Source organism: Flavobacterium hydrophilum, assembly GCF_003202405.1.
Taxonomy (GTDB): Bacteria; Bacteroidota; Bacteroidia; order Flavobacteriales; family Flavobacteriaceae; genus Flavobacterium; species Flavobacterium hydrophilum.
Genome location: NZ_QJHL01000002.1, coordinates 519,044 through 749,729 on the forward strand (window position 1 = coordinate 519,044; position 230,686 = coordinate 749,729).

The 230,686-nt window shown below is 33.5% G+C and carries 193 protein-coding genes and 2 riboswitches (2 of these 195 cut by a window edge); of the genes, 103 read left to right on the plus strand and 90 right to left on the minus strand.

Annotation, left to right across the window (positions count from 1 at the left end; translation table 11 throughout):
• The 6 genes from DMB68_RS11405 to DMB68_RS11430 form a co-directional block, all read left to right on the plus strand.
• Positions 1-949: the 3' portion of a hypothetical protein gene (locus DMB68_RS11405; RefSeq protein WP_110346788.1), read on the plus strand. 278 nt of this gene lie to the left of the window's left edge; only the last 949 of its 1,227 coding nucleotides appear in the window; its start codon lies off the left edge, out of view; its stop codon occupies positions 947-949.
• Positions 950-1,000: 51 nt separating this feature from the next.
• Positions 1,001-1,558 (plus strand): LPS export ABC transporter periplasmic protein LptC, encoded by a 558-nt coding sequence (gene lptC, locus DMB68_RS11410; protein WP_110346789.1) that lies wholly within the window; start codon positions 1,001-1,003, stop codon positions 1,556-1,558.
• 11 nt (positions 1,559-1,569) lie between these two features.
• The gene (locus tag DMB68_RS11415) at positions 1,570-1,764 is read left to right on the plus strand and encodes a hypothetical protein (protein WP_110346790.1); all 195 of its coding nucleotides are present in this window, start codon (positions 1,570-1,572) and stop codon (positions 1,762-1,764) included.
• 3 nt (positions 1,765-1,767) lie between these two features.
• Complete coding sequence (locus DMB68_RS11420; RefSeq protein WP_110346791.1) at positions 1,768-3,027, plus strand: hemolysin family protein; 1,260 nt, start codon at positions 1,768-1,770, stop codon at positions 3,025-3,027.
• Between the two features lie 107 nt (positions 3,028-3,134).
• Positions 3,135-5,234, plus strand: coding sequence for a peptidylprolyl isomerase (locus tag DMB68_RS11425; protein WP_110346792.1), 2,100 nt, complete (start codon positions 3,135-3,137; stop codon positions 5,232-5,234).
• Between the two features lie 265 nt (positions 5,235-5,499).
• Entirely contained in the window at positions 5,500-5,934 is a 435-nt protein-coding gene (locus DMB68_RS11430; RefSeq protein WP_110346793.1) for a hypothetical protein, read from the plus strand.
• Between the two features lie 9 nt (positions 5,935-5,943).
• Here the strand turns inward: DMB68_RS11430 and DMB68_RS11435 are convergent, their stop codons facing one another.
• Together DMB68_RS11435 and DMB68_RS11440 are read right to left on the minus strand one after the other, a co-directional pair.
• Positions 5,944-6,864: a GYDIA family GHMP kinase gene (locus DMB68_RS11435; protein ID WP_110346794.1), complete on the minus strand. Its 921-nt coding sequence runs from the start codon at positions 6,862-6,864 to the stop codon at positions 5,944-5,946.
• A gap of 117 nt (positions 6,865-6,981) precedes the next feature.
• On the minus strand, positions 6,982-8,280 hold the full coding sequence (locus DMB68_RS11440) for a hydroxymethylglutaryl-CoA reductase, degradative (RefSeq protein WP_110346795.1): 1,299 nt from the start codon (positions 8,278-8,280) through the stop codon (positions 6,982-6,984).
• Between the two features lie 181 nt (positions 8,281-8,461).
• On the opposite strand from DMB68_RS11440, the gene DMB68_RS11445 reads away from it, so the two are divergent.
• From DMB68_RS11445 to DMB68_RS11465, 5 genes are all read left to right on the plus strand, one after another.
• Positions 8,462-10,633: a S9 family peptidase gene (locus DMB68_RS11445; RefSeq protein WP_110346796.1), complete on the plus strand. Its 2,172-nt coding sequence runs from the start codon at positions 8,462-8,464 to the stop codon at positions 10,631-10,633.
• Between the two features lie 35 nt (positions 10,634-10,668).
• The gene (locus DMB68_RS11450; RefSeq protein WP_110347090.1) at positions 10,669-12,345 is read left to right on the plus strand and encodes a peptide MFS transporter; all 1,677 of its coding nucleotides are present in this window, start codon (positions 10,669-10,671) and stop codon (positions 12,343-12,345) included.
• Position 12,346: 1 nt separating this feature from the next.
• On the plus strand, positions 12,347-13,831 hold the full coding sequence (locus tag DMB68_RS11455; RefSeq protein WP_110346797.1) for a peptide MFS transporter: 1,485 nt from the start codon (positions 12,347-12,349) through the stop codon (positions 13,829-13,831).
• Positions 13,832-13,882: 51 nt separating this feature from the next.
• Positions 13,883-14,350 (plus strand): thioredoxin family protein, encoded by a 468-nt coding sequence (locus DMB68_RS11460; RefSeq protein WP_110346798.1) that lies wholly within the window; start codon positions 13,883-13,885, stop codon positions 14,348-14,350.
• Positions 14,351-14,575: 225 nt separating this feature from the next.
• On the plus strand, positions 14,576-15,028 hold the full coding sequence (locus DMB68_RS11465) for a thioredoxin family protein (RefSeq protein WP_110346799.1): 453 nt from the start codon (positions 14,576-14,578) through the stop codon (positions 15,026-15,028).
• Between the two features lie 4 nt (positions 15,029-15,032).
• On the opposite strand, the gene DMB68_RS11470 is transcribed toward DMB68_RS11465, so the two are convergent.
• The 5 genes from DMB68_RS11470 to surE form a co-directional block, all read right to left on the minus strand.
• Positions 15,033-17,072 carry a ComEC/Rec2 family competence protein gene (locus DMB68_RS11470; protein ID WP_110346800.1) on the minus strand — a complete coding sequence of 680 codons (2,040 nt, stop codon included), beginning with the start codon at positions 17,070-17,072 and terminating at the stop codon, positions 15,033-15,035.
• Positions 17,073-17,121: 49 nt separating this feature from the next.
• A complete protein-coding gene (locus DMB68_RS11475) occupies positions 17,122-17,604 on the minus strand; it encodes a C40 family peptidase (protein WP_110346801.1) in 483 nt (160 codons plus the stop codon).
• Between the two features lie 13 nt (positions 17,605-17,617).
• On the minus strand, positions 17,618-18,733 hold the full coding sequence (lpxB, locus tag DMB68_RS11480) for a lipid-A-disaccharide synthase (protein WP_110346802.1): 1,116 nt from the start codon (positions 18,731-18,733) through the stop codon (positions 17,618-17,620).
• Between the two features lie 75 nt (positions 18,734-18,808).
• Positions 18,809-19,081 carry a hypothetical protein gene (locus DMB68_RS11485; RefSeq protein WP_110346803.1) on the minus strand — a complete coding sequence of 91 codons (273 nt, stop codon included), beginning with the start codon at positions 19,079-19,081 and terminating at the stop codon, positions 18,809-18,811.
• Positions 19,074-19,853 carry a 5'/3'-nucleotidase SurE gene (surE, locus tag DMB68_RS11490; RefSeq protein ID WP_110346804.1) on the minus strand — a complete coding sequence of 260 codons (780 nt, stop codon included), beginning with the start codon at positions 19,851-19,853 and terminating at the stop codon, positions 19,074-19,076. The genes DMB68_RS11485 and surE overlap by 8 nt, the downstream gene beginning before the upstream one ends.
• A gap of 198 nt (positions 19,854-20,051) precedes the next feature.
• On the opposite strand from surE, the gene DMB68_RS11495 reads away from it, so the two are divergent.
• Together DMB68_RS11495 and DMB68_RS11500 are read left to right on the plus strand one after the other, a co-directional pair.
• Positions 20,052-22,238 (plus strand): carboxy terminal-processing peptidase, encoded by a 2,187-nt coding sequence (locus DMB68_RS11495; protein ID WP_110346805.1) that lies wholly within the window; start codon positions 20,052-20,054, stop codon positions 22,236-22,238.
• Between the two features lie 81 nt (positions 22,239-22,319).
• The gene (locus tag DMB68_RS11500; RefSeq protein ID WP_110346806.1) at positions 22,320-23,102 is read left to right on the plus strand and encodes a DNA/RNA non-specific endonuclease; all 783 of its coding nucleotides are present in this window, start codon (positions 22,320-22,322) and stop codon (positions 23,100-23,102) included.
• On the opposite strand, the gene rpe is transcribed toward DMB68_RS11500, so the two are convergent.
• The 7 genes from rpe to DMB68_RS11535 form a co-directional block, all read right to left on the minus strand.
• Positions 23,079-23,741, minus strand: coding sequence for a ribulose-phosphate 3-epimerase (gene rpe / locus DMB68_RS11505; protein WP_110346807.1), 663 nt, complete (start codon positions 23,739-23,741; stop codon positions 23,079-23,081). The genes DMB68_RS11500 and rpe overlap by 24 nt on opposite strands.
• 235 nt (positions 23,742-23,976) lie before the next feature.
• Positions 23,977-24,840, minus strand: coding sequence for a sigma-70 family RNA polymerase sigma factor (locus tag DMB68_RS11510; RefSeq protein WP_007804760.1), 864 nt, complete (start codon positions 24,838-24,840; stop codon positions 23,977-23,979).
• 222 nt (positions 24,841-25,062) lie between these two features.
• On the minus strand, positions 25,063-26,856 hold the full coding sequence (locus DMB68_RS11515) for a hypothetical protein (RefSeq protein ID WP_110346808.1): 1,794 nt from the start codon (positions 26,854-26,856) through the stop codon (positions 25,063-25,065).
• A 12-nt stretch (positions 26,857-26,868) separates the two neighbouring features.
• Positions 26,869-28,095: a DUF4249 domain-containing protein gene (locus DMB68_RS11520; RefSeq protein WP_110346809.1), complete on the minus strand. Its 1,227-nt coding sequence runs from the start codon at positions 28,093-28,095 to the stop codon at positions 26,869-26,871.
• Between the two features lie 4 nt (positions 28,096-28,099).
• Positions 28,100-30,883 carry a TonB-dependent receptor gene (locus DMB68_RS11525; protein WP_110346810.1) on the minus strand — a complete coding sequence of 928 codons (2,784 nt, stop codon included), beginning with the start codon at positions 30,881-30,883 and terminating at the stop codon, positions 28,100-28,102.
• A 1-nt stretch (position 30,884) separates the two neighbouring features.
• Positions 30,885-31,628, minus strand: coding sequence for a hypothetical protein (locus tag DMB68_RS11530; protein ID WP_110346811.1), 744 nt, complete (start codon positions 31,626-31,628; stop codon positions 30,885-30,887).
• Between the two features lie 132 nt (positions 31,629-31,760).
• The gene (locus tag DMB68_RS11535) at positions 31,761-32,723 is read right to left on the minus strand and encodes a hypothetical protein (protein WP_110346812.1); all 963 of its coding nucleotides are present in this window, start codon (positions 32,721-32,723) and stop codon (positions 31,761-31,763) included.
• 105 nt (positions 32,724-32,828) lie between these two features.
• Between DMB68_RS11535 and DMB68_RS11540 the strand changes: the two genes are divergently transcribed.
• Together DMB68_RS11540 and DMB68_RS11545 are read left to right on the plus strand one after the other, a co-directional pair.
• Positions 32,829-33,908, plus strand: a complete 1,080-nt coding sequence (locus tag DMB68_RS11540; protein ID WP_110346813.1) for a fatty acid desaturase family protein — start codon at positions 32,829-32,831, stop codon at positions 33,906-33,908.
• 141 nt (positions 33,909-34,049) lie between these two features.
• Positions 34,050-34,772: an LA_2272 family surface repeat-containing protein gene (locus DMB68_RS11545; RefSeq protein WP_124019422.1), complete on the plus strand. Its 723-nt coding sequence runs from the start codon at positions 34,050-34,052 to the stop codon at positions 34,770-34,772.
• A gap of 95 nt (positions 34,773-34,867) precedes the next feature.
• Here the strand turns inward: DMB68_RS11545 and DMB68_RS11550 are convergent, their stop codons facing one another.
• The 5 genes from DMB68_RS11550 to DMB68_RS11570 all read right to left on the minus strand — a co-directional run bounded on the left by DMB68_RS11550 (position 34,868) and on the right by DMB68_RS11570 (position 39,802).
• Complete coding sequence (locus tag DMB68_RS11550) at positions 34,868-37,003, minus strand: polyribonucleotide nucleotidyltransferase (protein ID WP_110346815.1); 2,136 nt, start codon at positions 37,001-37,003, stop codon at positions 34,868-34,870.
• Positions 37,004-37,181: 178 nt separating this feature from the next.
• Positions 37,182-37,448 carry a 30S ribosomal protein S15 gene (gene rpsO, locus DMB68_RS11555; RefSeq protein ID WP_007804772.1) on the minus strand — a complete coding sequence of 89 codons (267 nt, stop codon included), beginning with the start codon at positions 37,446-37,448 and terminating at the stop codon, positions 37,182-37,184.
• Positions 37,449-37,571: 123 nt separating this feature from the next.
• Positions 37,572-38,528 (minus strand): energy transducer TonB, encoded by a 957-nt coding sequence (locus DMB68_RS11560; RefSeq protein WP_110346816.1) that lies wholly within the window; start codon positions 38,526-38,528, stop codon positions 37,572-37,574.
• Between the two features lie 95 nt (positions 38,529-38,623).
• Positions 38,624-39,244, minus strand: coding sequence for a toxin-antitoxin system YwqK family antitoxin (locus DMB68_RS11565; RefSeq protein WP_231131643.1), 621 nt, complete (start codon positions 39,242-39,244; stop codon positions 38,624-38,626).
• A gap of 102 nt (positions 39,245-39,346) precedes the next feature.
• Positions 39,347-39,802, minus strand: coding sequence for a GAF domain-containing protein (locus tag DMB68_RS11570; RefSeq protein ID WP_110346818.1), 456 nt, complete (start codon positions 39,800-39,802; stop codon positions 39,347-39,349).
• Positions 39,803-39,873: 71 nt separating this feature from the next.
• On the opposite strand from DMB68_RS11570, the gene xrtF reads away from it, so the two are divergent.
• The 6 genes from xrtF to DMB68_RS11600 all read left to right on the plus strand — a co-directional run bounded on the left by xrtF (position 39,874) and on the right by DMB68_RS11600 (position 44,616).
• Entirely contained in the window at positions 39,874-40,410 is a 537-nt protein-coding gene (gene xrtF, locus DMB68_RS11575; protein ID WP_110346819.1) for an exosortase family protein XrtF, read from the plus strand.
• The gene (locus DMB68_RS11580; RefSeq protein ID WP_110346820.1) at positions 40,400-40,846 is read left to right on the plus strand and encodes an exosortase F system-associated membrane protein; all 447 of its coding nucleotides are present in this window, start codon (positions 40,400-40,402) and stop codon (positions 40,844-40,846) included. Before xrtF ends, DMB68_RS11580 begins: the two co-directional genes overlap by 11 nt.
• A 45-nt stretch (positions 40,847-40,891) precedes the next feature.
• Positions 40,892-41,284, plus strand: coding sequence for an HYC_CC_PP family protein (locus DMB68_RS11585; protein WP_110346821.1), 393 nt, complete (start codon positions 40,892-40,894; stop codon positions 41,282-41,284).
• Between the two features lie 114 nt (positions 41,285-41,398).
• The gene (locus tag DMB68_RS11590; RefSeq protein ID WP_110346822.1) at positions 41,399-43,405 is read left to right on the plus strand and encodes a TonB-dependent receptor plug domain-containing protein; all 2,007 of its coding nucleotides are present in this window, start codon (positions 41,399-41,401) and stop codon (positions 43,403-43,405) included.
• A gap of 51 nt (positions 43,406-43,456) precedes the next feature.
• A complete protein-coding gene (locus DMB68_RS11595) occupies positions 43,457-43,798 on the plus strand; it encodes a heavy-metal-associated domain-containing protein (RefSeq protein ID WP_110347091.1) in 342 nt (113 codons plus the stop codon).
• 137 nt (positions 43,799-43,935) lie between these two features.
• Positions 43,936-44,616 carry a DedA family protein gene (locus tag DMB68_RS11600; protein WP_110346823.1) on the plus strand — a complete coding sequence of 227 codons (681 nt, stop codon included), beginning with the start codon at positions 43,936-43,938 and terminating at the stop codon, positions 44,614-44,616.
• A 17-nt stretch (positions 44,617-44,633) separates the two neighbouring features.
• Here the strand turns inward: DMB68_RS11600 and DMB68_RS11605 are convergent, their stop codons facing one another.
• On the minus strand, positions 44,634-45,221 hold the full coding sequence (locus tag DMB68_RS11605; protein WP_110346824.1) for a DUF937 domain-containing protein: 588 nt from the start codon (positions 45,219-45,221) through the stop codon (positions 44,634-44,636).
• A 280-nt stretch (positions 45,222-45,501) separates the two neighbouring features.
• On the minus strand, positions 45,502-46,002 hold the full coding sequence (locus DMB68_RS11610; protein WP_110347092.1) for a DUF456 domain-containing protein: 501 nt from the start codon (positions 46,000-46,002) through the stop codon (positions 45,502-45,504).
• A 167-nt stretch (positions 46,003-46,169) separates the two neighbouring features.
• Here DMB68_RS11610 and DMB68_RS11615 point away from each other — a divergent pair, with 167 nt between their 5' ends.
• Positions 46,170-46,655: a hypothetical protein gene (locus DMB68_RS11615; RefSeq protein WP_110346825.1), complete on the plus strand. Its 486-nt coding sequence runs from the start codon at positions 46,170-46,172 to the stop codon at positions 46,653-46,655.
• Positions 46,656-46,759: 104 nt separating this feature from the next.
• Here the strand turns inward: DMB68_RS11615 and DMB68_RS11620 are convergent, their stop codons facing one another.
• Together DMB68_RS11620 and DMB68_RS11625 are read right to left on the minus strand one after the other, a co-directional pair.
• The gene (locus DMB68_RS11620; protein WP_110346826.1) at positions 46,760-47,863 is read right to left on the minus strand and encodes a glycosyltransferase family 2 protein; all 1,104 of its coding nucleotides are present in this window, start codon (positions 47,861-47,863) and stop codon (positions 46,760-46,762) included.
• Positions 47,860-48,804 carry a lysylphosphatidylglycerol synthase transmembrane domain-containing protein gene (locus DMB68_RS11625; RefSeq protein WP_110346827.1) on the minus strand — a complete coding sequence of 315 codons (945 nt, stop codon included), beginning with the start codon at positions 48,802-48,804 and terminating at the stop codon, positions 47,860-47,862. The genes DMB68_RS11620 and DMB68_RS11625 overlap by 4 nt, the downstream gene beginning before the upstream one ends.
• 136 nt (positions 48,805-48,940) lie before the next feature.
• On the opposite strand from DMB68_RS11625, the gene ruvC reads away from it, so the two are divergent.
• The 8 genes from ruvC to DMB68_RS11665 all read left to right on the plus strand — a co-directional run bounded on the left by ruvC (position 48,941) and on the right by DMB68_RS11665 (position 54,598).
• Positions 48,941-49,495, plus strand: a complete 555-nt coding sequence (gene ruvC / locus DMB68_RS11630; RefSeq protein ID WP_110346828.1) for a crossover junction endodeoxyribonuclease RuvC — start codon at positions 48,941-48,943, stop codon at positions 49,493-49,495.
• 107 nt (positions 49,496-49,602) lie between these two features.
• Positions 49,603-50,739, plus strand: coding sequence for a radical SAM family heme chaperone HemW (hemW, locus tag DMB68_RS11635; protein WP_110346829.1), 1,137 nt, complete (start codon positions 49,603-49,605; stop codon positions 50,737-50,739).
• A 22-nt stretch (positions 50,740-50,761) separates the two neighbouring features.
• Positions 50,762-51,532 (plus strand): cyclase family protein, encoded by a 771-nt coding sequence (locus DMB68_RS11640; RefSeq protein WP_110346830.1) that lies wholly within the window; start codon positions 50,762-50,764, stop codon positions 51,530-51,532.
• A gap of 12 nt (positions 51,533-51,544) precedes the next feature.
• Positions 51,545-52,603: a DUF4421 family protein gene (locus DMB68_RS11645; RefSeq protein WP_124019423.1), complete on the plus strand. Its 1,059-nt coding sequence runs from the start codon at positions 51,545-51,547 to the stop codon at positions 52,601-52,603.
• A 53-nt stretch (positions 52,604-52,656) separates the two neighbouring features.
• Positions 52,657-53,061 carry a GNAT family N-acetyltransferase gene (locus DMB68_RS11650; protein ID WP_110346832.1) on the plus strand — a complete coding sequence of 135 codons (405 nt, stop codon included), beginning with the start codon at positions 52,657-52,659 and terminating at the stop codon, positions 53,059-53,061.
• Entirely contained in the window at positions 53,061-53,411 is a 351-nt protein-coding gene (locus DMB68_RS11655) for a DUF4260 domain-containing protein (protein ID WP_110346833.1), read from the plus strand. Before DMB68_RS11650 ends, DMB68_RS11655 begins: the two co-directional genes overlap by 1 nt.
• Positions 53,412-53,416: 5 nt before the next feature.
• Positions 53,417-53,785 carry an MmcQ/YjbR family DNA-binding protein gene (locus DMB68_RS11660; protein ID WP_110346834.1) on the plus strand — a complete coding sequence of 123 codons (369 nt, stop codon included), beginning with the start codon at positions 53,417-53,419 and terminating at the stop codon, positions 53,783-53,785.
• Positions 53,786-53,890: 105 nt separating this feature from the next.
• Positions 53,891-54,598 (plus strand): PH domain-containing protein, encoded by a 708-nt coding sequence (locus tag DMB68_RS11665; RefSeq protein WP_110346835.1) that lies wholly within the window; start codon positions 53,891-53,893, stop codon positions 54,596-54,598.
• A 56-nt stretch (positions 54,599-54,654) separates the two neighbouring features.
• Here DMB68_RS11665 and rodA read toward each other — a convergent pair whose 3' ends face one another.
• From rodA to purH, 6 genes are all read right to left on the minus strand, one after another.
• Entirely contained in the window at positions 54,655-55,890 is a 1,236-nt protein-coding gene (rodA, locus tag DMB68_RS11670; protein ID WP_110346836.1) for a rod shape-determining protein RodA, read from the minus strand.
• A gap of 17 nt (positions 55,891-55,907) precedes the next feature.
• Entirely contained in the window at positions 55,908-57,887 is a 1,980-nt protein-coding gene (mrdA, locus tag DMB68_RS11675; RefSeq protein ID WP_110346837.1) for a penicillin-binding protein 2, read from the minus strand.
• Positions 57,884-58,390: a rod shape-determining protein MreD gene (locus DMB68_RS11680; RefSeq protein WP_110346838.1), complete on the minus strand. Its 507-nt coding sequence runs from the start codon at positions 58,388-58,390 to the stop codon at positions 57,884-57,886. The genes mrdA and DMB68_RS11680 overlap by 4 nt, the downstream gene beginning before the upstream one ends.
• Positions 58,383-59,213 carry a rod shape-determining protein MreC gene (gene mreC / locus DMB68_RS11685; RefSeq protein WP_110346839.1) on the minus strand — a complete coding sequence of 277 codons (831 nt, stop codon included), beginning with the start codon at positions 59,211-59,213 and terminating at the stop codon, positions 58,383-58,385. The genes DMB68_RS11680 and mreC overlap by 8 nt, the downstream gene beginning before the upstream one ends.
• Positions 59,214-59,322: 109 nt before the next feature.
• Positions 59,323-60,351, minus strand: a complete 1,029-nt coding sequence (locus tag DMB68_RS11690; protein ID WP_007804822.1) for a rod shape-determining protein — start codon at positions 60,349-60,351, stop codon at positions 59,323-59,325.
• A 56-nt stretch (positions 60,352-60,407) separates the two neighbouring features.
• Positions 60,408-61,934, minus strand: coding sequence for a bifunctional phosphoribosylaminoimidazolecarboxamide formyltransferase/IMP cyclohydrolase (gene purH / locus DMB68_RS11695; RefSeq protein WP_110346840.1), 1,527 nt, complete (start codon positions 61,932-61,934; stop codon positions 60,408-60,410).
• A gap of 165 nt (positions 61,935-62,099) precedes the next feature.
• Between purH and DMB68_RS11700 the strand changes: the two genes are divergently transcribed.
• Complete coding sequence (locus tag DMB68_RS11700; RefSeq protein WP_110346841.1) at positions 62,100-63,347, plus strand: ABC transporter permease; 1,248 nt, start codon at positions 62,100-62,102, stop codon at positions 63,345-63,347.
• A 100-nt stretch (positions 63,348-63,447) separates the two neighbouring features.
• Here the strand turns inward: DMB68_RS11700 and DMB68_RS11705 are convergent, their stop codons facing one another.
• The 4 genes from DMB68_RS11705 to tamL form a co-directional block, all read right to left on the minus strand.
• Complete coding sequence (locus DMB68_RS11705) at positions 63,448-64,056, minus strand: hypothetical protein (RefSeq protein ID WP_110346842.1); 609 nt, start codon at positions 64,054-64,056, stop codon at positions 63,448-63,450.
• Positions 64,057-64,141: 85 nt separating this feature from the next.
• Positions 64,142-64,996 carry an acetyl-CoA carboxylase, carboxyltransferase subunit beta gene (gene accD, locus DMB68_RS11710; RefSeq protein WP_110346843.1) on the minus strand — a complete coding sequence of 285 codons (855 nt, stop codon included), beginning with the start codon at positions 64,994-64,996 and terminating at the stop codon, positions 64,142-64,144.
• Positions 64,997-65,078: 82 nt separating this feature from the next.
• The gene (gene fbaA, locus DMB68_RS11715) at positions 65,079-66,146 is read right to left on the minus strand and encodes a class II fructose-bisphosphate aldolase (protein WP_110346844.1); all 1,068 of its coding nucleotides are present in this window, start codon (positions 66,144-66,146) and stop codon (positions 65,079-65,081) included.
• A gap of 59 nt (positions 66,147-66,205) precedes the next feature.
• The gene (gene tamL, locus DMB68_RS11720) at positions 66,206-68,779 is read right to left on the minus strand and encodes a translocation and assembly module lipoprotein TamL (RefSeq protein WP_110346845.1); all 2,574 of its coding nucleotides are present in this window, start codon (positions 68,777-68,779) and stop codon (positions 66,206-66,208) included.
• Between the two features lie 39 nt (positions 68,780-68,818).
• Here tamL and DMB68_RS11725 point away from each other — a divergent pair, with 39 nt between their 5' ends.
• A complete protein-coding gene (locus DMB68_RS11725; protein ID WP_110346846.1) occupies positions 68,819-69,547 on the plus strand; it encodes a TrmH family RNA methyltransferase in 729 nt (242 codons plus the stop codon).
• A 9-nt stretch (positions 69,548-69,556) separates the two neighbouring features.
• On the opposite strand, the gene porT is transcribed toward DMB68_RS11725, so the two are convergent.
• The 4 genes from porT to DMB68_RS11750 all read right to left on the minus strand — a co-directional run bounded on the left by porT (position 69,557) and on the right by DMB68_RS11750 (position 72,404).
• On the minus strand, positions 69,557-70,273 hold the full coding sequence (gene porT / locus DMB68_RS11730) for a type IX secretion/gliding motility protein PorT/SprT (RefSeq protein ID WP_110346847.1): 717 nt from the start codon (positions 70,271-70,273) through the stop codon (positions 69,557-69,559).
• Between the two features lies 1 nt (position 70,274).
• Positions 70,275-71,006 (minus strand): bifunctional demethylmenaquinone methyltransferase/2-methoxy-6-polyprenyl-1,4-benzoquinol methylase UbiE, encoded by a 732-nt coding sequence (gene ubiE, locus DMB68_RS11735; RefSeq protein ID WP_110346848.1) that lies wholly within the window; start codon positions 71,004-71,006, stop codon positions 70,275-70,277.
• 558 nt (positions 71,007-71,564) lie between these two features.
• Positions 71,565-72,047: a dihydrofolate reductase gene (locus DMB68_RS11745; RefSeq protein WP_110346849.1), complete on the minus strand. Its 483-nt coding sequence runs from the start codon at positions 72,045-72,047 to the stop codon at positions 71,565-71,567.
• A 12-nt stretch (positions 72,048-72,059) separates the two neighbouring features.
• Entirely contained in the window at positions 72,060-72,404 is a 345-nt protein-coding gene (locus DMB68_RS11750) for a 2TM domain-containing protein (RefSeq protein WP_110346850.1), read from the minus strand.
• A 237-nt stretch (positions 72,405-72,641) separates the two neighbouring features.
• Here DMB68_RS11750 and DMB68_RS11755 point away from each other — a divergent pair, with 237 nt between their 5' ends.
• Complete coding sequence (locus DMB68_RS11755) at positions 72,642-72,938, plus strand: isoamylase early set domain-containing protein (protein ID WP_110346851.1); 297 nt, start codon at positions 72,642-72,644, stop codon at positions 72,936-72,938.
• A gap of 30 nt (positions 72,939-72,968) precedes the next feature.
• Here the strand turns inward: DMB68_RS11755 and DMB68_RS11760 are convergent, their stop codons facing one another.
• The 4 genes from DMB68_RS11760 to DMB68_RS11775 form a co-directional block, all read right to left on the minus strand.
• Positions 72,969-73,820: a thymidylate synthase gene (locus DMB68_RS11760; RefSeq protein WP_110346852.1), complete on the minus strand. Its 852-nt coding sequence runs from the start codon at positions 73,818-73,820 to the stop codon at positions 72,969-72,971.
• 69 nt (positions 73,821-73,889) lie between these two features.
• Positions 73,890-74,513 carry a bifunctional nuclease family protein gene (locus DMB68_RS11765; RefSeq protein ID WP_110305790.1) on the minus strand — a complete coding sequence of 208 codons (624 nt, stop codon included), beginning with the start codon at positions 74,511-74,513 and terminating at the stop codon, positions 73,890-73,892.
• 165 nt (positions 74,514-74,678) lie between these two features.
• Entirely contained in the window at positions 74,679-75,647 is a 969-nt protein-coding gene (locus tag DMB68_RS11770) for an electron transfer flavoprotein subunit alpha/FixB family protein (RefSeq protein ID WP_110346853.1), read from the minus strand.
• Positions 75,648-75,744: 97 nt separating this feature from the next.
• Positions 75,745-76,491 carry an electron transfer flavoprotein subunit beta/FixA family protein gene (locus tag DMB68_RS11775; RefSeq protein WP_110346854.1) on the minus strand — a complete coding sequence of 249 codons (747 nt, stop codon included), beginning with the start codon at positions 76,489-76,491 and terminating at the stop codon, positions 75,745-75,747.
• 247 nt (positions 76,492-76,738) lie between these two features.
• On the opposite strand from DMB68_RS11775, the gene DMB68_RS11780 reads away from it, so the two are divergent.
• From DMB68_RS11780 to DMB68_RS11810, 7 genes are all read left to right on the plus strand, one after another.
• Complete coding sequence (locus DMB68_RS11780; protein WP_110346855.1) at positions 76,739-78,460, plus strand: hypothetical protein; 1,722 nt, start codon at positions 76,739-76,741, stop codon at positions 78,458-78,460.
• A gap of 506 nt (positions 78,461-78,966) precedes the next feature.
• Positions 78,967-79,944, plus strand: a complete 978-nt coding sequence (locus DMB68_RS11785; protein ID WP_025571585.1) for a pyruvate dehydrogenase complex E1 component subunit beta — start codon at positions 78,967-78,969, stop codon at positions 79,942-79,944.
• A 69-nt stretch (positions 79,945-80,013) separates the two neighbouring features.
• Positions 80,014-82,515: a DUF5686 and carboxypeptidase-like regulatory domain-containing protein gene (locus tag DMB68_RS11790; protein WP_110346856.1), complete on the plus strand. Its 2,502-nt coding sequence runs from the start codon at positions 80,014-80,016 to the stop codon at positions 82,513-82,515.
• Between the two features lie 35 nt (positions 82,516-82,550).
• Complete coding sequence (locus DMB68_RS11795) at positions 82,551-83,597, plus strand: acyltransferase (RefSeq protein ID WP_110346857.1); 1,047 nt, start codon at positions 82,551-82,553, stop codon at positions 83,595-83,597.
• Between the two features lie 36 nt (positions 83,598-83,633).
• Positions 83,634-84,233 (plus strand): DNA-3-methyladenine glycosylase family protein, encoded by a 600-nt coding sequence (locus DMB68_RS11800; RefSeq protein WP_110346858.1) that lies wholly within the window; start codon positions 83,634-83,636, stop codon positions 84,231-84,233.
• Positions 84,234-84,365: 132 nt separating this feature from the next.
• Positions 84,366-84,896, plus strand: coding sequence for an inorganic diphosphatase (locus tag DMB68_RS11805; protein ID WP_031454287.1), 531 nt, complete (start codon positions 84,366-84,368; stop codon positions 84,894-84,896).
• A 111-nt stretch (positions 84,897-85,007) separates the two neighbouring features.
• Positions 85,008-87,557, plus strand: a complete 2,550-nt coding sequence (locus tag DMB68_RS11810) for a sodium-translocating pyrophosphatase (RefSeq protein ID WP_110346859.1) — start codon at positions 85,008-85,010, stop codon at positions 87,555-87,557.
• Positions 87,558-87,618: 61 nt separating this feature from the next.
• On the opposite strand, the gene DMB68_RS11815 is transcribed toward DMB68_RS11810, so the two are convergent.
• From DMB68_RS11815 to DMB68_RS11845, 7 genes are all read right to left on the minus strand, one after another.
• Positions 87,619-89,847 carry a glycoside hydrolase family 3 N-terminal domain-containing protein gene (locus DMB68_RS11815; protein WP_110346860.1) on the minus strand — a complete coding sequence of 743 codons (2,229 nt, stop codon included), beginning with the start codon at positions 89,845-89,847 and terminating at the stop codon, positions 87,619-87,621.
• A 33-nt stretch (positions 89,848-89,880) separates the two neighbouring features.
• Positions 89,881-91,623, minus strand: a complete 1,743-nt coding sequence (locus tag DMB68_RS11820) for a cellulase family glycosylhydrolase (RefSeq protein WP_110346861.1) — start codon at positions 91,621-91,623, stop codon at positions 89,881-89,883.
• A 56-nt stretch (positions 91,624-91,679) separates the two neighbouring features.
• Positions 91,680-93,938, minus strand: a complete 2,259-nt coding sequence (locus DMB68_RS11825; protein ID WP_110346862.1) for a glycoside hydrolase family 3 N-terminal domain-containing protein — start codon at positions 93,936-93,938, stop codon at positions 91,680-91,682.
• 35 nt (positions 93,939-93,973) lie between these two features.
• A complete protein-coding gene (locus DMB68_RS11830; RefSeq protein WP_110346863.1) occupies positions 93,974-95,434 on the minus strand; it encodes a glycoside hydrolase family 30 protein in 1,461 nt (486 codons plus the stop codon).
• Between the two features lie 64 nt (positions 95,435-95,498).
• On the minus strand, positions 95,499-96,959 hold the full coding sequence (locus DMB68_RS11835; protein WP_110346864.1) for a glycoside hydrolase family 30 protein: 1,461 nt from the start codon (positions 96,957-96,959) through the stop codon (positions 95,499-95,501).
• Positions 96,960-97,175: 216 nt separating this feature from the next.
• Entirely contained in the window at positions 97,176-98,735 is a 1,560-nt protein-coding gene (locus DMB68_RS11840; protein ID WP_110346865.1) for a RagB/SusD family nutrient uptake outer membrane protein, read from the minus strand.
• A 29-nt stretch (positions 98,736-98,764) separates the two neighbouring features.
• Positions 98,765-101,851 carry a SusC/RagA family TonB-linked outer membrane protein gene (locus DMB68_RS11845; RefSeq protein ID WP_110346866.1) on the minus strand — a complete coding sequence of 1,029 codons (3,087 nt, stop codon included), beginning with the start codon at positions 101,849-101,851 and terminating at the stop codon, positions 98,765-98,767.
• 413 nt (positions 101,852-102,264) lie between these two features.
• Between DMB68_RS11845 and DMB68_RS11850 the strand changes: the two genes are divergently transcribed.
• Entirely contained in the window at positions 102,265-105,060 is a 2,796-nt protein-coding gene (locus DMB68_RS11850; protein ID WP_231131645.1) for a triple tyrosine motif-containing protein, read from the plus strand.
• Between the two features lie 85 nt (positions 105,061-105,145).
• Here DMB68_RS11850 and DMB68_RS11855 read toward each other — a convergent pair whose 3' ends face one another.
• Complete coding sequence (locus tag DMB68_RS11855; RefSeq protein WP_026983862.1) at positions 105,146-105,760, minus strand: deoxynucleoside kinase; 615 nt, start codon at positions 105,758-105,760, stop codon at positions 105,146-105,148.
• On the minus strand, positions 105,760-106,575 hold the full coding sequence (locus DMB68_RS11860) for a hypothetical protein (protein ID WP_110346868.1): 816 nt from the start codon (positions 106,573-106,575) through the stop codon (positions 105,760-105,762). Before DMB68_RS11860 ends, DMB68_RS11855 begins: the two co-directional genes overlap by 1 nt.
• Positions 106,576-106,806: 231 nt before the next feature.
• On the opposite strand from DMB68_RS11860, the gene DMB68_RS11865 reads away from it, so the two are divergent.
• Complete coding sequence (locus DMB68_RS11865; RefSeq protein ID WP_110346869.1) at positions 106,807-107,703, plus strand: GLPGLI family protein; 897 nt, start codon at positions 106,807-106,809, stop codon at positions 107,701-107,703.
• A 42-nt stretch (positions 107,704-107,745) separates the two neighbouring features.
• The gene (locus tag DMB68_RS11870; RefSeq protein WP_110346870.1) at positions 107,746-110,433 is read left to right on the plus strand and encodes a carboxypeptidase-like regulatory domain-containing protein; all 2,688 of its coding nucleotides are present in this window, start codon (positions 107,746-107,748) and stop codon (positions 110,431-110,433) included.
• Positions 110,434-110,604: 171 nt separating this feature from the next.
• Here the strand turns inward: DMB68_RS11870 and DMB68_RS11875 are convergent, their stop codons facing one another.
• Entirely contained in the window at positions 110,605-112,377 is a 1,773-nt protein-coding gene (locus DMB68_RS11875) for a DUF4153 domain-containing protein (RefSeq protein WP_110346871.1), read from the minus strand.
• Positions 112,378-112,511: 134 nt separating this feature from the next.
• Positions 112,512-113,762 (minus strand): methionine adenosyltransferase, encoded by a 1,251-nt coding sequence (metK, locus tag DMB68_RS11880; protein WP_110346872.1) that lies wholly within the window; start codon positions 113,760-113,762, stop codon positions 112,512-112,514.
• A 516-nt stretch (positions 113,763-114,278) separates the two neighbouring features.
• On the opposite strand from metK, the gene DMB68_RS11890 reads away from it, so the two are divergent.
• From DMB68_RS11890 to DMB68_RS11930, 9 genes are all read left to right on the plus strand, one after another.
• Positions 114,279-117,125 (plus strand): TonB-dependent receptor plug domain-containing protein, encoded by a 2,847-nt coding sequence (locus tag DMB68_RS11890; RefSeq protein ID WP_110346874.1) that lies wholly within the window; start codon positions 114,279-114,281, stop codon positions 117,123-117,125.
• Positions 117,126-117,669: 544 nt separating this feature from the next.
• Positions 117,670-118,977 carry an O-acetylhomoserine aminocarboxypropyltransferase/cysteine synthase family protein gene (locus DMB68_RS11895; RefSeq protein WP_110346875.1) on the plus strand — a complete coding sequence of 436 codons (1,308 nt, stop codon included), beginning with the start codon at positions 117,670-117,672 and terminating at the stop codon, positions 118,975-118,977.
• Positions 118,978-119,680: 703 nt separating this feature from the next.
• Entirely contained in the window at positions 119,681-119,887 is a 207-nt protein-coding gene (locus DMB68_RS11900; RefSeq protein ID WP_110346876.1) for a hypothetical protein, read from the plus strand.
• 187 nt (positions 119,888-120,074) lie between these two features.
• A riboswitch (SAM riboswitch) is annotated at positions 120,075-120,182 on the plus strand.
• A 78-nt stretch (positions 120,183-120,260) separates the two neighbouring features.
• The gene (locus DMB68_RS11905; protein WP_231131647.1) at positions 120,261-121,223 is read left to right on the plus strand and encodes an alpha/beta fold hydrolase; all 963 of its coding nucleotides are present in this window, start codon (positions 120,261-120,263) and stop codon (positions 121,221-121,223) included.
• Between the two features lie 22 nt (positions 121,224-121,245).
• The gene (gene thrA, locus DMB68_RS11910; RefSeq protein ID WP_110346878.1) at positions 121,246-123,660 is read left to right on the plus strand and encodes a bifunctional aspartate kinase/homoserine dehydrogenase I; all 2,415 of its coding nucleotides are present in this window, start codon (positions 121,246-121,248) and stop codon (positions 123,658-123,660) included.
• A gap of 56 nt (positions 123,661-123,716) precedes the next feature.
• Positions 123,717-124,157, plus strand: coding sequence for an OsmC family protein (locus DMB68_RS11915; RefSeq protein WP_110346879.1), 441 nt, complete (start codon positions 123,717-123,719; stop codon positions 124,155-124,157).
• Positions 124,158-124,274: 117 nt separating this feature from the next.
• The gene (locus DMB68_RS11920; protein WP_110346880.1) at positions 124,275-125,447 is read left to right on the plus strand and encodes a trans-sulfuration enzyme family protein; all 1,173 of its coding nucleotides are present in this window, start codon (positions 124,275-124,277) and stop codon (positions 125,445-125,447) included.
• Positions 125,448-125,528: 81 nt separating this feature from the next.
• The gene (locus DMB68_RS11925) at positions 125,529-126,047 is read left to right on the plus strand and encodes an alpha/beta hydrolase (RefSeq protein WP_110346881.1); all 519 of its coding nucleotides are present in this window, start codon (positions 125,529-125,531) and stop codon (positions 126,045-126,047) included.
• A 235-nt stretch (positions 126,048-126,282) separates the two neighbouring features.
• A complete protein-coding gene (locus DMB68_RS11930) occupies positions 126,283-126,693 on the plus strand; it encodes an RrF2 family transcriptional regulator (protein WP_110346882.1) in 411 nt (136 codons plus the stop codon).
• Between the two features lie 78 nt (positions 126,694-126,771).
• Here DMB68_RS11930 and DMB68_RS11935 read toward each other — a convergent pair whose 3' ends face one another.
• A complete protein-coding gene (locus DMB68_RS11935) occupies positions 126,772-127,554 on the minus strand; it encodes a sulfite exporter TauE/SafE family protein (RefSeq protein WP_110346883.1) in 783 nt (260 codons plus the stop codon).
• Positions 127,555-127,871: 317 nt separating this feature from the next.
• Between DMB68_RS11935 and DMB68_RS11940 the strand changes: the two genes are divergently transcribed.
• The 17 genes from DMB68_RS11940 to DMB68_RS12015 all read left to right on the plus strand — a co-directional run bounded on the left by DMB68_RS11940 (position 127,872) and on the right by DMB68_RS12015 (position 148,103).
• Positions 127,872-128,774: a sulfite exporter TauE/SafE family protein gene (locus DMB68_RS11940; protein WP_110346884.1), complete on the plus strand. Its 903-nt coding sequence runs from the start codon at positions 127,872-127,874 to the stop codon at positions 128,772-128,774.
• Between the two features lie 27 nt (positions 128,775-128,801).
• On the plus strand, positions 128,802-129,512 hold the full coding sequence (locus DMB68_RS11945) for a phosphoadenylyl-sulfate reductase (RefSeq protein WP_110346885.1): 711 nt from the start codon (positions 128,802-128,804) through the stop codon (positions 129,510-129,512).
• Between the two features lie 63 nt (positions 129,513-129,575).
• Complete coding sequence (gene cysD, locus DMB68_RS11950; RefSeq protein ID WP_031454309.1) at positions 129,576-130,475, plus strand: sulfate adenylyltransferase subunit CysD; 900 nt, start codon at positions 129,576-129,578, stop codon at positions 130,473-130,475.
• A gap of 141 nt (positions 130,476-130,616) precedes the next feature.
• A complete protein-coding gene (locus DMB68_RS11955) occupies positions 130,617-131,861 on the plus strand; it encodes a sulfate adenylyltransferase subunit 1 (protein ID WP_110346886.1) in 1,245 nt (414 codons plus the stop codon).
• 99 nt (positions 131,862-131,960) lie between these two features.
• On the plus strand, positions 131,961-134,051 hold the full coding sequence (locus tag DMB68_RS11960; protein WP_110346887.1) for a HEPN domain-containing protein: 2,091 nt from the start codon (positions 131,961-131,963) through the stop codon (positions 134,049-134,051).
• A complete protein-coding gene (cobA, locus tag DMB68_RS11965) occupies positions 134,044-134,820 on the plus strand; it encodes a uroporphyrinogen-III C-methyltransferase (protein WP_110346888.1) in 777 nt (258 codons plus the stop codon). Before DMB68_RS11960 ends, cobA begins: the two co-directional genes overlap by 8 nt.
• A gap of 46 nt (positions 134,821-134,866) precedes the next feature.
• Positions 134,867-135,448 (plus strand): precorrin-2 dehydrogenase/sirohydrochlorin ferrochelatase family protein, encoded by a 582-nt coding sequence (locus DMB68_RS11970; protein ID WP_110346889.1) that lies wholly within the window; start codon positions 134,867-134,869, stop codon positions 135,446-135,448.
• 96 nt (positions 135,449-135,544) lie between these two features.
• The gene (locus DMB68_RS11975; protein WP_031454314.1) at positions 135,545-136,597 is read left to right on the plus strand and encodes an NAD(P)/FAD-dependent oxidoreductase; all 1,053 of its coding nucleotides are present in this window, start codon (positions 135,545-135,547) and stop codon (positions 136,595-136,597) included.
• 220 nt (positions 136,598-136,817) lie between these two features.
• Positions 136,818-136,952: a hypothetical protein gene (locus DMB68_RS23740; protein WP_262510115.1), complete on the plus strand. Its 135-nt coding sequence runs from the start codon at positions 136,818-136,820 to the stop codon at positions 136,950-136,952.
• 220 nt (positions 136,953-137,172) lie between these two features.
• A riboswitch (SAM riboswitch) is annotated at positions 137,173-137,281 on the plus strand.
• A gap of 328 nt (positions 137,282-137,609) precedes the next feature.
• Positions 137,610-138,614 carry a homocysteine S-methyltransferase family protein gene (locus DMB68_RS11980; protein ID WP_110346890.1) on the plus strand — a complete coding sequence of 335 codons (1,005 nt, stop codon included), beginning with the start codon at positions 137,610-137,612 and terminating at the stop codon, positions 138,612-138,614.
• 97 nt (positions 138,615-138,711) lie between these two features.
• Positions 138,712-139,272 carry a hypothetical protein gene (locus DMB68_RS11985; protein WP_124019424.1) on the plus strand — a complete coding sequence of 187 codons (561 nt, stop codon included), beginning with the start codon at positions 138,712-138,714 and terminating at the stop codon, positions 139,270-139,272.
• 254 nt (positions 139,273-139,526) lie between these two features.
• Entirely contained in the window at positions 139,527-142,202 is a 2,676-nt protein-coding gene (gene metH / locus DMB68_RS11990) for a methionine synthase (RefSeq protein ID WP_110346892.1), read from the plus strand.
• A gap of 119 nt (positions 142,203-142,321) precedes the next feature.
• Entirely contained in the window at positions 142,322-143,278 is a 957-nt protein-coding gene (gene metF, locus DMB68_RS11995; protein WP_110346893.1) for a methylenetetrahydrofolate reductase [NAD(P)H], read from the plus strand.
• Between the two features lie 185 nt (positions 143,279-143,463).
• Positions 143,464-144,117, plus strand: coding sequence for a class I SAM-dependent methyltransferase (locus DMB68_RS12000; RefSeq protein WP_110346894.1), 654 nt, complete (start codon positions 143,464-143,466; stop codon positions 144,115-144,117).
• Between the two features lie 122 nt (positions 144,118-144,239).
• Positions 144,240-145,463, plus strand: coding sequence for a dicarboxylate/amino acid:cation symporter (locus DMB68_RS12005; protein WP_110346895.1), 1,224 nt, complete (start codon positions 144,240-144,242; stop codon positions 145,461-145,463).
• Positions 145,464-145,509: 46 nt separating this feature from the next.
• Positions 145,510-146,913, plus strand: coding sequence for a pyridoxal phosphate-dependent decarboxylase family protein (locus tag DMB68_RS12010; RefSeq protein WP_110346896.1), 1,404 nt, complete (start codon positions 145,510-145,512; stop codon positions 146,911-146,913).
• A gap of 338 nt (positions 146,914-147,251) precedes the next feature.
• Positions 147,252-148,103: an alpha/beta hydrolase gene (locus tag DMB68_RS12015; RefSeq protein ID WP_110346897.1), complete on the plus strand. Its 852-nt coding sequence runs from the start codon at positions 147,252-147,254 to the stop codon at positions 148,101-148,103.
• 144 nt (positions 148,104-148,247) lie between these two features.
• Here the strand turns inward: DMB68_RS12015 and DMB68_RS12020 are convergent, their stop codons facing one another.
• Positions 148,248-150,692 carry a TonB-dependent receptor gene (locus tag DMB68_RS12020; RefSeq protein ID WP_110346898.1) on the minus strand — a complete coding sequence of 815 codons (2,445 nt, stop codon included), beginning with the start codon at positions 150,690-150,692 and terminating at the stop codon, positions 148,248-148,250.
• Positions 150,693-150,900: 208 nt separating this feature from the next.
• On the opposite strand from DMB68_RS12020, the gene DMB68_RS12025 reads away from it, so the two are divergent.
• Both DMB68_RS12025 and DMB68_RS12030 read left to right on the plus strand, forming a co-directional pair.
• A complete protein-coding gene (locus DMB68_RS12025; protein ID WP_110346899.1) occupies positions 150,901-152,028 on the plus strand; it encodes a helix-turn-helix domain-containing protein in 1,128 nt (375 codons plus the stop codon).
• Positions 152,029-152,111: 83 nt separating this feature from the next.
• The gene (locus tag DMB68_RS12030) at positions 152,112-152,876 is read left to right on the plus strand and encodes a hypothetical protein (RefSeq protein ID WP_110346900.1); all 765 of its coding nucleotides are present in this window, start codon (positions 152,112-152,114) and stop codon (positions 152,874-152,876) included.
• Between the two features lie 59 nt (positions 152,877-152,935).
• On the opposite strand, the gene gldA is transcribed toward DMB68_RS12030, so the two are convergent.
• Both gldA and metE read right to left on the minus strand, forming a co-directional pair.
• On the minus strand, positions 152,936-153,832 hold the full coding sequence (gene gldA, locus DMB68_RS12035) for a gliding motility-associated ABC transporter ATP-binding subunit GldA (protein WP_110346901.1): 897 nt from the start codon (positions 153,830-153,832) through the stop codon (positions 152,936-152,938).
• 372 nt (positions 153,833-154,204) lie between these two features.
• Positions 154,205-156,529 carry a 5-methyltetrahydropteroyltriglutamate--homocysteine S-methyltransferase gene (metE, locus tag DMB68_RS12040; RefSeq protein WP_110346902.1) on the minus strand — a complete coding sequence of 775 codons (2,325 nt, stop codon included), beginning with the start codon at positions 156,527-156,529 and terminating at the stop codon, positions 154,205-154,207.
• A 157-nt stretch (positions 156,530-156,686) separates the two neighbouring features.
• Here metE and DMB68_RS12045 point away from each other — a divergent pair, with 157 nt between their 5' ends.
• From DMB68_RS12045 to DMB68_RS12055, 3 genes are all read left to right on the plus strand, one after another.
• On the plus strand, positions 156,687-157,148 hold the full coding sequence (locus tag DMB68_RS12045) for an Lrp/AsnC family transcriptional regulator (protein ID WP_110346903.1): 462 nt from the start codon (positions 156,687-156,689) through the stop codon (positions 157,146-157,148).
• A gap of 118 nt (positions 157,149-157,266) precedes the next feature.
• Positions 157,267-159,147 (plus strand): NHL domain-containing protein, encoded by a 1,881-nt coding sequence (locus tag DMB68_RS12050; RefSeq protein WP_110346904.1) that lies wholly within the window; start codon positions 157,267-157,269, stop codon positions 159,145-159,147.
• Positions 159,148-159,415: 268 nt separating this feature from the next.
• Positions 159,416-160,762, plus strand: coding sequence for a deoxyguanosinetriphosphate triphosphohydrolase (locus DMB68_RS12055; protein ID WP_110346905.1), 1,347 nt, complete (start codon positions 159,416-159,418; stop codon positions 160,760-160,762).
• Positions 160,763-160,766: 4 nt separating this feature from the next.
• On the opposite strand, the gene DMB68_RS12060 is transcribed toward DMB68_RS12055, so the two are convergent.
• From DMB68_RS12060 to DMB68_RS12075, 4 genes are read right to left on the minus strand one after another with little or no spacing between them, the layout of a single operon-like run.
• Positions 160,767-161,765: a DUF3078 domain-containing protein gene (locus DMB68_RS12060; RefSeq protein WP_110346906.1), complete on the minus strand. Its 999-nt coding sequence runs from the start codon at positions 161,763-161,765 to the stop codon at positions 160,767-160,769.
• Between the two features lie 45 nt (positions 161,766-161,810).
• The gene (locus DMB68_RS12065; protein WP_110346907.1) at positions 161,811-163,595 is read right to left on the minus strand and encodes a 1-deoxy-D-xylulose-5-phosphate synthase; all 1,785 of its coding nucleotides are present in this window, start codon (positions 163,593-163,595) and stop codon (positions 161,811-161,813) included.
• A 54-nt stretch (positions 163,596-163,649) separates the two neighbouring features.
• Entirely contained in the window at positions 163,650-164,345 is a 696-nt protein-coding gene (locus DMB68_RS12070; RefSeq protein WP_110346908.1) for a hypothetical protein, read from the minus strand.
• Entirely contained in the window at positions 164,345-165,220 is an 876-nt protein-coding gene (locus DMB68_RS12075; RefSeq protein ID WP_110346909.1) for a hypothetical protein, read from the minus strand. Before DMB68_RS12075 ends, DMB68_RS12070 begins: the two co-directional genes overlap by 1 nt.
• 62 nt (positions 165,221-165,282) lie before the next feature.
• On the opposite strand from DMB68_RS12075, the gene DMB68_RS12080 reads away from it, so the two are divergent.
• The 3 genes from DMB68_RS12080 to pbpC all read left to right on the plus strand — a co-directional run bounded on the left by DMB68_RS12080 (position 165,283) and on the right by pbpC (position 174,289).
• Positions 165,283-165,726 (plus strand): nucleoside deaminase, encoded by a 444-nt coding sequence (locus tag DMB68_RS12080; RefSeq protein WP_110346910.1) that lies wholly within the window; start codon positions 165,283-165,285, stop codon positions 165,724-165,726.
• Between the two features lie 275 nt (positions 165,727-166,001).
• Positions 166,002-171,692 carry an alpha-2-macroglobulin family protein gene (locus tag DMB68_RS12085; protein ID WP_110346911.1) on the plus strand — a complete coding sequence of 1,897 codons (5,691 nt, stop codon included), beginning with the start codon at positions 166,002-166,004 and terminating at the stop codon, positions 171,690-171,692.
• 221 nt (positions 171,693-171,913) lie between these two features.
• Positions 171,914-174,289 (plus strand): penicillin-binding protein 1C, encoded by a 2,376-nt coding sequence (pbpC, locus tag DMB68_RS12090; RefSeq protein WP_110346912.1) that lies wholly within the window; start codon positions 171,914-171,916, stop codon positions 174,287-174,289.
• 318 nt (positions 174,290-174,607) lie between these two features.
• Here pbpC and DMB68_RS12095 read toward each other — a convergent pair whose 3' ends face one another.
• Complete coding sequence (locus tag DMB68_RS12095; protein WP_110347093.1) at positions 174,608-176,152, minus strand: Rne/Rng family ribonuclease; 1,545 nt, start codon at positions 176,150-176,152, stop codon at positions 174,608-174,610.
• A gap of 398 nt (positions 176,153-176,550) precedes the next feature.
• A complete protein-coding gene (locus tag DMB68_RS12100; protein ID WP_255347995.1) occupies positions 176,551-176,853 on the minus strand; it encodes an HU family DNA-binding protein in 303 nt (100 codons plus the stop codon).
• A gap of 129 nt (positions 176,854-176,982) precedes the next feature.
• Here DMB68_RS12100 and mutY point away from each other — a divergent pair, with 129 nt between their 5' ends.
• Genes mutY through gldD form a run of 4 tightly spaced genes read left to right on the plus strand, consistent with a single transcriptional unit; the run spans position 176,983 to position 180,379 of the window.
• On the plus strand, positions 176,983-178,029 hold the full coding sequence (gene mutY / locus DMB68_RS12105) for an A/G-specific adenine glycosylase (RefSeq protein WP_110346913.1): 1,047 nt from the start codon (positions 176,983-176,985) through the stop codon (positions 178,027-178,029).
• A 36-nt stretch (positions 178,030-178,065) separates the two neighbouring features.
• Complete coding sequence (locus DMB68_RS12110) at positions 178,066-178,503, plus strand: single-stranded DNA-binding protein (RefSeq protein WP_110346914.1); 438 nt, start codon at positions 178,066-178,068, stop codon at positions 178,501-178,503.
• 23 nt (positions 178,504-178,526) lie between these two features.
• Positions 178,527-179,819, plus strand: a complete 1,293-nt coding sequence (locus DMB68_RS12115; RefSeq protein WP_110346915.1) for a gliding motility-associated protein GldE — start codon at positions 178,527-178,529, stop codon at positions 179,817-179,819.
• The gene (gldD, locus tag DMB68_RS12120; RefSeq protein WP_110346916.1) at positions 179,819-180,379 is read left to right on the plus strand and encodes a gliding motility lipoprotein GldD; all 561 of its coding nucleotides are present in this window, start codon (positions 179,819-179,821) and stop codon (positions 180,377-180,379) included. The genes DMB68_RS12115 and gldD overlap by 1 nt, the downstream gene beginning before the upstream one ends.
• A gap of 63 nt (positions 180,380-180,442) precedes the next feature.
• Here gldD and DMB68_RS12125 read toward each other — a convergent pair whose 3' ends face one another.
• Together DMB68_RS12125 and DMB68_RS12130 are read right to left on the minus strand one after the other, a co-directional pair.
• Positions 180,443-180,901, minus strand: coding sequence for a VOC family protein (locus DMB68_RS12125; protein ID WP_110346917.1), 459 nt, complete (start codon positions 180,899-180,901; stop codon positions 180,443-180,445).
• Between the two features lie 144 nt (positions 180,902-181,045).
• Positions 181,046-181,426: a heavy-metal-associated domain-containing protein gene (locus DMB68_RS12130; protein WP_110346918.1), complete on the minus strand. Its 381-nt coding sequence runs from the start codon at positions 181,424-181,426 to the stop codon at positions 181,046-181,048.
• A 101-nt stretch (positions 181,427-181,527) separates the two neighbouring features.
• On the opposite strand from DMB68_RS12130, the gene DMB68_RS12135 reads away from it, so the two are divergent.
• Positions 181,528-182,394, plus strand: a complete 867-nt coding sequence (locus tag DMB68_RS12135) for a DMT family transporter (protein ID WP_110346919.1) — start codon at positions 181,528-181,530, stop codon at positions 182,392-182,394.
• A gap of 208 nt (positions 182,395-182,602) precedes the next feature.
• Here the strand turns inward: DMB68_RS12135 and DMB68_RS12140 are convergent, their stop codons facing one another.
• A complete protein-coding gene (locus DMB68_RS12140) occupies positions 182,603-184,651 on the minus strand; it encodes an insulinase family protein (RefSeq protein ID WP_196783701.1) in 2,049 nt (682 codons plus the stop codon).
• Between the two features lie 10 nt (positions 184,652-184,661).
• On the minus strand, positions 184,662-185,984 hold the full coding sequence (locus tag DMB68_RS12145; protein WP_110346920.1) for a M16 family metallopeptidase: 1,323 nt from the start codon (positions 185,982-185,984) through the stop codon (positions 184,662-184,664).
• A gap of 277 nt (positions 185,985-186,261) precedes the next feature.
• Here DMB68_RS12145 and rplU point away from each other — a divergent pair, with 277 nt between their 5' ends.
• The gene (gene rplU, locus DMB68_RS12150; protein WP_025539466.1) at positions 186,262-186,705 is read left to right on the plus strand and encodes a 50S ribosomal protein L21; all 444 of its coding nucleotides are present in this window, start codon (positions 186,262-186,264) and stop codon (positions 186,703-186,705) included.
• Positions 186,706-186,729: 24 nt separating this feature from the next.
• Positions 186,730-186,990 carry a 50S ribosomal protein L27 gene (gene rpmA / locus DMB68_RS12155; protein WP_017497241.1) on the plus strand — a complete coding sequence of 87 codons (261 nt, stop codon included), beginning with the start codon at positions 186,730-186,732 and terminating at the stop codon, positions 186,988-186,990.
• 164 nt (positions 186,991-187,154) lie between these two features.
• Here rpmA and DMB68_RS23380 read toward each other — a convergent pair whose 3' ends face one another.
• Genes DMB68_RS23380 through miaE form a run of 3 tightly spaced genes read right to left on the minus strand, consistent with a single transcriptional unit; the run spans position 187,155 to position 190,687 of the window.
• Positions 187,155-187,292: a hypothetical protein gene (locus tag DMB68_RS23380; protein ID WP_165830131.1), complete on the minus strand. Its 138-nt coding sequence runs from the start codon at positions 187,290-187,292 to the stop codon at positions 187,155-187,157.
• 11 nt (positions 187,293-187,303) lie between these two features.
• Positions 187,304-190,060 carry an AsmA-like C-terminal region-containing protein gene (locus DMB68_RS12160; RefSeq protein WP_110346921.1) on the minus strand — a complete coding sequence of 919 codons (2,757 nt, stop codon included), beginning with the start codon at positions 190,058-190,060 and terminating at the stop codon, positions 187,304-187,306.
• A 45-nt stretch (positions 190,061-190,105) separates the two neighbouring features.
• Complete coding sequence (gene miaE / locus DMB68_RS12165) at positions 190,106-190,687, minus strand: tRNA-(ms[2]io[6]A)-hydroxylase (protein ID WP_110346922.1); 582 nt, start codon at positions 190,685-190,687, stop codon at positions 190,106-190,108.
• Positions 190,688-190,798: 111 nt separating this feature from the next.
• Between miaE and DMB68_RS12170 the strand changes: the two genes are divergently transcribed.
• The 4 genes from DMB68_RS12170 to DMB68_RS12185 all read left to right on the plus strand — a co-directional run bounded on the left by DMB68_RS12170 (position 190,799) and on the right by DMB68_RS12185 (position 194,638).
• Positions 190,799-192,046 (plus strand): glycosyltransferase, encoded by a 1,248-nt coding sequence (locus tag DMB68_RS12170; protein ID WP_110346923.1) that lies wholly within the window; start codon positions 190,799-190,801, stop codon positions 192,044-192,046.
• A gap of 169 nt (positions 192,047-192,215) precedes the next feature.
• The gene (locus DMB68_RS12175; protein WP_124019425.1) at positions 192,216-193,334 is read left to right on the plus strand and encodes a hypothetical protein; all 1,119 of its coding nucleotides are present in this window, start codon (positions 192,216-192,218) and stop codon (positions 193,332-193,334) included.
• Between the two features lie 149 nt (positions 193,335-193,483).
• Positions 193,484-193,969 (plus strand): hypothetical protein, encoded by a 486-nt coding sequence (locus DMB68_RS12180; RefSeq protein ID WP_124019426.1) that lies wholly within the window; start codon positions 193,484-193,486, stop codon positions 193,967-193,969.
• A gap of 9 nt (positions 193,970-193,978) precedes the next feature.
• Positions 193,979-194,638, plus strand: coding sequence for a fibrobacter succinogenes major paralogous domain-containing protein (locus tag DMB68_RS12185; protein WP_110346926.1), 660 nt, complete (start codon positions 193,979-193,981; stop codon positions 194,636-194,638).
• Positions 194,639-194,661: 23 nt separating this feature from the next.
• On the opposite strand, the gene DMB68_RS23565 is transcribed toward DMB68_RS12185, so the two are convergent.
• From DMB68_RS23565 to porU, 9 genes are all read right to left on the minus strand, one after another.
• Positions 194,662-194,916, minus strand: a complete 255-nt coding sequence (locus DMB68_RS23565; protein ID WP_196783704.1) for a helix-turn-helix domain-containing protein — start codon at positions 194,914-194,916, stop codon at positions 194,662-194,664.
• Positions 194,913-195,539: a hypothetical protein gene (locus tag DMB68_RS12190; protein WP_196783702.1), complete on the minus strand. Its 627-nt coding sequence runs from the start codon at positions 195,537-195,539 to the stop codon at positions 194,913-194,915. Before DMB68_RS12190 ends, DMB68_RS23565 begins: the two co-directional genes overlap by 4 nt.
• A gap of 96 nt (positions 195,540-195,635) precedes the next feature.
• Positions 195,636-196,166 carry a carboxymuconolactone decarboxylase family protein gene (locus DMB68_RS12195; protein ID WP_110346927.1) on the minus strand — a complete coding sequence of 177 codons (531 nt, stop codon included), beginning with the start codon at positions 196,164-196,166 and terminating at the stop codon, positions 195,636-195,638.
• 461 nt (positions 196,167-196,627) lie between these two features.
• Positions 196,628-198,475, minus strand: coding sequence for a hydrolase/aminopeptidase (locus DMB68_RS12200; protein ID WP_110346928.1), 1,848 nt, complete (start codon positions 198,473-198,475; stop codon positions 196,628-196,630).
• Positions 198,476-198,567: 92 nt separating this feature from the next.
• Positions 198,568-200,196: a dihydrolipoamide acetyltransferase family protein gene (locus DMB68_RS12205; RefSeq protein ID WP_110346929.1), complete on the minus strand. Its 1,629-nt coding sequence runs from the start codon at positions 200,194-200,196 to the stop codon at positions 198,568-198,570.
• Between the two features lie 6 nt (positions 200,197-200,202).
• Entirely contained in the window at positions 200,203-201,201 is a 999-nt protein-coding gene (gene pdhA, locus DMB68_RS12210) for a pyruvate dehydrogenase (acetyl-transferring) E1 component subunit alpha (RefSeq protein ID WP_110347095.1), read from the minus strand.
• 171 nt (positions 201,202-201,372) lie between these two features.
• On the minus strand, positions 201,373-201,855 hold the full coding sequence (cdd, locus tag DMB68_RS12215) for a cytidine deaminase (RefSeq protein ID WP_110346930.1): 483 nt from the start codon (positions 201,853-201,855) through the stop codon (positions 201,373-201,375).
• 76 nt (positions 201,856-201,931) lie between these two features.
• Positions 201,932-203,146 carry a type IX secretion system outer membrane channel protein PorV gene (gene porV / locus DMB68_RS12220; RefSeq protein WP_110346931.1) on the minus strand — a complete coding sequence of 405 codons (1,215 nt, stop codon included), beginning with the start codon at positions 203,144-203,146 and terminating at the stop codon, positions 201,932-201,934.
• Positions 203,147-203,196: 50 nt separating this feature from the next.
• Positions 203,197-207,033, minus strand: a complete 3,837-nt coding sequence (gene porU, locus DMB68_RS12225; RefSeq protein ID WP_110346932.1) for a type IX secretion system sortase PorU — start codon at positions 207,031-207,033, stop codon at positions 203,197-203,199.
• 212 nt (positions 207,034-207,245) lie between these two features.
• Here porU and gldJ point away from each other — a divergent pair, with 212 nt between their 5' ends.
• From gldJ to DMB68_RS12240, 3 genes are all read left to right on the plus strand, one after another.
• The gene (gene gldJ, locus DMB68_RS12230) at positions 207,246-208,931 is read left to right on the plus strand and encodes a gliding motility lipoprotein GldJ (protein WP_110346933.1); all 1,686 of its coding nucleotides are present in this window, start codon (positions 207,246-207,248) and stop codon (positions 208,929-208,931) included.
• A gap of 113 nt (positions 208,932-209,044) precedes the next feature.
• Complete coding sequence (locus tag DMB68_RS12235) at positions 209,045-210,331, plus strand: UDP-N-acetylmuramoyl-tripeptide--D-alanyl-D-alanine ligase (RefSeq protein WP_110346934.1); 1,287 nt, start codon at positions 209,045-209,047, stop codon at positions 210,329-210,331.
• A gap of 57 nt (positions 210,332-210,388) precedes the next feature.
• Positions 210,389-210,712: an MmcQ/YjbR family DNA-binding protein gene (locus tag DMB68_RS12240; protein WP_110346935.1), complete on the plus strand. Its 324-nt coding sequence runs from the start codon at positions 210,389-210,391 to the stop codon at positions 210,710-210,712.
• Positions 210,713-210,714: 2 nt separating this feature from the next.
• Here DMB68_RS12240 and DMB68_RS12245 read toward each other — a convergent pair whose 3' ends face one another.
• The 7 genes from DMB68_RS12245 to ahcY form a co-directional block, all read right to left on the minus strand.
• Positions 210,715-211,323, minus strand: a complete 609-nt coding sequence (locus tag DMB68_RS12245; protein ID WP_110346936.1) for an alpha-ketoglutarate-dependent dioxygenase AlkB family protein — start codon at positions 211,321-211,323, stop codon at positions 210,715-210,717.
• On the minus strand, positions 211,310-211,555 hold the full coding sequence (locus DMB68_RS12250) for an Ada metal-binding domain-containing protein (RefSeq protein ID WP_110346937.1): 246 nt from the start codon (positions 211,553-211,555) through the stop codon (positions 211,310-211,312). Before DMB68_RS12250 ends, DMB68_RS12245 begins: the two co-directional genes overlap by 14 nt.
• A gap of 271 nt (positions 211,556-211,826) precedes the next feature.
• On the minus strand, positions 211,827-212,540 hold the full coding sequence (locus tag DMB68_RS12255) for a 2OG-Fe(II) oxygenase (protein WP_110346938.1): 714 nt from the start codon (positions 212,538-212,540) through the stop codon (positions 211,827-211,829).
• Positions 212,541-212,710: 170 nt separating this feature from the next.
• Positions 212,711-213,559 carry a bifunctional helix-turn-helix domain-containing protein/methylated-DNA--[protein]-cysteine S-methyltransferase gene (locus DMB68_RS12260; protein WP_110346939.1) on the minus strand — a complete coding sequence of 283 codons (849 nt, stop codon included), beginning with the start codon at positions 213,557-213,559 and terminating at the stop codon, positions 212,711-212,713.
• A 73-nt stretch (positions 213,560-213,632) separates the two neighbouring features.
• Positions 213,633-214,709 (minus strand): hypothetical protein, encoded by a 1,077-nt coding sequence (locus DMB68_RS12265; RefSeq protein WP_110346940.1) that lies wholly within the window; start codon positions 214,707-214,709, stop codon positions 213,633-213,635.
• A 100-nt stretch (positions 214,710-214,809) separates the two neighbouring features.
• Positions 214,810-215,145, minus strand: coding sequence for a hypothetical protein (locus DMB68_RS12270; protein WP_124019427.1), 336 nt, complete (start codon positions 215,143-215,145; stop codon positions 214,810-214,812).
• A gap of 249 nt (positions 215,146-215,394) precedes the next feature.
• Positions 215,395-216,711: an adenosylhomocysteinase gene (ahcY, locus tag DMB68_RS12275; RefSeq protein ID WP_110346942.1), complete on the minus strand. Its 1,317-nt coding sequence runs from the start codon at positions 216,709-216,711 to the stop codon at positions 215,395-215,397.
• Between the two features lie 293 nt (positions 216,712-217,004).
• On the opposite strand from ahcY, the gene DMB68_RS12280 reads away from it, so the two are divergent.
• Entirely contained in the window at positions 217,005-217,655 is a 651-nt protein-coding gene (locus DMB68_RS12280) for a 4'-phosphopantetheinyl transferase family protein (RefSeq protein ID WP_110346943.1), read from the plus strand.
• Positions 217,656-217,738: 83 nt separating this feature from the next.
• Here DMB68_RS12280 and DMB68_RS12285 read toward each other — a convergent pair whose 3' ends face one another.
• The 3 genes from DMB68_RS12285 to DMB68_RS12295 all read right to left on the minus strand — a co-directional run bounded on the left by DMB68_RS12285 (position 217,739) and on the right by DMB68_RS12295 (position 219,096).
• The gene (locus DMB68_RS12285) at positions 217,739-218,134 is read right to left on the minus strand and encodes a group III truncated hemoglobin (RefSeq protein ID WP_110346944.1); all 396 of its coding nucleotides are present in this window, start codon (positions 218,132-218,134) and stop codon (positions 217,739-217,741) included.
• The gene (locus DMB68_RS12290) at positions 218,131-218,418 is read right to left on the minus strand and encodes a hypothetical protein (RefSeq protein WP_110346945.1); all 288 of its coding nucleotides are present in this window, start codon (positions 218,416-218,418) and stop codon (positions 218,131-218,133) included. Before DMB68_RS12290 ends, DMB68_RS12285 begins: the two co-directional genes overlap by 4 nt.
• Positions 218,419-218,499: 81 nt before the next feature.
• Positions 218,500-219,096: a Crp/Fnr family transcriptional regulator gene (locus DMB68_RS12295; protein WP_110346946.1), complete on the minus strand. Its 597-nt coding sequence runs from the start codon at positions 219,094-219,096 to the stop codon at positions 218,500-218,502.
• A gap of 93 nt (positions 219,097-219,189) precedes the next feature.
• Here DMB68_RS12295 and DMB68_RS12300 point away from each other — a divergent pair, with 93 nt between their 5' ends.
• The 5 genes from DMB68_RS12300 to DMB68_RS12320 all read left to right on the plus strand — a co-directional run bounded on the left by DMB68_RS12300 (position 219,190) and on the right by DMB68_RS12320 (position 225,461).
• Positions 219,190-219,918 carry a geranylgeranylglyceryl/heptaprenylglyceryl phosphate synthase gene (locus tag DMB68_RS12300; protein ID WP_110346947.1) on the plus strand — a complete coding sequence of 243 codons (729 nt, stop codon included), beginning with the start codon at positions 219,190-219,192 and terminating at the stop codon, positions 219,916-219,918.
• A 23-nt stretch (positions 219,919-219,941) separates the two neighbouring features.
• Positions 219,942-220,565, plus strand: coding sequence for a nicotinamide riboside transporter PnuC (pnuC, locus tag DMB68_RS12305; RefSeq protein ID WP_110346948.1), 624 nt, complete (start codon positions 219,942-219,944; stop codon positions 220,563-220,565).
• Positions 220,526-222,643 carry a DUF4301 family protein gene (locus tag DMB68_RS12310; protein ID WP_110346949.1) on the plus strand — a complete coding sequence of 706 codons (2,118 nt, stop codon included), beginning with the start codon at positions 220,526-220,528 and terminating at the stop codon, positions 222,641-222,643. Before pnuC ends, DMB68_RS12310 begins: the two co-directional genes overlap by 40 nt.
• The gene (gene arfB / locus DMB68_RS12315) at positions 222,643-223,047 is read left to right on the plus strand and encodes an alternative ribosome rescue aminoacyl-tRNA hydrolase ArfB (RefSeq protein ID WP_110346950.1); all 405 of its coding nucleotides are present in this window, start codon (positions 222,643-222,645) and stop codon (positions 223,045-223,047) included. The genes DMB68_RS12310 and arfB overlap by 1 nt, the downstream gene beginning before the upstream one ends.
• A 263-nt stretch (positions 223,048-223,310) precedes the next feature.
• Positions 223,311-225,461 carry a TonB-dependent receptor gene (locus tag DMB68_RS12320; RefSeq protein ID WP_110346951.1) on the plus strand — a complete coding sequence of 717 codons (2,151 nt, stop codon included), beginning with the start codon at positions 223,311-223,313 and terminating at the stop codon, positions 225,459-225,461.
• A 55-nt stretch (positions 225,462-225,516) separates the two neighbouring features.
• Here the strand turns inward: DMB68_RS12320 and DMB68_RS12325 are convergent, their stop codons facing one another.
• On the minus strand, positions 225,517-225,930 hold the full coding sequence (locus DMB68_RS12325; RefSeq protein ID WP_110346952.1) for a Rieske (2Fe-2S) protein: 414 nt from the start codon (positions 225,928-225,930) through the stop codon (positions 225,517-225,519).
• A 155-nt stretch (positions 225,931-226,085) separates the two neighbouring features.
• Here DMB68_RS12325 and greA point away from each other — a divergent pair, with 155 nt between their 5' ends.
• On the plus strand, positions 226,086-226,562 hold the full coding sequence (gene greA / locus DMB68_RS12330) for a transcription elongation factor GreA (RefSeq protein ID WP_110346953.1): 477 nt from the start codon (positions 226,086-226,088) through the stop codon (positions 226,560-226,562).
• A 73-nt stretch (positions 226,563-226,635) separates the two neighbouring features.
• Positions 226,636-227,025, plus strand: coding sequence for an HIT family protein (locus DMB68_RS12335; RefSeq protein ID WP_110346954.1), 390 nt, complete (start codon positions 226,636-226,638; stop codon positions 227,023-227,025).
• Between the two features lie 97 nt (positions 227,026-227,122).
• On the opposite strand, the gene DMB68_RS12340 is transcribed toward DMB68_RS12335, so the two are convergent.
• Positions 227,123-228,271, minus strand: coding sequence for a sensor histidine kinase (locus tag DMB68_RS12340; protein WP_110346955.1), 1,149 nt, complete (start codon positions 228,269-228,271; stop codon positions 227,123-227,125).
• Between the two features lie 160 nt (positions 228,272-228,431).
• Here DMB68_RS12340 and DMB68_RS12345 point away from each other — a divergent pair, with 160 nt between their 5' ends.
• The 4 genes from DMB68_RS12345 to DMB68_RS12360 all read left to right on the plus strand — a co-directional run.
• Positions 228,432-229,307 carry a flavin reductase family protein gene (locus DMB68_RS12345; RefSeq protein ID WP_110346956.1) on the plus strand — a complete coding sequence of 292 codons (876 nt, stop codon included), beginning with the start codon at positions 228,432-228,434 and terminating at the stop codon, positions 229,305-229,307.
• Positions 229,308-229,336: 29 nt separating this feature from the next.
• Positions 229,337-229,708, plus strand: coding sequence for a DUF3127 domain-containing protein (locus tag DMB68_RS12350; RefSeq protein ID WP_110346957.1), 372 nt, complete (start codon positions 229,337-229,339; stop codon positions 229,706-229,708).
• Positions 229,709-229,919: 211 nt separating this feature from the next.
• On the plus strand, positions 229,920-230,558 hold the full coding sequence (gene aat, locus DMB68_RS12355) for a leucyl/phenylalanyl-tRNA--protein transferase (RefSeq protein ID WP_110346958.1): 639 nt from the start codon (positions 229,920-229,922) through the stop codon (positions 230,556-230,558).
• Position 230,559: 1 nt separating this feature from the next.
• Positions 230,560-230,686, plus strand: partial view of an MOSC domain-containing protein gene (locus DMB68_RS12360; RefSeq protein ID WP_110346959.1) — the 5' portion only. The gene runs 668 nt beyond the window's last position; only the first 127 of its 795 coding nucleotides appear in the window; its start codon is at positions 230,560-230,562; its stop codon lies beyond the right edge, outside the window.

A 230,686-nucleotide genomic window follows, 5' to 3' on the forward strand; every position in this document is an offset into this window, starting at 1 on the left:
TGCTACAAGATCAACTTTTGATTATTTACTTTTAGGCATTCCAATGGGTAAATTTGGAGCAGGATTTGGTTTGATTCCGGTTTCGTCAGTTGGGTATAAAATCAGGGATGACCAATCGGATGATGTAAATGGAAAAAGCAGTCAATATGAAGGAAAAGGAGGTTTGAATAAAGTTTTTTTGGCATTGTCATATAAAATAAAGCCAAATTGGAATGTAGGTGCTGATATGCAGTACAATTTTGGAAAAATTGAAACTACCAGTATAGAGGCGCTTACAGGAGTTACAAGTGCTACAAGAGAAATTAATACGTCTACGTTAGCCGGAGTTAATTTTAATGTAGGGACCATGTATCAAACTAAAATCTATAAAAGAACAGAATTGTTTACGAGTTTGGCCTATACATTTGGAAGTAATCTGAAATCAGACAATGAAAGAACCATTGAGGTAGATGGTGAAGCAACTACAATAAATGAATCGGATAGATCTACTTTAAATTTACCAAATAAAATAACTATTGGCGCAGGTATTGGAGAAGCAAGAAAATGGCTTGTAGGTACCACGGTGGCTTTTCAGGGGAATGGTAAATTTGAAAACTATTATAATACACGTGAAGACGTGCATTATGAAAAATATGCAAAATATGCCATTGGAGGGTATTATCTTCCAAACTATACCTCATTTACAAGTTATCTTAGCAGAATTACCTATAGAGCAGGTTTGAAATATGAAAAAATTGGTCTTGTGGTTAATAATGAATCAATAAAAGATGTTGGTTTTAGCTTAGGAGCAGGTTTTCCTATCACTGGATCTTTTTCTAATGTGAATTTTGGAATTGAATACGGTAAAAAAGGAACAGTTTCATCAAATTTGATTCAGGAAAATTATATAAATTTCAGTCTTAGTTTCTCTTTCAATGATAAGTGGTTTGTGAAAAGTAAATTCAACTAATGTATAAATTTATGTTTTTATAAGCTCGATAGAATTTACTACATTTGGCGAATGAATTTACCAAAAAAACATAATATTATAACCGTTGTCACAGTTTTTGCTGTGACACTGTTTTTTGGTTGCGAAAGTAATTTTAAAGAAGTTCAGAAAATTAATTATTCAGAATTTTTTCCTGGAACTGATGCGGATACAATCAATATAAAATACACAGATTCGGGTCGTATAACCGGTGTCTTAAAAAGTCGTAAAATGCTGGATTATGCCAGCGTTGATTTTCCTTTTACCGAATTCCCTAAAGGTATTGACGTTACACTATATGATAAAAAGCAAAAACGTACTTTTATCGTATCAAATTATGCTGTTTCATATAAAGATACCGGGATAATTGATTTGCAGGGAAAAGTAAAAATTACTTCAGAAGCCGGGCAGGTACTTGAAACGGAACAATTATACTTTGATCAGAAAAACGAATGGTTTTACACTGAAAGAAAATTTAAACTGACAGATGCAAAAGGAATTTCGAATGGTCAGGGAATAGATTTTAGTAAGGATTTTAAAGTCATAAATTCACAAAGAGTAAGTGGAGAGATTGAAGCAGACGAAGATTAAAATATAAAATTATGGGTTACTTAAAATACACACAATACGTTTACTTATTAATTGCAATTGCATTTATTTATGACGGTATTACAAAGCTAAATGAAACCGGTGAAACCCCATGGTTGAGTTTTTTGATAGCAGGAGTAAGTATTTTTATGTTTTTCTTCAGGAGAAAGTTTTCTAAGAAATTTGACGATCATTATAAAAAACAGTAAAAAATGGAGATCAGTATTATAATACTATGTTTAATACTATCAGCCTTTTTTTCAGGAATGGAAATAGCATTTGTTTCCTCTAATAAGATTTATCTTGAAATAGAAAAAAAACAAAATAATTTTGTTTCCCGCATATTAACAAAACTTACCGAAAAACCATCAAAATTTATTGCAGCAATGCTTATTGGAAACAATGTAGCGCTGGTTGTTTATGGTTTTTTTTCCGCAGATTTGATTCTGAAATACATTGCAAATTTTGGTTATCAATTTTCTGATTACACAAATTTGTTTCTTCTTACACTATTCTCCACTTTTTTTATTTTAATAACGGCAGAATTTTTTCCAAAGGTTTTTTTTCAGATTTATGCCAATTCTTTAATTAGGATTTTCGCAGTTCCGGCTTACATTTTTTATCGGTTATTCTATTATATTTCAACCTTTTTCATCTGGATTTCTGATTTTATTCTCAGAAAATTTTTTAAGACACAAGGAGATCAGGTACAATTGTATTTTAGTAAAATTGAGCTCGGGAATTATATCACTGAGCAGATGAATGCTGTTGAAGACAACGAAGAAGTAGATTCTGAAATTCAGATTTTTCAAAATGCATTAGAATTTTCAGGTGTTAAGGCACGTGATATAATGACTCCCCGAACAGAAATTGCAGATATAGATTTGTTTGATAATGTTTCTGATCTGAAAGAATTATTTATAGAAACAGGGTATTCTAAAATTATTGTGAGTCAAAATTCTTTGGATGATATTGTGGGTTACGTGCATTCTTTTGATTTGTTTAAAAAACCAAAAACAATAAAATCAGTTTTGATGGCAGTCGAGTTCGTGCCGGAAACAATTTTGATAAAAGATGCTTTAAGCTTACTGATCAAAAAAAGAAGAAATGTGGCTGTTGTTCTGGATGAATACGGAGGGACTTCCGGAATTATTACAATAGAGGATATTGTAGAAGAGCTTTTTGGCGAAATTGAAGATGAGCATGATCTGGACGAAGAATTGATTGAGCAGCAATTAAAGCAAGGCGTTTATCTTTTTTCGGCGAGGTTAGAAGTAGAATATTTAAATGAAACCTATAAATTACAAATTCCTGAAAGTGATTCGTACGGAACCTTAGGAGGGTTTATTGTAGATTTTACCAAAGATATTCCCCAAAAAGGCGAAAAAATCAGCATTGAAAATTATTTTTTTGTAATAGAAGAATGTTCCAACAAGAAAATTGAATTAGTAAAAATGACTATAAAAGAATAATTTTTTAATAATTTAAAAAAAAAGGCGAAAATAAAACACTAGTTGTATTGTTATTAACCAGATAATTGTATTTTCGCAAACTGAATATAAAATTAACGATAATAAAAATGGCAGTTTTAGCAAAAATTAGACAGCGTTCCGCATTATTGATAGGTGTTATTGCACTTGCTTTATTAGCATTTATAATACAAGATCTTTTTAATAGCGGTACTTTTAGTCAAAGTTCAAAAGATGTAGGAAGCATCGATGGAAAAGATATTTCATTTGAAGACTTTAGAGTTAAAGTTAGTAATGTGGAAAAAAGTGGGCAAGGAATTACTTCCACTGAAGCTGCAAACAGAGTATGGGATCAGGAGGTTTCAATTGCATTATTATCAGCTCAGTTTGATAAATTAGGATTGAGAGTTGGAGAAAAACACCTTTTAGAAGTTTTAAAAGCAGATCCTAATATTGGTAAAAACCCAATGTTCTTAAATGCTGCAGGTATGTTTGATATTGCTAAATTCAAAGAATACTTTAAAGCAAATCCTGAAGCAGCTCAGTTTATTACTGAAAAAGAAAAAGATGCAACATTAAATGCTAAATTTCAAATCTATAATACTCTTGTAAAATCAGGTCTTTACACTACTGCAAGTGAAGGAAAGCTGAAATATGAAATGGAAGCAAACAAAGTAAATTTTGCATATGCTGCCGCATTATATTCTTCTATTAAGGATAGTGAAGTGAAAATTTCTGATTCAGAGATTGTGGATTATATGAAGAAAAACGAGAAAAAATTTAAAGCAGATGCAACTCGTGAAATTCAATATGTTTTAGTAGAGGACAAGCCTTCAAAAGAAGACGAAGCTGACATTAAAGCTAAAATCACTTCTTTATTAAACGGAAGGGTAGAGTATAATGCTAAAACGGGTAAAAATGATACATTACCAGGATTTAGAAGCGCAACAAACATTGCTGAATTTGTAAACGCTAATTCTGATGTACCTTATGATTCAACTTATATCGCTAAAAATTCTTTACCAGCAGTTGATGCAGATAAATTATTCAGTTTAGCGCCGGGTCAAATTTATGGACCATATGTTTTTGGAAAATATTATGCTATTTCTAAATCTTTAGGATTTAAACCGGGAGTGAATGCTAAAGCAAGTCACATTTTAATTGGTTATGAAGGATCTCAGACTCCAAACCAAAAAGAAAAAAGAACAAAAGAAGAAGCTAAAGCTAAAGCTGAAGGTATTTTAGCTCAGGTTCAGGCTAATCCGGATAGTTTCATGATGCTTGCTTTTACAAGTTCTGATGATTCCTCTGCACAGCAAGGTGGTGATTTAGGATATTTTGGTCCAAACCAGATGGTAAAGCCATTTAATGATTTTGTATTCAGTAACGGAATTGGAAAGGTTGGTTTAGTTGAAACTCCATTCGGATTTCATATTATTAAAATCACGGATAAGCAAGATGGAATTCGTTTAGCTACAATTGCTCAAAAAATTCAGCCTTCTGAAGCTACTTCTGATAAAGTATTTACATTGGCTACTAAATTTGAAATGGATGCTGCTGATAAAGATTTTAATGCTACAGCTAAACAATTAGGATTAAAAGTTGAAGCTCCGGTAACAGCTAAAGCAATGGACGAAGCCTTTGGTCCATTAGGAAATCAAAGAAACATTATAAGATGGGCTTTTGATAAAGAAACCGGTAAAAACGATGTTAAACGTTTTGAAATTGCAAACATTGGGCACATTATTGCACAATATAAAGGAGAGAACGAATCAGGTTTAGTTTCTGTTACATTGGCAAGACCTTATGTAGAGCCAATTCTGAAAAACAAGAAAAAAGCTGAGATATTAAAGGCTAAATTGACTGGTTCAAGTATCGAAGCTATTGCTAAAAACGCTGGAGTTAAAGTACAACAGGCAACAAACGTTACTATGGATAACCCTACTTTGCCAGGAGGTGTTGGTCAGGAGCCTAAAGTTGTAGGAAATGCATTTGCTTTATCAGCTAATAAAGTTTCTGCTCCAATTGAAGGAAATACAGGAGTATATGTGGTAAAAAACATCAGTACTATTAAAGCACCTGCTATTGCAAATCATGCTGAATATGTATCGAAAGTAAAAGCTCAAAGTGCATCTGATGCAAGCAGAATTTTGCCTGCTTTGAAAAGCAATGCTAAAATTGAAGATAATAGACTACAATTTAATTACTAAATTTTAGTAAATAACAAAAATACAAAACCCGAAACGTTTTAAATGTTTCGGGTTTTTTCTTTGTTAAAAAATTACATGTAAGATTTTTACTCATCAATACATGCCCATTCTCTTAAGTTACATAGAGATGATCGAAATATGATTTAAAAAATTTGGGATATTCAAATTATTGCATTTAATTTGTCAGAATTTTTGTTTTAACAAAGTAAATTTTGCAAGAGGATGACGGATAAATGTTTTAATAATCAGGTATTTAATTTGTTTTATGTTTAAGTTTTTTAGAAGAAAAGCTAAAGTATATTCCAAAATTGAAAATCATATTTTTGGCATTATAACTGAACTTTTAAAAGTTAGCAGTACTGACATAAATGTTGATGAATTAGGAGGTAAATACTATCTAAGTAATGAAGAGCAACATTTTAAAGTTACTATACTAAGTAACGATTATGTTATCAGGCTGACCAATACCCGTGATTCTGTTGCTGAAAAATACGATAAAGTTTTTGTAGAAGATGTTTTGAAGGCTGTAAAGGAAGAAAAGCATCGCAGAATGGAACTGGTATATGATTCCATTACAAACAGTATAGAAAAAATGGCTGAGCGTTTGCATAATACGCTTATTGAATCAAATGAACTGGAAACCCAAAAGGTTCGTAAACTTGAAACCAAGCATACTAAAAATAAGAGAGTAAATTATTAGTCCGTTTTTTTATTTTTGTAAAATCATTTGATCATAAGAAAGAATAGTTTCATACCCTTTTGATTGAAAATAAGCTTTCGGATCTTCTTTAGAAACTACCATCACAAAATCGCCACCCCAGGCACCAAGACTTTTAATAGCCCCATTAAAATCCGGAAATGTCATTTCTTTAATAGTTTGCAGTTCGAGTATATCACTCAAGTGTATTTCGTGATTTTCTAATGTGCAGGCAAATTCTTTTAATGTTTTTGAATTGACAACAGCGTCAGTAATTTTATTATTGTCAATTATATTTTGGGATAAATGATTGTTTTTGTTGTTATAATAAGCATTTATAGCTCGTTTACTGCTCTGCTTTTTATTTAGATAAATAAAATAAATGTTGTTGGTGAAATCAGGATTAAAGCTTATCTGTTCGACAACAGGTAAATTGTTTTCTAAGCGATAAATAATTGGAGTGTCATTTTGTGCACAGGCAATATCGTAACCACTGCCTCCAAAACTGTTTTTTAGTAAGGTAAAAGCATCGATTTGTGTCCATTGGGCAATATTGTTCAATAGGGTGGAGGATGTGCCTAATCCCCAGTTTTTAGGAAAAGTAAGTTCTGTTTTTACCAGATATCCTTCTGCGTTATCAATAAAAGCAGGGTTTAACAAATATGCTTCGTGTAAAATAGTAATTAAGGTGGTTTTTACCGTTTCGGTTACTGGATTTGGATTGGTAATGATTTCGTTAAAAGAAATAGTGTCTTCGAACCAGATTTTTTCATCTGCATTATAACTTTTCCATTGAATTTCCTGATTTGAGCCGTTTTCTACAATGAGGTTTTGTCCAAATTTTGTTGGTAATGCAAAAGCTTTTGCTCCATCGAGGACTAAATATTCTCCTGTGATTAAAAGTTTTCCGTTACTGTAAAAGGTTGTTGACATATATTTTTTTTAGCCCCGATAGTAGTGTAAATCCTTTTGTGGCGGGGTTAGCCACAAAAGATTACTTCGTCAGTTCGCTGTCGCTCGGGTGTAACGGATAGCGGGATTAGCTTCTAATTATTTTCTTAAATTTTCAATAAACTCCACAACTGCGCTATGTGAAACTGCGGTTTTTTTGAAATGTGCTTTGATTAAACGACGCTCCTCATCATTGGCTTCAAACTGATTGATGATGTTGTTTAAGTGCATTTTCATGTGGCCTTCCTGAATTCCGGTTGTTGTTAAAGAGCGTAAAGCTGCAAAGTTTTGTGCTAAACCTGCTACGGCAACAATTTCCATTAATTCTTTGGCAGAAGGCTTTTGAAGAATTTCTAAACACAATTTTACTAACGGATGTAATGAAGTTAATCCGCCTACGGTACCTAAAGCAAGTGGAATTTCGAGCCAGAAAGTAAAAATACCGTTTTCTATTTTAGCGTGAGATAAACTTGAATATTGACCATTTCGGGAAGCATAAGCATGAACACCGGCTTCAACTGCCCTGAAATCGTTTCCTGTTGCGAGTACAACAGCGTCTACACCATTCATAATTCCTTTGTTGTGAGTCACAGCTCTGAAAGGTTCGGCTTCGGCGATTTGAACTGCCTGTACAAAACGCTGGGCAAAATCCTGAGGATTGGTAATATGTTTTTCTGTTAAATCTTCGATTGGACAGGAAACCTCTGCTCTTACAATACAATTTGGAACGTAATTAGACAAAATGCTCATAACAACCTCAATTTCTAAATCTGCATTTTGAGCTTCTTCTTTTAAAGTAGTAGCGAATTGTTCTAAACAAGAGTTGATAAAATTGGCTCCCATGCTGTCTTTGGTTTCAAAAGTGGCATGAAGCTGAAAATAATTTTCAAGTAAATTTCTTTTGTCTTTTAACTGTATATCCAGGATTCCTCCACCACGTTGCTGCATATTTTTGGTAATGCTTTGCGTGTCTGAGAAAAATTTTGGTTTAATTTGATTAAATAATTCTTCCAGTTTCTGAGCATCTCCGTTAAAAGTAAAATGAACCTGGCCTATTTTTTCAGTATCGATCACGGTTGCCTTAAACCCCCCACGTGTTGCCCAATATTTTGCAGATTTTGAAGCTGCAGCAACAACTGAACTTTCTTCAATTGCCATTGGGATGGTTTTGTAGTTTCCATTAATTAAAAAATTAGGAGCAACTCCAAGCGGAATGTATAAATTGGTAATGGTATTTTCTATAAATTCATCATGAAGTTGTTGAAGCTTTTCGTCTGTATTCCAGTAATTTCTTATAATGCTTAAGGCTTCATCTGGATTTGAAAAGTATTCATTTGCGATCCAGTTTATTTTTTCTTTTTTAGATAATTTAGAAAATCCGGCAACAGCGTTGTTCATTCTCAGTTTATTAAGTAGTTTTATTGCAGCAAAGATACCATTTTAAGAGTTTTGTTTTAAATGTTTTTTTAAATGAATAAGGTTTGAAATTTTATTTTTTTAACATTTAACAGTTAAAATGTGTATTATGTTCGTTTTTTTTACTAAAATTGGGCTCTTTTTTATATTAAAAATAATACTGATGAATTCAAGTAAAATTACTGTAATGCTTTTATTTTTAGTTGCTACTGTTCTTGGGCAACAAAAAATTACTGTTGAAAATATCTATAGTGGAGCTTTTCGGGCCAAAGGAATGGACGAACTGCAATCTTTAAAAAATACAGATCAATATACGGTTTTAAATGTTGATCAGGCCAGCAGAACCATGCAGATTGATTTATATGATTTTGCATCCCTCAAAAAAGTATCGAACTTAATAGATACTAAAAATCATGCAGCACTTGCAGACGGAATTGACAGCTACACATTTGATGTTTCAGAAAAAAAGATTTTAATCGCTTGTAATACCAACCAGATTTTTCGTCACTCTTTTACAGCAGATTATTTTTTATATGATATAACTTCTAAATCACTGACAAAACTTTTTGATTTTCAGGTTCAGGAACCCACTTTTTCGCCAGATGGAACTAAAATCGCTTATGCTAAAGAAAATAATCTTTATGTATATGATGTAGCTTCAAAAAAATCGACCCCAATTACTACTGATGGAAAGAAAAATGCAATTATAAATGGTATTACGGATTGGGTTTACGAAGAAGAGTTTGCTTTTGTCCGGGCATTTGACTGGAGCAAAGACAGTAAAAAAATAGCTTACATTCGTTTTGATGAAAGTCAGGTTCCGGAATTTTCGATGTCTATGTTTCATAAAGATTTATATCCAACAATTGAAACATTTAAATATCCGAAAGCAGGAGAAAAAAATTCAGAAGTATCGTTACATATATATGATGTTACTTTGAATACAGCTAAAAAAGTTGAGTTAGGAAATTATAATGACTTTTATATTGCAAGACTGCAATGGACTAATGATAACAATACACTTTCTGCTCAGGTTTTAAATCGCCATCAGGACAATTTGGATTTACTGTTTATTGATGGAACAACTGCTTCCGCAAAAGTGATCCTTAATGAAAAAGACAAAGCTTATGTAGATATTACAGATAATTTGACATTCTTAAAAGAAAACGGTTTTATCTGGACCAGTGAAAAAGACGGATTTAATCATATTTATGTTTATGATAAAAACGGAAAACTTAAAAATCAGGTTACAAAAGGAAACTGGGAAGTAACTTCATACTACGGTTTCGACGAAAAAACTAAAACTATTTTCTACCAGTCTACAGAAAATGGTTCAATCAACAGAGATCTTTACCGAATTGGTTTAGATGGAAAAAACAAAATCCGATTATCTTCAAAAATCGGAACCAATGCAGCTACTTTTAGTCCGAATTTTCAATTCTTCATTAATACTTTCTCGAGTAATTTACAGCCGACTACTTATACTTTAAACGAGGCGAAAACAGGAAAAGAAATTCAGGTAATCGAAGATAACAAAGCTTTAGCTGCTAAATTAGAAGCTTACAATTTGCCTAAAAAAGAATTCTTTGTTTTAAAAACAGCTAAAGGGAACGAATTAAATGCATGGATTTTAAAGCCAAAGGATTTCGACCCTTCTAAAAAATATCCTGTTTTTATGTACCAATATTCCGGTCCGGGATCTCAGCAGGTAAATAACGACTGGAACAATACTGATGACTATTGGTTTTTATCGCTTACGCAACAAGGCTACATTGTAGCTTGCGTTGACGGAAGAGGAACTGGTTTTAAAGGTGCTGATTTCAAAAAAGTAACTCAGAAAGAATTAGGGAAATATGAGGTAGAAGATCAGATTGATGCTGCTAAAGTAATAGGAGCTTATCAGTATGTTGATGCTTCAAGAATTGGAATTTTTGGATGGAGCTATGGAGGTTTTATGGCGTCAAACTGTATTTTTCAGGGGAACGATGTTTTTAAAATGGCTATTGCAGTTGCTCCGGTAACCAACTGGCGTTTTTATGACAGTGTTTATACCGAAAGATATATGCAGACTCCGCAGGAAAATCCAAGTGGTTACGATCAAAACTCTCCAATAAATCATGTTGGTAAACTAAAAGGAAAGTTTTTATTGATTCACGGTTCTGGTGATGATAACGTTCATGTGCAAAACTCTATGCAAATGATGGAAGCTTTAATTCAGGCAAACAAACAGTTCGATTCTCAGATTTATCCGGATAAAAATCATGGAATTTATGGTGGAAAAACCAGAATTCAGCTTTACAATAAAATGACTAACTTTATTAAAGAAAATTTATAAAATAATTTTATCAACTTAAAATAACAATGAATAATATGAAAGAAACTCAAGTGAAATCGGCGCATCCAAAAGGACTTTGGGTATTGTTTGGAACGGAGATGTGGGAGCGGTTCAATTTTTATGGAATGCGGGCTTTATTAACTTTATTTCTTGTGAATTCATTATTAATGAAAGAAGAAGAAGCGTCTTTAATTTATGGAGGTTTTCTTGGACTTTGTTATTTAACGCCAATGCTGGGAGGTTTTGTAGCCGATCGATTTTTGGGTAACAGAAATTGTATTTTATTAGGCGGGCTATTAATGGCAATTGGCCAAATGTTACTGTTTACCAGCGGAAGTGTTTTTGAATCCAACTTAGATTTAGCAAAAATAATTATGTATTCTGCCTTAGGGGTTATTGTTTTTGGTAACGGATTCTTCAAGCCAAATATTTCCAGTATGGTAGGAAGTCTGTATCCGAAACAGGAAAAAACAAAATTAGATAGTGCTTTTACTATTTTCTATATGGGAATTAATATCGGGGCATTTTTAGGCCAGTCGATTTGTCCTTTGCTAGGAGATGTAAAAGATGCAGGAGGTATTAGAGATATCCATGCATTTAGATGGGGATTTATGGCAGCCTCTGTTGCGATGCTTTTAGGAACTATTCTTTTTTACTTCTTAAAAAATAAATATGTGGTTTCTCCGGAAGGAAAGCCATTAGGTGGTTTGCCATCTAAAAATGACGCATCTGATTTTGAAGAAGGAGAAGCTCAAAAAGCTAATTTTTCTAGTAAAGCTTTAATAATTGCCGGAATTGCATTTATTGCATTAGGTTTCTTTTTTCATTACGTTGTAGGTCAGAATTTAATTTATACTTTAATTTATTCCAGTGGTTTGTCGTTAGCAGGATTAATCATTTCTGATATTTCGTTGACTAAAATTGAGAGAGACAGAATTATTGTTATATATATCGTTTCATTCTTTATTATTTTCTTTTGGGCAGCTTTTGAACAGGCTGGATCGTCTTTGACTTTTATTGCCGATAACCAAACTGACAGAAATTTCTTTGGCTGGCAGATGCCTCCTTCAATGGTTCAGATTTTCAACGGACTATTTGTAGTTATACTGGCAGTGCCTTTCAGTGTACTTTGGGATACTTTAAGAGCGAAAGGAAAAGAACCGATCTCTCCAGTGAAATTAGCTGTTGGATTGGTCGTGATTTCTATCAGTTTCTTTATGATTGCCACTCAGGTTTCTTATATTGGAACATCTGGTTTGTTGTTAGTTAAATGGCTTATTTTATTGTATTTTTTAAATACTTGTGCAGAGTTATGTTTGTCTCCGATAGGTTTGTCATTGGTGGGTAAATTATCTCCAAAACGTTTTGCGTCATTATTATATGGAGTGTTCTTTTTATCGAATGCTTCAGGTTATGCATTAGGAGGTACTTTAGGTTCTATTTTGCCGGCTACAGGTGATAAATTTGCAAAAGCAAAAGAATTAGGAATTGATCTTCAGGCAATTTTGGATAATAAAATTACACCGACTGCAGAGCAATTAGCGCTTTTAGATCAACACCAAATTGCTGCTCATAATCACTTTTTTGCAGGATTCGAAATTCATAACTTATATGAATTCTTTATGGTATTTGTTGTTCTTACGGGAATAGCTGCAATTGTACTATTTGCTTTGACCCCATTCCTGAAAAAAATGATGCACGGAGTTCGATAGTATGGAAAACAAAATCACTTTAGAGGAAATTCAAAATTTTGAAGGCAAATACCCAAAGCAATTGTGGTATTTGTTTTTTGTTGAAATGTGGGAGCGTTTTTGTTTCTACGGGATGCGAGGAGTTTTAACTATTTTTATGGTGGATCAGCTTTTTCTGAAAGAAGATCATGCTAATTTACAATATGGTGCTATCCAGGCTTTTGTTTATGCTTTTACTTTTATTGGAGGAATTTTTGCCGATAAAATTTTAGGTTTCAAAAAATCTTTGTTATTTGGAGCGATTGTAATGATTCTTGGAAATCTTTTAATTGCTGTAGCACCACATGATATGTTTTATTATGGTATCGCTTTTTCTATTATTGGAACTGGTTTTTTTAAGCCAAACGTTTCATCAATGGTAGGCGAATTGTATAAGGAAGAAGATGGAAGAAGAGATGCCGGTTACGGAATGTTTTATGCCGGAATAAATGTTGGAGGTCTTTTTGGGGGTGCTTTATGCGTTTATTTAGGCAAATATTATTCTTGGGAACTGTGTTTTTTATCAGCTGCGATTGTAATGTTTTTAGGACTGATTACTTTTTTGGCGACTAAAAAATATCTGGGACCTATTGGTGATTCTCCTTTACTGGAAATGGAAGCAGGAAAAAGAAAAATACGTGAAATTGCTGTTTATGTACTTTCGCTTTTAAGTATTCCGCTTATTTATATAATGGTAAAGAATACAGATTACACAGACTATTTTATGTATACAATCGGGATAGTTGCTGTTTTGTATTTTGCTTATGAATTAGTTAAACTTGGAGATGTAAAACTTCAGAAGAAGTTGTTTGCTGCATTTTTGTTTGTGTTTTTCTATCTTTTATTTAATGCAATTTATGAACAAAGTGGCGGTTCATTGTCACTTTTTGCAAAAGATAATCTAAACGATAAATTGTTGTTCTTTTCAATTGATCCTAATATTGTAAATAATAGTTCCAATACCTTCTTTGTAGTAGTTTTAAGTCCGTTGATTGGTTTGTTATGGATTTGGATGGGCAAAAGAAAAATAGAGCCTAATACATTGATTAAATTTGGAATTGGATTTTTATTTTTGGCTGCTTCATTTTACATTTTTTATCTGACAAAGTTTTTTGCAGACTCCAATGGAATAGCTTCTTTAAATGTGTTTACTTTTGCTTATTTGGTAACTACGATTGGTGAGCTTTGTTTAGGTCCTATCGGAATGTCGATTATTACTAAATTATCTCCAAAAAGATTGTTTGGTATGATGATGGGTTTATGGTTTTTAGCAGCGGCATTTGGACAGTTATTTGCCGGTAAGCTAGGTGCTGAAATTTCTAAATCAAATACAGGCGACACATTACTTTCGAAGTTGCAATCTTATACAGAAGGGTACTATCAACTGGCAATTTATTCTCTAATAGCGGGAGTTGTTCTAATTGCAATTTCACCATTCATTAAAAAATTAATGCAGGAAGTAAAATAGGTATTTTACAATGCTATTTTGTTTAAATTTGAAAAAAAAAATTAAATTAACATGAAAAAAATATTTATACTAACATTTTTTATAATAGGTTCTTTTGCTTTACAAGCCCAGGAACAAAACTGGCACACAGATGTAAAGGAAGCAATAGCACTCAGCAATAAGGAAAAAAAACCTTTGATGATGTTTTTTACAGGAAGTGACTGGTGTGGCTGGTGTATTCGTTTGCAAAATGAGGTGCTCAAAACGCCTGAATTTCAAAAATGGGCTAAAGAAAATGTAATTTTGGTTGAATTGGATTATCCTAGAAGAACTCCTCAGACTCCAGAGATAAAGAATCAAAACGCCGAATTGCAACAAGCTTTTGGAATACAAGGTTTTCCAACTGTTTATTTTACAAATGCAGAAAGTAAAGATGGGAAAGTAAATTTTAAAGGACTTGGAAACACCGGTTATGTTGCCGGAGGCCCTACGGCATGGCTGGCAGTTGCTGACGGGATAATCAAATCTCAAAAAATGTAAAAAAAGATTTTTACAATAATTATGATCCTCTCACTTTAAAAAGTGAGGGGATTTTTTTTAGTAAGAAAATATATTACATTTTTTTGATGATTATTTGTGCAATGTTTTATTTTGATAAAATATTGCATTTAAAAAAACACATTATATAATTTTAATGCTAAAAAACCTTGTAGAATTAAAATATAATGTTAATTTCGTTTTGCTAACAAACCAAATCTTTATACTATGATAAAAAAATTACTCCTACTAATTTTATTTTTAGGGTCAATTACTTTCCAGGCTCAAAATTTAGTTTGGAAGACGAGCATGGATGCTGCCATAACTGCCAGCAATGATGAGAATAAGCCAATGTTGATCTTTTTCACTTCTTCAAGTGCACCAAATAATCTTCAAAACGAAGTTTTTAAAACACCCGATTTTGCCGTTTGGTCAAGAGATAATGTTATTTTAGTTAAATTAGATCTTTCTGATGCTAATGCATCGGATGTTGATAAAGAACAAAATGTTAAACTTAAAAATGCATTCGGAGTTGAAGATTTGCCAGAAGTTTGTTTTGCAAATGCTTCTATTAGAAAAAGTAAAACAACATTTCAGGCACTTGGCAAATTAGGTTATAAGCCGGGAGGTGCTAAAGCATGGATTTCTGAGTCTGATGCTATCTTGCATCCAAGCGAATAAAATTTTAATAGAACAATTTGTAATATCCCTTTTCATTCGTCGGATGAAAAGGGATATTTTGTTTCAAACAAGTCGCTTTCCAATATTTCTGAATGGTATATGAATTAGATGCATCGGCGATAATTATTTTAGGATGCAAACTTTTTAAAATTCGATCCAGATTAATTTTTGGCGACTGAATTAAAATTAAAATATCAGGTTGAATCTTTTTTTGATAAAGACAGGAACTATCAATGATAGAAATCTTTTGGCCATTAAAATATAGCGTGTTTTTAATTTTTGTTTCTTTTTTTAATCTGCTAAAATTGGCAACCAGATAAGAATTTAAAATGTTGTTTTTTGATGCTTCCTTTAAAAAACTATCGCTGCAAAAAAAAGTAACACCTTCTTCATTTTTCTCAGAAATAATTGTTTTTTTCTTCATGTTGTATACAATAATTTCCTGTTGTCTCTGTGTATTTTTTTTAGTGAACAGAAAAGAAAGCTGTAAAATAATTATGGATAACAGAACTCCGGTTAATTTTAAAAAATTTGGTTTTTTTATCCAGATTATGGTGACTGTTATCGATAAGTAGAAGGCAAACAGATAGTAATTATTGAAACTGATATTTTTGATTACAAACGAATCAAAAGAAGCTACAAAATGAATTACCGTATTTAACGTGTAAATACTTTTTTCTAAGATTTGAATTAAAAATACTGGCGCAATATTAAAAACAGCCAAAATCATGACGATTATTCCAACAATCATGATTAAGGACAGAATGGGAATAATAACAATATTAGTCACAAAAAATAATCCGGGAAATTGATGAAAATAATAGAGGCAAAGTGGCAATGTTCCAATTTGTGCCGCAAAGGAAACAGTTAAGACATTCCAGATATTTATAATAATTTTGTTCTTAGGATCCCATAAGCTCTTCAATATTGGCTGTAACCAAAGAATAAAAAATAAAGCTAAATAACTCAACTGGAAGCCTATATCAAATAAAAAGTAAGGTTCAAAAAGTAATATTAAAAGTATGGAGACCAATAAAGTATGATAGGTGTTTCCGTTTCGTCGTAAATGATTTCCAATTGCCAGAAATGAAAACATGACAACAGAACGTAAAACACAGGGCGATAAACCTGAAATTATAGCAAAAATGATCAGTGAAGTTAAAATGGCAATTAATTTTATAAACGATCCTTTAGGTGTATTTCCAATTGGTTTTAGAACAAAAGCAATAAATAACATTATAAAACCGACATGAAGCCCTGAAACTGAAAGGATGTGTGTAGCGCCGGAAAATTGATAATCCTGAATAATATCTTGTGATATTTCTTGCCTTTGTCCTAAAATGAGTGCTAAGGCTACATTCATTTCAACAGGATTAAAATGGTTTCGGGTAAGATTATTTATAATCCTTGAATGTAATTTTGCAGTATAATACCATATATCTTTTTTAATGGTTTTGCAAACGCTGATTTCTGATTTTGTAGTGTAAATCTGTGCATAAATCTGTTTGTCATTTAAGTATTTACTGTAATCAAACTGATTCGGGTTTTTAGGTAAAGGGTTGTTTTGTAAAGTAGTTTTTAAACGAATTATATTTCCAATTAGTAGTGAATTTGGCAAGCTGTCTTTTTGAATATTTATTATAGTTCTGCCTGAATATTTTTGATTTTCAATTTGGCTAATCAAAGCAATATATCTGTCGTTATAATCATTGCCTTTTAATTTCTCCCGCAAACAGAGCGTTATAAATTGTGGCTTCTCAAAAGCTTTTTTACAATTCGTATAATTTGTCTTTTGTAGAGATTCAGTATGAAATAATAAAGTCAGGCAGCCAATAAAAAAGGATACCAGATATGTAGTGATACTAAAAAATGAAAGGTATTTATTCTGCGTACGGGATAAAAAATAAGAAATCGCAAATAGAAGCATTACGATTATTAAAGCAGAATATGTAAAAGATAAATCTGATTGTGCATAATAGGAGAATATTATGCCGATTATAAAACAGATTGTAATCTTAGTCAAAGGGAAATTTAATACTTTCATTCGATAAAAGTATTAAAAATTGTAGGAAATTTACTTGTTTCATTTAGATTTATTTGAGTATTCTGTTAACCTGGATAAATGAGTTTTTATAATATAGTTCTTTTGTAGAAGAAATAATTACTCCTTTAGATGTAGAAGAATGGATAAATTTTATTTCGTCAGGACTAACTTCTGTTATAAGTCCAACATGATTAATTTGCCTGCTTTTATTGGTTTTAAAGAAAATTAAATCTCCTTTTTTAGCCTCATCAATGTTGATTATTTTTCCAATTTTCGATTGTTCATAAGAACTTCTGGGTAGTTTAATGTTTTCAGATTCAAAAGTAGAAAAGACTAATCCGGAACAATCAAAACCTGCTTTGGTTGTGCCGGCTGCTTTATACCGAACACCAATATTGGCAGTTGCTGTCTTAATCAAATTATTTACAATATATTTTTTATCATGTGCCGACTCTTTGCTTACAGCATTTGAACCTGTTTTACAGGAAACTAACATAATAGATAATAAAATCAGTAAGATTATTTTTTTCAAAACGATGAGATTATTATTTTTTTAAATCTGCAACAATAAGTTTGGCCGTTTTTTTACTGGCTCCAATTCCTCCAAGTTTTTGTTCTAAGATATCGTATTTTTTTAATAGCTCTTGACGAGAATCAGGAGTTAGTAATTTTTGCAGTTCTTCCTTAATTCTTTTTGTGTTACAATCATTTTGAATCAATTCGGTCACTACTTCTTCATCCATGATTAAATTAACCAGAGAAATGTATTTTAGGGTAATAATACGTTTTGCAATTTGATAGGATGCCCAGCTTCCTTTATAACAAACAACTTCCGGAACTTTAAAAAGCGCAGTTTCTAAAGTTGCTGTTCCTGAAGTTACTAAAGCTGCTGTTGAAGACTGAAGCAAATCATACGTTTTATTCGAAATGAATTTGATGTTTTTATTTGATATAAACTGTTGGTAAAACTCAAAATCCTGGCTGGGTGCACCGGCAATTACAAATTGATAATCTTTAAAATCATCAACTATGCTTAGCATTACGCTCAGCATTTTTGTAATTTCCTGTTTGCGGCTGCCCGGTAAAAGTGCAATGATTGGTTTTTCGCTTAATTGATTATTTTTTCTAAAAACAGCTTCATCAAAAGCAGGCTGGTTGTGAATCGCATCGATTAGCGGATGTCCTACAAATTCTACAGGAAAGTGATGTTTGTCTTCGTAAAAGTTTTTTTCGAAAGGTAAAATCACAAACATTTTATCAACATCACGTTTGATTGCGGTAATACGATTCTCTTTCCATGCCCAAATTTGGGGTGAAATGTAATAATGAGTTTTATAATGTAATTCTTTAGCCCATTGTGCAATTCGCATATTGAAGCCCGGATAATCAATAAAAATGATAACATCCGGCTGGAATTCTGAAATATCTTTTTTGCAGAATTTAATATTATTCAAAATGGTTTTTAAGTTAAAAATCACTTCGATAAAACCCATGAAAGCCAATTCACGATAATGTTTTACAAGAGTTCCGCCTGTCTTTTGCATTAAATCTCCTCCCCAAAATCTAATTTCGGCACCTGGATCTTCTTCATATAGCGCTTTCATTAAATTAGATCCGTGAAGATCACCCGATGCTTCGCCTGCAATGATATAATATTTCATATGTAGATAATATTTCTTTTAAAAGAAATTCTGCCTTTGTTTGGTAAAGGCAAAACATAATGCAAAGATAATAACTTAAGCCAGCAAAGTCGAAATTGCCAAAACAATCACGGCTAAAATGACTCCGCCAGCCATAGATTCTTTGTCTTTTTTAAGCAAAACAGCGAAAACAGCAAGGTCTAAAGTTGTGCCTAATGTAATGACTTTTCCTAAATAACCATTTTCTTTGATGGTTTGAATTCCTGATGAGATATCAAATTTCGTAAAAAATGTAATAAACAAACAGCTCCCAAGCAGTGACGTGAAAATTCCTAATATAAAACCTAAAAGAATGTCTTTTTTATTCATTTAAATTCCATGTATTTAATTGTTGAATAGTATGATGTGCAGTTAAATCAAATTGAACAGGAACAACAGAAACATATCCATTTTCCAATGCCCACTCATCTGTATCATCTCCTTTGTCCTGATTAACAAACTCACCTGAAAGCCAATAATAATCCTTTCCAAAAGGGGTTTGGCGTTTGTCAAATTTTTCTTGCCACATAGCCTTTGCCTGTCTGCAAATTTTAATCCCTTTGATTTCATTTTCCTTTAGTTTCGGAAAATTGACATTTAATATAACGCCCAGAGGTAATTTTTTTTCAAGGGTCTCCAGAACTATTTTTTTTACAAATGATTTCACCGGTTCAAAATCAGCATTCCAATTGTAATCTGATAATGAAAAACCTATAGCGGGGATTCCCTCTATTCCTGCTTCAACAGCTGCACTCATAGTACCGGAATAAATTACATTTATAGAAGAATTTGATCCATGATTAATTCCGGATACACACAAATCGGGTTTTCTTTTTAAAATTTCATTCACAGCCAGTTTTACGCAATCTACAGGAGTTCCTGAACAGCTATATTGCGTTATAGAGTCATTTTCTTTTGAGATTTTGTCTAGATATAACGTGTTGTTGATTGTAATGGCATGTCCCATGGCACTTTGCGGTTTGTCGGGAGCTACAACAATTACTTCGCCAATAGTTTCCATAACAGAAATTAAAGTTCTGATGCCAGGAGCAGAAATGCCATCATCATTAGTTACTAATATTAAAGGCTTTTTGTCTTTCATGGTAAAATATTGAAGATATAAGATTTGAAGACAAATGTAGGAACAGATTTTATTAGAATACTAACAAATAAATTAAAATTTGTCAACTAAATTATTGAAGCTTTTTGCGATTCAAAGATTTTTATATCTTTAACAAAAAATTATAGTAGTCTTGGCTTTATTGGCTTGGTTTTTACTATAACTTAGATAAAAAAATTGATGAATGCTATTATTAAATTTATGAAACGAAATTATAAAATCCTTATAGCTGTATTGTGTTTGTCTGTAACTTTGTTTGCATTCAAAATTAATGCAGATAAAACAGTTGATCCGGATCCAAATAAAGATAAAATGCTTTTGGAGCTCTTGGCATTTGTTATAGAAAAAGGCCATTATAGCCCACCTCCGATAGACGATGAATTTTCAAAAGGAATTTTTAAGGATTATATTGATGCTCTTGATCCATCTAAAAGATTTTTTCTTCAATCTGATATTGATGAATTTAAGCAATATGAATTAATGCTGGATGATCAGTTCATTAATAAAGATTTGACGTTTTTTAACCTTACCTATACAAGGTTGATGAAACGTATGGAAGAAAGCAAAAAAAGATACAAAGTGCTGTTGGCACAACCATTCAATTATAATGTTGACGAAACTTTTAATGCAGATTATGAGAAGATTCCGTATGCGAAAAATACAGTTGAAATAAACGAAAGATGGAGAAAGCAAATTAAGCTGTCAACTCTTTCGTCTCTGGTAACAAAACAAAAGTTAGAGGAAGATAAAAAGAAAACAGATCCGGCTTATAAAGTAAAATCTTTTGAGGTTTTGGAGAAAGAGACCCGCGAAAGTTCTCTTAAATCATTAGATGATAATTTTAGTTTAATAAAGGATTTGGATAAGCAAGATTGGTTCTCTGTATATGTAAACTCAATTATGACCCGTTTTGACCCTCATACAAGCTATTTTGCACCGGAAGAAAAAGATCGTTTTGACGTAAACATTAGTGGAAAATTAGAAGGTATTGGTGCTCGTTTAACTAAGAAAAACGATTTTACCCAAATTGATGAATTGATTTCAGGAGGTCCGGCCTGGAAAGGAAAGGAACTTGAAGCTGGTGATTTAATTCTAAAAGTTGCACAAGGTAAGGATGAGCCTGTAGATGTTGTGGGAATGCGTCTGGATGATGTTGTAAAAAAAATAAAAGGTCATAAAGGAACCGAAGTAAGACTTACAGTAAAAAAGGTTGACGGAAGCATTAAAGTAATCTCAATTATAAGAGATGTAGTTGAAATTGAAGAAACATATGCGAAATCAAGTATTGTTGAAAGAAACGGATTAAAATATGGAGTGATTTATTTGCCTAAGTTTTATATCGATTTTGAAAACAAAGATGGTCGTGATGCCGGTAAAGACATTGCATTGGAAGTTGAAAGACTGAAAAAAGAAAACATCAGCGGGATTGTGTTAGATGTACGTGATGATGGTGGTGGATCTCTTTCTACAGTAGTTGATATTGCCGGATTATTTATAGAAGAAGGCCCAATTGTCCAGGTAAAATCTGCTGGAAAAAAGAAAGAGGTTTTATATGATAAAGATAAAAAAATTGAGTGGGACGGACCTTTAGTAATAATGGTAAACAGTTTCTCTGCTTCGGCATCTGAGATATTAGCGGCTGCAATTCAGGATTACAAACGTGGTGTAATCATTGGGAGTAAACAAACTTATGGTAAAGGTACTGTTCAGACAGTTATCGATTTAAATCAGTTTGTTCGAAATAGTGAGTTTGGAGATTTTGGAGCTTTGAAAGCAACAGCTCAAAAATTCTATAGAATTAATGGGGGCTCTACACAGTTAGAAGGTGTAAAAAGTGATGTTGTGATGCCAGATCGTTATGCATATTTAAAAATGGGTGAGCGTGATATGGATAATGCTATGCCTTGGGACAAAATTGATCCGGCAAACTATAATATATGGAATCCGAATGAGAACTTTAATCAGGCTATTGCAAACAGCAAACTTAGAATTGCTCAGAATCCTCAATTTAAATTAATAGAGGATAATGCTAAATGGATTGATGTTAAAAACAAAGAAAACACATACAGCCTGAATATTAAAAGTTTTAAAGCTACACAGGAACAAGTAGAAAGTGAAGGCAAAAAATACAAACCAATTGCTGATTACAAGAATAATTTGATTTTTAAATCATTACCTTATGAAAATCTTGAAATGGCTAATGATGCTTCTTTAAAAGAAAAAAGAGAAGCCTGGCATCAGGCTTTAGCAAAAGATGTTTATGTGGAAGAAGCTTTGAATGTATTAGATGATTTACAGTCAAAAAGCAATACTAATAAACAAACTAATTCTTCTAAAATGAAAAAAGATAAATTAGTTAAATCTTAATTTTTAAAATTAATTAAACTTATATAAAGTTAGAGCTCCATATTTTTAATTTATGGAGCTTTTTTTTAATACTCACTGAAAATGAAAAAAGTACTCGTTTTATTTTTAATAGCACTATTTATTGTCTCTTGCAAAAAAGATGAAAATGAAAATAAAAAAATATTACTGGTCCAAAATACCTTTGTTGTTTCAAAACAAAACATTTCACAAGCAGTTTATACAACTTCATATTTGCCCACTTCGACAACACGACAAATTGTAAAACATGATTACTATACATTATCGTACAATGAAAAATTTGAACAGGCAGAATGGGTGGCATATGAATTAAAAAAAGAATATTTAAAGAATAATGATTTCAAAAGACCTTATTTTATTGAAGATCCTAAGGTAACAACAGGTTCCGCAGACTGGAGAAATTATAAGAAATCTGGTTATGACAAAGGACATCTTTGCCCGGCAGGTGATATGGAGTTTGATAAAAAGGCATATGATGATACCTTTTACACTTCGAATATATCACCTCAAAACCATGATTTTAATAGTGGAATTTGGAATCGTTTGGAAAATAAAGTGCGATATTGGGCCGAGAAGTATAATGATGTTTATGTAGTTACCGGAGGTGTTTTGAAGGATTCGGATAAAAAAATAGGAACAGAAGAGGTTTCTGTTCCTAAATATTTTTATAAAATTGTTTTGACTAAATCAGGAAAAGAACATAAAGCAATTGCTTTTTTAATTCCGAATGAAAAAAGTCAAAAAGGAATTTATGAGTTTGTTGTTCCTGTTGAAACTTTAGAAAAAATGACCGGAATTGATTTCTTTCCTAATTTAAAAAACTTAAAAAGCAGTAAGGACTTTTAAATCAGCAATAGTTGTTGTTGGGTTTTCTGCTTTAAAAACAAAACTTCCGGCAACTAAAACATCAGCTCCTGCTTCTACTAATTGTTTTGCATTTTTATTGGTTACACCACCATCAATTTCGATTAATGTTGAAGCATTTTTACGGGTAATTAAATCTTTAAGTTTTTTAATTTTAGTATAGGTGTTTTCAATAAATGACTGGCCTCCAAAACCTGGATTTACACTCATAATACAAACTAAGTCAATGTCGTTTATTACATCTTCTAATAAATCAATATTTGTATGAGGATTAATGGCAACTCCGGCTTTCATACCTTCAGCTTTGATAGCTTGTAATGTTCTGTGAAGATGGGTACAGGCTTCGTAATGTACAGTTAAATTATTAGCACCTAAATCTGCAAAAGTTTTGATGTATCTGTCAGGATCAACAATCATTAAATGTACGTCGATTGTTTTTGTTGCATGTTTTGAAATAGCTTCTAAAACTGGCATTCCAAAAGAGATATTCGGTACAAAAACTCCATCCATAATATCAATATGAAACCAATCAGCCTGACTGTTATTGATCATTTCGACATCACGTTGTAAATTGGCAAAATCAGCTGCAAGAACAGAAGGAGCAATAAGTGTATTCTTCATTATGTGTAGTTGTGTTTAATGTAGAGGTACAAAGAGTCTCTCTACAAGTAGTTTATTTTTTGCAAAGGTAATTATAAAAAATAAAAAACTCCGGTAATCAGCCGGAGTTTCAATCATCAATCAAAAAACGAACAGTCAATCAAACTGTTGTTTACGGTAAAAACTCCAAATTATAAATTCCAAATTCCAATTTTAGTTGGGATTTGGAATTTTAAATATTTGAAATTTAATATTGTTATCCTAAATAAGTTTTAAGGATTTTACTTCTGGAAGTATGTTTCAATCTGCGGATTGCTTTTTCTTTAATCTGGCGAACACGCTCACGGGTTAAATCAAAAGTTTCTCCAATTTCTTCAAGAGTCATTGGGTGCTGGTCACCAAGACCAAAATACAAACGAACAACATCAGCCTCTCTTGGTGTTAATGTTTCTAATGAACGCTCAATTTCAGTACGCAAAGATTCGTGAATCAACTCTCTGTCAGGATTTGGAGATTCGCCAGAACGTAAAACGTCATAAAGGTTAGAATCTTCTCCCTCAACAAGAGGTGCATCCATTGATAAGTGACGGCCAGAGTTTTTCATAGACTCTTTTACATCATTTACGGTCATGTCAAGTTCTTTTGCAATTTCCTCAGCAGAAGGTGGGCGTTCATTAGATTGCTCTAATAATGCATACATTTTGTTGATTTTATTGATAGAACCAATTTTGTTTAATGGTAAACGAACAATACGGGATTGCTCTGCCAAAGCTTGCAGGATCGATTGACGAATCCACCAAACTGCGTAAGAGATAAATTTGAAACCACGAGTTTCATCAAAACGTTGAGCCGCTTTAATCAAACCTAAGTTTCCTTCGTTAATTAAATCAGGAAGAGTTAATCCTTGATTTTGATATTGTTTAGCAACCGAAACGACGAAACGCAGGTTGGCTTTTGTAAGTTTTTCTAAAGCTCTTTGATCACCGGCCTTTATTCTTTGTGCTAATTCTACCTCTTCGTCAGCGGTAATCAGGTCAACTTTTCCGATTTCTTGCAGATATTTATCTAACGATGCAGTTTCACGATTAGTTACCTGCTTGGTGATTTTAAGTTGTCTCATTGTATTGTCTCCTTATTTTTAAAGTGTACAAATGATTATACGTAATAAGGTTTCAAAAAGTTACAAAAAAGATTTTTAATTTTTCTCTGGATTCATTTTTAATGAATAAAAATTGTGTATGTGCTTGAATTACTTTTGATTAATAGCTTTTTAAAGTTGTAAATTAATTTAAAAAATAAAAAATAGACTATTGAAAATAATGAATATTTAAAATATAAAGTGCTATTTAACGCTAATCGTTTTAGAAACATAAATCGGTTGTCCGCTTTCTGTAAAACCTTCTAAAATAACTTCAAAATCGCCTTTAATATCTGATGTGTAAAAAGATAAGGTATCTTCTTTTTTATCTAAGAAGAGGTTTGGTTCCCATAATAATTGATATCTGTAGTCGGGAATTCTTTTCAAATTATTTCCGGCTGAATAATCAGGATTATAATATACTTTTTTCGGATTTGGTCGTTGAATTTCAATTGTTTTCAGATATTTTTTTGCATATGTAGTCGCAAAATCACTGTTTTTGGTTTCAAAACTAATCATTCCTCCATACAGATTTGGGCCATAAACATATGGCTCATTGATAAGGCTTACTTTGTCAACATTCCCCATATTGTAATCAAACAAATCACTAGGATCCTGTATTAATAAACCATCAACAAGAACCAGAGGTGGACCGTATATTTCTAAATCTTTATGATCATTTCGCACACGTAATTTGTATTTGCCGTTTTCCTTACGATAATAAAGTTCTATAATGACTTCTACGATACTTTCTTTTAACGTTGGGAAACGCGTATAATCATCAAGTGCATATGTCTTTTCTATAGTGTTAAAAAACGGATTTATTACAGCCTCGGTTGCTAAACTATCTTTTTTAATTTGATAGTATGCATTCTGGATTTGACTTGCAGTTGATCTTTCTTCTATATCTTTTTTTAGATCAGGAGTTAAATTAAGTTTTGATCTAAAATGTAATCCTGAAGTATCAAATTTAGGAAAAGGATCAAAAACAATAGTATAATCGACACTTTTATCATCCAAAACCTGAACTATTGCATTGGAAAAATTTGGAAATTTGTCCAGTAAAAAAGCAAATTTTCCCTGAGCATTTGTTTTAACTATTTTTAAAACAAATTCTTTTCCCGGTAAAGAAAGCGAAAGAGATTTTTCATTTACAGGAAGATTGTTTTTAGATACGATTGTACCGGTAATTAATTCTGATCTTAATTCAGGTATGTAAATAAAAGAAGTTTCATTGTAATTCGGGTAATTATTAGTTCTTTTGGTAATAAATTCCTGAGGACTTAATTGTTTTAAAGTTGGGATATTGTCAATTTTTCGGATTGACAAGGAGTAATTGCCTTTTTCTATTGTTTCTGTTAGTGATTTTATTTTAATATTGACTTTATCTCTGGTATAATAACTTTCCTTGTCCAATTCAAAATCCACTCTCTTTTCATCGTTTAAAATTGAAGATCCTGAACTTTGAACAGTTGAAATGGTGCTTTTTGAAGTGACATCAAAAGTTACATTTTCATTCGGTTCCTGAGTTTGAAATGGATTAATAATAAAAATATCTATTTCATGCGTCTGGGATTTAGGATTGTTAAGCATCCATTTTGTGTAAGCAATTATCTTATAGCTACCCGTTTTTAGAGTAGTTGGTATAAAATATTCCCCAGATCCAATTCCTTTTTCCAGATAAACTTTGTTTTTTTGAAACGAATTTTTGCTGTTATCAACCAATTCGATATAAGCAATTTTGCTAATCAGACTTGGTGTGTTATTTGTCGTATTTAAGGAATATAATTTATAAAACAAAGTTTCACCCGTTAGAAAAGTTGTTGTATTGACATTCAGAAAAATCGTTTCCTGCATTGAGGTGTTTAAACTTTTGTTTTGAGAAATGCTGTTTTGAGCGGAAGCAAAAAAAGTGCCTGTTAACAAAACTGTCAAAAATAAAATTGGTTTGATTTTATGCAAAATATTTGTTTTATTGTATGTAGAAAATGTTCTCATAAATTTTAAAGATTAATCAATCCAGAAAGGAGGAACGATATTCGATGAAAATGTGGTACAATCTCCGCAGGCAGCTTTTACCATAAAATAAGTCCATGGTTCATTGAGAGACACGTATGTTCTCGATTTTGTGCGAATTAAAGACCTTAAAACGGCTTGTCTGCAAGGGAAATCACCAGGGCAATCAAGGTAATCTTTAATTTCGCAATCACTTTCATAGTAAGGAGGAAGTGGCTTTTTTGGAAATAAATCTGCATAATTGAAAAAGATTCTTTCAGATGAAACAGCAGAAACTTCAAAATAACCAATAACTTTCTCGGTAGGATTTTCTACTGATTTTATATTGCCATAAAAGAATCCAGGCTGTTTTGGAGAAAGAACACTTCCTGATGTTGATAAATCTTTTAAAGTTTTGTAGTAAGTATAGGCAGCCAAATTCTGTACATACTGTTTTACAAAAATACTGTAGCGGTGCGATATGATATAGTTTTGATCACTAATAAAACGTATGGGAAAGTGTACTCTGTCGTCGCTTTGATCATTCGTATTATTTAGAAGAATATCTTCTGATTTTTTAGTCGAAAAGCAGGTTTCTGTTTCCTTTTTTCGTTGAGATATTAAAATGTATTCTGATGCGGGAGCTCCCGGGAAACCATTTTCAAGGTCTGGCGGAATTGCAGGGCTTATTTGTATAGAAGTTTCTAATGGTGACCAAACAGGTGCTACAATTTTGTAGGTTTCGGCATATTCATATCGATAATATTTTGAAGAATTTGTAGGGTCAAAACTATTTACATTTATTTGTACGCCACTTTCTGAACCAACCTTTTCTACAGTGGCTGTTATATTATCAATTTTGGTTTCTGTAGTTAATGTTTGTTCATCAGAAGTGTAATTTTTGCCTTCTTTAGTTCTGATTTTTAATTGATATTTTCTTCCAGCTTCGGCTTTGAATGCAGAAATAGACTCGTACACGGTATCCTTTTCTTCAAATTGATACTCATTTCCCTGATCATCTGTGATATATACATTAGCGCCAGTTTCAAATTTAGGCCCTGTTTCGTCAAGTTGATAAACTTGGGAAACCCTAATAGTCTGATTTTTTAACTCATTTGTCATTGTTCCTTCCACAACAAGAGCACTTTCAAAATCTGTGTTCTGAAAAACATATTGTTCCGTGCAACTTGTTATAGTAAATATCAAAAGAAGCAAAAGCGATATTTTATTGAAATATTTCATGATTTTAAAACTTGAAATTATAGGTAATACTAGGAATCGGAATAGCGAATATTGAAGTTTTATAGGCTTTTATTTGTCCTTTGTCTGTTACAAAAAATACAGAATATGGATTATTTCTTCCCAAAACATTATAGACAGAAATGTTCCAAAAACTATGTGCTAATTTTTTTATTTTATGATTTCCTTCAATATTAATACCGATATCTAATCTGTAATAGTCGGGAATCCTGAATTTGTTGCGATCACTATATACGGTATATTGTGCATTTCCGTAATCATATTTCCCAATAGGATAAGTTATAGGGCGTCCTGTCTGATAGATAAAATTACTGGAAAAACTATAACGTTTTGTAAATCGATAGTTTAATACTGCACTAAAGTCATGAGGTTTGTCAAAATTTGAAGCAAAATACTTTCCATCGTTCACTTTTTCTTCATTAAACTGACTGTTTAATTTTATTAATGATCTGGAATAAGTATAACCTAGCCAGCCATTAAGTCTGCCTTCTTGTTTTTTTAATAATACTTCTATTCCGTAAGCTTTTCCTTGTCCTTGTAAAAGTTCAGTTTCAATGTTTTCGTTCAATAATAAGTCAGCACCAACTTTATAATCTAAAATATTTTTAGAGTTTTTGTAATATCCTTCCAGACTAAGTTCAAGTTCATCGTTTTTTAAGTTTTTATAAAATCCTAAAGAAAATTGTTGTGCACTTTCTGGTTTAACATTCAAATCTGAAAGCTTCCAAATATCTGTTGGAGATTGTGTTGTATTATTTGATAATAAATGAATGTACTGATAGGTTTTGTCATAACTTGCTCGAACTGAAAAATCAGCGGTTAAAAAATAGCGCACTGCAATTCGGGGTTCAAATCCTCCATATTTTTTAATTATTTCATTATTTGCATAGGTTTTTGTTTCAATAACCGTAGCATCGCTTATAGGGAGATTTTGTTCATAAATTCTTTGAGTAGATTTTCCTAATGCAGCAAATGAAGAATAGCGCAAGCCTAAGTCAAGCAATAATTTATCATTGATTTTAAAATTATCCCCAATATAAACAGCTGATTCAAGTCCTTTTTCTTTTTCTACATCAATAGGAATTAAGGTCGATTCAGGATTTTTTGGATTTAAATATCCAGGATCAATAGCGTACAACTTACTCGAGATACCATAACTGAATTTATGTTTCTCATTGAATAGATAAGCCATTTTAACTGATGCTTGCGTTTCATTAATTTTATAGCCAAAATCAAATGAATTCATTCCTTCTGTTTGATAATCAATATTAAATTTATATTCGCTGTTAGTGAAAATTAATGACCCTTTGTTTTTTTCATTAAAAGAATGATTCCATTTTAATGTTGCTAGCCTGTTGCTGTATTTGTATAATGAATCTGATGAAACGCTAAATTTATCCTTACTGTAATATAAAGTAGACTCAATATCATTATTAGCATTTATTTTATGATTGTATCTTATAATAAGATCGTAGAATGAGGCCTGGCTGTTTTTTAATTTTTCATCATCTAAACTTTTTAAAATCCAGTCTGAATAACTTGCTCTTCCTCCTATAATTAAACTGGATTTTCCTTTAATAATAGGGGTTGAAATCATTAAATTACTTGTAGCCGGGCCAATTCCGCCTTCACCTTGAAACTTGTCAAAATTTCCGGTTTTAGAAGTAATGTCAAAAACTGATGATAATCTGCCTCCAAATTCAGCAGGGATACTTCCTTTATAAATGTCAACTTTTTTTGTTGTGTAAGGATTTAATGCAGTAAAAAATCCAAAAAAGTGAGATGGATTATATAAAACAGCATGATCTAATAAAAATAGATTTTGATCCTCTTTGCCTCCTCTCACATTATATCCTGAAGAACCTTCTCCTGCTGTCTTTATTCCGGGTAAAGTTAAGGCAACTTTTAGAATGTCTCTTTCACCAAGAACGAGAGGGACGTTTTTAATTCCTTCTGTGTCAATAGTTGTAACTCCTGTGATTGCAGCTTTTGCGTTTTTATTTTTATTTGTTTTTACTAAAACTTCGTCTAATTGATTTACATTGTCAATCAAGGTAAAATTCAGTGTACCGTCATTATAAACCATAATTTTTTTGGTTACTTTATCATACGAAAAAGTTTCCGTTTCAACCATGCTCATTCCAGGAGGGACTTGTAATTTATAATATCCGTTTTTATCTGTAGTTGTTGCAAACTTGGTGCCGGCAATTTTAACGAGTATGTTAGAAAGCACTTCTTTATTTTTACCGCCTCTTACGTAACCGGAAAGCGTATAAGTTTCCTTTTTTTGATTTTTTACCTCCTTGCCAATAGCAATTATCTCTTTTGTGTTTTTATTTGGATTTCGTGTGTTTGTTCTCTTTAATGAATCATATTGCTGATAGAAAACAGGAGCGATTGCTACCCCATTTTCGTCTTTTTCTAAAGGTATTCCAAAATAATCATCAGGTAATTGATTGTATATTACACTATTATTAGTTAATATAATTTTATTGCCAGAGATGTAAAAATTAAAACTGGTGTTTTGTAAAACTTCGTCAAGCACTTCAGCTATTCGTACTTCTTTAAATTGTTTAGATATAATGGTGCTGTCTGTTTCAAACCATTTTTCATCAAAATAAAACTTAAAATAAGAAGATTGTTCTATATTTTGAATAACGGTCTGAAGATTGGCATTTTTAAATTCAACAGAAACTTTGTCACTAATAACTTGAGAATATGTAATGTGTTGAAAGACAAATAAGAATAATAAGAGAGTAATTTTTTTCATTTTAATTAGAACTTTTTCTTAAAAGACCATTGATTTGTTTTGCCAGATTTTCCATGAATTGCTTTTTGTCTGAATGTTCTAACTTTTTGTTTGTTTTGTAAAAGTCATTAATTTCTTTTTTATAGGAAGGAAAAATTGTTTTTATATCTTTTTCAGATTGGACTGTGTAAAAAAAGTTATTGTATTTTATGACAAAGTCAGTATAATAGATGTAATTATAATAAACTATATCAGCCTGTAATACTTTAATTTTTTCTTTTCGGTGTTTTATATAAAGAGAAATGTTACTTTCTACGAAATTCTCTTCGTATATGCCCTGAATTATTTTGGGAAATTTGATGGTCTCCGATTTTAAATTAACGAATTTTTTATTTTTGATAGTAAAGAAATCAACCTTGTCTTTGATAAGCGTTATAGGAAAATTATCTGTTTCTCCATTTTGTTTATAAATTACCTGATCGTCATATATGTCATATTTAATATTCACATCAGCATAAATTTCATCTTCAAAACTTAATTCGCCAATATTAAATTCGTCAATATAATATCTATTGTTTTTTGGCATTGTACGAAAAGGCTCGCTATGTACAACCCCATTATTAATATTGAGATTGTCTTTTCCAACAGCATTATCAAAATAATCATATAATGAAGAATTTTCTTTAGTTTGACAATGTGTATTAGAAATATTCAGGAAGATGCTAAATATTATAAGGCAAATGGTTTTTTTTTGACAATTTTTCAACGGAAGTCTACTTTTGATGATTTGTTTCAAAAGTATGAAAAAATGTTATAAAAATAACTTAAGAATGTTAAATTGTAATAAAAAAGTGATTTTTAACAATTCAGAATAAAATACTAATCAATAATCGAGGAATTAAAAAAGTAAATCTACCTGAGAATTTATCCTTTCCAGATAATAATCTATTTTTCTGATCGCCCGGTTAAAAAATAGATTTTGCTCTTTAATTCCTGATTGTCCTAAAGGTTTAGAATTAATGATTTGTTGCTTAAAGAATTGATGAACATTTTTACAGCTGTCTTCGTTGTCTGTAATGAAATAGCCTAACAGGGTATAAGGAACAAACATCGTCAGTTTTTCTGGCGTCTCAATGAGCATGTTGTTGTTTAATAGTATAAGTTCGTTGTAATAGAGAGCAAAATTATTGTTTGCAGCATTACATTTTTCCTGAATTAGGCTTATAATCCTTTTCAAATCTTTACATAAGGCATTTGCACTTTTTAGATTCAGCAGACCAGCTTCATAAAAGTATAAAATCTGTTGTAAACTGCTATTGATTGTAGTGTCGTTCCAGACTTCATTTACAATAGTATTTTCATATGTTTTTTTTAGCGTTTGCATATATCCCGAAAAGGATTCGTCGATTACAAAATTCTCAAAAGCAACTTTCTTTTGATTTGTATTTAAAAGATTCAGCCAGACAAAAGCTTTAAATTTTGACAAGATTGTTCCGTCCATAAAATAGAACAACGGAATATCTTTTGCTGAATAGAATAAAGTTGTTTTTGGATTTTTCGTCAGTATTTCGATTTGTTCTGCAGATGATTTAAAATACTGAAGCATATCCTTTAATGTTTCAATTTCAATTGTTTTTTCTACGATTACATTTTCTTTTTTTGAAAATAAACTATCTAATGAAATGCTAAAATGATTAGCCAGTTTGATGGTCTCATCGATAGAAAATTTACTTTTTTGAGAAATTCTTCTGTGTGATGCATCATAACTGATTTCCAGAATAGATGCAATTTCATCGATTAAGGAAGTTGACTTAGGGATTTTATTCCTTATTGCTTTTAAAAGAGATTCCTGATATTTCATAATTTGCGATATTCACAAATATAAAAAATAATTTTATTGTTTTCTACAAATGCAGATGTGATAATTGCAATAGGTTTGTTTTGTAATTTTAATAAAAGAATAATTATGAAAGCTAAATATTTTAATAAATCGGTAGAAGAAAAGTTGTTTTTTTCTTCATTAAAGGAAAGGGTTAATGAAAAACTCAAATATAAAAACGTTTCTTACGGGGATGCCAGATTTTGGTTTAAAGGTTTATTTTGGACTTTAGTATGCTACTCGGCTTATTCGTTGCTTTTTTTTAGTAATAGTAAAATTGTTTTTTGGCTCTTTTATGTGATTTTTCAATTATCGGGATTGCTAATCGGATTTAGTTTTGGTCATGATGCTTCTCATAATACTGCTTTCCGAAATAAAAAAGCAAACTCAATATTGCATTTTTTTAGTTTTCTGACCGTAGGTATCGATCCGTTATTGTGGGGACTACGACATATTCGCTCTCATCATTTATATGCCAATGTAGAAGGAAGTGATATTGACATAGATAAAAACCCGTTTCTGAGATTAAGCCCAACGCATCCGTGGAAACCCAAACATAGATATCAGGCTTATTATGCTCCATTTGTCTATATGTTTACTTTGCTTCATTCTGTTTTTATGAGTGATTGGGTGTATTTATTTTCAGATGAATACGATTGGATGAAAAGAGGAATTGCTAAAATTGATTTGTATTTTAGGTTTATGCTTTATAAAGTAGTTTATTTTTCTTTAGCATTGGTTATCCCAATTCTTTACACTGACTTTTCATGGGTTTTTGTTGTTTTTGCCTTTATTACGGCAAGTGCTTTTACTTCATTAGTATTTATAATCATGCTTGTAGGAACTCACTTTTTTGACGGTGCAGATTACCCTCAGCCGGAAGGAGAATTTTTGGAACATACATGGGCAGTTCATCAACTCCATACAAGTTGTGACTGGGATGCAAATAAAGGCTGGGCGAGATTCTTAAGCGGTGGGTCAAATTGCCATGCTGCGCATCATCTTTTTCCGAATATTTGTCATACTAATTACAGTGAAATAAATTTAATAATTGAAGAAACAACAAAGGAATATAAACAACCTTATCACCATAAAACATTATTTGAAATGATGTTTTCGCATTTTAAGCATTTACACAAAATGGGCAAGTCTGAATTCTATAATTAAAAAAGGTTTTAATACGTAATTAAAATAAAAATCATGAAGAGATTAAATAAAAAATCAGTTTTAAAACTAGGGAAATGTCAATATACTTTAATTATAATAATGTTCAGTGTATTGAGTTTTGCACAACATAATTTTTCAAAAATGACAGATCATACACGGGTAAACAATATTGCTGTAGATTCTTCAGTAGTATTAGATGGTAAAGAAATAAAGCTGAATTATTTCAGATGGAAATCTGATAATAATTTAAGAAATGACAGTATTAAGATATTTAGTTTGTCACCAATCTCAAGAAGAGTTAATGAAGTAAACGGTTTTGCTCTGGGTGCTGGTCATTTTGAAAATCAAAATATTGAAATCCAGGTAATTAATGGGTTAAATATTGAAGCCAGTCCTATATCATTAGCTCTAATCTCTTTTTCTATTAATGTTCCGTTTGAGTCTTTGTTTGTGGGAATTAACGACAACGCTATCAGTAATGTGGCTTTTTTTGATGATAAAATAAAAACTTATATAAAGATAAATGGCTTAAATGTGAGTTCTGGTGGTTTTATGGGAGGGGCAGAAGTGAGAGGAATCAATATTTCGATATTTTCAGGAATGAATAAAATGAATGGTTTTTCTGTTGGAGGAATATTGAATACTAAAAGTTTTTCCGGTGTGAGTATTTCAGGTCTGGCTAATCTGTCTGATAATGGAAACGGTGTCCAGGTTGGGATTTCAAACGTTTCAAGAAGACACAATGGAATTCAGATTGGGTTATTCAATAATTCTAAGGAGCTTCGTGGAGTGCAATTTGGACTTTGGAACACAAATGGAAGAAGAAAATTACCTTTTTTTAATTGGCAATTTAAAAATAAGTAAAATTAAAGCTTATTGCTATTATTCGAAAAACCCCCGATTCAAATAAATGAATTGGGGGTTTTCTATGAATAAACCTTTAGTAAACTAAGATCTGATTACTCTTTTTTCTCCTCACGTGGAGGTCTCTGTAAAAGTGCTTTTCTTGACACTTTTTCTTTTTTAGTTTTAGGATCAACTCCAAGGTATTTCACCTGAAAAACATCACCCATGTTTACTACGTCGGTAACATTTTCAGTACGCTCCCAGGCTAATTCAGAAACGTGTAATAAAACTTCATTTCCTGGCGCTGATGTATATTCAACTACAGCTCCAAAATCTAACATTTTAATTACTTTAACTTCATAAGCTTCTCCCATTTGTGGTTTGAAAGTAATTGACTTAATTTTAGCCAATACCGCTTCAATTCCAGCAGGATCTGTACCTAAGATTTCGATAACACCTTGCTCATCAACTTCGTTGATTACAATAGTTGTTCCGGTAGCTTTTTGTAATTCCTGAATTACTTTTCCACCAGGTCCAATTAATGCTCCAATAAAGTTTCCAGGAATAGTTCTGGTAATGATTTTTGGCGCATGAGCTTTTACATCTGCTCTTGGTGCAGCGATTGTCTCAGTTAATTTTCCTAAAATGTGTAAACGTCCATCACGAGCCTGAGCCAAAGCCTGCTCCATAATGTCATAACGTAAACCATCAATTTTAATGTCCATTTGACAAGCAGTAATACCATCAGCAGTTCCGGTTACTTTAAAGTCCATATCTCCTAAGTGATCTTCGTCACCTAAAATATCAGACAAAACAGCAAATTTCTCTCCATCAGTAATCAATCCCATAGCAATTCCAGAAACTGGTTTTACCATTTGAACTCCAGCATCCATCAAAGCCATTGTTCCGGCACATACTGTTGCCATAGAAGAAGAACCATTAGATTCTAAAACTTCAGAAACAATACGGATTGTATAAGGACAATCTACAGGAATCATATTTTTTAAAGCTCTTTGAGCCAAGTTACCGTGACCAACTTCTCTTCTTGAAGTTCCTCTTAGTGGTTTTGCTTCACCAGTAGAGAAAGGAGGGAAGTTATAGTGCAAGTAGAATTTCTCTTCACCTTGCTCAGATGGAGAATCGATTTGATTCGCTTCTCTAGATGTTCCTAAAGTAACTGTAGCCAAAGCCTGAGTTTCTCCACGTGTAAATAAAGAAGATCCGTGAACTCTTGGTAAATAATCAGTTTCACACCAGATTGGTCTGATGTCTGTTGTTTTTCTACCATCTAGACGTACACCTAATTCTAATACTACATTACGAACAGCTTCTTTGTTTGTTTTGTAAAAATATTTACCAACTAAATCACCGTCAGCAGCTAATTCTTCTTCTGTAAATAGAGCTTTTACTTCTTCTTTTACTTCAGCAAATGCAGCACCTCTTTCGTGTTTAGCGGAACCAACTTTTGCAATAGCATAAATTTTATCGTATGCAGCAGCTTTTACTTTTTTGTAAATTTCTTCGTTTTCTTTCTCACCTTCGTAAGTACGAATTTCTTTTTTACCAAAAGCAGCTTGTAAACGTAATTGTGCCTGAATTTGAACTTTGATAGCTTCGTGAGCGAATTTAATAGCTTCGATCATTTCAGCTTCTGAAATTTCTTTCATCTCACCTTCAACCATTGCTACAGAATCCATAGAAGCTCCAATCATCATATCGATGTCTGATTTTTCTAATTCTTCTCTGCTTGGATTGATTACTAATTTTCCGTCGATACGTGCAACACGAACTTCAGAAATTAAGTTGTAAAATGGAATATCTGAAACTGCTAATGCTGCAGAAGCAGCTAAACCAGCTAAAGCATCTGGCATAACATTTTCGTCATGAGACATCAACTGAATCATAACTTGTGTTTCAGCATGGTAATCATCTGGGAAAAGCGGACGCAATACACGGTCAACTAATCTCATTGTTAATACTTCGCTGTCGCTTGGACGTGCTTCTCTTTTAAAGAAACCTCCAGGGAAACGACCTGCTGCTGCAAATTTTTCGCGGTAATCTACCGTTAACGGTAAAAAATCAACGCCTGGGTTGCTGGTGCGAGCTGAAACTGCTGTTGCAAGAATCATTGTATCGCCCATTCTAACTACTACAGAACCGTCAGCTTGTTTAGCTAAACGTCCTGTCTCGATTGTGATGCTTCTGCCATCACCTAAATCGATTTTTTCTACAAATAATTGTGGAATCATAATTTTTTCCTTTTTGATTATACAATGGGTTTTAGTTGTGTTGTAGTTGTTGTTGTGTGTAGTTGTTGTATTCTAAAACCCAATGAAAAACCAAACTTTTTTTCTTGTAACAAGTCTTGTCAGACTTGTGTCTTGTAAAAACAAAAAGAGGCACTCTCGCACCTCTTTTCTATATTGATTATTTTCTGATATTCAATACTTTGATAATCTCACGATATCTGTTGATCTCTTTCTTTTTCAAGTAATCTAACAAAGCTCTTCTTTTACCTACTAATAGTACAAGTGAACGCTCAGTGTTGTAATCGTGACGATTTTTTTTCAAGTGTTCAGTTAAGTGTGAAATTCTGTAAGTGAACAATGCAATTTGACCTTCTGCGCTACCTGTGTTTGTTGCACCACCGTGTTGTGCGAAAATCTCTTCTTTCTTTTCTTTAGTTAAATACATTCCAATATTATTTAATGATTTTTATGTATGTCATACAGCTTTTGTAAGACGGGTGCAAATTTACTATTTATTTTTGGAAATACAAGATAATGGTAAATTTAAATTTTGAATCATTAATGAGTTTTATGTTTTATTGGCTGTTTGTATGGTAATTGGTAGTGAATATAAAACTCTTACAGGAATTCCCCTTCTTATGCCGGGATTCCATTTTTTGGCCTCTTTAATAACATTGATGGCACTTTCGTCTAATCCATGTCCAATGCCTTTTAATATCTTAGGTTGAATTAAACTTCCGTCTTTGTCAACTATAAAAGTCAGATGTATTTTTCCGGATACTTTATTTCTTGCCTCTACGGGGATATATAATGATTTGCCTATATAGCTGTAAAATGAACTCATTCCTTTTTTTGGGCTTGGTCGCTGGTCCAAAATAGTATAAGGATATTCAATATTTAGAGAATCTTTACTCATACCTGAAACTAATTTTCCATTTTCATAAGTTTCAGTAAAAGTGGTTTTGCTTTTAAGGTTTTTTCCTTTCCATATACCCTCTGGAAATCCATTTTTGACTTTTCCGCTTTCTTGTTGATGTTCTGTTATAATTTCATAATCACCATCTCCATTCTTAACTTTTTGTTCTTTCTGTGCGGTCCAGTAATTATTAATTTTCCATTCTTCTTCTCCTTTTTTATTCTGAGAATATTCTAATTCGGATTTGATGTCTCCATTTTCATACCAGTTGTATTCTTTTCCTTTTTTCTTTCCGTCAGAATAGACTTGTAGCGACTTCTTATTTCCATTCTCATGATAAGTTATGAATTGCCCGTCCTTTTTTACAATGTCTCTGTTTAAAGTAGTTCCTATAGATTTTATTGCCGAAGATTTGTAGTATTCTTTGAAAATATATTTTTCTTTGTTAGAAAAATACCCTTCAATAAGTCTGGTGTATTTGTAATTATCCGCAGTAGTTTCGGCCCAGGCTGAGTCTAGATAAATCAGTTTATTTACTTCAGTAGAATTTTGAGAGAATGATTTGGTTAGAATCAAAAGAAAAAATAATAAATGTACAGGTGTTTTCACAGAGAATAGTTAGCTTAGTTAGGGGAGCTAAAGTAGTGTTTTTAGTACAATTTAGCAATTTTCGATTCGTGAAAAATATACGTTTAATTTAAATTTTACCTTTGAATGTTTTTTGCAGTTTGCTTTTTATTTAAAGAAGAGTAAGAAGTTTTTATATTGTTTTCGTCTATTTTTATTCCTGAAATTAGAACTCCATTATCATAATTCTCAGTGAATGTAATGTTGCGTTCAGTATCATTTCCTTGCCAGAGACCTTGCTTTAAACCATTTTTAATAGTTCCTTTTTCTGTTATAAAGTTATCTGCGCTTTCATATTCGCCATTACCATCAACTACAGTTTGGTTTTTATTTTCATCCCAAAAATTTAGAATTAAAGTTTGTAATGTTTTCGTTTTGGAATTCCACAGATTTTGTTTCTCACACTTCTTGCTCTGGTTTTCGTACCAATTTATTTCTTTACCTTCTTTATGGTCTTCTTTGTAGTTTATAACCGATTCTTTTGAACCGTTTTTAAAGTAATAAATAAACTCACCATCTTTTTTTAGAATGTCCCTGTCCAAGGTAGAACCAGTCATTTTCTTTCTTCCGTTTTTATAAAAGTCAGTAACAACGTAGCGGACGCTTTTTTGCGAATAGTTTGTAATTACACGGGTATAACTGTAATTCTCGGAAGTGACTTCACGATTTAATGAGTCAAGAAAAATTTTCTTAGACATCACGTTAATTTGTGCAAATAGATTAACTGAAAGGATGAAATGGAATAATATGAAAAGGCTTTTTTTCATTCAGATCTATTTTTTACATTAAAAATAGGACTTCTAGAATAATTTAGCAACTTCCTGATTTACAAATTCTAAAAATCGTTCGTCAGCTTCTGTAAACGGATCGATAACATGACTGTCAATATCAATTTGTCCAATGTTTATCCCGTTTACAAATAAAGGTACAACAATTTCTGATTTTACTGTAAAACTGCAGGCAATATAATTGTCCTGAGCAGCAACATCCGGTACAACAAAATTGGCATTGCTTTCAGCAACCTGACCACAAATTCCTTTTCCGAATGGAATAATGGTATGATCGGTTTCGGCACCTACATAAGGGCCTAAATGCAAAGTTTTATTCTCGTGATTGGCAAAGTAAAAGCCGACCCAATTATAATATTCAACATTTTCGTTTAACAACTGGCAGATTGCCAATAATTTTTCGTCTCTGGTCGTATTTGCTTCAGCTATAATAGTTGCTATTTTTGGCTGTAATTCCTGAAATGTCATAATGTGAAAATTTTATACAAAAGTATTTAAAGCTACACTCAAAAATTACATAAATTTGAAAAAAAATCCCCGTGAAGAAATATTTAGTACAATTTAAACCCTTCCTTATTTTTATAGGAACTTTTTTTGCCACTTATATTTTACTGGCCGTGATTTATAAAAGTTATCTGAATAGTTTTGAATCAAATGATGTTGACGAAATAACACGTGTTGTTGGTTATAATGTCGATTTCCTAATGCGTATATTTAATTCAGATATTATCATTCAGAAAAGCATATCGGATCCATGGTTAGAGGTTTGGTATAATAAAACTTATGTTATTCGAATTGTAGAAGGGTGCAATGCTGTAAGTGTGATAATTTTATTTATTTCGTTTGTAATAGCTTTTTCCGGAAAATTTAAAACCACTTTATTGTTTATTTTATCAGGGACTCTTTTTATTTATATTCTAAATGTAGTCAGAATTGCGTTATTGGCCATTTTGTTATTTCGTTATCCTGAAAAAGTGCACCTTTTGCACAGTGTTCTTTTTCCGTTGATTATCTATGGATTGGTTTTCGTTTTATGGGTTTTATGGGTGAATAAATTTTCAAAATATGCTAAATAAACTTTCCGAAAATAAGTTCAAAATCATAATAGCCATTTTGATTGTTTTGTGTCTGGGAATCGTTAGGGCTTTAGAAAATCAATTATTTTACGATCCATTTCAGGTTTATTTTGAATCAGATTTTAAAGAACTGCTGTTTCCTCATGTTGATCATTTTAAGCTTTTTACAGGACTTTTATTTCGCTACGTTTTAAATACGGTGTTGTCATTAATACTTATTTATGCTTTATTTAGAGATATTGAAATTTTGAAATTCAGTGCATTTTTGTATGTATTTTTTTTAGTAGTGCTTTTTGGGATGTTTTTTATAATCCTTGAATGTTTTCCTAATGCAAACTGGCTGCTTTTTTATGTAAGAAGATTTATCATTCAGCCCATATTTTTACTGTTATTTGTCCCCGCTTTTTATTATCAAGAGCAAAATCCCAAAAAATAACATTTTATTAGATTTTTTTAAAGGCTTTTTAAATACTTTTGCAGTATGAATTTAAAGAAGTGCACAGGAGTATTTTTAGCGTTCCTTTTGTTGGTTTCCAACATAGGGTTTGCTTTTGATGTGCATTATTGTGGAGGAAAAATTGCTTCGGTTTCATTAAGTACTACAGTTTCTCCTGAAAAAAAATGTTGTGGGGATAAAGAAAAAAAATCTTCCTGCTGCAAAGATAAGGTAGTTAAATTTGAAAAAAAATCAGATGATGCCACCTTTAAAATTTTCTTCTTTCAGTTTGCATTTCCGGCAATAGTTCAGGAATACAAACCCATTGCTTTTTTGTCTGTTCCGAATTTTAAAAGCAATCAGATCATTTCGTATTATGCTGATGCAAATGCGCCCCCCTTATTCAAATTATACAATCAATACATTTTTTATTCCTGATTTTAATGTTTAGAATCAAGCCATCTTTTGAGGCCTGTAATCTGCTGTTTTATTATTTCTTAATTTATTGAGAATCTTTAAAACAGAAATTTCTAAATAATTAAAATCTTTTTTATGCAAAAAAATATCATGCTTTTTATGGTGTTTTTGCTTTCTGTTTCTGCATTTTCGCAAGAAGATTTAGAGGAAGTAAAAGTTACCAAAAAGCAAAAAGGACTTAAAAAATCCTATACGCTTACTGCTAATACAACTGTTATTACCAGCAAGGAATTACTAAAAGCGGCTTGTTGTAATCTTGCCGAAAGTTTCGAAACAAACCCATCAATCGACGTCAATTTTTCTGATGCGTTAACGGGAACCAAACAAATAAAAATGTTAGGTTTGACCAGTCCGTACTTAATGATTACCGAAGAAAATATACCTTCGGTACGCGGTGCTTCTCAGGCTTATGGCTTATCTTTTACACCGGGAACCTGGATTGAAAGTGTTCAGATAACTAAAGGTGCAGGAAGTGTAATTAACGGATATGAAAGTATTTCGGGGCAAATTAATACAGAGCTTTTAAAACCTTTAAGCGACATTCCTTTTTTCCTGAATGCTTATGGTTCTACCGATGCCCGTTTTGAACTGAATACCCATTTCAATAAAAAAATATCTGATAAATGGGCTACAAGTCTGTTTGTTCATGGCAATACGCGTGTAGCGAAAAACGACATGAACGATGACGGATTTTTGGACAATCCATTGGGGAAACAAATCAATGTTTTGAACCGTTATCAATATTATAATCCGGAAAGCGGTTTGGTTAGTTTTATCAATTTTAGATATATGAATGATAAAAAACAAACCGGAGAAGTTGATTTTGATAAAGATCGCGATCGGGGAACCACAAATCACTGGGGTTCAGAAATCAATACAGAACGTTTTGATGTATCGACAAAAATTGGTTACGTTTTTAAAGACATGCCTTATCAAAGTATCGGTTTTCAAAATGCTTTTAATAGTCATAAGCAAGATTCTTACTTCGGTTTAAATCAATACGATATTAAGCAGAATAGTTTTTATTCGAATTTAATTTTCAATTCGATTATCAGCAATACGATGCATAAATTCACAACCGGTCTGAATTTTACTTACGATGAGTATCAGGAATTTGTGAATGTAAATGATTATAGCAGAATTGATAATTCGGTTGGAGCATTTTTCGAATATACCTATGATAATACAGATAATTTTAGTTTGATTTTAGGCGGAAGAGTTGACAATCACAATAGATTAGGTTTATTTGTAACACCTCGTCTGCATATGCGTTACAATCCGTGGAAAGACGGAGTAATTCGTTTTTCTGCCGGCAGAGGAAAACGTTCTGCTAATATTTTTGCAGAAAATCAACAACTTTTTGCAAGTTCCAGAACTTTCTCAATTTTGGATAATAGCGGAAAAATTTATGGTCTGAATGCAGAAATTGCATGGAATTACGGAGTAAGTTTTTCTCAGAAATTCAAACTTTTCAATAAAAATGCTGAAGCAGGTTTTGATATCTACAGAACCGATTTTCAAAATCAGGCGGTTGTGGATCTGATGCAAAGCCCCCAGGAAGTTTTATTTTATAATTTGAAAGGAAACTCATTCGCAAATAGTTTGCAGGTAGAATTTAATTATGAGTTAATTCATAATCTGAATTTGAGAACAGCTTATAAATATTACGACATTCAAACCGATTATTTAAGAGGCACTTTTCAGCGTCCGTTGCAGGCAAAACATCGTTTTTTAGGCAATCTGGAATATGAAACTCCTGTAAATGATGATAAACAATGGAAATTTGATTACACCTTTAACTGGTCAGGAAAACAACAATTGCCATATACTGCATCAAATCCTGCCGCAGATCAGTTTTCTGATTTTTCACCCGCTTATGCAGTAATGAATGCTCAGATAACCCGTGTTTTTTCTTCGGTATTTGAAGTTTATATTGGAGGTGAGAACATTGGAAATTACAAACAGGAAAAAGCAATTTTAGGTGCAGATAATCCATTTGGTCCTAATTTTGATGCTTCTATAGCATACGCGCCAATTTTTGGACAAATGTATTATGCAGGATTACGATTTAAAATAAAATAAATGCAATGTCAATTTCAAAAAACAATTTTAATAACAATAAATAATAAAAAGATGAACAAGATAATTTTAATAGCATTGATAACTTTTTTAGGATTTTCGGCTCAGGCTCAAACTAAAAAAAATAAGAATTTGAAATACACTACAGAGGTAAACGGAAATTGCGAACAATGTAAAAAACGTATTGAAAAAGCAGCTTTTAGTGTTCCGGGTGTAAAGACCGCAAACTGGGATATTAGTTCTCATCAGCTTACGGTTATTTTAAATGAAGAAAAATCATCAACGGCTGATTTAAATAAAGCTGTTGCAAAGGTTGGTCATGATACCAAAGAAGTAAAAGCAACTCAGGCAGATTATGATAATCTGCATACTTGCTGTAAGTATGAAAGAGAATAATTAAGAAGCCCGGACTTAAAAAAGCCCGGGCTTTTTTAATAGTTAATTTATCTTTAAAATACCGTATTTTATTGTGGTTAAACTAAATTATTGTTACTTTCACGCCCTATATAATTTCAATGATAAACCAATAGCATATGAATAATTTTGACTGGACGCAATTAATAAATCCTGAGTTTTATATTAACTTAAGCATAGGCGGAGTTCAGATAGGTTTGTATATTGTATTATTTATTGTTTTTGCAGAAACTGGACTTTTTGCCGGCTTCTTCCTGCCTGGTGACAGCTTGCTGTTTTTAGCAGGAATTTACAGCGGGGAGCTCATCGAGAACATGGTTTTTATCCCAAGTGATTTTCTAAATGTCTTATTATTGTCATTTTTGGTTGCCGTCATGGGGGTTTTAGGAAATATGACCGGTTATTGGTTTGGAGCCAAAAGCGGTTATTATTTATTTAAAAAAGAAGATAGCTTTTGGTTTAAAAAGAAATACCTCTTACAATCGAAGGATTTCTTCGAAAAGTATGGAGGTAAGGCTATAATTTATGCAAGGTTTTTACCAATTTTCAGAACATTTGCTCCAATCATTGCGGGAATAGTTTCTATGGATAAAAAGAAGTTTATGTTCTATAATATTTTGAGCTCTTTTTTATGGTCTTTTATATTAATTTTTGCAGGTCATTATTTATATGGAGTATTCTTGAAACAAGGAATTGACCTGAAACATCACATTGAATACATTATTATTATCATTGTACTAATTTCTACATTCCCTGTTTTATTGAAACTTTTGAAGAAAAGACCAATTGAGAAAATCTAATTTTTAATTTATAAAAATTAGATATTTCCAAAAAGATTAAAAATAGATCTTGCAAAACGTGAATTATTTTTTTCTTCAACTGTTTCGTAACAAGAGAAGCCTAAAATAATTTTAATTCCAGGAGGAATGCTGTTTAAGATATCTCTTTTTTGTTCATCCAAAAGCAATTTTAAACTTGAAGTTACTTCTGCATTATACTTTAAATAAGAAATAATAAGTAAAGTAGAAAAGTTTAAAACCTCACGTGCTGTTTCGCTTTTGATACCAACTTCATTAGAAATCATTTCGGTAATTCTGGCTTTTTTACTAGTGAAGATCTGCTCTAAAAATTGATTTCCTTCTAATTTGTAGTTGTCATCCACAGATAAAATCCGGGAAGAAGCAAAATCAACTTCTTTGTAAAATACTGAGTCTTCGACAAGCTCGGTCATTTCTTCTAATGGTTTCTCATCAAAATTGTTATAGCATCCCATCAAAACAGTCCCTAACGAAACGTCGATAGCCTTAATTAATAAGGCATCATTTTCGAAATAAAATTTGTTCAGCTTGGAGATAACATTGGAAGAGATAAAACGGCGTAGTTCAATTTGTAGATTTGGGGTCATAATTGTATACTGGATTAATTAATATTTTGCTGTCAATGAACGATTAAATGTGGTATTTTATCGTTTATAGTGATAAAAATATAAAATAAATTAACATATCCAAAAAATAAGTTAAATATTTTGTTTTATCTTTTTTGCAATTTATTCAACAAAAATGAATATTATCAATAAATATCATACTTAGTTATCAAAATAAAGTAATAATTACTTAAAAATAATTTTAAATTTTTATTTCATAGGTTTTAAAATATAGGAAAAAACTTAAATGTAATTTGTACAGTTAAAATAATAAAATTCTATTTTGCCAGATTATAGTAAGAAATACGCCCAAATAAATAATACATATTAAAAAATTAATAAAACCAGAAGCTAAAAAGCCTATTAATGATCCTGTTGCTGCTTTAAACGCTCTTTTGTGATCTTTTGAATCATATAGCATTTCACCTATAAAAGCTCCTGCAAATGGGCCTATAATTACTCCAAAAGGTATAGGAGCGAGAATACCAATTATCAAACCAATATTAGTTCCCCAGATCCCGTAACTGCTGCCGCCAAAACGTTTAGTTCCTTTAGCCGGGATAGTGTAATCTAAAATCGTGATAATAATCATAATTAAAAAAGTGATACCTAAAACCCAGTAATTATTTTCGACTGCTTTTGTTAAATACAGCAACAACAATCCAACCCAACAACTGGATAGACCTGGTAAAACAGGTAAAAAACTCCCTATGATTCCTATGATCATGCATATAAAACCAAGTAAAATCAATATCAAATCCATAAAATATAATCTTTTTAATTTTCCATTAATAAAAAGTGCCGTTAATAAAAGTAATAAAAAATGATTCAAAAGCTTTTTAGACAAAAACAAAAAATTGACTTTTATTACAAAGCTTCCCAAAAAAATAATCGTATTTTTACATTATTAGTTCAATCAACATCAGAATCTTGAAGCGGTTTTTCCTTTTTTTCCTTTTTTTAGTTTTCAGCTCTTGTCAATATTTTGAGAAGCAGGTACCCTCTGAAAAAGAATTACTTCAAAAAGAATTAAAATCAATCAACTGGAAAGAAGTGGATGAATACCCATCTGTTTTAGATTGCGAGAAAATCAACGATAAAAAACAACGCCAGCAATGTTTTTTCGAAATCATGTCACAACTTATTCAGGAAAAGTTAGACATAGATACATTATCAATTTTGTACCCCGAATTAGATACCATAGAAGTCAAAGTAACCATTTTTCCTAACGCTACCCTGAAATTTGAACCACAATTTCCGAAAGATTCAGCAACTTATGATACTATAAAAATGGATAGTATACTTCGTGCACGATTGATAGATTTTCCAAAAGTAAATCCGGCTATTAAACGCGGAATTCCGGTAAAATCACAATTTATTTTGCCCGTAATTCTTAAGGAAAAAAATAATAAATAAGATAAGAAGCAATTCCTGCTGTCCGCTGTATCTTTTTGTTTTTAAAGGAAAAACAAAAAGGATGCCGCTCCCATCAGGGCTAGGGCATCGGATTCCAAATAAAGTTATACTTTAAAACGGCGGTCTTTCCATTCATAAGAACCAAATAAACTGTACAAAGCAACAGCTGAACTAAAAAAGGGATACAGTAAACTGCTCAAAAGCACACTTTTTATTTTGCCTTTAGTCAAAAAATCATTGGTAAAATAAAGCAACACAAAATCTGTTACAAACTTTAAAAAAGCAAACAAAACAAAAATCGGATACGACCAGATTCCCAAAAGGAGAAATAAAAATCCAATAACAAAACTCAAATTTCCAAAGAAGACAATCAATCCCAATAACTTTCCGAACAGACTTTGATAGGAACTTGTTTTTGCCGCCCAACGCACTCTTTGGTAAAATAAGGCTTTCCAGGTTTCAGTTGGTTTGGTTGTTACAATAGCTTCTTCAGCTTTTAAATAATGAACTTCTTGCGGAAATTGCTGAATCGCTTTTTGCAGTAAAAAAACATCGTCTCCGCTCGCAATTTTGTCGTTTCCATCAAAACCATTTAGTTTTTCAAACAACGATTTGGTGTATGCTAAATTGGCTCCATTACACATAAAACCATTATGTAGCCCAAAACTTCCAATCGTAGCACCTTGAAGACTGGTTAAATCTAACTGCTGGAAATGATCTAAAAATGAATGTGCACATTCATAAGAAACTGCCCCAGCGAGCATAGAAATGTTGCGTTCCTGAATATAGTTATCAAGATTTAAAAGCCAGTTTTCAGGAACAATACAATCGGCATCAGTTGTAATAACCCATTCGGTTTTTACATGCTGCATTGCGGTAGTGATGGCGTCTTTTTTAGGAGATTTTGATATACGGATATTGTCTATTTGTGAAATGTGAAATGTAAAATGGGGAATGTGAAATTTTTCATCAGAACTATCATCAACCAAAATCACTTCAAATAAATCCAGTGGATAATTTAAATTAGAAAAACTTTCTAAAAGTATTGTGAGATTTTCTTTTTCATTGCGAAACGGAACTATAATCGTAAAATTTGTTTTGGGCTCTATATCAGATTTTTGATATTTTTTGATTTTGAAAAAGCCATAAACAAGCAAACCAATACAAATGATGTAAATTGCTAATATGAGAAACAAAGCCAGACTCATTCCTTAGCTTTAGTTTTAAAATTCAAAACATAATAACTTCCTATAGCAACCGGTAAAACTACATTTAAAAACCACATGAGTGTACTGATAAAAACTACAATCCATTCGTTTACACCTAAAATTCCGAAGAAATAAATAGCTACGCTGCCTTTTACTGCAAAATCTAAAAACTGAAAAGTTGGCAACGATGAAGCTAAAAAATACACAGAAGTGATGGCTGCCATTAAAGTTAAATAAGGCAAATCGACATCAAAAGCCAAAAACAAAAAATAATATTGGTGAGAGAAAACCAGATAACGACAAATGCCTAAAATGATATTTTTATAATGAATTGGTTTTTGAATTTCGTTAACTTTATGAATCAGTTTTTCGATTGAATATCCTTTGATATTGATTTTTTTAATTGAAAATAATACAATCAGAATCAGTAAAAATCCGCCAAATAATATCAATACTGTTTTAGAAGTAATAACATGATACAGTGCATTGAAATATAACAATCCGAAAATGCCAAAAATAATAGTCAGAATCATCTGGATTCCGTTGCAGATTAAGTTTAGAAAAACTACTTTTTTTGTTTCAGATTTTGGATAATACAAAGCTTTTCCGGCATACTCACCAACTCCGTTTGGCGTAAAAATACCGGCGGTTAATGCTGCCAAAACCTGCTTTGTAGCTTCGGCTAAAGATATAGAATGAATTACCTGGGCTAAATTCTGCCATTTCAAAATCTCAAAATAGCGATTCAAAACACTCAAAAGCAAAATAAAACCAATTCCTAAAACCGATTGGTTTTTTCGGAACAAAACAATGAATTTCTGCCAGTCTAATTTATCGTTATTCGCCAGCTGATTGTAAATAAAATAAAATGCGCCGCCAACAATCAAAAGTTTGACCAGAAGAACGAGGAATTGCTTAGCTTTGTGAGGAATTGAAATCATGCAGCAAAGTAAAGAAAACTATTGCGAAAAAGCTATTTCACAAAGATTCACAAAGCAATCACAAAGACACACAGAGAAAATAAAAAAAACTTTGTGAATCTCTGCATTAACTTAGTGTAACCCAAACAAAAATCACTTGATAAAAGAACGCATCATATTAGGTATCGACCCCGGAACCACAATTATGGGTTTTGGACTGATTAAAGTAACCAATAAAAAAATGGAATTCCTGCAATTGAATGAATTGCAGCTTTCCAAATACGACAATCATTACCAAAAACTAAAAATCATTTTCGAAAGAACTATCGAATTAATCGAAACGCATCATCCGGATGAAATTGCGATTGAAGCTCCTTTCTTTGGAAAAAACGTTCAGTCCATGCTGAAATTAGGACGTGCACAGGGTGTTGCTATGGCTGCCGGACTTTCAAGAGATATTCCAATTACCGAATATGAACCTAAAAAAATAAAAATGGCCATTACCGGAAACGGAAATGCGAGTAAAGAACAGGTTGCCAAAATGCTGCAACAACTTTTAGGCTTAAAAGAATTACCCAAAAATCTCGATTCAACAGACGGTTTGGCAGCTGCTGTTTGCCATCACTTCAATTCAGGAAAAGTGGTTGCCGGAAAAAGTTATTCCGGTTGGGATGCTTTTGTGAAACAGAATGAAGATAAAATTAGAAAATGAGAAAATGAGATAATGAGATAATGAGATAATTGGTCAATTAGATAATTCTGTAGATATCGAAACAAATTATCTAATTATCAAATTGACACATTGTTTAATTTAGAAATATGAGCGGAATCTACATTCATATACCATTTTGCAAGCAGGCTTGCCATTATTGCGACTTTCATTTTTCGACTTCAATGAAAAAGAAAGACGAAATGGTTTTGGCTTTGGCCAAAGAAATTAGCATGCGTAAAAATGAATTTGAAAATGATGTCGTAGAAACTATTTATTTTGGAGGAGGAACACCTTCTGTTTTAAGCAACGAAGAAATAAATTTTTTAATTTCTGAAGTTTATAAAAATTATAAGGTTGCTGAAAATCCTGAAATTACCCTTGAAGCCAATCCGGATGATTTATCCTCAGAACGAATTTTAGAATTATCCAAAAGTCCAATAAATCGTCTTAGCATCGGAATTCAGTCTTTTTATGAAGACGATTTGCAGCTAATGAACCGTGCTCATAATTCGGCCGAAGCCAAAAAATGTCTGGAAGAAGCGACAAAATATTTCGATAATATTTCGTTGGATTTGATTTACGGAATTCCGGGAATGAGCGACGAAATGTGGAGGCAAAATATTCAGACTGCTTTGGATTTTGGTATTCCGCATATTTCTAGTTATGCTTTGACAGTTGAACCCAAAACGGCATTGAGCAAATTAATCCAAACCGGAAAAATTGCTGAACCACAAGATGAAGCCGCTTCAAATCATTTTATGATTTTGGTTGAAATGCTCCAGAAAAATGGCTTCATTCATTACGAATTATCAAATTTTGGAAAAGAAAATTATTTCTCCAGAAACAATTCGGCTTACTGGTTAGGAAAAAAATATATAGGTATTGGTCCTTCGGCACATAGTTATGACGGTGAAAAAAGAGGGTGGAACATTGCCAATAATTCTCTTTATTTAAAATCTATTCATGAAAATAAACTTCCCATAGAAACTGAAATCCTGACAAAATCAGATCGATATAATGAATATATTATGACAGGATTACGCACCATTTGGGGCGTATCTTTAGAAAGAATTGAAAAAGAATTTGGGTTGGATTATTTGAATTATCTTCAAATGCAGAGTAAAAAATTCTTAAATGATGACTTGCTTTCGATTGAAAATAACATTTTGAAACCCACTTTGAAAGGAAAATTTTTAACCGATGGAATAGCAAGTGATTTGTTTTATTTAAATTTGGAAGAATAAAAAATTTGCGGTTAAAATGACTATGATAGCAAAAATCAACAATTTTCAAATAGATTTATCAAAACCTATCGATATTTCAATTCCGTTAACGAATACAGATGAAAACCCAATTGCCTGGTATATCGAGAAACCGGTTATTGAACCCGTTGTTTTTGGCGACTGGATCGGGAAAGTTTCTGAGGGAAAGTCATCAACGAATTTCAATAATATTTTTTTTAACCCACATGGACATGGCACGCATACAGAATGTCTTGGGCATATTACCAATGATTTTTACAGTATAAACCAGGCCTTAAAACAGTTTTTCTTTTTTGCCCAATTAATTACTGTTAAACCTGAAAAAATCGGAGAAGATTTCGTTATTACAAAAGACCAGATTTCAAATGCTTTGAATGTTTCGAATTTTTCAAAAACAGAAGCAATAATCATTAGAACACTTCCGAATCAAAAAGATAAAAAATCAAGAAAATATTCGAATACCAATCCGCCTTATTTGTCTGAAGAAGCAGCAAAATTTATCCGCGAAAGCGAAATTGAGCATTTATTAATTGACCTGCCCAGCGTTGACCGGGAACATGATGAAGGAAAATTGCTGGCTCATAAAGCTTTTTGGAATGTTAAGGATACACATAACTTAAATATCGATGCCCGTTTTGAAGCAACAATTACTGAAATGATTTATGTGCCAGACGAGATTGAAGATGGAAATTATTTGCTGAATTTACAAATTGCTTCTTTTGAAAATGATGCAAGTCCAAGTAAACCTGTTTTATATGCTATTGTAAACCTTTAAAAATTAATTACATTGAAAACAGCAAAGAGACAGAGTTCCAATCAAAAAAAATATCTAATTAGGACATGTCTTTTTTTAATGCTCTTTGTTTTAAGTTTCTCAAAATCATTTAGCCAGAATAAATCACCAAAAGATACTGTAAATTTTATTTATTATCCGGATAAAATAATGGTCCGGGCAAACTTAAGTACTCAAACCGATTCCTATTTGCTGAATAATAAAAAAGGAACAAATCTGGATCTGGAAACCAATAACAATTACAAACTGTTTTTAAGTATCGACTACAAATTCATAGGGTTTAGTTATGGTTTTTATCCTAAATTTTTTGGTGGAAACAAAGATGAAGATTTAAAGGGAAAATCTTCTTTTTCCGATTATAATTTCCGTTTCTTTTTAGGGAGATGGCTTCAAACGGTCAATTATAGTAAAACAAAAGGATATTATGTAGCCAATATGTCTGATTTTAATCCTGACTGGGTTGAAGGTAAGGATCAATATCTTCAATTTCCCGATTTTAAAACTATTCAGTATGGAATGTCGACCTCATATCTTTTTAATCCAAAATTCTCTCTTAAAAGTATTACCTCATTTACCGAATGGCAAAAAAAGAGCGCCGGAAGTTTTGTCCCATCACTGATTTATACCTACAACAGAATTATTTCTAAAATTGACAATCTCAACGGCAGGCAAAAAGAATTTGATGTTAGGCTGGCTGCAGGTTACTATTATAATTTTATTATTCACAAAAACTTTTACATCGCACCTCATTTATCACCTTCGATTGGAGTAAAGTTTTTAAATGACAAAAGTGTAGATTCGGGTGTTGAAACTATTGAAAAAGAAACCTATTTTACCAGAAATATTGAAGGCGGAATAAAATTGGGTTATAATAGTAAGCGTATCCTTTTTGGAGCAAGTTTAAATTTTGACGACAGTTCTTATAATGAGGATAAAGCAACGGTTATTTCGAATAATAAAATTTATGGATTGTTATATTTTGGATATCGTTTTGATGCACCTGAATTTGTTAGCAAACCCATTGAAAAAATTGATGATAAAATTAAAATGTAATGAATACTAAACGGTTTTAAAAATTGTTATCCATTTAAATAAATCAAACAACGATGAATCAGATTAGCGTTTCGACTGACAAAAGCAAACTTAATGTTCCATTTATACAGCATTTTTTAAAAGACATATATTGGGCGGCAGGTCGAACAATGGAGGAAGTACAAACTACGATTGATGCTTCGGTTTGTTTTGGAATTTATTTAGATGACAAACAAATTGGTTTTGCACGGGTAATTACAGATTATGTTGTTTTTGGATATATAATGGATGTTTTTATTACCGAAGAGCATCGCGGAAAAGGTTATTCATCAATTTTAATTGAAAATATGATGAATGAACCCGTTTTAAAAGATATTAAAATCTGGCGTTTAGCAACAACAGACGCTCACTTTTTGTATGAGAAATTCGGATTTACAAAATTGAATCATCCTGAAAAAATGATGGAAAAAATACTATGATGAATACAATTGCAAAACTCGAGGAAGCAGCCTTATTTATTTTCGGAATCTATTTGTTCAGTCTTTTGAGATTTGAATGGTGGTGGTTTTTAGTTTTAATTTTAGCTCCGGATTTGTCGATGCTGGGTTATTTATTTGGTAATAAAATCGGAGCACTTTTATATAATGTATTTCATCACAAAGGGATTGCAGTTTTATTGTATATTTCAGGCTCCTATTTTAAAATTGAATACCTGCAATTAGCGGGAATTATTTTATTTTCACATTCGGCAATGGATCGTATTTTTGGTTATGGTCTCAAATATGAAAAAGGTTTTAAATACACTCATTTAGGTGAAATTGGTAAATAAAAATTATGAATTTAGAAACATATTACGAATACTGCCTTTCTAAAAAAGGCACTACAGAACATTTTCCTTTTGATGAAGATACTTTGGTATTTAAAGTAGGCGGAAAAATGTTTGCATTATCATCTTTATCACAATGGGAAAAGAATGAACCCTCTGTCAATTTAAAGTGTGATCCGGAGCGTGCTCAGGAATTAAGGGCAGAATATGATGAAATAAAACCTGGATTTCATATGAGTAAAGTGCATTGGAATACAGTTTCGTTAAACGGAAATTTACCGGCTGCTTTTGTAAAAGAACTCATAGATCATTCGTATGAATTGGTTTTCAAAAGTTTGACAAAGAAAATTCAGAATGAAATTATCGACCCGAGGTAAAATTTTACCGAACAGGCGGAACAATTAGAAAATTAGGCATTACATTTGTAAGGAATGTCAAAAACATAACACTCAATTAATTTGCAACTTAGTAGTTTATAAAATATGAAAGAACAATTTAAAAAGTTTCTGAACGAAGAGCAAGATCCTAAAGCGATTGAAAAAATTACTTCAAAACTCAATGATTTATTGATGAAGGGAGAAGAAGTAGGATATATAGCAGTTCAAAAAAAGCCTGCAATTACTGTTTTTCCGGACAGTATTGTTTTAACGAATAAACGCATTATTATTTGCAAGCCTAAAAATTTAGGTCTGTCCATGGATTTTACAGATTATACCTGGGATGATGTGGCAGGGGCTTTTGTAAAAGAAAACATTTTGGGTTCAGAATTCTCATTTAATACAAATACTGATTTATCAATTTCGATTGATTATATCCCAAAAATTCAGGCTAGAAAAATATATACTTACGCTAAAGAGCAGTTAGATTTACTTAAAAATCCTGTTACTATATCAGCGCCTTCCGAAACTGTTATTCAGTCAGAAGAGATTGATAATGAGGAAACAGTGGAAGAGGTTGAAACAGAAGAAGTAACTAATTTTGCAGAAATTATACCTGTAACAACTCCATCTTATACAGAGACTTTCGAGCCAATTCAACAAGCTCAGTCAACCGGAGAACGTAAATTAAGTGAATTATCTAAAGAAGAACTTTTTGATAAATTACAGAATTATAAAAAGTTGCTGGATAATGGCTTAATTCTACAAGGTGAATATGATACTTATAAAAAAGAAATCTTAAGTTATATGTAATAAAAAAATCCGAAGCCTTTAAACACTTCGGATTTTTTAGTTTTATAGTTTTTTGATTACCATTCGTTGACTTTATTAGCATCCATTTTTAAGAATATAAAAAGTAAGATGGTAAATCCCCAGAGTCCGGAACCTCCATAGGAAAAGAAAGGCAACGGAACCCCAATTGTTGGAAAAATTCCAACTACCATGGCTATATTAACAAAAAAGTGAATGAATAAAATTCCGGCAACACAATATCCGTAAACCCTGCTGAATTTTGTTTTTTGTCTTTCAGCTAAATAAATTATTCTTAAAAGCAAGCCGGCGAATAATGCAATTACAATAAAAGAGCCAGCAAATCCCCATTCTTCACCAACTGTTGTAAATATATAATCAGTATGTTGTTCCGGTACAAAACCACCTTTTGTCTGTGTTCCTTCTAAAAAGCCTTTTCCAATCCACCCTCCGGATCCTATAGCAATTTCAGATTGATTGGTATTGTATCCAATACCTTTCATGTCGACAGTTTTTCCAAGTAATATGTTGAAACGATCTCTGTGGTGTTGTTTAAAAACATTGTCAAAAACATAATCTACAGAAAATACAAAAGCTGAAATAATAGCCAGAAGTATACTGCTTAATATAATATTCCGATCAACAGCTCTTCCTTTAAAATGTATGATAATCAGTACTGCCAATGCAAGTAAAATAACAACATAAGGCTCTAAAACGAGTGTTAGTACAAATAAAAGAATAGTTATAAAACCTGTCCAGACATACCAGGATGGAAGGCCTTCCCGATATAAAACAATAATAAAAATGCTGTAGATTAAAGCACTTCCCGGATCTGGTTGAGGCAAAATCAAAATCACTGGCAGGAATATTATTGCTAGAGCCTGAATTTGACGATTAGTTTCCTTAAGATTAATTTGTGTGTCGCTTAGATATTTGGCTAATGCTAATGAAGTAGCCGCTTTTGCAAATTCTGAAGGCTGAAGCGTAAAACTCCCTATAGCATACCAACATCTCTGTCCTGCAATTGTTTTTCCAAAGAGAAACAATCCGGCCAATGATAATAAGGAAACTCCAAAGATGATACTGGCATACTTTTCATAGAATTTTCCATCAACAAATAAAACAACGAAAATTAAAGGAATCGTACAGCCAATAAATATTAACTGCTTTTCATACGTGCCTTCTGTAGAAGATAAGGAAGAAGAATATATGTTTAACCAGCCCAGAATAACCAGAACACTGTAGATAATAACACTTATCCAGTCAATATTATTTTTTACGCTTTGATTTTTCATTTGAAATGAATCCCTTATTAATTTCGTTTAATGGAATCTGCTTTAGTTTTTGGAATTATTCTTTTGCTTTTTGCAATAGAATCTTTTCTTTTTATTTCCAGCTTCGCTGCATTTGCAATAGAGTCCTTTATTTTTAGTTCTTTTTTAATGCTTTCTGAAAGGCCACCTAATTTTGCATATTCACTTTGCAAGCTTTTGTTTAAAACCCGGACTTCTAAATCGGTTCTTGATATTTTTCTTTTTAAATGCTTTTCAATCATTAAACTGGCAATTGGACCTGCAATAGAAGCTCCAAAACCACCATTTTCAATCATAATCGCAATCGCAATCTTTGGATTGTCTTTTGGTGCAAATGCAACAAATATAGAGTGATCTTCAAGTTGAACTCTTTTACCGCCAATTTTAGCAAAATTTTCAGCTGTACCCGTTTTTCCACAAATATCTATTCCTTCCACTTTTAGCCTGCTTGCAGTTCCCATGTTGTAAACATCAAATAAACCGCTTATGATAGGAGCAAAATATTTCTTATCAATCGATGTTGTGTGCTTTGTTGTAAATTTTGGATCGATTTTTTCACCCTCAATTTTTTTTATGATATGGGGAGTATAATAATACCCTTGATTTGCAATGGTTGCCATCATATTTGCCAGCTGAATAGGTGTCATTACAACTTCTCCCTGGCCAATAGCATTCGAAACAATTGCGGTACTTCTCCAGCCTCCGTTGGGGTACATTCGTTTATAGGTTTTAGAAGTGGGGATTTTTCCTCTTTTACCGGTTGGTAAATCATAACCCATAAACTGTCCAAGACCAAAAGTTTTAAGATGATTACTCCATACATCTACTGCAGCAGCAGGTTTCGTATATTTATTAATGGTCTTCATGTATGCTGTGGCGAAATAGGAGTTACATGATTGATAAATTCCCCTGTGTAATTGTAATTGCCCGCCTTGACAGTGGCATCTCATAAAACGACCTCTGGCATAACTAAATCCATGATGACAAGATACTGTGGTATTTTCATCTATAACACCTTCTTGCAAGGCTACCAGACCTGTTAAAATTTTAAAAGGAGATCCAGGAGGATATTCTGCCAGAAGACCTCTGTCATACAGTGGTTTTGCAATGGAGTCACGATATAAGAGCGTATAGTTTTTAGAACGCTGTCTTCCAACTAAAATTCCCGGATCGTATGATGGAGCGGTTACAAGTGCTAATATTTCTCCTGATGAAGGCTCGATAGCGACAATTCCACCTCTTTTATTAATCATTAATTCTTCGCCATATTTTTGAAGTTCAGCATCAATGGTTAAATTAATATCTTCACCCTGTACAGCAATTGTGTCATATTTTCCGTTTTTATACGAACCAATTTCACGATTGTATTTGTCTTTCTGGATATATTTTACACCTTTAATACCTCTCAGAATTTCTTCATAACTTTCTTCAACACCTTGTTTTCCAATTAAATCGCCACTATTGTAATAAGGATTTTTGGCAATCTGTTTTTCATTTACTTGTGTGATAAAACCAAAAATGTTTGCGCCATAATCTGCTTCATAATCACGTAAAGAACGTTTTTGAAAATAGAAGCCTTCATATTTTCTGATTTTTTCCTGAAAAGCGGCAAATTCTGCTTTATTAAGTTGTGCTAAAAAAACAGAAGGCAGTCTTGGGCTGTAAATCCTTGCTTTTGCGATTCTTTTCTCGTAATCTTCTTTTGTAATATTTAATAATTCGCAGAATTCGGTAATATTAAGATCATCTTTAATATCCCTGGGGATTACCATGATATCATAAGATGACTGATTTGCCACAAGAAGTTTTCCGTATCTGTCGTAAATATATCCGCGTTCAGGATAATCGTATTTTATTTTGATAGCATTATTTTCCGATTTTAATTTGAAAGAATCGTCAATAACCTGTAAATAAAATATCCTGATCACTAGCAAAGATGCTGCAATAATAATTAAAGTGGGCAGCAGGACTTTTCTCATCGTTTATTTGGCTTAATAAGATATATGATTATTATAGAAATGAGTATTGTGAAAACGGAACTAAATAAAGTTCTGAGTAAGATATCCCAGATGAATTTAAATTGAAAAGCTTCCAAAACAAATAAGACTATATGATGCAATAATACCGAAACCAAAATAAAAGAAAAGCGCTCAGGAGTTAAGGATTCGTTTAGTTTTATAGTTTGATATTCGTAGCTTAATCCGAAAGAAAACTTAAAAATATAAGGTCTGTAATAGGCTAAAATCACACAGGCAGCTGCATGAATACCACCTGAATTACAAAACATATCCATTGAAATACCCAATAAAAAACTGGAAATTATTAAACCGGATCGATTACTGTTTACAGGATATAAAATAATATATAGAATATACGGAAAAGGACTTATGTATCCTAAGAAATTCATATTATTAAAAATAACAATCTGAATTGCCAGTAACATAATAAATCGAAAAATATTGACTAACAATGCGCTATTCATCTTTTTCCTTGTTTTTGTTTTCTAAATTAATAAGTTCTTCTCTTCCCTTACTTTTGATAATATAAACATGTCCTAGATTAGTCATGTCATTAAATAATTTGACATTAATGGTGTAGAATGTCGTTTTTGTGTCAATGAAATATTTGTCAATTACACCAATATTGATGTTTTCAGGGAAAATTACAGATTGTCCACCTGTAACAATAGTATCTCCTTTTCTAACTGAAGCCAGTCTTGGAACATCTGTTAATTGAACGATTCCTGTGCTTTTTCCATCCCAGGTTAGAGAACCAAAATGATTGGATTTTTTTAATTTTGCATTAATCTGAGATTTCATATTCAGGATACTAATCACGGTAGAGTAATTTGGTGAAGTATTGTCTACAATTCCAATAATTCCTAAACTATTTATTACTCCCATATCTTGTTTAACACCTTCCTTTGATCCTGAGTTCAGGGTAAGATAATTTTCATGTGTACTATATGTATTATGAATTACTTTTGAAACAATAATGTCAGCTGGTTTTACACCTTTAATGCTGTCAATCATTGGTGCTTTTGTTGTATCCTCTTTGTTGAATAAAAGGCTTTTTAATCTTGCGTTTTCAAGTACCAGTTCGTCATTTTCAGTTCTCAAATTCAAATACTCATTTACGTTGTTTATTTTTTCATAAACGCCGCCACTGATAAAGTTAGCAGAACTAATCATCCTGCTTTTGTGAAAAGAGTGAGATTGGATTGTGAGTGCCAACGAAATGCCTAAAAGCAGCAAAAACAGCAATCGATTACTGTTTCTTATAATGAAATTAAAAATTTGCTGCATTTCTTGTTCGGTTATTTTGTTTCAGGATATGCTTTTGGGTTCAAATTTTTATTAGAGTCAAATGATTCAACTTGACTCTAATAAAAATATATAGATTGTTATGTTTATCTTATTTGATTAAGATACTTTTGAATTTTGCAATGTTTTTAAGTGCCATTCCGGTTCCGCGAACAACTGCTCTTAACGGATCTTCAGCAATGTAAACAGGTAAATCTGTTTTTTGTGAAATACGTTTATCAAGACCTCTTAACATAGATCCCCCACCAGCTAAATAAATTCCAGTGTTGTAAATATCAGCAGCTAATTCAGGAGGAGTTTGTGATAAAGTTTCCATTACAGCATCTTCAATACGCTGAATCGATTTGTCTAATGCTTTAGCAATTTCTCTGTATGAAACATCAACTTGTTTTGGTTTACCGGTAAGTAAATCTCTACCCTGAACAGACATGTCTTCTGGTGGGCCATCCAAATCTTCGATAGCCGCTCCAATTTGAATTTTTATTTTTTCAGCAGTACTTTCTCCAACAAATAAATTGTGTTGAGTACGCATATAATAAACGATATCATTTGTGAAAACGTCACCTGCAATTTTTACAGATTTATCACATACAATTCCGCCTAAAGCGATAACGGCAATTTCAGTTGTACCACCACCAATATCTACGATCATGTTTCCTTTTGGCTGCATGATATCGATACCAATACCAATTGCTGCTGCCATTGGTTCATGAATAAGATAAACTTCTTTACCATTTACTCGTTCACAAGATTCTTTTACTGCACGCATCTCAACCTCAGTAATTCCAGAAGGAATACATACTACCATTCTTAAAGCCGGAGTAAACATTCTCTTTTTTAATGCCGGAATACTTTTAATGAACATATTGATCATTTTTTCCGAAGCATCAAAATCGGCAATTACACCATCTTTCAAAGGCCTTATGGTCTTGATGTTTTCATGTGTTTTACCTTGCATCATGTTGGCTTCCTTACCAACAGCAATGATTTTGCCGGATATTCTATCGCGTGCAACGATAGATGGGCTATCAATAACAACTTTATCATTATGTATGATTAAAGTGTTTGCGGTACCAAGGTCTATCGCAATATCCTCGGTCATGAAATCAAAAAATCCCATAAGTTTGTTAGGGGTTTAAAATGTTATAATTAATTTATCGAACAAAGTTAAACAAATTAATGTTTAAAATGACGTGTTCCTGTAAATACCATTGCAAGATTATTTTCGTTGCAATAATTTATGCTTAATTCATCTTTTATTGAGCCTCCTGGCTGAATTACTGCCGTTATTCCTGCTTTTTTGGCTAATTCTACACAATCCGGAAAAGGGAAAAATGCATCGCTCGCCATAGAAGCTCCGGTTAAATCAAAACCAAAAGCTCTTGCTTTATCAACTGCCTGAATTAAAGCATCAACTCTTGAAGTCTGACCCGTTCCTGATGAAATTAATGTTCCGTTCTTTGCAAATACAATCGTATTCGATTTGGTGTTTTTACAAATTTTTGAAGCAAAGATCAAATCTTCTATTTCCTGAGCAGTTGGCTCTGTAGTTGTAACGGTTTTTAAATGCTCTTTAGTATCTGTAATATTATTTCTGTCCTGAATTAACAAACCATTAAGACAAGTTCTTACTTGGCGGGATGGTAATTCAACTTCATTTTGAACTAATATGATTCTGTTTTTCTTTTCTTGTAAAACGGCAATTGCTTCGTCATCATAAGCTGGAGCGATAACTACTTCGCAGAATAATTTATTAATTTCCTGTGCTGCCGCTAAATCAATTTTAGTATTGGCAATCAAAACACCTCCAAATGCAGATGTAGGATCACAAGCCAAAGCTGCCAAATATGCTTCGCTGATTGTTTTTCTTGAAGCCAATCCGCAAGCATTGTTGTGTTTTAAAATCGCGAATGTTGGTCCGTCAGTTTTAAATTCAGCAATTAAATTTACAGCAGCGTCAACATCTAATAAATTGTTGTATGACAATTCTTTACCGTGAATTTTTTTGAACATAGCGTCAAAATCTCCAAAAAAGAATCCTTTTTGGTGAGGGTTTTCGCCATATCTCAAAACTTGCCCGTCAGCGATACTTTCTTTGTAGATGGTCTCGTCTGTATTAAAATAATTAAAAATTGCTCCGTCATAGTGAGAAGAAACGTGGAACGCTTTTGTTGCTAACAATCTTCTGTTTTCAAGAGTAGTTGCTCCATTTTGTTCTGTAATTAAATCTAAAAGCAGGCTGTATTCATTTACTGAAGCTACAATTACTGTATCCTTAAAGTTTTTTGCACCGGCACGGATTAATGAAATTCCGCCAATATCAATTTTTTCAATAATATCTTGTTCGCTTGCACCGGAAGCAACCGTTTTTTCAAAAGGATACAAATCAACAATCACCAAATCAATCTGTGGAATATCAAATTCTTTCATTTGCTGAACATCACTTTCATTGTCCTGACGATTTAAAATTCCACCAAAAATTTTCGGGTGTAATGTTTTAACTCTTCCTCCAAGAATTTCAGGAAATGAAGTAATATCTTCAACAGGAACTACCGGAATACCAAGATTCTTAATGAAATCTTCAGTTCCGCCCGTTGAATAAAGTGTAACGTTTTGTTCGTGTAATTTTCTAACGATAGGCTCTAATCCATCTTTCGAAAAAACAGATATTAAGGCTGATTGTATTGTTTTAGTTGTGCTCATTGTGTAGTTATAATTTTCAGACTGCAAAAGTAGTTTTTTTTGATAATATATTTAAAGGAATTCTTGTAACATTATATTAAAAAAAACTACTGATGAGTTAGTTACCTTTTATTAGGTTTTTGATTTAAATTTATTGAATTTTACTTTATCGAAAAAAATGAATATATGCTTCTTTATTTAAGATTATTGAATGAAAGTCTAAGCTTTGCCATCAATGCTTTGCGTAATAATAAATTGCGAACTTTATTATCGTTGTTAGGTGTGACCATTGGTATTTTTTCGATCATTGCCGTACTCGCTGCTGTTGATTCTCTGGATAGAAAAATTTCAAAAGATTTAAGCAGTTTAGATAAAAATACGATTTATTTAATGAAATATTGCTTTGGACCTTCTGAAATTCCACAATGGAAAAGAGAGCAGTTTCCAAATGTCAAATATGATGAATATATTGCGCTTAAAAACTCTCTAAATAATACAGATCAGGTAGGTTATCAGTTATTTGTAAATCATGAAACTTTAAAATATGATTCAAAAACCGTTGCAGATGTAAATATGATTCCGTCTTCATTTGAGATGGTGGATATTGATGGATTAACTTTTGACAAGGGAAGGTTTTATAATGAATCCGAATCAAATTCGGGAACTCCTGTAATTGTTTTAGGATTTGATATTGCCAACGGACTTTTTGGAGAAAGTGATCCTGTCGGAAAAAGTATTCGTTTGTACGGTCAGCGCTTTACTGTTATTGGTGTAATGGCAAAACAAGGTGCGGGATTTTTTGGTGACAGTAATGACACATCGGTTTATTTTCCGGCTAATTTTCTGCGTCGAATGTACGGAGATAGTGATGCTATGACTCCTGTGATTGTTTTAAAGCCAGTAAAAGGAATCGATATGGACGCTTACAAAGCTGAAGTTGCACAAAAACTTAGAGCAATTCGTGGTATGAAAGCAGGAGAGATGGATAACTTTTTTATCAATGTACTTTCCGGCTTTACAGATTTTATTGATGGAATTTTAGGTCAGATGAATGTTGTAGGATGGATTATAAGCGGGTTTTCTCTTTTAGTCGGAGGTTTTGGAATCGCAAATATTATGTTCGTATCGGTAAAAGAAAGAACCAATTTAATCGGAATTCAAAAATCGTTGGGTGCCAAAAACCGATTCATTTTATTTCAGTTCTTATTTGAAGCTATTATTCTTTCAGTAATCGGAGGAATCATCGGATTATTGATGGTTTGGGGGATAGCATTCATTTTAACCAAAGCACTCGATTTTGAATTTGTTTTAAGTTTTGGAAATATAATGTTGGGGACCACTTTGGCGGGTCTTATTGGATTGATTTCAGGAATATTGCCTGCAATTTCTGCAGCTAATTTAGATCCGGTTGAAGCTATTCGAACAGGTATGTAAGCTTTTTAAAACCTCTAAGATTGAGTTGTGTTCTGTTTTTGCTTGGAGCTTCTTAAAAAAGAAACAGAGATTTTAGCCTAATTATTGTGCGCTTATTTTTCTATAATTTGGGTTTTATGAAAGGAAATGTAATTCTTTTTTTATCCCATTTAATGTTTTCTGAATTGTAATATTCGTTGTTTTTCTTATACTTAAAAACAGTGTCTTCCTCTTGAGTTGTTCTTCTTATGAAATATGAATCATTTTGGTCTAATGAAGATTCAATGGCATTTATTAAATCAAAATAATTTTGAGTTTTTAAAGTGTCTAATGTCGATGCTATAAAAGTTATGTTTTGAAAATTATCTTTATAATTTAATTTTATAAAATCGGAAATCATATTATTTGGTATTTCTATTAAATCTTTTGGCTGTAAATTTATGAAATGAGGAATTGTATCATCAAATTTATAGCCACAGATTCGTCCAATTTTTTCTCTTTGGGAATAATAAATTTTCGAGTCTTTATCAATAATAAAAGTGTTAGTGCCGTAAAATAGCCAGCCTGGTATTGGAGGAGGTGGAGGGATATTTTTGTCCTTTGGCTTGTTGGAGATATTGGTGATGATGTCTTTTTTTGACATTATATATGGAGTGTTTTCAATTGTGTTTTCCTTTTTAGAACAATTAAGGAGCAAACAAATAATAAAACCAATAAAAACTCTTTTCATATAAATAAGATTTAAAATAAAGATATAAAAAAATCCCACCTGCAATTAAGCGGATGAGATTTTAATATTTTAGAAGTTTTTAAAACTATCTAATTGTATTATTCTGAATCAAATCAATATACAAGTTGATTTTATCTTTCAAATCTTTTCTTGGTGTAATAAAATCAAGGAAACCGTGCTCTAAAAGGAACTCAGCTGTTTGAAAACCTTCAGGTAGATCTTTTCCTGTAGTATCACGAACCACACGCGGACCGGCAAAACCAATCAACGCACCAGGTTCGGAAATATTGATATCTCCTAACATAGCGTAAGATGCAGTTGTTCCTCCGGTAGTTGGATCAGTACATAAAGAAATGTACGGTAAGCCGGCTTCGGCAAGCTGTGCCAATTTTACAGACGTCTTAGCCAACTGCATTAAAGAGTAAGCAGCTTCCATCATACGGGCTCCTCCAGATTTGGAAATCATGACAAAAGGTAATTTGTTTTTGATTGCATGATCAATACCTCTTGCGATTTTTTCACCTACAACAGCCCCCATAGATCCACCGATAAAAGCGAAATCCATAGCACAGACAACAAGTTCTTTTCCTTTAGATTTTCCTACTCCGGTACGAACAGCATCCTTCAGATGCGTCTTTTCCATTACATCTTTCAGTCTCTCTGCATATTTTTTTGTATCCACAAAATGCAAAGGATCTTTTGATGTCATGTTTTTATCCAACTCAACAAATTCGTTGTTGTCGAATAAAATTTCAAAATAGATTGCGCTTCCAATTCGAACGTGAAAATCATCTTCCGGACTTACGAATAAGTTTCTCGCTAATTCATCAGCGTCAATAATTTTTCCGGTAGGAGATTTGTACCACAATCCTTTCGGAACGTCCATCTTATCTTCTGTAGCAGTCGTAATCCCTTTTTCCTGTCTTTTAAACCAAGCCATATTTTTGATTTTTGATTTTAGACTTAAAGATTTTAGATTTTAGATTCATGAAAATCTAAAATCTAAAATCAGCAATCTGAAATTATAGTGTATTTACGTTATTCAAATCTGCAAAAGCTTGCTCAAGTCTTGCGTTGAATGTTACTTCGCTTTCACGAACCCATCTTCTTGGGTCATAGAATTTTTTGTTAGGAACATCAGCACCTTCAGGGTTACCAATTTGAGATTTCAAATAGTCAAGGTTTTTAACCATATAATCACGAATTCCTTCAGTATATGCAAATTGTAAATCTGTATCGATGTTCATTTTGATAACTCCGTAGCTAATTCCTTCTCTAATTTCTTCAAGTGTAGAACCTGAACCTCCGTGGAAAACGAAATCAACAGGATTGTGACCTGTGTTGAATTTGTTTTGAACGAAATCCTGAGAATTTTTTAAGATTTTTGGAGTCAATTTTACGTTTCCTGGTTTGTAAACACCGTGAACGTTTCCAAACGCAGCAGCAATTGTAAATTTAGGGCTTACTTTAGATAATTCTTCGTAAGCATAAGCTACTTCTTCTGGCTGAGTGTATAATTTTGAGCTGTCAACATCAGAGTTGTCAACACCATCTTCTTCACCACCCGTAATACCAAGTTCGATTTCTAATGTCATTCCCATTTTGCTCATTCTTGCCAGGTATTCTTTACAGATCTCGATGTTTTCTTCGATTGGCTCCTCAGACAAATCGATCATGTGAGAACTGAATAATGGTTTTCCTGTTTGTGCAAAATGTTTTTCAGATGCATCTAACAAACCATCGATCCAAGGCAATAATTTTTTTGCACAGTGGTCAGTATGTAAAATTACGGTAGCTCCGTAAGCTTCTGCTAAAGTATGAATGTGTTTTGCTCCCGCGATACCTCCTGCGATTGCTGCTTTTTCACCTGCATTAGATAATCCTTTTCCAGCGTTGAATTGTGCTCCTCCGTTTGAAAATTGAATGATAACCGGAGCGTTAAGTTTTGCTGCAGTTTCAAGAACTCCATTAATTGTACTTGATCCGGTAACGTTTACTGCCGGAAGTGCAAATCCTTTTTCTTTTGCATAATTAAAGATTTCCTGTACCTGATCTCCTGTAGCTACTCCTGGTTTAATATTGTGTGCCATTGTAATTTTTTTTAGTTGTTTTTAGGTTTTTAGGTTGCAAAAATAAGAATTAATTAGCATTAGAACGGATAATTTATCCCAAAATTTAAAACCGAATGCCCAAAATTGTATTCTTTAAACCATCTGTCTCCCTTGTCATGCGCCGGATTATAAGTCTTAAAGCCTAAATCTAAGCGAATAACAAAAAAGCTTAAATCATATCGCAAACCAAATCCGGAACCTAAAGCAATTTCATCGAAATCGTTTAAGCTGGAGAATTTTGCCTTTTCATCAGTTACATTATCGAGGACATTCCAGATATTTCCGGCATCTGCAAAGATCGCGCCTTTAACATCTCCGAAAATTTTAAACCTAAATTCTCCACTAAGAGCGATTTTCATATTGGCTTCATTAAAATCATTTACTGCATTTGTACTTCCGGGACCTAATGCGTAAGGTTGCCACGCACGATTGTCATTTGATCCTCCTGAATAGTAACTTCGCGAAAAAGGAATGTAATCAGAATTTCCAAAAGGAATTGCAATACCAAAAAAGCTTCTTACTGCCAACACTTTTTCTTTGCCGAAATCCCAGTGTTTGATATAGTCAAATTCGGTTTTTATATATTCAGAATACTCCAGATTAAATATGTCATAATTACCGCGTGAATTTTTAGGTAAACTTGCCACACTTGAAATGGCCGATAATAAAGTCCCCGCTGATTCTATTTTGGTTTTAAACTGATAGAAAGTATTGTCGGCTAAATCCTTTTTAGTTGTTTTGGTAAAAGTATAGCTGGTAGCTAAAATAAAGTCATTTTCGGTAAGTCGAATTCTTCTTTCTTCTATGCTTTCAATGTCTTTGTATTCTGGATCTGATGGTGTCAAAGCTGTTCTGTTATTTATAACATCATTTGTGAAACCTGTTGTTCCTTTAGGTATGGTCAGGTTTTTTCGATTTTGTTCTTCTGGTGAATCTCCCCAGTTGTCAGCATTTACATTGTAATCTTTTCCAATACCATTCAATTCATCATAAGAAGAAGTATAAACCTTAAAATAATTATCAGGGTTCAGGTTACGGACATATTGTGCGTTTAGTAAGTCTAATTTTGCCGAATTGTATCTTTTTGGAGACCAAAGATAGGATAGACCTCCGGTGAAGTTTTCTTTGTCCAGTCCGATGTTTCTTTGTTTAGAAAAACCAGCTGCTATTGATGTAGATGGGATCATGCTTTTCGGAATAATTTTCTCAGTTCCAAAAGGCATTAAAATTCTAGGGAAATTAAGTTTCATGTCAACCCCATATTCTGAAACATTAAAGAAATTATCATTAGGATTGGCCATATCTTTTGATGAACCCACATTTACACGTGCGGAAATTTCTAAGGTTTCAGCCCTGTTGAATACATTTCGAATCGTTTCAGAAACACTGGCTCCAATTCCAAAATCCTGAATATTAGAGTGAGTTAAATCTAAAGTAGCTCCAAAACTGTATTTTTTTCGTGGTGTTAAATAAACTTTTGCAATTAACGATTGGGCAGTTGAATCTCGTTTGTCAACTTCATATTGTATGGATGGATAATTAAAAATTTTCAGATTGTTTAGATAACGTGATGAAAGAGTGGTTCTGAAATCAGCATAAGTGCCTCCTTTTGTTATAAAAATAGCATCAGTAATTGCACGGGGCTTGTATTTTAATCTGTCATAACTATATAAGTTGAAATTTTTGTATGTAGTGCTGTCTTTGATTTGGCTTTTTGCACGGGCTGGTGAATAATCGGTATAAATGTTAACATCGCTTATTTTATACAATTTAAAAGGTTCTGTTCTGCTGGAATCTTTTTCTTGTATGCTGTTATCTTTGATAATTAAATTTATATCGGCTTTGTTCTTTTTACCAATAGTGTCAACGTCAAAAGTTACATAAGTAGGCTGAAAAAAGTAGGCTCCGTGGTTTCTAAAATAGGTAGTAATGCGGTTTTTTTCTTCTTCAAAATCACTTGTTTTAAATTGATTTCCTGATTTTAAAATAGGAGGCTCAGGGTTTGTTTTATATAATGAATCTAAAGCCGGAGTACTAATGTTTTGTTTAATAGAATCTAAGGTGTAAACAGCTCCTGTTGTAATATTGTAATTGATTTTTGCTCTTTTATAACCGACACTGTCAATGTCATAATTCATCGCTACATTGAAATAACCATTATTGAAATAATAAGATTTTAAGCGAAGTAACGTTTTTTTAGTTTTTGAAGTATCAATAATTACTGGAGCTTCTCCGGTTCTTTTTAAGAATTCATGGATGCCTTTGTACAGAAAGGATTGTCCAAGGCGATCTACCTGTTTAGCAGATAATATTTTTGATTGGCGCTCATATTTGCCCGGGTTGTTTTTAAATTTTGCCTGATAAGTAGAATCAGGATTTAATTTTGCCAGATTATACAAGTTTAAACGCAGGCGAAATCCTAATAAATTACTATTTGGTTTTTGATACATTTGATTAGAGGCAGTTTCGTCATTGGTAGATTTGCCGTTTACAATAATATCATTTTTTGTAAGTAAGTTTTTTCCGTCTGGAACTCTTTTCACAGCATTACAAGCGCAAATAAATATTGCTATTAGAATAAATGCTGTTATTTTTGTAAAAATCTTTTTCAAGTGTTTTTAAATATTTAATTCAAAAGTACATTATATTTTATGATTAGTAAAAATCAAATAAAACTTATAACAGGTTTGCATCAAAAAAAACAACGTTTTGCTAATCAATTGTTTTTTGCCGAAGGAATTAAAGTAATTCAGGAATTGCTGCAGTCCAATTTTGAATTAGAATATTTGTTCACTACGCAAAATGATTTTGAAAAGGTTGAATTTTCAAAACGTATTTCTATTACAGAACAAGAACTAAAAAAAATAAGCGCCTTATCAACTCCAAATACCTGTTTGGCTGTATTCAAAATCCCTGCCGAAAAAAAAATAATCGATTCAGATCTAATTTTAGCTTTGGATGATATACGGGATCCAGGAAATTTAGGAACCATTTTAAGACTTTGCGATTGGTTTGGAATTCAGCAAATCATCTGTTCAAAAGAAACTGTTGATATTTACAATCCAAAAGTAGTGCAGGCCACAATGGGATCTATCGCAAGAGTAAATGTAAATTATGTTGATTTGAAATCTTTTATAACAAACGCAAAATTGCCTGTCTTTGGAACTTTTATGAATGGTGAAAATATCTATCAATCTGCATTACCTCAAAACGGAATCATTATTATGGGTAATGAAGCCAATGGTATTTCGGCAGAGATTGAAAAAACAGTAACAAGCCGACTCACAATTCCCAGATTTGGTAAACTGCAAAAAACCGAAAGTTTAAATGTAGCAACCGCCACTGCTATTGTTCTTAGTGAGTTTAAACGAAAAAGTTAAGCTTTTGTTTTAATGAAAAGTAAAATTTATTAAAATCGCTCTCGATTTCATAGAGCTTATATTATCTGTCCATGGACTATTTGGGTTTTCAAGTGTTTTATTGTCTCTGATTAATTCATCAGTTATACCAAACATGCCTCTGATAGATGGAGAGAAAATAAAATATTCAGAGAAAATATCGATACCGAAACCAATTTCATATGCAGAACTCCAAGATTTAGTTCTAAATGTACCTTCAAAATTGTCGTCTTTAGATTTTGAATTGCTGGATAAATTTAAAGTAGTAGAAAGTCCTCCTGTTAAATAAGGACGTATGTTTCCGGTACGCAAAGCTGAAAATTTCAATAATAATGGAAAATGAATGTAAGTGCTGTTTACTTCTCTTAAATAATCATTTTCTGAAGTGAACTCAGGATAATGTAGATCTCTTTTTGTATAATACAAACCTGGTTCAAAACGTAAATTTACATATTCCTGCAGTCTTAAATCTGCGACAACCCCAACATTAAATCCTGTTGTTTTTTTTACCTGAATATCCTCTGCAACCTGTTTATAATCAAATTTAAAATCAAAGCTGTTAAAGCCTAAATAATAACCAAAATACAGGCGTTGTTTTTGCCAGTTTTCCAGGTTAATAATGGGATCTTTACTAAACATGCTTTTAGCAAATTGAGAATATCCCTGTGTCGATAATACTAATAAAATTAAGACTACTGTTTTTTTCATATTATTTTTTAGAAGCAGAATATATAGTTGCAACTCCAAAAGTTTGAGGCATCGCCACAACATCTATAAACCCAATTTTTCTTAAAATATTGTTCAGAGCCTCCCCATAAGGAAAAGCAGCAGCAGATTCTGATAAATATCCATAAGCAGAATTATCTTTAGAAAATAATTTTCCTATAATGGGAAGTATACTTTTGGTGTAAAAACGATATCCTTGTTTATAAGGTGTTTTGTCAGGAACTGAAGTTTCTAAAATCACAAACACACCGTTAGGTTTTAAAACTCTTAAGATTTCAGCAAAACCTTTTTCTAAATTCTCAAAATTCCGAACTCCAAATCCTACTGTAATAGCATCAAAATAATTATCCTCAAACGGCAAGTTTTCAGAATCGCCTAAGACTAATTCAATTGTATTTGAAAGTTTTTTTTCTTCCACTTTTTTTCTTCCAACTTCCAGCATTCCGGCAGAAATATCTAAGCCAATAATTTTTTCGGCATTACTTTGTGCCATTAAAATAGCAAGATCTCCGGTTCCGGTAGCAATGTCAAGTATGATTTTTGGGTTAGAATCAGAAACTATTTTCAAAACTTTTTTACGCCATTTTACATCTATTCCAAACGAAATTACACGATTTAAATTATCGTAGTTTCCTGATATAGTGTCAAACATTTGGGCAACTTGTTCTTTTTTACCTAATGTTGAGTTTTTGTACGGAGTTATTTTTTCAGACATTTTTTTTATTTACGCAAATATAACATAAAGTATTTAACTGCAATTGTGTTTCTTAATTAGGATAGAAAATGTTTTTCAGACATTAAATCGGGATATTTAGTAAAATCACTAAAAGTGGGTATTGTAGGTAAGGTATTTATTGGTGAATTTAGCATCTGTAAAAATGTTAATATTTTTTCAATGATTAATAGAGATACAATGACCCAAATCAAATGGGTGCTCCTTGCGCTTAGCATCTCGTTTGTTCTTGTAAGCTGTTTTGAAAGTACTGTTTTTGAGAGCAGTATTATATTTAAAGCGCAAAATACGTTCTTAGGATTAAATTTGTTTTTGGAAATTTTAATTTTCTTTGCCTTTAGTACCTTCGTGGTATTTGGTATTAAGGGTTTTTTTGAGATGTACTCTCAAAAAATATCAAATGTTATTATATTCCTCTCAGGGGTATTTTTAATATTTGTAATTTTTATTTTATGTTATCAAATATTGTTTCTGGAGTAGGTCATTGCTCTAATCATTGGATTTAAATAAAAACATCCTCAAGCAATTGAGGATGTTTTTTTATTTTTTAATGTATGTTTCGTAGGTATAATCATAAAGGTGGGTCTCATCTTTAAAGTTTTCTTCGGATTCAACCAATTGCCATTCCCTCTCATTAATTTTAGGAAAAAAGGCATCGGCTTCAAAGGTGTTATGCACGCGGGTTATTTCAATTATATCAGCATACTGCAATCCTAAACTATAAATTTCTCCGCCTCCTATGATGTATGAATCTTCATTTTCCGGGCATATTGAAATGGCTTTTTCCATACTGTCAACGACTATGCAGCCTCCCGGGTTATAGTTTTCTTGTCGGGATATTACAATATGTGTTCTGTTGGGTAATGGTTTTGGAAAACTTTCAAAAGTTTTTCTTCCCATTATGATATGGTGATTAGTAGTAAGTGATTTGAATCTTTTAAAATCATTTGGGAGATGCCAGACTAATTTGTTTTTTTTTCCCAAGGCATTGTTTTCGGCAACAGCCGCTATCATTATAAGCATAGTGTATTCAAACTAAATTTTATTTTCAGGATTATCATTTATGGAAGATTCTAGTTGATTAATTCTCTTTTGCTGAAGAGCAACCAATCGGTCAATTTGTTCTCTTTCCCATTTTTTGTTCATAAATCGATCTGTGATATAAATTTTTATGAAGTGCAAAATAAAAATAAAAAACCATATAGTAATAATCCAAATGCACCAATTTTCTGCTGTTCCAATGCGAAATCCACAGAATCTATTGGCGATAAATAAAAATAAACTCCCCAATAGAAAAAGTACAAAATGAAAATATAATGTTTTTTTCTGTCTGATTCTTTTACGGGCATATTCGTATTGTTCGTGAACTTCTTTTTCCATAATTGATTCAAAATAAGATTATAAAGTTATAATTTATTTTGAAAACTCACTATTTTGAATAAATAATATTTGGTTTGAAATTGACAGTAAATCCGAATTTACGAATTTAAAAGCTTTAAATTAAAGATGTTACAAAAAAAATGCTTCTAATTACCATAATCATAAATCATGTTATAAGATATTGTTAACTCAAATGAATTTGCGAACTTTGAGTATAAAACTAAAAATGAAACAGTTATGTCTTTAAAAAAACAATTTATCAAAACGAAACCAGTTGTTAAGGTAACATTTTCAATTGATGCTAAGGATGCTAATTCTGCCGCAGTAGTTGGAGATTTTAATAACTGGAACATAGAAGAAGGAACATTAAGCAAGCTAAAAAATGGAACTTTTAAAGCCACTTATGATTTAGTAAAAGATGCTATTTATGAGTTTAAGTATGTAGTTGACGGGCTTTATATTAACGATCCGGAAGCAGATTCTTATAGATGGAATGATTTTGCAGGAAGTGAAAATAGTGTTTTAGTAGTATAAAAAAATCCGCTGATGCGGATTTTTATAATTTTATACTGCAACACTTCCTTTTATTCCTGCATGAGGTTCGTAATCTAAAAGTGTAAAATCATTATAATCAAAATCAAAAATGTTTTTGATCTCAGGATTTAAAATCATTTTGGGTAATGGTTTCGGTTCTCGTGTTAATTGCAGTTCCAATTGCTCAAAATGATTGTTGTAAATGTGTGCATCACCAAAAGTGTGAATGAATTCACCATATTCTAAATCGCAAACTTGCGCAATCATCATGGTTAATAATGCATATGAAGCAATATTGAAAGGAACTCCTAAGAAAATATCAGCACTTCGTTGATATAACTGACAGGATAGTTTTCCTTTTGTTTCGCCTTTTTCAGTATCCGGATTCGAAACGTAAAATTGAAAAAAAGCATGGCAAGGAGGTAAAGCTGCCTTATTGTTGGCTACGTTTTCTTCAAATGACTTTTTTGTATCCGGCAAAACTGATGGATTCCAGGCAGAAACCAGCATTCTGCGGCTATTCGGATTTGTTTTTAATTCAGTAATCAATTCAGAAATTTGATCGATTTCTTCGCTATTCCAATTACGCCACTGATGTCCGTAAACCGGGCCTAAATCTCCATTAGAATCTGCCCACGCATCCCAAATTTTTACTCCGTTTTCCTGAAGATATTGAATATTGGTGTCGCCTTTTAAAAACCAAAGCAATTCATAAATAATCGATTTTAAATGTAGTTTTTTGGTTGTAACCATTGGAAAACCTTCACTTAAATCAAAACGCATCTGATAACCAAATACGCTTTTAGTTCCGGTTCCGGTTCGGTCTCCTTTTTGATTGCCGTTTTCTAAAACGTGTTTTACCAGATCTAAGTATTGTTTCATGGTGTGTTTATTCTGTTAATTGTTTAATCGTTTAATCGAATAAACGGTTTGAGGATTAAACATAAAAAATTATCTTCTTGAGATTTCGTCTCTGATTTTAGCTGCTTTCTCATAATCTTCCTGAGAAACTGCCTGGTCTAAAAGTTCGTTTAGCTCTTGTAAACTGTGTTTGGCATAAACATCCCCAGACTGGTTCGTTTCTTCTTCGTGTCCGAAAGTTTCTGGATTAGAAAGTACATCATCGATTTCCTGCGATCCTGCGTCAGTTTCAGCAGTATTAGATTTTAAGTAAATACCTGCTTTATCTAAAATGTTTTTATAAGTAAAAATAGGAGCACTGAACCGTAATGCTAAAGCAATTGCATCAGATGTCCTGGCATCTATAATTTCTTCTATTTTGTCTCTTTCACAAATCAGACTTGAATAAAAAACGCCATCTACAAGCTTGTGAATGATTACCTGTTTTACAACGATATCAAATCTTTCTGCAAAATTCTTGAATAAATCGTGTGTTAATGGACGAGGTGGTTTAATCTCTTTTTCTAAAGCAATAGCAATTGATTGGGCTTCAAAAGCACCAATAACAATAGGTAGTTTTCTTTCGCCATCGACTTCATTCAAAATTAAGGCATATGCGCCATTTTGAGTTTGGCTGTATGAAATTCCTTTTATAGACAATTTTACTAGACTCATATATATTTGTAAAAGTGGAGTTTGACTCCACATTTTAATACTTTTTTTGATTGGAAAATAAAGGTGCAATTTTAATCAAAAAATATGGAACAAAAAAGCCACCTAAAGCAAAGATACGATTATCTTATTTTTAGGCAGCTATATTTTTATAGAGAATTTCTTAAATTAAGAATGTTGTGATTTGAAAGCTTTTAGTTTCTCAATTAATTGAGGTACAATTTCGAATGCATCTCCTACTACACCATAATCAGCTACCTTAAAGAATGGAGCTTCTGGATCACTATTAATAACCACTTTTACTTTTGATGAATTGATACCTGCAATGTGCTGAATCGCTCCGGAAATTCCTACTGCAATGTATAAGTTTGTTGCAACCGGTTTTCCTGTTTGTCCAACGTGTTCACTGTGAGGTCTCCATCCTAAGTCAGAAACTGGTTTGGAACATGCAGTTGCAGCACCTAAAACAGACGCTAAATCTTCAATTAATCCCCAGTTTTCAGGGCCTTTTAATCCACGTCCACCAGAAACTACGATGTCGGCATCAGCAATAGATACTTTTCCGTTTACTTTTTCAACAGATTCTACTTTTACTCCAAAATCATTTTCTCCAATAGTTGGATTAAAATCTTCTTCTGCTCCGGCTCCTGCACTTTCAAAAATTCCGTAAGAGTTTTTAGCTAAACCAAGAACTTTTACATCAGTATTAATTTCTGTAATATTGAAAGCTTTGTTTGAGAAAGCATTTCTTTTTACCTGAAATGGTGCAGTGCTAACCGGCAATCCAACAACATTTGAAGCAAAACCAGCCTGTAAAGACACTGCTACTAATGATGAAAGATATATACTGTCTGTAGTAGAAGAGAGCAATATTACTTTTGCTCCTTCTTTTTGAGCAGCTTGTTTAATGACATCAGCGTAAGCCTTTGCTGTAAAACCTGCTAATTTATCATTGTTTACTTTTAATACTTTATCAACTCCGTATTTTGCTAATTCGCTTACGTCACTGATGTTTACAGTTACAGCAGTAACCGTTGTTCCTAAAGTTTCAGCTACTTTCTTTGCGTAAGACGCTAATTCGAACGCTACCTTTTTAAATTTTCCTTCTGCAGATTCTGCATATATTAATAATGACATAATTTTTATTTTTAGTCATAAAGCTTAAAAGTGTAAAGTCATAAAGATAGTATTACTGATTTTCCCTTTTGACTTTTGACTTTCGACTTTTTGACGGTTAGATTACTTTTGCTTCGTTGTGTAATAAATTGATCAACTCATCTAAATTATCTGCAGCAACTAATTTTACTGCTGATTTTGGAGCTGGTTTTTCAAATTTAACTGCTTTTGTGTTTATGGGCGCATCAATAGGCTCAAGGATTGTTAAAGCTTTTGTTCTTGCTGTCATAATTCCTCTCATGTTCGGAATACGTAAGTCTTTTTCTTCAACAAGTCCTTTTTGTCCACCAATGATTAATGGTAGAGTAGTGCTTACAGTTTCTTTTCCACCGTCAATTTCGCGAACTGCTTTTACATTGTTTCCGTCAACAGTTAAAGAAGTACAAGAGTTTAAAAAGTTAGATCCTAAAATTCCGGCAATCATTCCAGGAACCATTCCGCCATTATAATCTAAAGATTCTTTTCCTGCGATTACTAAGTCGTAACCGCCATTTTTAATTACTTCGGCTAATTGTTTTGCAACAAAAAAGCCGTCAGTTGGATTTGCATTTACACGAATTGCCTCGTTTGCACCTATTGCCAAAGCTTTGCGTAAAGTTGGCTCAGTGTCAGGACCTCCCACATTTACAACAGTTACATTGGCACCTTGTTGTTCCTGAAACCAAATAGCGCGGGTTAAACCAAACTCATCATTAGGATTAATTACATATTGTACACCATTGGTATCGAATTCTGAATCACCATTGGAGAAGTTAATTTTTGAAGTAGTATCAGGCACATGGCTGATGCAAACCAATATTTTCATAAGTATATATTTTATATTTATTAATTTCTTTTACAAATTTAGAATTTAATTTGGAATAATTATACTATGCGCGCATAATATTTTAAAAACTATTACGATTTCGAAGATTACTAATTTATTCGCAGATTATTTCTTTTATATCGAAATGATGTCTTCGTTTGTTTGCTTTTTCAAAAAAATACATCTTTAGGTGTATTTTTAGGTAAGATATTTAAATTTAATTTTGGAAAAATTTAATTCCTGAAATATGAAACAATTTTACAAAAAACTAAGTATTTTTTTTACTGTCGTAATATTGCTTTTTACGTCCTGTTCCAAAGATGAAACAACAAAAGAAGAACCAGCCAGTTATAGTCTTCTGTCCAGTGAAACTCTTCCTGGTGAAGTGGTTGAAATTAAGACAAGTAAGGAAAATAAAGAACAGGAGATTGAAGTTCTTTTAGATGGGAAGCCAGTTAAGGCTTATGCAAACGGAGGGTATTCTTATGTTTTCATGACACCTGTATTGCCTTCTGGAAATTATGATATTATACTTCCTTCAAACAAAGATAATGTAACTTTAAAAATAAAAATTGGCAATTATGTTGCGATTACTCAGCCTGAAGAAGTTATAAATGAATTTATAAACAATAGGGATGAAAGTTTTGAAGAGATTAAGAAAATGGGCACTACTCCTGAAACACTTTTATTGATAGATCAGGTGAAACAAGAATGGGAATTTCAATACAGTAAGGTGTCGGAAGCAGATAAGCTACAGTTGGCCTATATCCTGCAAAAAAACACAATAAACCCTGATTGGTTCAGTGCTCCATCTGAATATCCTGAAAATTATTATAACAAGTCCACTATTTTTGCTTTAGATGCTGGTGAAAAATTAGTAACTACGGCTAAAGAATTTGTTACTGCAGAGACAGTTTGTCTGGCATCAATACCAGCTTTGGTAGGAACGGGGAGGTTATTTATAGCTGCTCCCAATTTTGTGACAGGGGCTATCTTTGTTGCCACTTTTACTGTTTTTATTGTTTCGAGGGAGGTAGCAATTAACAAAGCAAAACAAGTTGGAAACCTAAAAGGTGTCGCTGAAGCAGTTTCTGATCTTTCCAATAAAACCGGAGATTTAGTTTTGGTTAAAGATGTAGATACTGATGTCAGTTTGAAAGTCAATTTTAGAAATTTGAAAGAAGCAGATCTAAATATTCAACCTGATATTACAAAAGCTTTTAATGGAGAAAAAAAGTTTGCTGAAGAAGATGGAAAAATAAAGAAATTATACGACCAGGCAATTCAATTTACACAAAAATTAAAGGGGTTGTTTGTAAATCATACTGCCACAATTGGAAAAACTCCTGAACGTAGCATGACTTTGGCGGTATTGGATAAAGATATAATTGTAAAAGGTTCAGGCAATGCTGATGTTAAAATAAGTACTACTCTAAATGGAGAAGTTCGAAAAATTAAAGCAACATCTACCAGTACAAAAGATATTGATTTTACATTAAAAATAGCTTATAAAAGAGCAGTAGATGGTGTAGAAATAGTTAAGGATATCCCTTGTGTTTTAAAGGCAAGTGCAACGTTGCTTGGAACTTGGGAATTAGAATCGTTTGAGAATGGAATTCCAGTTGGACAATATAGATATTCTTATAGTAATACCTGTAAAAGTATAGCTACTATTTATTCTACAACTTTAAAAAAGACATTTGTATTTACTGAAAATACCTATAGTATTAATCAACGTGATGGATATATCGATTATAACTACATTATAGATTATTCAAACTGTTCTATAGAAAAAGATTATCCAGATTTGGTAGGAGAAGTTGACGCTGCTGAAAATGGAACATATGTTTTTGATGGAAAAACTTTTTCTTATACAGTAGAAAAAAGTGGATTTAAGTGGGCTTATGAAATCACTTTTATTAGTGCAAATAAGATCAAAATGGGAGGAGACGTATATGTCAGAAAATAGACAGGATAATATCATTTGCAATTTGTCCTCAATATCATGGACAAAAAAAGATAATCTTAGAAAAGAGTTCTGAAAAATTTAAAGAATGAGATTCATTAAAAGGGTAGAAGATAATATTTTCTATCCTTTTTTTATTAACTATAGTCTTAAATAAAAATCAAATGGTACTGCCTAATTACTGAAAAGAATTATTCTTTAACCTGTATACTTCTTCCTAAAATTCGATAAAGCTAATTAGAAAAACATATTTTGTTATTTAGTTTTTCATTAGTTTGTATTGAAAGTGATTTTTATAAAATAATATAAGCAAAATTGAGTTTTTACAAGATATCTTTTAATGAAAAAAAGTGACTCTGTATCTATTTTGTAAATATCACAATATATTTTAAAAAGTTAAAAGTGAAAGAAGAACGAGAAGTTACTGTTATTTTAAACTCAATTTATGCTTTTAAGTTATTTAAAATATTTATTTTTGCTCATCAGAAAAAAGAATATAACATACAACTATGAGAACAATACAATTTAGAGAGGCCATTTGCGAAGCGATGAGCGAAGAAATGCGTCGCGATGAATCCATATATTTAATGGGCGAAGAGGTTGCAGAATACAACGGAGCATACAAAGCTTCAAAAGGAATGCTTGCTGAGTTTGGCGAAAAAAGAGTAATCGATACTCCAATTGCTGAGCTTGGGTTTACAGGAATTGCAGTAGGTTCTGCAATGAACGGTAACCGACCAATTGTAGAATATATGACTTTCAACTTTTGTTTAGTTGGTATTGATCAAATTATAAATAACGCTGCTAAAATGCGTCAAATGACAGGTGGACAGTTTAATGTGCCAATCGTTTTTCGTGGGCCAACTGCTTCAGCAGGTCAGTTAGGAGCAACTCACTCTCAGGCTTTAGAAAACTGGTTTGCTAATACTCCAGGTCTTAAAGTTATCGTTCCTTCAACACCTTACGATGCAAAAGGACTTTTGAAATCTGCAATTCGTGATAATGATCCTGTAATTTTTATGGAATCTGAGCAAATGTATGGTGATAAAGGAGAAGTGCCGGACGGAGAATATGTAATTCCAATTGGAGTTGCAGATGTTAAGCGTGAAGGTACAGATGTAACCATCGTTTCTTTCGGAAAAATCATTAAAGAAGCTTTTATCGCTGCTGATGAATTAGCTAAAGAAGGAATTTCTTGTGAGGTCATCGATTTAAGAACTGTTCGTCCAATGGATAATGAAGCGATCTTAAAATCAGTTAAAAAAACAAACCGTTTGGTAATTTTAGAAGAAGCCTGGCCATTTGCGAGTATTTCATCTGAAATCACCTACATTGTACAAGAGCAGGCTTTCGATTTCCTTGATGCGCCAATTCAGCGTATTACAACTGCTGATGCTCCTGCACCTTATTCACCTGTTTTACTGAAAGACTGGTTGCCTAATGCTGGTGATGTAGTGAAAGCAGTAAAAAAAGTAATGTACAAATAATAATACATACATACTCATAAAAACTTCATCATTCATTAGTTAATTGATGAAGTTTTTTTTTGCCGGAATATGAAAAGAATAATTTTACTCAGCCTGTTTTTTGTATTTGCTTTAGCAAACCATGTCTTTGCGCAAACTAAAGTGAGTGGAATTGTTTTGGACAAATCCAATCAGCCTGTTCCGTTTGCTAATGTAGTTTTCAAGGGTTCAAATACGGGAATTGTTTCTAATGAAGACGGACGTTTTTATTTAGAATCACCAAATACTTATACTGCTTTGTTAGTGACTTCAGCAGGATTTTCTGATAAAGAAATTCCTTTGGAAAAAGCCGTAAATTATAATTTCAAAATTGTTTTAAGCGAACCTGAAGCACTTAATGAAGTTGTTATTTTTACCGGTAAAACGTCAAAAAAGAACAATCCCGCATTGGATATTTTGAGGAAGATTTGGGAAAGAAAACGTAAAAATGGTCTTTACCAATTCAATCAGTACCAAATGCAGAAATACGAAAAAGTCGAGTTCGATATGAACACGATTGACAGTGCTTTCATGAAAAACAAGCTTTTCAAGGGAATGGAGTTTGTTTTCAATCATGTAGATACTTCTGATGTTACCGGAAAAACCTATTTACCAATTTTTATCAACGAATCTGTGTATGATGTGTACGGAGATAATAAACTGAAGAAAGTAAAGGAAAACATTACAGGAAACAAAATGTCCGGATTCAATGGAAATCAGCAGATTTTGTCTTTTGTAAAAGACCTTTATTCTGATTATAATATTTACGACAATCACCTTAAGTTTTTTGATAAAAGTTTTACAAGTCCGCTTTCAAAAACCGGAATCGATGTTTATAACTATGTTTTGAAAGACAGTGCTTTTATTGATAAAAAATGGTGTTACAATATTGTTTTTTATCCAAGGCGCAAAAACGAACTGACTTTTAAAGGTGATTTCTGGGTAAACGATTCCACTTTTGCAATCAAGAAAATTAATATGGGCGTTACCAAAAGTGCCAATATTAACTGGGTAAAAGATATTTATATCGAACAGGAATTTGAAGTTGAAAACGATTCGGTTTTTCTTTTGACACGTGACTATATGATGTCTGATTTTGCTTTAAATAAAAAGGAAAAATCAAAAGGAGTATATGGAAAACGAACTACTTTGTATCGTAATCATAAATTCAACCTTCAGAAACCGGAGAAATTTTATAAAGAAGAAGTCAATTTTATAGATAACGCTGTTTATCAACGACCGGATGAATTTTGGGAAGAAAATCGTTTTGAGAAGCTAAATAAAGACGAACAGGGTATTTATAAAATGCTCGACACATTGCAAACGGTCAAGCGATTTAAGCAGCTCTATAATCTCGTCTCGATTTTGGGAAGTGGTTATGTCGAATTTAAAAACTTCGATTATGGACCTATTTTCTCAACCTTTGGATACAATGAAGTTGAAGGATTGAGATTAAGAGTAGGAGGAAGAACCTATTTTGGGCCAAATGATCCTTGGCGTATTCAGGCTTATACAGCATACGGATTTGACGATAATAAATTCAAATACGGAGTTTCAGGAAAATGGATGGTTGATAAGAAAAACCGAGTAATTATTTCTGGAGGAAACAGGAGAGACATCGAGCAGATAGGTGCGAGCCTAACAACAACAAATGATGTATTAGGGCGAAGTTTTGCGTCCTCAGCTTTGTTTACAACTGGGAGCAACGGAAAACTAACCAATATTAATTTAAGCAACGTTTCTGTTGAAATGGAAGCTAAGAAGAATTTTGTAGTTTCTGCAGGTTTTTCATATCGTACATTAGAATCGGCATCGCAAACCTTTAGTTTAGACTATTATAAAACTTTGCCATCTGTTTTAAATCCTGCTGGTGTTGTTGAAAGCAAGGTTACTCAATCTGAGGCTAATATTCAGTTTGAGTTTATGCCAAATCGCAAAACTATTGGTTATGGAGTAGAGCGCGATCTTGTTGACAGCCCGTTTAGTCATTTCTTTGTTAATTTCAGTTATGGTCTTAAGGGAGTGCTCAATAGTGATTTTGCTTATGAAAAAGTACAGTTGTTTTATAGACAGCCCATTATTATAGGACCGTTAGGAAGAACAAATATTACGCTGGAAACCGGAAAGACTTTCGGTACCATCCCGTTAGGACTAATGAGTGTGATTCCGGGTAACCAGACTTATTTTACGATAGAAAATACATTTAGTAATTTGAATTTCTACGAATTTGTCACAGATCAATACACAACATTACAGTGGAATCATGATTTTGGGGGAAGAATATTTGCCAGAATTCCATTTATGAGAAAACTGAACTGGAGAGAATTTGTGGGTGTCAGAGCTGTTCATGGAACGATTTCTGATGAAAATCGTGCGATAAATGCTTCTGGTCTTCCTTATAATGCGCCGGAAAAAGTGTATTGGGAATACAATGCCGGAATTGGAAATATCTTTAAAGTTTTCAGAATTGATTTTTCATGGAGAGGAAATTATTTGAATATGCCTGATGCAGCTAAATTTGCCGTAAAAGGATCTTTCGGATTCTATTTCTAGTAAAGTGTCCTTAAATCTTACTCCATTATAAGATTATGAAAAATAAGGATAACAATCTAAATTGGGTAAAAAACTTAAGAGTTTTAGCGACAATTAGTGTTATTGTTTTGCATACAGCATCGGAAATTTTATATCAGTACGGAACTATTGCAAGTTCAGTTTGGTGGATAGGAAATGTATATGATAGTGCTGTCCGATTCTGTGTGCCTATATTTCTAATGCTTACCGGTACTTTGTTTTTAAATAAAGAATATGAGTTATATGATTTTCTAAAAAACAGATTTTCAAGAATTATATTGCCATTTTTATTTTGGAGTATCATTTACGCCTTTTTTATTTTAAGAAATAAAATTTTAGAGAATCCCGAATTATCATTTTTTGAAATTTGTAGATTAACTTTCTTCTTATTTAAAGATGGAACATATTATCATTTATGGTATGTTTATATGATAATTGGAATTTATCTTTTTGTTCCAATCTTAAATAAATGGATTCAGAATGCTACAGAAAAAGAAATTTTATATTTTATTTTAATTTGGATTGTCACCCTATTTTTTAATCAACCAATTGTATCAAAAGCAAGAATTAATATAGATCTGATCTATTTTTCCGGTTACATCGGTTATTTGGTTATAGGTTATTATTTGTCTATTAAATCTTTTAGATACAATGTAAAAAAAGTTAGATTTATCTCTATCGTTTTGATTTTTACAGGTACAACTATTGCAATTTTCGGAACTTATTTTTTAACAAAAAGAGCAAATCACTTTATCGATTATTTCTATGGTAATTTCGCTTTAAGTACTATAATTAGTTCTGTTGGAATATTTCTTTTGTTTAAAAATTTAAAAATTTCAAACCCGCTTTTAATTCGAATAATAGACTTTATTAATAAATACAGTTATGGTATTTATTTAGCTCATATTTTGGTTCTTAAATTGCTTGAATTTTTAGGGATTACTTATAGTTTTATAAATCCTGTTTTGGCAATTCCAATGATAACGATTTTGTGTTTATGCATTTCATCATTCATTATCTTTAGTATAAATAAACTTCCTTATGGCAGACATATTTCGGGATAAATTTCTAAATTATTTTTCATATAATTAAATATAGTTATGAAAGAAGCCATCGATTATTTATCATCCAAGAATACAATATTTAAAGAAATTATTCAAAAGTACGGCTTGCCATCAAATCCAAAACGGCCACAGGGTTTCGAAACTTTAGTACTGTTAATCCTCGAACAACAAGTTTCTATAGATTCGGCGAAAGCCACCTTCTTAAAAATTAAAGACCATACAACATGTAATCCTGAAACAATGTCGGTTTTACCAGATGAAGAGTTTAGAATGCTTGGAGTTAGCCGTCAAAAAACAAAATATATCAAAATACTTTCAGAAGCAGTTTTAAACAAAGCATTAGATATTGAAAGTTTAGCCACAAAATCGGCAAAAGAAGTTCGGGAAGAACTCATTCAATTAAAAGGCATAGGGAACTGGACCATTGATATCTATTTGATGCTCTGTTTACAGGAGCCGGATTTGATTCCGCTTGGTGATATTGCAGACATAAATACAATTAAAGAATTATTGAATATTCATGACAGACAGGAAATGGAAATTCATGTGGAACAATGGAGTCCTTACAGATCTTATGCGACCTATTTGCTTTGGCATTATTACTTAAATAAGAGAAATCGCAAGATTATATATTAACTATCTGTTATATAAAACGAAAGTATATTAATTAATGAATAAAGTATATAGATTAATGTGTTTTTTTCATTGTAAAAAAGGATTCTTTGGGTTACTTTTGCAACCGAAATTATAGATATAATAAAAAAGAAAATGACCGCAGACAAACTAACAACTTTCGATGTATTAATCGAAATACCAAGAGGAAGCAGAAATAAATATGAGTACGATTTTGAAATCAAAAGAATGCGTTTCGACAGAATGTTATTCTCTTCGATGATGTACCCGGCAGATTACGGATTTATTCCGGAAACTTTAGCTCTTGACGGTGACCCTCTTGATGTATTGGTTTTGATTAACGAACCAACTTTTCCTGGATGTGTTATAGAAGTAAAACCTATTGGTGTTTTCCACATGGCTGATGACAAAGGACCGGATGAAAAGATTATTTGTGTACCGGTTTCAGATCCAATCTGGAATTCATTAAATGATCTTTCAGATATCAACGGACACTTATTGAAAGAAATTGAGCATTTCTTCCAGGTTTACAAAGATCTTGAAAACAAAAAAGTTGATGTAGAAGGATGGGGAGACGTAAACGAAGCATTCGCTATTATTAAAGAATGCACAGAGCGTTTTAATCAAATTGAAAATAAACCAGAGGGATTATTTAGCATTAAATAATTTCAGGTATCATATTTTATAAAAAAAGCAATACTCCGTTAAGAGTATTGCTTTTTTGTTTAAATTCGTTTTGTTAGTTTGTTGACTATTAACCAAAACCATTAATATATTATGAATGCATTTATGATTTATTTGCCAATTGTGATGGCAATTCTTGGATTACTTTTCATGGGAATAAAAAGGACTTGGGTTTTAAAACAAGATGCCGGAGACGGCAAAATGAAAGAGATTTCAGATTACATCTACGAGGGTGCCTTAGCCTTTTTAAAAGCAGAATATAAACTATTAACCATTTTTGTAATTATTGCAAGTATAGCTTTGGCAGGAATTACTTTTATCCCAGGAGTAAAAACACATTTATTAATCGTAATAGCATTTATTTTCGGGGCTTTATTTTCTGCTTATGCAGGAAATATTGGGATGAAGATTGCAACCAAGACAAACGTAAGAACTACTCAGGCCGCTCGCACAAGTTTACCGCAGGCATTAAAAGTTTCTTTTGGCGGAGGAACTGTAATGGGGTTGGGAGTTGCAGGATTGGCAGTTTTAGGTTTAACTGCTTTTTTCATAATATTTTTTAATTTGTTTTCTGACGGAGTCTGGAAAGATACCGAAACAATGACCGTTGTTTTAGAAACATTAGCCGGATTTTCTCTTGGTGCAGAATCAATCGCATTGTTTGCCAGAGTAGGAGGTGGAATTTACACCAAAGCTGCCGATGTTGGTGCTGATTTAGTAGGTAAAGTAGAAGCCGGAATTCCGGAAGATGATCCGCGTAATCCGGCAACAATTGCAGATAACGTAGGAGATAATGTTGGTGACGTTGCCGGTATGGGAGCCGATTTATTTGGATCTTATGTAGCAACCGTTTTAGCGGCAATGGTTCTTGGAAACTACGTAATAAAAGATATGGGTGGAAGTATCAATGATGCTTTTGGCGGAATTGGACCAATTTTACTTCCGATGGCAATTGCCGGTTTCGGAATTTTGTTCTCCATTATTGGAACGACCTTAGTAAAAATTTCAGATGATAATGCGAAAGAAGCACAAGTTCAAAAAGCATTAAATATAGGAAACTGGGTTTCGATTGTTTTAACGGCTGTGGCTTGTTTCTTTTTAGTAAAACACATGCTTCCTGAAACCATGCAGATGACTTTCTTTGGAGAAGGGTCGAAAGATATTTCATCCTTACGTGTTTTCTATGCAACATTAGTTGGATTAGTGGTTGGTGGAGCCATTTCATCAGTAACAGAATATTATACAGGATTAGGGACAAAACCAGTATTAGCGATTGTTCAGAAATCATCTACCGGAGCCGGAACTAATGTAATTGCAGGTTTGGCAACCGGAATGATTTCTACTTTTCCAACGGTTTTACTTTTCGCAGCAGCAATTTGGATTTCTTATGCTTTAGCAGGGTTTTACGGAGTAGCTTTGGCAGCTTCTGCAATGATGGCAACAACAGCTATGCAATTGGCAATTGATGCTTTTGGACCAATTTCAGACAACGCCGGAGGAATTGCCGAAATGAGCGAATTACCAAAAGAAGTTCGTACCAGAACCGATATTTTAGATTCAGTTGGAAATACAACTGCAGCGACCGGAAAAGGGTTTGCAATTGCTTCTGCAGCTTTGACTTCATTAGCCTTATTTGCAGCTTATGTAACGTTTACAGGAATTGACGGGATTAATATTTTTAAAGCACCGGTTTTAGCGATGTTATTTGTCGGAGGAATGATTCCGGTAGTTTTCTCTGCATTAGCAATGAATTCTGTTGGAAAAGCGGCAATGGATATGGTGTACGAGGTTCGTCGTCAATTCAAGGAAATTCCGGGAATTATGGAAGGAACGGGAAAACCGGAATACGGCAAATGTGTCGAAATTTCAACAAAAGCCGCTTTACGCGAAATGATGCTGCCTGGAATTCTAACTATTGGTTTTCCGATTGCTATTGTACTTTTAGGGAAATTAGTTTATGCTGATAACAATCAATTAATTGCAGAAATGTTAGGAGGATATATGGCAGGAGTTACGGTTTCAGGAGTGCTTTGGGCAGTTTTCCAAAACAATGCCGGTGGAGCATGGGATAATGCAAAAAAATCTTTTGAGGCTGGTGTAATGATCAATGGAGAAATGACTTATAAAGGTTCTGATGCACACAAAGCTGCGGTAACCGGAGATACAGTTGGAGATCCGTTTAAAGATACTTCAGGGCCTTCAATGAACATCTTAATTAAACTAACCTGTTTAATTGGATTGGTAATCGCACCAATTTTGGGCGACGGACATGCGCCATCAGATATTGCCACAAAAGGTTCCTGCTGTAAAATGGAGATGCATGCAGGCGTAGTATCTAAATGCGGAGATATGTCAGGGATGACAAAAGAAGAATGTATCAAAATGTGCAAAGAAAAAGGATGTTCTGCAGAAGAAACTGCAAAATGCCTGGCTTACTTTGATGCAAACGGGAAATATGTTCATCAAAAAACAGATTGTTTTGATACAACGAAATACGATAAAAAGCGCGTTGAGGTTAATTTGTCTACTACAAATGGTGTTACGGTTGGAACTGTAACTAAAACTGAAAACGGAAAAACAACTACTGAAGTTTTTGAAGGAACGGAAGAAGAGGTAAAAGCTAAAGTTGAAGCAGCAAAATAAATATCTTGTTAGTTATAAAAATGCCTCCAGTTTTTTGGAGGCATTTTTTATTTAAGCTATTTTAATCTACTAACTCGAAATTAGATTTTAGTTTAATATCTGTTGATGAAGCCCCGATCATGACTTCGAAATCTCCCGGTTCGGCATTCCATTCTAATTTATCATTGTAGAAAGAAAGCTTTTCTTTGTCAATTGTAAACTCAATAGTTTTAGATTCTCCGGCATTTAATTTTACTTTCTGGAAATCTCTTAATTCTAAAACTGGTCTGACAACCGAACCAAATTTGTCTTTTATATATAATTGAACGACTTCTTCTCCAGTCACTTTTCCGACATTCAATAATTGAAATGATACTTTTATGTTTTCGTTGCTTTTTATTTTTGTTGAAGATAATTTCAAACCTGAATAATCAAACTTTGTGTAACTCAACCCATATCCAAAAGGAAATTTAGGAGAATTTTTTAAATCAATATAGGAGGAAACATAGCCTTTTGCATTTTCATCCGGAGCAGGTCTTCCGGTACTAAAATGATTATAGTAAATTGGAATTTGTCCCACCTCTCTTGGGAAAGTCATGGGCAGCTTTCCAGATGGGTTATAATCCCCAAATAACACATCTGCAATAGCGTTTCCTGCTTCTGTACCCAACCACCAGGTATATAAAATAGCAGGGACATTATCTGCTGTCCAGTTAAAAATAAGCGGTCTTCCGGCATTTACTAAAACAACGACAGGTTTTCCGGTCGCAAGCATTGCTTTTACTAAATCTTCCTGAACACCCGGTAAATGAATGTCACTACGACTTTTGGCTTCTCCGCTCATATTGTGTCTTTCTCCAATACTCAAAATGACAATATCTGCTTTATTGGCTGTAGCTACAGCTTCAGCAAAACCCTCCTTATTGTCTCCATCAACCTCACAGCCTTTAGCATAAAGCAATTTGGTATTCTTTCCTACTTTATTCTGCAGGCCGTCCCATTGCGAAACTACCCATTTATCATAATTTATTTCCGGTAAATCAACAGCCCAGAATCCCATATTGGCTTTGTATTCTTTGACCATTGGACCAATAAAGGCAATTGTTTTTAAGTTTTTGGAAAGGGGTAAAGTTTCGTTTTCATTTTTTAACAAAACAATACTTTTTTTGGCCACTTCCAGAGCTGATTTTCTGTTTTCAATATTGTTAAGTTCTTTTTCCTCTCTTTTTCCATCTGAATATCTGTACGGATCATCAAATAATCCTAATTCGAATTTTTTGCGAAGAATTCTTTTTACCGCATCGTCAATCAAATCAACAGAAACTTTTCCTTCTTTAACCAGTTCGGCCAGATTATAACGATAGGCGTTGCTTTCCATATCCATATCACTTCCTGCAGTTATGGCAGAAAAAGCGGCAGCTTTAAGATCTTTTGAGTAACCATGAGCTACCATTTCCCCAATAGAACCCCAATCTGACACTACAAAACCCTGAAAGTGCCACTTTCCTTTTAAAATATCTCGTTGCAAATGTGCATTTCCGGTTGCCGGAATTCCGTTTAAATCATTAAATGAATTCATAAAAGTAGCAGCTCCCGCATCTAAAGCAGCTTTAAAAGGAGGTAAGTAGGTTTCCCACAACATTCTTTCGCTCATGTCAACCGAATTGTAATCTCTTCCGCCAACAGCGGCTCCATATGCTGCAAAGTGTTTTACACAGGCCATAACTGAATTTAAATCTCCTAACTTATTTCCCTGAAAACCCTTTACCCTGGCTGAAGCTATTTTAGAACCCAGATAAGTGTCCTCGCCGGCACCTTCCATAACACGTCCCCAACGCGGGTCACGACCAATATCAACCATTGGTGCAAATGTCCAGTGAATTCCGCTTGCTGATGCTTCTCTTGCCGCAACTCTTGCCGCTAATTCAATCGCAGTTAAATCCCAACTGGCAGCTTCTGCTAACGGAATAGGGAAAGTCGTTTTGTATCCATGAATAACATCCTGGCCAAATAACAACGGAATTTTAAGGCGTGATTGCATCGCCAGTTCCTGATATTGGCGGGTATATTTTGTTCCGATGATATTTAGCATAGAACCTACTAATCCTGCCTTTATTTCGGTTTGTTTGTTTGGGTTTATGGTAATAGGACCCGTTGCAGAATTGTCGCCTGTGTATTGATTAAGCTGACCAATTTTTTCTTCAATTGTCATCTTTTTCAATAACGAATTTACTTTTTGATCTATTGTTTCTTGTTGTGCCGATGCAAATAAGGAAATCATCAACAAGGTTAACGCAGTTGTTTTCTTCATTTTAATTTAGTTAATTTGGTGTAAGCTGTTCTTTTATTTTTGGGCATTAAATTCTAAATGATTCAAATTAAATCCTCCTTTTTCAAAAACTACTTTAATTTTATTAGTTCCCGAATTTAGAAATACTTTTGGTAAGATAACGGTTTCCCAATTATCATCTGAACCCGTTGCAGGAAGAAGAATAGTTTCTGATTTGTTTCCATTCTCGGTTTCCAAATGAAGTTTCCCTTCTGCATTTGTACTTGAATATCGAATAGCAACTTTAAAAACTTTTTGTTTTGAAACTTCAGTAGTAAACTGCAGCCATTCGCCATCTTCAATAAATGAAACCTGATATCCGTTTGTATCAATGTCTTTGCAGGGTAAAATATCTACACCATCATTTCGCATGGAATTTCCTTTGTTCCATTCTTCAAAATGACCTGTTTCTACTCTGTAATTCACGAAGTCTTTATCCAGATAAGCATATCCATTAGTTCCTAAATCATATTCAGAGGCAAAAAATTTCCCCGAGACAGAGTGTTTTCTATACGGTTTTGTCTCATTGGTTTGAACCTGCCTGAACATCGCATCAATTACATCGGGTTTTACTGTTACGTTTTCCATTTTGTAATTATCGGCTATTTTCATTAAAGTTTTTTTGGCAAAATCTACAGATGGTTTCTCACCTCCCTCTTTCCAATATTTTAATAAAACATCGTATTCAGGAATTTTTGTAACCGAAGTTACTCCGGCAATATTTTCTATTTTCTTCATTGGCCAAAACGCCCATCCAATATTGTTCTTTTCTACTAAAGAAATGACGTCCTTAAACCAGACATTTGAGTTTTCTCCACTTTCTCCCAGCCAGATCGGAACATTATATTGTGTCCGGTAATCCAGCATTTTTTGAATGGAAGTCGTAGTATTATAATTCCAGTATTTATGAAAACTCAATGCCATGTTCTCATCCCATAAAGGAAAAATTCCATTGTAATTGTTGCCCCAGCAATTTCCTTCAATAAAAATTAAGTGATTGGTATCCACTTCACGAATGGCTTTTGTAACAGCGATCATTAATTCTCTTAATGGACCATTTGAATTCTCATCACAGCCATTTTTATTGTCTCCTGTAAAATTCCAGTTTGGTTCATTAATGATGTCGTAGGCTCCAATCCAGGGATTATTTTTATATCGTGACGCTAATTTTTTCCATAAGGCAATCATCTTTTTTTGATTGGCTTCACTTTGCCAAAGAGAAGGTTTTGAAGTGTCATAATCTGAAATTGCTGCATCATTACCTTGTCCGCCCGGAGCTGCATGTAAATCTAAAATAAGATACATTTTGTTTTCGGCACACCATTTCAGCAAGTTGTCTGTCATGGTAAAACCTTCTTCGATCCAGGTAATTTCACCATTTTTTTCTGCTTCGACTGGAGGTGTATACAAATTATAGTGCATGGGCAAGCGAACAGAATTGAATCCCCAGGCGGCTAATGAATCGACATCCCTTTTTGTAATTCCATTAGCCTTATAAGCGGTATAAAATTCTTTTGTGTTTTCTTCACCAATTAAATCCTGAATTTTTTGTTTAATCACATATTGTGGACTGGCGAATGGCTGTGTTTGAAGCATGTATCCTTCCTGAACCATCCATCCACCCAAACCTAAACCTCTCAAACCTATATTTTTTCCTTTACCATCGACAATTTTTTGTCCTTCTCTATGTAAAAAGCTCTGTCCGGAAAAAACTATTGAGAACAATAGTGACAGTAAGGTTAAAATTAATTTAGTCATAATCTTTACTTAAATGAAATTGTATTGAAAATCAGCAAAATTGGAGCGTTCTTGTTTTATTTCAAAGAAAAATCTTTATTCAGATCTGAAACCCGAATAGTAAAAGTTCCTTTTTCAGAAATCCATTTTAAATCTTCGTTTACAAATTGTAAGTCTTTTTGATTTAAGATAAATTTCACGGTTTTTGTTTCATTTGGCTCTAAACTAATTTTTTCAAATCTTTTTAAAGCTTTAAACTCAGGCGTAATACTTGCAAAATTATCAGACAGATATAATAAAACAGATTCTTTTCCTGCTCTTTTTCCTGAGTTTGTAACATCAACAGAAACGTTTATTTCGTCAGTAGTATTGATTTCATTTTTGTCAATTTTTAAATTCGAATATTTAAACGTGGTATATGACAATCCTGTTCCGAATTCAAACTGAGGCGAATAACTTTTTTCATATTTGGCATCATTGTTCTGTTCTTCTTCCGCAATACTTTCGGTATATTTTCGGTTGTATTTTTCTAATGAATTTGGATATCTTGGATAATTATAAGGTAATCTTCCGCTTGGATTTACGTCACCGTAAATAATATCAATCAAAGCTCTGGCTCCTTCATTTCCCGGAAGATAACATTGAATAACGGTATTCATTTTACCTTCAAAATCACTAATTAATCTTGGTCTTCCTTCGTTTAAAACTAAAATAATTGGTTTGTTTAATTTAGCTAAAGCCAAAGCTAATTTGATTTGAGAACTACTCATAAACAGATTTCTGATATCACCGGGAGTTTCTGTGTAGTTTTTCTCTCCTAAACACAAAATTATTTTAGAAGCATCTTTAGCTAAATCGACGGCTTTTTGAATTTCGGCATCATTTTCATTTTCTAAATCTGCGCCAGGGGTGTATAAAACATTCTCTTTTCCAATTTTGTTTTGAAAAGCTTCTAAAATGGTATATTTATCAGCAGCATAAGTATCTGAATTTTCACCTTGCCAAGTGTATGACCAGCCTCCGTTGAGGTATTTCATACTATTTGCAGTTGCTCCGGTAATGAGAATTTTTTCGTTTTTGTTCAGAGGTAAAACGGCATTATTATTTTTCAATAAAGTAATGGATTCTGCAGCCGTTTTGTAAGCTTCCTGAATATGCTCAGCTGAACCAAATTTTGGATAATCTTTTAAATTAGCAAAGCTGTTCTGAAATAAATTCAATTCGAATTTCATTCTTAAAATACGTGTCACAGCATCATCAATTCTGGACATTGGAACTTCTCCTTTTTGAACCAGATCTATCAAATCAGTATAAAAAGAAAATTCTTCAGGAACCATACTCATATCAATTCCGGCCATTACCGCGATTCTTACTGCATCACGTTTGGTTTCTGCAACTTTATGTCTTGTATGTAAATAGATAATATCTTTCCAGTCTGTGACTACAACTCCTGTAAAACCTAATTCAGTTTTTAAAATATCAGTAATTAAATGTTTGCTTGCATGAACCGGGGTACCATTAATTTCTCCGGAACTTACCATTACACTTTTGGCTCCGGCCTTAATAGCAGCCTGATAAATTGTTAAATCGTATTGCCTTAATACACGTTCCGGGATAATACTTGGTGTTCTGTCTTTTCCGGTAGTTGTACTTCCGTAACCAATATAATGTTTCATGCAGGAAGCAACATTGTATTTTGAGCCTACATTATTTCCTTCAAAGCCTTCAACTAATGCTACAGCCATTTTTGAAGATAAATAGGTATCTTCTCCAAAAGATTCCCACATTCTTGACCAGGCAGGATTTCTTGGGAAATCTAAATCCGGTGAAAAAACCCATGGAATTGAAGAAGCTCTGGTTTCGTAAGCTGAAATTTCGGCGCCACGTTTTACCAAATCGGTATTAAATGTTGCGGCAAGCCCTATTTGTTGTGGAAATAAAGTTGCGCCTGCTGTGTAACTTGCTCCATGAATGGCATCGATACCATATAAAACCGGTATTTTAAGCCTTGTTTTATTTGCTTGATTGGAAATTGCGGTTAAAGTTTCCTGCCATCTTTGTATGGTTGGCGCTCCGGGATTAGGAACATTTAAAATTGAACCGATATGATAATCCTGTATTCCTTGCTTTAATTTTGAAGGATCAAAATGTCCCGGTTTTTTTGGGTCTTCAAAAAAAGTAACCGTGATTTGTGTCATTTGCCCCACTTTTTCTTCAAGGGTCATTTTTGAAAGCAACTCTGAAACTTTGGTATCTATTTCTGTTTTTTTATTTGCCTGACTCCATGTTGTACTGCAAATGGAGAAGACGAATAAGAGTAAAATTGCATTTTTCATTTTGTAATTTTAAATTAATATTTTCAAATAAAATCCTAGAAAATTAAAGTCTGAATAGCATGAGCCGGTATTGTAATTATTGTTTTTTGAGAATTGAATAGTATGGAATATGCCACTTCTTTATCAGACTGATTCATTACTACTGTTGCAATTTTTCCATCAGAATTACAAAAAGAAGTGCTCGTTACTATTTTGTTGCTTACGACATTACTGATTCTTTTTGCTTCCGGTCTGATGAATTTCGAAAAGTGTCCAATGTAATAATACATCGGCGTATATATAATTTCTCCTGAGTTTGTATTGGCGTGAATAGGAGCAAAGCAAAAATTCCCAACATGATTGGGGCCTCCGTTTTGGTCTAAAAGAATATTCCAGTCTGTCCAGCCTGTTGTTCCGTTATTGAAATCGTTCATCATATTAATTCCATATCGTTCTGCATGACCCCAAAATTGTAATTTCTCAGCATTAAATCTTTCATTACAGCCTTCTGTGAACAATAAATTTTTATTTGGAAAAGCTTTATGAACATTGGCTACTGATTCAAATTGTGGTGGACCGCCATTCCAGGTTTCATACCAATGAAATCCTATTCCCCAGGCATATTTTGAAACCTCTGGATCAGAAAAAAACAAATGGGCTCTTTTTTCCAGCATATCTCCTCGATTGTGATCCCAAATAATAATATTTCTGGAACCAAGTCCTTCTTTTTCAAGAGTTGGTCCGAGAAAATTTTTCAGAAAATCTCTTTCGGCTTCAGGTGTATAAATGCAGGATTCCCAACTTTGGCTTGCCATTGGTTCGTTTTGAATGGTTAATCCCCATACAGGGATCCCTTCTTTTTCATATGCTTTTATAAATTTTGAATAATAATTTGCCCAGGATTGAGCAAATTCAGGCAATAAAACGCCGCCGTGCAAAATATCCTTATTGTTTTTCATAAACGCTGGGGGACTCCATGGGCTAACATATAAGGTTAACTTACCGCCGGTAGTTTCAATTGCTTTTTTGATTAATGGGATTCGATATTTTTTGTCGTGATCAATATTGAAAGTTTTTAGTTCCTTATCTCCTTCTTGTATATAAGTATAACTTTCGCTGCTAAAATCACAGCTATGTATATTGGTTCTGGCTAAAGAGTAGCCAATTCCTTTGTTTTTATCATAATAAGCAGTAAGAAATTCTTGTTGCTTTATTGGAGATAATGTAGCAAAGACTTCGGCACTTGCATCAGTAATTGCACCTCCGATTCCTAAGAAAGTCTGAAATTTTTTTTCTGCATCAACAGTTATAAAAACCTCAGGATTTAATTGCTGTTCTGATAGAGTTAAAATAAAATTATTGGAAGACGACAATCTCAAATCAGAATTTTCAGCAGTAGTATAAACTTCAATTTTATTAATTACCGAATCCTTAGTACCCTCATCAACTTTAGATGTAGAGCAGCCTGATTGCAGAATTGGCAGTACTAATAATAAAATTCTGTTGATTGATTTCATTGTGTTTTTATATGATTAAGAAATAAAGGGCTAAATAAATAGCCCTCCTTACTAAACAAAATAATTAATAAACTAAAGTTTGTATTGCGTGTGCAGGTATTTTTATTACTGTTTTTTCAGTTGCGATTATTAAATTATAAGTGATTTCATTATCCGTATGGTTCATTACGATAGTTGTCATATTTCCATCTTTATTTAAGAAAGACGTACTTGACAAATAACTTCTGCTTACAGATGTGCTAACCCTGACAGCATCCGGGCGAATGAATTTAGAAAAATGACCAATATAATAATAGGACGGCGTATAAATTAATTCGCCTGTTGTTGTATCGGCATGAATAGGTGCGAAGCAAAAATTACCAACATGATTTGGTCCTCCAAACTGGTCTAAAAGAATATTCCAATCTGTCCAGGCAACAGTTCCGTTGTTAAAATCATTAATCATAGAAGTTCCATATCTTTCGGCATTTGGCCAAAACTGATATTTTGCGGCATCAAATCTTTCGACGCAGCCTTCTGTAAAAATTAATTTTTTATCCGGATAAGCTTCATGAACTCTTGCTACATTTTCAAACATGGGTTGCGCACCTGTCCAGGTTTCATACCAGTGAAAACCCATTCCCCAAACATATTTTGAAGCCTCTGGATCTGAAAAAATAACATTTGCTCTTTGTACCATTAAATCACGATTATGATCCCAGGCAATAATTTTTACATTTCCTAAGCCTTCTTTTTTTAGTGTTGGTCCAAGAAAATTTTTCAGAAAATCTCTTTCGTCTTCAGCAGTATACAGGCAGGATTCCCAGGTTTGGGTTGCCATAGGCTCATTTTGTACAGAGGTTGCCCAAATTGGAATTCCTTCTTTTTCGTATGCTTTTATAAATTTGGCATACATATTTGCCCATGGCTGGTAAAATTCAGGTAATAATTTTCCGCCTTTAAGCACATTTTTGTTGCTTTTCATAAAAGCATTAGGCGACCATGGTGTTGCATAGGTAGGTATTTTTCCTCCGGCAGTTTTTATGGCTTGTTTGATTAATGGAATTCTAAATTCTTTATCGTGTTCAATAGAAAAAGTTTTTAATTCGGTATCACCTTCCTGAATATAAGAATAGCTTCCACTGCTAAAATCAGAACTTTGTATCGTTGTTCTTAGTAATGAATAACCTATACCTTTTTGAGTATCATAGTAAGCATTTAGGAATTCAGTTTGTTTTTCTTTGGATAGTTTGGCAAATATTTCGGCACTTGCATCAGTAATGGCACCTCCAATTCCAATAAAAGTCTGAAATTTTCTGGAAGGTTCTACAAAAACTGAAATTTCAGTTTCTACAGGTTGTTTAGAAGGTGAGAATTTTAAATTATCTGTAGGGGTTAACCTTAATTTTGTATTATCAGCAGTGGTATACACTGTGATCGTTTTATTATTTGTTGTAAATTCTTTTGTCTGCTTTGGTTTTTTCTGTTGTGGATAAACAGAAAAAGATAAACATAAACAAGTAATAACAAAGCCAATTTTTTTCATTGCATATGTTTTAATAATTTAAGAATCAGGCATAATTTCTTTTTTGAATTCTTTAAAATGATTTAAAAATAGCCCATAATCACTTAAGAATATGGGCTATTCTAACAACCAAACTTAACTTAAACTTAACCTGAAATGATTCACATTTGAGTGAACACATTTTCATATTTTTAAAGAAGTAATCAGTGCTTTTTACAGCACTGATATTTCATATTTCTAACTACCCCAACCTGGATTTGGTGTCATTTTACTATTGTTAAGAATCTCTGCAGAAGGTATTGGATATAAGCTATGTTTCTCAGCAAAATTACCGTTCTTTTTAAATCCTTGATTTTTAAGCGCCGTTGCAGCATCACCCCAACGAATTAAATCAAGGAATCTGAATCCTTCAAATGCTAATTCTAATCTTCTTTCAGTTTTAATTGCGTCGAGAGTAACAGTTTTGACAGGTAAATCTACCCTGTCACGAACTTTAGTGAAATAACCCTGTGCAGTTGAAACATTTCCTGCTAAAAGATTCGCTTCTGCTGCCATCAATAAAACATCAGCATACCTGATTAATCTAATATTTGTTCCGTAGTTTAATTCAGCAACACCTGGACTTGCAACTGTTTCAGACTTTAATGAACCATATTTAAGTCTGAAATAACCTTCCATTCCCCAAACTGGTGGCGCTTCTGTCCAATCCAGATCCTTGTCTACTATCCAGTCTCCGCCATATTTTGTTCTAAGATCGGCAACTGACAATATTGAAGCATTTTTTCTAATGACATCACCTTCTGCATCAAATGCCTGAGCCATTTTAGCTGTTGGATAGTTAAAGCCCCAACCTGGCAGAAGTCCTGAAGTTCCTGTTGTATAATAATCTCCTCTAGGTCCCATTAACTGCCAGTTTATATTGTTTTCCATTGAACGGTTTCCTCCCCATTGAAAATTACCCCAATCATACCCGGTAATATTATAACCAACTTCAAACAAAGATTCTAAACCGTATTCAGATTCTTTTAAAAATAATTTTGAATAATCAGGAGCAAGGTCATATTCAGTTGAAGTTATTACATCATCAAATGCATCAGCTGCTTCAGGATACATCTTTTGGTATAAATAAGCTTTACCTTTTATAGCCTGTGCAGTACCTTTTGACATTCTAAAACGCATTGCAACAGGATACTCACTTTTTTTAGGCAGATTTGGAATTGCTTCATCCAAATCTTTGTGTATTTGTGCATAGATTTGTTCCGGAGTCGATTTTTCGAGTGCAAATTCAGATGCACCCGGAAGTGCTAATCTTAATGGAACTCCACCCCACATTGAAACTAATTCAAAATAAAAAAATGCTCTTAAGGCTTTGGCTTCGGCTATCATTTGAACTTTAGCAGGCGTATCTCCTTCTGCAATATTAATAATAGCATTGGCTCTCATAATACCAAAATACATGGTTTTAAAAGAATGTTCAATTGGTTTGTTTTCAGCTGTATATGAAAAATCGTCTAATTGCTGGTAAGAAGGCTGGTCACCATCTGAACCACCACCTGCGTGTGTTTCGTCTGCAGGGAATGATTTTACAACATACATAGAATTCCAGTCAGTAGTGTAAGCCCATTGCAGGACATCATAGCATGCAAATACACCTTCCTGAAGTTCTTCTTCGGTTTTGAAATAATCATCAGCAGCCAAAACACCATAAACCGGCTTATCTAAGAAATCGTCTGCACAGGAAACCAGCATAATAGCTAAGCCTGTAAATAATGATATTTTATATATTAATTTTTTCATCGTTATTTATTTTTGTATTCGTCTTTGAATTAAAATGATACTGATAATCCTGTCATGATACGGCTTGCATTTGGATACAAACCTCTGTCAATACCTTGTGAGTTATTTGAGAAACTTCCTACTTCAGGATCAATACCTTTGTATTTTGTAAATGTGAAGTAATCATCAAGTGAAACATAAAGTCTTAAGCTGCTCACTTTTATCTGGCTTAATAATTCTGATTTAAAATTATATCCTAATTGAATTTGTTTGATTTTTACATAAGAAGCATCCTGAACCATTAAATCACTTGTGTAAATAATTGGGTCACTATAAGATGCTTTTGGAAAGCTATTGGTACTTCCTTCTCCTGTCCATCTGTCAGTATAAAAGAATGATGGACGATTAGAAGCCGGGTTATCAACTCTCGCTAATGCCAGGAAGTTTTCTCCTCCAAATGCACCTTGTGCAAAAATCTTAAGATCAAATCCTTTGTATTCAAAATCTATAGTAGATGAAATTATTACATCATGATGAGGATCTCCAATATAGGTTTTATCCTGATCTGTAATATCACCATCACCATTCGTATCAACAACTACAGGCGCACCCGGAGTAGGATTCCATGTAGTAACATTTCCTAAAGCTGTTTTGTAAGCATCAATTTGTGCCTGATTTTGAAATATTCCATCTGTTTTATACCCTCTGAAATACCAAACCGGTTTTCCTAATTCGAAAGAAGTTACAGTTCCTAATACTGGTAGGTTCGCTCCGTCAACTCTTGTAAGTAATGGGTTTAAATAAGTAACCTCATTTTTAATTGTAGTCAGGTTTAAGTTGATTCCATAGTTGAATTTACGCCCTGTTTCTCTCCATCCTGCTTCAATTTCAAATCCTTTATTTGTTACATCACCAGCATTAGCATATGGAGCTGCATAACCAGTTGATAAAGGTGGAGATGAAGGAGTTAATAAGTCTTTTGTAACTTTTTTATAATAGTCAAAACCAAATGTTAATCTGTTTTCGAAAGCTCTTACATCAAATCCTAAATCGGTTTGTTCGGTTGTTTCCCAGGTAATGTCTTTGTTAGGTAATGCTTTAAGCTCACCAACTGTATAGTAATTACCTAGTGCATCCGGATATTTTAAACCATCTTTAGTAATAAATGCCTGCCATTGACCGGCAGCAATATTAGATGTCGATCCGTTCTGACCCCATGATGCTCTTAATTTTAAATGATTGATAGTTTCAGGAGCCCAAAATGATTCATTAGAGATGATCCATCCAGCTGATACTGCAGGGAAATAACCTGCACGTTTATCTGGTGCAAAAAGTGAAGAGTTATCATTTCTTAAAGAAGCCTGGAATAAATATTTATTATCGAATGAATACGTAAGACGTCCAAAGTAAGAGTTCATTGATGATGGCGTTATATTACCAGATAAAGTTCCCGCTACAGGAGCTTCTCCAATTGGGGCCCATTGATCACCTTCTTTAATCATACCTGATGCACGTGTATTCAAATAACGATATTCAGTGTCCTGAGCAGACATACCTATCATGGCAGAGAATTCATGCTTACCGATTGTTTTGGTGTAAGTTGCGAAGTTTTCAAATAACCATGTTTTGAAAATCCCCTGATTATAAGTTTTAGAATTTGTAGTGTTTTCTTTAGTTGAATTCCACCATGCCTTTTGAGACCAGTCATCATAATTGTTGAATGCTTGCTCAATACCGTAACGTGTTGTAAAAACAAATCCTTCAAAAGGCTTAATATTAGCATACACATTACCAATAATTTTAGTTTCCTGACTTAAACCATGATCAATTGCAATTTGTCCAATTGGATTTGCTATTTCTCCATCAATATATTCCGAGATACCATAATACTCTCCGTTTTTATTGGTGATGAGTACTTTTCCTGCCGCTAATGCATCCTGAACATGCTGTGGCAGCGCTGTTCCGTTTGGATAAAAAACAGGGGTTAAAGGATCCATTAACATTGCGTGGTTCATTATACCATTAAAACTGTCATCCTCAGTAAAAGCTTTACGTTTGTTTACTGAAAGAGAAAAATTCTCTCCAACTTCTAAATATCTGCTTACTTTGTGATTGGAGTTAAATCTAACAGTTGTACGTTTAAAATTGGTTTTATCTCCTCCAAAAATACCATCTTGACTGAAAAAATTACCTGAAAGTAAAAAAGTTGAAACTTCATTTCCTCCCGCTAATTGAAGTGTGTGGTGCTGCATTGGTGCTGCATCTTCAGCTGCTTCATCAAGCCAGTCTGTTCCTTTTTTACCCGCCCAGTCTGCTACATTTGGTCTGTTGCCCGGAGGTTTTGTTTCGTCAATCCATTTAACATACTGATCAGCACTCATCATTTCTAATTTTGTTCTCAAAGACTGAAAACCAAATTGATTGCTGTAAGTAACTTTCATAGATCCTGCTTTACCTTTTTTAGTCGTAATCATTACTACTCCATTACCCCCATCAGCTCCATAGATAGCTGCTGAGGCAGCATCTTTTAAGATTTCTATTTTTTCGATGTCATTAGAATCAAGGAAATCAATATTACCAGTTCGCATTCCGTCAACTACATAAATCGGGTCTGAGTTACCGTTTGATCCTGCTCCACGAATACGAACTTTGGCTCCGGCTCCAGGAGCTCCTGATTGTGCCATAACAGTAACACCAGCAGCTTGCCCTTGTAGTACTTGTGTAGACAGACCAACCGACAGGTTTGCAATTTGCTCTGCTTTTATTGATGAAATTGCACCTGTTACAACACTTTTCTTTTGAGTTCCATATCCTACTACTACAACTTCATTTAAGGTTTGTGATTCAGGTTTCAATCTGATTTCAATTTTAGTTCTTCCATTTACAGCCTCCTGTACTGTATTGTATCCAACAAAACTAATTGTCAATGTCCCATTAGATGGAACAGCGATTTGAAATTTTCCATCAAAGTCAGATGCAGTTGCTTTGTTGGTGCCTTTAATTAAAATTGTTGCCCCAGGGACGGGCATTCCACTTTCATCGTTTACCATTCCGTTTACCGTAACATCTTGTGCAATTGCGATAGCTGAAAACAATAAAGATGAAAAACAAAAAATAAGTAATTTTGTTAATTTCATTTTTCTAAAAATTTTGGTTAATTAATTAGTAATTTGATGCAATGATAAAGTTAAATTTCAACTATTTGCAATTTGTTATTATTACAAAAACACATCAAACAATAAATTAATACTTTACAAAAACACATCAAAATAATTTTAAAACTTTGATTATTAGATATTTGTAAATATATTTCTATTGTTATAATAATGTTAATTATTAAAAAAAAACACTACATTTATTAAAAAGCAATTATAAGGCTTTCAAATACGTTTTATACATATTGATTATTTTAATAAATGTGAGAATTACAATTAAAAAGCATTAATAATAAAAAAGGGTTACAAAAGTTATGAAATTCGCAAACTGTTTTTTTTACATGTTTATATTACTGTGTGCTAATGGCGTTTTTTGTCAGGTTAAAGACATAGGAATGCCTAATATTAAAAATTACAAAAGGACAGAATACAAGGGAGGAACTCAAAACTGGAGCATTGAACAGGATAAAAACGGTAATATTTATTTTGCAAATAACAGTGGACTAATTCAATTTGACGGTTCAACCTGGCGCAAGTATTCTTTACCAAATAATACTGCGATAAGAAGTTTAAAAATTGATGATTCCGGAAAAATTTTTGTTGGAGGAAATAATGAATTCGGTTATTTTAAAGCAGGAGAAAAAGGAGAATTAAAATATTATTCGCTTTCAAAATTAATCAGCGCTAATGATAGTCGGGATATAAATTTAATCTGGAGAATACACATTTTTAAAGGCGAAGTAATTTTTCAATCTTTCACAAAAGCACTTTTTTACAAAAACAATAAAATTAGTATTCTAAATGCACCAAGGAAGTTTCAGTTTTCTTTTGTAGTGAAAAATCGGCTTTACTTTCAGGATAAAGTATTGGGAATTTTAGAATTTAAGAATCAAAAATTATATCCTTTAAAAGGAACAAAGGTTCTTAATGATAAAGAAATTTGGGCGATGTTTCCATTACCGAATAATAAGATTCTTTTGGCAACACTGGAAAAAGGTCTTTTTGTTTACGATTTTAATAATGTAACAGAATGGAACAATGAAGCAAATAACTTTATAAAAAAGAATACTTCTCTTGGCGGAGCAATCATAAAAAATAAATTTATTATTTTAAATTCGGTTTTAAATGGTATTATAATTTGTGATTTAAACGGAAAGATAGTTCAGCATCTAAATCATCAAAAGGGGCTTCAAAATAATACTATACTGACTTCTTTTGTTGATAATAAAAATAATATTTGGCTGGGGCTCGATAATGGAATAACATTTATAAATGAAAATTCCCCTTTTACCTATTTTGATTATAGTTATAATATAGGTACTGTGTATGCCTCCGTATTGCATCAGAATAATTTGTATGTAGCCACAAACCAGGGATTGTTTTATCATTCCTGGAATACTTCTTTTACTGATGAACCTTTTTACAGAGTCGAAGGAACAATTGCTCAGACATGGAATATTCAGGTTATAAATAATGTGTTATTATGTTCCAGCAATAGCGGAGCTTTGGTTATAGAAAATAATAAAGTCTCAAAAATACTGGATACTAAAGGATATTTTGGATTCAGACAAATACCCAAACATCCGGAATATGTAATTGGAGAAAATTATAATGGATACTCAATTTGTAAAATTGCATCTAATAAAGTTGATTTTATAAACAAGGTTCAGGATTTTGACGAAACTACAAGTACTTTCGAAATGGAATTAGATAATGATTATGTATGGTTAAAGAAAAACCCATATTTATATCAGATGGAACTTTCTGATGACCTGAAAAAATTTGTGTTCGTAAAAAGACATACTCATATATCTGCAGTTAATAAAGGAATTGGAAGCCTTCAATTAGTTAATGGTAAAGTTTATTTTCAGACAAAAAATCATTTCTACAGATTTTCTAAAGATCAGGATGATTTTTTTGAAGACAGAAAGATGAGTAGTCTTTTTAAAAATATCCCGGTAATTAATACATTAATCCAGGATTCTAAAGGAAATTTATGGTATTCATTTAATCAGTCTCTGGGAGTTTTAGAAAAATCAGGGAATGAAAAATATGTTAAGAAAGAAGCTCCATTTTCTAATTTAACGGGTAATCTGGTAAATAACTACATATCTGTAAACGCAATAGATTCAAAGAATATTTTTATAGGATTAACAGATGGATTAACACATTACGATGCTACAATTCCGAATACATTTATAACAAAACCGACTGCTTTTATAGAGAGTTTTTCTTTCCCGGGCGATACTATTATAACCGGGAATCTGAAAACAATTGACAAACTCTTTAATTTACCTTACAGTGATAATCATGTAAAGTTTACATTTTCTTCTCCTGTATTTGAAAATCAGGAAAACGTTACTTACTCCTATAAATTAGAGCCTTTTGAAGATACTTGGCGCACTTGGTCTTCTCTTTCAATTAAGGAATATACCAATTTAAGAGAGGGTAACTATACGATGAAATTAAGAGCCAGAAATAGTTTTGGTGTACTTTCAGAAACTGATCAGGTTAAATTTACTATTTCGCCTCCATGGTACAGGCATTTTTTTGCTTATCTTTTCTATTTGCTGCTAATTTCGGTAGGGATATATGTGATTTCAAACAGAATTAAATTAAAAATCAGAAAAAATAAATATTACGAAACCATTGAGCAAAGACGTTTATATCTTGAAAAAGAATCTAAAATTAGACAAGAACAGCATGAACTTGAAAAAGAAATTGAAAAATTAAAAAGTGATAAACTTCAAATTAAAATTCTCGCAAAGGATAAAGAACTTGTAAATAACTCTTTACAGGTGGTAAAGAAGAACAAAACTTTGAATACCATAATAAGTAAGCTCAAAGATATAGATACCAATATATTAGATGATTCAACTAAAACAGAATTCAGTAAACTCCATAAAAGTATTGTAAAAGAAGTCAATACTGATAAAAGCTGGAAAGACTTAGAAAAGCACATTAAAAATGTTCACTTTGATTTCCTTAAAAGACTGAAAGAAAAATATCCTACAATTTCTCCAAGAGAATTAGACTTGTCAACCTATTTGCTCATGAATATGTCAACTAAAGAGATTGCAGAGATTATGAATATATCGAATGGAGGAGTTGAGCTGGCAAGATACCGATTAAGAAAAAAACTGGGATTAAATAAGAAAGAAAATTTAATTGGGTTTTTAATGAGTATATAATAAAATGCCTCATGACGATAGTGATGAGGCATTTTTATTTGAATAAATTTGTGACTCGGGCAGAAGGCCAAAGCAAATTTATGCTCTAAAATAATCCGTTTAATTCAGCGTCAATTCGATTAATAATATTTCCTAAATCTTCCGGATTATCAACAAAATTAATGTTGTCAACATCAATAATCAATAGTTTTCCTTTAGTATAAGTCTGAACCCAGGCTTCATATCTTTCATTCAGCCGGCTTAAATAATCGATAGAAATTGAGTTTTCGTATTCGCGTCCGCGCTTGTGAATCTGCCCCACCAAATTTGGAATCGAACTTCTTAAGTAAATCAATAAATCAGGAGCTTTTACCAATGATTCCATTAATTCAAACAGAGATGTGTAATTTTCGAAATCACGGCTTGTCATCAATCCCATCGAATATAGATTGGGAGCAAAAATATAAGCATCTTCGTAAATAGTTCTGTCCTGAATGATTTTTTTTCCGCTTTCACGGATTTGTTGTACCTGACGGAATCGGCTATTTAAAAAGTAAATCTGCAAATTAAATGACCAACGTTCCATCTGATGGTAAAAATCATCCAGATATGGGTTATCAACAACATCTTCATAATGGGGTTCCCACTTAAAATGCTTGGCTAGTAATTTTGTTAAAGTTGTTTTTCCTGCGCCTATATTTCCTGCTATTGCTATGTGCATTACGGTATTACGATTTTATAATTGGTAATTTCTTTAGCTGTAAAAATAGATAAAATTTGGTCTTTGTAACAGAATTTATTTAATGATTTTTCTAAAATATCAATTTCAGAAACTGTCTCAGATCCATCTTTATGAATGTCTTTAAAAGATAATAAATTGGCTTTGCTGAAAATGTATTGTTTTGGGCTTAAAACCTGGATTTTATCGAAATCTGAAACTTTCCCTAAGTCTGTAGTTTTTCCGAATATGTCACAAGAAAACCAATTGTATTTTTCATCGATCCAGTAAAAAGTATTGAAATCGGTTTGATAAAACTGAAAATTTTCTGTCAAAGGAGTTGAAACCGTTTTATATTCGTTTTTTAAATAATCGAAAAGACCAATTTGCTGATTCAGTGAATTGTAAATCCATAATTGGTTTTGAGTTGACATGCCAATCGATGTTACAACGATAGGAACGTTATTTTGAGAAAAATTAATCTCCGTAATTTTATTTAATTGATTGTCAAGTAAAACTGCACTATTAAAGTCTTCGTAAAATAAAACTATTTTCAGAGGGTTTAAAATATCTGCTTTAGTGATTTTTCCTAATGATACATTTTTATATTCATAAATTTCACTCCCTTTTATTTTGCTGAATATGTTGTTTTTTATCTGATATGAAAACCCAAAAGAATCATAACCTAAAAATTCATCGGCATCAATTGTAAAACTTGCAACACGAGTTGGCGTTTTTTTTTGATTTTGTGAAAAAACAGCCGAGAAAGAAATGGCAATAAAAAGTAGCAATAAAATCTTGCGTTCTGTTTTTCTCATTTGAATTTGGTTTCTGAAGCCAAATTACAAAAAAACTATAGTATGAAGCCGATTAAAATAGATTTTAGTTGAATATGGTCTTTAAACTTTTCGGGATTCTAATAGTCTAAATAATAAGCTGTTTTGTCTATGCCTTGTGGGTATTGATATATTTAACTTTCAGTATTTTAAAATTAATAATACATTTGAATGTAAGTTTTATCGGATTTACTCAAATTTTAAAAAGAACCAATGAAAAAAATATCATATTATTTGCTTTTAGTGCTTGCTTTTAGTCAGGTACAGGCACAGAAAGATTTTCAGGGAATGGCTGTTTATGAGTCAAAAACACAGACTCCTAAATTTGAAGGAATGCGCGGAAACCGTGATATTACACCTGAAATGCAAAAAAGCATGGAAGAAAGAATGAAGCAAATGTTAGAAAAAACTTTTATTCTGAACTTCAACAAATCGGCTTCTATATATAAGGAAGAGGAAAAATTAGAAACTCCCGGACAACAAGGCGGCGGAATGAGAATGATGTTCAGCTCTATGATGGGCGGAGGGGGTACTTTTTATAAAGATGTAAAAAGTAAAACTTATACAGTTGATAAAGAATTTATGGGCAAAGAATTTTTGGTAAAAGATTCATTACCAAAATTAAACTGGAAATTAGAGCAGGAAACGAAACAAATTGGGGGCTATAATTGTTATAAAGCAACGGCAGTAAAAGAAGCCAGTAAGACCGATTTTAGAAATTTCAGACCTAAAAACGAAGATGGAAAAAAGGCGGAAACAAAAAGCGATAATAAAGAAACTGCTGAAAAGAAAACCAACTTTGAAGACAATTTTGAAATTCCTAAAGAAATAGTGGTAACGGCCTGGTATTCGCCTGAAATTCCAATTAATCAGGGACCCGAAAATTATTGGGGGCTTCCGGGTTTAATTTTAGAAATTAATGACGGAACAACAACCATTTTATGTTCAAAAATTGTTCTGAACGCCAAAGAAAAAGCAGACATAAAAGCACCAACAAAAGGAAAAGAAATTTCTCAGAAAGACTATGACGAAACAGTGGTAAAAAAGATGAAAGAGTTTAGGGAAATGAATCGTGGCCGTGCCGGAGGACCTCCGATGATGGGAAGATAAAACTTCTGAAAATCTAATCTATTTACCCTAATCATTTTTTTAATGAACAAAATATTGTGTCTTTTCGTTTTTTTATTTACTTCTATAGGTTTTTCTCAAAGTGTCCGCTTTGATGGTTTTATTCAGGATGGAGAGAAAAATCCATTGGAAATGGCCAATATTATGGCCGTTAATGCTGTTACAAAAGCAATGGATTCTTATGGTATTACCAATGACAAAGGAAAGTTTCAATTGAGTTTGAAGCCCAATACTTCTTATGTGGTAAAAATCAGTTACCTTGGAATGAAATCGAAAGAAATCCAAATTACAACTAAATCCGAAAATATCGTTCAGAATATTGTCATGGATGATATTGGAATTGAACTGGAAGGAGTTGAGATTGTCCGTGAAATGCCGGTTTCTATAAAAGGAGATACAATTGTCTATAATGCTGATTCTTTTAAATCCGGAACAGAAAGAAAGCTGGAAGACGTCCTGAAAAAATTGCCCGGAGTTGAGGTAAATGCCGACGGAGAAATTGAAGTAGAAGGAAAGAAGGTAAGCAAACTGATGGTGGAAGGCAAAGACTTTTTTGACGGAGACACCAAATTAGGAGTCAAAAATATTCCGGCTGATGCAATTGATAAAATTCAGGTTTTGCGAAATTATAATGAAATCGGAGCTTTAAAAGGTCTCGAAAATGATCAGGATAATGTAGCAATGAACATTAAACTGAAAGAAGGAAAAAAGAACTTCTGGTTTGGTGATGTAACAGCCGGAATAGGTGTTGCTGAGCTGGACAGCCGCTATGTTATCAATCCAAAATTGTTTTATTACAGTCCGAAATACAGTATAAATCTAATCACGAATTTTAATAATATTGGAGAATTGCCAATGACAGCCCAGGATTATTTCAAATTCACAGGCGGATTTAGAAATATGATGAAAAAAGGCGGAAGCAATTTTAATGTCTCTTCGAATGATGTAGGAATTTCACTTTTGAGAAATAATCGCGCCAAAGAAATTGAAACAAAATTTGGCGCAACAAACTTTGCATATTCCGTTAATAAAGCATGGAATATTAGCGGTTTCGGAATTCTTTCGACTTCAAAAACAGATCTAGAAACGAAATCCCAAACTACAATTTTAGATTCCGGAGATCAGCAAAAAAGAGATGAACAAACACATCAAAAGAATAATTTGGGACTTTTTAAATTAAGTTCTACTTATAAACCAAATGATAAATTTCAATTCGATTATGATATTCTAACGAAGTTGACAAAGCAGGAAGAAAATGCTGATTTGCTTCGGGAACAGGTTGTTAATGATGTAGCAGATTCGGAAACTATTTTTACTGCTAAAAAACAAGACCCAACCTCGATTAATCAGAATTTAAGTTTGTACTATACCCAAAGTGACAAAAACATCTTTGCCTTTGAAATGCAGCATTTATATCAGGATGAAAATCCTTTTTATAATGCTAATCTACGCACACAGCCTTTTGATTTATCGGGTTACACTTCAGGTCAGCAAAGAAATGACCTGAATCAGGATCGTTTTGTAAAAACTAATAAAGTGGATGCAAAACTGGATTACTATTATATGGTAACGCCAAAAAGCAACATCAATATTACATTAGGAAATACGTATTCCTACCAAAATTTCAATTCTCACATTTTTCAGATTTTGGATAACGGAAATATAAATAATTTGAATAATCCTTCAAATAAAAATGATGTAAATTATAATTTTAATGACACTTTTTTAGGATTTCATTACAAGATTTTAGCCGGAAAATTTACCTTGACACCCGGTGTTAGTCTGCATACATATAAAATGACAAACACACAATCAGGAACAGATTACTCGCAGAATTTTACAAAAGTGTTGCCGGATTTCTTTGCTCTTTATCAAATCAAAAAATCAGAAACCCTGACCTATAATTTTTCCCTGACAAATGATTTTACAGATATCAATCAATTGGCTGAAGGTTATGTTTTGTCAGATTACAGTAGTTTGTTTAGAGGAAATCGTTTACTCGAAAATGCGACTTCACAAGTGCATTCATTGCGTTACTTTAAATATAATATGTTCAATTTTGAAAACATTTTTGCCAATGCAACATATACCAGAAAAGTAGATGCAATAAAAACCGAAGCCGATTTCGAAGGAATCAACCAGTCATCAGTACCTTATAATTCCAATTTGGCAGACGAAACCCTTTCCGGAATGGGAAGTTATGGACGTTCATTTTTAAAGAATTATAAAGCTTCTGCCAGTGCAAGTTTGAATTGGTCAAAATTCAATAATAAACAAAATGGAGAACCAACAACGACAGAAAGTTTTACTCAAAGTTATACTGTAAAAGCTTCCACGAATTACAAAAACCTGCCTAATATTGAGTTTGGTTATAATATGTTAGTCAATAAATACAGTGGCTCTACGTATTTCACAGACAAGCCTTTTGCAAGATTAGATTATTATTTTCTGGAAAGTTTTTCGTTTGTTTCAGAGTATGAATTCTATCATTATTATAATACTGATAAGTCAGTCAATAACGAATATGATTTTTTAAGCGCCAGTTTAATTTATCAAAAGAAAAACAGTAAATGGGAGTATAAAATTGCGGCTACGAACTTGTTAAACACTACGTATCTTAACGACGACAGCTTCTCTCAGTTTTCTACACGTGTTTCTCAATATACAGTGCAGCCGAGATATATTATCTTTTCGATGAAGTATAATTTGTAGTTTAATTAGAAGCTAATCCTGCTGTACACTATATCTTTTCCCCGCTAAAGAAGCGGGAAAAAGGATGCCGTTTCCATCAGGGCTAAAAACGAATTGACAGGTATTTAAAATTTCATAAATATTCAAACTAAAAAACAACCCGACAAAAGTGAAATCTTGTCGGGTTGTTTTTTAGTTTTTAATACCAACCATTACTTTAATTTGATAATTTTCAGGAGTTTTTTTGTTGTTTTCAATACTGCCATCTGCACTCAAATAAGTTAGTAAAATAGTATATTTTGAATTTTCAATTCGCTGCTCAATTTTTTTGCTTGCGTTATAATTGTTTTTAAAACGAGAAGTAGCATTGATGAAATCATTTATTTTTAAAGGGATAGTGTCTTGATTGATTATTAAATCCTGACCGTAATCTGTAGCTTTTGATTTAATAGAATAATTAGTCTTATTAATAATTAAACAGTTTTTGCACTCGTACGGACTGTTTTTATATAAAACGATTATAAAATCATAACCGTGTATGTCAACTATTTCATCAGTATCCTCATAGAAATAATAATTAAAAGAATCGTTAGCCTCATCTTTTCGGTCGTATTGAGATCGATATTCAAAACCTAAGCTTTCCACAATTTTAGTTGACCCGGGATCTTTTTCTTTTTTGTAAAGAGCATCTAATTTTTTATGCGCATATGGAAGCATACTTTCAAAACCATAATTTCTATCTAAAAAGTGAACAATACTGCTCAATTCCTGTTCTTGTTCAAAAGTTAATTTTTTGCCGTCGTATTTTTGAAGATAATTTTCAAATCGGGATAATTGACTGTATTTTGAAACAGAATCAGCACTTTGCGGCCCCACAATAGAAAACAATCCTGCCAGGCACATGCTTATAGGTATGAATTTTATTTTTGGATGTTTTGAAATTAAAAAATAAGCCACAACAACTGTCAGCCAAATTGATAATAAGAAAACATAATATCGTTCGTGTGTAAATCCGTAAAGATTGATTCGGTAGAGAATCGCCCAAAATAATAATGCCAATAAAGGAATTAATAAGAAATAAAACCAGCGATTGAAAGTTCGCATCCACAAATTTCCGTTTTCATTTGCAATGGGATGAATCAGCAAAAAGGAAAGAATTCCGGTAATAGCAAATGCCAAAACAAGATAAGAAACCCAGCCGACTGGTAACGAAAATGTGATTAGAATTTTGGTTTCGTAACAAATTAAAATAGCCAAATAAATACTTATTAATGGCAATAAAATATATTGTGTAAAATTTTTAAGTCCTTTTGGATAGTTTAAACGAAGTGGTAATTCTTTACTATTGGTTTCAGGAACGCCGCTTAAAAAGAAAATAGTATTAAAAATTCCTGCAACGGTAAAAAATAAATACCCATAGATTTTACTGTCAAATTCAACTTTAAATAATTGATCTACAGCTAATATTGCTAATGCTAACCCGCCGTAAAGAACAATGCTGTACAATCCGGAGGTAAGTATTCGTAAAAAAAGCTGTTTGTTAAACTCCCAAAACTCCTCCTGATTATAGGCTTTTGGTGAAAATCCTGAAAACGAAACAAGTAAATGTAAGGCAAGACTGAGCACAAAAAACTGTTGTACTTCTACTTCAGATATTCTAATGGCAAAATTAAATACAAACGTAATTAATAAAGGAGCAAACGCTAAACTGATAAGGTATTGTATGATATTGTTCTTTTGTTTAGCCGCAAAAAACAAACTTACAGACAGAAACCAGACCAGACATAATGAGCAGCTCATAATCGTTTTTTCATAAAACGCTCTGTGAGTGTTGTCGTAATTTAAATCGATAAGAATAATAGCAGAAATGGTTCCAATGATAGCGGTTATGACTTCTAAAGGAAACCTTAGTATAGTTTTTTTCGTCGCATTCAGGACATTATGTAATGAAGGAAATTTGCTCATTTTTTAATCAGTTATTTTGTACTAAGAAAAGCAAATGCCTCCAAATAACCAAATAAAAACCCCGAACTCTAAAGGAATAGATTTCGGGGTAAAATAAGTAAGATTAAAAAATATTAATCGTATATAGCTATGAATTATAGTCCAAATGCAGTTTTTACCTGATCAACAAAATCAAGTTTTTCCCATGTAAACAACTCTACAGTAACTGTTTTTTCGTTTCCTCCGGGAGCAGAAAAAGTTTTAGTTACAGTTTCCGGTTTACGTCCCATGTGTCCGTAAGCAGCAGTTTCACTGTAGATTGGGTTTCTTAATTTTAATCTTTGCTCAATAAAGTAAGGACGCATATCAAAAATAGCTTCTACTTTTTTAGCGATTTCACCGTTAGTTAAGTTTACTTTTGAAGTTCCGTAAGTTTCAATAAAAATCCCCATTGGCTCAGCAACTCCAATTGCGTAAGAAACCTGAACTAAAATTTCGTCCGCAACACCTGCAGCAACTAAGTTTTTAGCGATATGACGCGTTGCATAAGCAGCACTTCTGTCTACTTTACTTGGATCTTTACCAGAGAATGCACCACCACCGTGAGCACCTTTTCCACCGTAAGTATCAACAATAATTTTTCTTCCTGTTAAACCAGTATCTCCATGAGGCCCTCCAATTACGAATTTTCCTGTTGGGTTGATATGGTAGTTGATTTTATCGTTGAATAAATGAGCGTGAGCTGGATTTTTAGCGATAATTCGTGGAATCAAAATCTCAACAATGTCTTTTTTGATTTTAGCCAGCATCGTAGCTTCTTCATCAAAATCATCGTGTTGAGTCGAGATTACAATCGCATCAATACGAGTTGGTTTGTTATCATCACTGTATTCTAAAGTAACCTGAGATTTTGCATCCGGACGTAAATACGTGATTTCTTTGTTTTCACGTCTTAAAATCGCTAACTCCTGCAATAATTTATGAGATAAATCAAGAGCCAAAGGCATGTAGTTGTCAGTTTCGTTAGTTGCGTAACCAAACATCATTCCCTGGTCACCTGCTCCTTGTTCTTCTGGTTTAGCTCTGTCAACACCTTGGTTAATATCTGCAGATTGTTCGTGAATTGCTGATAAAATTCCACAAGAATTCGCTTCAAACATATATTCACTTTTAGTATAACCTATTTTACGGATTACCTCACGTGCAATATTTTGTACATCAAGATACGTATTTGATTTTACTTCTCCGGCCAAAATTACCTGACCAGTTGTAACTAAAGTTTCACATGCTACTTTTGAGTCAGCATCAAATGCCAAAAAGTTGTCAATTAATGCATCCGAAATTTGATCTGCAACTTTATCCGGATGTCCTTCACTCACAGATTCTGACGTAAATAAATAAGCCATAATAATGTATTAAATTAAAATTAAGCGAGAAAATAATTGCTGAAAATGGCTAAAGAAGAGTTTCTGCTTTAGCATTTTTTACTGCCGAAATCAATTTTTCAGCATTCATAATGAATCATTTCATTATGAAGAGGTTGCAATCAGTTCAAATTTTTCCTCTGTATTCGGGTGCAAAAGTACAAAACCATTTTGATTTGCAAATTAAACTTCAGCTTTTTTATTTTTATAAAGAAAAATTTAACATAATATACTATTTTGATAGGGTAATAGAAATTAATTTGCTTTTTATTTGGCTGATTTAAAAATTGTTCGCACATTTGCACTATCAAATAACAGAAAAAAATGAAATTAACAGTTTGCAATATGTCTTGTATGATGCCGGAGCCTTCCGCAGAGACGCTATTGTAGTTAATTTTCAACACATAACATAGAACCTCTGCAGACCGCAGAGGTTTTTTTTTATCCAAAAAAATTGAATCCTTTTTAAGCCAAAACATTAATTAATCAGAAAAAGCAATGAAAAAAAATGTAATAATCGTTTTAAGTTTTTTGACATTTTCAGGTATTTATGCTCAGGAAAATAAAACTGAGCAAGATACTCTAAAGAATAATGAATTATCAGAAGTTACCATTGTAGGATCCAGAAGTAAAAACCGGGTAAAAACAGATGTGCCGGTTCCGGTTGATGTTTTTAATATCTCTGAAATAACAAAAGGAGCCCCTCAAACCAATATCACCCAAATTTTAAATTACGTTGCGCCATCTTTTACCAGTAATGCAACTTCTACTGCTGATGCTACAGATCACGTCGATCCGGCACAATTAAGAGGCTTAGGACCTGATCAGGTTTTAATTTTAGTAAATGGTAAACGCAGACATACAAGTGCTTTGGTAAACATAAACGGATCACCTGGAAGAGGATCTGTTGGTACGGATTTAAATGCAATTCCGTCTTTTGCTATCGAAAGAATCGAAGTTTTAAGAGATGGTGCAGCAGCGCAATACGGTTCTGATGCAATTGCGGGAGTTATCAATATTGTATTAAAAAAGAATGCAAATTATATTTCAGGAAACATTCAATACGGAGCTAATTTATCTTCCGGCTCAAATAATTTTAAAGGTGGAGCCGATGGAGAAACACTACAGGTAGATTTGAATTACGGAACTTCTTTGGGTAAAGAAGGAAGTTTTTTAAATGTCACCGGTAGTGCTTTAACAAGACAGGCAACAAGCAGGGCAGGAATTAGAAGTAACGGTATTTTTAACGCATACAATGCTGTTGAAAACAGAGCAGCGCAAAATGGGGTTCAAATAAATTCACTATTTAGTAATATCAATAACACTCCAAATTCGGCACAAATTATTAGTTCGTTGCAACAGTATGCGCCACAAGTAAGTTATTTTACACCTGCACAGCAAAATGCTATTGCATCTGCAACAACAATCACACAATTGCAGACAGCATTGAATTTTGATGTAACTAATAATGAATTAGCCTATAGAGGTCAGGAAAGACGTAACTATAATATGAGTGTAGGTCAGTCAGAATTGGCTTCCGGACAGGTATATTATAATGCCAAATATCCTTTAACAGAAACTACAGCTCTATATTCTTTTGGAGGGCTATCATATAGAAACGGTCAATCTTATGCTTTTAACAGGCTTCCAAATGGTTCCGGAACTTTCACACAAGTGTATGAAAACGGATTTTTACCTGAAATTGAATCCAAGATTTTAGATGCTTCTGCCGCACTGGGTCTTACAACAGAATTGTTTGGTTTTGATACCGATATCAGTTCAAACCTCGGAACAAATTCTTTTCAATATGATGTTAATAATACAATCAATGCCACTTTAGGAGTAAACACTCCATCTAGCTTTGATGCCGGAAAAGTATCTTTTTTACAAAGTACGACCAATTTGGATTTTAGTAGAAAATATGATGTTCTTGCTGGATTGAATGTCGCCTTTGGAGGAGAATTCAGATATGAAAACTACCAGATTAAAGAAGGTGAAGAAGCTTCTTATGGTTTGTATGATACAAATGGAGATTTAGTCTCAGGGGTTTTACCTGGCAATTCACCATTAATTGTAACAGACTTTTTTGGAAACAAACGTGGTGCCGGAGCGCAGGGATTCTCAGGATTTCAGCCTTCAGATGCTAAAGAAAAAGATCGAAAAAGTGTTGCTGCTTACATAGATTTAGAATTAAATCCTACCGAAAACTGGCTTTTAAACGGGGCTGCACGTTATGAAAATTATTCTGATTTTGGTAATACAGTTACTTTCAAGCTGGCTTCTCTTTTAAAATTAAACGATAATATTAATTGGCGAATTTCCGGGCAAACGGGTTTTAGAGCGCCATCGTTGCAGCAAAAATATTTTGAAGCAAGTTCTACTCAGTTTATTAATGGTCAGCCATTTCAGGTTGGGTATTTTACAAATGATTCTCAGGCGGCAAAAAGTATTGGTGTAGAAAGCTTAAAGCCGGAAACTTCTAAAAGTATTAGTACAGGATTTACATTTAAAATTCCGGATGCCAACATAACCATTGCAACAGACGCTTATTTTACAAGAATCAATGACAGAATAGTTTTAACCGGACAATATGCAAGGCCAACAGATGCGCAGATAGCAGCTGCAACATCTCCGGGACAAGCAGAAGCATTGACATTGTTTCAGGAAGCGTTTGATTTGAAAGGGGTAGAAAGAGCTTCGTTCTGGACAAACGGAATTAACTCAGAAACAAAAGGGATAGATTTGGTGATTTCTCAAAAATACAATGTTATCCCTGATTTCACGATTACAAATGACTTTGCTTTAAGTTATAATGAAACAAAAAGAGTAGGTGGTTTGAATGTTCCTCAATCTATTGTTGACGCTGGTGGAGATCCTTATATATATTCATTTTTTCCGGAGTCAAGCCGAATTTATTTAGAAGAAGCGATTCCTAAACTAAAAGCCAATTTATTGACAACCTTCAATATTAAGAAACTGGATATTTATTTAAGAAACACTTATTTTGGAAGTGTTACAGATCCGGGAGCAACCGACGTAAATTTAGATGGGTTTTCTTCAGTGTATGAACATCCTGAATACAGTGCAAAAATAGTAACTGATCTATCTTTTGGATATCAGGTTAATGAAAAATTTAGACTGACACTTGGAGTTAATAATATAGGGGATGTTTATCCAGACAGAAATAATCCTGCAACTCCGGCATTTACCAATACAACTCCAACTTTATCTCCTGCTCCAAGTACAGATTTGAGTAATGCAAATCAGTTTGCTTATTCCAGAGCAGTCTCACAATTTGGATTAAACGGTCGATTTGGTTTTGCGCGTTTGAGTTTTAAATTTTAATAAAAAGATAAAAAACAAGACATTAGAAATCCATAAATAAAAAACTTATGTTAAATGTTGTTTTTTGATTTGGTAGTTTGAAAAATACATTATATATTTACTCTATAGAATTAATAGAATATAAAAATACAAATTTTAAAGAAATGAAAACAGTAGCAAATAAAATGATGATATGTTGTAAGATGCCGATGTGCATCCCAAATTGCTGCTGCCGAAAGTAAAGATAAATCTTTTGTTATAGTTCCTGACTATAGCCCTTTTGGTAGCCATCCGAAAGGGCTTTTTTTATTTCATTAATTAAAATTAAAATCATGAAAACCATATATAAAATCTTAAAGTCAATTAACCCGAAAAATATCTTTGGAATAATTCAAAATCAAAAAACAAACTTCAGTTTGCAAAAAGGTAAATTATATTCTGAAGAGACAAACTCATTGCTTACCCATATGTATTCCGCTGAAAATGGAAACCTTTTTATTTAAAAGAAACAATTCAAAAAATCAATTCAATAACGATATTAATAATATTTAAAAATTAAGAAATCATGAGCGCACAAAAATTTGCAACAAACGCACTACACGCAGGACACGATGTAACTAAAAACGGTGGAACGAGAGCAGTACCAATTTATCAATCGTCATCGTATGTTTTTAATAATTCAGATCATGCCGCCAATTTATTTGGTTTGGTCGAAGCCGGATTTATTTACACAAGATTAAACAACCCGACTAATGATGTATTAGAACAAAGGCTTGCTTCGCTTGAAGGCGGAATTGCAGCAGTTGTAACAGCTTCAGGAGCAGCAGCAATTTCTACAACTTTATTGACTTTGCTAAAAGCCGGAGATCATATTGTCGCGTCTAATAGTTTATATGGAGGTACCTATAATTTATTAAAAGTGACTTTGCCTCGTTTAGGAATTACAACCACTTTTGTAGATCCTTCAAAAGCAGAAAACTTTACAAAAGCGGCAAAAGAAAATACCAGAGCCTTTTTTGTAGAATCACTTGGGAATCCGAAATTAGATGTGCTGGATTTAAAAGCGATTTCAGCGGAAGCCAAAAACTTTAAAGTACCATTTATTGTAGATAATACTGTAGCAACTCCTTATTTGTTGAATCCAATCGAACATGGGGCAAACATTGTAATTCATTCACTGACTAAATACCTTTCAGGAAACGGAACTTCATTAGGTGGTGTTATTATTGATGCCGGAACTTTTGACTGGTCTAACGGAAAATTTCCTGAATTTACAGAACCTTCTCTGGGGTATCACGGTTTGATTTATTATGAAGCGCTTGGAAATGCAGCCTTTATCGCAAAAGCAAGAATTGAAGGCTTGCGTGATTTTGGGGCAGCATTGAGTCCATTTAATGCTTTTCAGATTATTCAGGGATTGGAAACCTTGCCAATCCGCATTAAAAAGCACAGCGAAAATGCGTTGGCTTTAGCTGAATGGTTAGAGAAACAAGACCAGGTGGTTTGGGTAAATTATCCGGGATTGAAATCAAATAAATATTATGATTTAGCTCAGGAATATCTGCCAGAAGGTCAAAGCGGGGTTATTACTTTTGGTTTACAGGGAGGTTACGAAGCAGCCAAACAAGTTGTTGATGAAACGAAGTTATTCTCACTTTTAGCAAATATTGGAGATACCAAATCACTTATTATTCATCCTGCCAGTACAACGCATCAGCAATTAACTGATGAGGAGCAGCTTGAAACAGGTGTTTCAAAAGATTTAATTCGTCTATCTGTAGGGATTGAAGATATTGAAGATTTAATTGAAGATTTGAGAACAGTTTTTAGCAGTGTTTCAAAATCGCACAACACGGTATTTAATAAAAATTAAGGTTTTTTTGTTTTTTGTTAGAAAATTGCCTTTAGTAATTGGATTTACTAAAGGTGATTTTTTTTTGAATCAAATTTGGATTAAAAATAATTCAAGTGATTGATTTGTAATATGTTCTTTGAAAAACTGATTTATGAAGAGCTAAATATTGAGGAGAATTAGTAAGTTTTAACCTTTATTTCAAACGCTGTAATTTTTGTAAGATGTTTTTAAAGTTAAATTATTGTTTTTTTATTGATTTTGTGCGTTTATATTTGGTAAATTAAAAAAAACTTCGCATATTTGTTAAACCCAAAAACTACGAAAGATATGTTTAATTCCTATAAAATGTTTTGCGCCATTTCGAAAGAAACCGTTGGGGTGTCTATTGCTTAAAAATTGTAAGAACAATATCATTATAGCAAAGCCTCCCAAAATATTTTGAGAGGCTTTTTTAATTATACGACAAAATGCTAGAATTTTTTAAAATAACAAATAAATCACAGATGAACAAGTCCCTACAGATGAACAAGATGTTCAATGTCGCAGCTATTGGCGTATGCGTCTGTTGATTCCAAAAGTATAGTAAGTTAAAACAACTTAAACCCTTTTGGTATTTGAATCCAAAAGGGTTTTTTGTTTTAAAGGACTTAAATAAAACGAGAGAAAAAATTAGATATAAATAAACAAATTAGATATAAATAAACAAACTAAACTGAATATTATGAGCACTTTAAACTACTTGACAAAAACATTTTCTACATTGAAAAACATCAGGGCTAAAAGAAATAACCCGCCGCCAAAAAATGAATTGATACATCCAAGGTTCGGGATTACAGAAACAGAAACGAATATTAAAACTGAAAAGAAAAATCCTGACTCTTTATTGTTTTTGATGTATTCTAAAGAAAATGAAACACTTTTTATTTAAATCAAAAAGTTTTTCAAATAGGTAATTACCTGCTTAATTTTACTGGGCAATTTTGTTCGGTAATTTTTTGCGTACAATAGTTTTTGTTTGTGATATAATTAATAAACAAAAGATTCTCTTCAGATAAATTTGTTTGTTTAAGAAAATAGTAGTTAATTTGCACCGTTAAGTTCAGAAACGTATTGAAATGTTATAAAGAAAGGACGAGGGATTAGACCCGATGAATCCTTAGCAACCCTTCGGTAAAGCGAAGAAGGTGCTGCATTCTACCACGCCCAACGTGGAAAGATAACAAAAGAGTTTTTCTAGTTTCGTTCTAGACTTTCTTTCTAATATTTCCATAATACAAATCAAAAAATATAAAGATTTGAAATTGGAAAGTATACCAAACCCTATCATATTACAAAATTTCACTACCGAAAGTGGTGCCTTATATAATTCAATACCCTTAAGTTTTGCACTTTTTGGTTTACCATTGCACAGTGCCCCAATTATTTTGGTTAATCATGCATTAACAGGAAATGCTCAGGTTACAGGCGAAAATGGCTGGTGGAATGATTTGATTGGTGAGGGAAAAACAATTGACACCAATAAATATTCCGTTTTAGCATTTAATGTTCCGGGTAACGGAAACGATTCTTTTAGTATCGAAAATTATCAGGATTTTACCACCAGGGATGTTGCCCGTATCTTTTTGAATGGAATAGAAACTTTAAAAATTGAACAGCTTTATGCTATTATCGGAGGTTCGGTAGGCGGAGGAATTGCCTGGGAAATGCTGGCATTGGCACCAAACATCACACAACATTTAATTCCTATTGCAACCGACTGGAAATCGACTGACTGGATGATTGCCAATTGTTTTTTACAGGAACAAATCCTGAACAACTCATCAAAACCAATTGAAGATGCCAGGATTCACGCCATGTTATGCTACCGTTCGCCGGAATCATTCAAAGAAAAATTTCAGCGCACTATTAATCAGGATCTTTTGATTTTTAATATAGAAAGCTGGCTGGCGCATCATGGAAATAAATTACAAAAGAGATATCAATTGGCATCTTATAAATTGATGAACCAGTTGCTCAAAACAATAGATATTACCAGAAACGGGGAAGATTTTAAAACTTTAATGCTAAAAACTAAAGCCGATATCCATATTATCGCAATCGATTCAGATTTGTTTTTTACACCAAAAGAAAATCAGGAAACGTTTCAGGAATTAAAAAAGTTCAAGGACAATGTTTTTTACAGCGAAATAAATTCGGTACACGGACATGACGCTTTTTTAATCGAGTACAAACAATTAGATAATTTACTAGCTGCTATTTTTTAGCAGAAAATAATAAAAAGATAAAATGAAAATATTAAAATTTGGAGGTAAATCATTATCAAACGGAGAAGGACTAAACAAAGTGGTCTCTATTATCGCCGAGAAAGTAAATCAGGGCGAAAAAATTGCTGTAGTAGTTTCGGCAAGAGGAAATGCTACAGATGAATTAGAATATATTTTAAAAATTGCAGCTAAAAACGGCGATTACAAACGATTATTGGAAAATTTCAAAACCTATCAGGTTTCAGATTATCCTCAGGTTGATTTGTCTGAAGAGTTTACGATTCTGGATAAACTTTACGAAGGGGTAAGCCTGATTGGTGATTACAGCAATAAAATTAAAGATCAGATTTTATCTAAAGGCGAATTGCTTTCTGCGAAATTATTGACTGCTATTTTAATCGAAAAAGGGATTCCTGCTAATTTCACTGATTCAAGAGAATTGCTGAAAACAGATTCTAAATTTGGTGATGCTCAGCCTTTGGAACAGCTTTCTAAGAAAAACGTTGTCAATTATTTCAAAGAGCATAATGGTTCAACGGTTAATATCATAACTGGTTTCATTGGTTCAAACAACAACAATGATACTACAACATTAGGAAGAAACGGCAGTAATTATACCGCTTCTTTAATTGCTAATTATTTAAATGCAGAAGAATTACAAAACTTTACACACGTTGACGGAATTTATACCGCAAATCCGGATTTAGTTGCGGATGCTAAAAAAATAGAATATTTGTCCTTCAATGAAGCAAATGAATTAGCGAATTTTGGTGCTACTATTTTACACGCCAAAACGATTATTCCTTTATTAGAAAAAAATATTCCGCTTCGAATTTTAAATACGTTCAATCATGAAAACCGCGGAACTTTAATCACTTCTGATACTGCAAAAGAAGGAATAAAAACGCTTTCGGTTCTTGAAAATGTTTCGCTTTTGAATCTTGAAGGTCGTGGATTGCTTGGAAAAGCAGGAGTTGATGCCCGAATATTCAAAGTAATGGGTGATCATAATATTAGTGTAAGTATTATTTCGCAGGGTTCTTCAGAAAGAGGAATTGGACTTGTGGTTGCTACTGATAAAGCGACAACGGCAATGGTTGAATTGGAGAAAGAATTCGAAAATGACTTTTATTCGAAAGACGTAAACCAGATTACAGTAACGGATAATGTTTCGGTTATTTCGATTATTGGACAGGATTTGAGTACTTTCCATAAACCATACACTGCTTTAATCAAAAATAAAATTGTTCCGATATTATTTAACAACACGGTTACGGGTAAAAACGTGAGTTTGGTGGTTAAAAAATCGGAGCTGAATAAAGCGTTAAATGTAATTCATGGTGAGATTTTCGGAGTTTCCAAAAAAATCAATATTGCAATTTTTGGACATGGACTAGTTGGCGGAACTTTGATCAATCAAATTTTAGAGTCTGCTGATGCTATCGAAAAACGTAAGGATATTAAACTGAATGTTTTTGCAATTGCGAATTCTAAAAAGCTGGTATTAAACAAAAACGGTGTGACTTCTGACTGGAAAAATGAAATTCAGAACAAAGGGCTTGATTACACGATTCAGGATATTATTGACTACGCAGACAAATATCATTTAGAAAACTTAATTGCGATTGACAATACGGCAAGTGCTGCATTTGTAGAAAATTATATCAAGCTTGCAGAAAGCAGTTTCGATTTGATTTCTTCGAATAAAGTGGCCAATACGCTTAGCTATGGTTTTTATAAAGAATTAAGAAAAGTTCTGGCTGAAAATCAAAAGAATTATTTATACGAAACCAATGTTGGTGCAGGTTTGCCATTAATTGATACGATAAAGTTACTGCATCTTTCTGGTGAAAATATCACTAAAATAAAAGGAGTTTTCTCAGGAACCTTAAGTTATTTGTTCAATAATTTCTCTGCAAAAGATGTTCCTTTTAGTGAAATTTTACAAGAAGCAATTGATAATGGTTATACGGAACCAGATCCGCGTGAGGATTTATGCGGAAATGATGTGGGAAGAAAATTATTGATTTTGGCAAGAGAATTAGATTTACAGAATGAATTTGAAGAAATTTCAATTCAGAATTTAATCCCGGAACATTTACGAGAAGGGAATGTTTCAGATTTCTTAACGAAATTAAAAGAATTCGATCCGATTTACGACAAAATAAAGGCCGACCAAAAACCAAATCACGTTTTAAGATATATTGGTGAATTGTCTGGAGATTTGCAGAATGACAAAGGAAATCTGGAAGTAAAATTAGTTTCAGTTGCATCAGATACAGCTCTTGGCGGACTAAAAGGCTCTGATTCTTTCTTCGAAATTTACACAGAATCTTACGGAGACAGACCAATCGTAATTCAGGGAGCGGGAGCAGGTTCAGCGGTTACCGCAAGAGGAGTTTTTGGGGATATTTTGAGATTATCTGATAAAGGGTAATTGATTTTTTAGATTCAGATTCAATTCAAGCAGAAAAAACAAAAAACAACAACACAATGAAAATAACATTAGACAGAGTAAATGAAAACTTCCATTTTCAATTAAAAAATGAACGTGGACACATAGTAAATGTAGATGCCAGACCGGAATTCGGAGGTAATGATATGGGACCAAGTCCTATGGAATTAGTGTTGATGGGAGTAGCAGGCTGCAGTGGAATTGACATGATTTCGATTTTAAAAAAACAACGCCAGGAAATTACTTCTTTTAAAGCTGAGGTTGAAGGCGAGCGTGTACAGGTAGGAGAAGCCAAACCATTTAAAGATATTTATGTAGTTTTTTCTTTGGAAGGAAACATAAAAGAAGACAAAGCAGCGAAAGCAGCACAATTATCATTCGAAAAATACTGTTCAGTTTCTAAAACAGTAGAGCCAACTGCAACGATACATTATAAAGTAATTTTGAACGGAGTAGAATTAAATAAATTAGAAAATTAGTCAATTAGAAAATCAGATATTTTTTGATTGGCTATTAATAATGCAAGGTATTTTGCGAAACTCTGTGTTCACTTTTGTGAATCTCTGCGAAATAATTTTTTTTAAACAAAAAACAAAATGAACGAACAAGAATTTGGTTTTGAAACACAAGCCATCAGAACACATTTAGAAAAATCACAATATCAGGAACATTCAACTCCTTTGTATTTATCATCAAGTTTTGTATTTGAAGATGCAGAGGATATGAGAGCGTCTTTTACAGAAGAAAAAGTACGTAATATTTACTCCCGTTTCAGCAACCCGAATACAACTGAGTTTGTGGATAAAGTTTGCGCAATGGAAGGAGCTGAGGCTGGATACGCTTTTGCAACGGGAATGGCAGCTATATATTCGACTTTTGCTGCTTTATTAGATTCAGGTGATCATATTGTTTCTGCCGGAAGTGTTTTTGGATCAACACATGCGTTGTTTATGACTTATTTTCCAAAATGGAATATAGAAACGACCTATTTTGATATCAACAAACCGGAAACTATAGAAGGTTTTATTAAGCCAAATACTAAAATTTTATACGCTGAAACACCTACAAATCCTGGTGTAGATGTGATTGATTTGGAATTGTTAGGACAAATAGCCAAAAAGCACAATCTGATTTTGATTATTGATAACTGTTTTGCAACACCATACATTCAGCAGCCAATTAAATACGGAGCACATATAGTAGTGCATTCTGCTACAAAATTAATGGATGGTCAGGGTCGTGTTTTAGGAGGTGTTGCCGTTGGTGATGCTGAATTGATTCGTAAAATATATTTGTTTTCAAGAAATACTGGTCCGGCAATGTCACCATTTAATGCTTGGGTTTTGTCTAAAAGTTTAGAGACTTTGGCTGTTCGTGTAGACAGACATTGCGAAAATGCTTTAAAAGTTGCTGAGTTTTTGGAAAGCCATCCAAATGTAAACAGTGTGAAATATCCGTTCTTAAAATCACATCCAAAGTATGAAATCGCCAAAAAACAAATGCTTTTAGGTGGTAACATTATTGCATTCGAAATTAAAGGAGGAATTGAAGCAGGGCGTAAATTTTTGGATAAAATTCAATTGTGCTCACTTTCAGCTAATATCGGAGACGTTAAAACGATTGTAACGCATCCGGCATCAACAACACACAGTAAATTGTCTGTTGAAGAAAAATTAGCGGTTGGAATTACGGAAGGTTTAGTACGTGTTTCTGTAGGTTTGGAAACCGTAAAAGATGTAATCGCCGATTTAGAACAGGCGCTTTCTTAAGAAGATATTTTTATAAAAATTTAAAGGGCTATTTGATTATCAATAGCCCTTTTATGTATTATGAGTTTTTGTTTCTAAATTATGGTAAAACCTAAATTACTCATTTTATCAGATTTGTTTGGAGGAGAAAATCCGGATTGGATACAGTATTATATTGATGAATTACAATCTAAATTTGATATTCAGTATTATGATGTTCGTGAATTGGCGAATATTAGCTTAGAATGTATTATCGAATCAGATCTTCACAATCAATTTCTAAATGGAGGAATTGAAAAAGCGGTTAAGAATTTATTGAAAATTGAAAAAGAAGAAACTTTAGTTTTAGGTTTTAGTATTGGAGGATTTATTGCATGGAAAGCGGCTCTAAAAGGTTTGAAAGTTTCGCACTTAATAGCTGTTTCATCTACGAGATTGCGTTTTGAAACTGAGGTACCAAATTGTAAAATCAATTTGTATTTTGGACAGAAAGATGTAAATGTGCCAAATACGGAGTGGTTTTCAGATTTAAATATATCCAGTCATTTTTTTGAAAATCAAGGACATCAATTCTATTTACAAAAAGAGAACGCTTTTATCATTTGTAATAATTTTTTGTAATTTTTTTGTCCAAAAAGTATATTTTTGTTAATAGTGAAAATCAAAAACGAGCTATAAATTCAATTTAATTGTAGTTCAGGAAGAAGATTGATAAAACTATACTAATTTGGTAGAATTAACTTTTGTTCTGTTAGTAATCTCGTTCAAAAAGCTTATTTTTGCTGCCGAATATTAGGAAGCTGTTTGTTTAATTCATTGATATCTTCCAAACTAAACTACAATCTAAAATTTAAAAATGCTTTCAAAGAAAACAAAATACGGAATCAAAGCTTTAACTTATTTGGCCAGACGTGAAAACAATGAGCCTGTACAAATTGCTGAAATTGCGAAAAGTGAACATATTTCGATTAAATTTCTGGAAAGTATTTTATTGCTACTAAGGAATTCAGGTTTTCTGGGTGCTAAAAAAGGAAAAGGCGGAGGCTATTATCTGATCAAAGAACCCAAAGATATCAGCATGGCGAAAGTTTATCGTATTCTTGAAGGCCCTATCGCGTTGTTGCCTTGTGCCAGTCATAATTTTTACGAAAAATGCGATGATTGTGATGATGAAACAACCTGTGCAGCAAGACGTTTAATGACAGAAGTTCGTGATAATACACTTAAAATACTGGAAAGTAATTCTCTGGCTGATATAGCTTTTTAGTTAAATTCTGTTTGATTAAAAATAAAAAATGACCATTTCAAATTCAGAAATGGTCATTTTTTATAGTTATTTTTTGATCTAAAAAATTAATTTATATCCGGCTAAGAAAAGCATTACAGCGATTGCGTTTCTAAGAAACTGATCAGGAACTTTTCCACTCAGCATACTTCCTATAAAAATTCCCGGAAGAGAACCCAATAATAACTGTCCTAACAATATCAAATCCAGATTTCCCATTGATGCATGCCCAATTCCGGCAACTAATGTTAATGGAACGGCATGAGCGATTTCAGTTCCCACTAAACGAGGTGTTGGTAATAATGGGTAAAGAAAGAATAACGTAACGGTTCCTAATGCACCAGCACCAATAGAAGTCAGAGTTACAGTTGCGCCTAATAAAACACCAATTCCTATGGTCAGCATATTTTGAGTTGTGCTTTCGCTGTGAAATTTGTCCCCGGCATGTTTCTGGGAAAATTTTAATATCTTTTGTTTAAATATAATGGCAACAGAAGTAAAAAGCAATGCCCAGCCTAAACTTTGTTTAATGACGGCATTTATAGTAGTAATATCAGTTTTAATACTATTTAATATCCATAAAGTAACTAAAGCAGCCGGAACACTGCCCAGAGTGAGCCAGCCTGTTATAGTCCAATTAATATTGCTTTTTTTATTATGCACATAAATACCTCCCATCTTGGTAAAGGCGGCATATAGTAAATCTGTACCCACAGCTTTTGTTGGCGGAATACCAAAATATAATAAAATAGGTGTCATCAGAGAACCACCTCCAACTCCTGTCAGACCTACTACAAAACCAACAACTAAACCCGCAATAACTAAGCCTATTTGAAAATCCATAAATAAAAGTTTGGCGCAAAAATAGCAACAATTTTATAATTATCCTATAGAAATGGTAGGCTTTAAAAGTGTATCTTTGGAACCAAAAATAATTTTAAGTGTATGTATCTTAAAAACAACGAAATATGATTTTAGATTTATTGAATTTATTTATTTCCATTCTAAAATATCCTTAAAATTTGATTTTTAGAAGTTTAGAAGTTTAGAAGTTTAAAAAAGTTAAAAATTGTTTTGATATTTAGAAATAAGTAGTAATTTTGCTTTTCAATCTACTAACCCGATAGGGTAATGGATTTTAGCAAGGAAGCCCAGTAATTATGGAAAAAGAATTAAAAATTAATAGTGGTGATGTTAAGTTTTATGCATCAATAAAAGAGAAATTATGGATAGGAATACCGGTTGTTTTACTGGTAGGTTTGCTAAGTACACTGATTTATAATCACCATGCCGAATTTTCCTGGGATGGATTTGTTGGAGGATTTAATCAGGAGTTTTTAGTTTTTTTTGCTATCGGTGTTTTTGCACAATTGGTAGACGGTACTTTGGGAATGGGTTATGGAGCGACTTCAACTTCATTTCTATTGGCTTACGGAATTCCTCCGGTAGTTAGCAGTACAGGAGTTCACGTAGCTGAGATGTTTACAACGGGAGCATCTGCAATATCACATCATAAATTTGGAAATATCAATAAAAAACTGGTAAAACATTTATTGATTCCGGGAGTATTAGGGTCTATTACAGGAGCTTATTTGTTATCTGATGTCATTGATGGCGATCTGATTAAGCCTTTTATTGCGGTTTATATGATCGTTCTGGCAGTTGTTATTATCAGGAAAGCATTAAAAAAGAGTATTGTAAAAAAGAAAACTAAAAAATTGAGCGCTTTAGCCGTTTTTGGAGGTTTCATGGATTCTGTTGGAGGTGGAGGCTGGGGCCCAATTGTAACTTCAACATTGTTAGGGAGAGGAAGAAATCCGAGATATACGATTGGTTCTGTAAACGCAGCTGAGTTTGCAATTTCATTTGCCAGCGGTATCACCTTTATGCTTTTTGGAGGTATCCACGGATGGCAGGTAATCATAGGATTGATTTTAGGAGGTGTTATTTCAGCTCCCTTAGCAGCTTATTTGGTAAATAAAATTAAAAGAAAACCAATGATGGTTGCGGTTGGGGTTCTAATTATATTATTGAGTTTAAAAACATTATCTAAATTATTGTAATAAATATTTTAGAAAGGAAAGAGAATTATGAGTGCGACAATTATACAATCACTGTTAGATAAAACGAAAGATTTTTCAATTGAAGAAACTTTTGCTTTTTTGGCTGAAGAATATCCGGGAAAAGTAATTTTTTCGACTTCCTTCGGTCAGGAAGATCAGGTGATTACAGATTACATTGCTAAAAGCAATTTGGATATTACCATTTTCACCTTAGATACCGGAAGGTTGTTTCAGGAAACTTACGATGTTTTTCATAAAACATTAAAAAAATATAAAAAACCGATTGAGGTTTACTTTCCTGAAGCGGCATCAGTTGAAAATTTACTGAAAGAAAAAGGTCCAAATAGCTTCTACGATTCGGTTGAAAACAGAAAAGAGTGCTGTTTTATCCGAAAAGTGGTTCCGTTGCGAAAAGCTTTGGCAGGAAATGCAGTCTGGATTACAGGTTTAAGAGCAGAACAATCCGAGAACAGACAAGATTTGAGTTTGTTCGAATATGATGGAGGTTTTGATATTATCAAATTCAATCCTTTATTAAAATGGACTTTGCAGGAAGTTGAAGATTATTTGAAGGATAACAATGTGCCTCAAAACGCATTACACAAAAAAGGTTTTGTAAGTATTGGTTGCGCACCTTGTACCAGAGCCATTTTTCCCGGAGAAGATATCAGAGCCGGAAGATGGTATTGGGAATCCAGTCATAAAGAATGTGGTTTGCATGGTGCAAAAAAGGAATAATAAAGAAATATAGGTTGCCCTGTTTAAAACAGGTTGAATAAAATATCAAATAAAATATCAAAAATGAGTTCAGTATTAAAAACAAATGCTTTAGAAAGTGAAGCGATATACATCTTTAGAGAAGTTGTTTCTCAGTTTGACAAACCGGTTTTACTTTTTTCAGGTGGGAAAGATTCTATAACATTAGTACGTTTGGCACAAAAAGCATTTTTTCCTGCAAAAATTCCGTTTCCTCTATTGCATGTTGATACGGGGCATAATTTTCCTGAAACAATTGCTTTCAGAGATAAATTGGTGGAAGAATTAGGATTAGAGTTAATTGTTCGTAATGTTCAGGATGCTATTGATGAAGGAAAAGTGGTTGAAGAAACAGGAAAGTATTCAAGCCGTAACAGCTTGCAGACTACAACACTTTTAGATGCAATTGAAGAGTTCAAATTTGATGCCTGTATTGGAGGAGCGCGTCGTGATGAAGAAAAAGCAAGAGCTAAAGAACGTATTTTCTCAGTTCGTGACGATTTCGGACAATGGGACGAAAAAAATCAAAGACCTGAGTTATTTGATATTTTGAACGGAAAAATTGAAAATGGACAAAACGTTCGTGTTTTCCCAATTTCAAACTGGACGGAATTAGATGTTTGGAGTTATATCGAAAAAGAGCACATCGAAATTCCATCAATCTATTTTTCACATAAAAGAAAAGTTTTTTTGAGAGACGGTTTAATCTGGTCACATTCTCCTTTTGTGTATCAGGAAGAAGACGAGCAAATCGAGGAGCGAATTGTTCGTTTCAGAACCGTTGGAGATATGAGTTGTACGGCAGCAGTTGAATCTTATGCGGCAACAATTCAGGAAGTTGTGGGTGAAATCAGAGAATCTACAATTTCTGAAAGAGGAGCCAGAATTGACGATAAACGTTCTGAAGCTGCAATGGAGAAAAGAAAACAACAAGGATACTTTTAATAATTATGAGTTATGAATTGTGAATTATGAATGCAATTCTAGACGAAATTTTAAAAGTGAAAATCAAGAAAACAAAAACATGCAGATTATTAGTTTCAACAGAAAACCTGAAACTTTAAACCTGAAACAAAATATTACAGAATGGACGTTTTAAAAATAGCAACAGCAGGAAGTGTAGATGACGGAAAAAGTACTTTGATCGGAAGATTATTGTATGACACAAAATCATTGACTACAGATAAAATTGAAGCAATCGAAAAAAGCAGTAAACAAAAAGGATATGATTATCTTGATTTTTCTTTGGCAACTGACGGATTGGTAGCAGAAAGAGAACAAGGAATCACGATTGATGTGGCACATATTTATTTTTCGACTGCAAAGAAAAGTTACATTATTGCCGATACTCCAGGTCATGTAGAATATACAAGAAACATGGTTACAGGAGCTTCGACTTCTCAGGTTTCTATCATTTTGATTGATGCCAGAAAAGGAGTTATCGAGCAGACATACCGTCACTTTTTTATCAATAATTTATTGCGAGTAAAAGAAGTAATCGTTGCCATCAACAAAATGGATTTGGTTGATTACTCGGAAGAAGTATTCAACAAAATCAAAGCTGATTTTCAGGCATTAAATGCAAAAAGTACTTTCAAGGAGCAAAACGTAAGTTATATTCCGTTGAGTGCTTTGACAGGAGATAATGTTGTGGATAAATTAGATGGAATGCCTTGGTATCAGGGACAGACCATTTTAGAGCATCTAGAAGGATTGCATTCTTCAGATGTATTTGAAAGTGGAAAAGCACGTTTCCCTGTTCAGACTGTGATTCGTCCTAAAACAGAAGAATACCATGATTTTAGAGGTTACGCAGGAAAATTATACGGAAACTCAATTAAAGTCGGTGATGCCGTTACAGTTCTTCCATCATTAACAGAATCAAAAGTTACAAATATTCACTTTTTTGATAAACAATTTGATGAAGCTGTAGCAGGTTCTTCAGTTACAATCGAATTAGAAAATGATATCAATGTTACGCGAGGAGATATGATTGTAAAATCGGATGAGCTTCCAAAAATTGAAAAAGATATTTTGACTACTGTATGCTGGATGGACAGCAAAAAATTAGTTGCTGGAGCGAAGTATTTTGTACAGCACAATACGAACAGAGTTTTAGCTAAAATTGAAAGTGTTACAAATACAATTGCGACTGATTATTCAGGAACTACTCCGGCTTCACAATTAGCAATTAATGAAATTGGAGAAGTAAGTATCAAATTAAGCAAAGCATTGTATTTTGATTCTTATAATGAAAATAAATCAAACGGAGCTTTTATCTTAATTGATGCCGTAACCAACACAACAGCAGGAGTAGGATTCATTAGATAGTTTCACTGCTGTAAGCTTTAAGCAATAGGCTTTAAGCAAAAAAACACAAAGTTAAAAAAGCCTAAAGCGTACAGCTTAAAGCCTAAAACCAAAAATAAAATGGAAAGTTTTAGAACAGAAATAGAAAATCCGATAGTTCAGAAAGAGATTATCGATTTAGAGAAAAAGATTCACTTATTCCGTGGAGGAAAAATTGATGATGAGCGTTTTCGCAGTCTTCGTTTAGCACGCGGAATCTACGGTCAGCGTCAGGAAGGCGTTCAAATGATTCGTATCAAATTGCCTTATGGTAAAGTTACCAGCGAGCAATTAGTACGTATTACGAAAGTTTCTGATGAATATTCTACAGGGCGTTTGCACATTACAACACGTCAGGATATCCAGATTCATTATGTGAGTTTAGACAGAACTCCGGAACTTTGGGCGAATTTGGCCAAGGACGATATTACATTAAGAGAGGCGTGTGGAAACACGGTTAGAAATATTACAGGAAGCGAATTAGCCGGTGTAGACGTAAACGAACCATTTGATGTTACGCCTTATGCACACGGAATGTTTCAGTACTTATTGAGAAATCCAATCTGTCAGGAAATGGGACGTAAATTCAAAATTTCGTTCTCTTCTTCAGATGAAGATACAGCGTTGAGTTATTTACACGATTTAGGATTTATTCCAAAAATCAAAGACGGACAACGCGGATTTAAAGTAGTTTTTGGAGGAGGTTTAGGTTCTCAGCCAGCACATGCCGAATTACTTTCAGAGTTTATTCCGGTTAACGAAATCATTCCAACCGCAGAAGGAATCATCCGTATTTTCGACAGATACGGTGAGCGTGCCAAAAGAATGAAAGCACGTATGAAATTCTTAATCAAAGAAATCGGAAAAGATGTTTTTCTTGATTTAGTTGAAAAAGAAAAAAAAGCAATTGCTTTTGAAACTTACGAAATTGACACCACTGCTTTTGACGGACCAATTCCGGAACCTTTGTTAGCGGTACCGCAAGTTACTATTGATGATACAGCAGCTTATGAAGCATGGAAAGCATCAAATGTAATTGCTCAGAAACAAGCAGGTTATTACGCAATCGGAATAAAAGTTTTATTAGGGGATTTTTATACCGATAAAGCGAGATTATTAGCTGATTTAATTAAGAATTATGGAGCGAATGAATTGCGTTTTTCATTGCGTCAAAACATTGTAATCCGTCATATAAAAGAAGAAAATTTACCTTTCTTTTACCAGGAATTAGCCAAATTAGATATGGTAGCTTTAGGTTACAATACAATTGGTGATATTACTGCGTGCCCGGGTACTGATACTTGTAATTTGGGGATTGCAAGCAGTACCGGAATTGCAGATGAATTAGAAAAAGTAATCAAAGCTGAATTCCCGCAATACAGCAATAACAGCGAAATTGAAATCAAAATCTCTGGTTGTATGAATGCCTGCGGACAGCATAATATGTCTGCAATAGGATTTCAGGGAATGTCTATCAACTCAGGAAAATTAGTGGCTCCGGCTTTACAGGTTTTATTAGGAGGCGGACGTCTAGGAAACGGAGAAGGGCGCTTTGCTGATAAAGTAATTAAAATTCCAAGCCGTAGAGGACCGGACGCATTAAGAACTATTTTAAATGATTTTGATGCTAATGGAAACGGAGACAAATTCCTTAATTATTATGATGCCAAAGGGGAGAAATATTTCTATGAAATCTTAAAACCTTTTGCAGATGTAACCAATTTAACTGAAGCCGATTTTATTGACTGGGGTAATGCAGACAATTATGTAAAAGCGGTTGGAGTTGGAGAATGTGCCGGAGTTGTAATTGATTTAGTGGCTACTTTGTTGTTAGAAGCCAAAGATAAACTGACTTTCGCACAGGAATCTTTCGACGAAGGAAAATGGGCTGATGCAATCTATCACGCTTATGCAGGATTTGTAAACGGTGCAAAAGCATTGTTGCTTTCAGAAAACCAAAAAACAAACAACCATGCAGGAATTGTAGATTTATTTGATACTGTTTTTGTTGAAAGTGCTAAAATTGGATTGCCAACAACGTTCAAAGAATTGGTTTATCAAATCAATAAAAATGAACCAACAGAAGCATTCGCAAAACAATATATTGAAGAAGGAATTGCATTTTTTGCGATAATAGAAAAATACAGGGCACAGGAATTAGCAAATGCATAATACTATAAAGCCAAAAGTAACTTTAGTCGGTGCAGGTCCCGGCGATCCGGAATTGCTTACACTGAAAGGTGCAAAAGCACTGGCTGAAGCGAATGTGGTTTTGTATGATGCCTTGGCAAATGATGAAATTTTAGGCCACGCTCCTAAAAATGCGATCAGAATTTTTGTTGGAAAAAGAATTGGAGACCATGTTTATTCGCAGGATCAGATCAATCAGTTGATTGTGGATAATGCGCTTACGTATGGAAATGTAGTTCGGTTAAAAGGTGGAGATCCATTTATTTTTGGAAGAGGAAGTGAAGAAATAGAATTCGCAGAAAGTTTCGGAATCGAGACAGTTGTAATTCCGGGAATTTCTTCTGTAGTAGCTGTTCCGGCAAGTAAGGGAATTTCGATTACAAAGAGAGGAGTTTCAGAAAGCTTTTGGGCCATTACAGGAACAACTTCAGACAGGAGATTATCAGCAGATGTAGCTTTGGCAGCACAATCATCAGCAACAGTTGTGATTTTGATGGGAATGCACAAATTACCTCAAATTGTTGAATTATTTCAGCAGGAAAAGAAAGGCAATTTGCCCGTAGCGATTATTCAAAACGGAACAACAGCAGAAGAAAAAGTGGGCGTAGGAACAGTTGATTCAATTATTGAAATTGTAAAACAACGAAATTTAAGTTCGCCAGCGATTATAGTTCTCGGAGAAGTTGTAAAAGAAAGTCACAAGCTAAAAGGATTTTACGAAGAATTTCTGTCAAAAGAAATAGCAGGATAAATTGTAACGTCAGATTTTAGTATTTTCGGCGAAACAAAAAATTAAAATGGAACAAAACGAATTATATCCGGTATTCTTAAAACTTCACAATCTAAATGTGCTGATTGTAGGTGGAGGAAATGTTGGATTGGAAAAGCTTTCTTTTTTATTAAAGTCGAGTCCAAATGCCAATGTTGAGGTAGTTGCGCCAGATTTTCATCTTGAGATTAAAGTTTTAGCTGAAAATCATCCTTCAATTAAATTGACGGAAGCAAAGTTCAAAAAGAAAATGCTCAATAAGAGACACATGGTAATCGCCTGCACGGATGATTTAGCGGTGAATAAAAGGGTTTACGATTTGTCCAGAAAGCGTTATTTGATTTGCAATATTGCCGATACACCCGATTTGTGTGATTACTATTTAGGCGGAATCGTAACAAAAGGAAACGTAAAAATTGCCATTTCGACCAACGGAAAATCTCCAACGACAGCGAAAAGGCTAAGGGAGTTTTTTGAAGAAGTAATTCCGGAGGATATCAATAGTATGGTTGAAAACCTCAATGAATACAGGAAAACTTTAAAAGGGGATTTTGAAGAAAAGGTTAAAAGAATGAACGAAATTACCGCTTCGTTAAAAAATAAAGAGTAAAAAGTTTCGCAAAGAAATGAATGATAAAAATCATTGAAATTAGAATAAATTATTCGTTTCTTTGTATTATTAAGAATGATTATAAACAACACCATAATGATTAAAACAGATATACTTATAATTGGAGCAGGACCAACAGGTTTATTTGCCGTTTTCGAGGCAGGATTATTAAAATTAAAATGCCATATTTTGGATGCTTTGCCACAACCGGGCGGACAGCTTTCAGAGTTGTATCCAAAAAAGCCTATTTATGACATTCCAGGTTTCCCGGAAGTATTAGCAGGTGATTTGGTGGATGGACTGATGGAGCAAATTAAACAATTTGAACCAGGTTTTACCTTAGGTGAGCGTGCCGAAACAATTGAAAAGCAAGAAGACGGAAGTTTTATCGTAACCTCAAATAAAGGGAAGAAATTCCATGCACCTGTAATTGCGATTGCAGGAGGTTTAGGAAGTTTCGAGCCAAGAAAACCTCTTATTGAAGATATCGAATTTTATGAAGATAAAGGTGTAAAATACTTTATCAAAAATCCTGAGAAATTCAGAGATAAAAGAGTAGTGATTGCAGGAGGAGGAGATTCAGCATTAGACTGGAGTATTTTCCTTGCCAATGTAGCTTCAGAAGTAACTTTGATTCACCGCAGAAATGAATTCAGAGGAGCTTTAGATTCTGTAGAAAAAGTACAGGAATTAAAAACTGCCGGAAAAATCAAATTGATCACACCGGCTGAGGTAATCGGGATTAATGGTGCTGAACACGTAGAATCTCTGGATATCGAAGAAAACGGAGCACACCGTAAAATCGAAACAGATTTCTTTATTCCGCTTTTCGGATTAACACCTAAATTAGGTCCAATCGGAGACTGGGGATTAGAAATCGAGAAAAATGCAATCAAAGTAAACAATGCATTAGATTACCAAACCAACATCCCGGGAATCTTTGCAATTGGAGATATCAACACTTACCCTGGAAAATTAAAATTAATCCTTTGCGGATTCCACGAAGCGACATTAATGTGTCAGGCAGCATACGGAATCATCAATCCGGGTAAAAAATACGTTTTAAAATACACAACGGTTTCCGGTGTAGACGGTTTTGACGGAACTCGTAAAGAAGCGCCAAAAGCAGTTGTTAAGTCGATAGTTTAAACAAAGCTTCTAAGTTGCTAAGCGACTAAGATTTTAAATATTGAAAGCCCAAACTTTTAAAGTTTGGGCTTTTTTGTTGATGTTAACTTAAACTTAGTCTCTTAAAAGCGAAGTAACTTTGCCATTATACTATTTTTACAAAGAAAAAAAAATGAATTTAGTATTTTGAAAAATCAAGATAAAATGCTAACTTTAAGAAAGTATTCAAAAATTATCTATTATGAACAATTGGAATGAAGAATTAGCATCCGAAGAAAAGGCAAAAATTGACAATGAGATTAAGATGACTGATAGTGAATTTACAGATCATCAGGAAATCATGGATACGTTTCTAAAATGGGACAGAAGTTTTTAAATAAAGACCCATTTTTTAATCTCAAATAATAACCCATATTTTTCGGTATAAAAGGCTAAAGTCTTAAACAGAAAGCTCAAACTTAGACATAAGTTTGAGCTTTTTTATTACAGAAATTTTCAGCTTAGAAAATCAGAATCTTAGCAGCTTAGAAACTTTAAAAAACACTTGCAATTAACGCCTTTATGTCGTTACTTTGCACCGTTCATAATTTTATTGAAAGTTATCACGAAAGGCGGAGGGAAAGACCCAATGAAACCTTAGCAACCCTTTACCATAAAGAAGGTGCTACATTCTGCTTAATGCTCTGGTGTTAAGGTAGATAACGAAAATACAAGCAGTATTTCTCAAAACTTTTCCTGACAACATTACAACATAATTTTACTGAATAATATTTAGTAAAAGGAGCGAATTATTGGTGCATTTTTGCAGGCATTAGTTCCCGCTGTACACAATATCTTTTATTCTGAACCCCAGAATAAAAGGATATTTGCTCCCATCGGGGCTAAAAAGCTATCAATTGTGAACTTTTGGAATTAAAAATCAAGATATCGATTAGATCAAACAAGTTTCAAAACCTGTCAGGTCTAAATTAAAAGAATTAAAAAACTTAGCCTCTTAGAGCTTAAGCGTTTTAGGAGCTAAAACATAAAAAATATGTCAATAACAATTCAGGAAGCAATCAAAAAAAATATCCTAATCCTTGACGGGGCCATGGGAACCATGTTACAGCGCTACAACTTCTCCGAAGAAGATTTTCGTGGCGAACGTTTCAAAGATTTTCCGCATCCGCTAAAAGGAAACAACGATTTATTGTCCCTGACACAGCCACAGGCAATTCGCGACGTTCACGCTGCGTATTACGAAGCTGGTGCGGATATCGTAGAAACCAATACATTTTCCGGAACTACAATCGGTATGGCCGATTATTTCATGGAAGATCTGGTTTACGAACTCAACTACGAATCGGCTAAAATTGCAAGACAAGTTGCAGATGAATTCACAGCAAAAAATCCGGAAAAACCACGTTTTGTAGCCGGTTCAATCGGACCGACAAACCGTACAGCAAGTATGTCGCCAGATGTAAACGATCCGGGTTACAGAGCCGTAACTTTCGACGATTTACGAATTGCATACAAACAACAGGTAGAAGCTTTAATGGACGGAGGCTGCGATTTACTTTTAGTAGAAACAATTTTCGACACGCTAAATGCAAAAGCGGCACTTTTTGCAATTGAAGAAGTAAAAGACGAACGTAACATCGATATTCCAATCATGGTTTCAGGAACGATTACCGATGCCTCAGGAAGAACACTTTCCGGACAGACTGTTGAAGCTTTCCTGATTTCAGTTTCGCATATTCCGTTATTGAGTGTAGGTTTCAATTGCGCATTAGGAGCCGATTTGCTGAAACCGTATTTAAAGACATTAGCACAACATACGCAATTCAACGTTTCAGCACATCCAAATGCAGGATTGCCAAATGCTTTCGGGCAATACGATGAAACGCCAGAACAAACACAAGAATTCATCAAAGAATATTTAGAGGATAATTTGATTAATATTATTGGAGGATGTTGTGGCACAACTCCGGATCATATTCGATTAATGGCGGAAGTTGCCAAGGATTATAAGCCTAGAGTGGCGCCAACTTTTGAATAACGTTTTGTATGAGGTTTTCGAAAACAGATTGTATTCGAATAATTGAAGATTTCTAGAAGGAATAAGAGGTGTTTTAGGGGGTTAATATATATAAAGTATGAAATTAAGATATTTAGTTCTAATATTTTTTGTCTCGTTTTTTTTAAGTCGGTGTGCTTCTGGTGCAACTATTGAAGGCATGACGGTTAAAGATTATAAAAGCGAAAAACTCATTGGGGATAAAATATTTGTTAAGCCTGTGATTGGAGGAGAAGAAACAAGTCCTTTTGGGATATCGAAAATTTCTAATAAAAATTTTGGAGAGGCTTTTAAAAAATCTATTCTTCATTCTAATGCTTTTTCGAAAATTTCAAATGCTACAAATGATGATTGGATAATTGAAATTAGTATAATTTCTGTGGATAAGCCCAAATTTGGATTTAATTTTACAGTAAAAACTATAATAGATTATAAATTGTATTATAAGAATAAATTAGTTTTTTCGAAAAAAATCGATCAATCTGGAAAAGCTACTTTTTCTGATGCTACAATAGGGCAAAAAAGAGTTAGAATTGCAAATGAATTTTCGGCAAAGAAAAATATAAAGTCTTTGTTTGAATCTTTAAACGAAATAACTTTAGATGAGATGGATTTGCATTCTGCTGAAACAAAGTTGTAATTGTTTCATAAAATGTAAAACATATTATGAAACCGAGTCTGCGTGAGGGATAGAAGTGAAAAGCCCGCAGACCAATGCAGTGATAACGAAATTGGTCGAGGACTTGTAACGGATAGTCCGGCCCTTGGGACACGCCCAAATTAAAATATTGAAAACGAATATACCTACAAGGTTTTAAAAAACTTGCAGGAAAGAAAATAGAATAAAAAACTTAGAACCTTAGTATCTCAGGATCTTTGTAACTTAAAAAGAAAATGGCAGAAAAAAGAAGAGACCTTGTATTAGCAGGATTAGAACCGTTAATTATTACGCCGGAAAGTGTTTTCGTGAATGTTGGTGAGCGTACGAATGTAACAGGTTCAAGAAAATTCTTGAGATTAATCAAGGAAGAGAAATATGACGAGGCACTTGATATTGCAAGACAGCAGGTGGAAGGAGGAGCGCAAATCATCGATATTAATATGGATGAGGGAATGCTTGATGGTGTTCAGGCAATGACAAAATTCCTGAATTTGATTGCTGCAGAACCAGACATTTCGAGAGTGCCGATCATGATCGACAGTTCAAAATGGGAGATCATTGAAGCAGGTCTAAAAGTAGTACAAGGAAAAAGTGTTGTCAACTCGATTTCGTTAAAAGAAGGTGAAGAAGCTTTTATTCACCACGCCAAATTAATCAAACGATATGGAGCGGCGGCCATTATCATGGCTTTTGACGAAGTTGGTCAGGCCGATAATTACGAGCGCCGTGTGGAGATTTGCCAGCGTTCGTATGATATTTTGGTGAACAAAGTGGGGTTTCCTCCGCAGGATATTATTTTCGATTTGAACATTTTCCCGGTGGCAACAGGAATGGAAGAACACCGCCTGAATGCAATTGACTTTTTTAGAGGAACAAAATGGGTTCGTGAGAATTTGCCACATGCACATATCAGTGGTGGTGTAAGTAACGTTTCGTTCTCCTTTAGAGGAAATGATACGGTTCGTGAAGCGATGCACTCGGTGTTTTTGTACCACGCCATTAAAGACGGAATGACGATGGGGATCGTAAACCCGGAGATGCTTACGATTTACGATGATATTCCGAAAGACTTATTAGAACACGTTGAAGACGTAATATTAAACAGACGTGACGACGCTACAGAACGACTTTTGGATTTTGCGGAAAATGTAAAAGGTGAAGTAAAAAGTGATGAAAAAGCGGTTCAGGAATGGCGTTTTGGAACCGTTCAGGAACGTATTACACATTCATTGGTAAAAGGAATCGATGCTTTTATTGAAGAAGACGTTGAAGAAGCGCGTTTGGCTGCAACAAAACCAATTGAAGTGATCGAAATCAATTTGATGACGGGAATGAACGTGGTTGGAGATTTGTTCGGAAGCGGAAAAATGTTCCTGCCTCAGGTTGTAAAATCAGCTCGTGTAATGAAAAAAGCGGTGGCGTATTTATTGCCGTTTATTGAAGCGAGTAAACAAGCAGGAGATAAATCCGGAAACGGAAAAATCCTGATGGCAACCGTAAAAGGTGATGTTCACGATATTGGAAAAAACATTGTTTCGGTAGTTTTGGCTTGTAATAATTATGAGATTGTAGATTTGGGTGTAATGGTGCCTCCGGAGAAAATCATTGCAGCGGCTATCGAACACGAAGTAGATATTATCGGGTTAAGCGGACTGATTACGCCTTCGCTTGATGAAATGGTATATCTGGCTAAAGAATTGGACAAACAAAACATTAAAATCCCGATTATGATTGGGGGAGCAACAACTTCACGCGCGCATACAGCCGTGAAAATTGCACCTCAGTACAGAGAAACCGTCATTCACGTAAACGATGCTTCGAGAGCCGTAACGGTTGCCGGAAATCTGTTGGATCATAACCGAAAAATATATGCAGCAGATATTCGTGCAGAATATGATACTTTTAGAGAAACGTTCTTAAATCGTTCGAGAGATAAAAACTTCCTGACGATTGAAGAGGCTCGTAAAAATAAATTACAATTGGATTGGTCTGAATATACTCCGACCAAACCTAAAAAAATAGGCGCACAAATCGTCGAAGTAGAATTGGATGTTTTGGTTCCGTATATCGACTGGACACCGTTTTTTCAAACTTGGGAATTGCACGGAAAATATCCGGCGATTTTAACGGATGAGGTTGTGGGCGAACAAGCAACTTCTGTATTTGCTGATGCTCAGGCAATGCTAAAAGTTATTTTAGAAGAGAAAAAACTAAAAGCAAAAGGTATTTACGGAATTTTCCCTTGTAATCAAGTAGATGACGACGATATCGAATTGCGTGATGAAAACGGAAAAGTATTAGAGAAGTTTTTGACTTTACGTGTGCAGGGACAAAAGACAAAAGGCGCTCCAAACATAGCTTTAGCCGATTTTATTGCGCCAAAAGAAAGCGGTATTGAGGATTATATGGGAGCTTTCTGTGTAACAACCGGTTTTGGGGTAGACGAATGGGCGGCAGAATACGAAAAGAATTTAGACGATTATAATTCGATTATGGTTAAAGCACTTGCGGATCGTTTTGCAGAGGCTTTCGCCGAATATCTTCACGAGAGAGTGCGTAAAGATTTCTGGGGTTATGATTCGGAAGAATCTTTAACTAATGAAGAATTGATTAAAGAAAGTTACAAAGGAATCCGTCCGGCTCCGGGTTATCCCGCTTGTCCGGATCATTTGGAGAAACCAACGATCTGGAAACTTCTGGATGTTGAAAAACAGATTGGAGTAACCTTAACAGAAAGTATGGCGATGTGGCCGGCTTCATCAGTTTCTGGTTATTACTTCGGAAATCCGAAAAGTAAATATTTCGGACTAGGAAAAATAAAAGAAGATCAGGTGACAGATTATGCCAAACGCCGAAATGTACCGCTCGATTACGCAATGAAATGGTTAAACCCTAATATAGCAGACTAACAAAAGTTATTTTAATTTCATGTTTAAAGTTTCAAGTTGCTGTAGAGAACTTGAAACCTGAAACTTGACACGAGGCTTTAGCCGAATCGGCGAAGCAAACTTGAAACAAAAAACAAATAATGAAAGTAACAGAACATATAGAAAACGCCAAAGGAAAAACATTATTCTCATTTGAAATTATTCCGCCTCAAAAGGGGAAAAGCATTCAGGAATTATACGATAATATCGATCCGTTGATGGAGTTTAAACCGCCGTTTATTGATGTAACAACTTCTCGCGAAGAGTTTATTTATATCGACAAAGGAAACGGACTTTTGGATAAAAAACTAACACGTATGCGTCCTGGAACGCTTGGAATCTGTGCTTCTATAAAACATAAATACAATGTGGATACCGTACCGCACTTGCTTTGCGGAGGTTTCACACAGGAAGAAACCGAATATATGTTAGTGGATTGTCACTATTTAGGCATCAATAACGTAATGGCGCTTCGTGGCGACGCTATGAAACATGAGCAGTCATTCGTTCCTAAAGATGGCGGTAATCATTACGCTGTTGATCTGGTTAGACAAATCAATGATTTGAACTGTGGTAAATATCTTCACGAAGTGATGGATATCGACAACAGAGCCGATTTTTGTATCGGTGTTGCCGGCTATCCGGAGAAACATCTGGAGTCGCCTTCTTTGCAGTCTGATTTGCGAAGATTAAAAGAAAAAGTAGATGCAGGAGCCGATTATGTGGTAACGCAAATGTTTTTCGACAATGCTAAATATTTTGCTTTCGTAGAAAAAGCTAGGGAAATGGGTATTACGGTACCAATTATTCCGGGAATTAAGCCAATTGCCGTTCAAAAACACATGCAAATTTTACCACAGATTTTCCGTATCGATTTACCGGAAGATTTGATCCATGCAGTTGATAAATGCAAAAACAACGCAGAAATCAAACAAGTCGGAGTCGAGTGGGCGATTCAGCAGTCAAAAGAATTAAAAGAAGCCGGAGTTCCGTTTTTACATTATTATTCAATGGGTAAATCTGAGAATATTCGCCAGATTGCCAGTCAGGTTTTTTAATTTTTAACCATTAAGTGATCAAGTAAATACAGTTACTTTTCTGGTAAAGAATAAAAATTTTCAGGAGCTATTTCCAGCTGTTCCTTCCAATCTTTTGTGCCGAACCCCGGCACAAAAGGATTTTCCCTCGCATCTGGGCTAGGGCATTTGACATTTTAATTTCAATTTGTAATAATTAAAAAATTATGGAAAAAGAAGAACTACAGGCAATAGCATCCCAATTAAAACATCCGACAGGAGAAAAGGGAATTGAAATGGCCAACATGATGCATGAAACCAACATCAACATGACCCGCCATTCAGTTCAGAATCTAAATATTTCAGTAGGGAATACTATTCTTGAATTAGGACACGGAAATGCCGGACACGCAGCATTTATTTTCGAACAGGCTGAAAACCTAAAATACTACGGACTCGAAATGTCTGAGTTAATGTTTCGGGAAGCACGCCAGATCAACCGAAATTTTGTTTCTCAAAAACAAGCTTTCTTTTCGGTTTATGATGGAAATACTATTCCGTTTGAAGCAGCATCTTTCGATAAAATATTCACAGTAAATACTCTTTATTTTTGGCAGAAGCCTGAAGAATTACTTTCAGAAATCTACAGAGTTTTAAAACCATGCGGAAATTTCTGCCTGACATTTGCAGAGGAAAGTTTTATGAAAACGCTTCCGTTTACACAATTTGAATTTGAGCTTTACAGTACTGAAAAGGCATTAAAGCTAATTGAAAAAACAGCTTTTAAAATTGTTTATACCGAAAATCAGACAGAAAAGGTAAAAAGCAGAACAGGTGAACTTGTCGACAGAGCTTTTACGACAATTGTTTTAGAAAAATAAAAGGAAATACATTTTTACACATAGCTTATTTTTAAACAAACGAAACTTCCTTGTCAAAGAGGGTTAGGTTTATGTGTGTTTAAACGATTTGTTCTTTACTGAATTTAACCTTTTACAGCATTATGGAAGTTAAAAAAATCAATTTTCTACAAAGTTACAGCAGTATCCTTTTGCTTCTGGGAGGAATTATAGCTGGAAGTATTTTGGGTTTAGTATTTGGAGAAAAAGTTGAGGTTATAAAACCTTTGGGAGATATTTTTCTAAATCTGCTTTTTACAGCCATTATTCCATTAATCTTTTTTACAATTGGTTCTTCAATTGCCAATTTGGAACAATCGGAGAAGTTAGGAAAACTATTTGTTATTATGATATTGGTTTTCCTTTCAACTCTTATAATTTCTGCAATCATAATGATTTTTGCGGTTTACCTTTTTCCGATTCATCAGGATATAGCAATTACTAAAGTTCCTTTTGAAAATATACAATCCGGATCTGTCGGTGATCAGATCGCAAAATTGGTTACAGTAAATGATTTTTCTGAATTATTGTCTCGAAAAAGTATGCTGGCATTAATAATTTTCTCTTTTTTAATTGGTTTTGCGACCTTACAGTCAGGTGAAAAAGGAAATGCATTCAAGAGTTTTCTGGATTCTGGAAACGAGGTTATGAAACAACTTTTGAATAGTATCATGAAATTTGCACCAATCGGTTTAGGAGCTTATTTTGCTTATCAGGTTGGTATCTTTGGACCTCAGTTGTTTGGCGTTTATGCTAAGCCTATGGCAGTTTATTATGCTGCCTGTGTATTTTATTTCTTTACATTTTTCAGTTTATATGCCATCATTGCTGGAGGAAAAAGAGCTTTTAAAGTCTTTTGGAGTAATAATATCACGCCTTCTTTAACCGCAATAGGAACTTGCAGCAGCATTGCAACCATCCCTGCAAATTTAGATGCAGCCCAAAAAATGGGAATTCCGACACATGTCCGAAATCTGGTAATTCCGCTTGGAGCACCTTTGCATAAGGACGGTTCGAGTATGTCATCTATTCTGAAAATTACTTTTTTGTTTGCCATGTTTGGAAAGGATTTTACAGAACCTTCAACGATTCTTTTGGCGTTAGGAATCACTATAATTGTTTCAATTGTTGAAGGCGGAATTCCAAACGGCGGTTATATTGGTGAAGTCCTCGCCATTACGGTCTATGGTTTTCCGATGGAACAGGCTTTGCCTGTTGCCATGATTTTAGGAACACTGGTTGATCCAATAGCCACTTTGTTAAATGCCAATGGTGATGTGATTTCTTCGATGCTAGTTTCGAGGTTTTCTGAAAAAACCAAATTTTAAAGGCCAAAAAATAAAAAAATATAATTTCTAACTATTTTAAAATAATATGAATTCAATATTACAACACGATTTAAATGACTTCGGGAATATCTTAGAAAAAACAAAAAAACAAGGAATCGACTTCTTGAATAATCTCGAAAATATTCCAACTTCTAATAAAAACTCAATTGATTACAGCAGAGAATTGAACGAATTAGGCTTAGGATCACTGGCAGCTTTAGAAGAATTTAATGAAAGATTAGCGCCATTAATGGTTGCTTCTTCCGGACCAAGATATTGGGGTTTTGTGACTGGTGGTTCAACCCCTGCATCGATTGTTGGTGACTGGCTAACTTCTATTTACGATCAAAACACGCAAGCTGTAAAAGCACAGGGAGGCGTATCGGCATTAATTGAATTTGAAACGATTAATTTGCTTTTGCAATTGTTAGAGCTGCCAAAATCTTTTTTAGGAGGATTTGTAACCGGTGCAACAATGTCAAATTTTACCAGTCTTGGAGTTGCCAGACAATGGTTTGGGAAACAATCGGGTAAAGATTTTGCTAAAAACGGAATTTCAGAAAAAATAAATATTTTCTCCGCTACTCCACATTCTTCTTCGATAAAAGCATTATCAATGTTAGGAATTGGAAGCCAGAATTACACCACAATTCAAACCATTGAAGGAAATCGGGAAGCAATTGATATAGCTGATTTAGAACAAAATATTAAAAGTCTAAACGGGAAACCTTTTGTTTTAATTTCAAGTGCAGCAACCGTTAATACTGCCGATTTTGATGATTTTGAAGCTATTTCAAAACTAAAAGAAAAATACAATTTCTGGTGGCATATTGATGCTGCTTTTGGAGGTTTTGCAGCTGTTTCAGATAAATATAAACATTTTATAAAAGGCTGGGAAGGAGCTGACAGTATTACAATTGATTGCCATAAATGGCTCAATGTGCCATATGAAAGTGCTTTTTATTTGATAAAAGAACAGCATACAGCTTTGCAAATTGAAACTTTTCAAAACTCAAATGCGCCTTATTTAGGAAATCCATTAGAGAATTTTAATTACTTTAATGTAGTACCTGAAAACTCAAGACGTTTAAGAGCTCTGCCTGTTTGGTTTTCATTATTGGCATACGGAAAAGATGGTTTCCGGGATATAGTTGAAAATAACATTGCATTGGCTCTGCATTTTGGGAATGCTCTTATTGAAGAAGCGTCTTTCGAACTTCTGGCTCCGATTCGTTTAAACAATGTGTGTTTTACATTAAGAGGTGATCATAATCAGGAAAAAGTATCACAGTTTTTGTCTGAGCTTAATGATACCGGAAAAGTGTTTATGACACCAACTGTTTACCAAAACCGAAAAGGTATCAGGGCATCATTTGTAAATTGGAGAACAACTGAAAACGATATAAAGATTGTTATTACAGAAATGAAAGAAGTTTTTTCTAAAATTTAATCGTTTTAAAGCATTTTTTATCGTTTAGAAGAAAGAAAGGATCTGCTAAAAAACAGATCCTTTTCTATTCAAAAAAAAAATAAAAAACAAAAAAAAGGTAACTAAAGACGGAGGTACTAAAGAATAGTAGTACCAACTACGAATACAAATATAATATTATTTATAATAATTCTAAATAAAATTATGAAAAATATTTATTTTTTATAATTAGATTTTTGTCAGAAGTTCGAATAAATGAAATGATAAATTGTATTTTATAATCAGGATATGACAAATTTGTATAAATAGAATTGTTTTGATTGCCTTATATTTAGCATTCATTTGTAAAAGAATCGAGAATGAAAATTGTAAAAAAGAATATCTTTTTGTGGCTTCTTATTTTTTCTAATGTAATGTTATCTCAAAACAAAGGTATTCAGATTTCATTATGGGAAAATGGTGCCCCGGGTTTTGAGAATCTAAGAAATGAACCCGAACAGGCTCAGGACTGGTGGGTGAGAAATATTCATAATCCATCAATAACGGCTTATTTACCGGAGAAACCAAACGGAATGGCAGTGCTTATTTGTCCCGGAGGCGGACATGAAAATCTGGTTTTTAATTCAGAAGGGAAAGATGCAGCAACTTATTTAAACAGTATAGGAATAACCGCTTTTGTTCTAAAATATCGTTTAGCAAGAACAAAAGATTCGCCATATAAATTAGAAACTCATGTTAAACAGGATGCTGAAAGAGCGATAAGGTTAATAAGAAACAAAGCGACTGAATTTAAAATTGATGCTAACCGAATTGGTGCTATGGGATTTTCAGCAGGTGGAGAAGTAGTTGCGTTGATTGCCTATAATTCAAATAATGTTTTGAAAAATACTTCGGATGCAATTGATAAACTGAACTCACAGCCCAATTTCCAGATATTAATTTATCCGGGTCCATTATTTATTCCGAAAGAGATTAAGGCTGATGCTCCTCCCGCTTTTTTATTAGCCGCAAATGATGATTCTTGTTGCTCAGCACCAATTGTGGAACTGCTGAATGGCTATCGAAAAGCCAATGTTACGGTCGAAATGCATTTGTATGCTAAAGGAGGTCATGCTTTTAATATGGGAAAAAGAGCAAAGTCAAATTCCCTTACAACCTGGCCACAAAGATTGACAGACTGGTTTGAGGATAATAATTATTTTTTGAAATAAGGTTTTAAGAATTTGATTACAATTATGAGCAATGCCGGTAGGCAATAAAACAATTAGCCCGGATATTACTCCAGGCTAATTATTTTAGATACATTTTCTAATATCTTGTTGTTATTTAAACCTCAAAATTTTATCGATATCAAATTAAAAAGAATACCCAAGTGTTAACAGCCAATTTGATGGCGCTCCGGGAAACAAGCGAATGTAGTCATACCCGCCAACCCAGTAGGTCTTATCAGTTATATTATTGGCATTCAACTGGATTTTAAACTTATTAATACTATAATACAAAGCTGCATTAAACAAGGTATAGCCTGGAATTGTTTGTGTTATATTTTGACTTAAATTACGGGTTGTCACAAAATTAGATCCCATTGCGATTCCAAAATCTTTAAATGCACCATCTGTAAAATTGTAACGCGTCCAGATATTGCCCTGCTGAACGGGTGTGTTAGGTTTTTGTCTTCCAATTTCGGTAGTTACCGGACTTTCTGTTATATAAGCTTCATTGTAAGAATAAGCCGCAGAAATACTCCAGTTTCTTGTAATACTACCGTTTATATCAATCTCAATACCTTTAGATTCTTCTTCTCCAATAGCTCTCATTAAATCTGGATTTGTGGTATCATTCGCCGGATACAAGGTGTTTTTCTGCTGAATTTTAAATAAGGCTACCGTTACGAAAAGTCTTTCTTTGAACCAGGAAGATTTTCCACCAAATTCAACCATATTACTTTCTAAAGGATCAAATGGACCTCCTGCATTTGGATTTGATAATGACGAAGCCGTTTGCGGATTGTATCCCTTCACATACGTTCCGTAAAGATTAATGTTTGAATTAAGCGTATAGGTCAAACCAAAACGAGGCAAAAAAGAATGTTGCTTTACTTTTTTCTCAGTATCTTTTTTGTAATTTTCTTTATCGGTATATTCATCATAACGAATTCCAATTAAGGCCTGAAAAGCTCCAAATTTTACATGATCCTGAAGATATACTCCATACAATGAGTAGTAGGTAGGATCAAACGGACGAGCGCTGTAAAAATATTTACTCATGTCTTTTAATTGTTGTGATCCTGATGGATTTGTCAGGTCAAAATGTGCTACGTTTGGTACAGGATTTCCTTTAGAGTCTAATAAATAAGCACTTTTGTTATTAGGATTGTATGTTGCAATAGATCCTGTGTTAGCAGCATTTCGATATCCTGTTGCCTGCAATTGAGAGCCTCCAGGAGGAACATTCTCCTGCGCATAATCGTAACCGGCAATCAGATTATGATCGAAGATTCCGGTTTTGGCCTGATACTTAAAAAAAGCAGAAAGATTATCGATATAACGTTTACGCTTACGTTGAAAAACCTGCATTTCTATTGCTGTTGAAATTGTTGTTCCATCACCTGCAGAAGCGTATTTATTAGCACCGCGATGTTCCAGCAGATCTTCGCTATAGCCAGTACGGATATAAGAAGCTGAAAAGGATAAACGATCTGTAAATCGGTGGTTTAGTGAAGTTGTTACGATGTAGGTTTCCTCGTTTAAATAATCGTTTGTAGAATTTAAAGAGTTGGAAATTTTTGTCGAGTACAAATTATTTTCGTAGGTAGACTGACCACGATCCAGGATGCTTTTTGAAGAGGTATAAATCAAATCAAAATTCACGCTTGTTTTATCATTAGGCAGAAAAGACAAAGAGGGGGCTAATACTATATTTTTATCAAATTGTAAATCTCTAAAAGAATTGGCGTTCTCATAACCCAAATTCAGACGATATAAAAGTGACTTGTCTTCTGTAAGCGGACCAGTAAAATCTGCCAGAGCTCTTAGTGTATTAAAACTGCCTGTAGAAAAACTAACGCTGTTAGCGGCCTGATCTAAAGGTTTTTTTGTAACACGATTTAAAACTCCTCCTGGAGATGCATTTCCAAACAAAGCCGAAGACGGACCTTTTAAAACTTCAACACGTTCTAAGTAATTGGCAAGTGGCTGTTTCCAGAAACCTGTTGAGGTTCGCATTCCGTTTAATAATTGCGTATTACTTCCTCCATTGATACGAAATCCTCTAATTGAGATATCATCGTAAAAGGTAAACTGGCTTACTCCGCTAAAGTTTTTTACAACTTCGCCTACGCGAATGGAACCCTGATCTGCAATTAACTCTTTTGTTGCATAAGAGACTGCCTGAGGTAGATCTTTTAAGGCAATTTCTGTTTTGGCTCCAATAAAAGATTTGGTATTTTTATAAGACTTCTCTTTTCTTCCAGTAATTTCTACAGTCTGGAGTGTATTGATGTTTTTCTGTAAAATTATAGTGACTTCAGTATTTTCATTTTCATGCAGCTCAATTGTTTTTTCCAAAGCAGAAAATCCCATCGCCGAGAAAGAAATAGTATAAGAGCCTGTTGCAAGACCTGTGATTTCAAAATTTCCGTTATCATCAGAAATGGCATTTTTTTTTAAACTTTTAATCGAAATAGAAGCATACGAAACAGCTTCATCATTTTCGGAAATTATCTTTCCCGTAATTTTAGCATTTTGTGCCTGACCTATATTGAAAAAGGCTAACAATACTATTAAATAAGTAAACTTCATGGCGGTTATTTAAATTTTAGACCGCAAAAATATAATAATTTAGACTAAATAAAAATAAAAAATAAAATGATTTCTGAAATACAATTTAAAAAGCAATAGGTATTAGCTGTCTTTGGTAATATTTGTAAATTTTAAATTAACTAATTTAGACTTGAAATTTATATTTGAAATTTGTTAATCAAGAATTTAAAAAATAATAATTCTAAATATGATGAACTTTCCAACACTGATGGGTATTACCTCTGGAGCAGCTTTTCTGCTTGGTTTTATACTTTTTTTTAATAATCGAAAAGTAAACATCAAAGCCAATAAATACCTCGGCTTATTTGTTCTTACCTTGGGTTTTGCTATGCTCGAAATTCAGTTGTTTTGTCAAAAATTCCATCTTCAGCATGCTTATCTTTTTGAAATGATTGGGTTGATTAGGTTTCTGACTGCTCCGTTGCTTTACATCAGCATTCTGTATTTTACATCTGTACATAAAAAAATTGAAAAGAAAATTTTATGGAATTTTTTGCCCTTTGCAATTTTTGTAATTTTCAGGATTCCTTTTTTTATCACAGGAAAAAACATCGAATTCAGTTATGAAACCGGTAGCATAGTATTTTTTGTTTTGCGAATTGCATTGCCTCTTCAGACTATCATTTATTGGACTTTGTCTTTTGTCAAATTACAAAAGCACCTCAAATTTCTGCGTCAAATTTCATCTTCAACGGAGAAAACAGATCTTATCTGGCTAAAATACTTTTTGCTTATTTTGGTACTGATAATACTCGTATGGTTCAATCTCGTATTTTTTAATTTAGAATACTTAATTCAATTTACTCCTTTCATATATCTGTTAAGTATTTTTTTCCTGTCGTATTTTTCTTTGCAGCAAAGAGAAATTTACGATTTCAGTAAAAGCGAATTAAAGGAATTGTCATCCATTCAGGTATATAAAAAATACAGTCCCAAAAGAGTATCGGGAAACAGATTAAGTGAGTTGGATGAAAAATTAAGAACAGTTACAACATCAGAAAAAATATATTTAGAAAACGATTTAAGTCTGCCCGATTTAGCGAAAAGATTAGGAGCGAGCTGCAATGAAACTTCTTTTGTAATCAATGAATTGTATCAGGATAATTTCTATAATTTTATAAATAAATACCGTATTGAAGAAGCAAAAACATTATTACTGTCTGATAAATACAATCAATTAAACATTTTGGGAATTGCGTATGAATCCGGCTTTAATTCTAAAACAACCTTTAATACCACTTTTAAAAAGCATACCGGAATGTCTCCAACAGAATTTGTAAAAGCAAATGCTATTCTGGTAAAAAAAGAAGTATAATTACGTTCGAAAGGGTACATCGGAACATTCATTATTTGGCTAATATTCAAATTTGCAGAATATTAACTCAAATACCGATAAACATGTTAGAACAATCATCTTTAGAAATTCAAAATTCAATCTGGAAAAAATTTTTCACCTCTTTAATTCTTGTACTTGAGTTTTCCGTTTTATTATTATTGCTTGGCAATGGAGGAAATATTCCCTGGTTTCCTCCTGTTTTTGTTTTTTCCTTAATTGGGATTTCTTTGTCAAGTGTACTTTTTTTTCCGCTGATTTGGCATTCTTTAGAAAAAAAGCAAAAAATCAATTCAACAAAAATATATGGTTTTTTGTACAGCGGTATTCGATATTGTATTGCCTTTACTATTGCTGCTTTTGGCTGGAAGAAATTTTACGGACTTCAGTTTATTGTACCTGTAGAAATTGCAAATATGCCAATGAACCGGCAAACAGGAGAGTGGCTGACCTGGTTTTATTTTGGTTATTCACATACATTCGGAATCATAATAGCTGTGATACAAATAGCGGGGGGATATTTGTTATTGTTTAGAAAAAAAGTATTAATTGGAGCTGTAATTTTGTTCTCTTTACTTTTTAATCTGACTCTCATTAATATTTTTTATCAAATGAATGCCGGTGCTTTATTACAATCGGTCTTGCTGACAATTGGTGTTTTGTTTTTGATTGCCTTAGATTATAAAAAGCTGGTCGGTTTTTTTCTAAAAACAAAATCTACTTTACCCGCACTAAATTTTGAGAATGGAATCCTAAAAAACATACTTCGGATTTCAGCCATTATATTGTCTTTATTGTTTACGATTTACCTGAAGTCATTGCTGAAATAAAAAAAGAAAGCTTGTTTTAAAATATTTAAAACAAGCTTTTATTATCTGAAATCTAAGAACTATTTAGTAATTTCTCTAAACACTGCTTCCAGGTTTTTATTTTTCTGGTTGAGTTGCAAAGTCTTCAATCCGTTATCGTGCGCAAAATCAAAAACAGCGGGTCTCATGTCTTTATCTGACAGGAAAGTTAATTCCCAAAGGCAATCATGTATGTTTTTAAATGATTTTAAATGCGGGATTGCAGCAATTGCCTGTTCTTCAATCTTATAATCAAATTCAACTTCGATTACCTGCTCTTTGTGTGCTGATATTAAATTGTCCAGTTTTTTATCGGCAACAATTTTTCCTTTGTCAATAATGATCACGCGGTCGCAAATTGCTTCTACTTCCTGCATAATATGAGTAGATAGAAAAACTGTTTTGTCTTTACCAACATTTTTGATGACATTTCGAATTTCCATTAACTGATTCGGATCCAGACCTGTTGTAGGTTCATCTAAAATCAAAACATCAGGATTGTGCAATAAGGCGTTAGCAAGTCCTACACGCTGACGATATCCTTTAGATAATTGACTGATTTTTTTATGGCTTTCAGGAGATAATCCTGTGAGTTGAATCACTTCTTCGATTCTTGATTTGTCAACTTTATAAACATCGGCATTAAAAGCTAAATATTCACGAATATATAAATCCAGATACAACGGATTATGCTCCGGAAGATAACCAATAGAAAGCTGAACGGCCTTTGTATTGGCTGTTACATCATGTCCATTTACAACAGCAGAGCCATCATCGGCGAGTAAATAAGTAGTCAAAATTTTCATTAAAGTAGATTTTCCGGCTCCGTTTGGTCCCAAAAATCCAACGATTTCCCCTTTTTGAATAGAAAACGAAACGGCGTCTAATGCTTTTTGCGCTCCGTAACTTTTTGATATGTTGTTTACTTCTATTGACATGACTTTTTATTTACTGCAAAAGTAAACAGAAAAATTTTTGAATGCTACATTTTGTTCTTTAATGAACTTAATTAAATTGAAATCGCCAATAAATCAGAAAGGTTCCTTTTTTAAAGGAATATAGAGAAAAATAATGAAAACTAAAGCCTGTCATTTAGCCCTGATAGAAGCGACATCCTTTTGTGGCAGTGTTTGCCGCAAAAGATATAGCGGATAGCAGGACAGAATGTGATATGAAATGGATATTTTTCTGCTTTAAAAAATAAAATCATTTAAAAATAGTGCCAGCTTAAACAAGTTGAACAAATCATAACTACAAGATTTTCGACTTCGTTTGCCGGCACTAAAAAAAACAAGAATTATTTAAAAGAATTATAAACTCACAGGGTATTCAACTCCAGCTCTCATTTCCTGAGCAGCGGCTACCATTTCGATTAGCGCTTTTTTGGTTTCATCCCAATGGCGTGTTTTTAAACCGCAATCAGGATTTACCCATAACTGATCTACAGGAATAACCGCAGAAGCTTTTTCCAGTAACTTTACCATTTCCTCGCTTGAAGGAACTCGTGGCGAGTGAATATCATAAACTCCCGGACCAATTTCGTTTGGATATTTAAAATCGGCAAAAGCATCTAAAAGTTCCATTTGAGAACGCGAACACTCGATTGTGATAACATCGGCATCCATATCGGCAATGTTTTGAATGATATCGTTGAATTCGCTGTAGCACATGTGTGTGTGAATTTGTGTGTCGTCATTTACACCGCTTGCCGAAATTCGGAATGCTTTTACGGCCCAGTCCAGATAAGCAGCCCATTCTTCTTTTCTTAAAGGTAAACCTTCACGAATTGCAGGTTCGTCGATTTGAATGATTTTAATTCCTGCTTTTTCTAAATCGACCACTTCATCACGAATGGCAAAAGCGATTTGTGTACAGGTTTCAGAGCGAGGCTGATCATTACGTACAAATGACCATTGCAAAATTGTTACTGGACCAGTCAACATTCCTTTCACCCATTTTGGAGTCAGGGATTGTGCATATTTTGACCATTTTACCGTCATAGGATTTGGTCTTGAAACGTCTCCGTAAATAACAGGAGGTTTTACACATCGGCTTCCGTAACTCTGAACCCAGCCGTTTTTGGTAAAGGTAAATCCGGCCAATTGTTCTCCGAAATATTCCACCATATCGTTACGTTCAAATTCGCCATGAACCAAAACATCGATTCCGGTTTCCTCCTGAAAACGAATCGTAGCCTCGGTTTCTTTTTCTATTAAATCGTTGTATTGTTCGGTTGTTAATTCTCCTTTTTTGAATTTCGCTCTCCAGCTTCTTACTTCAGCAGTCTGAGGGAAAGAACCAATTGTAGTTGTTGGAAATAAAGGAAGGTTTAAAGCTTCAATCTGGCTTTTTCTTCTTGTTTCAAAAGTGCTTTTTCTTTGGTCATCAGAAGCGGTAATTCCGGCAACACGGGCTTTTACTTCGTTGTTGTGAATTAATTTTGAAGTTTTACGGTTGTCGTTTGCGATAACATTTTCCTTGAAATCAGCAGAACTTGCTATATCAACTTCGTTTGAAGCGAATTGTTTCAAGACTACAATTTCGTTGATTTTTTGTTTTGCAAAAGCCAGCCATTGTTTGATTTCAGGGGTAAGTGTCTGATCGTTTGTTTCTAAATCAAGATCACAAGGACTGTGAATTAAAGAACATGATGGAGCAACTAAAATTCGGTTTTCGCCTAATGCATCGGTCGCTTTTTTAATCAATTCTAAAGATTTTTGGAAATCATTTTTCCAGATATTTCTTCCGTCAACAACGCCCAATGAAAGATTTACATTTGAAGCCAGTTTTCCGGATTCTAAAATATCATCTAACTGAGACGGACAGCGAACCAAATCTAAATGGAAAGTATCAACCGGAAGCGCTAAAGCAGTTTCAAGATTTTCTCCAAAACAATCAAAATAATTTGCCAAAACTACTTTAAGCTTTGGGAAACTTTTGTTGATTTCGTTGTACACTTTCGTGAAAGCGCTTCTTTCTTTGTCAGTTAAATTTAAAGCTAAAAAGGGTTCGTCTAATTGGATATATTCGGCATTTTCTGCTTGTAATTTTTCCAGAATTTCAAAATAAACAGGAAGCAGCGCATCGATAAGGTCAATTCTTTCAAAACCTTCTTCTTTTTCTTTTCCTAATAATAGATAAGAAACCGGACCAATTAAAACAGGTTTGGTTGTGATTCCTAAAGCTTTTGCTTCTTTAAATTCATTGATTATTTTTTCAGAAAACAATTCAAATTTTTGGTTTTTAGTAAACTCAGGAACAATATAATGGTAGTTGGTATCGAACCATTTTGTCATTTCCATGGCTACAACATCCTGACCGTTTTTTTGAGCACCTCTTGCCATAGCAAAATACAAATCAAGAGAGGAGTTGCTTCTTGCCAGTTCGTGATAGCGTGTTGGAATTGCACCAACAGCCAAAGTCAGATCCAGAACCTGATCATAAAAAGAAAAATCATTAGACGGAATCAAATCGACTCCGGCTTCAGCTTGTAATTTCCAGTTTTTAAGACGGATTTCTTTTCCTGCATCAATAAGTTCATCAGCCGAAATTTTTCCTGCCCAGTACAATTCAGAAGCCTTTTTTAGTTCTCTGTTGCTGCCAATTCTTGGGTAACCTAAATTATTTGTTTTCATTTTTACTACAGTATTTTTTACTGTACAAATTTATTATATTGGTTTTTTAAACTTATATTTGATTCTTATTTCAGTAAAATGTGTTTTAAATATTGCTTTTTAAAGATTATATTACTTGTAAAATTTTGAATAACGAATTTTAGCCGTAAAAAAAACTATGGAAAATCTCGACAAAACCGATTTATTGATCCTAAAACACCTGCAGGAAAACTCAAATATCAATACAAAAGACCTTGCCAGTAAATTATTTCTTACCGTTACACCGGTTTATGAACGTATAAAAAGATTGGAAAGGGATGGTTATATCACAAAATATGTTGCCCTTTTAGACAGAAAAAAAATGAATCGCGGCATGACTGTTTTTTGTAATGTGCGGTTAAAAGAACACGCAAAAAATGTGGGAAGTAATTTTGTAAAGGATATTGTAGCACTTCCTGAAATTATCGAATGCTATAATATTGCCGGAGACTATGATTTTATGCTGAAGATTTTGGTGCAGGATATGGCAAGTTATCAGGATTTTGTAATGAACAAATTATCGACCATTGAAAATATAGGAAATACGAATAGCATTTTTGTAATGGGTGAAATTAAACATAGCACGGCATTAGAGTTTTGATTGTTTAGGAACTTTAAATAATTATATCAATCCGTTTTGTATGAATAAATCTATATATTTGATCGCAGATCTGACAAGTTGAACCTATATCTGTAATTAATTTATGAAGAATTAAAAAATGAGCGAAATAAAAAAAATTGCGATACTTATAACTTTTATAATAGGTGGCTGTACTTCCAATAAAAGTGTTTTAAATAAAAATATTTCCAAAAAGGAAACCAAAATAACCATTTTTTCAGGTGTAGATGCTCAAAATGATGTTTTTCTAAATTATCCTTCCAGTGTATTAAAATTTGATAATGATTTACTATTAATAGCAGATACGAGAAACAATCGCATTAGACAAATTAAGGATAATCAAATTTTAAATTTTGCAGGAAATGGGCAAAACGAAAACATTGATGGAAAATATCAACTGGCATCTTTTCAAAATCCTGAAAGCATGATAATAGACAGCAAGAAGAATGTTTATGTATCTGTGAATTATCATCAAATTAGAAAAATAGACTCGTTGGGCAACGTTAGTATGTTTGCCGGTAAATATTATAGGGGAACAATTGACGGCCCGGCAGATGGAGAAGTTGCAAGTCCCAAGGAAACGGCTTATTTTCCATTGATTTCTTCTTTAAAAATTGATAAGAAAGATGTTATTTATGTGGCTGCCGGACATTTAATCCGCAAATTAACAACTGATGGTTTGGTTACAACCATAGCTGGTCACAATCAGTCGGGAGATAAAATTGGTAATACAAAAAATGCTCTTTTCCATCAAATAAGTGATATAGCCTTAAATGATGAGGGTGATATCTTTGTGGCAGATCAGGTTAATAGAAAAATTAAGGTAATAAAAAAGGAAAGTATTGTTTCTGAATTTATTCCGCAAGGAGTAATTGAGTGGCCAGCTGCTATTGCAATCAACAGTAAACAAGAAGTGATTGTGTTTGATAGTTCTAAAAAAAAGCTTTACAAATTTGATGCTAAAGGGAAGTTGCTGAATGTCTTTAGCAATGAAAAACTATATAACGAAAATTTTGCTCATAATGTTAAAATAACTGTTGATGAAAAGGATGATATCATTATTCCTTCTCAAAATTATATCATTACCATAGCTTCAAATAATGAAGTGACACAAATTGGCGAGAAAGAGGGAACACATAGAAATGGAAATGCAAATAATGCCACGTATCAAATGCCTTATGATGGTGTTTTTGACAAAGATGGAAATCTTTTTGTGGTAGACAAAGGCAATAATTTAATTCGTAAAATTTCTAAAAACGGAGTTGTGAGCACTTTTACAGGTTCTGGTTTATATGGAAGCAGAGATGGGAATAAAGCTTATAGTGAATTTCAATATCCAAATGCAATTACAATTGACAAAAATGGCCAGCTGTTTATTTTAGATGGAGATTGGAAAAACACTAAAATTAGGGTTGTCGATTTAGCAGGTAATACGACCACTTTTATAGATTCTAAAAGAAGTACTATAAATTGGGAAAGACCTGCGGATTTAGTGTGCGATTCCAGGAATAATCTATTGATTTCTGATAGTGTAAAAAATACTATTTACATGATTACACCTGAGGGAAATATTTCAAATTATTTTGAAGTTAAAGATGTGAGACTAAATTCGCCTCATGGGCTGGCAATTGATAAAAAAGATAATTTATTTATTTGTGATTCTTCTAATAATAGAATTGTGAAGATTTCAAAGGACAAATCCATAAGCTTAATTACGCCTAATAACGGAATTTTCTTTGATGAACCAGAAAACATAGCAATTGATGATTTAGGAAATATCTATGTTACCGATAAAAACAGAACAAGGATAATTAAAATTTCTAATTCAAATGAGTCTGAAATTTATTTGAAAGAAGATATTCTTGGGAAAAATAAAGATCGTAATTTAAGTGAATATTACAATACTCTAAAATTAGAACAATTCAACAATGAAATTTATGTGTTTGATAAATATGATAATCAAATACTCAAGTTAAATTGAGTTGAAAAGCTGTTGTTTGACTAACTACAATTTAAAAAACAATCTTTTAAGCTAAAATTAAAAATGAGGACCGAGGATTTTAAAATCTCAAATTATTTATTGGCATCTAAGCAAAAACGATTTCTAAACTTTATCATTGATGGTGTAATAAAGCTGATCATTAAAAGAACATCTTGAATTAGTATCTTTAGAAAAGTCCTAAAATAAAATGTATTTTTGAAGTTTAGATCAGCAATCTAAAATCATTAATCTCCAATCTGAAATCATAATGAACTGGGAACAACTTTTATCTCTTAAAAAACAAGGTGACACAAGCAAAAGATTACGTATAGAACAAGATGATACCCGATTGGGTTTTGAGGTAGATTATGACCGGATTATCTTTTCGGCTGCATTTCGTTCTTTACAGGATAAAACACAGGTTATTCCGCTTTCTAAAACAGATTTTGTGCACACGCGTTTAACGCATAGTCTCGAAGTTTCGGTTGTTGGACGTTCGCTTGGACGTTTGGTGGGTAAGAAAATCATCGAAAAATACCCTTATTTAAAAGAGGTTCACGGTTATCATATGAACGATTTCGGTGCGATTGTGGCGGCGGCTTCGTTGGCACATGATATAGGTAATCCGCCTTTCGGGCATTCAGGTGAAAAAGCGATTGGAGAATATTTTTCTATCGGAAAAGGATTAAAATACAAAGACAAGCTTACCGCAAAACAATGGCAGGATTTAATTGATTTTGAAGGAAATGCTAATGGATTTTCGGTACTTACAGCAAGTCGCCCCGGAATTGAGGGCGGACTTCGAATTTCATACGCCACATTAGGTGCCTTTATGAAATATCCAAAAGAAAGTCTGCCTAAAAAGCCAACAAGTAATATTGCGGATAAAAAATATGGTTTTTTTCAGTCAGATAAAGTATTCTTTCAGGAAGTCGCTGAGGATATGGGATTGATTGCCAATAAACAAGATGGAGATATTGGATTTGAAAGGCATCCTCTGGCCTATTTGGTTGAAGCTGCAGATGATATATGTTATACCATAATTGATTTTGAAGACGGTATTAATTTAGGTTTGGTTTCTGAAGATTATGCTTTAGAATATCTGATTAAACTGGTACAAGACAATATTGGAGTTAATAAATATAAATTATTAGAGACCAAAGAAGACCGAATCAGTTATTTGCGTGCTTTGGCTATTGGAGCATTAATCAATGATGCTGTAGATGTTTTTATCGAAAATGAAGAAGCAATTCTGGCAGGAAATTTCCCCTTTGCCTTAACAGATAAAAGTAAATACAAAGCACAGATGAATGATATTATCAAACTGAGTGTTGACAAAATTTACCAAAGCCGTGAAGTAATCGAGAAAGAAATTGTGGGGTATCAGATTATTCAAACTTTACTGGATAAATTTATAACTGCCTTTAACAACAAATACGAAGGAACAGCTTCAAATTACGATAAACTGATTCTGAAAATGCTTCCTGAAAAACATCAATTAGAAAAAGGTAATTTATACGAGCGTCTGCTTCATATTTGTCACTATGTTTCTCTTTTAACGGATGGAAATGCTTTAGAATTATATGAAATGATAAATGGGAGAAAAAACAGCTAATTCATTAAAAAGCATATACAAGACCAACACCCAGAACTTGTCTTAACTGGGTTTTTGGTCCGTCATCTACCTGTGATTTTGAACCTGAAACAGGATCAACAACATCTTTTTTGGATTTTATATCGTCATCATAAACAATGTGAACGCCAATATTTGCCTTTACGTAAGCGTTAACTACAAGGTCTAAACGCGTATCATAATCAATGTCGACATTTCCAAAATGGTTTAAATAATCTGTATATAAAGTCAATCTGTTTTCGTAAAAAATGTTTTTATAAATCTCACTTTTCATATATCCGGTAAATAAGATACCAAATTCAGCTTTTACTTTTTGACCTTCTTCAATTAAAATTTCGTTTTCCGGATCAAGTGGGTCTGGTCCATAAACCGCTTTTTTAACACCAAAAGCTCCCTGATTTGCTAAATAGTCATCCAATACCAAAGTTGTTTTTAATGTGATTGGAGAGAAATAAAAGTTTCTGTTTTTTTTCTTGTCTGAATACTCAGATCCGGCTCCTAAAAAGATATAGGCCGGTGCAAAAGGTTTAGATATGGCAATATCCCTGTTTGGATATTTATAACCGTTGGTAAATTGAGTACTAAAATTAAACTTAGCCGAATAATACCAATTCGAAAGAGAATCTTTTCTAAATCCATATGTTGAGTTAAACTGGATCGCATCATCTGTTTTTCTTAGTTCGGTACCGTCTTGTTTATTCATACCGTATTTCACAATAAGTTCATTAAACCATTTATGATTTTCTTTGGTATAGGTTCTTGTAAACTCACCTCTAAATAGTCCCGAAATTGAGCTGGTTCCCCCCGCACTCCAATTGACGAAAGCAACTTCTGAAATATCAAAACCAAGTTTGTTTTTTTTGTTCCAATTAGAAGGCGGCGGAGGTAGCTGCCCAGGATCTAATGTCGTTCTGATAATCTGAGAAAAACTGTTTGTTGCAAATAAAAATAGCAATAAAAAAGAGGTAGAGCGTATTAATTTCATTAGGTTTAACTTTTGATTTTTTTTCGGCTGTGCAAAATACTTATTTTATAATCTTTGAAAAAGATTTACCAGACTTTTAACGTCAATTTTGCAAAAATGTTGTTGCTCAATTACTGTGCCATGTTCAATAAAACTATCAGGAATACCTAAAATTTCTATTTTTTTAGTGAAATTATTCGCTGTAGCATATTCTAAAACAGCACTTCCAAAACCACCAATTTTTGAACCGTCTTCAATGGTAATAATATGATCGAAAGAGGTTAATGTTTTGTCTAACAAATCATTGTCTAAAGGTTTTATAAAAGGAAAATCGTAATGTGCAATGCTTTCTGGATTCTCCAGTTCATTTAAAGCAGCAATTACATTATTTCCGATAGTGCCAGTAGATAAAACAGCTGTTTTTGTTCCATTTTTTAAGCAATTTGCCTTGCCAATAGTAATTTCCTGATAATTTGCGAAATTTTCTCTTCCCCAATTTGGCAAAACACCTCGGCCTCTCGGATAACGAATAGCAATAGGATGATTTAAAGAAGCTAACTGAACAGTATATAAAATATCTTGAAGGGCAATTTCATTGATTGGTGCGTAGATAATTATATTTGGAATCGCTCTCAAATACGCAATATCAAATACGCCATGATGTGTTGCGCCATCTTCTCCAACCAGACCGGCTCTGTCTAGACAAAAAATGACCGGTAAATTTTGTAAAGCAACATCATGAATTACCTGATCATAAGCACGCTGTAAAAAAGTCGAATAAATATTGCAGTAGACTATCATGCCTTGCGTTGCCATTCCGGCCGCAAGAGTTACGGCATGCTGTTCAGCAATTCCAACGTCAAAAGCACGATCCGGCAATTCATCCATCATAAATTTTAAAGAACTCCCCGATGGCATTGCGGGTGTAATTCCGATGATTTTTTCGTTCTTTTTAGCTAAATCTAAAATGGTTAAGCCAAAAACATCCTGATATTTTGGAGGAAGATTTTCTTCAGATTTTAAATGAATTTCTCCGGTAGAAGCATCAAATTTTCCCGGTGCATGATATTTTACCTGATTTTCTTCTGCCTGCTGGAGACCCTTTCCTTTTGTGGTAACTATATGAAGAAACTTCGGGCCTTTTATCTTTTTTAAACGATTCAATTCCTTGATTAAAGTTCGAAGATCATGTCCGTCAATTGGACCTGAATAGTCAAAATTCAGGGATTTTATGATGTTATTTTGCTTCGGGTTTTTTCCGTTTTTAACTGCTGTTAAATATTTTTTTAAAGCGCCAACGCTCGGGTCAATTCCGATGGCGTTATCGTTTAAAATAACTAAGATATTAGCATCGGTAACTCCGGCGTGGTTCAGGCCTTCAAAAGCCATTCCGCTTGCAATGGAAGCATCACCAATTACCGCAATATGCTGTTTGTTAAAATCACCTTTTAGTTTAGATGCAATTGCCATTCCGAGAGCTGCTGAAATTGAAGTTGAAGAATGCCCAACACCGAAAGCATCATAAATACTTTCCTCTCTTTTTGGAAATCCTGAAACGCCTCCAAGTTGTCTGTTGGTGTGAAAGTTCTCTCTTCTTTCGGTCAGAATTTTATGTCCGTAAGCCTGATGTCCGACATCCCAAACTAATAAATCTTCGGGAGTATGAAAAACATAATGTAGTGCAATTGTCAATTCCACTACACCTAAACTCGCGCCCAAATGCCCTTCTTTTACCGAAACAATATCGATGATGAAATCACGTAATTCCTGAGCAAGCTGAGGGAGCTGTTCTTCTTTTAAAAGACGTAAATCGACGGGATTGTAGATACCTGAAAGTAAATTGCTTTTCATTGTAAGGATAAAAAGCAAATTTACGGTTTTAAATTTAATTTTTTTGGCAGAGTCTTATTTCAATAAAATAGGTACTGAATATTGCATTTTTATTTTTTTACCATTAGACTCACCAGGCTGCCATTTAGGGCATAAGCTGAGAACCCTGGTAATTTCTTTTTCAAGAGATTCTTCTACTGCCGGAGAACATTCAAGAAAAGATACAGTGCCATTTTTTTCTACTGCAAATGCGAGTGTGAAATTGAGTTTCCAATAACTTACACCTTCTGGTTTTTTATATTCTTTCATAAAAAAACTATGGAATTGATCAATACCGCCTGGAAATTCTGCATTTTTGTTAAGAGGAACTTCTGGCTTGTTTAGAGTTTCCTTTTTTGAAGTACTGTTTTTTTTGTCTTTTTCAGGATTAGTAATAATTTCCTCTGGTTTTGCAGATTTTATCTGATTTGCCTTTGGGGGTAATGAAATAACTTCTTCATTATTGATTTCAATATTTTTTTCAGCATGTTCCTGGTTATCTTCTTCTGATAATTGAGAAGAGTGAGGAGCCTGTTTTGATTTGTTGATTTCATCTTTTTCTGAATCAGCAATTTCAATTTCGTTATTTTGCTTTTTGTTAGACTCTTTATCTGTACAACTAAATAAAGTTGTTCCTATGATAATAAACAAAGCCTGTAAAAATATTTTAGAGTAATGTTTCAGCATTATTTTGTTTTGTTTTTCTCGAATAGTTGTTTGTTTTCTTTCCATTATTGAAATGACAAGGGTAAACTATATTTGATTCGTGTTTTTTTGCCATTTTGTTCTCCTGGCTGCCATTTGGGAGAAAGTTTTAAAACACGTGATATTTCTGCTTCTACTTTTGAGTCAATGTTTTTTGGGAATTCAAATGATGACAAGGAGCCGTCTTTTTCTATCACGAACGAAATTATAATTCTGCTTTTTGGCTTTTCAGCTTCCTTAGGAAGTTTTAATTCGTTTACTAAAAACTGATAAAAGTTATTAATTCCACCCGGATAGTCTGCTTTTGTTTCAATAACAGCTCCTGTAATATAAGTCTCTCCTTGCATATTAGATTCCTGTACTGATGCTTTGCAATCAGGAGTAGAAGAACTATTAATTTTGACATCGCTTATTTTAGTTTTTCCTTTTACAAATTTTACGTTATCTGTTTTTGGCGGAGGAGGAGGTGGCGGTACAAAATTATTATTTCCCTTTATCTTAATCTTGCCAACTTGTATAGGTTCTGTTTTCGAAGTCTTAACGATTTCAATTTTATCAATTTTCTTTTTATCTCCATTTTTATCGGTACAACTAAACAAAGTTGTACCCATAGCAATAAACAATGCGAGTAAAAACATCTTATGATAATGATTTTGGGAATATAATATCTGACTTGGAATTTGAATTATGATATTGTCTAATTGCGTTTTTTTAAATCTTCCGCAAATTTTATTGCCTTGATTTTGAATAAAAAAATGCTGAATTTCTTCAGGAAGCATCGAGGTAAAATCAACAACAATTTTACTACAGCTCAAACAAAATCTTCCGTTATCTTTTGGAGACATTTTGTTCCAGTTTTCATGGCACGGTTCCGGAATAGCGATTTTGTAATTGTTTCCCATTTTTAAAATATCAAAAAATAAAAGTAATAAAAATTCCTAAGTAAAAAATGTATTTTTGTTTCATGATAAATCCCTTCACCGACGAGTATTTTATGAAGAAAGCTTTACAGGAAGCTGAAATGGCTTTTAATAAAGGCGAAATTCCTGTTGGGGCTGTCATTGTAGTGGCTAATAAAGTAATTGCAAGCAGTCATAATTTGACGGAATTGTTAAATGATGTTACGGCTCATGCCGAAATGCAGTCGATAACCGCAGCTGCTAATTTTCTGGGCGGGAAATATTTAAAGGATTGTACTTTGTATGTCACTTTAGAACCTTGTCAGATGTGTGCCGGTGCGTTGTACTGGAGCCAGATTTCTAAAATTGTTTTTGGAGCCAGAGATGAACAGAGAGGTTTTATGGCTATGGGAACAAAACTGCATCCCAAAACTACTGTCGTTTCCGGTATTATGGCGAATGAAGCTGCCGATTTAATGAAACGTTTTTTTCTGGAAAGACGTAAATAGTCTTATGAAAACCTGAGCCCTAGCCCAGATGGAAGCGGCATCCTTTTTATTCGCTTTTTTGCGAATAAAAAGATATAGCGGACAGCTGGAAATAGCTCCTGATTATTTCTATAATTGCTTGTGAGCTTCAACAAAAGTTAAATAGCAGTCGTACGGAAATTTCTTCTTAAAAATATTTTACTTTTAACATAATTTAAATTACTTTTTACTGTTATGCATTTAATAGTAAACTCTGTTAATTTTATAGTTTCGTAACCCATTAACTCTAAATAAAAGTGAAAACAAAAGGATTAGTTCTCGTGCTTTGTGTGTTTTTTATTTTTCAATCCTGCGGAAGAAAATCAGCTGCAGATTTTAATTCTGATTTTTCACTATTTAAAGAGTATATCACCAGTTTTACAGGCGGAATTGTTTCTTCCGATTCTGATATTCGTGTGGTTTTGGCTTTTGATAAAAACGACTGGAAACCGAATCAGGAACTGGATGACGATTTGTTTGATATTTCTCCAAGTGTAAGCGGAAAAGTGGTAGCACTTTCGACTAATACCTTAGCCTTTATTCCGGAGAAAAAACTAAAACCGGGAACCGAATATCAGGTTACTTTAAACCTGGATAAACTGACAGCCATTCCGAAAGAGAAAGAAGAGGAACTTTCAAAATTCAACTTTACAGTTAAGACCTTTAAACAGGATTTTACCATAAATACGGCTGATATTCAATCGTACAGCAAAGAGTATCAGTATTTGAACTGTGTTTTAAAAACAGCAGATAATATTGATTTGGAAACGGCTAAAAAATTAGTTGAAGCCAAACAAAAAGGGAATGACCTTAAAATTAAGTTTGATAGAAATCCGGTTTCAGGCAAAGAGTTTCATTTTATAATTGACAGTATTCAGCGCTATTCTGAAGCCACAAATCTGGAAATTATTTATGATGGGGATGATTTTGATATTGATCAGAAAGGACAAATCGATTTTCCGATTACAGGTATTAATGAGTTTAAAGTCATAAAAGTTGATGTTCCTGACGGGAATAATCAGTCTGTTGTCATTAATTTCTCTGAACCTCTGGAAAAGGGGCAGGATTTTGCAGGATTGGTTTCAATTCAGAATACCAATAATCTGAAATTTTCTACTCAGGGCAATTTACTGAAAGTTTATTTTACGAATCAAAATGCTCCTAAAAAAGAAGAGCCAATTCCGGTTGTAGTAGAAGAACCTGTTTATGCTACCGTTGATTCTGCTGCAGTTGCTGTAGACTCGGCTTCAGTTGTAGTTGATTCTGCAGCCGCTGCTGTTGAAGAAGTAGAAGTTGTGGAAGAAGTTGTTGAAGCAGAACCGGAACAAGTTGTAACAGGTGAATTGTTGCTGGAGATTTTCCAGGGAATTGAAAGCCAGTACGGAAAAAAATTAGAAGCAAATTACTCAGAGAAGATCTCTTTTGATCAGATAAAACCAAATGTTCGTTTTATTAAAAACGGAACGATTCTGCCAAGTTCAAATAATTTAAAATTAAATTTTGAAGCAGTAAACCTTAGCGCAGTTGACGTAAAGGTTTATAAAATTTACAAAAATAATATTCTGCAGTTTCTTCAATATAATGAATTAAACGGAGCACAAAATCTCAAAAAAGTCGCTCAGCCAATCGCCAAAACAACCCTGAATTTAAAGGAAAGTACATTGGTAAATTTAACCAAATGGAATACGTACGCCTTAGATTTATCTAAAATCATAAAACCGGAACCGGGTGCGATTTACAGAGTGGAATTTGAATACAAAAGAAAATATTCGTTATACAAATGTGAAACTTCAGACGAAGATTCAAATCAGGAAGAGGAAGAAGAGGTTGATGAAAATGATGTAAACTATAGCGGCAATTCGTATGACGATTACTATTATGATGATTATGACTGGAGAGAAAGCCAGGATCCATGCACAGGCTCTTATTATTATAATGCTAAAATCGCAACTAATATTCTGGCGACAGATTTAGGTGTAATTGCCAAAAGAGGCGAAAATAAGTCGTATTTATTCGCAGTAAATAATATTGTAACAACAGAGCCGGTTTCGAATGCTAGAGTGGATTTATACAATTTTCAACAGCAAAAAATTGCCAGTGAAGCAACCAGCAGTGAAGGGATTGCATCTTTTCAACTGGATAAATTCGCCTATTTTGCTATTGTTACTTTAGGAGATCAATCGACTTATGTGAAGCTGGATGACGGGCTTTCATTGTCAGTCAGTAATTTTGATGTTGCCGGTGAAACCCTTCAAAAAGGATTAAAAGGTTTTATTTACGGAGAGCGCGGAGTCTGGCGTCCGGGAGATAATTTGTATTTGTCTTTTATTTTAAATGATGCTTCGAACAAATTGCCAAAATCACATCCAATCAAATTCAGACTGAATGATCCTAACGGAAAAACGGTTTATCAGACTGTTCAAAAAACAAATGAACTAAATCATTATGCGTTTACGGTTCCTACAAATGCAGATGCTCCAACTGGAAACTGGGAAGCGATGGTGAGTGTTGGTGGTGCTAAATTTTACAAAAGCATTAAAATTGAAACGATCAAGCCAAATCGTTTAAAAATTAAAAATACGTTTAGCAGAAAAACACTTTCGTCATCATATCCAAATACAGATAATCTGGAAGTGACATGGCTGCACGGTGCAATTGCTAAAAATCTGAATGTAGAAATGCAGGCAAAATTTTCTCAGCAAACGACGACTTTTAAAGGATATGAGAAATTTAGTTTTGATGATTTAGTGCGCCAGTTCAGTACAGAAGAAATTAATGTTTTTTCTGGGAAATTAAACGAAAGCGGAAAAGCTTCGGTAAATATTGAGCCAAAATTACAAGGTCAGGCGCCAGGAATGCTTCGTGCTTCATTCATTACAAAAGTTTATGAAGAAGGAGGAGATTTTAGTACTGATGTGATGTCAACAACTTATTCGCCTTATAAAACGTATGTCGGAATTAAGTCGCCTGAACCTAATAAATACGGAATGCTGGAAACCAGAACCAATAATCGTTTTGAAGTGGTAACGGTTGATGAAAACGGAAGGCCAAAATCAGTTCGAAATCTGGAAGTAAGGATTTATAAAGTAGAATGGAGATGGTGGTGGGATTCTTCGAGTGATAATTTATCGAATTACAATTCGTCGAATGCTACAACATCCTATAAATCCACTATAATAAATACCGATTCCAGTGGAAGGGGAAGTTTTCAGTTTGCTTTAACGGATGAAGAGTGGGGACGCTATCTAATTCGAGTAGAAGATCAGCAAGATGGTCATGCGACTTCTTTAACCGTAAATATTGACTGGCCAATCTGGTCCGGAAAAACGAGAAACAGAGATGCTTCTACAGCCAATATGCTGGTTTTTTCTACAGATAAAAAGAATTATGCAGTAGGTGAAAAAGCACAGATTTCTTTCCCTTCGAGTGAAGGCGGACGTGCTTTAATTTCGATCGAGAACGGATCAAAAGTAATACAGACCATTTGGGCGGAAACTAAAAAAGGTGAAACAAAAGTTGAGGTTCCAATTACAGGAGCCATGGCGCCAAACGTCTATTTTAACATCACGTTATTACAGCCTCATGCTTCAACCAAAAACGATTCACCTATTCGTATGTACGGAATTGTTCCGATTGAGGTAGTGGATAAAAATACTATTTTGGCTCCAACACTTTCAATGCCTGATGTTCTAAAACCGGAGCAGAATTTTACAGTTAAAGTGGGAGAAAAATCAGGTAAAGAAATGACCTATACAATCGCGGTTGTAGATGAAGGACTTTTGGATTTAACCCGTTTTAAAACACCAAATGCCTGGGATAGCTTCTATGTTCGTGAAGCTTTAGGCGTAAAAACCTGGGATATTTATGATGATGTAATCGGAGCTTATGGTGGAAAAATAAACCAGATTTTCAGTATTGGTGGTGATCAGGATTTAGGCGGCGGAAAAGCGAAGAAAGCCAACCGTTTTAAACCTGTTGTATTATACTACGGACCGTTTAAATTAGGAAAAGGAGAAACGAAATCCCATCAGTTAAAATTGCCGAAATATATTGGTTCGGTCCGAACAATGGTTGTGGCAGGAGACGCGAATACAAGCGCTTACGGAAGTGTTGAAAAAGCAACTCCGGTAAAAAGTCCGCTGATGGTTTTGGCTTCATTGCCACGAAAAATTTCACCATCAGAGAAAGTAACGCTTCCGGTAACGATTTTTGCAACTGAAAATAAAATCAAAAATGTTTCAGTTCAGGTAAAAACAAGCAACGGATTGAGAGTTATTGGAAGCGCGGTTCAGAGATTGAAATTCAAACAGCCTGATGAAAAAATGGCTTATTTTAATTTGGTTGTAGGATCTGCAACCGGAATTGCAAAAGTTCAGGTAATTGCGACTTCAGGAAGCGAGAAATCAGTTTATGATGTTGAAATCGATATGACAAATCCAAATCCGGTTACGAGTACTTTTACGGATGTTGTTCTAACGCCAAACAGTACTAAAACAATTTCATGGAAAACGTTTGGAATTGCGGGAAGTAATAAAGCAAGACTGGAAGTTTCGTCAATGCCTTCAATGAATTTGAATGGAAGATTACAATTCTTAATTCAATATCCTCATGGTTGCGTTGAACAAACAACTTCATCAGTTTTTCCACAATTGTACTTAGGAGATGTTGCGGATATTGATACGAAACGAAAAGATCTGATTCAGAAAAATATTGCTGCAGGAATTGCGAGATTGGGCAATTTTCAATTGTCAAATGGTGGAATGCCGTATTGGCAAGGAAATGCAATTGCAGATGACTGGGGAACTTCTTATGCCGGACATTTCTTAATTGAAGCAGAGAAAAAAGGATATGTATTACCGATTAATTTCAAATCAAAATGGCTGGGATATCAGCAACGCGAAGCAAAACAATGGCGTTTTGAACCGAAATATGGAAATGATTTAGCTCAGGCCTATCGTTTGTACACTTTGGCTTTAGCAGGAAATGCCGATTTATCAGCAATGAACAGGTTGAGAGAAACAAAAGGGATTTCAAACGAAAGTATGCTTCGTTTAGCTGCAGCCTATGTTTTAGCAGGTCAGAAATCAGCTGGACAAAGCCTATTTTTACGTACCAGTATTGATGGAAGTTCAGATGGCTACAGTTATTACTATTATGGATCAAGTGAGAGAAACAGGGCAATGGCTCTGGAAACGATGCTTCTTTTAGGACAGAAGCAAAAAGCTTTTACAACAGCCGTAAAACTGGCGAAAGAAATGTCGGCCAATCAATGGATGAGTACGCAGACAACGGCTTATTGTTTGTATGCAATGTCGAAATTTGCGGTGACTAACGGTCCAAAAGGAATCAATATTCAATTTAGTAAAAACGGAAAAGGAGAAACCATCAACACAGGTAAATCGGTTGCAGATCGTAGTTTGTCAGTTACTTCAGGAGCAAATAGTATTACGCTGAAAAACAATAAAGCGAATACAGTTTATGTTCGCGTATTGAATACCGGAATATTGCCAATCGGTCAGGAAAATGCAGTTCAGAGCGATGTTACGGCTTCTATTGTTTTCAAAAACAGAAAAGGAAGTATCATTAATGTTTCGAGAATCAATCAGGGAACTGAGTTTGTTGCCGAGGTTACGATTAAAAATCAAAGAGGAGAGAGCGTTCAAAACGTAGCGCTATCTCAAATTCTGCCTTCAGGATTTGAAATTGTAAATACGCGTTTCACCGATTATGGAGATGCTGTGAATAACATTGCAGATTATATTGATATCCGCGATGACAGAACGAATTTCTATTTCGGAATGAAATCCAGAGAAACCAAAGTTTTCCGTATTCTGTTAAACGCATCTTATCTAGGGAATTATTATCTGCCGGGATTACAATGCGAAGCAATGTACGATAATACATTCTTAGCAAGAACAAAAGGCTTCTGGGTTGAGGTTGTGAAATAAAATAATCAGCCATAGATTACACGGATTAAAAGGATTTTTGAAACTGTGAACTTTGTGGTATATAAGTTTCTCGCAGATTTGCTTCGCCTGTTCGCTGTCGCTCGGGTTGCAGATCAGGCAGATAAAAATAAAATCTGCGGAATCTGCGGAATCGGCGAGCAAAAAAAACTTTGTGAACTTTGCGAATAACTTAGCGCCTTTGCGGTTAAATAATTACTACGTTGAAAAATAAAATTATAGCGTTCTTTCAGCGCATTATAAATTGGATCAAAAAAAACAAAATCAAATCAGCAATTGCATTTCTGCTCTTGCTGATTTACTATTTTTCCCTTCCCCGAACATTATTCAAAGAACCCTATTCGACCGTTATAGAAAGCAAAGAAGGAGAACTGCTTGGCGCGAAAATAGCTGATGACGGACAATGGCGTTTTCCTGCACAGGATAGCGTTCCGGACAAATTCAAAAAATGTATTGTTTATTTTGAAGATGAGTATTTCTATAAACATCCCGGTTTCAATCCTGGTGCAATGGTTAATGCTTTTAAACAAAATAAAAAAGCAGGAAAAGTAGTTAGAGGAGGAAGTACATTAACGCAACAAGTTATTCGATTATCCCGCAAAGGAAAAAACAGAACCTATTTCGAAAAAATAATAGAAATTATTTTGGCAACCCGATTAGAATTAGGTTATTCTAAAAATGAAATTCTCGAAATGTACGCAGCACACGCACCATTTGGAGGAAATGTAGTTGGACTGGAAATGGCTTCATGGCGTTATTTTGGTGTTCAATCCAACCAATTGTCATGGGCAGAAAATGCTGTTTTGGCTGTTTTGCCAAATGCACCAAGTCTGATTTATCCGGGAAAGAATCAAATTAAATTATTAAACAAACGGAACCGGCTTCTATTAAAACTGAATCAGGAAGGCATAATCGACAAGCAGACGTATGAACTTTCGATAGAAGAGCCTTTGCCGCAAAAACCTTATAATCTTCCACAAATTGCACCGCATTTATTGCAGAGAGCAGCTAAAAATGAAGAAGGAATAAGAGTAAAAACCACAATTGATTATGCTCTTCAAAACAGAGTTAATCAAATAGCACGATATTATTACAATCAATACAAGCAGAATGAAGTTCATAATCTGGCAATTTTGGTGATTGATGTTCAAAGCAGAAATGTAATGAGCTATGTTGGAAATTCTCCGGCTGATGCAGATCATCAAAAAGATGTTGATATTATTGATGCGCCAAGAAGTACAGGAAGTATTTTAAAACCGCTTTTGTATGCCGCAATGCTTGATGATGGTGAATTATTGCCTAATACTTTAATTGCTGATATTCCAACGCAGATTTCAGGTTATACACCGCAGAATTTTAATTTGACTTTTGACGGAGCTGTTCCGGCACATCGGGCATTGTCACGTTCGCTAAATATTCCGGCGGTTTTAATGCTTCAGGATTTTGGTGTAAATAAATTTTACGAAGAATTGCAGAAATTCAAATTGAAGAACATCAATAAAACACCGGATCATTACGGTTTATCACTTATTTTGGGTGGTGCTGAAAGTAATTTGTGGGATTTATGCCGAACGTATGCCAATCTTTCATCAACGGTTAATTATTTCAATAAAAACAAAGGTCAATACAGAACCAATGAGTTTTCTGAGCTCAATTATAAAAACGACTTTAAACCCGATTTTGGTTCAGAAACCAATCAGAAGAATATTTTGAGCGCAGGATCAATTTGGCTGACTTACAATGCAATGGAAGAGGTGAATAGACCGGAAGGAGACGAAGCCTGGAAGTTTTATGACAGTTCGCTTAAAATTGCGTGGAAAACCGGAACCAGTTTTGGAAATCGGGATGCGTGGGCTATTGGAACCAATTCCAGATATGTGGTTGGAATCTGGGTTGGAAATGCAACGGGAGAAGGACGTCCGACTTTAACAGGAGTGACAAGCGCAGCACCTATATTGTTTGATGTTTTTAATTTACTGCCAAGACAAAGATGGTTTGATACTCCATACAATGATTTGGCTGAAGTTGAGGTTTGCCGATTGAGTGGTTATCTGGCAAAAGATAATTGTCCGAAAATCAAACAATGGGTTTCTAAAAAAGGGAAATCGACAAAAGTTTGTCCGTATCATAAAACGGTACATTTAGATAAAACAGAGCAGTTTCAGGTCAACAGCAGCTGTGAAAGCATAGACAATATTATCACTAAAAGTTGGTTTGTTTTGCCTCCGGTTATGGCCTGGTATTATAAAAGCCAGCATATTGAGTATTTGCCTTTGCCGCCTTTTAAAGAAGGTTGCGAAGGTATTCAATCTAAAACAATGGATTTTATTTATCCGAAAGCAAACAGTAAAATTTATTTAACGAAGGATTTTAATAGTAATGTACAGCCCGTAATTTTAAAAGTTGCTTATTCTGAAAGAGATAAAGAGTTGTTTTGGTATGTCGATAATGTTTACAAAGCCACAACCAAAACATTTCATGAATTACCTATTACTCCAACTTCGGGAATACATTATGTTACGGTTGTTGATGTTTCGGGGAATGAAATCAGAAGAAGGATTGAGATTGTGAGAGAATAAATTTTAAAAGGAAATTTTATTTTTTGAAATTGTTTCGCCTGTTAGCGTTCGCTCGGGCTCAAATTCCTAAATCAATGATACTTTGATGAATTAAAGTTTGTTATGAAAATGATTGCCTAGCCCAGATAGGAGTGGTATCCTTTTTCTGGCTCCTTTAGCCAGGAAAAGATACAAGCGGATAGCTGGAAATTGCTTCTAATAAAACAAATTTCAATTTTGAAGTCCCAAATCTCAAAGTCAAATGTAAAATGAGATTGCTTCGTTCCTCGCAATGACGCATAAAAAAACCGCCAATCTCACGAAAGGCGGTTTTTGTTTTTATTCTGAAATAACATTTCCTTTATTATCATAGAAATGATATTCTAAGTACGTGTAAGCGTCACGAGGTATGATTTTCACCCATTTCTTATGCTCAAAAAACCATTTTGAACGTAAGGATGGAAAACCTTTACTGAGGTAAGCAGCCACAAACGGATGTACATTAAGCACAACATTTTTGTGGGTTTTTAAAAGTCGGTCTAAATCCAGTGCGATTTTATCAATGATTAAAATTGGAGCTTCAATTTCGCCATTTTCATTGTTTGGATCTTCTTCTCTGGTTTTAATATTAACTTCTGGTCTTACGCGCTGTCTTGTAATTTGAACCAAGCCAAATTTACTAGGCGGTAATATTTTATGTTTTGCTTTATCGTCGCTCATTTCTTCTCGCAAGAAGTCGAACAAAACTTTCCTGTTTTCAGGATTAGACATATCGATAAAATCAACTACGATTATTCCGCCCATATCACGCAGACGAAGTTGTCTTGCGATTTCAGCGGCGGCAATCATATTTACTTCCATGGCGGTATCTTCCTGATTGGTCGCTTTATTAGAGCGGTTTCCGCTGTTTACGTCTATAACGTGAAGAGCTTCAGTGTGTTCGATAATAAGATAAGCGCCTTTGCTCATCGAAACCGTTCTTCCAAATGAAGTTTTGATTTGTCTCTCTATATTGTATTTCTCAAAAATCGGAGTGTCGTTTGATTGATAAAACTTCACAATTGATTGTTTTGAAGGTGCAATTTCCTGCAGGTAATCCTTCGTTTGATGGTACAACTCTTCATCATCTATCTGAATACCGCTAAAGGTATCGTTGAAAACATCTCTTAGTATTGAAGAAGCTCTGTTAAGCTCTCCTAGTACTTTGGATGGATGATGAGCAGTTGGTAATTTTTTACACATTGCAGTCCATCTGCCAAGCAGGTTCTGCAAATCTTTTTCTAATTCGGCTGTATTTTTGCCTTCGGCTACTGTGCGAACAATAACACCAAATCCTTTAGGTTTGATCGATAATACAAGTTTTTTTAGGCGATCCTTTTCTTTTTTGTCTTCTATTTTTTGTGAAATAGAAACACGGTCAGAAAACGGAACCAGAACAATAAATCTTCCTGCCAATGAAAGCTCAGCGCTTATTCTTGGACCTTTGGTAGATATAGGTTCTTTTACAACTTGTACTAAGACAGATTGATTGGCACTTAAAATATCAGTAATGATGCCATCTTTGTCAATCTCTTTTTCAAACTGAAAGGTTTTTAGGGAGAAATCTTTTAATTTACCTGCGCTTACAAGTTTTATGAATTTCAGTTGGGAAGCTAAGTTAGGTCCTAAATCGTGATAATGTAAAAAAGCATCTTTTTCGAAGCCTACATTTACAAAAGCAGCATTAAGTCCGGCAACTGGTTTTCGTATTTTGGCAATAAAAATATCACCAACCTGAAAGTTGCTTGTTTCTTGTTCTTTGTGTAATTCAATTAGTTTTCCATCTTTTAATAAGGCAAAATCTACTGCTTCAGAACCAGACCTAATGATCAATTCTTTATTCACTCTGTAAATTTTTATCCAGACTTTTAGTTTCAAGTTTTAGGTTTCAGGTTTCAAGTTTTATAACTCATAACTCATAACTCCATAACTCATAACTGAATTGTAAGGATGGATTAAACAATATTTTAACAGGTATTGAACCCGGGGAAAAGTTAGATTTTAGAAAATTAGATTTTTAGATTTAAAGAAAATTTCTTTTGTCTAACTGATCTAAGTAGTCTAAGATGTCTGCTTTTCAATTTCAATGAACGGTTAAAAAGAAAAAAGTAGTTTAAAACTACTTTTTCTTTTTGTGACGGTTAGCTCTCGCTCTTTTCTTTCTTTTGTGAGTAGCTACCTTATGTCTCTTTCTTTTTTTACCACTTGGCATATCGTATCGATTTTATGATTAATTAATAGTATTATTTTGCTTCGTTATTTGTTTTTACTCCCTCTACAAATACTTTTGCAGGTTTAAAAGCAGGAATATTGTGTGCAGGAATTTTGATTGTGGTATTTTTAGAAATGTTTCTTCCTGTCTTTTCAGCTCTTGTTTTTACGATGAAACTTCCAAAACCTCTAAGATAAACATTATCTCCAGTTTCCAAAGAAGTTTTTACTTCTTCCATAAAAGTTTCTACTGTTGCCTGAACATCTCCTTTTTCAAGACCTAGTTTCTCTGAAATCTTTGCTACGATATCTGCTTTCGTCATTTTCTTTCCTATTTTTATTTTATAAATGATGTACTATTTTTTTGAGTTTGCAAATATAGGAATTAAATAAATAATTAATCAAGCTAATTCGTTAAATTTTAATTACATAAACATTTACTTTTGCATTCTAAGTATTTTGCAATGAAATTTCATAACCTCTTGATAAAATGGTATTTACAAAACAAACGTGATTTGCCGTGGCGAAAAACTGTCAATCCGTACCATATTTGGCTCTCAGAAATTATGCTGCAACAGACAAGAGTAGCACAGGGAATGCCTTATTTTTTTTCTTTTACTGAGGAATTTCCTACCGTGTTTGATTTGGCAAATGCCGATGAACAGAAAGTTTTAAAACTTTGGCAGGGATTAGGGTATTATTCCCGTGCCCGAAATTTGCATAAAACGGCTCAATATATAGCAAATGATTTAAATGGCGTTTTTCCGGCTACTTATAATGATTTGCTGAAATTAAAAGGAGTTGGCGAATATACCGCTGCAGCGATTGCTTCTTTTTCTTATAATGAAGCTGTTCCGGTTGTTGATGGAAATGTATTTAGGGTTCTTTCGCGTTATTTTGATATCGAATCCGATATAGCTTTGCCGGCAACCAAAAAAGAATTTACTACGCTTGCAAAAGAATTAATGCCAAAAAACAACCCGGCAATTTTTAATCAGGCAATTATGGAATTTGGTGCTTTGCAATGTGTTCCTAAAAATCCGAATTGTTATGTTTGTGTCTTTAATATAAGCTGTCTGGCCTTGCAAAAAAAGAAAGTGGATTTTTTACCAGTAAAATCTAAAAAACTAAAAATCACAAACCGCTTTTTTAATTACCTTATTTTAGAAGATGTTTTAGTGAATACTTTAATTCAAAAAAGAACTTCAAAAGGTATTTGGCATAATTTATATGAATTTCCTTTGGTGGAAACGGATGAAATTGTCGATTTTGATTTTATTTCAAAAACAATTCAGGATGGTATTTTGTCTTCTTACACTGTTAAAAGTATTGAGGAATGTTCATATGCTACTGTAATTCACAAACTTTCACATCAGCATTTACATATTCAGTTCTGGAAAATAAAAATTGACGGAATAATTCCTAATGGGGTGAATTATAGTGATTTAAAAACATTTCCATTTCCTATTGCTATTTATAATTTTATTGAAAAGGAAGAAATATGTCGTTAAAAAAAATGTATCTTTGATATACACAAATGCTATATCATGAACGGAACATTAAACAAAGTGATGTTGATTGGCCATTTGGGCGACGATGTTAAAATGCATTATTTTGACGGAGGTAACTGCATCGGCCGCTTTCAGTTGGCAACAAACGAAGTGTATATCAATAAAACAACAAACGAAAAGATTACCTCTACAGAGTGGCATAATTTGGTTGTACGCAATAAAGCTGCTGAAATCTGTGAAAAATATTTGTCAAAAGGAGACAAAATATATATTGAAGGCCGCATAAAATCAAGGCAATGGCAGGCTGAAGACGGAACTACAAAATATACAACCGAAATTCAGGTAACCGAATTCACTTTTCTGACAACCAAAAAAGAAACAGAACACAAACTTCATCAGGCTCCTGAATCGCCAAAAAACACTAACTTTGAAAATCCTAATGAAGGCTTACCTATTAATGACTTGCCTTTTTAATTGTTTAACTAATTTTTTTCAATTTGGACCCGGAGCCCAGTTTATTTTTTGCATCTGCTGACAACAATTTAATTATTGGTTTTGTCGGAATATTTATTCTGCTCTTTTTATCAGCGATAGTTTCAGGTGCTGAAGTTGCTTTTTTTTCCTTGTCCCAAAAAGATATTGATGATACGTTACAGGAAAATAATCCGAAAGGGAAAATCATTTCGGGCCTTTTAGACAAACCCAAAAAACTCTTAGCAACATTGTTGGTTGCCAATAATTTTCTAAATATTGGAGTAGTTGTTATGTTTTCTTTTATCGGCAGGAATATTTTTGAGACTGTTAATTCTGCTTTATTAAAATTTATCTTAGAAGTAATTCTTGTTACCTTTTTAATTTTACTTTTTGGAGAAATAATTCCTAAAGTTTATGCAAGCCGAAATAATGTGAAATTTGCCAAACGGGTGGTTTATCCAATTGCTTTTTTAGATAAATTACTTTCTCCGGTAAGTTTGCCAATGCGTTCAGTTACCTTATATTTGTACAATAAATTAGGAAAACAAAAAACAAATTTCTCTGTCGATCAGCTTTCACAGGCATTAGAACTTACAGATTCTGAAGGAACATCCAGCGAAGAACAAAAAATATTAGAAGGGATTGTTTCTTTTGGAAATACAGATACCAAGCAGGTAATGAGTCCCAGAATTGACATTTTTGCATTAGAAATATCCGAATCTTTTGAAGTAATTTATCCAAAGATAATTGAGAAAGGATTTTCGAGAATTCCGGTTTATCGGGATAATATTGACCAGATTGAAGGAGTTTTATTTGTTAAGGATTTATTGCCTCATATTGATAAAACCGAATTTGACTGGACAACTTTAGTAAGAGAAGCTTTTTTTGTTCCTGAGAATAAAAAATTAGATAATCTGCTGAAAGATTTTCAGGGTTTGAAAAGTCATTTGGCGATTGTAGTTGATGAGTATGGCGGGACATCAGGTTTAGTTTCTTTAGAGGATGTGATTGAAGAAATTGTAGGCGATATCAGTGATGAGTTTGATGATGAAAATCTAAATTACTCTCAAATAGACGAGAAAAATTTTCTTTTTGAAGGAAAGATTAATTTAAAGGATTTCTACAGAATTTTAGAAGTTGATGAGGAAATTTTCGAATCTTACAAAGGTGAAGCCGAGACACTGGCGGGATTCATTTTAGAGATTTTAGGTAATTTTCCGAAAAAAAATCAAAAAATACCGTTTGAAAATTGTGTTTTTACTATAGAAGCTGTTGATAACAAACGGGTAAAACAAATAAAAGTAACAATAGAATAATGTTTAAAAAAATAATTTATGCAGTCACTATTTTAGTAGTATTAACATTGGTGAGTTGTAAAGATGATGTGTTGCCAAAACCGGCTGGTTTTCTGCGTTTAGATTATCCGGAAGCAAAATATGTAAATTTTCAGAACACCTGTCCTTTTTCTTTTCAAATGAATGAGGCAGCAGTAATTAAAGGCGAAAAGGAATGTGGCTTTGCCATTACATATCCAAAAATGAAAGCGACTATTTATTTGACTTATAAACCTGTAAATAACAATATAGATAAGCTGCTTAGAGATGCTCAAAAGCTAACCTATGAGCATGTTATCAAGGCCGATGATATATTAGAGCAACCCTATTTGAATCCTGAAAAAAAAGTTTACGGCATGTTCTATCAGGTAAACGGAAACGCAGCAACCAACTCACAATTTTATGTGACAGACAGTACGAAGCATTTCATTACAGGTTCGGTTTATTTTTACAGTAAGCCAAATTTTGATTCAATTATGCCTGCAGCAAGTTATATCAAAAATGATATGCAGAGGCTTATGGAGACTTTAAAATGGAAATAAAATTACAACAAAGGCGTTCAATTTTGAGCGCCTTTTGTTTGAAATATCAGCTATTAATATTTATTATGCTGTAAATGCTTCTTTTATGAATTTTTGAAGACCTTCTTCTTCAAGTATTTCAATTGAGAATTCTCCAAAACGCTTTGGAAGCCAAATAATTCTAACTCCGCTGGGAGAATTAAGGCTTTCCCGTGATAAAGGATTTCCGTTTTCGTCCTCTGGCTGAACTCCGTAGGAGATCAATTCATCAAACGCAGCTTCAATGTCAGGAGTAGAATAGCAGTGGCGATATATCGTTCCTTCACCTTTGGAGTCTAATAGATTTTTTAAATTTCCTGAAAAAGGTTCTACAAGCATAAATCGTTCCTGGCCAATTTTTACAACAGCATATGTGACATGAAGCTCATCTCTTTTCCAGATGAATTTTTTTGAGATCTCAGCACCCAGTGTTTTTGCGTAATAATTGCAGGCTGATTCAAGGTCATTAACTAAAATATCGATATGACTAAACTTAAGATCCATTCTTTTTATTGTTGAGCGTAAATTGAAATATAATTCTGAAAGCAATTTAGAAAAAAAAGACAGTAGTAAACCTGAGTTTAATACTGTCTGAAATGCGTTATTACTAATCCTTGTGTTTTTAGTCAGGATTTGATAATCGTTTTATTACGATTTCATATTTGAAACCTTATATGTTTTTCCGTCTCCGGTTTCCTGAACAACTTTTGTTAAAGACTCAGGATTCTGAACTGTTTTGTCAAAAGTTACGGTAGCTGTTTTTTTCTCGAAATCAACAGCAGCTTTTTCAACACCGTCAAGATTTGCTAATTCTTCTTCAATAGTTTTCGCACATCCAACAGCGCAGGTCATTCCGTCAATTGTAAAACTTGCTGTTTGTACATTTTCTGCAGCGATTGGTTTGTGTTCTTTTGGAGTTTCTGTTTTTTCGCCTTTTGCGATTGCTAAACTTTTATCTTCTTCTTTTTTACAGCTTACCAGTACCAAACCAGCAATGGCTAACGATGCTATTATTTTTGTAAGTTTCATTTATATATAATTTTAGTTCGTCAATATGTTTGTTGCAAAATTAATAAAAATCAGGAGGTCAGTTCCTAAAATTATTACAAATTTGCAGTAAAATACGATTCATGGATGCAAAACAATTAAAGTGGTTTTATTTATTGCTGCTTTCGCTAATTTGGGGAAGTTCATTTATTTTAATCAAAAGAGGGCTGTTAGGGTTAACGGCTATTCAGGTGGGTTCGCTCCGAATTATTTTTGCTGCTTTGTTTTTGCTTGTTGTTGGATTTTCGAGTTTAAAGAAAATCTCTCTGCGCCAATGGAAATTTGTCGCCCTGACTTCATTCTTTGGGACATTTATACCCGCTTTCTTTTTTGCCATTGCTGAAACCCAGGTTGATAGTTCGATTGTGGCTATTTTAAATTCGCTGACACCTTTAAATACATTAGTTTTAGGAATCATATTTTTTGGAATCCAGTTTCAAAAACGTCAGGTTTTAGGTGTTTTTATCGGATTGGTTGGCTGTTTATTATTGGTTTTGAATGGAGCTTCTGGTCACTCCGGGCAAAATTATTATTACTTAATTTTAGTGGTGATTGCAACATTGTGCTATGCAATTAATGTTAATTTGATTAAGAAATATTTATCGGATTTAAATTCCTTGAGCATTACAACAGGAAATTTTGCGGTTTTGTTTTTGCCGGCATTGATTATCTTAAGTACAACAGATTTTACGCAAAAAATAAATCTGGAAACAACACAATATTCTGTTTTGTTTGTGATGATTTTAGGTGTTTTAGGAACAGGAATTGCAAATGTTTTGTTCTTTAAACTAATACAAATGTCTTCGCCGGTATTTGCAACATCAGTAACCTATTTGATTCCGATAGTGGCTTTTTTCTGGGGATTGCTGGATAACGAAATGCTTACGCCAATTCAGTTTTTTGGAGCTTTTGTTATTTTGATTGGGGTTTATTTATCGGCGAAAAAGTAACTTTTGGTTGTGAAATGGTTTTTGTGAGATGTGAAATATTGTCGTGTCACCCTGAGCGAAGTCAAAGATCATTATCCATTGGAACGCGCTTCGACTGCGCTCAGCCTGACAAAAAAACAATATGAGTTAAACAGAAAGGCTGTCAGTTACGACAGCCTTTCTGTTTAAAAAAATTCTTAGAATCTCAGTGTCTTAGCAACTCAGAATCTTAAAGAAAATCTTTTTCAGTAACTCCTTCATTGATTTTGATATCAGACATTTTGATATCCAATTCAAAACCTGCATTTTGTATTAAGTTAAAAGGAACTTTTACGCCTTTTACTTCTTTATAATCATTAAAATAAGTTGTTTGTGTAGTCGATTGTCCGCTTTGTTCTTTTACTTTGGTTTCGGCTACTTTTAATCCTGATTTCACATCATAAAAGTAAATCGTTTTGCCGTCTTTTATGGAGTAAGCATCATTACCGTTTATTTGCTCAATTCCACTTACGGTTAAATCTGTTCTTTTACTCAATTGTAATTCTTCAAAAGGAGCTGCATTCGCTTTCATTTCGGCTAAATCAGCACCTTCAAGATTTTTGCGCTGTCCTTGCTGTTCTACATAGGCGCCTTTTTCGTTTACAACTTGTTTCATCAAAGCCATACTTCCCATAGAAAGAGAAACGATCATTTTTCCTTTCGAGTCTAATTTTGAAACAAAAGTCAAAGGAGCAGGTGCCTGCGGAATTGTAGTTGTTCCGTTCATGGCTAATGTTTTTACAGAAGAAACGGTTTTTTCTCCTCCAATTGCTTTAATGTAATTATCAAAAACAACTTTTGCAGTAATTCCCGCCGGAGTTTCTTTTTTGGTAACAGGTTTCTCAGTCGGATTTCCATATTTATCGAAATAAGAAATCGGGATTTGAAGTTTTTCTAAACCGGGAAGTACTTCAGATGCTTTACCTACAATTACGATTCTCATATTATCGATCGGGAAATATTTATTTGCTACACGATAAATATCGTCAGAAGTAACATTATTTATGGTCTGAATGTATTTTTCGTAGAAATCGGCAGGAAGCTTTTCTGTTTCGATATTTAAAGCATAACGTGCAACGGTCTGAGGTTTTTCAACCTGCATCACAAAACGTCCGATGTAACCTGCTTTTACATTTTTTAATACGTCTTCCGAAACTTTTTCAGTTCTGATTCGTTTGATTTCCTTTACAAATTCTACTACAGCACTATCGGTAACAGCATTTCTAACAGCAGACGAAGCTTTGAATTTGGTTACATATTTCCCGCTTCCAATATTTGAACTCGCGCCATAGGTCCAGGCATGCTGTTCACGTAAATTCATATTCAGATAACTGTTAAAATCACCTCCTAAAATTTGATTTGCAATTACAGCAGGAAAAAAATCAGGATCGCTCATTTTTAAATTTACTGTATTTACCAATGAAATTTCAGATTGAACTGCGTTTGGAACATCTACGAAATCAATTTCAAGTTTAGAAATGTTCTCAGGATTTGGATAGGTGTTTTTTGGTGCAGTCTGTTTTTTCCATCCTCCAAAAAGTTTTTCTACAGCAGCTTTTGTTTCTTTAAATTTAATGTCGCCAACTATAACTAAATAGGCATTTTCAGGAACGAAATAAGTATTGTAGTTAGTCTGAACATCAGTAAGAGTGACATTTTTTACGGTTTCTTCAGATAAATATTCTCCGGAAGGATGGTTTCTTCCAAAAGCCAAAACATCAACAACACGATTAGAAATAGCCGGTACACTTTTTTCATCGGCCTTGAGTCCTTCTAATAATTTTGCTTTTTCCTTGTCAAATTCTGTTTGAGTGAAATTTGGCTGTAAAGCGCCTTCGGCCAATAATTCTAAAACGCGTCCTGAATATTTGGAAAGAGCACTTGCAGAAGCTCCCTGAGATGTAAAATTGATATTGGCTCCGTAAAAGTCAATTTCTTCATTAAAAGCTTCTTTGGTTGTCTTTTTAGTGCCGTTTCCAATCAAACTGCTGGTTAGTTCGTCAACGCCTTTTTTATTTCCTTCTGTAAAAGGTGCATTGTCCAGCGTAAGATTAAAACTTACTCTTGGTAATTTATGATTTTCAACAACCAAAACTTTCATACCGTTTGCCAAAACAAAAGTCTGTGGTTTTTTGATGTTGACAACTGGTGATTTTCCTGGTTTTGGCTGTGGTCGGTCTTGTGCTTGCATAATTCCGGTAAGGAATAAAAGGATTAAAATTGTATGTATTTTTTTCATGATTCGGAGCTTAGTTTTGAACTTTTTTTGAAGGAACATAATCTAAAATTAAACGCTGATTAGGGTTTAAATACTTTTTAGCGACTTCTCTGATTTCTTCTCTGGTGATAGAGTGGTAGATGTCGATTTCGGTATTAATAAGATTTACATCCCCATAAAGCAAATAATAAGAAGCTAAATTTTCTGCAATTCCTTCAACACTTGCATTAGCATTAACAAAATTATTATCGAATTTATTTTGTAATTTTTGATAGTCTTTCTCAGAAATTAAATCGGTTTGGATTTTTACAATTTCTTCATCCATTTCTTTTAAGATGTCAGCTGTAGTGTAAGCTCCCATCGGTAAACCATACAAAATATACATTCCGTAATCTTCCTGACTAAAACCAACAGCTCCAATTTGAAGTGCCATTTTTTTGTCATCCACTATTTTTTTGTACAGTTTAGAACTTTTTCCATCACTTAAATAAGAAGATATTAAGTCCAAAACCCTTGCATCTCTGGTTTTCATCGAAGGGGTTCTGTAGGTTGCAACTACCATCGGAATCTGGATGTTCGGGTCTTCGTAAGTTGCGGTTATGGTCTGCGTAATTGGTTCCTCAGTATAAGTTTGTTTTTTCAAAACTTCTCCTTTCGGAATTGGTCCAAAATACTTCTGAATCCATTCTTTGGTTTTAGTTTTGTCAAAATCTCCGGCAACAACCAAAACGGCATTATTTGGAGTATAGAATTTTTTGTTGAAAGCCTGAAATTCTTCCAGAGTGGCAGCGTCAAGATCTTTCATCGAACCAATAGTTGTCCATCGGTATGGGTGGTTTTTGAACATGTATTTTTTAACCTCAGGCAAAATATTTCCATAAGGCTGGTTGTCGTAACGCATTCTTTTTTCCTCTTTTACAACTTCATTTTGAGTGTCAACACCAATTTTATTAATAATAGGGTGCATCAAACGTTCTGATTCCATCCATAAACCAAGTTCAAGGCTGTTAGAAGGGAAAACTTCATAGTAGTAAGTTCTGTCATCAGATGTATTAGCATTGTTTACGCCACCATTTGCGGTAACGATTTTCATCCATTCGCCTCGTTTTATGTTTTCGGTACCTTCAAATAATAAATGTTCGAAGAAATGTGCAAATCCTGTTCGGTCAGGGCGTTCGTCTTTTGATCCTACATGATACATTACAGATGTAATAACAACAGGGGCAGAGGGATCGTTATGCAAAATAACATGCATGCCATTATCTAAATTGTATTCTTCGAAAGCTACTTTTTGGGCATGAGCTACTCCGCCGAGCATTATTGCAGCACTTAACATCATTATTGAATTTTTCATAAAGATTAATAATTTATATTTTACCTATAATAAGTGTAGGTGTTCAAGAGTTGATTTATGTTACATCAAAAATAAGTTTTTTTAGTCATCATTTAAGAACAGGTGTTTATTTTGGTTGTATTTTAACAATCTTTTACTTCTGAATCATTTTAGAAAGGTGCCGGAAAGACTTGAAAAGCAGACTTTAAAGAATGAAAAATATTTTTGAAATAAGAGATTGCACAGTAAATTATTAATTGTATATTTGCAACCTTAAAAATCAATAAATCAATTTGGTATGTATGCAATCGTAGAGATAGCAGGGCAACAATTTAAAGTAAGCAAAGACTTAAAGGTTTATGTTCACCGTTTAGCTAATGAAGAAGGTTCAAAAGTTTCTTTTGACAAAGTTCTTTTATTAGATGATAACGGAAGCGTAACTTTAGGCGCCCCAGCTATAGAAGGTGCTTCAGTAGAAGCTAAAGTGTTACAACACTTAAAAGGTGATAAAGTTATCGTTTTCAAAAAGAAAAGAAGAAAAGGATACAAAAAGAGAAATGGTCACAGACAATATCTTACTCAAATTGTAATCGAAGGTATTACTGCAGCAGGTGGAACTAAAAAAGCAGCAGCTAAAAAAGCAGTTGTAGCAGAAGAAGCTCCGGCTACTGAAGCTGAAGCAGCTCCAAAAGCAAAAAAAGCAGCAGCTCCAAAAGCAAAAAAAGAAGCTAAAGAAGAATAATAACAATATTTAAACTCATACGTCATGGCTCACAAGAAAGGTGTCGGTAGTTCGAAGAATGGTAGAGAATCAGAATCAAAACGTTTAGGCGTTAAGATTTTTGGTGGACAGGCTGCTATTGCTGGGAACATCATCGTTAGACAAAGAGGTTCAAAACATAATCCAGGTGAAAACGTTTACATTAGTAAAGATCACACACTACACGCAAGAGTAGCTGGCGTTGTTAAGTTCCAAAAGAAAAAAGATAACAAATCTTATGTATCTATTCTTCCATTCGAAGCATAATCATTAGATAAATTATTATAGAAAACCCGATCTGAAAAGATCGGGTTTTTTGTTTAGAGCAATTTTTATAAACGTATTGTTAACTCGAAGAATGGTTTTGAAGTTTCTTTAAGATTTAGTAGAATTGCTAGCTTTGTTTAAAAAAAAATAAACCCGACAAGTTTCTAAGACCTGTCAGGTTTAATAATATTATGGTTTTGTTGTAAAGGTTTCTTGTCTAATGGTCCAAATTCGTTAGAATTGGGATTTGGAAATTTTATTTCTTTTTCAATGCATTTTGTCATTGCCATTGAAATTGCCATTGCATTGAAATTTACTCAGTATCTTGTGTTTCTTCAAGATCTTCAGTATTTCTTCCAACTTTTACTTTTGGGTTGTTCTGTGTTCCTGTAACAGTCAGCGGAATTCCGAATATTCCTAACGGTGGCAATCCTAAACGCATTTTTAAATTCAGTTTCCCGTCCAGACTTGTAGTTCCTTCGATTCTCGGTCTGAATCCGGCAAATTTAAACTTAAAACGTTCAACGGTCATAATGTTGTTTTTGATTGTAGTTTTAATATCAACTCTGGAAACATCAGGATTTTTCATCGATTCAGAGCTTGTTTTTTTACTTACGGCATTAAACATTTTCAATCCTCTTACTTTTACATCTTTTACAGAAAGTGTTCCGCCGCCTGCTAAAGATGGATAAACAGGTTCCATATTTCCATTCAAACGTCCTTTTAGTTTATAATCTAAAGAAACAATTCCTTGTGCTTTTTCAGCGGCGCTGGCCATTTTTCTAAACACTTCAATTTCATTATACGCTCTTTTAATATCAAAGTCCGACGCTTTAATAGCATAATCAAAATTTGCTTTTTGAGGAGTGACAGACTGATAACTACCATTCATATTCACATTACAGCCAATTAAATTAAATCCTGTATTTCGCATGGTGAGTTTGCCATTTTTCATGCTTAAATTTCCTTTTGCATTTTGAAGGTTAAGCTTGTCAAAGTATACTTTTTGAGCATTTGCCATTAACTGCAGGTTCAGATTGGCCGGGATTATGATAACTCCGGTCTGGTGTGTTGTTCCAGGCTTTGTTTCATCTTGAGGAGCAGGACTTTTTGTAGCAGATGTGTTGGCAACTGTAGTTGACATAAATTCATCTACATTTATATATTGTGCAGAAACGGTAAAAGAACCTTTTAGAATTCCGGTATTAGTGGCATAATTGAAAACATTTTGCAGATAACCATTCATTTTAAAATCAGATTGTCCATAAGCGGCAAGGAAGTTATTAAAAGACATTTTATCCTGGTTGATTTTAAAAATACCTTCTTTAATAATAAATTTTTTAGGAAGATATTCAGATGCAATTCCAATGTTTCTTAATTCAAGTGTTCCCTTATTGTCAAGTTTGCTGTAATTGCCTTTTGTAGCATCACTTTGTTTTCCTTTTAAAGACAGGTCAGCTTTTACAAAACCATCCAGGTCAAGTCCTTTTTGAGAAAAGACTTTATATATTTTGTTAACGTCAAGTTCTCCTTTGGCTTTTACATCATAATTCAAATCATCAAAATTGCTCAGGTCAGCCGAAACAAAAACAGGTTTTCCTTCAAAAGTAAATTGCGCAGGTTTTAGTTTTATTTTTAAATCGTCAAAAGTTCCTTTTTGATTGTCGATATTAGATTTTACAATAATATTCGTAATCGGATTTGGGTAATATTTGGTTTTGATATATCCATTATTTAAATCAATAAAACCTTTTGTAGTAGGGAAAAGTCTGTTTTTTTGATCAAATTTTCCGTTGGTTTTTACATCTCCGGTAAGAGTTCCTTTTAGTTCAATATCCGGGATGCCTAAAGCTTTAGTTAGTTTTCCAAGATCAATCTTCGCTTTAAACTCGCCATTAATTTCCGGAGTATTGACACCTTTTACGTAAAATTTAGATTTTAAATAATCCTTATTAATATTTAAAGATAAATTTTTTGCATCAACAATTACCAGATCCGGATTTAAAGACGGAACTTTCGTTTTGATTTCTAAATTTAAGTCTGAAACCGGAAAAGCATTTTTGTTATAGTTTACAAATCCGTTGTCTATTTTTACATCCAGATTAAGATCCGGAGCTATATTTTGTGAGGCGATATAATCTCCTTTTAGGGTAAAAAGCAAATTGGTATTTCCTTTTAATTCCGTCTTGGAAAGCCAGGTGATATATTTTGGAGGAAAAGCGGTAAAGACATCGCGCAGGTCACTATTGTCAGATTTTATAACAAAATCCATTTTGTAACCGTCTTTCAAAAAATCAAATTTCCCTTTAAAATCGACCAAAAGCTGATTGATTTTTAAATTATTTTGTTGAAAGAAAAAAGACAGTGAGTTTACATTTACTTTAGTAATCAAATCAGCGTCAATCTTTTTGTTCATTAAATAAGGTTCACCTTCGTAAGCAATATTCAGTTTTTCGATATTAGCTTTTGAATATAAATCGAAAACCGCTTTGTTTAAATCTCCTTTTCCTAAATAATTAAATCCAAAAGCATCAAAATAAACTTTTGTCGATTGGTCATCGTAAATTATTTTACTGTTTAAAATTTCAATTCTTTCTAATTTTAATGCCGTATCAGTACTGTCTTTTGGATTTGAAGTTTGTGCAGATGATTTATAAATGTTATAATTGGCTTCTCCTTTCGGATTTACTTTTACATTAATAAAGGAATCGGATAAATAAATCTGATCAATTTTTACTGCTTTACTAAAAATTAAGCTGGAAAGATTTATTCCGAAAGAAACTTCTTTTGCTGTGATGAATTTTTCGTTTTTATAAGGAGCAGAGCCGTTAAGGCTTAAATCATTTAAGGTTAATGTTAAGGATGGAAAATGATGAAAAAAGGACAAGGAAACATCTGAGTAATTCAATTCTGCGCTTAATTTTTCATTGGCAGTCTTTTTAATCTGTTCCTTAATTTTATCGGCAAAAACAATAGGTGTCAAAAATAATAATCCTAAAATAACGATAAAGGTTATTCCGAAGTATTTTGCAATTTTTAATAAAATCGATTTGGATTTGTTCTTTGACATAACAAATTTGTTAAGTGTTTAAATAATGATTAAATAATAAAAAGACTAACCGTGTACGGTTTCGCTTTTTCCGTAGTTAGTTATAATAGAGCCTTCAAATTCAATCCACTCTTTCCAGCGTTTATCAATATCGATGTTGTCTGTGTATTTTCGGGCAAATCCTAAAAAAGTAGTATAATGGCCGGCTTCAGAAATCATCAGGTCGCGATAGAATTTAGCTAATTCTTCGTCTTTTATATTTTCTGAAAGGACTTTAAAACGCTCACAGCTTCTGGCTTCAATCATAGCTGAAAATAGTAAGCGGTCGCAAAGTGCATCTTTACGGCTTCCGTCTTTTTTCATGAATTTAAAAAGTTCGTTTACGTAATGATCTTTTCTTTCACGTCCCAAAGTCAGGCCTCTTTTCTTGATTAAATCGTGAACCATTTGCAAGTGTTCCAGTTCTTCTCTGGCAATCACGAGCATTTCGGTTACTAATTCCTCTAATTCAGAGTTATATGTAACCAGACTGATTGCGTTTGAAGCTGCTTTTTGCTCACACCAGGCATGATCCGTTAAAATTTCTTCGATATTCGATTCAACGATATTTACCCAGCGAGGGTCTGTGGCTAATTTTAATCCTAACATGATTTTATCAAAATTATTTTCTGCAAAATTAGTGTTTTTATGGCCAAAAATCAGGAAATACCATGTAAATACGATCAAAAAAGCATTATTTTGTAGTAAGAAATATTTAAAATGAATCAGAATAAAAAGCTTTTAATCATTGGTTTTGTCTGGCCGGAACCAAATTCGTCTGCGGCAGGTGGCAGAATGATGCAGTTGATTTCTATTTTTAAAGAAAATGGGTTCGATATTACGTTTGCAAGCCCCGCTTTAGACAGTGATTTTATGGTTGATTTGTCTAAATTTAGAGTCGAGAAAAAATCAATTGAACTGAATAATTCGAATTTCGATGATTTTATAATCGAACTCAATCCTGATGTTGTTTTATTTGATCGTTTTATGATTGAGGAACAATTTGGCTGGCGTGTTGCAGAAAATTGTCCGAAAGCTGTTCGATTATTAGATACAGAAGATTTGCATTGCTTAAGGACTGCAAGGCAAAAAGCTTTCAAAGAAAACAGATCTTTTGAATTAATTGATTTGTTATCTGAAGAAGTTGCAAAACGCGAAATTGCCAGTATTTTAAGATGTGATTTGAGTTATATTATTTCTGAATTTGAAATGAAGGTTTTAAAAGATGTTTTTAAAATCGATTCAGGGTTATTGCAATATCTCCCCTTTTTAGTTGAAGAAATGTCAGAAGAAGATTTGCTGAAATTACCTTCTTTTGAAGACCGGCAGTATTTTGTTTTCATTGGAAACTTTCTTCATGAACCCAATTGGAATACGGTTCAATATTTAAAAGAATCTATTTGGCCTCTAATTAAAAAACAATTTCCGGAAGCAGTTCTAGAAGTGTACGGTGCATATCCTTCACAAAAAGTATTACAATTGCATCAGCCTAAAAATGGTTTTTTTATTATGGGAAGGGCAGAAGATGCCAATGAAATAGTAAAAAAAGCCAGGGTTGTTTTGGCTCCTATACGTTTTGGGGCAGGTTTAAAAGGTAAATTACTAGAAGCCATGCAATGTGGAACTGCAAGTGTAACTACTACAATTGGTTCTGAAGCTATGCATGCAAGTTTGCCTTGGAATGGTTTTGTTACAGATGATGTTGAAGAATTTGCTAAAAATGCCATTTCATTATACCATGATAAAAATCTTTGGGAACAAGCTCAAAAAAAAGGAATTGCCATTGTTAATGAATGCTATCAAAAAGAAAAATATTCCGAAAGATTAATTACAGAAGTTAATTCACTTTTGAATGATTCTGAAAGTCATCGCTTACATAATTTTATGGGAAGTTTACTCCAGCATCATACTTTGAAAAGTACCAAATATATGGCAAAATGGATAGAAGCTAAAAATAAGAATCTTTAATTTTTTTCTGATATTTTGAAGCAGGTCTGGCTTGTTCTTAACCTTAGGAAGAACTTAGCTGATTGATTTTTAATTATTTGTATTTTCATAATGAAGGATAGTACAGGATAGTTGTTGTGAGTTTTAGTAATAATTTACTGTCTTATTAACTATCAAACCAAAATTTATTATGAAAAAACAAATGTTTAAGAGGCTTTTTATAGTCTCAATGTTATTCGTTGGTCTAAATTTATTTGTAGGTTGCGAAAGCGACAGTTTAGAAACAAACGAAGAAATTGCAGTACAAAATGAAAAGGAAATCATTAAGCCATCAACTGCAAAAGGCGGCAATTTATCTGGTGAAGTAACCGGTTCAACAGGTGCCTATGTTGCTAAAGTAAACGGTGTAACCAAATACACAGGTTCTGATTATGTGGCTGCGATTCAGGCTGCAATTAACAATCTTACTTCGGGCAGAGATACAAAAGAATGGGTGACTGTTCGCGTTTCAGGTGCCTCTGGTTCAACAGGAGGTGCTTTGAAATATGTAAACATGGCCAGTTATACAGGGCTGGATTTTGCAAATAACACTTTCAATGCCAATAGTGGTGATGCATTGGTCATTCCTGTTTGGGCAGACAGAAAAACGAATATTGAAGTAAAAAATCTAAAAGTCAGCGGAAAGCCCCGTTACGGAATTTGGTTTAAAGGCTGTACGGTTATGAATATCAGTAATATTACCATGAATATTGGAGTGCCTCAGTCTGGTTTAGGATTAGGAATCAGAGTTGATAATAGTACTGCTGCTACCAGCAATTTGACGATAAGTGGGACTATTAATATTACTGGTGGGGATAATTCAGTAGAAACTTACGGTGTTGACGGATTTAGTATTGGTAACGTAACCTCAAGCAATAATGCTGCTTGCGGTGTGTTATTAAATCAATCTAAAAATGGTACTGTTGGCACTGTTACAGGAACAAACAACAGTACCACAGGTTCTACGACTGGTTATGCAACTTTCCGTTGTGCTAATAATAATGGCCCAAATGTGGTTTGTGCTAAAGTATATTCCCGAGGCAGCGGACGTGGCTTTTTTAGTGTTACGGGCAGCAATGGATGTACCGTTAATACTGTAGATATTGCAAATACTGCGATTCAGGGTATATTATTACAGGATGCTTCTAATACAAAAGTGTTGGCTGGAACAGTTAGCAATGGTCATCCTAATGTTCAGCACGTAAATTCAACAAGCTGTAGTACTAAAGTAAATGGTCAAACCTATACTGCTGTAAACGGTAGCTGGTAATTATTATAATGTAGAAACAAAAGCGATGTGGTTTTTCACATCGCTTTTATTATAAATCTTTTTCTATGAATGGATTAATAAGCAGATTGATTTTTTTTGTGTTTCTATTCTGTTTTACCGGATGTAATGATTCGTCAAAAAAACATATTGTGGATTTTAAAAGAATAATTTCGGAACAAAACAGGGTTTTTACAATTCCGAAAATGATAAAAGATAATTTACTGAAAAAATTCCCAACACTTCAAATGGTAAAAAAGGAAGATTATTCTAATTTATTTTGGGATTTCTATGATCGAAGTGCGATTCCAAATCAATGTTATACTGATATTAATAATGACCAGATACTGGATTATGCTTTATTGGTTAAGGATAATGATAATTTAAAATTGATAATTATCTTATCTTCAAATAATGATTATTCATATTGGATTTCTCCCTTTTCAATTGAAAATATAAAATCTGACGGAGTGAATTTTTGTGTGTCCGTAAAACCTGCGGGAAGAACAGATGTTGTGAAAAAAGTACCGGAATCTCTTGTAATAAAGAAAAACGGATTTCTTTTGAAGAATTTGGAACAGGATTCTTTTATATTTTATGAAACCAATGCTGAAATAATGACGTTTAAATTGCTTTAGAAATAGATTATGAGACAACTTAAATATATTTATACTGCAGCTGTTTTTCTTTTTTTATTTTCTTGTAAAAATACTGAAATGGTAGAAGATTTAGACGGCAACATTTATCATACAGCCAAAATTGGAAAGCAAATCTGGATGGTAGAAAACCTTAAAGTTACCCGGTTTAACAATGGGGATTCAATTAGAAAATTTAAAAGTAACAGCGATTGGAAACATGTAAATCAGGCGGGATATTCTTTCTATAATAATGATACAGTTTTTATAAAGGATTATGGCTTTTTATATAATTATAACTGTTTGCAGGATGTCCGTGGTATTGCGCCAAAAGGATGGAGGATTCCGACAGAAGAAGATTTAAGGGAACTGGAGTCATTTGTAAATTCCAATTCAATAGGGATTTTTTTGAAAGAAAAGGGCAATTCACATTGGTTGCCATCCGATGCAGTTGGAAACAATGCAACTGGTTTTACCGCATTGCCAGGAGGATATCGGGATGATGAAGGAGCTTTTTACATGCTTAGATCTAACGGATATTACTGGAGTACAAATGGAAGTTTTGAATTCTACAATTGGAGCGACAGAATGTTTCAGGCTTTTGCAGATATAAGAAGAGATAGTGTTTTTAAACGATATGGGTTTTCAATCAAATGTATCAAAGAGGAATAATTTTATAGAGTCTAAAAATAAAATCAGGCTTGCATTTTTCCAAATCCAACTGTCTCACGATAAATTTGAGGCGAAACATCTGCATTCGTTTTAAAGAAACGGCTGAAATAATGCTCGTCGTCATAACCTAATTCGTAGGCAATTTCTTTGACCGTTTTGTTGGTCATATATAATTCTCTCTTGGCCTCAATAATAATTCGTTCCGAAATCAAATCGGTTAGTGTTTTATTGAAATAATTCTTAGATAATTTAGCTAATGCTTTTGAAGAAATATTCAGTAAATCAGCATAATTTCCTGCTGAATGTTTAGTTTTAAAATGAGTTCAATCGCATCTTTCAGGTTTTGAAGAATCAAAGGTTCTTTTGCATCAGGAATAGAACTCATTTCTTCTAACTGCTCGGTTTTTAATCTGGAAGCTGTAATTAGAAAAATTTTCAAATACGAAATAAGCAATTCATATTGTGCCAATTCTGCATTCTGAATTTCAGCTTTCATTTGGTCAATAACCATGTTAAAAGTCGATGCTGCTTGCTCCGTAACTTTTACATATGGAGGCTGATAAATATTATTAAACAAAACACCATTGCACGAAACTTCTTTTTGGTGCATGTGAATGCAATAAAAATCAGGATGAAAATGAATCGCAATTCCTTCAATGGGTTCACTTACACAAAGCATAAAGGGTTGGTACGGAGAAAAGGCAAGAAGAGAGTTTTCTTCAAAATGATGTTCTGAAAAATCGGCTTTGACTTTACCTTTACCTTTGGTTACCCAAATTAAAGAATAATAATTATTACGCTGTAAGTGATCAAAATGAATGTTGTCCTCAAATGGAAGGATTTTGAACGCTAAATTACCGGTTTGTGGATTTATTAAAGTGGAACCGTTTTGAGAACTCATAAGATACTGTTTTTAAAAATATAAAGATAGTCATGAAAAGAATTCACAACTATCTTTATAAATTGATTTTTGTTATAGTAATTGCGTATTTCCTGATTAAACTGCTGGAAAATCAATTTCAGTGTTTGCAACGTTGTTGAAATAGTTTGTCAAAACATTCAAAGCTACGTGAGCAATAGTTTCAGCAATTTCTGCATCTGCAACACCTGCATTTTTAGCTTTGTTTACATCTTCGTCGTTCACTAAACCATTTTTGCTGATCAATGTTTTCGCTAATTGCAAAATTGCTTCTGTTTTTGCGTCTGTAGAATTTCCTGTTCTTGCTGCTTTTAAAACTGCTGGATCTGCTTTGACTAATTTTTCTCCGATAAAAGTGTGAGCGGCTAAACAGTAATCACAAGAATTGCTTTCTGAAACTGCCAAAGCAATCAATTCACCTGTTTTTGCACTTAGTTTTCCGTGGCTCAAAGCACCGCTTAAATTTAAATATCCCTCTAGAACTGCAGGAGAATTTCCCATTGTTCTCATCATATTCGGAACAACTCCGAGTTTAGCTTGTACAGCGTTGAATAAATCTTTAGTTTTTCCAGTTACTTCTTCCGGGTTTAAAGCTGTTAATCGTGTCATTTTATTTGATATTTAATTGTTATTATTTATTGTTGTCTTTTGACATTACAAAGTTGCAACGATTACAGATTTTAGAACATGGAGGATTGACGCTATGTGATGGATAATTTTCCCTGAGGTTTTTTAATGAAAAATTATCTTGGTATTTCGAGTTTTTAATGATAAAGTTTTTCAGGAGCTAATCCCGCTATCCGTTACAATCTTTTGCTTTTTAAAGAAAAAAGCAAAAGGATTTTCACTACTATCGGGGCTAGGGCACTCGTTTTCATAAGAGTATTTTCGTCTATTTTGTCATCCTGACGAAGGAAGGATCTCCATAGGTAGCTCCACAAAGATTGTCGATTCTGATTGCGGAGTTTCTCGCGAAGATTCCTCGTTCCTCGGAATGATAAATAAGGCGTAAAAAAACAGGTTGTCCTTTTGAGGACAACCTGTTTTTAAATAATATTTTTGAAAAAAGTCTATTTCAAAACACCCGCAGCATCCTGAATTGTCGTTGCATGATAACCAGATTTAGCTTTATCAAATACTTGTTTGGCCCAAACTTTTCCTTCTGGAGTTTTGGCCATTTCTTTATAAAGCATCATGATAGAGCCGGTTCTACTGCTTCCAATTAGAAATTGTTCAATTGCAGGATTTGCGGCTTTATATTGATGGCGAATTGCCTGAACGAACCATTGGCGTTTAATGATAAAATTTCCGCCTTTTGTAAAGTTGAATTCTTTATCAATGGCGCCCATTTCTTTAGCTGTAATATCAGCTGGAAGATGATCTATAAAATGCTGTTTTTCGGCAGTAGTCGTAATTTTTTTGCTTAAATCGGCAACCCCGGTTTCTCTCCAGCTTTTTTGAATTGCATCAATAGCATCAAATTCTGCTGAGCTAACAGGAAGAATATTTGATGGAATTCCTGGTTTGTAAATCCAGTTGTCTAATTGGATTTTATCGGCTAAGGCTTTGTCTCCTTTGATAAGATTTTCATTGATGTATTTTACGAAATCTTCTGTTGTAATAGATTTGAAAGCGTGAGAATCGAAATAGTTTTTGATAAACGGATCGAATTTCTCTCTTCCAACTGCATTTTCAATTACTCTTAAAAATGCATATCCTTTTACATAAGGAATCATGCTGATTCCATCATCCGGATTTCTTCCTGTTAAGCTAACTTTTAATCTTGTATCCGGACTCGTATCGCCATATTCAGCAACGTTATCAACTAATTCTTTGTTGGTGATAACGTTTTGCATCTCAAATTCTTTCTTTCCAAAGATTGCTTCTCCAATTCTATGCTCGACATAGGTGGTGAAACCTTCATTTAACCAAATATCATCCCAGGTTGCGTTGGTTACTAAATTTCCGCTCCAGCTGTGACCTAATTCGTGCGCCAGTAAACTTGTTAATGAACGATCTCCCGCTATTACGCCAGGAGTTAAGAAAGTTAAGTTTGGATTTTCCATTCCGCCATAAGGGAAACTTGGAGGCAATACCAAAACATCATAGCGGCCCCAGCGGTATGGTCCATACAATTTTTCGGCAGCAACAACCATTTTTCCAAGTTCAGCAAATTCATAAGCTGATTTTTTCAACATTGATGGTTCTGCATATACTCCTGTTCTGTTGTCGATGGACTGAAATTCAATATCTCCAACTGCAATTGCCATTAAATAAGAAGGAATCGCTTTATCTTGTTTGAAAGTGTAAACTCCTGTATCGTTTTTCTTCTGCGGATTTACGGCGCTCATTACGGCCAATAAATCTTTAGGAACGGTAACTTTTGCATTGTAAGTAAAACGAATTCCCGGTGAATCCTGACATGGAATCCAGGTACGGGACCAAACGCTTTCTCCCTGAGAAAATAAAAATGGTTTCTTTTTATCTGCAGTTTGTTCCGGTTTTAGCCATTGTAAAGCAATAGCGTCTTTTGTTGTGCTGTAATAAATATTTACTTTGGTTGTATTCGGTTCAATTGTAATATGAAGTGGTTTTCCGTGAAATTCAGTGGCTGTACCAAGTTCAAATTTGGTTTCTTTTTCGTCATCACCCAGAGTTACTTTTGTAATATTTAAAGTGTTTTCGTCAAAAATGATTTCGTTTCCTTTGCTAATGTTGTCAATTAACCAGGAAGCTTTTCCTGAAATAGTCTGTGTATCAAAATCAACTTTAACGTCAAGATCAAGATGTTTGACAACGGCAAGTTCTGGTTTAGAATAGCTGTGTTCATCGGTAACAACTGCTGGTTTTTCAGTTTGCTCTTTTTTCTGGCAGGCAATGGATGTCAGAAATAAAGTTAAAAGGATTAGCTTTTTCATATTGTGAAGAATTGAATTTTGAGGATGAAAATTAAACAAAAAATCCCGTTTTGAATAACAAAACGGGATTTAAATATAAAATTAACAAAGAATTACGCCAGCATAGTAACCGGGCTTTCGATGTATTGTTTTAATGTTTGTAAGAACTGAGCACCAGTTGCACCATCAATTGTTCTGTGGTCGCAAGCCAATGATAACATCATGGTGTTTCCAACTACAATCTGACCATTTTTAACTACAGGTTTCTCAACAATTGCACCTACAGAAAGGATTGCAGAGTTTGGCTGGTTGATAATTGAATTGAATTCAGTAATACCAAACATTCCAAGATTAGATACTGTAAAAGTACTTCCTTCCATTTCCTGTGGTCCTAATTTTTTGTTTTTAGCTCTTCCGGCAAGATCTCTAACAGAAGCACCAATTTGAGATAAACTCATCGCATCTGTAAATTTCAATACAGGAACTACTAATCCGTCTTCAACCGCTACAGCAACACCAATATTTACGTGGTGGTTGATGATGATAGCATCTTCTTTCCACTGAGAGTTGATTTTTGGGTGTTTTTTTAATGCTAAAGCACAAGCTTTAATTACCATATCGTTGAAAGATACTTTTGTATCAGGAACCGTATTGATTGTTGCTCTTGCACCCATTGCTTCGTCCATGCTTACTTCGATCACTAAGTTGTAGTGAGGAGCTGTAAATAATGATTCCGCAAGACGTTTTGCGATGATTTTACGCATTTGAGAATTTTTGATCTCTTCTGTGTAAACTTCTCCGGCAGGAACAAATACTTTTGGAGCGGCAGATTCTTGTGGTTTTGCATCAGAAGTTGCTTTGGCAGCAGGCTGTGCAGATGGAGTAAAGTTTTCGATATCGCTTTTTACGATACGCCCATTTTCTCCGGAACCCTTAACTTGTGATAATTGAATTCCTTTGTCAGAAGCAATTTTCTTAGCTAATGGGGAAGCGATAACTCTTCCATTCGAAGTTTCGGCAACAGCTTCTGGTGCTTTTTCAGCAGCAGGAGCAGCAGTTTTTGTTTCTTCGGCAGCAGGAGCGCTTGCAGTTGCAGTACCTCCGGCAGTAAAACCGTCAGCAATGCCTGAAATATCAGTTCCTGCAGGTCCAATGATTGCTAATAAACTGTCAACAGGAGCAGTGTTTCCTTCCTGAATTCCAATGTATAATAATGTTCCGGCATTGAAAGACTCAAACTCCATAGTGGCTTTGTCTGTTTCAATTTCTGCTAAAATATCACCTTCAGAAACTGCATCACCTACTTTTTTTAACCAGGTTGCTACAGTTCCTTCTGTCATTGTATCACTTAAACGAGGCATCGTTACAACAACAACACCTTTTGGTAATTCAGCTGCAGCTTTTGCAGGGGCAGCTTCCGTTTTTGCCTCAGCAGCCGGAGCAGCTTCAGCTTTTGGAGCAGCCGGAGCATCACCGCCAGCTAATAAAGCTGAAATGTCTTCTCCTTCGTTTCCAATAATTGCTAATAATGAATCAACTGGGGCAGTTTCTCCCGCTGGAATTCCAATATGTAAAAGAGTTCCTTCGTTAAAAGATTCGAACTCCATTGTTGCTTTGTCTGTTTCAATTTCAGCTAAGATATCTCCTTCGCTAACTTTGTCGCCTACTTTTTTTAACCAAGTCGCTACCGTTCCTTCCGTCATAGTATCGCTCAAACGAGGCATTGTTACTTTAATCGCCATAATATATTATAGTTTATGAGGTGTAAATGGATAGTCTTCTTGTGCGTATACTACATCGTATAATTGCTGTAAGTCTGGATATGGAGATTCTTCAGCGAATTTTACACATTCTTCAACTAAATCCTTAACTCTTTGGTCAATTACTTCAATTTCTTCTTCTGTAGCATATTTTTGATCCATAATTACATCAAGAACCTGAGTAATCGGGTCAATTTTTTTGTATTCTTCAATTTCTTCTTTAGAACGGTATAATTGCGCATCAGACATTGAGTGTCCTCTGTAGCGATACGTTTTCATTTCAAGGAAAGTTGGTCCGTCTCCGCGACGTGCTCTTTCTATCGCTTCAGTCATTGCTTCGGCAACTTTCACAGGATTCATTCCGTCAACTGGTCCGCAAGGCATTTCGTATCCTAAACCAAGTTTCCAGATATCGGTATGGTTTGCAGTTCTTTCAACAGAAGTTCCCATTGCGTAACCGTTATTTTCAACGATAAATACAACTGGTAATTTCCATAGCATAGCCATGTTAAAAGCTTCGTGAAGAGAACCTTGTCTTGCAGCTCCATCACCAAAGTAGGTCATAGTTACACCACCTGTTTCAAAGTATTTGTCAGCAAAAGCTAATCCTGCTCCAACAGGAATTTGTCCACCAACGATTCCGTGACCTCCGTAAAAACGGTGCTCTTTAGAAAAAATGTGCATAGAGCCTCCCATACCTTTTGAAGTTCCTGTTGCTTTTCCTAAAAGCTCAGCCATAACACGTCTAGGGTCAACTCCCATACCTATTGGCTGAACGTGATTTCTGTATGCAGTAATCATTTTGTCTTTAGTCAAATCCATTGCATGTAAAGCTCCTGCTAATACTGCTTCCTGACCATTGTAGAGGTGAAGAAATCCTCTCACTTTTTGCTGGATGTATAATGCTGCAAGTTTGTCTTCAAACTTTCTCCAAAGCAGCATGTCTTCATACCACTTTAAGTAAACCTCTTTTGTAACTTCTTTCATCTGAATTCTTTCTTTTGCTAAAGTTGTTTTTTGTGTTATCAATTGTTAACCTATAACGCAAAAATAGTTTCCTCCCACAAATTTGCGCCCCAAGGGTCGGGATGCAAAAATAAGACATTAGATTTAAGAACTAAAATTTAAAAGGTACTTTATTGGCTTTTTTTGTTTTTTTTATAAAAACTTTTTATCAAACATGAAAGGGAGTAAGTTTTTTAGGGAGGCAGATTGATAAATTACGCCAACTTCTCCCATAAAATAGATTTCTATAGGGGTCTCTTGTTTAATTTCGTATTCTGCAATAGATTGTCGACAAGATCCACAAGGGGGAATTGGAGCTTGTGTTTGGTTGGTATCAGAAGCTGCAGTAATTGCTATTTTCAAAATTTTAGCCTCCGGATAAACGCTTCCTGCATGAAAAATAGCGACACGTTCTGCGCATAATCCTGATGGATAAGCAGCATTTTCCTGATTTGATCCTAGAATAATTTTTCCGTTATCTAATAATAATGCAGTGCCAACTCTAAATTTTGAGTAGGGAGCATACGCTTTTTTACGAATAGCTATAGCCTCATTCATTAAGTTCTGAATGTCATCCGGTAATTCTTTTAAGGTGTCAAAAACGAGAAATGATGATGTTACGCTTATTTCTTTCATTGTTTTTTATGGGAAAAAAAATCCAAATTTCTATTACTAGGAATTTGGATCTGTTATTTTTTATTTTTTTATTTGATTAATACTCTTCGTATTTTTCACCAAAATTAAAGGTTAATGAGAAACGAAGAGTGTTTTCTAACGGATTTTTAACTTTTGATGCAGAGAATAAGTATGAAACATCCACTTTTACTACATTATATTTGAATCCGGCGCCTAATGAGAAAAATTGGACAGCACCTTTTTCAGGACTTTGGTGGTAATATCCCGCTCGCATCGAAAACGAATCCTGATAAGTATATTCTCCGGATAAACTATAGGTTATTTCTTTTAATTCTTCGCTGAAACCGTCTGGGGCATCACCAAAAGATTTGAAAATTCCGGGTACCCAGCCTATAGAATTGTATTCGTTGTTGGCTTCCTGAATGCCATCACTTGCTCCTTCACCCGCATCAAGTGTGTCTCCATCACCATTTAAATCAGTTGCAGGAGTGGGTGTAGGAATTTGCGGAGTAGGAACTAGTAGTTTTGTGAATTCAAGACCTACGGCTACTTTGTTATAGTCATCTAATATAAAATCAAAGCCAGCTCCAACTCTTAAATTGGCAGGAAGGAAATTAGATCCGGATCCGTCAGTTATGCCACTTAAGTCGTAATTAATTTTTGGTCCAAGATTCTGAAAGTTAAAGCCTGCTCTCCATCTTCCGTTAAAGTCTCTGTATGCAATTTCTTCAGACTGATAAAATCCCGCAACATCAAATGCAAATGATCTGGCTGCAGATAAACTTTGTCCTTCAGTTGTAATTCCTAAATTCGAGCTGATAAATCTCGCTCCAACAGCCATAGAGAACATTTCGCTTAATTTCAATGAGTATGATCCGTCGATTGCATATTCTGAAGGTTTAACAGTATTCGCGGGATCATTCGGATTATCTCTTAACTCAATATCACCAATACTAAAATAACGTACACTTCCGGCAAAAGCACTTCTTTCGTTGATTTTGTTGTAATAGGTTACCTGACTTAATGAAATGTCATTTACCAAATCAGTTAAATAAGGAGTGTAACTTACTGAGAAACCTTGCTTGTCGATAGAAAATGCATATTTTGCAGGATTCCATTGTTGGGAGAATACATCTGCGGATGTTGCAACTCCCTGATCGCCAAGACCGGCAGCTCTTGCGTCAGCAGCAACTTGTAAAAAAGGAACTCCTGTAGTAATTGGTCTCTCTTGTGCTTTGGCAAACGATATAATAATAAAATAAAATAATAATAAAGGGGATATTTTTTTCATTTATATTAAGTAAAGGTGTTAGTTTTATGTATTAGTTGTGCAAATATATATTATAGAATAACAAGTTTTTCATACTTTTCTGCTTTTTTGTTTGTTAAATTGGATTTGACAGTGAGTTTGTAAATGTAAACTCCTTTGCCTATCCTGTCTCCAAAATCATCCTTGCCGTCCCATGTGATTTCTCTTGACAAAAAACCTTCAGTGGTAATGATTTGGTTTTTTGACCAGACTACCTTTCCTGTTATCGTCATTACCTGTACCTGAACATCCAAAGGCTCGTAAGGTTTGTTGTGAGAAAACCAAAATTGGGTATAAGAGGAAAAAGGATTTGGATAATTAAGAACGTGAGTCAATGTGAGCGATTCGTCGCCAACGACTATAAATTGTATTTCGCTTGTTACCGGATTATTGTAAACATCCCAGGCTGTGAAACTTATAGTATGCATGCCTGCACTTAAATTACGTAATGGAAAGCGCAAATTTCCATTAGTATAATCATCTAATTTTGTTTGATAATAATCATTTAAAATATAAGGATTGCTAACATCTCCATCTAAAATAGCAACAATATCATGCCCAATTCCACTTGCTGTATTGATTCCATTTTCGTCTTCAAGAAGCGCTAAAAGGAAAGGGGAGTTATTTGTAATTCCTCCAGACACAAAAGTTTCATCGTTCATATATAACTGAACTTTTGGACTAATATTGTCCTGAGGAGCATTTTCATTAATTCCTCCAATTTTTATGATGTCATTAAAGCCGGATTGATTTTCTAAAACCTCACTCTTTTTTGAATAAAAGCTTATTCTGCCATTATTAACAGGAATTCGAATGTCTCTTGGGACTACAAAGCTAAACTCGAACTGACCATTAGTTATAGAAGCATTTCCTCTAAAAATAGTTTCTCCCAGGGTTTTAAATTGTATTGCCGGGCTATAACCATCATTATTAAGTGTGCTATTTGTAATTAGTTTGTCAAAAATTGCAGTTGAAAGTTCACCGTTATAGTTGCTTAACAGGTTGTTGTTTTCATCGGTAATTTCTCCTGATATTTTAATTTTTGCTAAAGATTTAAAATCTTCAATTGTCCCTGAAACAGGTACGTCGTTTACTTTTGTTAAATTAATTCGGGGTTTAGGAATGGCTAGCATTATAGCAGGATCACCTAAATAAAAAACAACATTACTGGATGAACTTGGATTTTCATTTTTTGAAATCCGAAGTGCTTCTGCAATAGTTGTATATTGATTAGATCCAAAAGACAACAGGTTTTTTGTTAGGTTATCATTGAAATTTTCTGCATTATACTGTCCGATTGAACGAATGGTTGTTAGCATTGCTATAGCTCCTCCTTTTGGATTCCAAAAAGTATATTCCCCAGCAGTAGGGTGGGTTGGGTCATCAAAGCGGGAAAACTCACAGGTTATGGTTATAAATAATGGATATCTGTATTGATTGTTTAAGTTTTCACCATCTGATTTTTCCCAAATTCTCTCGCTGGATAAGCCATCTTCTCCTCCGTGTCCTAAGTAATTAAAGACTAAAGCGCCTTTTTCGAAAGCATCGAAAAAATTTGTTCTTGCCTTTGGGTATCTTGAGCCGCCTGCTGATGCTTCCTGAGTGTATGAGTCCAGAATAATTTTGTCAATATTTAAAAAAGGTTTCTCGGAAGCGATTTTGTCTGCTAAAGTATTTTGTCTTGATTGTAATGAGGCATCAGAAGCTTTGTCAGAATCATCGCTGATTAAAACGAAATTATTTCGCCAGTTCCCATAAGATTTAGTATTGTGATATTCCAAAACTTTATTGACCATTTCTTCTCCCTGTGCATTGTCTGAAATCAACATTCTGCCTGTTGCAATATCAATTCCTCCAAAAAAAGAAATTACATTTCCTTCATTATCGTCCATTAATCCGTAGAAATCATCTGATGCAAAAGAAGATTCTCCGACAGTGTTACTATTTAAAGAATGATATATAGGTACAATATTAGTATTGTTGGAAGTGCGGTTTTTATAATCAAATGATGCATCGCCAAAGAGATTCAGGTATTTTACTCTCTTTTCAGGTGAAGAGGCGTTTTTGTATACATATCTGATGCAATTTCTGATTGCTGCAATATCCTGCTTTCCTGAAGAAAATTCCTGGTATATATTTTCAAGAGGAACAACTTTTACATTTAAATTAGAATAAGTTCTATGAAAGTTGGCCAGTTTTTCAGCTTGAGAAAGCAAAACCTTCGGAGTGATAATCAAATAATCAATATCCTGAAAGTTGTTTTGAGCATTTTTAAAAAGAGTTCCTTTTAAATTTTGATTTGTGATTTTTGATTGATTTTCTTTTAAAGGTGTGTAATAATCTGTTGGGTCAATTGCTATATACTTTCGAATTTCTCCCAAAGAAGCTTTAAAGTTTAAATTCTCCAAATTGCTATTTTCAATTTTCAATACATTATATAGGTCTGTAATATCCCAAATTTGAGAAATACCTGAAGCGTTCGAAATATTGTAAGAGGCAATGCCGGTTGTTGAACCTGCTAAATCATATTGAAATTGGAATTGTTTTCCGTAGCCAGTTAGTTTTCTTTTTGCCGTTAAATTAATGTAATCCAGATATCCTTTAGAGCCTGGTACTCCATTGTTGTTGTAGGTTAGTTTTATTTTTACGTTTTCTGCTCCAGTAAAACTGCTATTGCCTGGTAGGTTTCCTGTGTAAAACTTTGCGTCACCATTGAGGCTAATTTGACTAAAAAAAATATTTCCAATGTTTTGTCCGTTAGCAGAAACTGCAAACGAAGTATTTGTAAATGCTGCTGAAGCTGCAACAGTTTCTATTTTTATTGGAGTGGTAACATCCAGATTTGGGAAATTAAATTCGAACTCCTGTTCCTGATTAATTTCAAAAGATTCTCCCAGCCATTGACGCCCTGTATGAACAATGTTGATTAGGTCAGTTTCGTGAAATTGATGGTCGTCGAAAGTGGTTAATTCTAAAGTGCTGTTTCCGGCAGGCTGGTTTATGCTCGAAATTCTTTTTCCGTCGCTTCCCTGGGCAGTAATGTAATAGTAAGATCTCGTAGCATATAAGTTAATGTTGGTTTTGCTTTCAGTGTTCCAATTATTAATCCCTTCTGCGTAAAAAAGTATATAGTCTTCATTGTTGAAGCTGCCATCATTTTCGCCAATAACCTGAATTGCATTTTCGGTTAAATCTTCCGGGTAATATATATTATTGGCTAAAGGGAGCATTCTGCCTCCGTTTCCGTAAATTTTTATTTTTCTCGGATCATTTTTATTCGTGTCAAAACCCAGACTTTGTAAAAAAGATCTTGAAATTTTATAAACGCCTGATTTTTCCACATAAAAACGATACCAGTCTCCAGAGGATAAAACAGAATTTGAAATAATATTTGATTTTGAAGTTGAAGCTGAGCTATTGTTTGTTGAAGAGGTGCTGTTTATTGAATAAGAAAAAGATTTGATTCTTTTAAATGTGTTTCCTTCAGATACAATTGGGGATAAAGAGATAAAGCCTTGTTTTTGATCTCTTGAAGTGGCTATTTGAAGTGTTTCGTTTGGTTGTTTTGGTATGTTTGTTAATGATAAATCACCTAAGTCTTTAGTAGAAACAGCTTCGTACACAATGTTGCTAATTTTAACTTCACTGCCTGTTGAGTAGTCCGAATAATTAGGGCTAAACAATAATGTTATGGTTTTTTTAGTAATATCATATCGGAAATTATCACCTGTAAAGTAAGGGATGCTCATTTTGAATTCACCAAAACTCATTTCTTTTTTGTTCTGCCAATCGATTGTTAGGCTCCCGTTTTTCTGAGAAAACAAGAAAAATGGAGTTAAAAAAAGATATAAAAGTATGGCTTGTTTCATAGCTAAAGAAAACGAAATTAATTTTAAAATATTTTAGTAAGTAAAAATATAGTATTTAATGTAATAGTAATAATAAAAAGTATATTTTTGCGTTCGAAACTATAGGTTATTTTCTGGTAAAAAACAGCTAAATAAAATTATGAGAACAGATGTTGCTAATTAAATGTTAATTATTATATTGCAGCACCTAAATTTATCACCTAAGAATGAGTATGAAAGTAAACAAAATTGTAGCCTTGCAAGTAATGATGTCAATAGTATTGATGTTGGGCACGGCTAGTTGTAGCAAAAAATCAAGTTCTAGCCGTGCTTCAAGAGCGACAGGTTGGGATGTTGATAGTCAGAACGGAACATCTGCCAGAAATGCAGGGAAAAAACAACAGGCGGGACCTGGTTTAGTTTTCGTTGAAGGAGGTACATTTACTATGGGTAAAGTACAGGATGATGTTATGCACGATTGGAATAACACACCAACTCAACAACACGTTCAATCGTTTTACATGGATGAAACGGAAGTTACCAATGGTATGTATTTAGAATACCTGGAATGGTTGAAAAAAGTTTTCCCACCTACAGAAGAAAGTTATAAAAATATTTATGCCGGGGCATCACCTGATACCTTAGTATGGAGAAATCGTTTAGGATATAATGAAACGATGACAAATAATTATTTGAGACATCCTGCATATGCTAACTATCCTGTAGTTGGTGTTAATTGGATTCAGGCAGTTGAGTTTAGCAAATGGAGAACTGACCGTGTTAATGAAGCTGTTTTAGAAAAAGAAAGATACATTAAGAGAGGGGCTAAAACACAAGATGTTAGTGCTGAAAGCTTATTCAGTACTGAAGCGTATCTTGCGTCTCCATCTACTTCTTATGGAGGTAATGAAGAAATTGTTTTAAAGAAAAGCCCTACTGGCAGAAGACCTAGAAAAGGTAAAGATGGCGCTGTAGAAGAGCAGAAAAATGTTTATGCGCAACGTTCTTCAGGAGTTATTTTGCCTGAATACAGACTTCCAACAGAAGCTGAGTGGGAATATGCTGCTGCTGCAGATGTTGGACAAAGAGAATACAATATCTACAAAGGACAAAAGAAATACCCTTGGTCTGGAGATTACACACGTTCAGCAAAACGTAAAAACAGAGGTGATCAATTGGCTAACTTCAAACAAGGAAATGGAGACTATGGTGGAATTGCAGGTTGGTCAGATGATGGTGCCGATATTACTAACAATGTAAAAAGTTATCCTGCTAATGATTTCGGTTTATATGATATGGCTGGTAACGTAGCAGAATGGGTTGCAGATGTTTACAGACCAATAATTGATAACGAAGCAAATGATTTTAACTATTTTAGAGGAAATCAATATGCTAAAAATAAAATTGGTAAAGACGGTAAATTAGAAATTATCACAAAAGATAATATTCAATATCACACATTAAGCAATGGAAAAGTAGTTGCTACAAACTTACCTGGTGAAATTGCACGTGTTCCTGTTGATGAGAATGAGACGTATTTGAGACAAAATTTCAGCAAAAGTGATAATATCAATTATAGAGATGGTGATAAACAATCTTCAAGATATTATGACTTTGGAGATTCTGAATCAGGTGATAGTACCAAAGTAGCTATGTACAATTCTCCAATACACAATGTTACCACGGATAGTTTAGGTAAGATGGTGAGAAAATATGACAGCTCAAGTAAGAGAACAACCTTAATAAACGATAATGCAAGAGTTTATAAAGGAGGTTCCTGGAGAGACAGAGCTTACTGGTTAGATCCGGCACAAAGAAGATATTTCCCTCAAGATATGGCTACTGACTACATCGGATTTAGATGTGCGATGTCAAGAGTAGGTGCTAAAACTGAAAGAAGAAAATCACCAAGGAATTAAATTTTAGAAATTCCAATAAAAAAAATTCCAAATTCCAAAACTGTTTCAGTAAGGAATTTGGAATTTTTTTATTGATTTTTTTCTAATTTTATAATCTATTAAATGTTTATATAATGAATATTAAAGAAGTTCATGACTTATTTTTAAAATGTAAATCTCTTTCAATTGATACTCGTAAAATTGAAAAAGATTCTATGTTTTTTGCTATCAAAGGAGAAAATTTTGATGCCAATACGTTTGCTCAGCAAGCACTGGAACGCGGAGCTTTATTTGTAGTGCTTGATAATGCGTCATATGTAATTGACGAAAGAACAATTTTGGTAGAAAATAGTTTAGAAACTTTACAGGAGTTAGCAAAATTTCATAGACAATATTTAAAAATTCCTATTGTTGCATTGACTGGAAGTAATGGAAAAACAACGACAAAAGAACTTATAAATGTTGTTTTGTCGCAAAAATTTAATGCAAAAGCTACTGTTGGAAACTTAAACAATCATATTGGAGTTCCATTAACTTTATTATCGTTTACCAATGAAACTGAAATTGGAATAGTAGAAATGGGGGCTAATCATAAAAAAGAAATTGAGTTTTTATGTGAAATAGCACAGCCCGATTATGGTTATATTACTAATTTTGGGAAAGCACACTTAGAGGGTTTTGGAGGTGTTGAAGGTGTTATTGAAGGGAAAAGTGAAATGTATAAATACTTGCTTGAAAATGGAAAAGTAGCTTTTATTAATTTGGATGATCCTATTCAGATTGAAAAATCAAAAAAAATAAAATCTTTTACATTTGGATTACATAACAACTTTGCAGATTTAAATGTTCAAACAATTGAAGCTAATCCCTTTGTTGTGATTAATTACAATGGTTTTTTTGTAAAATCTAATTTGATTGGACTTTATAATGCTAACAATATTAATGCTGCCGTTGCTATTGGAAGTCATTTTAAAGTTGAAAATACTGACATTAAGTCCGCAATCGAAAACTATGTTCCAACGAATAATAGATCTCAGTTATTAAAAAAAGGATCATTTGAAATTATTCTGGATGCCTATAATGCTAACCCGAGCAGTATGGCAGTGGCAATAACTAATTTTTTGCAATTAGATAATCAAAATAAAGTAATGATTTTAGGTGACATGTTTGAGCTTGGAAATGAAAGTCAGCAAGAGCATAAAATTATAGTTGATTCTTTGAAGAATCAGGATAAATCTGTTTGTTATTTGATTGGGAAATCGTTTTATGAAAATCGTATTTCTAATGAAAATCTTTATTTTTTTGAGACTTTCGAGGATTTTTCCGATTTTTTGATAAATAATAAATTCACTTCTCAAAGTACTATATTGATTAAAGGGTCACGTGGTATGGCATTGGAAAGAACTTTGGATTTTATTTAATAGAGGCTTTTAAATGATTGGATCAAGGCCTTAGATTAGAATTTAAAATTGTAATTTATGGTCTTGATTGAAACATTTAGAAAATTAGCTTTGTCTTTCCCTAATGTTGTTGAAGAACCTCATTTTGAAAAAACATCTTTTCGTATCAACAAAAAAATATTCGCAACTTTTGATGAAAAGAATAATCGGGCAGTCTTAAAATTAAACGAAATTGATCAATCCGTTTTTTGTGCTTCTAGTAAAATGATTTTTTATCCGATTCCTAATAAATGGGGAAAACAAGGCTGGACAATTGTTGAACTTTCGAAAGTAAGACAAGAGATGTTTGAAGATGCCTTAAAACTTTCATACGAAAACGTAGCTCCAAAAAAGAAACAATAAATTTATCTTACAATCGTCCGAAAAGTCAAATTTACCCTGACTTTTGAAGTAGTTTTGGTTGGCGGTAAACGATGCAGCCAATGTGTTTGCGTTTCATCTTTCATAACTAATAAACTGCCATTTTCCAGAATTAAAGAAACAACTTCTTTAGTTTCTTTATGTTTAAAAGAAAATTTTCTTTCAGCTCCCAAACTCAACGATCCAATAGCTCCATTCTTTTTTAAATCTTTTTCGGCATCGCTGTGCCACGCCATTCCTTCATCTCCGGAATGATACAAATTTAATAAACAAGAATTGAATGTTTCTCCAGTTTCAGTCTCAATTATTTCCTTTAATTCCAATAATTCTTTCGTCCACGGAAGTGCCTTTTTTGTGGTATTCGAATAGGTATATTCAAATTCCTTATCTCCATACCAAGCCACTTTTCGTTTAGTCAAAATTAATTTACCAAAGATGATGGCTTCATCGTTTTTCCATTCTATTGTATTCAGTAAAACATCCAAATAACGGTTAGAATCTTCTTTTGAAAATAATTTTCCGTAATAATTTACAGTTCCGTCTTTTGGAAGTAAGTTTGTTATTTCGTCTGTTTCAGGATTAAATAAGTCCATTTTTCCAATTTAAATATTCTGGTTTCATACAATGTCCGCAAGGCCTGAAACCATTTTGTATTGCTTCTTCTTCTGAAGAAAAGAAAACCCGATTTTCGTGTTTCATTCTTTTTCCTGATGAACATTTCAGTGTTCCGTAGATTTTTAATTTTTGATTTCCACCGAAACAAATCTCCGCATTTTTAATTTTATTTCGAAGATCTGAATCTGAAATTTCACAATGTTTTATCATTTTTTTTATAGATATTTTTATGTAGAGATGCACAGCAGTGCGTCTAAGTAAAGATTGTCGACATAAATTAATTACGTGACGTTAGACTGCTGTGTGTCTCTACGGATATACATATGATGTTTTTGCCACAGATTAAAGGATTATAATGATTAAAAATCTGTTTAAATCTGCCAAATCTGCGTGAGAAATACTCTTTTGTGATTCACGTTGCGTAGACGCACTGCTGTGCGTCTCTACTGTGTATAAACCTTTGAATATCTGTAACTTTGCCTTAATTTAATGCATCATGAAAAATAATTCCCAATGTATATCTTTCGCCAGAATGAATTTCGCTTACACCATGTTTCATATTTACCCGATAATAACCTTTTGTACCTTTTACAGGTCTGAAATTTGTCGTAAAAACTAAAATATCTCCTTTTTTTGGTTTCAAAACAATGGCTTTTGACTGCGCTCTTGGCGTTTGCTGGGTTAGAACAAATTCACCTCCTGTAAAATCTTCATCAGGTTCATTTAGAAATAATACAATCTGAATTGGGAAATAAATATCACCATACAAATCCTGATGAAGCGTATTGAATCCGCATGCGCCATATTTTAAGATTAAAACCGTTGGCTTCAATTGATTGTTATCGTGACATTGTTTTAATAATTCTTCATGTTTATTTGGAAAAACGGTATTGATATTCAAAGCTTTCATCCATGCATTTGCAATTGGAGCTAATTTAGGATAAATGGAAGAACGTATGTTTTGAATTAAATCGGGCAGGGGATAATTGAAATATTTGTATTCGCCCAAACCAAATCGATAACGTTCCATTACGACTGTTTTTCGATATAAATTTGGATTATCATAGTCAAATTTTAAGTCTTCGCATTGTTCGTTATTCAACACATTCGGAATAATGGCAAATCCATTTTGGTGCATAGATTCGGTAATGCTTTCCCAATTTTGAGAAGCAATTTTTGATTGTATATTTTGCATAAATAATTTTAAGTTGAAATTGATTTTGACAAAGTATATCTGTAGAGATGCAGAGCAGTGCGTCTACGCAAAGATTGTCGCCAAAAATTGCGGAGAGAAAACACATAACGTTAGACGCACTGCTGTGCGTCTCTACACATATATTGTGCGAATTATATTGTGTGTATAAATTATAATTGTGAATTTACCTGCGCACCTTCCCAACCAATAATGGCTGTTTTTCGCGTATTTCCCCACATATAACCGCCAAATGTTCCGGAAGATTGAATCACGCGGTGGCACGGAATTAGAAAAGCGACCGGATTACTGCCAATTGCAGTTCCGACGGCTCTTGAAGCGTTTGGTTTTTCAATTTGCTGTGCAATTGTTCCGTAAGTTGAAAGTTGTCCCATCGGAATTTTCAATAAAGCTTCCCAAACTTTCATTTGAAAATCGGTACCTTTTAAATGCAGTTTAATTTCAGATAATTTACTCCAGTCATTCTGGAAAATAAATAAGGCATTTTGTTGTGCTAAATCGAGTTTTCTTGAAAATGTCGCATTTGGAAATTTGTTTTTTAAATTTTCAAAACCAATTACTTCATCTTCGGCGAAAGCCATAAAACAAACCCCTTTTTGAGTTGAAGCGACAATAATATTTCCAAACGGACTTTCGGCAAAACTGTAATTAATAGCTAGATTTTTACCGCCATTTTTGTATTCGGCCGGAGTCATTCCTTCAATATTTACAAATAAATCATGTAAACGACTTGTGCCTGAAAATCCGGTTTCGAAAGCAGTTTCAGAAATGGTTGCCTGATTTTCTTTCAGTAATTTTTTAGCGTGTTCGATACTTGTATATTGCAAAAATTTCTTCGGACTTGTGCCTGCCCAATCGCTAAAAAGCCTCTGAAAGTGAAACGGACTCAAATGCACTTTCTCTGCAACTTCATCTAGATTGGGCTGTTCCTTGAAATTAGCTTTGATATATTCAATAGCTTCAGCGATACGATTATAATTGATGTTTTCCTGTGTATTCATTTCATTCAATTTTATAATACAAATATCGATTGGTTTGAGCGGGAATAAAATCTGAAACTTGCGGAAATATAAATTATTTGAGAATATCTTTTCTTGTAGAAACGCTGATCAATTTGTATCCATCTTCAGTTCGAAGAAATTCAAGATGGTCTTGTCCGTGATCAGCTTTATTTTTTGGATTGATCACGATATTTTTAACCGGATATTGCCAGTCCTTTGATTCATTGCAATTGTTGAAATACACATCGTATTCATTTGATTGAAAAATATACTGATTCAATCCACCTGTCGATACAAAATAATCTGTTTTGGGATTTTTGAGTTCCTGAAGCCTTAATTTTAAATAAGTATAATTTTGATGGATAAACTTCGCTTTTGATTCACTTATCCAACCATCGGGTTCTTTCCAATAGGTGATTTTATCAAAAGAATGTTTTTCTAAATTGGTTTTGGATAAATCTGAAAGTAAAGTATTTTTCAGCCATTGTTTAAATTCTTTGTCATAATTGATGAAGGAATAATATAAACCATCAATTCCAAGGAAATTATCTCTTGTTTCGTCTTTACTGGGTTCTTTTAATTTTTCTACAGAATAAAAGTTTAAATCGTCGTTGTAAGCGAAATTTTCGATTAAGATTTTATTATTGACATCAACTAAAAATTCTTTTCCCCCTTTCCAGAAAGAATGTTCGCCATCTGTTTCTTTTTTAGCATCTTTTAATCCTATAAACATTCCTTTTTTGGCTTTGGTTAAATTGCTGTATTCTGCAGGAATTACAATTTTTCCTTCTCCATTAAACATTCCCATTTTGTCAGTTTTACTGTCTGTAAATCGTATAAAACCTTCGTTTTCACAATCAGGTCCATTGTCGAAAATATATAAACTGTCTTGTCCGACAATTTTTCCTTGTTTGGTTAAATAATAGCTTTTCCATTTTCCATTTTCTTCTTCAGTAACGGAAATAATATTTTCAAATTTGGTAGCAATTGTAAAGGCTGTAAATTTCGGTTCAATTTTAATAATACCGTTTTTATCTTTAAATCCGATTTGAGTTGTGTCTTTGTTGGGAAATGAAATCCAGATGTCATTGTTTTGTGCAAATGCAGATAAATTTAGAAAGAGAACGCAGATAACAAAAAGACGTGTCATGAAGAAAGTATTTGTAGTAAATATAACACAAAGTTTTTAAAAATGGAATTTTTAATAAAAACAAAACCTAACATATTTTTAAGTTGTGTTTAAAATGTTTTTAAGAGCCAGATTTCTCAAGTCTGGCTTCCTTTAATGCTATTTCATTATCATTAAGTGTTTTGGTACTTAATGCTACTTCAGTTTTAGTTTTATTTAATTTTTCCTGAGTTTTAGCAATTTGTGTTTTTGCTTTTTCAATATTTTTCTGATGATCAGGCTCATTGCTTTTTTCTGAAGAATTTTCAAGCTGCTTTAACTTTTCAAGCTGCGCTTTTAAATCCAATTCTATTTTCCACTCTTCTTGTCCAAGTTTTATAAGTTTTTGTTCTTCTCGCGCAATTCTGTTTTTCGCTCTTTGTATTTTATTTCTCGTAAATGGTTTTGTGTTTTTCATATTTGGAACCTTTGGCTCCATCCATGGATACAGCGTATGCTGTAATTCAGGTTTTGAGGGGTCAGAATTTTGTGCAGATATAAAAAGTGGTAATAGTATGGCTATTATAGTAATCAGAGGTGTTTTCATAATTTAGTTTTGGTTTTCAAAAATATACTTATATTTTGAAATGAGACTCAAACCAAAATAAAAAACCCTCACATTACTGCAAGGGTTTGTATTTTAACTAGTAACTAAGGACTAAAAAGATTAGTATCTGTAGTATTCTGGTTTAAATGGACCTTGAACTTCAACACCAATATAAGCAGCCTGGTCGTCACGTAAAACTTCCAATTCAACTCCTAATTTTGCTAAGTGAAGAGCAGCCACTTTTTCATCTAAATGTTTTGGCAACATATAAACGTCGTTGTTGTAAGCAGCGCTGTTGTTCCATAATTCGATTTGAGCCAAAGTTTGGTTTGTAAACGAGTTACTCATTACAAAACTTGGGTGACCTGTAGCACAACCAAGGTTTACTAAACGACCTTCAGCCAAAATGATGATATCATTTCCGTTGATAGTATATTTGTCAACCTGAGGTTTGATTTCGATTTTAGATGCACCGTGGTTTTTGTTCAGCCAGGCCATATCAATTTCGTTATCAAAGTGACCGATGTTACAAACAACAGTCTTGTCTTTCATTTGCTCGAAGTGCTCTCCAAGAACGATATCTTTGTTTCCTGTAGTTGTAATGATGATATCAGCATTAGCAATTACAGTATTCAATTTTTTAACTTCATAACCGTCCATTGCAGCTTGCAAAGCACAAATCGGGTCAATTTCAGTAACAGTTACAATAGATCCTGCACCTCTAAAAGAAGCAGCAGTTCCTTTTCCAACATCACCGTATCCACAAACGATTACTCTTTTTCCAGCTAACATTAAGTCAGTTGCACGACGTACAGCATCTACAGCAGATTCTTTACAACCGTATTTGTTATCAAATTTAGATTTAGTAACAGAGTCGTTAATGTTGATTGCAGGCATTGGTAAAGTTCCGGCTTTTACTCTTTCGTATAATCTGTGAACTCCAGTTGTAGTTTCTTCAGAAAGACCTTTAATTCCAGGAACTAATTCCGGGAAACGGTCAATAACCATGTTAGTTAAATCTCCACCATCATCCAAAATCATGTTCAATGGTTTTCTGTCTTCACCAAAGAATAAAGTTTGCTCAATACACCAGTCGAAAGACTCTTCGTCAAGACCTTTCCAAGCGTAAACAGAAATTCCAGCAGCAGCAATAGCAGCAGCAGCCTGATCCTGAGTAGAGAAAATGTTACAAGAAGACCAGGTAACTTCAGCACCAAGAGCGATTAAAGTTTCGATCAAAACTGCAGTTTGGATAGTCATGTGCAAACATCCAGCGATACGAGCACCTTTAAGAGGTTGTTCGTCTTTATATTCAGCACGAAGCGCCATCAAACCTGGCATTTCAGCTTCAGCTAGTTCAATTTCTTTTCTTCCCCAGGCAGCCAGAGAAATGTCTTTTACTTTGAAAGCCACATAAGGCGTAGTCGATGTACTCATTTATAGTATATTTGTAATTGTAAAATTTTTGCAAATTTACGTAATAACTTTATAATTTTTACTAACTTCTGTAAGATTTGTGAAATGTTTAATTTATTAATCTTTAGAATGTTAGTAATAATGGTTTTTAGAAGCTAATCCTGCTGTCCGCTATATCTTTTCCTGGCTAAAGAAGCCAGAAAAAGGATGCCGCTTCCATCAGGGCTAAAAAAACAAGGTTAAATCACAAAATCAGTTTTCAGACAAAGAGAATAATTCATAATTCACCACTCATAAATTCACAATTAGAAAGAATGCCTTTATTTCAGACCATACAATTCAACGAAACCACTAAAATCTTAATCTGGGAGATAACAGAATCTTTTGAGGAGTTAGTGAGTAAAGTAACTCTAAAAGAAAAGACACAAAGAAGGTTAGACGGAATGAAGTCTCAAATGCATCAACGCGCTTTCCTGAGTGTCAGAATGCTGATTCAGGAAATGGGTTTTACAGATAAAGATTTACATTATGATGAATTTGGAAAACCATATTTCGATTGTCATAACTATATTTCGATTACACATTCGTATCATTTTGCTGCGATAATAATCAGCGATGAGACAGTTGGAATTGATATGGAACTGCAGCGTGAAAAAATTATTCGTATTGCCGATAAATTCACCGATTATGAGTGCGGTTATTTACAGCCTCATTTGACAGAAGAGTATGTGAAAAAACTAACGGTAATCTGGGGAGCCAAAGAAGCAATCTTTAAAATCAGAAACGAAAAAGGAATCAGTTTTAAAGATCACATTTGTGTAGAGAATTTTTCGTTAGATAAGCCTCAAACACAAGCGAGTCTTCATTTTGATGATTTTGTAAAAGATTTTGATGTACATTATGAGAATATACATTCAGAAAATTTTGAGGGAAATTTTACACTGGTGTATGCTTTTGAGAAATAACCACAAAGCATGGTTATTGCGAGGAACATAGCAATCTCATTTGCTGAATCAATATAGTATGATTATTTCGTTCCTCGCAGAATTTAAACATTCGCTTTTTTTCGATGCTCAAACATACTCATAAATAAAAATGTTCCCATTTTCCTGGCACGTCTTTTCAGGATTTCTACATTTTCTCCTTCAAAGTATTCGTCTAAAGTCTGAAACCAATGGTTTAGCCAGATTCCGAATTCATTTGAAGTAATTTTACCATCAAAATGCGCATCAACTTCATTATGAGCAGCAAGCGGGTTGCCTTTGTATTTTTGTATGGCAAACAGATTGGTTTCCCAAAAATCAGTCAGTTTTTCCAGATGTGCATCCCAGTCCTTAATCACTTCATTAAAAAAGAAACCTATTTCTTCATCGGCTCTTATTTTAGCATAGAACTCATGCACTAAGAAAGAGACATCAGCTCTATGTTCTATTTGTTTTTTCATATTAGAGTATTGTTGATAATGATAAACAGTACGCTAAGAAACACACTGGTTATAATTAAGTTGAAAACTGTTTTATGGCTCATTTGTGCTAAAATTGAAGTATTGGCAAACATATTGGTAAATACAATAATAGCCAATTGAATCATTTGTGTTACTGATGTTCCGTTAGACAATACAAACATTGCTGCAGTTGCACCTAAGCAGCTTTGTCCAATTACTGCCATCGTAGCAGAACCAATGTAACTTTTGTTGAAATTTTCGAATGTTGTGTTATAAAGTGTCATGATATATAGTGTTTTATAGGACAAATTTACCACCATAACACACCAACACTTTATGACTTAAATCATAAAACAAGAACTATTTTATCTGTATACTTTTCTATTTATAATTTTTAAAACACCTTTTTTTTCCAACGCTTTTATGGTTCTGATTACGGTTTCGACACGTAAACCGGTTAAATCTCCAATTTGTTGGCGTGTAAAATTAATCAGGTAGCCGTTACTGTCTTTTTTGAAATTAAAATAGGCAATTCCATGATCAATCAGTTTTAAAACGCGATGTTCCGGTTCCTGCGTTGACATTTCTGCCGCCATAACTGATTTGTAATACAAACGTTGGGCAAGATTTTCGATTATTTTAATACTCACTTTTGGATTTTCTTCTAAAAGTTTCATGAAGTTTGATTTTGAAAGCAGAAAGATTTCACTTTCATCAACAGCAATAGCATTGGCAGGATATTTTTGGTTTAGAAATAATGGTGGTTCACCAAAAGACTGCTCTTTATAAAATATTCCCTGAATAAATTCACGTCCATCATCATTATAATTGCTCATTTTTACTTCTCCCGAAATAACCTGATAATAATGTGTAGGTAAATTCCCTTCCTCAAAAATAATGTCATTTTTTCCGAAAGACTTCATTACAGCACTATATTTTTCTAACAATTCAGGACTAATCATAAATATGTTTATTTGACTATCAAAAGAATTCTACAAATATAATTCATTCAAATAGTTCTTCTACTTGAAAAAACTTTTACTTTTACGGCCGTTATGCAGCAAAAAATACTCAATATACACCAGCAGATTTTAGATGCTAAAAAAAGCAGCAAGAAACTTCTGGCTGTGCTTTTAGATCCTGATAAAATTGTGTTGGAAAATTTAGAGCAGTTAATTCTAAAAATTAGTCAGTCTCCTGCAACCCATATTTTTGTGGGTGGAAGCATTGTTAAAGCTACCATTTTAGAAGATTTGATTACACAGTTAAAACAAAAAACAAACTTACCCGTTCTTATATTTCCGGGTGATCCTTCGCAGATTTCACCACAGGCAGATGCTATTTTGTTTCTTTCATTATTGTCAGGGAGAAATCCTGATTATTTAATTGAGTATCAGGTTCAGGCGGCACCAATCCTTAAAAAAACAAATCTGGAAGTGATTTCTACAGGGTATATTTTGATTGAAAGTGGTAATGAAACTGCTGTAGCACGTGTAAGTAAAACAAAACCGCTTAACCGCGAAAATTTTGATTTGGTTCTGGCTACTGCTCAGGCAGGAGAAATGTTAGGAAATAAATTAATCTATTTAGAAGCCGGAAGCGGTGCCAAAAATGCAGTTCCTCTGAAAATGATTCAGTTGATTGCTCAAAATATTGAGATACCAATAATTGTTGGAGGCGGAATTACAGATTTACAAGGAATTCAAAAGGCTTACAATGCTGGTGCTGATTTAGTAGTAATTGGAACAGCTTTTGAAAACGACAGTCATTTTTTTGAATCCTGAAACAACCAAAAAGAGAACCCAAAATGATTGATTTTTTTCTAGATAGTTATAAAAATGCTCCTTTATGGCATATTGCTTTAGAGTTTTTGGTGTTTGTTTGTGGGATATTGAGTGTCTGGTTTGCCAAAAAGGAGAATATCTGGGTCTATCCAACAGGTTTAATAGCTACTGTAATTTCGGTTTATCTTTTGTATATTGCTGGTTATATAGGAGATATGATTATTAATGGGTATTTTTCGGTAATGAGCATCTATGGCTGGTATGTTTGGGCAAAAGGGGGAACTGTTGAGGATAATTTGCCTATTACAAGAACTAATTTCAAAGAAAAAATAACAGGAATTTTATTGTTTATAATTACTATTTTTGTAGTTTTCGGTATTTATAAGTATTTCGATTATACAATTAATGCGGACAATTATATTGACATGATTTCGTCCGGAATATTTTTTGCAGGAATGTGGTACATGGCAAAGAAAAAAATCGAAAACTGGACACTTTGGATTATTGGTGATATTATTGTTGTGCCTCTCTACGCCTATCGTGGTTTAGGAATGTTGTCACTTCAGTATTTAATTTTTACAATTTTGGCTATTTCAGCTTATTTAGAATGGAGAAAAATCTTAGACAGCAAAAAACAAACATTATAAAAATTGCCTTATTTGGGCCTGAAAGTACAGGAAAAACCACATTGGCAAAACAACTCGCAGCTTACTATGAAACCGAATGGGTTCCGGAGTATGCACGTGAGTATCTGCAGATTAAATGGGAAGAGAATAAGCAAATTTGTACTGAAGCTGACATGATGCCAATTGCTTACGGGCAGGTAGCATTAGAAAATGAAAAGCTCGAGACTGCTCAGCAATATCTGTTTTGTGATACTAATTTAATGGTAACCAAGGTTTTTTCTGAAGTATATTATGGAAATTGCAACCCGATTTTAAATGAAGCAGCCTTAGCGCACGAATACGATTTGTTTTTCCTGACTGATATTGATGTTCCCTGGGAAAAAGACGATATTCGTGACAATCCAAATAAAAGAGAAACCGTTTTCTCTGTTTTTAAACAAACTTTAATAGAAAATAATAAACCATTTGTCACTATTTCAGGTGATAAGGAAAGCCGTTTGGCTAAAGCTGTAGCTGTTATTGATAATCTTACGACTGCTAAAAAGAAAGGATTTTCTTCTGCTGATTTTGTTGAAATTTACAATCACGGAATTCCTTTTGAAAATATACTGAAACAGCTTAAGATTTTTAAAAAAGGAATCTCTAAATGCAACTTAATAAGTCCTGCAACTGTTAATAACGGAATTTTAAGTTTGTCAACTGCTGATTTTGAAGAAAAAGCTGCTTTTTTTGATAAACATAAAAGCTGTTTTAAAATTTGTAAATTTATTCCGGCGTCTGGTGCGGCAACCAGGATGTTTAAGTTTTTAATTGCTTTTTTGAATACTTATGATATTGAAAAAGAAACAATTAATTCCTATATCAATAGAAAAAAAGATAACGATTTATCTATTTTTATTGTCGGGATGGACAAATTCCCTTTTTTCAAATCAGTATACAAAAAGCTTAAAGAAATTTATCCTGATTTTGATGCGTTAGACCGAGACCATAAAAATTATTATTTTATAAAATTATTGCTCTCTTCTGAATATTTTGATTTTGCGAATAAGCCAAAAGCAGTTTTACCTTTCCATAAATACAAAACCCATATTGCAAATCCAATAGAAGAACACCTGAATGAATGTGTGCATTATGCAGAAACAAATAAAACATCTAATCTACATTTTACAGTTTCAGAAGTGCATCAGCGATTATTTGAAAATGCTATTGCCGATGTCAAAGAGAAAGTCGAATCTGAATCCGGAACGCAGATCAATATTAGTTTTTCTTATCAAAATAAACAGACAGATTCTATCGCTGTCGATGTAAAAGACAATATTTTTAGAAGTCAGAAAGGTTCGTTTATTTTCAGACCTGGAGGTCATGGGGCATTGATTGAAAACCTTAATAACATTGATGCAGATATTATTTTTATAAAAAATATTGACAATGTGATTCAGAATAATATTGATAAAACTACTTTATACAAAAAAGCATTAGCAGGAATTTTGATAGAAGCGCAACAAAAAGTTTTTGGTTATTTAAATGCGATAGAAAAAGAAGAAATTAAAGAACAGGATATTGAGGAAATTGTTAAGTTTTTGATGCAAAAACTAAATATAGAAATGACCGGGGACTTTAATAAATATACTTTTGAAAATAAAATAAGTAAAATAAAAGAACTACTGGACAGACCAATTCGTGTTTGCGGTATGGTTAAAAATGAAGGGGAAGCAGGTGGAGGACCTTTCTGGATTAGAAACGATAAAGGGGAAATTTCACTCCAAATTGTAGAAAGTTCACAAGTCGATTTGACCAGTAAAAAACAAAAGTCAATTTTAGAAAATGCAACCCATTTTAATCCGGTTGATTTAGTGTGCGGAACTAAAAACTATAAAGGAGAACAGTTCAATCTGGAAGATTTTGTAGATCATAATACAGGATTCATTGTTGAAAAAAGTGCTGAAGGTAAAATAGTTAAAAATTATGAATTACCGGGATTGTGGAATGGCGGAATGTCTAATTGGCTTACCCTATTCGTTTCGGTTCCGTTAATAACATTTAATCCTGTAAAAACGGTAAACGACTTATTAAAACCGGCACATCAGCCCAACAAGTAGTGGATATCGAAAAAATCATATCAGAATTAAATTTCAAAGCCGTAAGGAGTAGTGGTGCAGGAGGACAGAATGTAAATAAAGTGTCTTCAAAAGTTGTGCTTACTTTTGATCTGAATGCTTCTCAGGCTTTATCTGAAGACGAGAAATTGCTTTTGCAGACTAATATTGCACCAAGATTAACGTCAGAAAATATACTCATTTTAAATTGCGACGAAGACCGAAGCCAGCTTAAAAATAAAGAAATTGTTATAAAACGGTTTTTGGAAATCATCAAAAGAGGATTATATGTTCCAAAAGTCAGAAAGGCTACAAAAGTTCCGAAATCTGTAATTAAAAAGAGAATTAAGGATAAAAAGAATATTTCTGAAATAAAACAATCTCGTAAAAAGCCCAGATTAGATTAATTTTAAATCTAACACACAATTTGATTTTTGTGATTGATTTTTATAATTGCCTTTTGATTTTTGCAATTTTAAACACTACTTTTGCACTGTCTCAAAGGGGTGCTCTAAATAACGAGCTGAGATCATACCCAAAGAACCTGAGCGAGTAATGTTGCTAAGGGAAAAAACGACAAACATTTCAGTGTAAACTATATTTTGTCGGGAACACATTTATTAATTTAACCAAAAGAATAATTCCCCCTTTTATTCGTAATTCTTTACGGATGAAAACTTTTTTAAAAAGTACTGAGGTACTAAGTTACAAAGGTTCTAAGTTGAACCAAAAGTCTATTTTCTTTATTCTATTCTCTTTATTCTATTCTCTATTCTCTACTGCACAAGAGCAGGATTCAACCAAAGTTAATCAGCTGGATAATGTATTGGTTTCAGCAGTTCGTGTTACTACAAAAACACCCGTGAGTTTTAGCAATATGGATAAAAAGGAAATCAAATACAGAAATTTAGGTCAGGATATTCCAATTTTAATGAATTACCTTCCATCAGTCGTAACCACTTCTGATGCCGGAAACGGAATGGGCTATACAGGAATCCGTGTTCGCGGAAGCGATGCAACTAGGGTAAATGTTACCATAAACGGAATTCCGTATAATGATGCCGAAAGTCAGGGGACCTTTTGGGTAAACATGCCAGATTTTGCTTCTTCGGTAGAAAGCCTGCAATTACAGCGTGGTGTAGGAACGTCAACCAACGGTTCCGGTGCTTTTGGTGCCAGTCTGAATATGCTGACAGATAATTATGCTTCAAAAGCAAATGGTGAAATTTCGAGCTCTTATGGGACTTTCAATTCGAATAAAAATACGGTTAAATTCAGTACTGGTCTTTTAAACGACCATTTTGAACTGGCCGGACGTTTGTCTACAATGAAATCAGACGGTTATGTAGACCGGGCAAGTTCTGATTTGAAATCTTATTTTCTTCAGGGAACCTATGTTGGGAAAACCACTTTAATTAAAGCATTGGTTTTTGGTGGAACACAGAAAACGTATCAATCCTGGAACGGAATTGATGCTGAGAAATTAAATGATGACCGTCAATACAATTCTGCAGGTGAATATACAGATGAAGCAGGAAAAACCCGCTATTACGATAATGAAACTGATAATTACAATCAGGATCATTATCAGTTGCACTGGAGTGAATCATTTTCTGATAAGTGGAGTACGAATTTAGCTTTTCATTATACGAAAGGAAAAGGTTATTACGAAAATTATAAACAAGATGCTGATATGGCCGATTATGGTTTGCTTCCTGTTGATGCGGTAAATACAACTGATTTAGTGCGTCAAAAATGGTTGGACAATGATTTCTACGGAACTACTTTTTCTGCAAAATATAAAGATCAAAAACTGGATGTGATTTTAGGTGGAGGCTGGAATAAATACGAAGGTGATCATTTCGGAAAAGTAATCTGGGCAAGATATGCATCACAGTCAGAATTAGGCGACCATTATTACGATGATTTTTCGACTAAAACTGATGGAAATATTTTTGTAAAAGCCAATTATCAGATAATGGATAAATTAAGTTTTTATGGCGATTTGCAATACCGAAATGTGAATTATACAGCCAATAGTTGGGAAACCGGTGTGGTAGATGATACTTTTGATTTTTTTAATCCAAAAGCAGGTTTAAACTTTGAAATCAATCAAAAAAGCACACTGTATTTTTCATATGCCCGTGCCAATCGTGAACCAAACAGAACCGATTATGAAGGAGGAAATGTAAAGCCTGAAAAATTAAATGATTTTGAATTAGGATGGAGATTTAACTCTGAGAAATTTCAACTGACTACGAACTTGTATTATATGGGATACAAAGATCAATTGATTTTAACGGGAACCTTAGACGATGTCGGAAATCCAATTCGCTCAAACACAGACAAGAGTTATCGTTTAGGTTTTGAAGCCGATGCAACAATTAAACTTTCTGATAAATTTATTATTAGACCAAACTTCACCTTAAGTAGTAATAAAAATGTCGATTTGGATGTTGAAGGTCAAAACTACGGTACAACTAATATTGCCTATTCACCTTCTGTTATTGCCGGAAACATAATCGTGTTCAGCCCGATTCAGGATTTGCATATTTCGTTATTACAAAAATATGTAGGAGAGCAATACATGAACAATATCGAATTACCATCAGCAAAACTGGCAGATTATTTTGTAAACGATTTGAATGTTTCTTTTGAAATTAAGCCAAAATCCGTATTCAAATCAATAACGATTACAGGATTGGTTAATAATATTTTAGATAAAAAATATGTTTCAAACGGAGCAATGTGGGATATTTATCCTTACTATTATCCTCAGGCAGGAATCAATTTATTAGCAGGACTAACATTGAAATTTTAGGGACATACCTGCAAAAAAACAAAGCCTGAAAATTTAAAACTTTCAGGCTTTGTTTTTAGTTATAGACGTGAATCACAGTTCCACTTACTTCAACACGATATTGTTTTAAGGGATATTCTTTTCCTCCTTGACCAGTAAATAAACTATATTGTGCATCATCACAAGAGCAAACGGCATTAATACCATCAATAGTCATAGCAGTGCAAGAAGTTAATGCCTGATTAGGACATGCTGCATCAAAAGCATTATAACCGCTTCCTGCATTAAAAATGATAACGCCTTTAGCGCCATAACCGGAAATAATAACGCCGTTACTTACATACTTCAGATTAGAGTAAGCCGGTAAATTCATATCTATACTGAAATTCACAGTATAATTTGGGATGTAAGGGTTTTTGTTATTTATATCGTTATCACTGCACGAAAAAAGTACAGAAATAAAAAGTATTAAAAGCCAGATTTTTTTCATTTTTTAAAGGTAATTAGTGAAACAAAAATAATTTATTTGATTATGAATTTTATATGATTAACATATAATTATGTACTATAAAAAATAATACTATATTTGTAATAAGAAAATCCCGTCCCGATGGGATTTTTTGTATTTATATAAACGATGAAGTTATGAGTAAAGTATCTTATTATACAGCAGAAGGATTAAAAAAATTAAAAGAGGAGTTGGAGCACTTAAAAAGTGTAATGCGTCCAAAGGCATCTGCGGATATAGCTGAAGCAAGAGATAAGGGTGATTTATCTGAAAATGCCGAATATGATGCTGCAAAAGAAGCACAGGGTTTATTAGAAATGAGAATTTCTAAATTAGAAGAAGTATATTCTAATGCCAGATTAATTGATGAATCACAATTAGATGTTTCAAAAGCATTGGTATTATCTAACGTTAAAATCAAAAACCAAAGCAACGGAATGGAAATGAAATATACACTTGTTGCAGAAAGTGAAGCAGATCTAAAAACCGGAAAAATTTCGGTAACTTCTCCTATCGGAAAAGGCTTGCTTGGAAAATCTGTTGGGGAAGTAGCTGAAATTACCGTACCGAATGGCGTTTTAAAATTTGAAATTCTGGAGATTTCCAGAGACTAATATTTTTCGGTTTATCGTTGAACCGTTAAATCGGTTAAACGATTCAACAATTAAACGATTTAACAAATAAACAATGAGTTCTATATTTACCAAAATAGTAAACGGAGAAATTCCTGCCTATAAAATTGCCGAAGATGATCATTTTTTAGCTTTTTTAGATGTAAATCCAAATGCTAAAGGACATACACTATGTATTCCAAAAAAGGAAATCGATAAGATTTTTGATATGGATGATGAACTGTATTTGGGATTGATGAAATTTTCTAAAAAGATTGCAATAGCTTTAGAAAAAACAGTTCCCTGCAAAAGAATTGGCATGGCAGTTGTTGGTTTAGAAGTTCCTCATGCGCATGTACATCTGATTCCGTTAAATGAAATGGATGAAATGCGTTTTCTAAATAAAGTGTCACTTTCGAAAGAAGAATTTGAAACTTTGGCGAAAAACATTCAGTCGAATTTATAATTTTGATGTCAGGTTGAGCGAAGTAGAAATCTTTTGATATTCAAAATTTCCAACCACTTAATGATTAAATAAAAAAGTGTAGCAAAAATAATTTTCGCTACACTTTTTTATTTAGTGAAACCTGAAATGTAGTTCCTTTCCCTATTTCAGAATGTAAAACCCTGATTTTTCCACTATGATATTCTTCAACAATTCTTTTGGTTAATGAAAGACCTAATCCCCATCCACGTTTTTTAGTAGTAAAACCGGGTTCAAAAATAGTTTTGAATTGGTTTTTTGAAATTCCGGTTCCGGAATCTTTTACATTTATTTTTACATGATGATGATCCTGTTCGATAACAAGTTCTAAAGTTCCTTTTCCTTTCATGGCATCAATAGCATTTTTGACTAAGTTTTCAATAGTCCAGCTGTGCAATGTGGTATTGAATAAAGCGACAATGGGTTCTTTAGGCGCCGAATAGGAAAAGGCTACCTGTTTAGAAAAACGGGATTGCAAATAGTCATAAGTACTTAAAGTTTCAGCAACGATATCATGCTCTTCTAAAACCGGAACAGAGCCAATCTTTGAAAAACGATCCGTAATAGTTTGAAGACGTTCCACATCTTTTTCAATTTCTAATGTAATTGTCTGGTCAATTTCTTCTGTTTTTAATATTTCTATCCAGCCAATTAATGAGGAAAGGGGAGTGCCAATCTGATGCGCTGTTTCTTTTGCCATTCCGGCCCAGAGTTTGTTTTGAGTGGCCATTTTAGTGCTTTTGTAAAAATTATAAATCAAAGCAGCAAACAAAAAGATAATCAATAACAGAGCAATAGGATAATACTTAAGTTTATTCAGTAATGCCGAATTTCCGTAATATAACTGTTGGTGTTTTCCGGGAGCGTATTCAAAAATTATAGGCTCATTTTCACTTTTTAATTTATTCAGATATTTTTTAAACTTCTCCTTGTCATTAAGAATTTCGTCAGGAACATTTTTAGAATTAATGACCTTATCGTACATCACCAGCATTACCGGAACTGAACTGTTACTGTTTGTAATTTCCAGAGGCAAGTCAAGGTCTGTATATTCGTCTGCATTAATAATTGTTTTTTGTGCGTTGGCCAAAATATTCATTTTCAGCCTCTCTTCATTTTTGAATATCTGAAAAAAGGTATAGGTATTCCAAAGTATCAGCGAAATGATTGAAAAGGAAATAAAAATAATAATCCAACGGGTAGTATTTCTGCTTTCAGAAAAATTCATAAAGTAATTTTTGAGGTATAAATATAACGAAATAAACACATTTAATATTTTGTGGATGTTTAAAGATTTTTGTTTTTAAGACAGAAACTATTTCTTTGGCAAAAACCATTTCTATACTTTTGTAATTGCTGAAACGAGATTCGGTTAAAAAGAAAAAAATATGATTAGCATTAATCCAAAAGAGATACCAACGGCAAAATTACAAGGCTATCTGCAAAGTGCCATTGGGCCCCGGCCTATTGCTTTTGCAAGTACAATTAGTGCAAAAGGGATTCCTAATTTGTCGCCTTTTAGTTTCTTCAATGTGTTTAGTGCGAATCCTCCAATTTTAGTTTTTTCACCCTCAAGACGTGTGCGTGACAATACTATTAAACACACTTTGATTAATGCCGAAGCTACCCGCCAAGTTGTAATTAATGTAGTAAATTATGACCTGGTGCAGCAAACTTCTTTGGCAAGTACGGAATATGGGGATGGAGTAAATGAATTTATAAAAGCAGGTTTGACACAAATACCTTCAGATATAGTAAAACCATATCGTGTAAAAGAATCTCCGGTGCAGTTTGAATGTAAAGTAACACAGATTATTCCGTTAGGGACAGAAGGCGGTGCAGGAAATCTGATTCTTTGCGAAGTAGTGAAAATTCATATTCACGAGTCAATTTTAGATGAAAACGGAAGTATTGATCAGCATAAAATTGATTTGGTTTCAAGATTGGGAAATAATTGGTATTCAAGGTCGAATCAGGGACTTTTTGAAGTACAAAAACCATTGACAACTTTAGGGGTTGGAGTAGATGCAATTCCAAATTTTATCAGGGAAAGTTCTGTTTTTGACGGAAATGATCTCGGAAAATTAGGCAACATAGAAGCCTTGCCTACAAGAGAAGAAGTTAGTATATTTGTGAAAGAAAATTTTTCGGTAAAAGGAGTTTTAAGCTCTGACGATCAGGAAAAAATCCATTTAGAAGCCAAAAAACACCTCAATAATGGTGATGTTTTGTCAGCATGGAAAGTGCTTTTGGCAAAGAAATAAGAAACGAAACAATAATTAAATAAACGAAGATGGAAGTTACAGGAAAAGTAAAAGTGGTTAACCCAGAGCAGCAAGTTAGTGCCTCATTCAAAAAAAGAGAATTAGTTGTTACTACTGATGAGCAGTACCCACAGCACATTTTAATTGAATTTACACAAGATAAATGTGATTTATTAAGCAGCTACAAGCAAGGTGAGGCTGTAAAAGTTTCGATCAATTTAAGAGGAAGAGAATGGGTTAATCCACAAGGAGAAACCAGATATTTTAATAGTATTCAAGGTTGGAGAATCGAAAGATTAGCAGCGGAAGGTCCTGGGCAAACGCCTCCAATGCCAGCAGCAGAAGCTTTTGCTCCGGCAACAAATTTAAACGAAGACGAACCGGACGATTTGCCATTCTAAAAAAGTTTAAAATCCAAAATTTACAAATTCCAAATCCCAAAATTCATAACGTATTGGGATTTGGAATTTTGTTTTTTTGAAAGTGATTTTATTATTTCTGACGAAGGAGACCAGAGTGACAGCGAAAAGGCGAAGCAAATCACGCAATAAACTCCACAAGAAAGATATTGAGATTTGAAATTGCCATTGTTATTGAAATTGAATTTTTAAAATGTATTATTTACAACAGGATTTATTTTTTCCACCAGTTTCAGACGCCGATGAAGAAGGGATTCTGGCCATTGGCGGTGACTTAAGTTCAGGACGGTTGCAGCTGGCGTATAAAAGCGGAATTTTTCCGTGGTTTAATGAGGGAGATCCCATTCTTTGGTGGGCGCCAGATCCGAGAATGGTTTTGTTTTTAGACGAATTGATTGTTTCTAAAAGTATGCGTAATGTTTTGAACCGAAATCACTTTAAAGTTACCTTTAATCAGAATTTTGCAGCCGTAATTTCTAATTGTCAGGAAATAAAAAGGGATGGACAAAACGGAACCTGGATTTCAAACGAAATGATCGATGCCTATTGCAAATTAAACGCAGAAGGAATCGCAAAATCGGTTGAAGTTTGGCAGGATGAGGTTCTGGTTGGAGGCTTATACGGAATTGATTTAGGACATATTTTTTGTGGTGAAAGTATGTTTTCTAAAGTTTCAAATGCTTCTAAAGTAGCTTTTATAGCATTGGTAAGGTATTTAAAAACACAAAATTATAAATTATTAGACTGTCAGGTTTATAATCCGCATTTAGAAAGTTTAGGATGCCGCGAAATTGAGCGTGAGCATTTTATGTCTATTTTAAAAAGTAAATAAAATGAGTACTGTTTATACTGTAAAAGAAATTTATATTTATCCGATAAAAAGTCTTGCGGGAATTAGTTGTCAACAGGCTTTTGCTGAAGAAATGGGTTTTGAAAACGATCGTCGGTGGATGTTGCTGG

Coding starts and splice junctions, on each gene's coding strand:
- lptC (WP_110346789.1), top strand. CDS start 1,001: ATGAATTTACCAAAAAAACATAATATTATAACCGTTGTCACAGTTTTT.
- DMB68_RS11415 (WP_110346790.1), top strand. CDS start 1,570: ATGGGTTACTTAAAATACACACAATACGTTTACTTATTAATTGCAATT.
- DMB68_RS11420 (WP_110346791.1), top strand. CDS start 1,768: ATGGAGATCAGTATTATAATACTATGTTTAATACTATCAGCCTTTTTT.
- DMB68_RS11425 (WP_110346792.1), top strand. CDS start 3,135: ATGGCAGTTTTAGCAAAAATTAGACAGCGTTCCGCATTATTGATAGGT.
- DMB68_RS11430 (WP_110346793.1), top strand. CDS start 5,500: ATGTTTAAGTTTTTTAGAAGAAAAGCTAAAGTATATTCCAAAATTGAA.
- DMB68_RS11435 (WP_110346794.1), bottom strand. CDS start 6,864: ATGTCAACAACCTTTTACAGTAACGGAAAACTTTTAATCACAGGAGAA.
- DMB68_RS11440 (WP_110346795.1), bottom strand. CDS start 8,280: ATGAACAACGCTGTTGCCGGATTTTCTAAATTATCTAAAAAAGAAAAA.
- DMB68_RS11445 (WP_110346796.1), top strand. CDS start 8,462: ATGAATTCAAGTAAAATTACTGTAATGCTTTTATTTTTAGTTGCTACT.
- DMB68_RS11450 (WP_110347090.1), top strand. CDS start 10,669: ATGAAAGAAACTCAAGTGAAATCGGCGCATCCAAAAGGACTTTGGGTA.
- DMB68_RS11455 (WP_110346797.1), top strand. CDS start 12,347: ATGGAAAACAAAATCACTTTAGAGGAAATTCAAAATTTTGAAGGCAAA.
- DMB68_RS11460 (WP_110346798.1), top strand. CDS start 13,883: ATGAAAAAAATATTTATACTAACATTTTTTATAATAGGTTCTTTTGCT.
- DMB68_RS11465 (WP_110346799.1), top strand. CDS start 14,576: ATGATAAAAAAATTACTCCTACTAATTTTATTTTTAGGGTCAATTACT.
- DMB68_RS11470 (WP_110346800.1), bottom strand. CDS start 17,072: ATGAAAGTATTAAATTTCCCTTTGACTAAGATTACAATCTGTTTTATA.
- lpxB (WP_110346802.1), bottom strand. CDS start 18,733: ATGAAATATTATATCATTGCAGGCGAAGCATCGGGTGATCTTCACGGA.
- DMB68_RS11485 (WP_110346803.1), bottom strand. CDS start 19,081: ATGAATAAAAAAGACATTCTTTTAGGTTTTATATTAGGAATTTTCACG.
- surE (WP_110346804.1), bottom strand. CDS start 19,853: ATGAAAGACAAAAAGCCTTTAATATTAGTAACTAATGATGATGGCATT.
- DMB68_RS11495 (WP_110346805.1), top strand. CDS start 20,052: ATGAATGCTATTATTAAATTTATGAAACGAAATTATAAAATCCTTATA.
- DMB68_RS11500 (WP_110346806.1), top strand. CDS start 22,320: ATGAAAAAAGTACTCGTTTTATTTTTAATAGCACTATTTATTGTCTCT.
- rpe (WP_110346807.1), bottom strand. CDS start 23,741: ATGAAGAATACACTTATTGCTCCTTCTGTTCTTGCAGCTGATTTTGCC.
- DMB68_RS11510 (WP_007804760.1), bottom strand. CDS start 24,840: ATGAGACAACTTAAAATCACCAAGCAGGTAACTAATCGTGAAACTGCA.
- DMB68_RS11515 (WP_110346808.1), bottom strand. CDS start 26,856: ATGAGAACATTTTCTACATACAATAAAACAAATATTTTGCATAAAATC.
- DMB68_RS11520 (WP_110346809.1), bottom strand. CDS start 28,095: ATGAAATATTTCAATAAAATATCGCTTTTGCTTCTTTTGATATTTACT.
- DMB68_RS11525 (WP_110346810.1), bottom strand. CDS start 30,883: ATGAAAAAAATTACTCTCTTATTATTCTTATTTGTCTTTCAACACATT.
- DMB68_RS11535 (WP_110346812.1), bottom strand. CDS start 32,723: ATGAAATATCAGGAATCTCTTTTAAAAGCAATAAGGAATAAAATCCCT.
- DMB68_RS11540 (WP_110346813.1), top strand. CDS start 32,829: ATGAAAGCTAAATATTTTAATAAATCGGTAGAAGAAAAGTTGTTTTTT.
- DMB68_RS11545 (WP_124019422.1), top strand. CDS start 34,050: ATGACAGATCATACACGGGTAAACAATATTGCTGTAGATTCTTCAGTA.
- DMB68_RS11550 (WP_110346815.1), bottom strand. CDS start 37,003: ATGATTCCACAATTATTTGTAGAAAAAATCGATTTAGGTGATGGCAGA.
- rpsO (WP_007804772.1), bottom strand. CDS start 37,448: ATGTATTTAACTAAAGAAAAGAAAGAAGAGATTTTCGCACAACACGGT.
- DMB68_RS11565 (WP_231131643.1), bottom strand. CDS start 39,244: ATGTCTAAGAAAATTTTTCTTGACTCATTAAATCGTGAAGTCACTTCC.
- DMB68_RS11570 (WP_110346818.1), bottom strand. CDS start 39,802: ATGACATTTCAGGAATTACAGCCAAAAATAGCAACTATTATAGCTGAA.
- DMB68_RS11580 (WP_110346820.1), top strand. CDS start 40,400: ATGCTAAATAAACTTTCCGAAAATAAGTTCAAAATCATAATAGCCATT.
- DMB68_RS11585 (WP_110346821.1), top strand. CDS start 40,892: ATGAATTTAAAGAAGTGCACAGGAGTATTTTTAGCGTTCCTTTTGTTG.
- DMB68_RS11590 (WP_110346822.1), top strand. CDS start 41,399: ATGCAAAAAAATATCATGCTTTTTATGGTGTTTTTGCTTTCTGTTTCT.
- DMB68_RS11595 (WP_110347091.1), top strand. CDS start 43,457: ATGAACAAGATAATTTTAATAGCATTGATAACTTTTTTAGGATTTTCG.
- DMB68_RS11600 (WP_110346823.1), top strand. CDS start 43,936: ATGAATAATTTTGACTGGACGCAATTAATAAATCCTGAGTTTTATATT.
- DMB68_RS11605 (WP_110346824.1), bottom strand. CDS start 45,221: ATGACCCCAAATCTACAAATTGAACTACGCCGTTTTATCTCTTCCAAT.
- DMB68_RS11610 (WP_110347092.1), bottom strand. CDS start 46,002: ATGGATTTGATATTGATTTTACTTGGTTTTATATGCATGATCATAGGA.
- DMB68_RS11620 (WP_110346826.1), bottom strand. CDS start 47,863: ATGAGTCTGGCTTTGTTTCTCATATTAGCAATTTACATCATTTGTATT.
- DMB68_RS11625 (WP_110346827.1), bottom strand. CDS start 48,804: ATGATTTCAATTCCTCACAAAGCTAAGCAATTCCTCGTTCTTCTGGTC.
- hemW (WP_110346829.1), top strand. CDS start 49,603: ATGAGCGGAATCTACATTCATATACCATTTTGCAAGCAGGCTTGCCAT.
- DMB68_RS11640 (WP_110346830.1), top strand. CDS start 50,762: ATGATAGCAAAAATCAACAATTTTCAAATAGATTTATCAAAACCTATC.
- DMB68_RS11650 (WP_110346832.1), top strand. CDS start 52,657: ATGAATCAGATTAGCGTTTCGACTGACAAAAGCAAACTTAATGTTCCA.
- DMB68_RS11655 (WP_110346833.1), top strand. CDS start 53,061: ATGAATACAATTGCAAAACTCGAGGAAGCAGCCTTATTTATTTTCGGA.
- DMB68_RS11660 (WP_110346834.1), top strand. CDS start 53,417: ATGAATTTAGAAACATATTACGAATACTGCCTTTCTAAAAAAGGCACT.
- DMB68_RS11665 (WP_110346835.1), top strand. CDS start 53,891: ATGAAAGAACAATTTAAAAAGTTTCTGAACGAAGAGCAAGATCCTAAA.
- rodA (WP_110346836.1), bottom strand. CDS start 55,890: ATGAAAAATCAAAGCGTAAAAAATAATATTGACTGGATAAGTGTTATT.
- mrdA (WP_110346837.1), bottom strand. CDS start 57,887: ATGAGAAAAGTCCTGCTGCCCACTTTAATTATTATTGCAGCATCTTTG.
- DMB68_RS11680 (WP_110346838.1), bottom strand. CDS start 58,390: ATGAATAGCGCATTGTTAGTCAATATTTTTCGATTTATTATGTTACTG.
- mreC (WP_110346839.1), bottom strand. CDS start 59,213: ATGCAGCAAATTTTTAATTTCATTATAAGAAACAGTAATCGATTGCTG.
- DMB68_RS11690 (WP_007804822.1), bottom strand. CDS start 60,351: ATGGGATTTTTTGATTTCATGACCGAGGATATTGCGATAGACCTTGGT.
- purH (WP_110346840.1), bottom strand. CDS start 61,934: ATGAGCACAACTAAAACAATACAATCAGCCTTAATATCTGTTTTTTCG.
- DMB68_RS11700 (WP_110346841.1), top strand. CDS start 62,100: ATGCTTCTTTATTTAAGATTATTGAATGAAAGTCTAAGCTTTGCCATC.
- DMB68_RS11705 (WP_110346842.1), bottom strand. CDS start 64,056: ATGAAAAGAGTTTTTATTGGTTTTATTATTTGTTTGCTCCTTAATTGT.
- accD (WP_110346843.1), bottom strand. CDS start 64,996: ATGGCTTGGTTTAAAAGACAGGAAAAAGGGATTACGACTGCTACAGAA.
- fbaA (WP_110346844.1), bottom strand. CDS start 66,146: ATGGCACACAATATTAAACCAGGAGTAGCTACAGGAGATCAGGTACAG.
- DMB68_RS11725 (WP_110346846.1), top strand. CDS start 68,819: ATGATTAGTAAAAATCAAATAAAACTTATAACAGGTTTGCATCAAAAA.
- porT (WP_110346847.1), bottom strand. CDS start 70,273: ATGAAAAAAACAGTAGTCTTAATTTTATTAGTATTATCGACACAGGGA.
- ubiE (WP_110346848.1), bottom strand. CDS start 71,006: ATGTCTGAAAAAATAACTCCGTACAAAAACTCAACATTAGGTAAAAAA.
- DMB68_RS11745 (WP_110346849.1), bottom strand. CDS start 72,047: ATGCTTATAATGATAGCGGCTGTTGCCGAAAACAATGCCTTGGGAAAA.
- DMB68_RS11750 (WP_110346850.1), bottom strand. CDS start 72,404: ATGGAAAAAGAAGTTCACGAACAATACGAATATGCCCGTAAAAGAATC.
- DMB68_RS11755 (WP_110346851.1), top strand. CDS start 72,642: ATGTCTTTAAAAAAACAATTTATCAAAACGAAACCAGTTGTTAAGGTA.
- DMB68_RS11760 (WP_110346852.1), bottom strand. CDS start 73,820: ATGAAACAATACTTAGATCTGGTAAAACACGTTTTAGAAAACGGCAAT.
- DMB68_RS11765 (WP_110305790.1), bottom strand. CDS start 74,513: ATGAGTCTAGTAAAATTGTCTATAAAAGGAATTTCATACAGCCAAACT.
- DMB68_RS11770 (WP_110346853.1), bottom strand. CDS start 75,647: ATGTCATTATTAATATATGCAGAATCTGCAGAAGGAAAATTTAAAAAG.
- DMB68_RS11775 (WP_110346854.1), bottom strand. CDS start 76,491: ATGAAAATATTGGTTTGCATCAGCCATGTGCCTGATACTACTTCAAAA.
- DMB68_RS11780 (WP_110346855.1), top strand. CDS start 76,739: ATGAAACAATTTTACAAAAAACTAAGTATTTTTTTTACTGTCGTAATA.
- DMB68_RS11785 (WP_025571585.1), top strand. CDS start 78,967: ATGAGAACAATACAATTTAGAGAGGCCATTTGCGAAGCGATGAGCGAA.
- DMB68_RS11790 (WP_110346856.1), top strand. CDS start 80,014: ATGAAAAGAATAATTTTACTCAGCCTGTTTTTTGTATTTGCTTTAGCA.
- DMB68_RS11795 (WP_110346857.1), top strand. CDS start 82,551: ATGAAAAATAAGGATAACAATCTAAATTGGGTAAAAAACTTAAGAGTT.
- DMB68_RS11800 (WP_110346858.1), top strand. CDS start 83,634: ATGAAAGAAGCCATCGATTATTTATCATCCAAGAATACAATATTTAAA.
- DMB68_RS11805 (WP_031454287.1), top strand. CDS start 84,366: ATGACCGCAGACAAACTAACAACTTTCGATGTATTAATCGAAATACCA.
- DMB68_RS11810 (WP_110346859.1), top strand. CDS start 85,008: ATGAATGCATTTATGATTTATTTGCCAATTGTGATGGCAATTCTTGGA.
- DMB68_RS11815 (WP_110346860.1), bottom strand. CDS start 89,847: ATGAAGAAAACAACTGCGTTAACCTTGTTGATGATTTCCTTATTTGCA.
- DMB68_RS11820 (WP_110346861.1), bottom strand. CDS start 91,623: ATGACTAAATTAATTTTAACCTTACTGTCACTATTGTTCTCAATAGTT.
- DMB68_RS11825 (WP_110346862.1), bottom strand. CDS start 93,938: ATGAAAAATGCAATTTTACTCTTATTCGTCTTCTCCATTTGCAGTACA.
- DMB68_RS11830 (WP_110346863.1), bottom strand. CDS start 95,434: ATGAAATCAATCAACAGAATTTTATTATTAGTACTGCCAATTCTGCAA.
- DMB68_RS11835 (WP_110346864.1), bottom strand. CDS start 96,959: ATGAAAAAAATTGGCTTTGTTATTACTTGTTTATGTTTATCTTTTTCT.
- DMB68_RS11840 (WP_110346865.1), bottom strand. CDS start 98,735: ATGAAAAAATTAATATATAAAATATCATTATTTACAGGCTTAGCTATT.
- DMB68_RS11845 (WP_110346866.1), bottom strand. CDS start 101,851: ATGAAATTAACAAAATTACTTATTTTTTGTTTTTCATCTTTATTGTTT.
- DMB68_RS11850 (WP_231131645.1), top strand. CDS start 102,265: ATGCCTAATATTAAAAATTACAAAAGGACAGAATACAAGGGAGGAACT.
- DMB68_RS11855 (WP_026983862.1), bottom strand. CDS start 105,760: ATGCACATAGCAATAGCAGGAAATATAGGCGCAGGAAAAACAACTTTA.
- DMB68_RS11860 (WP_110346868.1), bottom strand. CDS start 106,575: ATGAGAAAAACAGAACGCAAGATTTTATTGCTACTTTTTATTGCCATT.
- DMB68_RS11865 (WP_110346869.1), top strand. CDS start 106,807: ATGAAAAAAATATCATATTATTTGCTTTTAGTGCTTGCTTTTAGTCAG.
- DMB68_RS11870 (WP_110346870.1), top strand. CDS start 107,746: ATGAACAAAATATTGTGTCTTTTCGTTTTTTTATTTACTTCTATAGGT.
- DMB68_RS11875 (WP_110346871.1), bottom strand. CDS start 112,377: ATGAGCAAATTTCCTTCATTACATAATGTCCTGAATGCGACGAAAAAA.
- metK (WP_110346872.1), bottom strand. CDS start 113,762: ATGGCTTATTTATTTACGTCAGAATCTGTGAGTGAAGGACATCCGGAT.
- DMB68_RS11890 (WP_110346874.1), top strand. CDS start 114,279: ATGAAAAAAAATGTAATAATCGTTTTAAGTTTTTTGACATTTTCAGGT.
- DMB68_RS11895 (WP_110346875.1), top strand. CDS start 117,670: ATGAGCGCACAAAAATTTGCAACAAACGCACTACACGCAGGACACGAT.
- DMB68_RS11900 (WP_110346876.1), top strand. CDS start 119,681: ATGAGCACTTTAAACTACTTGACAAAAACATTTTCTACATTGAAAAAC.
- thrA (WP_110346878.1), top strand. CDS start 121,246: ATGAAAATATTAAAATTTGGAGGTAAATCATTATCAAACGGAGAAGGA.
- DMB68_RS11915 (WP_110346879.1), top strand. CDS start 123,717: ATGAAAATAACATTAGACAGAGTAAATGAAAACTTCCATTTTCAATTA.
- DMB68_RS11920 (WP_110346880.1), top strand. CDS start 124,275: ATGAACGAACAAGAATTTGGTTTTGAAACACAAGCCATCAGAACACAT.
- DMB68_RS11925 (WP_110346881.1), top strand. CDS start 125,529: ATGGTAAAACCTAAATTACTCATTTTATCAGATTTGTTTGGAGGAGAA.
- DMB68_RS11930 (WP_110346882.1), top strand. CDS start 126,283: ATGCTTTCAAAGAAAACAAAATACGGAATCAAAGCTTTAACTTATTTG.
- DMB68_RS11935 (WP_110346883.1), bottom strand. CDS start 127,554: ATGGATTTTCAAATAGGCTTAGTTATTGCGGGTTTAGTTGTTGGTTTT.
- DMB68_RS11940 (WP_110346884.1), top strand. CDS start 127,872: ATGGAAAAAGAATTAAAAATTAATAGTGGTGATGTTAAGTTTTATGCA.
- DMB68_RS11945 (WP_110346885.1), top strand. CDS start 128,802: ATGAGTGCGACAATTATACAATCACTGTTAGATAAAACGAAAGATTTT.
- cysD (WP_031454309.1), top strand. CDS start 129,576: ATGAGTTCAGTATTAAAAACAAATGCTTTAGAAAGTGAAGCGATATAC.
- DMB68_RS11955 (WP_110346886.1), top strand. CDS start 130,617: ATGGACGTTTTAAAAATAGCAACAGCAGGAAGTGTAGATGACGGAAAA.
- DMB68_RS11960 (WP_110346887.1), top strand. CDS start 131,961: ATGGAAAGTTTTAGAACAGAAATAGAAAATCCGATAGTTCAGAAAGAG.
- cobA (WP_110346888.1), top strand. CDS start 134,044: ATGCATAATACTATAAAGCCAAAAGTAACTTTAGTCGGTGCAGGTCCC.
- DMB68_RS11970 (WP_110346889.1), top strand. CDS start 134,867: ATGGAACAAAACGAATTATATCCGGTATTCTTAAAACTTCACAATCTA.
- DMB68_RS11975 (WP_031454314.1), top strand. CDS start 135,545: ATGATTAAAACAGATATACTTATAATTGGAGCAGGACCAACAGGTTTA.
- DMB68_RS23740 (WP_262510115.1), top strand. CDS start 136,818: ATGAACAATTGGAATGAAGAATTAGCATCCGAAGAAAAGGCAAAAATT.
- DMB68_RS11980 (WP_110346890.1), top strand. CDS start 137,610: ATGTCAATAACAATTCAGGAAGCAATCAAAAAAAATATCCTAATCCTT.
- DMB68_RS11985 (WP_124019424.1), top strand. CDS start 138,712: ATGAAATTAAGATATTTAGTTCTAATATTTTTTGTCTCGTTTTTTTTA.
- metH (WP_110346892.1), top strand. CDS start 139,527: ATGGCAGAAAAAAGAAGAGACCTTGTATTAGCAGGATTAGAACCGTTA.
- metF (WP_110346893.1), top strand. CDS start 142,322: ATGAAAGTAACAGAACATATAGAAAACGCCAAAGGAAAAACATTATTC.
- DMB68_RS12000 (WP_110346894.1), top strand. CDS start 143,464: ATGGAAAAAGAAGAACTACAGGCAATAGCATCCCAATTAAAACATCCG.
- DMB68_RS12005 (WP_110346895.1), top strand. CDS start 144,240: ATGGAAGTTAAAAAAATCAATTTTCTACAAAGTTACAGCAGTATCCTT.
- DMB68_RS12010 (WP_110346896.1), top strand. CDS start 145,510: ATGAATTCAATATTACAACACGATTTAAATGACTTCGGGAATATCTTA.
- DMB68_RS12015 (WP_110346897.1), top strand. CDS start 147,252: ATGAAAATTGTAAAAAAGAATATCTTTTTGTGGCTTCTTATTTTTTCT.
- DMB68_RS12020 (WP_110346898.1), bottom strand. CDS start 150,692: ATGAAGTTTACTTATTTAATAGTATTGTTAGCCTTTTTCAATATAGGT.
- DMB68_RS12025 (WP_110346899.1), top strand. CDS start 150,901: ATGATGAACTTTCCAACACTGATGGGTATTACCTCTGGAGCAGCTTTT.
- DMB68_RS12030 (WP_110346900.1), top strand. CDS start 152,112: ATGTTAGAACAATCATCTTTAGAAATTCAAAATTCAATCTGGAAAAAA.
- gldA (WP_110346901.1), bottom strand. CDS start 153,832: ATGTCAATAGAAGTAAACAACATATCAAAAAGTTACGGAGCGCAAAAA.
- metE (WP_110346902.1), bottom strand. CDS start 156,529: ATGAAAACAAATAATTTAGGTTACCCAAGAATTGGCAGCAACAGAGAA.
- DMB68_RS12045 (WP_110346903.1), top strand. CDS start 156,687: ATGGAAAATCTCGACAAAACCGATTTATTGATCCTAAAACACCTGCAG.
- DMB68_RS12050 (WP_110346904.1), top strand. CDS start 157,267: ATGAGCGAAATAAAAAAAATTGCGATACTTATAACTTTTATAATAGGT.
- DMB68_RS12055 (WP_110346905.1), top strand. CDS start 159,416: ATGAACTGGGAACAACTTTTATCTCTTAAAAAACAAGGTGACACAAGC.
- DMB68_RS12060 (WP_110346906.1), bottom strand. CDS start 161,765: ATGAAATTAATACGCTCTACCTCTTTTTTATTGCTATTTTTATTTGCA.
- DMB68_RS12065 (WP_110346907.1), bottom strand. CDS start 163,595: ATGAAAAGCAATTTACTTTCAGGTATCTACAATCCCGTCGATTTACGT.
- DMB68_RS12070 (WP_110346908.1), bottom strand. CDS start 164,345: ATGGAAAGAAAACAAACAACTATTCGAGAAAAACAAAACAAAATAATG.
- DMB68_RS12075 (WP_110346909.1), bottom strand. CDS start 165,220: ATGGGAAACAATTACAAAATCGCTATTCCGGAACCGTGCCATGAAAAC.
- DMB68_RS12080 (WP_110346910.1), top strand. CDS start 165,283: ATGATAAATCCCTTCACCGACGAGTATTTTATGAAGAAAGCTTTACAG.
- mutY (WP_110346913.1), top strand. CDS start 176,983: ATGAAATTTCATAACCTCTTGATAAAATGGTATTTACAAAACAAACGT.
- DMB68_RS12110 (WP_110346914.1), top strand. CDS start 178,066: ATGAACGGAACATTAAACAAAGTGATGTTGATTGGCCATTTGGGCGAC.
- gldD (WP_110346916.1), top strand. CDS start 179,819: ATGTTTAAAAAAATAATTTATGCAGTCACTATTTTAGTAGTATTAACA.
- DMB68_RS12125 (WP_110346917.1), bottom strand. CDS start 180,901: ATGGATCTTAAGTTTAGTCATATCGATATTTTAGTTAATGACCTTGAA.
- DMB68_RS12130 (WP_110346918.1), bottom strand. CDS start 181,426: ATGAAACTTACAAAAATAATAGCATCGTTAGCCATTGCTGGTTTGGTA.
- DMB68_RS12135 (WP_110346919.1), top strand. CDS start 181,528: ATGGATGCAAAACAATTAAAGTGGTTTTATTTATTGCTGCTTTCGCTA.
- DMB68_RS12140 (WP_196783701.1), bottom strand. CDS start 184,651: ATGAAAAAAATACATACAATTTTAATCCTTTTATTCCTTACCGGAATT.
- DMB68_RS12145 (WP_110346920.1), bottom strand. CDS start 185,984: ATGAAAAATTCAATAATGATGTTAAGTGCTGCAATAATGCTCGGCGGA.
- rplU (WP_025539466.1), top strand. CDS start 186,262: ATGTATGCAATCGTAGAGATAGCAGGGCAACAATTTAAAGTAAGCAAA.
- rpmA (WP_017497241.1), top strand. CDS start 186,730: ATGGCTCACAAGAAAGGTGTCGGTAGTTCGAAGAATGGTAGAGAATCA.
- DMB68_RS23380 (WP_165830131.1), bottom strand. CDS start 187,292: ATGGCAATTTCAATGGCAATGACAAAATGCATTGAAAAAGAAATAAAA.
- DMB68_RS12160 (WP_110346921.1), bottom strand. CDS start 190,060: ATGTCAAAGAACAAATCCAAATCGATTTTATTAAAAATTGCAAAATAC.
- miaE (WP_110346922.1), bottom strand. CDS start 190,687: ATGTTAGGATTAAAATTAGCCACAGACCCTCGCTGGGTAAATATCGTT.
- DMB68_RS12170 (WP_110346923.1), top strand. CDS start 190,799: ATGAATCAGAATAAAAAGCTTTTAATCATTGGTTTTGTCTGGCCGGAA.
- DMB68_RS12175 (WP_124019425.1), top strand. CDS start 192,216: ATGAAAAAACAAATGTTTAAGAGGCTTTTTATAGTCTCAATGTTATTC.
- DMB68_RS12185 (WP_110346926.1), top strand. CDS start 193,979: ATGAGACAACTTAAATATATTTATACTGCAGCTGTTTTTCTTTTTTTA.
- DMB68_RS12190 (WP_196783702.1), bottom strand. CDS start 195,539: ATGAGTTCTCAAAACGGTTCCACTTTAATAAATCCACAAACCGGTAAT.
- DMB68_RS12195 (WP_110346927.1), bottom strand. CDS start 196,166: ATGACACGATTAACAGCTTTAAACCCGGAAGAAGTAACTGGAAAAACT.
- DMB68_RS12200 (WP_110346928.1), bottom strand. CDS start 198,475: ATGAAAAAGCTAATCCTTTTAACTTTATTTCTGACATCCATTGCCTGC.
- DMB68_RS12205 (WP_110346929.1), bottom strand. CDS start 200,196: ATGGCGATTAAAGTAACAATGCCTCGTTTGAGCGATACTATGACGGAA.
- pdhA (WP_110347095.1), bottom strand. CDS start 201,201: ATGAAAGAAGTTACAAAAGAGGTTTACTTAAAGTGGTATGAAGACATG.
- cdd (WP_110346930.1), bottom strand. CDS start 201,855: ATGAAAGAAATAAGCGTAACATCATCATTTCTCGTTTTTGACACCTTA.
- porV (WP_110346931.1), bottom strand. CDS start 203,146: ATGAAAAAAATATCCCCTTTATTATTATTTTATTTTATTATTATATCG.
- porU (WP_110346932.1), bottom strand. CDS start 207,033: ATGAAACAAGCCATACTTTTATATCTTTTTTTAACTCCATTTTTCTTG.
- gldJ (WP_110346933.1), top strand. CDS start 207,246: ATGAAAGTAAACAAAATTGTAGCCTTGCAAGTAATGATGTCAATAGTA.
- DMB68_RS12235 (WP_110346934.1), top strand. CDS start 209,045: ATGAATATTAAAGAAGTTCATGACTTATTTTTAAAATGTAAATCTCTT.
- DMB68_RS12240 (WP_110346935.1), top strand. CDS start 210,389: ATGGTCTTGATTGAAACATTTAGAAAATTAGCTTTGTCTTTCCCTAAT.
- DMB68_RS12245 (WP_110346936.1), bottom strand. CDS start 211,323: ATGGACTTATTTAATCCTGAAACAGACGAAATAACAAACTTACTTCCA.
- DMB68_RS12250 (WP_110346937.1), bottom strand. CDS start 211,555: ATGATAAAACATTGTGAAATTTCAGATTCAGATCTTCGAAATAAAATT.
- DMB68_RS12255 (WP_110346938.1), bottom strand. CDS start 212,540: ATGCAAAATATACAATCAAAAATTGCTTCTCAAAATTGGGAAAGCATT.
- DMB68_RS12260 (WP_110346939.1), bottom strand. CDS start 213,559: ATGAATACACAGGAAAACATCAATTATAATCGTATCGCTGAAGCTATT.
- DMB68_RS12265 (WP_110346940.1), bottom strand. CDS start 214,709: ATGACACGTCTTTTTGTTATCTGCGTTCTCTTTCTAAATTTATCTGCA.
- DMB68_RS12270 (WP_124019427.1), bottom strand. CDS start 215,145: ATGAAAAACACAAAACCATTTACGAGAAATAAAATACAAAGAGCGAAA.
- ahcY (WP_110346942.1), bottom strand. CDS start 216,711: ATGAGTACATCGACTACGCCTTATGTGGCTTTCAAAGTAAAAGACATT.
- DMB68_RS12280 (WP_110346943.1), top strand. CDS start 217,005: ATGCCTTTATTTCAGACCATACAATTCAACGAAACCACTAAAATCTTA.
- DMB68_RS12285 (WP_110346944.1), bottom strand. CDS start 218,134: ATGAAAAAACAAATAGAACATAGAGCTGATGTCTCTTTCTTAGTGCAT.
- DMB68_RS12290 (WP_110346945.1), bottom strand. CDS start 218,418: ATGACACTTTATAACACAACATTCGAAAATTTCAACAAAAGTTACATT.
- DMB68_RS12295 (WP_110346946.1), bottom strand. CDS start 219,096: ATGATTAGTCCTGAATTGTTAGAAAAATATAGTGCTGTAATGAAGTCT.
- DMB68_RS12300 (WP_110346947.1), top strand. CDS start 219,190: ATGCAGCAAAAAATACTCAATATACACCAGCAGATTTTAGATGCTAAA.
- pnuC (WP_110346948.1), top strand. CDS start 219,942: ATGATTGATTTTTTTCTAGATAGTTATAAAAATGCTCCTTTATGGCAT.
- DMB68_RS12310 (WP_110346949.1), top strand. CDS start 220,526: ATGGAGAAAAATCTTAGACAGCAAAAAACAAACATTATAAAAATTGCC.
- DMB68_RS12320 (WP_110346951.1), top strand. CDS start 223,311: ATGAAAACTTTTTTAAAAAGTACTGAGGTACTAAGTTACAAAGGTTCT.
- DMB68_RS12325 (WP_110346952.1), bottom strand. CDS start 225,930: ATGAAAAAAATCTGGCTTTTAATACTTTTTATTTCTGTACTTTTTTCG.
- greA (WP_110346953.1), top strand. CDS start 226,086: ATGAGTAAAGTATCTTATTATACAGCAGAAGGATTAAAAAAATTAAAA.
- DMB68_RS12335 (WP_110346954.1), top strand. CDS start 226,636: ATGAGTTCTATATTTACCAAAATAGTAAACGGAGAAATTCCTGCCTAT.
- DMB68_RS12340 (WP_110346955.1), bottom strand. CDS start 228,271: ATGAATTTTTCTGAAAGCAGAAATACTACCCGTTGGATTATTATTTTT.
- DMB68_RS12345 (WP_110346956.1), top strand. CDS start 228,432: ATGATTAGCATTAATCCAAAAGAGATACCAACGGCAAAATTACAAGGC.
- DMB68_RS12350 (WP_110346957.1), top strand. CDS start 229,337: ATGGAAGTTACAGGAAAAGTAAAAGTGGTTAACCCAGAGCAGCAAGTT.
- aat (WP_110346958.1), top strand. CDS start 229,920: ATGTATTATTTACAACAGGATTTATTTTTTCCACCAGTTTCAGACGCC.